The sequence below is a fragment of the Amycolatopsis sp. NPDC051758 genome, assembly GCF_044453095.1.
GTDB lineage: Bacteria > Actinomycetota > Actinomycetes > Mycobacteriales > Pseudonocardiaceae > Amycolatopsis.
Map to the genome: position 1 here is coordinate 166,210 of NZ_JBITCJ010000003.1, position 226,422 is coordinate 392,631.

Sequence of the window (226,422 nt, forward strand, 5' to 3'; positions counted from 1 at the left end):
TGCTCGCCAAGCTCGAGTGGTGGACCGTCGCGATCCACTTCCTCGCCACCACTCCCCTGGTCTGGCTGGCCGTCCTGCTGCTGCGCGCGTTCCGCGAAGGCGACGAGCCCGCGCGGTCGCTGGTCCCGGCGTCCGGCCGCAAGCTGCTGGTCGCGCTCGCCGTCGTCATGTGGCTCGTCCTCGCGGCCGGCACCACGGTGACCGGTGCCGGCCCGCACAGCGGTGACCTCAACACCCACCGCCTGGCCGTCCCGGTCGAGGCGCTCGCCCAGGTCCACGGCGGCCTGCTCGTGCTGTACCTCCTGCTGCTCGCGGTGTTCGGCCTCCAGCTGATGCGGGTCAACGCGCCGAAGAGCCTGTGGCAGCGCTACACGTGGGTCTGGGTGGTCGCGGTCGCGCAGGGCGGGCTCGGTTCGCTGCAGTACGCGCTGGGCGTGCCGGAGGCGATGGTCTCCTTCCACGTCCTCGGCGCGATGGCGGTCATCATCGCGACGGCGACGCTGTGGACCGGCAGCCGCGACCGCGGCCCGGTCGTCTCGCTGACCGCTGCGCCGAAGGAACCGGAACTCGCCACCACCTGAGCAACCGGCGGCCACGCCGTCGTAACTCGATACCGCTACGGTCTGGGCCATGACCTCGCGCGCCGCCCCCAAGCCGCTGATCTCCCACCGCCGCGGCACCGGCGAGATGATCGTGCTCAAGACGTTCCTCCTGGTGCCGTTCGTGGCGCTCCTCGTCGCGGTCCCGCTGGTCTGGGGCTGGGGCATGACCTGGGTCGACCTGATCCTCGCCGCGGTGTTCTACGTGTTCGCGACGCTCGGGGTGACCGTCGGCTTCCACCGCTACTTCACCCACGGCGCGTTCAAGGCGAACCGGCCGCTGCGGATCATGCTGGCCGTCGCGGGCAGCATGGCGGTGCAGGGCTCGGTGATCTTCTGGGTGGCGAGCCACCGCCGCCACCACGCGTTCGCCGACCGTGAGGGCGACCCGCACTCGCCCTGGCTGTTCGGCACATCGCCGTCGGCGCTGCTGCGCGGCTTCTGGCACGCGCACATGGGCTGGATGTTCGGCCGCGAGGTGACCAACGCCGACCGCTTCGCCCCGGACCTGGTCGCGGACGCGGACCTGCGCGTGGTGAACCGCTACTTCTGGCTGTGGATCACGCTCAGCCTGGCCCTGCCGGCGGTCCTGGGTGGCTTGCTTTCGTGGTCGTGGTGGGGCGTGGTGACGGCGTTCTTCTGGGCCGGCTTGGTGCGGATCGCTTTCCTGCACCACGTGTCGTGGTCGGTGAACTCGATCTGCCACCTGATCGGCGAGCGCCCCTTCGCCAGCCGCGACAAGGCGGCGAACTTCTGGCCGCTGGCGGTGCTGTCGATGGGCGAGTCTTGGCACAACTCGCACCACGCCGATCCGACTTGCGCGCGGCACGGGGTGCTGCGGGGTCAGGTGGACGTGTCGGCGCGGGTGATCTGGGGTTTTGAGCGCCTGGGCTGGGCGACCGATGTGCGGTGGCCGAGGATGGAACGGCTGGCGGCCAAGCGGGCGAGCGCCTAGCAGCAAGGAACCCCTTTACCTTAGTGCAGCACCGTTGACACGAATGAGAAGTAGGGCTCTCGATCGTGTCGGCCGCGTCGTCTTACCGTGACCCGAATTCCACAGCACGAAGGGATTCACGGTGGACTCCGACAATAAATACTGGCAAAAGCTCGCCTTGGGCGCGGCAACGCTCGCGCTGCTCGTAGCGGCTGCGTTCTCCGGCGGCAACGGTGGCGGCAACACCGGCAATATTGCCGCTAATGGCGGCGGTGGCGGCAACACCGGCAACAGCGTGGATATCGGGTACTGACTTCACCTCGGTCACGAAGATTTCCATCTGAAGGCAATGCCGTAGTTCTCTCGCGGGTGGCACCCGTCGAGGAAGGTGTGCTGGACAAAACCATCCTCGACGGGGAGCAAATGCGCATCACCGTCCGGCGGACGACACCGCCGTTCGTATTCGGTTTGCTCTGCATACCACCAGCAAGCTTCGGGAAGACATTTCTCGTCGAAAGTGATCTGAATGGTCAGACCGGCGACCGGCCGGCTGTCCGGAGCGCACACACCGGGCGCGATCCCGTGGTGGTCGACGTCAACGTTGACCCAGCAGCGTTCCTCGTCGAGTTCCCCATCGAGCGCCTCCGACGCGAAAGCGTATCGTTCACCCCTGCGCAACGTCCGACGGAAACGCAGGCGCGCCACCATGGGGTCGCCCGGGTGCGAGCCCGGTGAAGTGACCAGGCGGCACGCCCAAAGAGCCGTCACCGGGATCTCCTCAGGTTCGTGCGTCCACCCGGTCAGCGCGTGTACGCCATAACCATCGACACCGTCTTCGCAGGCGACGATGTCGCGTTCGGTGATCCGGCGCTGCACCGTTCTGCGATGCATGATCGCCGTGACGACCATGCGCTCCACGAACACGGGCTGAGCCCCTTGGGAAGCCTCCCGGGCTCGCCAGCCGGGGCGCACGCTCGGAACTTCGGCTACCGCGCGCCCGATGTCGATGTAGGATCGCCAGCCCGGCTCGTCCAGGGAGACCAGTTTCTCCGTCAGGCAGCCGGCCAACCCGACGACCGCCCGGCGCCAGGCCTTGTGCATCGGCGTGGTGGTGCTGGGCGGCGGATCACCGAAGACGCCCCGAAGCCGCATCAGCTGCCTGAAGCGGTCGTCCAGTGTCCCCTTCCAGGCAGTTTCCCCGGGCGCCGGCGGTATCCGGAACGCCGCCATCAGGGTGTTGCGGCGACGGGAATCCCCGGCCGAGCCGAGCTTGCCGATCTCGTCGGCGATCAAGCCCAGCACCGCGAACGCGCGCGACTCGGCCGTCTCGGCGATCAGCGAAGCCGTCGGCGCCACCAGCGGGCGAAGAAAAGTCGCCGACTCGCTCACCGGTTCTTCGATCGCGTAGCGGAGGAAGCGGAGTGGCTCGCCGTCTTTGCGGGTCGCCAGCCAGCGCAACGCGATTTCGATCACCGAGGGCGAAGTCGCCTCCTCGACGGGGACCCCGTCCATTCGAATGGTCACGGCACCCTCCACCACGCCGACGATGATCGACAATTCCCGACAACCCCGGACAACGGCGAGAACCGCGAGGACAACCGTCCGGCGACGAGAAACTCGCCCCGGAAACAAGAGATCATTTCCCGTCCGGCCGCCCACCGGTCACCATTACCCACTAGGCGTACTAGTACACCATCAAGAGGGGTAGAACAATGGCCAAGGAAGTCGCCGGCAGATCGGATGCGCCGCCGCCTCGCCGCGACCACGACCTGGGCGTACGGGAACTGATCAAAGCGGGTCTTGCCGGGATCGGCGGGCTCTACGTCGTCACCGGCTCGCTAGCCGTGACCACCATCGGGGCGGTCGTAGCGCTCGTCCTGGTGGCCCTGCAGACGTTCCGGTGACTACGCCAGCTGCTGCCGCACCGCCGAGGCGAAGCGCATCGCCGCGCTCGGGTCCGTCTGGCGGAAGCCCAGCGACGGCTCCGTCAGCTCCAGCTCCAGCAGCAACGGCTTCCCGTCCGCACCACGAACCAGGTCCACCCGCGCGTACAACAGCTCAGCTCGCAGAATCCCCAGCAACGCCGAAGCCGCATCGAGGACGTCCTCGGCGAGGGCCACCGCGTCAGCCGGAGGTTCGGCTGATGCCAGCTTCTCCGAAAGGTACAGGCCGGAAGAATCCATTGTGGACCCGAGCATCGCGCCCTTGGTGAAGGCGTGGGAGTACATTCCGCCCAGGTAGACCAGGGCCAGCTCGCCGGAAGTGTCCACACTGGACTGGTACGGCTGGATCAGCGCGGTGTGACCATCGGCGTGCAGCGCGGCCACGTGCGCGGAGGCGTCGGCGCCAGCGTCGAAACGGGCCGCTCCGCGGGAACCTGCGCCGACCGACGGCTTCACCACGAAGTCCGACGACGGGAACCGGGCAGTGTCGCCAGGCGAGACCAGCGAAGTCGGAACCACCGCCAAGCCTGCGTCCAGCAGTTCGACCAGGTACGACTTGTCCGTGTTCCACCGGACCACAGCCGCCGAGTTGTACAACGCGGGCACCGACTCGCACCACGAGAGAAATTCCGAGCGGCGCGCGGCGTAGTCCCAGGTCGCGCGCAGGATGACCGCGTCCGCCGAGGAGAAGTCGAACGAAGAATCCCACGGCGCCCACGAGACCGAGAAGCCCAGCGAGGACAAAGCGGGCACGACGGCGTCGTCATCGCCGTCACCCGAAGGGAGCTCGGCGCAGCTGACGAGGATCGCGGTGCGGCTCACCGGCCGGCCATCTTGCGGCGGTGCTCCGGGCCGATCTTCGTGGCCTGTACCGTCTCGGCGTCCCACGAAGCGGCTTCGAGGTCCTCGACGGCCTCGATCAGCGCCTCGCCGGTCGCGACGCTGGGCACCACGACGTCACCGAGCGCGCCGTCGGCCCCGACCAGCACGACCCGGGCGCCTACCCGGCCGATGTTCTCCACCACCGCGCGGGACGGCTTGCCGTGCGCCTTCACGAACTTGCGTGCCGCGGCCAGCTGGGCGCTCGACGGCGGGACGACGTTGTCAGCAGTTTCAGCCACGTCCCGCACGATAACGAAGATCCCGCCGGAACGCGGAACAGCGTGGCGTCGGCCATAGTTGTGCTGGGAGAACCCGACCCGAGGAGGACCCATGCCCACCGCAGTGCAGGTGACGAAGACCGGCGGCCCGGAAGTGCTCGTCCCGGCCGAAGTGGACGTCGCGGCGCCGCAGGCCGGCGAGCTGCTGGTCGACGTCGCCGCCGCCGGGGTGAACTACATCGACACCTACCAGCGCCAGGGCATCTACCCGATCGACCTGCCGTTCGTGCTCGGGCTCGAGGGCGCGGGCACGGTGGTCGAAGCCGGCGCCGACACGGGGTTCGCGCCCGGTGACCGCGTCGCCTGGCAGGGGTCGCTCGGCAGCTACGCGGCCCGCAAGCTGGTGCCGGCGTCCATCGCCGTCAAGGTGCCCGAAGGCGTCTCCCTGGAGACCGCCGCCGCGACGATGCTGCAGGGCATGACCGCGCACTACCTGGTCGCGTCGACCTTCGAGGTCAAGCCGGGCCACGACGTGCTGGTGCACGCGGCCGCCGGCGGAGTCGGGCTGCTCCTCGTCCAGCTGGCGAAGGCGCGCGGGGCCCGCGTGATCGGCACCGTCTCGACCGAGGAGAAGGAGAAGCTGGCCCGCGAAGCCGGCGCCGACGAGGTCATCCGCTACGACCGCGACGACTTCTCGAAGATTACCCGCGACCTGACCGGCGGCGCGGGGGTCGACGTCGTCTACGACGGTGTCGGCAAGGACACGTTCGACGGCAGCCTCGCCAGCCTGAAAACCCGCGGTCTGCTCGCGCTGTTCGGCGCCTCCAGCGGGCCGGTGCCCCCGGTGGACCCGCAGCGCCTCAACTCCGGCGGCTCGCTGTACCTGACCCGCCCGACGTCCGCGCACTACACGCGCAGCCGCGAGGAGATCGACTGGCGGTCGAAGGAGCTGTTCGACGCGGTCCTCGCGGGCGATCTCACCGTCCGGATCGGCGGCAAGTACCCGCTGGCCGACGCCCGGAAGGCGCACGAAGACCTTCAGGGCCGCCGCACCACCGGCAAGCTCCTGCTCATCCCCTGACCCATGCGCCCCAATGTGGCGGGGGGGGGGGGGGGGGGCCCCCCCCCCCCCCCGGGGGGGGGGGGGGCCGCCCCCCCCCCCCCCCCGCCACATCGGGTGCGTGGAGCTCAGCCCTTGTCGGTCGGGACCGAAACGGCGTCGGTGACGAACACCAGCGTCTCGTTGGGCTTGATGCCCTGGCCGCCCTGGCCGTAACCGAGGTCGGGCGGGATGATCAGCAGGCGGCGGGCGCCCTGCTTGATGCCGACCAGGCCCTGGTCCCAGCCCGGGATCACCATGCCGGCGCCCAGCTGCAGGTCGAACGGCTCACCGCGGTCGAACGAGCTGTCCAGCTTCTGCTTGTCCGACCACGTCACCAGCGAGTAGTTCATCTTCAGGTTCTGGCCGGCCTTCGCGCCGTTGCCGGTGCCGTCGGACAGGTCCTTGACGATCAGCTTCTTCGGCGGGTCGCAGTTGTCGGGAATGGTGATCGTCGGCGCTTCGCCGAACTTCCCCGTCGTCTTGACGTCGTCCGCGGTGCACTCGCGGCCCTTGCTCTGAGTCGCCTGGGCGGCGTCCGACGACGGGACCGGCGGGCCCGCGGGGGCGGCCGTCTGGGGCTTGGCGTCCTCGCCGCACGCGGCCAGGGTCAGCGCCGCCGCGACGGCGACCACGATCTTCCCGATTTTCTGCATGCCGGGCACCCTAGCCAAGCACGGAGAGTGCCGGAACCTCGTCACCGGTCCGGACCACGCCGAGCCGCCGGGTCGCCCGCGTCAGGGCCACGTACAGGTCGTTGAGCCCGCGCGGTGACCCCGCGACGACTTCGTCCGGCGCGACCAGCACCACCGAGTCGAACTCCAGGCCCTTCGCCCGCTCGACCGTCAGCACGCTCAGCCGCTCGTCGTGGGCCCCGAGCCACCCCGAAACCTCGTCGAACCGGCCGGCGGGCACCAGCACGGCCACCGTGCCACCGTCCACAGCGGACAGCTCGGCCGCCACCAGCGCGGGCAGCTCGTCGGCCAGGGAAGCCGGACGCGCCGACCACGGCGGGACACCGGTCTCCCGCACCGAAGACGGCGCCGTCAACGCGGGGTCGACCTCGGCCAGCACCCGCGCCGCGACCGCCATGATCTCGGCGGGTGTGCGGTAGTTCACGGTCAGCTGCTCGAGCCGCCACCGGTCCTCGACGTACGGCGAGAGCACCTCGCCCCACGACCGCGCGCCGCCGGCCGCGCCGGTCTGCGCGACGTCGCCGACGAGCGTCATCGACCGGTTCGGCGAGCGCCGCATGAGCAGCCGCCAGTCCATCGCCGACAGCTCCTGCGCCTCGTCGACGATGACGTGCCCGAACGTCCAGGTCCGGTCCTGAGCCGCGCGCTGGGCGGCGGTCAGCTCACTGCGCTCCACCTGGCGCTCGGCGAACAGCTCGGCGTCGAGAACGTCGGAGACGCGCAGCAGCTCCTCGTCGATGATCTCTTCGTCCTGTTCGAGGATGTCGAGCACACCCTCGGCGTACGCGCGGTCCTCGCGCTCACGGCGTTTGCGCTCGACGCGGGCCTCGGTGTCGTCGACGCCGATCAGCTCGGCCAGCTCGTCGAGCAGCGGCACGTCGGCGGGGGTCCACTTCGCCTCGCGGCCGCTTTCCAGCAGCGCGCGTTCATCGGCGGACAGGCGCTTCCCGGCGGCGCTGGCGAGGCGTTCGCGGTCGGCGAACAGGTCGTCGAGCACACTTTCGGGCGTCAGCACCGGCCACAGCTCGTTCAACGCCGCCACGATGTGCTCGTCCGCGGCCAGCTCGGCCCGGATGTCCTGCAGGTCCTGCCCGTCCAGGAGGTCATCCCCCAGCTTCCGCGCGGCCTGGCGGGTCAGCGCGTCGAGGACGTCGGAGACGAACAGGCGCCGCGCCGGGTTGTGCGGGCGCCGCGACCGGCGGGCGCGGGTGCGGGCGTCGGCGCAGGTCTTGCGGTCGAGCCGGAGGATGTCGTGCTCGTACTCGATCTCCATGACCGGCTCGGGCACGCGCTGGCGGTCGCGGACGGCGTTGGCGAGCACCTCGGCCATCACCAGCCGGCCCTTGACCTCACTCGCTTCGCGCGCCTCGACACCCTCGGCGTTCAGGCCCGGGTAGAGCTGCCCGATGGTGGCAAGCAGCACGCCGGTCTCGCCCAGGGACGGCAGCACCTGGCCGATGTAGCTCAGGAACGTGCTGTTCGGCCCGACGACGAGCACGCCGCGCGTGGTGAGCTGCTGGCGGTGCGTGTAGAGCAGGTAGGCGGCGCGGTGCAGCGCGACGGCGGTCTTGCCGGTGCCCGGCCCGCCCTGCACGACCATGACGCCGCCGAGCGGGGCGCGGATGATCCGGTCCTGCTCGGCCTGGATGGTCGCGACGATGTCGCTCATCTCACCCGTGCGCCGCTGTTCGAGCGCGGCGAGCAGCGCGGCCTCGCCGGCCAGCCCGAGGTCCTGGCCCTGGTCGGCGGCGGTGAGGTCGAGGATCTCGTCGTCGAAGCCGGTGACCTTGCGGGTCAGCGACCGCAGGTGGCGGCGGCGCCGCACCCCTTCGGGTGACGCCGCGGTGGCGAGGTAGAACGGCCGCGCGACCGGCGCGCGCCAGTCGACCAGCAGCGGCCGGTAGTCGTCGTCCTCGTCGAAGAGCCCGAGCCGGCCGATGTAGGTGGTCTCCTCGGCGCTCTCGGGGACGAAGTCGAGCCGCCCGAAGGCCAGGCCCTGCTCGACCGAGCCGAGCTGGGCGAGCCGATCGGTGTACAGCGTCGTGGCGACGTCGCGCTCGGTGCGGGCCTGCGGGGTCCCGCCGGTCCCGCGCAACGTCTCGTCGAGGCGGCGCTGGGCGTCGACGCGCTCGGCGTCGAGCTTCGTGTACAGCGTGGTGACGTACGCCTGCTCACGGGCGAGCTCGGCGGTGAAGCCGTCCGAGGACACGGACAAGAGGATCCTGCTTTCGCCTCAAGGAAAAGAGCCAGCCAAGTTTAACGGCGCACGCGGCGCGATCATTCCGGCGCGAGGTCGCAGTACGGGGAGACCTCGCTGCCGGGAGCGAGGGCGGCCGGCAGCTCCTTCTCCCCCACCGCGCACGACACGCTCGCCGCCGGCAGCTGCTCGCCGCCGGTGATCCGGCCGGCCGCGTCGCGGTGGAGCACCGCGGCTCCGCGGCTGGTCAGGGCGCGGCAGTTCGCCGAGTGGTAGCGCACGCCGCCCGGGACGGCCGTAGCGGTCACCGGGGTGAAACCGCCCAGTGCCTCGGGCGCCAGCCAGACCGCCGGGCCCGGCGTGGGCCGGTCCAGTGCGACGCCGGCCCGCTGCCCGGGAGTGAGCAGCGGCACCTCGACGGACCGCGAACCGGACGTCACCACGATGCGGTAGGCGGCCAGCGCGCTCGTGTTCTCCAGCACCGCGGCGCCCGGCCCCTGTTCGGCGACCCGCACCACCCCGCCGTCCGGGGCGGTACCCGGCATCGCCGTGATCCGGGCGGGAATGGCGCAGCCGCTGCCGAGGAGCTCGTTCGTGTCGAGCGACACCTTTCCGCGGCCGAGGAACGCCAGCAGGCCGAGGACCACGACGGCCGCCAGCACCACCAGCACCCGGTCCTTGCCCAGGCGCGGCATCACGGTGAGCCCGGGTTGATCACCTTGTACACATCGCCGGCGGTGCCGTAGTAGGTCCCCGCCACCACGTAGACCAGGGTCCGCGAGCCCGCCTGCCAGTACGTGCGCATTTCGTCCGGATCCGCCGGGTACGGCACCTCGGAAAGCGGCACGCCTCGATCGGCGAGCAGCGCGCTCACCTCGTCGAACGTCACCGGACCGGGAAAGGTGCCGTAGCGCTCGCGGATCAAGCCGTTGACCAGCTCGGGGTCGCGGTGCCGGAGCCGGTGTGCCTGGACCGAGAAGTGCGTCCCGGTCCACGGCTGCCCGGGACCGGGGCGCTGCCAGAAGAACTCGACGAGACCGTGGTCGCGGCCCAGGGAGCGCTTCGAGGGGTTGTCGCCGTAGTCGTCACCGAGCAGCTCCGCCACCCGCTCGGGTGACCAGGTGTGGTCGGCGCCGAGCACGGTGCCCGACTCGATGACGTCGGCGAAGAACTCCGCCGGGCTCAGAACGGGAGACCGAGGGTGGGCAGGCCGATCGCCGAGTCGACGGCCAGCGCCACGAACACGATCATCAGGTAGGTGTTGGACCGGTGGAACAGCGCCATCGGCTTCGTCTCTTCACCGCGCCGCACCGCGGCCTGCAGGCTGTGCGCGTAGAAGAGGAACCAGCCGCCCGCGAGGATCGCGAAGGTGCCGTACAGCCAGGAAGTCACCGGGAGCAGCAGCAGCGTCCACGCCACCATCACCCACGAGTAGATGACGATCTGGCGCGCGACGTGCTGCGCCGTGGCCACGACCGGGAGCATCGGGACGCCCGCGCGCTCGTAGTCGTCGCGGTACTTCATGCCCAGCGCCCACGTGTGCGGCGGGGTCCAGAAGAAGATGACGCCGAACATCACGAACGCCGGCCACTGCACGGTGCCGGTGACCGCCGCCCAGCCGATGACGACCGGCATGCAGCCGGCCGCGCCGCCCCAGACGACGTTCTGTGACGTGCGCCGCTTCAGGCCGAGTGTGTAGACGAAGATGTAGAAGAGGATCGTGGCCACGGCCAACACGGCCGACAGCAGGTTGACCGTGAAATAGAGCACCACGGCCGACGCGACGCCCATGACCAGACCGAAGATCAGCGCGCCGCGGCGGGGCACCGAGTCCTTCACCAGCGGGCGGCGCTTCGTGCGGTTCATCACCTTGTCGATGTCCGCGTCGATCACGCAGTTGAGCGCGTTCGCGCTGCCCGCGGCCATCGTCCCGCCGACCAGCGTGGCCAGGACCAGCCACGGCGACGGGATTTCGCGGCCGGCGAGGAACATCGCCGGGATGGTGGTCACCAGCAGGAGCTCGATCACCCGCGGCTTCGCCAGCGCGGCGTAGGCGCCGACGACCTGGCGGATGCTTCGCCGGCCACCGTGCGGTCGTTCACCGGTCGGGTGCACGGCGCTGGTGTCTTCACTGCGTCCGTGCGCAGCGTTCACCAACGACATTTCACTCCCTGCGTCAGGTTCGGGTGGGCCCTGCTCCGGCGGACGTGGTGGAGCCGCTGAAAACCGCCGGGCTGAACCCTCGAACGATGTTAGACGTGGTGAATCCCGTGGGTGATCGCGGGTCTGGAACGGGTCCAAGCACTAGGCTGGCCGGGTCGGGCCGCGATTGCCCCTGCGCAGGGTCGCGAGCAGGAATATCGTCCCTTCGGGATCGATTGAGATAGAGGACCCCGCGCACGGGTAACCGGAACGAGGAAGACCAGCCGCAACCATCATGACCGGGAGTTGGAGTTCAGTGTCCGATACCGCCCCTACCAGCGAGAACAACCCACTCCTCCGGCGCAACACGCCCGCCGACTGGACCGACACCGACACCCGCGCCGTGGACACCGTCCGGGTACTCGCCGCGGACGCGGTCGAGAACTGTGGCAGTGGCCACCCCGGCACCGCGATGAGCCTGGCGCCGCTGGCCTACACGCTCTTCCAGCGCACGCTGCGCCACGACCCGAACGACCAGAACTGGCCGGGCCGCGACCGGTTCGTGCTGTCGGCCGGGCACAGCAGCCTGACGCTCTACATCCAGCTGTTCCTCGCCGGCTACGGCCTCGAGCTCGAGGACCTCAAGCAGCTGCGCAAGTGGGGCTCGAAGACCCCGGGTCACCCGGAGTACCGGCACACCGACGGTGTCGAGACCACCACCGGCCCGCTGGGGCAGGGCCTGGCGAACGCCGTGGGCATGGCGATGGCCGCCCGTCGTGAGCGCGGCCTGCTGGACCCGGACGCCGCTCCCGGCGAGAGCATCTTCGACCACTACATCTACGCCGTCGCCTCCGACGGCGACATCGAAGAGGGCGTCACCTCCGAGGCCTCGTCCATCGCGGGCCGCCAGGAGCTGGGGAACCTGATCGTCTTCTGGGACGACAACAAGATCTCCATCGAGGACGACACGAACATCGCCCTCTCGGAGGACACGGTCGCGCGGTACGAGGCCTACGGGTGGCACACCCAGGTCGTCGAAGGCGGCGAAGACGTCGTCGCGATCGAAGAGGCCATCAAGAACGCGAAGGCCGAGACCGGCCGCCCGTCCTTCATCGCGCTGCGGACCGTGATCGGTTACCCGGCGCCGAAGAAGATGGGCACCGGCAAGGCGCACGGCGCCGCGCTGGGCGGCGAAGAGGTCGCCGCGGTCAAGAAGATCCTCGGCTTCGACCCGGAGCAGTCGTTCCAGGTCGAGGACGACGTCCTCAAGCACACCCGCCAGGCGCTCGAGCGCGGCAAGACCGCGCACGCCGAGTGGCAGGAGAAGTTCGAGGCGTGGGGCAAGGCCAACCCGGAGCGCAAGAAGATCGCGGACCGGATGTCCACCCGCACGCTGCCGGAGGGCTTCGCCGACAACCTGCCGAAGTGGGAGCCGGACGCCAAGGGCATCGCGACCCGCAAGGCCTCGGGTGAGGTGCTCAACGCTCTCGCCGACCCGCTGCCGGAGCTGTGGGGCGGCTCGGCCGACCTGGCCGAGAGCAACAACACCACGATGAAGGGCGCCGACTCGTTCGGTCCCGAGAAGGCCGCCACCGACATGTGGCAGGCCAACCCGTACGGCCGGACGCTGCACTTCGGCATCCGCGAGCACGCCATGGGCTCGATCCTCAACGGGATCGCGCTGCACGGCGGCACCCGCCCGTACGGCGCGACGTTCCTCATCTTCTCCGACTACATGCGCCCGCCGGTCCGGCTGGCCGCGCTGATGAAGGCGCCGGTCACCTACGTCTGGACGCACGACTCGATCGGCCTCGGCGAGGACGGGCCGACGCACCAGCCGATCGAGCAGCTCTCCGCGCTGCGCGCGATCCCGGGCCTCAACGTCGTCCGCCCGGCGGACGCCAACGAGACCGCGTACGCGTGGAAGGCCGTGCTGGAGGACATCCACCACCCGTCCGGCCTGGCGCTCACCCGCCAGAACGTGCCGGTGCTCGAGGGCACCAGCGCCGAGGGCGTCGCGAAGGGCGGGTACGTCCTGGCCGACTCGGACGGCACCCCGGACGTGGTGCTGATCGGCACCGGTTCCGAGGTCCAGCTCGCCGTCGAGGCGAAGAAGGTCCTCGAGGCCGACGGCGTCAAGGCGCGCGTCGTCTCGATGCCGTGTGTCGAGTGGTTCGACGCGCAGGACGCGGCCTACCGCGAATCCGTCATCCCGGCCGGTGTGAAGGCCCGTGTGTCCGTCGAGGCGGGCATCGCCCAGTCGTGGCACCGCTTCACCGGTGACGCCGGGGTGAACGTTTCGATCGAGCACTTCGGCGCCTCCGCCGATGCCGCCACACTGTTCCGTGAGTTCGGTTTCACCACGGAGGCAGTCGTCGACGCGGCCCGCCGCTCGATCGCCAACACCAAGAACTGAAGGGGATGACAGTAATGAGCACAGACAAGCTCGCGGCGCTGTCCGAGGCCGGTGTGTCGATCTGGCTGGACGACCTTTCGCGCGAACGCCTGAACACCGGCAACCTCGCGGCCCTCGTCCGCGACAAGCACGTCGTCGGCGTGACGACCAACCCGACGATCTTCGCCAACGCGATGTCCAAGGGTGACGCCTACGACGAGCGGACGAAGGAGCTCGCCGCCCAGGGCGCCGACGTCGAGGCGACCATCCGGGACCTGACCACGACCGACGTGCGCAACGCCGCGGACCTGTTCCGCGACGTCTACACCGCCACGAACGGCGTCGACGGCCGCGTTTCCATCGAGGTCGACCCGCGCCTGGCCAAGGACACCGACCGCACGGTCGCCGAAGCCCAGGACCTGTGGAAGACCGTCGACCGGCCGAACACGCTGATCAAGATCCCGGCCACCGAAGAGGGCCTGCCGGCGATCACCGCCACGCTCGCCGAGGGCATCAGCGTCAACGTCACGCTGATCTTCTCCGTCGAGCGCTACAAGAAGGTCATCGAGGCCTACTTCGCCGGCCTGGAGCAGGCGAAGGCCAACGGCCACGACCTGCGCGGCATCCACTCGGTCGCGTCGTTCTTCGTGTCCCGGGTGGACACCGAGATCGACAAGCGCCTCGACGCGATCGGCACCGACGAGGCCAAGGCCCTGCGCGGCAAGGCGGCCGTCGCCAACGCCCGCCTCGCCTACGCGGCCTTCGAAGAGCTGTCGGCCACGGACCGCTGGAAGGCCCTCGCGGCCGACGGCGCGAACGCGCAGCGCCCGCTGTGGGCGTCGACCGGGGTCAAGAACCCGGACTACTCCCCCACCCTCTACGTCGACGACCTCGTCGTGAAGGACACCGTCAACACCATGCCGGAGAAGACCCTCGACGCCGTCGCCGAGCACTCCGAGCTCAAGGGTGACCAGGTCTCCGGGCGCGCCGCCGAGGCGCAGGAGGTCTTCGACAAGCTCGAGGCCGTCGGGATCGACATCACCGACGTGTTCCTCGTCCTGGAGAACGAGGGCGTCGAGAAGTTCGAGAAGTCCTGGATCGAGCTCCTCGAGACCGTCAACGGCCAGCTCGAAAAGGCGAAGGGCTGAAGCACGACATGACGACAGGGGAAAAGACCGGCGTCGAGATCGTGGACGCCGAACTGGCGGAGCGCGCCGCGCCGCTGGCCGAGCGGCTGGTCGCCGACCAGGCCGCGTCGAAGCTGGCGGCGCAAGACCCCACGCTCTGGGGACCGGACGCCGAGTCCGAGGCGTCGATCCGGCTTTCGTGGACGACGCTGCACAAGTCGTCACGGCCGCTGATCGGCGAGATCGAGGCGCTGCGGACCGAACTGCGGTCCGAGGGCGTCGACCGCGTCGTGCTCGCCGGCATGGGCGGCTCGTCGCTGGCGCCGGAGGTCATCACCGGCACCGACGACGTCGCGCTGACCGTGCTCGACACCACCGACCCGGGCCAGGTCGCCGACGCACTCGCCGGTGACCTCGAGCGCACGGTGATCGTGGTGTCGTCGAAGTCGGGCGGCACCGTCGAGACCGACAGCCACCGGCGGATCTTCGCGAAAGCCTTCACCGACGCGGGGATCGACGCGGCACGGCGGATCGTGGTCGTCACCGACCCGGGCTCGCCCTTCCAGGAACTGTCCGAAAAGGAGGGTTACCGCAAGACCTTCCTCGCCGACCCGCACGTCGGCGGCCGCTACTCGGCGCTGACCGCGTTCGGGCTCGTCCCGGCCGGCCTCGCCGGCGCGGACGTCGCCCGCCTGCTCGACCAGGCCGCTTCGGTGGCCGAGGAGCTGGCCGCGGACTCGGTGGACAACCCGGCGGTCAAGCTGGCCGCCGCGTGGGCCGCCGCACACGAAGCCGGCGCCGAGAAGGTCGTGCTGGCCGACTCCGGTTCCGGCATCAAGGGTTTCCCGGACTGGGCCGAGCAGCTGATCGCCGAGTCCACCGGCAAGCAGGGCACCGGATTGCTGCCGGTCGCGGTCGAAGGCACCGAGGCACCCGGCTTCGCCGACGCCAAGGCCGACGCCACCGCGGTCGCCGTCGGCGCCCCGAAGGGCGCGGCGAAGATCGCCGTCACCGGCTCGCTCGGCGCGCAGCTCCTGCTCTGGGAGTTCGCGACGGCGCTGGCCGGCCGGCTGCTCGGGATCAACCCGTTCGACCAGCCCGACGTCGAGACGGCGAAGAAGGCGGCGCGTGCGCTGCTGGACGACCCGGAGAAGCTCAAGGGCGGCGAGACGGCGTCCAATGTGGACGGCCCGGTCGAGATCTTCGGCAGCGACGGGGTTTCCACGGACGGCAGCCTGACCGACGTGCTCCGCGCGTTCTTCGCTTCCGCGCCGGAAGCCGGCTACATCGCGGTGCAGGCCTACCTGGACCGCCTCGACGACGCGTCGACCGAGCTGCTGCGCGGCGAGATCGCCAAGCGCACCGGCCTGCAGACGACGTTCGGCTGGGGCCCGAGGTTCCTGCACTCCACCGGCCAGTACCACAAGGGCGGGCACCAGAACGGCGTGTTCCTGCAGCTCACCGGCGCCGTCGAGCACGACCTCGACGTGCCGGAGCGGCCGTACACGCTGGGTCAGCTGCAGCACGCGCAGGCCCTCGGTGACGGGCAGGTGCTCGCCGAGCACGGCCGCCCGGTGCTGCGCCTGCACCTGACCGACCGGGCCGCGGGGCTCGCGGCCGTCGTCCGCGCGGTACAGGAGGTCGGCGCATGACCTGGAGCAACCCGCTGCGCGACGAGCGGGACAAGCGGCTCCCGCGCATCGCCGGGCCGTCCAGCCTGGTGATCTTCGGTGTCACCGGCGACCTGGCCCGCAAGAAGCTGATGCCCGCCATCTACGACCTGGCCAACCGCGGGCTGCTGCCCGCCGGCTTCTCGCTCGTCGGGTTCGCCCGCCGCGACTGGGAACACCAGGACTTCGGCGAGCTCGTGCACGACTCGGTCAAGGCGCACGCGCGCACGCCGTTCAAGGAGTCGGTCTGGAACCGGCTCGCCGAAGGCATCCGGTTCGTGCAGGGCACCTTCGACGACGACGACGCCTTCGACCGGCTCGCGCAGACGGTCAAGGACCTCGACCAGGAACGCGGCACCGGCGGCAACACGGCGTTCTACCTGTCGATCCCGCCCGGCGCGTTCCCGGTGGTGACCAAGCAGCTGGCCCGCTCCGGGCTGGCCAACGCGGACGCGAACACCTGGCGCCGCGTCGTCATCGAGAAGCCGTTCGGGCACGACCTGAAGAGCGCCGAAGAGCTGAACGCGATCGTCAACGACGTCTTCCCCGAGGAGTCGGTGTTCCGCATCGACCACTACCTCGGCAAGGAGACGGTCCAGAACATCCTGGCGCTGCGCTTCGCGAACCAGCTGTTCGAGCCGATCTGGAACGCCAACTACGTCGACCACGTGCAGATCACCATGGCCGAGGACATCGGCCTCGGCGGTCGCGCGGGGTACTACGACGGCATCGGCGCGGCCCGCGACGTCATCCAGAACCACCTGCTGCAGCTGCTCGCCTTCACCGCGATGGAGGAGCCGCTGTCGTTCGAGCCGCGGGCCCTGCGCGCGGAGAAGATCAAGGTGCTGTCGGGGACCCACCCGATCGGGCCGCTGAGCCAGACCACCGCACGCGGCCAGTACGCGGGCGGCTGGCAGGGCGGCACGAAGGTGCCCGGCCTGCTGCAGGAAGAGGGCTTCGCGAAGGACTCGAAGACCGAGACCTACGCGGCGGTGACGCTCGAAGTGCAGAGCCGTCGCTGGGCCGGGGTGCCGTTCTACCTGCGCACCGGCAAGCGGCTCGGCCGCCGTGTCACCGAGATCGCCGTGGTGTTCAAGCGGGCGCCGCACCTGCCGTTCGACTCGACGTCGACCGAGGAGCTGGGGCAGAACGCCCTGGTCATCCGGGTCCAGCCGGACGAAGGCATCACGCTGCGGTTCGGCTCGAAGGTGCCGGGGACCACGATGGAGGTCCGCGACGTCACCATGGACTTCGGCTACGGGCACGCGTTCACCGAGTCCTCCCCCGAGGCCTACGAGCGCCTGATCCTCGACGTCCTGCTCGGCGAGCCGTCGCTGTTCCCGGTGAACGAAGAGGTCGAGCTCTCGTGGAAGATCCTCGACCCGGTGCTGGAGCACTGGGCCAAGGAGGGTTCGCCGGAGCAGTACCCGCCGGGCACCTGGGGCCCGCAGTCCGCGGACGAAATGCTGGAGCGCACCGGCCGGAAATGGAGGCGCCCGTGATCATCGACCTGCCGTCCACCACGACTTCGGCACTCAACAAGAAGCTGGTGGAGATCCGCGAACAGGGCGGGCAAGTCGCGCTCGGGCGGGTGCTGACGCTGGTGATCGTGGCCGACGACGACGCCAACCTCGAAGAGGCCATCGAAGCGGCCAACGGCGCGAGCCGCGAGCACCCGTCGCGGGTGATCGTGGTCGCCAAGGGGGCGCGCACCGCGGCCCCGCGCATCGACGGCCAGATCCGCGTCGGCGGTGACGCCGGCGCGAGCGAGGTCATCGTGCTGCGGCTCTACGGCCCGCTGGCCGCCCAGGGCCAGAGCGCGGTCGTGCCGCTGCTGCTGCCGGACGCGCCGATCGTCACCTGGTGGCCCGGGGCCGGCCCGAAGGACCCGGACAAGGACCCGCTCGGTGAGCTGGCGCAGCGCCGGATCACCGACTCGGCCGCGGAGAAGAACCCGGTCCGGGCGCTGACCACGCGGGCGAAGGCGTACACCGCGGGTGACACCGACCTGGCCTGGACGCGCCTGACGCACTGGCGGGCCCAGCTCGTCTCGGCGCTGGACCTGCCGCCGTACGAGAAGATCACCGCCGCGACGGTGACCGGCGAGGCCGACTCGCCGTCGACCGAGCTGCTGGCCGCCTGGCTGGCCGAGTACCTGAAGGTGCCGGTCAAGCGGGTCAAGAGCTCGGGTGCGGCGGGCATCATCTCGGTGACCCTCGACCGTCGCTCCGGCCCGGTGGAGCTGCACCGGCCCGACGGGCGCGTCGGCACGCTGACCCAGCCGGGCCAGCCGACCCGGCGGATCGCCCTGCAGCGGCGCAGCACCCAGGACTGCCTGATCGAGGAGCTGCGCCGGCTCGACCCGGACGAGGTCTACGAGGCTTCGCTGCACGGCCTCGGCAAGATCACGTCCGGCACCAACGGCAAGCCGGCCGCGACGCCGCCGGCCAAGGCCGACGTCACCTCGCCGGCGGCCGCTGCGGCGGCCACGAAGGCTCCGGCCAAGGCGGGCAACGGCAAGAAGAGCGCGTCGTGAGCAAGACCGAGGTCGTCGTCTACGCGAACCAGGACATCCTGGCCGCCGCGGCGGCGGCCCGGCTGGTCACGCGGCTGGTGGACGTCCAGGCGGCCAAGGGCTCGGCGTCACTCGTGCTCACCGGCGGCGGCACCGGCATCGCGGTGCTGTCCGAGCTGCGGGCGTCCTCGGCCCGGGACGCGATCGACTGGTCGCGCCTGGACATCTACTGGGGCGACGAGCGGTTCGTGCCGGCCGATTCGGACGAGCGGAACGAGAAGCAGGCCCGCGAGGCCCTGCTCGACCACGTCCCGCTCGACCCGAAGCGCGTCCACGCGGTGGCGGCCTCGGACGGCGAGTTCGGCGACGACCCGGACGCGGCGGCTGCGGCTTACGCCCACGTGCTGGCGGACAACGCGAGCCCGGAGGACCACGCCGACGTCCCGACGTTCGACATCATGCTGCTCGGCCTGGGCGGCGAAGGGCACACCGCATCGGTGTTCCCGGAGTCCCCGGCGGTGTACGAGACGGAGCGTTCGGTGGTGGCGGTGCGCAACTGCCCCAAGCCACCGCCGACCCGCGTTTCGCTGACCCTGCCGGCGATCCGCCGGGCTCGCGACGTGTGGCTGATGACGGCCGGCGCGGCGAAGGCGGACGCGGTGGCGTTGGCTCTGTCGGGGGCTGGGGAAGTCCAGCTTCCGGTGGCTGGGGCTCGTGGGCACCGGCGGACGCTGTGGCTCCTGGACCGCGCCGCGGCGGGGAAGCTGACGAAGGTTTATCACCCGCCTACGGCTTGATTTTGTGGTCCGTGAAGGCCTCCTTACCGGCTCTTATGGCCGGTAAGGAGGCCTTCACGGCTTTGGGGCCTTTCTCCGGGGTGCCGGACTCACTTCACTCGCCAGCCGCGGCCCAGGCAGCCGAAGATCTCCTCCGCTGCCCGGCGTGGGTCGGCGTTGTCCACGATCAGCTCGCGGGACGCCAGCGCGAACCGCGCCAGTGCCGCGGATGGCACGTCGTCCGAGGGGGCGCCCGTTTCCTCGGCGATCGCGCGGGCGAGGGCCGTCTCGTGGCGCATCCACATGCGGCGGGCGTAGTCGCGCAGGGTCGGGGTGCTCTCGATCAACCGGACGAACTCGGCGTTCGGGCCGCCGTCGGCGCTGTCGCGCAGCATGTGCTCGCGCAGCGCGTCCACGATCGTGTGCCCCGGTGGCCGCCCGCGCACCGCCTGGACCAGCGCCGCCTCGATGTCGTCGTCCTGGTCGAACACCAGCGCTTCCTTGCTCGGGAAGTACTTGAACAACGTCGTCACCGAGACGTCCGCGGCATCCGCGATCTCCTTGACCCCGACCTGGTCGTAACCGCGTTCCAGGAACAGCTCGAGCGCGGCGTCGGCCAGCGCCTTGCGGGTCTGCGCCTTCTTGCGCTCGCGGCGCCCCATCACTTCGGTCATGCACCCCAGCCTACGTGATGGTGAACTCACTACAAAAGTTGAGTCGTTGCACTTTTTGAGTCACTGTGCTTTTCTGGAAACGCGCCGCCGGAACCGCCGGCGGCCCCGACTTCCAGGGGGAAGCCATGAACTCCATCGCCATCGTCGGCGCCGGCCTCGGCGGGCTCGCCTGCGCCCGCGTCCTGCAGCTCCACGGCCTCGACGTCATCCTGTTCGAACAAGAAACCTCAGCCGGCGCGCGCCCCCAGGGCGGCACCCTCGACATGCACGGCGACACCGGCCAGGTCGCGCTGCGCACCGCCGGCCTGCACGACCGGTTCCGCGCCCTCGCCCGCCCCGAAGGCCAGCAGATGCGCGCGCTCGACCCGCTCAGCGCCGAAGTCGTCATGGACGAGATCCCCGCGGAAGGCGACGAATTCCGGCCGGAGATCGACCGCGGGCAGCTGCGCGGGCTCCTGCTCGATTCGCTGAAGCCCGGCACCGTCCGCTGGGGACGATCGGTCGCCGAGGTCGCCCCCGGCGCCTTGACCTTCACCGACGGCACCACCGAGGACTTCGACCTGGTCGTCGGCGCGGACGGCGCTTGGTCGCGCGTCCGCCAGGCCTTGACCGGCGTCCGGCCCGAGTACAGCGGGGTCACGTTCATCGAGTTCGGCCTCGACGACGCCGACCGCCGTCACCCGGACCTGGCCGCACTGACCGGCCAGGGCACCATGGTCACGAAGGTCGGCGGCCAGGCGCTCTTCGCCCAGCGAAACAGCAACGGCCACATCCGCTGCTACGCCGTGTTCTACGCGCCCGAGGAGTGGCCCGCCGGCATCGACTTCGCCGACACGGCCGCCGTCCGCGCGAACCTGCTGGAGCGCTACGCCGGCTGGCACCCGGAGCTGCTCGGCTTCCTGCGGGACCTCGACGGCGGGTTCACGCCCCGGCCGCTGTACGTCCTGCCGGTGCCGCACGCGTGGACCCACACACCCGGCCTGACGCTGCTCGGCGACGCGGCGCACCTGATGCCGCCGCTCGGGGTCGGCGCGAACCTCGCCCTGCTCGACGGCACCGAGCTCGCCACGGCGCTGGCCACGGCACCGAGCGTCGGGGAAGCCGTCCGGGCGTACGAGGCCGGCATGCTGCCGCGGTCGATCGAGACGGCGAAGGCGTGCGCCACCGGCCTGCACGACCTGCTCAGTGACGACCTCCGGTCGATGGCCGCCTGACGAACCTTCCGCCGGACGACCACACGTGGGTAACATGATTCCCACGATGTGGTCGTCTTGGTGCACACTGGGAAGCAGAGCTCCCACTCTCGGTAGCACCCGTCCGTGGTTATCCCCCGGATGGACCAGTCGATTGCGAAATCCGGACGCCGGAACGCCGACGGCGGGTGAAACTTACCGTCTTCGTACGCCACCTCGTTAGCATCCGCACATTTGTCCGTTGCTGCGCGTCCCGATCGGGCCCTGAGCACCTCTCACCATCAAGTCCACAAGACGAATGGGGTCGCCAGCGATGAGTACAGAGGGACTCTCGATTCCAGGCATCTCGATCGCCGGCTCGGGGCCATCGGCCGCCGAGCGGGTGCGCAAGCGCGGGCTGAGCCTGTTCGGCTCGGTGCCCCGGCCCGCCGTGGTCACGTTCGCCATCGAGGCGGCCGCGGTCATCCTGGCCGTGCTCGACGTCTGGCTGGTGATCCCCGAGAAGGCCCAGCCCTATTCGATCTGGCTCTCCGGCGCCGCCTGCCTCGCGGTCGTGTTCCGCCGGAAGTTCCCGTTCCTCGCCGTGCTCGTCGCGGTCCCCGGCTTCCTGGCCGGCTGGGCGCAGCTCGCGTCGATGATCACGCTCGGCATGCTCGCCACCCGCCGTCAGCTGCACTGGCAGGTCTGGGTCGGCGCCGGGCTGGTGTGGATCTGCCGGTTCGTGCAGTGGCCCCTGGAGGACTTCGCCGAGCTCAGCTGGCGCGAGCACATCCTCGACGGCATCTACGGCGTGCTGGTCGCCGGCATGCCGATCGCGATCGGCCTGCTCATCGGAGCGCGGGCCGAGGTTTCGAACAAGCTCGCCGAGCTGGCCACGAGCCGCGACCGCGAGCGCCGCTTCCACGCCGACGCCGTCCGCGCGGAAGAGCGCGCCCGGCTGGCGCGCGAGATGCACGACGTCGTCTCGCACCAGATCACGCTGATCGCGATGCAGGCCGGCGCGCTGCAGGCCCAGACCACCGACGACCGGGCGCAGGAGACCGCGCAGGTCATCCGCACGCTCAGCAAGCGGACGCTGGAGGAGCTGCGTTCGCTGGTCAGCGTGCTGAGGGCCGGTTCGGACGACGACGGTCCGCACGCCGGCATCAACGAGCTCGACCGGCTGATCCGCACCTCCGACGTCCCGGTGCACCTGACCGTGGAGCACCTGCCGGAGGCGCTGCCCAACCAGGTCTCCGCGGCGGCCTACCGGACGGTGCAGGAGTGCCTGACGAACGTCCACAAGCACGCGCCGGGCGCGACGGCGACCATCCGCATCCAGGGTGAGCACGGGGCGCTCAAGATCGAGGTCCGCAACGAGCGGGCCAGCCGGCCCGGCGAGGGTTTGCCGTCGGGCGGCCACGGGCTGACCGGCCTCGCCGAGCGGGCCCGGCTACTGGGTGGCAGCTTCGAGACGTCCGGGACCGAGGACGGCGGTTTCCGGGTGCGGGCCCGGTATCCGCTGGACCGCTGAGGCCGGAAACCGAGGCCGCCGCCCCCCGATTTCCATTCTAGCGGCGGGCACTGACGAATTCGGAATTGCCGAAGCCGCGAACGGCGGATTCCGGGCCATTTTGGTCCGAAATCCGCCGTTCGCGGGTTCTGCGGCCGAAAATTGTCGGGGCTTGCCGATAGCGTGGAAAACGGGGGCTGCTCAACACCGGACGCGCGAAAAACCACCTCGAGGACTGAACTTCCCTCGGGGTGGTCTCCGGCCGGCGACGCTTAGATGATCTCCCGGCGCTGACGCAGGCGCTCGAGCGCCTCGGCGAGGATGGCCTCACCGTCGGCGTCGCTGCGCCGCTCTTTCACGTAGGCCAGGTGCGTCTTGTAGGGCTCGGTCCGCGGTGCGGCCGGTGGGTTCTTTTCGTCCTGCCCGCCCGGGAGCCCGCAGCGGGGGCAGTCCCACTCGTCGGGGATCTCCGCGTCGAGCGCGAACGACGGCCGGGCCTCGTGCCCGTTGGCACACCAATAGCCCACCCGGCGCCGCGGCGCCGATTCACCTCGTTCCGATTCGCCCGTAGGACCAGCACCCACCCGGGTGCCCCGAATCGCGTTACCGCCAACCATGAATCCTCACACCTAGGAATCGGCGGCGCGCCCCCCAATAGGCACGCCGAATCACTGCGCCCTGCCGTCGTGACCCGGTCGCGATCGACGGTGGGGCGCCGGACGCCTCACACCTTGAGCAGCAGACCCAGGCCCACGATGCTGATCAGCCAGACCGCGCCCAGCAGCAGGGTGATCCGGTCGAGGTTCTTCTCGGCCACGCTCGACCCGGCCAGGCTCGACTGCATCCCGCCGCCGAACAGCGACGACAGGCCACCGCCCCGGCCACGGTGCAGCAGCACAGCGACCACCAGGAAGACACTGGTGACGATCAACAGGATTTGCAGGAACAGCTTCATGTCATCCCTTGGGCTCTCGGAGAATGCAGGGGTACGGCATGGTCGTTTCCGACCTCCACCGTACCCCTGGACTCGTCCACTGCTGTGTGACGGACCGGATACACAGGCTACCCGGTCGTGGCCTCGATCAGGGCAGCGGCCCGCCCGCGGCGAGTGCGCAGAGTTTCGTGAACTCTTCACCATCCAGGCTCGCTCCGCCGACCAGGGCACCGTCGATGTTCTCGCAGCCCACCAGCTCGCTGATGTTGCCCGACTTCACCGATCCCCCGTAGAGCACCCGGACGGACGAAGCGACGTCGTCGCCGTACTTCTCCTGGAGGGTGGCGCGGATGGCCTTGCAGACCTCTTCGGCGTCGGCCGAAGAGGCGACCTTGCCGGTGCCGATCGCCCAGACCGGCTCGTACGCGACGACCACGCTGCCGACCTGCTCGGCCTTGAGGCCCTTCAGGCCGTCGATCAGCTGCGTCGTGGTGTGGTGGATGTGCTCGCCGGCCTCGCGGACCTCGAGCTTCTCCCCGATGCAGAGGATCGGCGTGATGCCGTGCTTGAGCGCGGCCTTGACCTTCTTGTTGACCAGCTCGTCGGTCTCGGCGTGGTATTCGCGCCGCTCCGAGTGCCCGACGGCGACGAACTTGCAGCCCAGCTTCGCGAGCATCACGCCCGAGATGTCCCCGGTGTAGGCACCGGAATCGTTCGGCGAGAGGTCCTGCGCGCCGTACGTCAGCGACAGCTTGTCGCCGTCGACCAGGGTCTGCACGCTGCGGATGTCGGTGAACGGCGGCAGCACCGCCACGTCGACCTTCGCGTAGTACTTCTCCGGCAGCGCGAAGGCGATCTTCTGCACCAGCGCGATCGCCTCGAGGTGGTTCAGGTTCATCTTCCAGTTGCCGGCGATGAACGGCTTGCGTGCCACTAGTTCTTCTCCTCCAGGGCGGTCACGCCCGGCAGTTCCTTGCCTTCGAGGTACTCGAGCGAGGCCCCGCCTCCGGTGGAGATGTGCGAAAAGCCGTCCTCGGGCAGGCCCAACTGCCGCACCGCGGCGGCCGAGTCGCCACCGCCGACGACGGTGAACGCGTCGCTCTTGACCAGGGCTTCGGCGACGGCACGGGTGCCGCCGGAGAACGCCTCGAACTCGAACACGCCCATCGGGCCGTTCCAGAACACGGTCTTGGCGTCGGCCAGCTTGCTCGCGAACAGCTCACGCGAACGCGGGCCGATGTCGAGGCCCTGGCGGTCGGCCGGGATGGCGGTGGCGTCGACAACCTCGTTCTCGGCGTCGGCCGCGAACTCGGTGGCGGCCAGCACGTCGACCGGCAGCACCAGTTCGACACCGCGCTTCTCGGCCTCGGCGAGGAAGCCCTTCACCTGGTCGAGCTGGTCGGCCTGCAGCAGCGACTGGCCGACCTCGTGGCCCTGGGCCTTGAGGAAGGTGTACGCCATGCCGCCGCCGACGAGCAGCCGGTCGACCTTGGTCAGCAGGTTCGCGATGACGCCGAGCTTGTCGGACACCTTCGCGCCGCCGAGCACGACCACGTAGGGCCGCTGCACGTCGTCGGTCAGCTTCTTCAGCACGTCCAGCTCGGCCAGCACCAGGCCACCCGCGTACGCCGGGAGCACCGAAGCGACCTCGTAGACCGACGCCTGCTTGCGGTGCACGACACCGAAGCCGTCGGAGACGAACGCGCCGCCCGGGACGAGCGCGCCCAGCTCGGCGGCCAGCTCGGAGCGGTCCACGGCGTCCTTGCTGGTCTCGCGCGCGTCGAAACGCACGTTCTCCAGCAGGACGACGCCGCCGTCGGCGAGGCCTGCGGTCAGCGCCTTGGCGGACTCGCCGACGAGGTCACCGGCCAGCGTGGCCTCGGCGCCGAGCAGCTCCGAGAGCCGCTTGGCCACCGGGGCCAGGGTGTACTTCGGGTCCGGCTCGCCCTTGGGGCGGCCGAGGTGCGCAGTGACGACGACCTTCGCGCCCGCGTCGGCGAGCTTCTTGATCGTCGGCAGCGCGGCGCGGACCCGGCCGTCGTCGGTGATGCGATCCCCGTCGAGCGGGACGTTCAGGTCGGAACGCACGAGTACGTAGCGGCCCTGAACGCCCTCGCCCAGCAGGTCGTCGAGGTTCTTGACGGTCATCCGGCTCAGAGCTTCGAACCGACGAGCTTGATCAGGTCCGCGAGGCGGTTGGAGTAGCCCCACTCGTTGTCGTACCAGCCGACGACCTTGACCTGGTTGCCGATGACCTTGGTCAGCGGCGAGTCGTAGATGCAGGACGCCGGGTCGGTGACGATGTCCGAGGACACGATCGGGTCGACCGAGTAGCGCAGGATGCCGGCGAGCGGGCCCTCGGCGGCGGCCTGGTAGGCGGCGTTGATCTCGTCGACGGTGGCGGCCTTCTTCAGGGTCACCGTGAGGTCGGTGGCCGAGCCTGTCGGCACCGGGACGCGCAGCGCGTAGCCGTCCAGCTTGCCCAGCAGCTCCGGCAGCACCAGGCCGATCGCCTTGGCGGCGCCGGTCGAGGCGGGCACCACGTTCAGCGCGGCGGCGCGGGCGCGGCGGAGGTCCTTGTGCGGGCCGTCCTGCAGGTTCTGGTCCTGCGTGTACGCGTGGATCGTGGTCATCAGGCCCTGCTCGATGCCGAAGGCGTCGTTGAGGACCTTGGCCAGCGGGCCGAGGCAGTTGGTGGTGCACGAGGCGTTGGAGATGATGTTCTGCGAGCCGTCGTACTTCTCGTCGTTGACGCCGAGGACGACGGTCAGGTCCTCACCCTTGGCGGGCGCGGAGATGATGACCTTCTTGGCACCGCCGGCGATGTGCGCCTTGGCGGCGTCGGCGTTGGTGAAGAAGCCGGTGGACTCGACGACGACGTCCACGCCCAGGTCGCCCCAGGGCAGGTTGGCCGGGTCGCGCTCGGCGAGGGCCTTGATGGTCTTGCCGTCCACGACGATGCCCTCGTCGCTGACGCTGACCTCACCCGGGAACCGGCCCAGGATGGAGTCGTACTTCAGCAGGTGGGCCATGGTGGCGACGTCGCCGAGGTCGTTGAAGGCGACAACCTCGATGTCGTGGCCGCTGGCCTGCACGGCGCGGAAGAAGTTGCGGCCGATGCGGCCGAAGCCGTTGACACCTACGCGAACGGTCACTGCTGCCACTCCTCTGAGGATCGGCCGGGAGTCCCGGCCGTGACTTGCGGGCTCGCGGCAACCCTAGCGTGCGGGCATGCGCGTCCCTGACTGCCCTGACGAGACTTCCACCACTTGGCGAACGGGTCAAGAATCGATTAAGAAGCCGGGGCCGCGAGCGGGGTGTTGTTCACCTGCCCGACACCTGGACCACGGCGGACCGGTGCCCCTGGCGGTTCACCGGTTCTGCCTGGGAGCGGCAGGTGCCGAGAGAGTCGTGACGGCGACCCCCGCGTCCCCCTGGAACGATTCAGTGGATCTTCCGCAAAAGGAGGCTTGGAAGGGGTTCCGAAAGGGCCCGCGGGCCGGGGCGTGAGGTCGATGACTCGACCGATCCAGCGACGGCTCACCGGACCAGCTCCCGCTCCAGCGGGGTCCGGAACCGGGGTGTCGCCCGAACCTCGCCGTACCAGCCGGCGCACCGGCCCGCCTCCGCCTCGACCATCGATTTCGCGTCCGCGCCCACGTCTTCCAGCAGCCGGAACACGATTTCGCCCGACGCGCGCTGGGCCCAGCCGCCCACGACGCGACCGGCCAGCCAGATCGTCGGGCCGATGTTGCCGCTGCGGTCGAACAGCGCCGCGCGGTGCGGGCCGAGGAACCAGTCGCGGTCCTGCCAGCCCATCGGGGTCGGGTCCAGCGCGGGCAGGAACGCCACCCACGGTGGTGGCGCCGGCACCGGTGCGACGTCGTCCGGCAGGGCGACCCCGGGCACGCCGTCCAGGTCGACCTCCGCGGGCTCCACCACGGACAGGGCTTTCTTCGTCTGCCCCGCCGTCCAGCCCGTCCACCAGCGCAGGTCCGTCACCGGCGCCGGGCCGTACGCGCGCAGCCAGCGCCGCGCCAGCTCCACCCGCGCCGCTTCGGGCTCCCAGTGCGCCAGCCCGCCCGGCACCCATTCGTCCAAGGGGTGCCAGACGTACTGGGTGCTGATCCAGCTGCCGCGCGGCCGCCCGCGGGCGATCCGGCCGCCCGCCGCGAGCAGGAACAGCACCCGGCTGGTGACGTTGCCGATCGCTTCGTACGGCTTGCCCGCGGCCATCAGCAGTTGCTGGCGCAGCCGCGGCTCGTCCTCGCTCAGCTGCTGCGCCGTCGCCGAGCCGCGGGCGCGCAGGGCCGCCTCCACCGACGCTTCGACGTCGGCCAGCCACTCCCCCGGCTCCGGTACGTTCTCCGGGTGCCCCTGCTGCCCGAGGTGCTGTTCCAGCAGCTTCCGCTGCTTGACCTCGATGTCCGCGGAACACCCGGCCTGCACGAGGGCCGCGGTCTCCAGCCCGGTGACGAACACCGTGCGGCGCATGCCGAGCAGCCGCAGCAAGGTGCGGTCGTCGTACAGAGCTCGTTCCACCGAAGCGATCGCCGGTGCAGCGAGCCGCGCGCACGCCGACAGGTGGACGGTCGCCGGGTCGGTGGCGTGCAGCGCGACCACCCCGGCCACGGCGTCCGCCACCGTGGCCGCGGGCGCGGCCAGGTGGTGCCGGGTGGCGAGGCGGGCCCGGCGCTGTTCGGTGCTGATCTTCGGAGGCACCCGCTGTTGATACCACCCGGCACCGACAAAAACGCCTGGTCGTCCGGCCGTGCCGCCCTTACGCTCGCGGAATGGTCTCCGGTGCGCACTTCGCGGCCTTCGCCGCTCTGACGTTCCTCATGGTCGTCGTCCCCGGTCCGAGCGTGCTCTTCACCATCAGCCGCGCGCTCACGGTCGGGCGGCGCGACGCGCTGCTCACCGTCGTGGGCAACTCCATCGGCGTTTACACCCAGGTCGTCGCGGTCGCGTTCGGCCTCGGCGTGCTCGTGACGACGTCGGCCGCGGTGTTCACCACGATCAAGATCGCCGGCGCGCTCTACCTCGTGTACCTCGGCGTCCAGGCCCTGCGGCACCGGCGGAAGCTCACCGACGCGATGGCGGCGAAGGTGCCCGCCAAGCCCGGCCGCGTCCTGACCGTGCTGCGCGACGGATTCGTCGTCGGCTTCGCGAACCCGAAGTCGATCGTGTTCCTGGCCGCGCTGCTGCCCCAGTTCGTCGAGCCGGCCGCCGGGTCCGTCGCGGTCCAGATGCTGCTGCTCGGCCTGTGCCTGCCGGCGATCGCGCTGGCCACCGACACCGCGTGGGCGCTGGTGGCGGGCACCGCCCGGGCGTGGTTCGCCCGCTCACCGAAACGCCTCGAGATGGTCGGCGGCACCGGCGGCCTCGTCATGATCGGCCTCGGCACCACCCTCGCCTTCACCGGCCGGGGTGACTGAGCACCAAGTCCAGCAACCCCGGGAACGCCGCGTCGAACTCCGGACGCCGCAAGCGGTTCAGCCGTCGCGGGCCCGCGTCGCGCTGCTCGATCAGGCCCGCCGCGCGCAGCACCGAGAAGTGGTGGCTGAGCGTCGCCTTCGCCACCGGCAGGTCGAACGTGCCGCACGCCTTCGTCCACTCCGGGACCTCGGCGAGCTCACGCAGGATACTGCGGCGCACCGGATCCGCGACCGCGGCGAGGGCGTCCTGCAGGGACACCTCCGCCGGCAGCGCGTGCGTGAGCCCGCGGGCCCGGGCGGTCACCGCACCGCCTCGGCCAGGCGTGGCCACCACTCGCGGGGGAGCCCGTCGAGCTGGACGACGACCTGGTCCGCGCCCGCGGCCCGGTACTCCCCCAGCCGCGCCACCACGGTGTCGAAGTCACCCCAGACGGAGACGCCGTCGACGAGCCGGTCGGACAGGTCCGCGAGGTCGCCGTCGGAGAAGCCCATGCGGCGGAGGTTCGCCGCGTAGGCCGGCATCCCGGTGAGGAACCGCAGCCCGGCGCCGCGGACGGCGTCCCGCGCCGCGGTGGCGTCGGTCTCCGCGACGACGTTCAGCAGCACCGCCAGCTGCTTGCCGGCCCCGAGGATCTCCCGCGCCGACGCGATGTAGTCCGGCGTGACCAGGTACGGGTACGCGCCCGAGGCCCGGTCCCGCGCCAGCTCCAGCATCTTCGGCCCGAGCGCCGAAAGGATCCGGTCGGCCGCGGGCACGGCCGTGTCGATCTCGTCCAGGTAGGCGTTCAGCGTGCCCAGCGGACGCGCCCCGTGCGCCCCGCCCAGCCCGACGACGAACCGCCCGGCGGGCAGGTCCGCGTAGGCCGCGGCGACTTCGGCGGCCGGCACCTGGTCGACCGGCAGGATTCCGCTGGCCACCTGGACCCGCGAAGTCCCGCGGACCACCTCGGTGATCCGCGGGAGGTTGTTGCCCTGGCCGCCGGCCAGCCAGAGCGTGGTGTAGCCCAGTTCTTCGAGCTCGGTGGCGGTCGCGACGGCGGCGGCCGGCTCGGCGGTGTTCAACGCGGTGTGGGTGGCCCCCAGCGGCCCCAGTTTCGTCATGCGCCGGGCAACCTCGAACCGGGCCGGGTTGTTCCCGTCACGCCGTTTGTTCGTCCTCGGCGGAATCCGCCGGCGCTTCGGACGGCCGCGAGAACATCCGCGTCGCCGAGAGCCGCGCGACGCCGTCGGGCTCGCCCAGGTCCTCCAGCGAGTTGCGGATCGTCGAGTCCACCGACAGGTACTTCCGGCCTGCCCGCAGGTCGGCGTCGTTGCGCAGCCGCACGATCAGCGGGAACTCCGACAGCGCGCCCGCGTCGAACAGGCCCGTCGTGTAGATCAGCTGGACGCCCAGCGCCTCGGCGACCGCCCGCTGCAGCTCCAGCAGGTACCCGGCCGACGCGCGGCCGATCGGGTTGTCCAGGAACAGCACGCCGGAGTGGCGGTTGCGGACCTTGCCGCGGTTGTTGGCGCGCAACGCCGCGAGCGTGCAGTAGAGGATGATCGCCGCGGTCAGCTGCTGGCCGCCGGAGAACACGTCCCGGATCTCCGAGACGCGCTGGCGTTCGGTCCGCAGCACCGAGTCCGGCTTGAGCATGTCGACGCGGAACCCCTTGGGCGCCGCGGCCCGGACTCCCCGCAGCACCAAGGAAAGCCCGTCGCGCTTGACGTCGCGGCCGTCGGCGGTCTTGCCCACCGCGGCCTCGTCGACGACCTCGCCGAGCTTCTCGGTGAGCGCGTTGTCCTCCAGCTCGGTGAACCGGATGCGCAGGAACTCCTGCCCGGACCAGTCGCCGAGGCCGTCCGGCAGCCGGGAGACGCGCTGGGCGGAGCGCAGCTGCCGGAGCGCGCCGTCGACCATGCCCTGCAGGCGGGTGATGATGCCGCCGCGGTGCCGGTCGATCTGCGCGAGGTCGTCGGTGAGCGACCGCAGCCGCGGCCGCAGCGCCTCGGCCCACTCGGCGGCGTGCGCCGGGAGCTGGTCGCGCTTGACCGAGATGACCTGCTGCCGCACCGGCGTGCTCAGCTTCTCGAACCGCTTCTCCGTCGCGTACTGCGCGAGCTGGTCCGCGGCCGCGCGTACCCGGCGGTCCCCCGCGTCGGCGGCCTCCTGCGCTTCCGAAAGCGTCGCGTTCAGGCGCGTGTGCTGCGCGCGGGCCGTCTCGACGTCGCCGTCGTAGGCCACCGCGTCCGTGTCCGTCACCAAATGGGCCATCGACTCGGCGAGCAGCGAGAAGCCCGACGCCGAACTCTTCGCGGATTCGAGGGTGGCTTCCGCCGCGGCCCGGCGTTCCTGCAGCTCTTCCCACTTGCGCGCGGCCACGGACACCTCGAGTCCGGCGGCGTCGATCAGCTCCAGGCCGTGCTCGATGTCGCGCGGCTTTTCCCCGGTGGCGCCGTTCTGCAGGGGCAGCGCGTCCAGCTCGGCGCGCCGGGTCGAGACGAGCCCGATGGCTTCGGTGCGCTCGTCCTCAAGGCCGTCGACAACCCGGCGGGCGCGGGCCAACGCGGCCGCGCGGGCCGAGGCGTCGGAGCCGTCGGGGGTTTCCAGCAGCTCGGCCGCCGTCGCCCGGACGGCTTCGTCGAGCGACTCGACGGCCGAGCCGGCCGCCGCTTCGGCCGATTCGGCCTGTTCCAGCTCGGCCCGCAGGTCGCTGCCGACCTCGACCTTCGCGTACGACTCGGACGCCGAAAGGTAGGTCCGGCGCAGCGCGTCGACCGGTTCCGCCGGCACCGGGCCTTCGGCGGCGTCGGCCGCGCCCGGCACCTCGGCGAGCTCGGCACGGGCGGTGGTCGCGGTCCGGCGGTGCCCGTCGGCGGTGCGCTGCTCTTCACCCGCCTGCTCACGCAGCCGCGCGGCCTTGCCCGCCGCGTCGGCGGCCTGCAGGTCGGCGCGCTCGGCGACCTCGGTGGCGCGCTCGACCTCCTCGGTCCACTCCGCGATCCGGGCGCTGCGGGTCCCCAGCTCGCCGAGCCGGCGGGCCCGCTCTTCGGCCTCGGCCGCGGCCGCCCGGAGTTCCGGGACGCGTTCGCGCAGCAACGCCGTTTTTTCGCTCAGCCGCACGAATTCCGCGTCGGCCTGCGCCAGCGCGGTGCGCGCGGTCTCCCGTGCGGTCCGGGCCGCCTGGGCTTGCTCGGCGAGCGTCGCGACGGCACCCGGCGGGTAGTCCTCGCGCCACGTCGTGAGCTTCCACGTCAACGCGCCGTCCGCGGACAGCTTGGCGGCCAAGGCTTCCAGCCGCCGCTGCCGCTCGGTGTTCCGCCGCGCCACGGCTTCGCGCTCGGCGTCGGCGGCTTCTTCGTCGTACATCGCGGGGTTCGGCGGCACGAGGAACTCGACACCGGGCGCGGTGGCCGCCTCGGCGAGCAGCGCTTCGGTGGTGCCGACGGCGATGATCGCGCTCGGCAGCAGCCGCCGCTTGGTCAGCACCTCGCGGGCGCGGTCCGCGTGCGCGGTGTCGTTGAGCAGGACACCGGAAACGAGCTGCGGCAGGTTTTCCAGCACCTCGGCCCGACGGTCGGAGTCCAGTTTGGACAGATAGCGCCAGCCGGACCACGCGGTGATCCCGGCTTCCTCCAGGGCGTCCAGCGCGGCCTGGACGTCTTCCGGTGGCGGCAGCAGCCCGCCGGAGCCCAGCGCGGCCAGGGCCCGCTCGTCGGCGGACTCCTCCATCCGCAGCGCGGTCTGCTCCTTCTCGACGGACGCGCTCGCTTCGCGCAGCCGTTCCAGCAGCACCGGCAGGTCGCTTTCGAGGGCGACGTCGTCCGCGCCGAGCAGCTCGACCAGCCGGCCCTCGGCGGCGAGCGCGTCGGTGCGGCGGTGCGCCCGGTCGAGGTCCTCGGTGGCGCGTTCGAACCGGTCCTGCGTGGTGCCCGCGAGCTGGTGCGCCTCGTTCACGGCCCGTTGCGCCGCTTGGAGATCCGCCGCGACGCGGTCGAGCTCCTGCTCGCGCCGGGTCAGCTCGGCGGCCGCGGATTCGGCCGCGGTCCGGGCGGTCCGTGAAGCTTCCGCGACGTCGGCACCCGAGGGCAGCAGCCCGGCCCGGACGGCGTTCTGGACCTCTTCGCGCAGCTCGGTGATCCGCGTCGTGAGCCCGCGTGCTTCGGCCCGACGGGCGGCCGCGAGGTTGGCGGCCTCGTCGCGCTCGGTCTGGGCCTTCTCCGCCTCGGCGCGCAACGCACCCGCGTGCGCCTCGGCCTTGTCGGCCTGGCGCTGGGCGTCCTGCGCCAGCGAGTGCAGCCCACGGGCCAGCGCGGACGCCGCGTTGTTGCGCGCCTGCAGTGCCGGTCGCGCCTTCTCCTCGCGGCTGCCGACGAGCTCGCGCAGGTCCTTCGCCTTGCGAGCCGCGTTCAGCTGGTTGAGCACGGTCGCCGTCTCACGCCACGCTTCGGCCGCGGTCTTCGCCTCGGCGAGTTCGGCGTCGACACGCTTGCGGGCCTCCTGGGCCTCGTCCAGGCGCAGCACCGCGACCAGGCGCCGCAGTTCCGTGACGCCCGCGGCGAGCCGCCGGTGGTCACCCTCGGCGAGCTTCTCCGCGGACTTGATCTCGGTGACGTGGTCCTCGAGCCCCGACAGCCGCGCGTTCTCCAGCTCGTTGCGTGCGACGACCCGGCCGGCCAGCTCGGCCATCGCGGTCTTGGCGGTCTCCGCGATCTTGCGCGACTCGGCGGCAACACCTTCTTCGGCGGCCAGCGGCCCCAGCAGATCCAGCGCGCCCGCCACGAAGTCGCGCTCGGACAACAGATCCCCGCGCTGCGCCAAGTTGTGCGCGTAGGTCGAGACGACCTCGGCGAGATCCTTCGGCTCGTCCTCGGAAATGACCGCCTTCAACAGGAACTCGACAAACGCATCGTCGGTGCCGAAGGCGAACGCGTCGGCGGCCTCACCCTCGCCGGCGTTCATCGCACGCTGGTAGCGGAACAGCTCGGTGTCGAGGCCGAGGGTGTCGAGCCGGCCGGTCCACTCGTGGTGGCGGCGGGTCCAGGACAGTTCCAGCTCGGGCTCGGCCAGCTGGGCCGCGGCGAGCTTGTCGTGGAAGCCGGACATGGTGAGCAGCCGGCCGTCCTGCGTCATCGGCAGGGAGTCGAGCGCCAGCGCCGAGGTCGGGCGGAAGCAGTACCAGGAGTCGGCCAGGTTTTCGGAGTCGGCGGACACGACGTGCCCGCGCCACTCGGAGACCTTGCCGGTGATGATCCGGTGCCCGCTCTCGACGTGCAGCCACTCGAGGACGACGTGCGAGACGTCCTTGGCGGCGACGAACTTCTCGAGCACCTTGGTGCTGGTGGTGCCGACGACCTGGCGGCGGCCCGGAAGCATCACCGAGAAGATCAGCTTGATCAGGACGGACTTGCCGCCGCCGTTCTCCAGGAACAGCACGCTCGCCGGGGACGGCCGCCGCAGTTCGGCGGGGCCGGTCGCGTGGATGCCGGCGCTGAACAACGCGTCCTGCTGGGGCGCGGTGATCTTGGCGCCGACGCCGCTGAAGTCGAGCACGACGTCCTGGTAGCGGGCACCCGCCGGACCGACCGAGTGCAGGCGGACCCGCGAAAGCTCGTACATCTACTCCCCTTTTACAGCGTGTCCGACGCGGCCGCACGCAACGAGCCGCCGTCGCTCGCGACGGCCACGACGTCCAGCGCGAGCAGGTCGTCGAAGGCGGCGTCGGCGGCGAGTTCGCGGACCTGGATCTGGTAGCGCGGTGTGGTGCGGTAGGTGCCGCCCTGCTCGTCGCTCACCGGGACCAGGAAGCCCTGGTCGGCGAGGAAGCGCAGGGCGCGCGAGACCATGCCGCGGGTGGTGTCGGCGGCGAGCCGGCCGTCCTTGGTCGCCGCCGCGGCGGGACGCCGGGCGTAGGCGCGCCAGGCCTGTTCCAGCTCGGGCGCGTCGGCCAGCGGGTCGTTGTTGGCCTCGGCCGCCGCGGCCCGTTCGTCGAGGATGCGGGCGGCTTCGCGGACCATCGCGTCGACCTGCTCGACGCTGACGCGGCCGATGTAGGTGTCGTTGGCGAGGTCGTCGGGGCGCGGGTAGCCGAGCGCGGCGGTGGCGAGGTGGATCAGGCCGTGCAGCACCTTCTCCGTCTCACGGCGTTCGCGGATCTTGGCCTGGCGGGCGTAGGAGTCCATCTTGATCTCGAAGACGGACTCGTCGGTCGCCGCGAGCACCGCGCCGGCCTGCTGGTTGACCTCCAGCACCATCAGCCCGAGCCCGGCGGCGACCGCGTGGGTGAGCGCCTTGAACGCGTTGTCCTCGCCGTAGCGGCGCACGAGGTCGCCGTAGACGACGTCACGCGCGGGCAGCTGCTTCGGCCGCATGCCGAAGGCGACCAGCCGGGCCGCGGCCTCGGCGTCCACACTGCTGTGGGACAGCGCCATGTCAGGCGACCTCCTCGTTCTCTTCTTCGTCGGCGCGCTCGACGGCCGCCGTGGACAGCAGCAGGTCGGCGCCGCCGAAGTCCGGGTCGTCGAGCAGCGTGCCGTCGTCGACGGCGAGCAGCACCTGCCGGTCGCCCTGGCGCCGGGCCGCGCCGACCCCGGGACTGTAGGCGTGGACCGCGCGCAGCGCGACCAGGGCCGCGAGCCCGGGCTGGCGGCTGCGGCGGGCTTCTTCGAGCAGGCCGGAGAGCCGTCGCGGGACTTCGGGCAGGTCGAGCAGGTGGTCGGCCGCGCGCCAGACGTCGTCGCCGAACTTGTCGGTGATGTCGGCGGGCATCAGCTCCGGCTCGGGGATCTCGCCGACGAGCTGGTCGCGTTCCGGCGCGGGCCGCAGCAGCAGCGAGACCAGGGCGGACAGCGACGGCACGACCGGGGCGGAGATGCCGGCGACGGCGTGGAAGAAGTGCTCGGCCGGGGCGACGGCGTCGGCCAGCGGCAACCCGAGCGTCGGCACGAGGAGCTGGCCGAACAGGTCGAGGGTGGCGCGCTGGGGCGGGCCGGAGAACTGCTGGCGGTCCTGTTCGGCGCGGAACACCGCGCCCGCGTCGGCCAGCCGGGACTGCAGCCGCGTGTGCCGCCGGATGCAGTCACCGACGATGTCGACGAGCTCGGCGGCGCGGCGCTTGCGGTCGAGGTCCTCGGTCTCGTCGCGGGCGGTGGTGATGTTCTTGAGGATCGCGTTCTCGGCGCGGAAGCGGGCTTCGATGTGACTGAGCGCGCTGTCCAGCAGCTCGGGGACCTCACGTTCCCAGTCGACGGACCGGACGTCGCGGCGGGTCGCGTCGAGCTTCGCGCGCAGCGTCTCGCCGTACTGGACGGTCCGGTAGCGGGCCTGCTCGGCGGCGAGCTTCGCGTCGGCGAGCCGCCCGCGGTTGATCAGGTTCTCGAGCTTGACCTCGGCGGCGATCTGCGCGGACTCGACATCGGTGTCGAGCGCGCCGACGAGCACGTTGATCGCCTCGTCGGTGGCCCGCAGGTAGACCTCGCCGTCCGGGGCGGCCAGCTCGACGAGCAGCTTGAAGTCGAACTGACGCCGCTGGTAGCCGCCGGGCCCCATCGAGCCGTAGACGCGCCGGAAGCCGCGGTCGGTGGTGCCGACGTTGATCAGGTTGTCCAGGACCCACTTCGCGACGCGGACGTGCTCCTCGGGCATCCGCGACGGCGCCTGCGCCGCGATGAACGGCAGCAGTCGGTCGATGACCTCGTCGTGGCCGGCGCCGGTGTCGAAGTCCATCGCGATGGTGACCTGGTCGATCGTGTGCAGCGCGATCTCGGCCATCTGGTAGATCGTGGCGTCGGCCCAGTCGAGCTTCGCCTTCCGCGCGTCCAGGTCGTGCAGCGGCGCGGTGCAGGCCAGCGCCTTGAGGCGGCGCGTCAGCCCCTCGTCGGCCAGGCCCGGGCCGCCGGTCTCGTCGTCTCGCACAGCAGGCCAGGCTAGTCGGCCACCCTCTGCGCACGCGCGGGTGACAGGTTAACGTCCCCCTCATGCGTGAGATGAGCCGTGATGAGTGGTGGAAGTTCGCCTCCGAAGGCACCCGGACGGGCAAGCTCGCCGTGGTCCGCGCCAACGGCGCCCCGATCGTCGCCCCGATCTGGTTCCTGCTGAACGAGGGCCCCGACGGTGACGAGCTGATCTTCAACACCGGCACCGAGACCCTCAAGGGCAAGGCGATCAGCCGCGACCCGCGGATCTCCCTCGTCGTCGACGACCAGGAGCCGCCGTACTCGTACGTGCAGTTCACCGCCGAAGCGCGGCTCACCCACGACCACGCCGAGACCCTCGAGTGGGCGACCCGGCTCGGGGCCCGGTACATGGGCGCCGAGCGCGCCGAGGAGTACGGCAAGCGCAACGCCGTCCCCGAAGAAGCACTCGTCCGGGCGAAGATCACCAAGGTCGTCGGGCGGGCGGAAATCGCCGGCTGACCTCGGTTCGCTGGTACCCTCGCCGCGGGGGTGGGGGCATGCTTTCGGGTGAGGACAGCAGACGCGACGCCGTCAAGGCGATGATGACTTCGGGCCAGCGGGAGCTGGTCGCGGAGCTGGAACGGCTCGACGGCGGGGCCCGGTTCGGCCGGTCCGCGTGGCAGCGGCCCGAAGGCGGCGGCGGCCAGGCGCGGCTGCTGGAGAACGGTGACGTCTTCGAGCGCGCCGGCGTCAACTACTCGGCCGTGCATGGCGAAGGGCTGCCCGAAGCGGTCGCGGCGCAGCACGGGCTCGACCCGGACGGCGGGTTCTTCGCAACCGGGCTGTCGGTGGTGATCCACCCGCGCAACCCGTACGTGCCGGCGTTCCACGCGAACTTCCGGTACTTCGAGTCCGGCGGCACGTGGTGGTTCGGCGGCGGCGCGGACCTGACACCGTGTTACGGCTTTGCCGAGGACGCCACCCACTTCCACCGGGTGCTGAAGAACTACTGCGACACCTTCGACCCGGCGTTCCACGCGCAGGCGAAACGAGCCTGCGACGACCACTTCCGGCTGCCGCACCGCGGCGAGACCCGCGGGATCGGCGGCATCTTCTTCGACCACCTGCACCTGCCGGGCCCGGACGGCTGGCGCCGCACGGCCGCGTTCACCGCGGCCGGCATCGCCACGATCGCGCCCGCGTACCTCCCGCTGGCGCAGCGGCGCCACGACCTGCCGTACGGCGAACGGGAACGGCAGTGGCAGCTCTACCGCCGCGGCCGGTACGTCGAGTTCACCCTCGTCCACGACCACGGGACGCGGTCCGGCCTGCAGACCGGCGGGTACGCCGAGGCCATCCTGACGGCGCTGCCGCCGCTGGCGCGGTGGGAGTTCGAGTACACGCCGGAGCCGGGGAGTGCCGAGGCAGCGCTCGCCGGGTTCCTCGTGCCGCGCGACTGGGCGGGCGAAGCCGCCGTCTCCGGCACCCCGCTGGCGGGCTGACGCGCAAGCGCCCCAAGGCGGCCTTGGGTGCGTCACGCGCACCGAAGGCCCCATTGGGGCGCTCGGGACGGGCGAAGCCGCGGTGCCGGAAACCGGGTCCGCATTGCGCCGTCCGGGCGCATCCGCCCCGCTGAGCGGGAAAGGATTTTCACGATGGGTGAGTGGTCGTGTCCGGTATTGACACGACCCGCTCGGAGGGTGTGTGATCTGTCCCATAGATAGGAAAGTTTCCTAACTATTGCCGCCGGTGGTCCGCCGACCATTCCGCCCCGGTCACCCCCTGTCCCCCGACCCACGCAGGAGGCTCCCAGTGGCACCCCGTCCACCGTGGCGCGTGGTCCTGGCCGGTACCGCCGTCGCGGCGCTCGGCCTGACCGCGCTCTCCCCGGTAAGCGCTTTCGCTGCCGCGGCAACCGATTACGAGTCCGAAAGCGCCGTGATCTCCCAGGGCGTCGTCGAATCGAACCACGCCGGCTACTCCGGCACCGGGTTCGTCAACTTCGACAACGTCGTCGGCAGCTACGTCGAATACTCCGTGAACGCCGCGCAGGCGGGCACTCACACGCTGACCTTCCGCTACGCCAACGGAACCGCCGACAACCGGCCGGTGAAGCTGATCGTCGACGGCGGCGACAAGGGCACCGTCGACTTCCCCGGCACCGGCGCGTGGACGACGTGGAAAACCGTCACCACGACGGTGCAGCTGACCGCCGGCGTGAACAAGATCCGCACCACCGCGACCACCGCCAACGGCGGCCCGAACGCGGACAAGCTCACCGACACCTTCACCGCGCCGGTGGACCCCGAACCGCCGTCGCCGCCGTCGAACCTCAAAGCGAGCAACATCCTCCCCACCGCCGCGACCTTCACCTGGACCGCCGCGACGGACAATGTCGGCGTCGTCCGCTACGAGGTCAACCGCGGTGGCAACATCCTCAAGACCGTCGACGGGAACACCACCACGGCGACCGTCGACAACCTGACCCCGAACACCGCCTACGACATCTCGGTCGGTGCGTTCGACGCCGCGGGCAACCCGTCGCAGCAGAGCAACGTGGTCACCTTCACCACCCCGCCCAGCGACGACACCACCCCGCCCAGCGTGCCGGGCAACCTGCGCTCCACCGGCGTGACCGCGAACAGCGTTTCCCTCGTGTGGAACGCCTCCACCGACGACGGCGGCACGATCGCGGGCTACGACGTCTTCCAGGGCGCCACGAAGGTGGCGACCACGACGTCGCTCGGGACGACGGTCACGAACCTCAGCCCGAACACCTCGTACACGTTCACCGTCAAGGCGCGTGACCCCGACGGCAACAGCTCGGCCGCCAGCAACGCCGTCACGGCGAAGACCGCGGCGACCGGCAACGGCGGGATCCCCGAGTACGACAAGGACATCACGAAGGTCGACCTCGGCTGGTCGGTGGACTTCCTGCCGAACGGCAACGCGCTGGTGACCGAGCGGGACCGGTTCGAGATCCTGCTGGTGACGCCGTCCGGCCAGAAGACGACGCTGGGCAAGGTGCCGGGCGCGGTCGGCACGAACGGCGAAGGCGGCCTGCTGGGCCTGGCGATCTCGCCGAACTGGTCGTCCGACCACGCGGTTTACCTCTACCACACCGCTTCCGGGGACAACCGGATCGTGAAGATGACCTACGACGGCACCACGCTGTCGTCGACGTCGACGCCGGTGCTGACCGGGATCGCGAAGAACCGCTACCACAACGGCGGGCGGATCAAGTTCGGCCCGGACGGCAAGCTGTACGCCACCGTCGGCGACGCGAAGAACAGTGACAACGCGCAGAACAAGAGCTCGCTCAACGGGAAGATCCTGCGGCTCAACGCCGACGGCTCGGCACCGAGCGACAACCCGTTCTACGCCACCGGCGGCAACGCGCGGTACGTCTACAGCTACGGCCACCGCAACCCGCAGGGCCTGGCCTGGGACTCCCGCGGGCAGCTGTGGGCGGCGGAGTTCGGCGAGAGCAGCCAGGACGAGCTCAACCTGATCCAGAAGGGCGGCAACTTCGGCTGGCCGAGCTGCGAAGGCACGCAGGGCAGCTGCAGCGGCTTCATCGCGCCGAAGAAGACGTGGTCGACGTCGCAGGCCGGGCCGTCCGGGCTGGAGATCGTCAACGACTGGATCTACATCGCCGGTGTCACCGGGGAGCAGATGTTCGCCACGCAGATCAACGCGGCGGGCACCGGGGTCGGCACCGTGTCGACGCTGTTCTCCGGCCGGTGGGGCCGCCTGCGCTCGGTGACGAAGACGCCGGACGGCGGGCTGTGGCTGACGTCGACGAACAACGACAAGAACGGCGGCACACCGTCGACGCTGGACAACGTGATCGTGCGGCTGAAGTTCCCCGGTGGTGCCACGCCGGGTGACTTCAAGCTGACGAGCTCCGCCTTTGCCGACAATGCCACCATTCCGGACAAGTACACCTGCGCCGGCGACGGCACGGCGGGCCAGGACCCGTCACCGCCGCTCGCGTGGGGACCCGCGGACGGGGCGAAGGGCTACGCCGTCGTGTTCGCCGACACCGCGAACGACGGCAACAAGCTGCACTGGGCCATCTGGGACGTCCCGGCGGCGGCTCGCGCGCTGCCGGAGGGGCTCGGCGCGGGGTACACCGTGCCGAACCAGGGTGGCGCGAAGCAGAAGGCCATGGGCAGTGGCGCGAACGCGCAGAAGTACTTCGGCCCCTGTCCGGGCGGGTCCAGCCACCCGTATTCGTTCACGCTCTACGCGCTGAACACCTCGACGGTCCCCGGCCTGAGCTCGTCGTCGACGATGGCCCAGATCGAAACCGCGATCAAGGGCGCGTCGACGGCCACGGTGAAGCTGCGCGGCAAGTCCAGCGCGGCGGCCTAGAAGCCGCGGCAGGGGTGACCGGAGCGGCGCCGGTCACCCCTGCCGCACTCTTTCTAAACGACCTGGTCCGCCTCGCCGGCCACCTTGCGGAGGTGGGCGTCGACGTCGAAGCCGTGCTCCTCGAGACGCCGCCGGGCCAGCAGGACTTCGTCGGGGGTGAAGAGGCTCGCGTACGCCGGCCGGAGCATCGTCGCCTCGGAGCTGAGGCCGAGCTGGTTCTTCTCCCAGAGGACGGTGAACCCGCCCGCGGTGCCCGCCCCGCGCAGCAGCAGCCGGGCCGCCTCGACCCCGCCGTGCTCACGCACCATGCGCTCGAACTGGGCCGGCCGGTAGCCGTAGTCCCTGGCCAGGACCCGGCAGCCGTCGAGCAGGTCCTCGGTGAACCGCGCGGCGAGGCGCTGGTCGACGGGATCGGCGGATGGGGGCATGGGACACCTCTCGACGGGACGGCTTCCCCTCTTAGTCGCAGCGGGGCCCGGTTTCGCTACGCCATTAGCGGGACGAATCCGGTGGATTTCGGAACTGTCCGTGGTCGTCGGCGGCCGAACGGGCCGTGAACCGGTGTTCATGTCCACTGTGGACACTTTCGTGCGGCTGGCTCACCAGCCGAACAGGCGCTCCATGATCCGCGCGCACCGGGCGGTCATCGCCACCGCGTCCTCGTCCGGGCGGTCGATCCACCAGCTGATCAGCGAGTCGACGACGCCGGTCCAGACCTGGGCGATCGCTTCGATGTCCACCGGGTCGGCCAGGCCGCGCGCGGTCATCAGCTGCGTCGCGCCCAGCAGGGCGAACGCGTCCAGGCGGCGCCGGTAGTCCGCCGCCGCGGCCGCGATGTCGCCGCTGCCCGGTACCGTCTCGTCACGCAAAAGGCGCCACGCATACCGGTCGTGGTCGAACGTCGTGAAGATCGCCGAGAGCACCTTCAGCGGCATCTGCTCAGGCTCGCCGCCCGCGGCCATGGTCGTCGCGACGCCCTCGGTGAGGCGGTCGCCCGCGCGGTGCAGACAAGCCAGGTAGAGCCCGTCCTTCGAGCCGAAGTACTGGTACAGCAACGGCTTCGTGACCCCGACCCGGCGCGCGATCTCGACCATCGACGCGCCCGCGTAACCCGCCCGGCCGAACTCCTCGGTGCCGGCCACGACGAGCTGGGCTTCGCGCTCTTCGCGCGGCATGCCCTTGGTCCCGACCGCCCTTGACTCCGTCACGATCGAGAGCCTACCGTGCGTAAAGTGACCCTAGGGTAAGTTACCGTCAGGTCAGATAGAGGAGGCGACGTGGCCGAGTTCCTGGCGCACCTGCGCGACCCCGTGCTGTTCGCAACCCCGGTGTTCCTGCTGTTCGTGACGATCGAGATCGTCGCGGTGCACGTGCTCGGCCACGACGACAACGTCATCGGCTACAGCCCCGCCGACACCCGCACGAGCATGCTGATGGGCACCGTCGCCGTCGGCGTCAACGCGCTGTTCCGGCTGGTGATGCTCTTCGTCTTCGCCGCGCTCTTCGAGCTGGCGCCGGTCAAGCTCGACCCGCACGACTGGTGGACGTGGGTGCTCATGCTGCTCGGCCAGGAGCTGGTCTTCTACGCCTACCACCGGGCCAGCCACCGCGTGCGGCTGCTGTGGGCCGGGCACCAGGTGCACCACTCGAGCGAGCACTACAACTTCTCGACGGCGCTGCGGCAGAAGTGGACGCCGTACTTCCAGCTGCCGTTCTGGTCGGTGCTGGCGCTGTGCGGGATCCCGCCGTGGATGATCCTGACCGGCCTGTCGATCGATCTCGTCTACCAGTTCTTCGTGCACACCGAGAAGGTCGGCAAGCTGCCGCGCTGGTTCGAGTACGTCTTCAACACCCCGTCGCACCACCGCGTCCACCACGGCAGCGACGCCGAATATCTCGACGCGAACTACGGCGGCATCTTGATCATTTGGGACCGGCTGTTCCGCAGTTTTGTGCCCGAGGGCAAGCGACCGACCTACGGGCTGACGAAGAACATCGGGACGTACAACCTGCTGAAGGTCGGCTTTCACGAGTACGGCTCGATCCTGCGCGACCTCCGCGAGGCGCGGACGTGGCGCGAGCGCGCGGGCTACGTGCTCGGGCCGCCGGGGTGGCAGCCGGTCGCAGCCCGCGCGCTCGTCGAGTGACTTACGCGGTGTCCTGCAGGGTCCGCTCGTTCTCCGGCCGCAGCGTCACCGGCAGGCTCGCCAGCGGCGGGCGCTGCTGCGACGTCAAGTCGGTCAGCACCAGTTCCCGCTCGACACCGTCGGCAGACGCGCCGCGCTGGAACTGCGCCAGGATCGTGGCCGGCGGGATGGCCGTGACCAGCCGGTCGTAGCGTTCCAGGCGGTCGAACAGCGTCTGCATGATCTGCCCGGACATCCGGCCCAGCGCCTGCGTGCTCTGGTGCCGGTGGACGCGGTGGCCGAGGTCGACCTGGGCCAGCGCGTCGAGGCCGCCCAGCTCGACCAGGTCGATGAGGTGCCCGATCTCGACGCCGTAGTTGACGACGAACGGGATGCTCTCCAGCACCTCGCGCCGTCCCGCGTACTCGCCCGCGAGGGGTTGCACGAACCCGGCCAGCTCGGGCCAGAACATGTTGAGCAGCGGCCGTGCGACGAGCTCGGTCACCCGGCCGCCGCCCTCGGGCTCGCTGCCGGCCGCGCCGTTGAGCGGGCGGTGGTAGAAGCCCTTGACGTAGGCCACGGACGGGTCGGTGAGCAGCGGGCCGAGCAGCCCGGTGACGTAGCTGGTGGTGAAGTCGTAGAGGTCGCCGTCGACGAAGACGACGAGGTCGCCGGTGGTGGCCGCAACCCCCTTCCAGAGGGCTTCCCCCTTGCCCTGCAGTCCTTCGAGGGCGGGGAAGACGGCGTCCTGCGCGACGACCCGCGCCCCGGCCGCGGCGGCCACCTCGGCGGTGGTGTCGGTCGAGTGGCTGTCGACGACGAGGATCTCGTCGACCAGCCGGTGGTGCTCCTGGAGCTCCTCGCGGATCGCGGTCACGATCGCGCCGACGGTGGCTTCTTCGTTGCGCGCGGGGATCACGACCGAGACCGTCGTGCCGCGCTTGGCCGCGACCAGGTCTTCCGCCGTCCAGTCCCCCGCTTTGCTGCTGCGCCGGGCGAGCCAGGTGCCGACCTCCGGCGAAACCTGCAGCCGCGCGCCGTTCGTGCTCGTGCGCATGGGTACCCCTTCCCTCGTTCGGCGTATCCATCCCGAGGTTCGACGCGCCGCGTTTCGGTGGCCGCTCCCCGGTGCTACCGCGGTGTTACGAGATCGGCCCGGCGGCACCGATCCCGTTAACCGCCCCGGCGCAAACCGGCTGACCGGCGGCGGCGCGCCTGGTGGCGGTGAGGGTCCCGGCACCCGGGTACGATTCCGCCGCCACCAGGGGAAGGGGCGGTATGACGGAAGAACCCGCCGAGCACGGACCGGACCGGCGGCAGGAGCTCGACGTCCTCACGCGGATCGTCCAGGAGGAGCTGGCGGCCGCCGGGTTGCCCGTCGTCCCGCGCGAGCGCCCGGTCGGCGCGGCCGGCGCCCTCGTGTCGGTCGATCTGCCGGACCTGCACGGGGTGCTGGTCGAGTGGCGGCCGCACGCCCTGCTCGTGGACGGGGCGCAGGAGGCCTGGGGCGACGACCCGCACCGCGAAGGCGCCGAAACCCCGGAGTTCTCGCGGCTGCTGTCCCAGGTCGGTACGGCGATGAGCGAAGCGATGCAGAAGATCCTCACCGCGGCCGGGCTCGAGGTCACCGGCAGCGGCAACGAATACACGCCCGCCGAGCTGCTGGTGACCCGGCGCCTGGCCCCCTCGGCCTGGCAGGCCCGCCGCACCGCGCGGGCCAGGAGCCGGCACGAGTCGATGCGGCTGGCCTGGAACGCGCGCCACTCCGCCGACGACAGCTGACCGCGCTCCGCGGCCCGTGCCGTCAGGCGTCTTCTTCTTCGAGCATCTCCGGCGTGACCGCGGACTCGGTGTCCGGGATGCTCAGGTCCTTCGCCCGCTTGTCCGCCATCGCCAGCAGCCGCCGGATGCGGCCGGCCACCGCGTCCTTCGTCATCTGCGGGTCCGACAGCTGACCCAGCTCCTCCAGGGACGCCTGCCGGTTGGACAGCCGGAGCTTGCCCGCCGCCAGCAGGTGGTCCGGGGCCGTGTCGCCGAGGATCTCCAGGGCGCGCTCCACGCGGGCCGCCGCCGCCACGGCCGCGCGGGCCGAGCGGCGCAGGTTCGCGTCGTCGAAGTTCGCCAGGCGGTTCGCCGTCGCGCGGACCTCGCGGCGCATGCGGCGTTCCTCCCACTGCAGCACGCTCGTGTGCGCGCCCAGGCGGGTCAGCAGCGCGCCGATCGCGTCACCGTCGCGGACCACCACGCGGTCGGCGCCGCGGACCTCGCGGGACTTCGCCTGGATGCCCATCCGGCGGGCCGCACCGACGAGCGCCAGCGCCGCCTCCGGTCCGGGGCACGTCACTTCGAGCGACGACGAACGGCCCGGTTCCGTCAGGGAACCGTGCGCGAGGAACGCGCCCCGCCACGCCGCTTCCGCGTCGGCCACACCGCCGGACACCACGGCCGCGGGCAGCCCGCGCACCGGCCGGCCGCGCTGGTCGATCAGCCCGGTCTGCCGGGCCAGGCCCTCACCGTCCTTCACCACGCGCACCACGTACCGCGTGCCCTTGCGCAGCCCGCCGCTGGCGGTGATGACGTGGACGTCCGAATGGTGGCCGTACAGCTCGTGGATCTCCTTGCGCAGCCGCCGGGCAACCGAACCCGTGTCCAGCTCCGCCTCCACGACCACCCGGCCGGCCACGATGTGCAGCCCGCCGGCGAAGCGAAGCAGCGACGCGACCTCCGCCCGGCGCGGCCCGATCTTCGTGATCTCCAGCCGGCTCAGTTCGTCCTTCACCGCGGCGGTCATCGCCATTACTGCCCCTCCCTGCCTTTCGCTCCTCCCCCGTGCTCCCCGCCCCTGCCGAGACCGAGAGCCTCCCGCATGCATCGCGCGAGCGCATCAGGATCATGCCGTCCCGCCACTTCCGGGTCGCCCACCGCCCCCAGGTGCGCGCGCCCGCCGAGCCGTTCCGCCGCGCGCCGGAGATTCGCCGGGTCGGGCACGGAATCGCGGTCCGCGATCACCGCGTCGACCCGCAGATCGGGCGCGTGCTCGAAGAGTACGTCCAGGTGCCGCTCCGGCGAGAATCCCGCGGTTTCCCCCGGCTGGGGGACAAGGTTGAGCACGAGCACCTTCGTCGCGGTGGTCTTCACGAGCGCGTCGTGCAGACCGGGCACGAGCAGATGAGGTAAAACGCTCGTGAACCACGAGCCCGGACCGAGGAAAACGACGTCGGCGCCGAGCACCGCCTCCACCGCTTCCGCACACGCCAGCGGCGGCCGTCCCGAACCGCCCGGCGCACGCAGGCTGACGCGCTGCACCTGACCCGGTGTCGACGCCACCGCAACCTGCCCGCGGATCGTGCGCAGCGCATCCGGGTTTTCGCTGTCGAGGCCGCTGACCTGGCCTTCGATCTCCAGCGGCTCCGGTGACATCGGCAGCACGCGGCCCGAGACGCCCATCAAGCGGCACGCTTCGTCGAGCGCCGCCACCGGGTCGCCGAGCACCTCGAACAGCCCGGCCAGCAGCAGGTTCCCCACCGCGTGCCCGGCCAGTGCGCCGTCACCGCCGAAGCGGTGCTGGAAGACCTCGGCCCACAGCGTGCCGCCGTCTTCCGCGGCGAAGGCGGCGAACGCCTGCCGGAGGTCGCCCGGCGGCAGCAGCCCGAGCTCGCGCCGCAGCCGGCCGGACGACCCGCCGTCGTCGGCCACGGTGACGATCGCGGTGACGTCGGGGGTCACCCGCCGCACCGCGGACAACGTGGCGTGCAGACCGTGGCCGCCCCCGAGGGCGACCGCGCGCACGTTATTCACGACCAAGGTCGCGGTGCACCACCTTCACGGCCATACCGTCCTCTTTGGACAGACGCTGGGCGAGCTCCACGGACAGCGCCACGCTGCGGTGCTTGCCGCCGGTGCAGCCGACGGCGAGCGTCAGGTACCGCTTGCCCTCGCGCTTGTACCCGGCGCCGATCAGCCGCAGCAGCTGGTGGTAGCGGTCGAGGAACTCCTCCGCGCCTTCCTGCGAGAGGACGTAGTTGCGGACCTCGCCGTCGAGGCCCGTGTGTTCGCGCAGCTCCGGGATCCAGAACGGGTTCGGCAGGAACCGGACGTCCATCACCAGGTCGGCGTCCATCGGCAGGCCGTACTTGTAGCCGAACGACAGCACGGTGACCCGGGTCTGGGTGCTCGCCTCCGAGCCGAACGCGTCCTCGATCTTGGCGCGCAGGTCGTGCACCGACAGCGACGACGTGTCGAGCACCAGGTCGGCCTCTTCACGCAGCGGCTCCAGCAGCGTCCGCTCCGCCGTGATGCCGTCGGCGAGCCGGCCGTCCCCCTGCATGGGGTGACCGCGCCGGACGGCCTCGAAGCGCCGCACCAGCACGGCGTCGGTCGCCTCCAGGAACAGCACGCGCGGCTTGTAACCCCGCGCGTCCAGGTCCTTGATCACCGAGGCGAGGTCGTCGGTGAACGCGCGCGAGCGCACGTCCATCACGACCGCCACCTTCGTGATCGCGCCGCGCGCCTGCGCGCCCAGCTCGACCATGGTGGCGATCAGCTCCGGGGGCAGGTTGTCGACGACGAACCAGCCCAGGTCCTCCAGGCACTTGGCCGCGGTGCTGCGGCCCGCCCCGGACAGCCCGGACACCACCGCGACCTCCATGCCGGAGCCGCGGATCTCTTCTTGCGCACTCACTGTCTTTCCTACTCCCCTGTCCTCGTGCCCGGGTCCGCGCCGGACTCCCCGGCCAGCGCGGCGACCACGGCCTCCGCGGTGCGCCTGCCGAAGCCGGGCACCGCCTCGATCTCTTCGATCCGGGCCTGCTTGAGCTTCTTCACCGAGCCGAAGTGCTTGATCAGCGCGGTGCGCCGAGCCTGCCCCAGCCCGGGCACACTGTCCAATTCGGACGTCTGCAGCCGCTTGGAGCGCTTCTCGCGGTGGTAGGCGATGGCGAAGCGGTGGGCCTCGTCACGCAGGCGCTGCAGCAGGAACAGCCCCTCCGACGTCCGCGGCAGGATCACCGGGTCGGGGTCGGCGGGCAGCCACACCTCTTCGAGCCGCTTGGCCAGCCCCACCACGGCGATGTCGGTGATGCCGAGCTCGGCCAGCACGTCGGCGGCCGCGGTGGCCTGCGGGCCCGCGCCGTCGACGACCAGCAGGTTCGGCGGGTAGGCGAACTTCTTCGGCCGCCCGGTCTCCGGGTCGAGACCCGGCTTCGACGAGTCCGCCTCTTCCGCGGTTTCCTTCAGGTAGCGGTAGAAGCGCCGGCGCACGACCTCGGCGATCGACGCGACGTCGCCCTCTTCGGCCGCCTCGCGCAGCGCGAACCGCCGGTACTCGGACTTGCGGGCGAGCCCGTCCTCGAAGACGACCAGCGACGCCACGACGTCGCTGCCCTGGATGTGGCTGATGTCGATGCACTCGATGCGCAGCGGCGCGGTGTCGAGGGCGAGGAACTCCTGCAGCTCGGTGAGCGCTGCCGAGCGCGCCGTGAGGTCGCCCGCGCGCCGCAGCTTGTGCTGGGTGAACGCCTCCCCCGCGTTGCGCTCCACGGTCTCGGCGAGGGCCTTCTTGTCACCGCGCTGCGGCACCCGCACCTGCACCCGTGAGCCGCGCAGCCCGGTCAGCCACTCCGCGAGCGCGGGCGCGTCCGCCGGCAGCTCCGGCACCAGCACCTCGCGCGGCACCACGGGCCCGGCGTCGACGTCGTCGCGGGCGTCCAGCTCGGCCTGCTCACCGTAGAACTGGGTGATGAAGTGGTCGACGAGCGCCGGGACGTCCATCTCCTCGGCCTTGTCGATCACCCAGCCGCGCTGGCCGCGGACCCGGCCGCCGCGCACGTGGAAGACCTGGACGGCGGCTTCGAGGTCGTCGTGCGCGAAGGCCACGACGTCGGCGTCGGTGCCGTCGCCGAACACCACGGCCTGCTTCTCCATCGCCCGCCGCAGCGCGCCGAGGTCGTCACGCAGCCGGGCCGCGCGCTCGAACTCCAGCTCGTCCGACGCCGCGGCCATCTCGTTCTCGAGGCGCCGGATCATCGCGTCGGTCTTGCCGGCCAGGAAGTCGCAGAAGTCCTCGACGATGTCGCGGTGTTCGTCGGCCGAGACGCGGCCCACGCACGGCGCCGAGCACTTGTCGATGTAGCCGAGCAGGCAGGGCCGCCCGATCTGGCCGTGCCGCCGGAACACCCCGGCCGAGCAGGTGCGCGCCGGGAACACGCGCAGCAGCAGGTCGAGCGTCTCGCGGATGGCCCACGCGTGCGCGTACGGCCCGAAGTACCGGACGCCCTTCTTGCGCGCGCCGCGGTAGACGTGCAGGCGCGGGAACTCCTCGCTCAGCGTCACCGCCAGGACGGGGTAGCTCTTGTCGTCGCGGTACCGGACGTTGAACCGGGGGTCGAACTCCTTGATCCAGTTGTACTCGAGCTGGAGCGCCTCGACCTCGGTGCTGACGACGGTCCACTCGACGCTCGCGGCCGTCGTCACCATCTGCCGCGTGCGGGGGTGCAGGCCCGCGAGGTCGGCGAAGTAGGAGTTCAGTCTGCTGCGCAGGCTTTTCGCCTTGCCGACGTAGATGACCCGCTTGGTCGCGTCGCGGAACTTGTACACGCCAGGGGCGTCCGGGATGCTCCCCGGCGAGGGACGGTAGGTGGTCGGGTCAGCCACGCTCCCCAGCCTATGGCTCGGCACCGACAGTTCTCGCGGCCCCCCGTGCTGCCCGCCGGAAGTAGGGTGTTCGTCCGGTTGCGACCTTCGTCGGTGTCCCCCTGGGTGACGCGGTGGTTACTTTCCGACCGGCCGATCCGGCCCCCGTCCGAAAGGATCACCACCGTGAGCTCTCTTCGTATCCTCGGCGCCGCCTCGGCGGCCGCCGTCGCGCTGACCCTCGCCGGTGGCGCGGCCGCCTCCGCCGGCGTCCAGCCGAACATCGTCGGCGGCTCCACCGCCCCGGCCGTCTCCTGGGGCGCCCAGGTCTACGTCAACACGCCCGGCCGTGACTTCCAGGGCTTCAACTGCTCGGGTTCGGTGATCGCCGCGCGCTGGGTGCTGACCGCGGTGCACTGCCTCGACCAGGACGGCTCGGGCATGCACGTCAAGGTCGGCAGCAACACGCTGTTCTCCGGCACCGAGATCGCCGTCGACGGGAAGTACGAGTCCCCGAACGGCGACATCGCGCTGCTGCACCTGGCCTCGGCCACCAGTGCGGCGCCGATCGGCCTGGGCAGCGCCGACCCGTCGACCGGCAGCACCAACCAGATCTACGGCTGGGGCCGCACCACCCCGACCGGCCCGCCGGCGTCGGCCCTGAAGACGGCGAACGTCCAGGTCACCGGCCGGTCCACGGACGCCTACGGCGGCCGCGCGATCCAGAGCCGCGGCGTCGACGGCTCGGCGTGGAAGGGCGACTCGGGCGGCCCCCAGGTCGCGAGCGGCGTGCAGGTCGGCGTCGCGTCGACGGTCCAGAACCAGAGCGGGACGAACACACGCGGCACGAACAACTACGCGAGCGTGGCGTCGAGCCGGTCCTGGATCCGGACGACCGCGGGCGTCTGACGGGTTCTCCCGAAAGGGGCGGCGCACTCTGTGCCGCCCCTTTCTTGTCGGTGGGGTGTGGGAAACTCGCGGGCATGCGGATCGCCACCTGGAACGTGAACTCCATCGTCCCCCGCCTGCCGCGCGTGCTGGAGTTCCTGGAGAAGACCGCGCCGGACGTGCTGTGCCTGCAGGAGCTGAAGAACACGACGGAGAAGTTCCCGGTCGCCGAGGTCGAGGCGCTCGGCTACGAGGTGGCCGCGTACGGCCTCGGGCGCTGGAACGGCGTCGGGATCGTGTCTCGCGTGGGGCTCTCCGACGTCGTGCGCGGACTGCCGGACGAGCCGGAGTTCGACGGCGCCGCCGAAGCCCGGGCGATCGGCGCGACCTGCGGCGGTGTCCGGGTGTGGTCGGTGTACGTGCCCAACGGGCGCGAGCCGGACAACCCGCACTACGCGTACAAGCTCGAGTGGCTGGAAGCCCTGGGGTCGCTGGTTTCGTCGGAGCTTTCTTCGGGCGGGCCGTTCGCGGTGCTGGGTGACTTCAACGTCGCCCCGACCGACGACGACGTCTGGGACATCACGCTGTTCGCGGAGTCGACGCACGTGACCCCGCCGGAACGCGAGGCACTGGCACGGCTGCGGAAGCTGGGCCTGTCGGACGTCTTCCCGCGGCCGCTGAAGTACGACCACCCGTTCACCTACTGGGACTACCGGGCGGGGAACTTCCCGAACAACAAGGGCATGCGGATCGACCTGGTGTACGGGAACGCGGCGTTCACGGACGCCGTGACGGATTCCTATGTGGACCGTGAGGCGCGGAAGGGCAAGGGCCCCTCGGACCACGCGCCGATCGTGGTGGACCTGGACCTCTGACGGCCCAGGCCACCCGTCAGCCGCCGGTGGCCGCGCGGTGCAGTTTTCGCAGTGCCCGCACCGCTTCCACCGCGCGGTCCCGGTCCACCGCCTGCACCGCCATCACCGCCTGGTACTCGTCGTCCGGCAGCTCCAACCGCGCCCACGACGCGCCGTCCGGGAAGCTCACCGACAGCACCTCGCTCCACTCGAAGCGCCGGGTGATCAGCACGTTCCGGACCTCGATGCCGTCGGCGTCCGCGCGGACGCGGGCGATCGCGAACAGCATCACGCCGCACGCCAGCAGGATGCCGATGCCGACCATCGCCGCCTGGTCGGAGCGCTGGAAGCGGACACCCGTGTCGCCGTTGCGCAGCAGCACCGCCACCACGATGAACACCGCCAGCAGGGCCACCGCCAGCACGCAGCACATGATCATCGTGCGCCGGGGGCGGACCACCAGGACCGGGGAAGAGGAAGTAGCCACGCTCACACAAAACCTCGCTCGGTCCACGGCTGACGCAGGCTCCGCAGCACGTGCGCGCTGTCCAGCGCGGCCACGGTCGCCTCGTAACCCTTGTCCTCCTTGGCCCCCGGGCGGCCCGAACGGTCCAGGGCCTGCTCCTCGGTGTCACACGTGAGGACGCCGTTGCCGACCGGGGTGCTCTCGTCGAGCGCCACCCGGGTCAGGCCCGCGGTCACCGCGTCGCACACGTACTCGAAGTGCGGGGTGCCGCCGCGGATGACCACGCCCAGCGCGACCACCGCGTCGTGGTTGCGGGCCAGCGCCTGCGCCACCACCGGGAGCTCGATCGCGCCCGCGACGCGGACGACCGTCGGCTCCTCCTCCAGCTCCGCTTCCTTCGCCGCGGCCAGGGCCCGCTCCAGCAGGACGTCGGTGATCGCCGCGTTCCACTTGGTGGACACGATGCCGAGCTTCAGCGCCTTGCAGTCGGAGAGGTCCAGCTTGAGGTCGGGACGGCCTTCGCCGCTCACAGTGCTCCTCCGTCGGGGTGCTCGGTGCCGGCGCCGACCTGGTCGTAGTGCTCGAGCTGGGCCAGGTCGTGGCCCATCCGGTCGCGCTTGGTCCGCAGGTAGCGCAGGTTCTCCGGGTTCGGCGAGATCGGCAGCGGCACCCGCCCGGTGACGCGCAGGCCGTAGCCCTCGAGGCCGATGCGCTTGGCCGGGTTGTTCGACAGCAGCCGCATGGTCCGGACGCCGAGGTCGCACAAGATCTGCGCGCCGGTGCCGTAGTCGCGGGCATCGGCCGGGACGCCCAGCGCGAGGTTGGCGTCGACGGTGTCGGCGCCGTCGTCCTGCAGCTGGTAGGCCTGCAGCTTGTGCAGCAGGCCGATGCCGCGGCCTTCGTGACCGCGGATGTAGAGCACGACGCCACGGCCCTCGGCGGCCACCGCTTCCAGGGCCGCCTCCAGCTGCGGGCCGCAGTCGCAGCGCAGCGAGCCGAAGACGTCACCGGTCAGGCATTCGGAGTGGACGCGCACGAGGATGTCCTGGCCGTCGCCGATCTCGCCGTAGACGAACGCCACGTGCTCGATGCCGTCGAGCAGCGAGTCGTAGCCGACCGCGCGGAACGTGCCCGCGGCCAGCGGGATGCGGGCCTCGGCGACCCGCTCGACCTGCTTCTCGGTGCGGCGGCGGTAGGCGATGAGGTCGGCGATGGTGATGATCGCCAGGTCGTGGTCGGCGGCGAAGACCTCGAGCTCGTCGCGGCGCGCCATGTCGCCTTCGTCCTTCTGCGACACGATCTCGCAGAGCACGCCCGCCGGCGCGAGGCCGGCCATCCGGGCCAGGTCGACCGACGCCTCGGTGTGGCCGGGCCGGCGCAGCACGCCGCCGCCCTTGGCCCGCAGCGGCACGACGTGCCCGGGACGGCGGAAGTCCTTCGCAGTGGACGCCGGGTCGGCCAGCAGCCGGATCGTGTGCGCGCGGTCGGCGGCGGAGATGCCGGTGCTGATGCCGTCGGCGGCGTCGACCGTGACGCTGTACGCGGTGCCCCGCGCGTCCTGGTTGGTGTGGTACATCGGCGGCAGGTCCAGCCGGTCCGCCTCACCCTCGGTCAGCGCCACGCAGACGTAGCCCGAGGTGTAGCGCACCATGAAGGCCAGCAGCTCCGGTGTCGCCTTTTCGGCCGCGAAGATGAGGTCACCCTCGTTCTCGCGGTCCTCGTCGTCGACCACGACGACCGGGCGGCCCGCCGCGACGTCCGCGATCGCCCGCTCGATGGCGTCGGCGTCGAACACCGCCCCGGTGCCGCACGGGGTCCAGCCCGCCTCGGGCTCTGCCGCACTCGTCTCACTCATGACCGCTGCTCCTCCGTGCCGCCGTCCCGATTGTGCACCTGGTCGCGGATGTGTGCCTCGGCCAGCTTTTCGACGTACTTCGCGACCACATCGACCTCGAGGTTGACCAGGTCGCCGGCCTCCCGGCCGCCGAGCGTGGTCACCTCCAGCGTGGTCGGGATCAGCGCCACCTTGAACTGGTCGGCGGTGACCGCCGCGACGGTCAGGGAGATCCCGTCGACCGCGATCGACCCCTTCTCGACCACGTACCGGGCCAGGTGCCCCGGCAGCGCGAAGGACGTGACGCCGGTTTCGTCGCGGGAGAGGAACACGCCCGTCCCGTCGACGTGCCCCTGCATGATGTGCCCGCCGAGCCGGCCGCCGGCCGGGGTGGCGCGCTCCAGGTTGACCCGGTCGCCGACCGCGACCTTGGCCAGGCTGGACCGCTGCAGCGTCTCGTGGACGACGTCGACGGTGAACTCGCCGCCCGCCACCTCGACCACCGTCAGGCAGACGCCGCTGACCGCGATCGAGTCGCCGTGCCCGGCGTCGCTCGTCACCAGCGGCCCGCGGACCCGCAGGCGCGCCGCGTTGGTCAGCTGCTCGACCGCGGTGACCTCGCCGATCTCCTCGACTATGCCGGTGAACACGTCCGCTGCCTCCTTGTGAGCCGGTCCTTCCATCCAACACCTGCCGCGGCCCCGTGGCTTCTCCGGTGCCGCCGCGGCGTCAGCCGGCCCGGCCCCGGGCCGCCTGCTCGCGCAGCGCGGCGACCGCTTTGCCGGGGTCACTCGCGCCGTAGACGGCGGACCCGGCGACGAAGCAGTCCACCCCCGCCTCGGCGGCCTGCTCGATGGTGTCGGTGTTGATCCCGCCGTCGATCTCGACGATCAGCTTCAGGTGCCCGGTGTCGACCAGCCGCCGCGCGGCGCGGACCTTCTCCAGGACGTCCACGATGAACGACTGCCCGCCGAAGCCCGGCTCGACCGACATCACGAGCAGCGTGTCGTAGTGCTTGAGCACCTCGAGCCACGGTTCGAGCGCGGTGCCCGGCTTGATCGACAGGCCGGCCTTCGCACCCGCGGCGCGCAGGTTCTTGGCCAGCGCGACCGGGTCCTTCGCGGCCTCGGCGTGCACGGTGACGTTGTAGGCGCCGGCCTCGGCGTACCCGACCGCCCAGCGGTCCGGGTCGTCGATCATCAGGTGGCAGTCGATCGGCAGGTCGGTGCTGGCGATCAGGGCCTTGGCCACCGGCAGGCCGAGGGTCAGGTTGGGCACGAAGTGCGCGTCCATCACGTCGACGTGGACCCAGTCGGCGCGGGTCTCCCCCGTGCCGGCCACGGCGGCGATCTCCTCGCCGAGCCGGGCGAAGTCCGCGGACAGGATGCTGGGGGCGATCAGGGGTCGGTCTGCCACGTCCTGAGTGTAGGAGGACGCTGCTAACGCCCACTAACCGGTTGTGACCGGTCTCGCCACCCGATCTGGCTCCGCAGGGGGAAGCACCCGGGGTCCCGGTGCCCATAACCTCGGCGTCATGTCCGGTTTCCCACGTTCCCTGCTGCGTCCCGGCGGTTACCTCAGCGTGCCCTACGCCCTGCTGGGGACCGCCCTGACGCTGCCCGCGTTCCCCTTCGCCCTCGTCGTGGTGCTCATCCCGGGCCCGCCCCAGCTGCACTTCGTGCTCGCGCTGGCCGTCGTCGCCCTCGTGCTGGGGCTCGCCGGGCTGGCCGGGCCCACGCGGCGCTTCGGCGTGGCCGTGGCCAACGCCATGCTCGGGACCGACCTGCCCTCGCCGGGACGCGCCCGGCCCGCCTGGCCGGACCGGCTGCGCTCGGCCGCCTGGCTGGTGCTGCACGGCGCGCTGGGCGGGCTGCTGCTCATGGTCGAGGGGATGCTGCTGCTCGGTGTCCTCATGCCGGTGATGTGGCTGAACGGCGACCAGGGGCAGTTCTCGTTCTTCGGCGCGACCACCGACGCCGGGCCCTGGACGGTGCCGGTCGCCCTGGTCATGCTCGTGGCCGCGCTGCTGCTCGCGGCCGCCGCCACCCGCGGCTTCCGGGCCGGCGCGGCGGCGCTGCTGGGGCCGTCCGCGGCCGAGCGCGCGGCGCTGGCCGAACGCCGCGCGGCCGTGCTCGCCCAGCGCAACCGGCTGGCCCGCGAGCTGCACGACTCGATCGGGCACACGCTCACGACGTCGACCCTGCACGCGGCGGCCGCCGCCGAGCTGGTCGAGGCCGACCCGGCCCAGGTGCGGCGCGCACTCGGCACGATCGAAGAAGCTTCGCGCAGTGCACTCGAGGACCTCGACCACGTCCTCGGCCTGCTTCGCGAGGAGCCCGCCGCGAAGGAGCCGACGCGCACGCTCACCGAGGTCGACGTCCTCGCCGTGCGCGCCCGCGAAGCCGGGCTCGACGTGCGGCTGGCCGTCACCGGCCCGGTCGCCGTCCTGCCCGCCGCGGTGTCGCGGGAGGGCTACCGGATCGTTCAGGAGGGCTTGACCAACGCGCTGCGGCACGCCGGGCCCGGCGGGGTGGACGTCCGCGTCGAGGCCCGGCCGGACCACCTCGAGATCGCGGTGGTCAACACGCTGGCCGGGGCCGGCCCGCGGCCCGGGCGGCGTGGGCTGGCCGGGCTCGCGGAGCGGGTCGAGGCCCTGCGGGGTGAGCTCGAGGCGGGCCCGGACGGCGAGCGGTGGCGGCTGAGCGCGACCATCCCGCTGCGGGCGGGCGCGTGACGCCCACCGTGCTCTTGGCCGACGACGAGCCGCTGGTCCGCACCGGCCTGCGGGCCCTGCTGGAGCAGCAGGGCCTGACCGTGGTCGGCGAAGCCGCCGACGGCGCCGAGGTGCTGCCCGCGGTGCGCCGGACCGCCCCGGACGTCGTGCTGATGGACGTCCGGATGCCCGGCACCGACGGCATCGAAGCCACCCGGCAGCTGCTCGCCGCGCTGGCCGACCCACCGAAGGTCCTGGTCGTCACGACGTTCGACAACGACGACTACGTGCACGAAGCGCTGCTGGCCGGGGCGAGCGGGTTCATCCTCAAGCGGGCCCGCAAGGAGGAGATCGCGCACGCCGTGCGGACGGTCGCCGCCGGCGAGTCGCTGCTGTTCCCCGAAGCGATCCGCCGGCTGGTGAGCGGGCGGCCGCCCGGCGGGAAGTACACGCGCGCCGCGAAGACGCTCACCCGGCGTGAGGCCGAGGTGCTCCGGCTGATCGCCACCGGACTGTCCAACCAGGACATCGCGGCCGCGCTCGTGATCAGCCTCGAGACGGTGAAGACCCACGTGGGCAACATCTTCGGCAAGCTCGGCGCGGCCAACCGCAGCCAGGCAGTGGTCATAGCGTACGAATCGGGCATCGTCGCGCCGGGCCACCTCGCCGGTCAATAACCGACGTGCTCCCGGTCACCTCCGTGAAGCCATGAGTTCGGCCACCGGTCACCTGACGCTCACCCGGCGTCCCTCCTCGGCACACATGCAAGCGGACTAATAACCCGTGTCCGGAATCCGGACTTTTACTTCCCGAAGTCCCCGAAGAGGAGAAACATGGCTTCGCTGCTCACCGGCCGCCGCCGGTGGCTGGTCGCGGGCGCGCTCGGCGCCGCACTGGTCGCCGCCGCCCCGGTCGCCCTGGCCACCAGCGGTTCCGACAGCGCCAACAGCGACAACGCGCGCTCGTCGGCCGGCACCGGTGACCGCACCAACGACGTCCGCTCCGCGATCCAGGGCGGCAGTGCCCGCAACGTCATCCTGTTCCTCGGTGACGGCATGGGCCAGTCGGAGATCACCTCCGCGCGCAACTACGAGCGCGGCGCCGCCGGCCGGCTCGCGATGGACGAGCTGCCGCTGACCGGCGACTACACCACCTACGCGGTCGAGCAGAACAACCCCGGCAAGCCGAACTACGTGACCGACTCGGCCGCGTCCGGCACCGGCTGGGCCACCGGCGTCAAGACCTACAACGGCGCGATCTCCGTCGACGCGTACGGCAACCCCGTGCCGACGATCCTCGAGCTGGCCAAGCGCGGCGGCCTGCGCACCGGCGACGTCACCACCGCCGAGGTCCAGGACGCCACCCCGGCCGTGCTCGGCGCGCACGTCGTCAGCCGCGACTGCAAGGGCCCGGTCGAGACGACCGCCAAGTGCGCGGTCAACGCCAAGGAGAAGGGCGGCGCCGGCTCGATCTCCGAGCAGCTCGTCCAGACCCGCCCCGACGTCCTGCTGGGCGGCGGTTCGGCGTACTTCGACCAGACGGTCACCGCCGGCAAGTTCAAGGGCAAGACCGTTCTCGACCAGGCCAAGGCGGCCGGCTACAACGTCGTGAACACCGCGGCGGACCTGGCCGCGGCGAAGAAGGGCAAGCCGGTCCTCGGCCTGTTCGCCAAGAACAACATGCCGGTGAACTGGACCGGCCCGGCCGCGGTCCACGGCGGCACCGCGCCGTCGCGCTGCACCCCGAACCAGGCGCTGCCGAAGACCCAGCCGAAGCTGGCCGACCAGACCCGCAAGGCGCTGGAGCTGCTCGACGACCGGCACTCGGACAAGGGCTTCTTCCTGCAGGTCGAGGGCGCGAGCATCGACAAGCAGGACCACGCGGCCGACCCGTGCGGCCAGATCGGTGAGGTGATCGACTTCGACGCGGCAATCGCGGCGGGCACGGCGTTCGCCCGCAGCCACCCCGACACGCTGGTGCTGGTGACCGCCGACCACGGCCACAGCAGCCAGATCGTCGAGCCGACCGCCACCCCGGGCCTGACCGCGACGCTCGTCACCAACGAGGGCGCGAACATGACTCTGGCCTACGGCACCGCCGAGACCGGCGGCTCGCAGTCGCACACCGGCACCCAGGTCCGCATCGCGGCCATGGGCCCGCAGGCCGCGAACGTCGTCGGCCTGACCAACCAGACCGACCTGTTCGGCACCCTGAAGCGCGCTCTTCGCCTGCGCTGACCGTGGTGGGGCAGGCCCCCGGATCGTTCGGGCGGCCTGCCCCATGCCCCCTGGCGTCTCGGCTCCCTAGGTTGGGGAACACCAAGACACCAGGGGGTTCTTTCATGCGGAAGTCCTTGCCCGGCAAGCGGATCGTCGCCTGCGGCACGCTCGTCGCGCTCCTCGCGGCGACCACCGCGGCGCCGGCGTCGGCCACCACCACCACGAGCCCGGTCCAGGCGAGCCTGGACGCGCTGACCGCGCAGGACGGCGTTCCCGGCGCCGAAGCGGTGATCCAGGACCACGGCCGGACGCGCGTGGTGCGCAGCGGCCGCGGTGACGTCGCCACCGGGAAGCCGTTCCCGCGCAACGGGTCCTTCCGCGCGGGCAGCGTCACCAAGACGTTCGTCGCCACCGTCGTGCTGCAGCTCGTCGCCGAAGGCCGGGTGAAGCTGGACGCGCCGGTCGAGCGGTACCTGCCGGGCCTGCTGCCGGACAAGCGGATCACCGTGCGGCAGCTGCTGCAGCACACCAGCGGGCTGTACAACTACACCGACGACCTGCCGCTGAACGACCCGGAGTCGCTGCGCCACCTCGGCGCGGACCCGGCCGAGCTGGTGGTGATGGCGCTGAAGCACCCGCCACTGTTCGCGCCCGGCACGGACTGGTCGTACTCCAACACCAACTACATCGTCGCCGGGATGATCGCCGAACGTGTCACCGGGCACGCGCTGACCGACGAGATCGGCCGCCGGATCACCCGGCCGCTGGGCCTGCGCGACACCTACCTCCCGCGCCGTGGCGACGAGAAGCTGCCCGAGCCGCACGCCGTCGGCTACGTGCGGGTCGACGGCAACCTGGTCGACTTCAGCGACTACGAGACGACGATGGCGTGGGCGGCGGGCGGGCTCGTCTCGACCCCGGCCGACCTCGACCGCTTCTACGGCGCCCTGCTCGGCGGGCAGCTCCTGCGCCCGGCCCAGCTCGCCGAGATGCAGCGCACGGTCCCGGCCGGCCTCGGCATCCCGGGCGCCCGCTACGGCCTGGGCCTGGGCAGCATTCCGTTGTCCTGCGGGGAGTTCTGGGGGCACGAAGGCGGGATCCTCGGCTTCACCAACCTCGCCGGAGTGGGCCCGCAAGGCCGCCGGGTGACGGTGGTGCTGAACCAGAACCCGACACCCGCCGCGGCGAACCAGCACATGCTCGCCGCCACCGACGCGGCACTCTGCTCAGGGAAGTAAGTCCTGAGAACTCACAAAGGTCGACCTTGACTCACCCGCCGGCAGCACGACGACTCACCCGCCGGCAGCACGACGATCAGCTGTCATTCGGATTCCGTGCTTCCGGCGGTTGTGCGCGAAGTCGACGATTATCACGCTTCCCATGCGGACCGCGCGGCCGATCTCCAGCGCCGAAGAAGTGAAGTCGACCGGACAGTTCGCGGCCGGCATGCCGATGGCCGAAGAAACTCCGGGTTGCACTTCCGTCGTATCCCCACCCCAGTTTTGCGGCGGCCCGGTCAGGGCAGCAGGTCCAAGACCTCGGTCCACGGCCGCCGGATGTCGAGGCGGTGCAGCGTCACCCCGGCGCCCGCGAGGGTGTCGAGGTGGCGCTGCCACGCCGGGTGGTGCACCCGGGTGTCCTGGATCTGGTACCCCACCACGATCGTGATCCCGGGCGCGCCGAGGACGTCGCCGAGCACGGTGAGCGCCTGGTTGTCCGCGATGCCCAGCGCCAGCTTGGCCAGCGAGTTGGCCGACGCCGGGGCGAAGAGGAACACCTCGGGGTCCGGGTGCGGCCGCGGCTCCCCCGGCAGTCTCGAGACGCTGCGCACCGGCAGGTCGGTGCCCGCGGCGACGTCGTCGAGCCCGCCGGTCGACTCGAGCCAGCGCATCGCGGTCGGCGTCAGCGTGATCGCCGGCCGCCAGCCTCGCGCGGCGGCGGGTTTCACCAGCTCGGCGGCGAACCGGGTGTCCAATCCGCCGCACGAGCCGGCGACCAGCCCGAGATCTCTCACGGTTTGCGCAGCACGGCACAGAACATCGCGTCCGTGCCGTGGCGGTGCGGCCACAGCTGCACGTACGGCCCGTCACCGAGCTCCGGCACCCCCGGGAAGAACTCCCGCGAGTCCACCACTTCGGCCTTCAGCCGGCGCGCGGTTTCCGTCAGCACACCTTCGGTCTCGGCCAGGTGCGGCGAGCAGACGACGTAGGTGAGCGCGCCGCCCGGCCGCAGCAGGGCGTAGGCCGCGGTGATCAGCTCACCCTGCAGCTTCGTGAGGTCCGCGACGTCCGACGGCTGACGACGCCAGCGTGCCTCCGGCCGCCGCCGCAGCGCGCCGAGCCCGCTGCACGGCGCGTCGACGAGGATCCGGTCGTAGCCCGGCTCGAGGCCGCTTTCGCGGCCGTCGGCGACGTGCACCTTCACCGGCAGCCCGGTGGTGGCCTTCTCGACGAGCTTCGCGCGGTGCGGCGCCTTCTCGACGGCGTCCACCCTCGCCCCGCTCAACGCCGCGAGGGAGCCGAGCAGGGCGGCCTTGCCGCCGGGGCCGGCGCACAGGTCGAGCCAGCGCTCGTCGGTGCCCTCGACCGGGACCTTCGTCGCGGCGATCGCGCAGAGCTGGCTGCCCTCGTCCTGCACCGCGGCGAGGCGTTCGCGGACGGGCTCGACGTCGGCCGGGTCGCCGGCGCCGGCGGGCAGCCGGACCCCGTAGGGCGAGTACGGCGCCGGGTCACCACCGGTGATCGCGGCCAGCTCGTCGGCGCTGATCTCGCCGGGCCGGGCGACCAGGTGCACCTCGGGCCGCGCGTCGTCGGCCTCCAGGGCGGCCTTGAGGCCGGCGCCCTTGTCCCCCAGCGCTTCGGCGAACGACCGGGCGATCCAGCGCGGGTGCGCGGTGCGCAGCGCGTAGGCCCCGATCGGGTCGGTGGCCTCGTCCGGCGCCACCTCGTCGAGCCAGGTCTGTTCGTCCTTTTCGGACACCTTGCGCATGACCGCGTTCGCGAACCCGGTGGCCCACGAACCACCTTCGGACCGCACGAGGTCCACAGTGGACGTCACGGCGGCGTGCTCCGGGATGCGCGTGCGCAGCAGCTGGTAAACGCCGAGGCGCAGCGCGTCCAGCACCGCCGGGTCCGTCTTGGCCAGCGGCCGCTCGGCGCACGACTGGATGATCGCGTCGAGCAGGCCTTGGGCCCGCGCCGTCCCGTAGGTCAGTTCGGTGGCCAGCGCCGCGTCCCGGCCGCTGATCCGCCGCTCGCGCAGCAGGTCCGGCAGGACGAGGTTGGCGTAGGCGTCCTTCTCCCGCACGGCGCGCAGGACGTCGAACGCGGCCTGCCGGGCCGGGTCCACCTCCGGCGGGCGGCGCGGGCCTTCCTTGCGCGGGGCCGGGCGGCCCCGCATCGGCCGTGACGGCCGGCGTTCCCTGTGGTCGTTCACCGGAGGCGTTCTCCCTGGTCGATCCTGGTTCCGCGGGCCCAGTCGGTGGCCGCCATCCGTTTCTTGCCGGGCGCCTGGACGTCGCCGAGCCGCAGTGGCTTCGTCGCCGTGCCGACCAGCACCCGCTTGCGTTCGACCACGATCTCGCCCGGCGGCGGGCCGGGTTCGTCGAGCACCGTGACCGGGCCGAGCTTGAAGCGTTCGCCGCGGAACTCCGCCCACGCGCCCGGCTCCGGCGTGACCGACCGGATCTGCCGGTCGACCGCCGAGGCGGGGTCGGCGAAGGACACCCGCGCGTCCTCGACCGTCACCTTCGGCGCGTAGCTGAGCCCTTCGGCGGGCTGTTCCTGCGCGCGCAGGGAGCCGTCGGCCAGGCCGTCCATGGTGGACAGCAGCAGCTTGGCCCCGGACTCCGCGAGCCGGCCGAGCAGGCCGCCCGCCGTGTCGGTGGCCCCGATCGCCTCGGTGACGACGCCGAACACCGGGCCCGCGTCCAGCTCCTTGACGATCCGGAAGGTCGACGCGCCGGTGATCTCGTCCCCGGCCCGGATCGCGGCCTGCACCGGCGCGGCGCCCCGCCACGCGGGCAGCAGCGAGAAGTGCAGGTTCACCCAGCCGAGGCGCGGGATGTCGAGGGCGGCCTGCGGCAGCAGCGCACCGTAGGCGACGACCGGGCAGGCGTCCGGCGCGAGTTCGGTGAGCCGCGCGAGGAAGGCCGGGTCACTCGCCCGCGCGGGCGTCAGGACCTCGATGCCGTGCTCGTCGGCGAGCGCGCCGACGGGCGAGCGGACGACGCGGCGGCCGCGGCCGGCCTGGGCGTCGGGCCGGGTCACGACGGCGGCGATCTCGTGCCGCCCGGAGTCGAGCAGGGCGCGCAGGGCGGGGACCGCCGGTTCGGGGGTGCCGGCGAAGACGAGCTTCATCGGCCCACCCCCGGCGGGAGCAGGGATTCACGTGGCTGGAACATCGCGCTTGAGTCTAGAAGGCCCCGATGATCACGGCGCGCTCGCGCCCGCCTCCGCCCGAAGTTGTGCACAGCCCCGCCGTGATGTGGACAACCCGGCTCCGGCCACGGCCTTTCCGGCCGGGCCGCCGGGGGCCCGCGGTAGACAGGATGCGGGCCGCGGAAACGGCGGCTCCAGGACGGTTTTCACCACCGGAAGGTCAGGAGTTGCACGTGTCCTCTCGAGTGCACAGCCGGTTCGGCGCGGAGCGTGGCCGGTATGCCGGTCCGCCGCCACGCCCGGTGCCGCCGGTCGACCGGCGGCGCCACCCGGGCCGAGCCTGCCCCAGACCGGGCTGGCTCCACTGCGACCGGCCGGCCCGGATCAGCACGGAGACCGACCGAAACGGCAGTCCTTCTCCGCATTCCAGCCGAGCCGGCACGCCACATCAGCTCCCCCGCAACCGACCAGCCCGGTCCAGCACGGAGACCGGCCGAAACGCCGGTCCCCCGCCGGGCGCGGTGCTACCAGCGCACCGGCCACACCACCTGGGCCGCGCCCTGGCCACGCCGGACCGGTTCCGCCGCCGCCAGCCAGCGGCCGTCGCGCAGCCGCTCCACGCCGGTCGCCGCGCCGATCTCCGCCGGCGCCGTCGAGAAGCCCTGGCCGCGCGCCTTGAGCACCGCCGTCTCGGGCAGGTTCAAGAACTCCTGCTCGACCTGGGCGGCCGCCGAGTTGCGCTGGGACGCCCGCGGCGCCGCGATGGCGTCCTCCAGGGACAGGCCGCGGTCGATCCGGCCGGTCACGACCTGCAGCACCGTCGTGATGATCGACGCGCCGCCCGGCGAGCCGGTGGCGAAGAACGGCCGCCCGTCCTTCAGCACGATCGTCGGGGCCATCGACGAGCGCGGCCGCTTGCCGGGGCCGGGCAGGTTCGGGTCGGGCACGCCCGGCGTCACCGGGGTGAACGAGAAGTCGGTCAGCTCGTTGTTGAGCAGGAACCCGCGGCCCGGCACCACGATGCCGCTGCCGCCCTCCTGCTCGATGGTCAGCGTGTAGGCGACGACGTTGCCCCACTTGTCGGCCACCGTCAGGTGCGTGGTGTTCTCCCCCTCGTACGGCGTCGGCGCGGCCGCGGTGCCCGCCGCGCACGGCACCGGGTGCTTCGGGTCGGCCGGGGCGACCGGGCTGGTCGCGGCCTTGTCCTTCGAGATCAGGCAGGCCCGCGAGTCGGCGAAGCGCTGGCTCAGCAGCTCCTTGGCCGGCACGTCGATGACGGCGGGGTCGCCGATCCAGCGGTTGCGGTCGGCGAAGGCGAACCGCGTCGACTCCAGGAAGTACTGCAGGTAGTCGGCCTTGCTCGCGTGCTTCAGGTCGAAGTTCTCGAGGATGTTGAGCGCTTCGGCCACCGTGAGCCCGCCCGACGACGGCGCCGGCATGCCGTAGACGTCGAGGCCGCGGTAGCTCGCGCGGGTCGGGGTGCGCTCGATCGCCCGGTAGGCGGCGAGGTCCCCGGTGGTCAGCTTCCCGGGCCGCACGTTCAGCGTCGAGGCCGGGTCCTTCGGTGGCGTCTGCACGGTCTTGGCGATGTCCGCGCCGATCGGGCCCTGGTACAGCGCGTCGACACCGCGACGCTCGAGCTGCGCGTAGGTGTCCGCGAGGTCCGGGTTCCGGAAGACGGTCCCGGGTGACGGCGGCGCCCCGTTCGGCAGGTACAGCGACCGCGTCGACGGGAACGCGGCGAACCGTGCGGCGTTGTTCGCGATCTGTGTCTGGAACGTCGGGTCGACGACGAATCCCTTGCGCGCCAGCTCTTCGGCGGGCTTCAGGGACTTCGCCAGTGAGCGCGTCCCCCACTTGCGGAGCGCTTCGGACCAGGTCGCGGGTGTGCCCGGGACGCCGACGCTCAGCCCGCTCGTGACGGCGTCGTTGAACGGCAGCGGCTGGCCGTTTTCGACGAAGAGGTTCGCGTCGGCGGTCTTCGGCGCGGTCTCGCGGCCGTCCAGAGTGTGGACGCGATGGGTCTTCGCGTCGTAGTAGACGAAGAACCCGCCACCGCCGACGCCGGCGGAGAACGGGTCGGTCACGCCGAGCGCGGCGGCGACCGCGACGGCCGCGTCGACGGCGTTGCCGCCGTCACGCAGGATTTTGGTGCCGATCGCGGTCGCGTCGGCGTCGATGCTGGCCACGGCGCCGCCGAAGCCGACGGCGACCGGCGACTTCGGGGTGGGGGTGGCGGCGGTGGCGGGTCCGGCCGCCACGCCGGTGGCGAGCACGGCGGTGGCGGCGGCAACGAGGACACGGCGGCATCTGTGCGCGGGCATGGGGGCGAGTCTGCTCCTTGCGTCAGCCGCCTTCAAGACGCCAACGAGGCGCGGGGAATCCGATTCGTCCGTTCTGTTACTCATTCACGGACTCGGCGACAGCAGGAAATTGAATCACATGGAGCAGTGACATGACCTGCATCGCTGTAACAGACTCAGTGCCGCGCGGCCCTGCACAGCCGCGCACAGCGAGGGCAATCCGAAAGGAACAACTCAAGATGACTGCACCACGAAGCTGGCGCCGCCTGCTCGGCGCCGCGCTCGCGGTCTCGACCTCCCTGCTGGTCGTGACCGCCGCCGGCGCCGAAGCGGCGCCCGGCCTGCCAGACCAGGACGCGACCGGCAACCACGAAATGGGGGCGTCGATCCGCGCCCACGACGGGGTCGCCCCGGCGGGCCTGGCGCCGGCGTCGGTGGACGCGAGCGTCCCCGGCATCGACGTCAGCTCCTACCAGGGCAACGTCAACTGGGCGTCGTACTGGAGCGCGGGCAAGAAGTTCGCCTACGTCAAGGCGACCGAGGGCACCGGCTACCAGAACGCGTACTTCAGCCAGCAGTACACGGGCTCGTACAACGTCGGCATGATCCGCGGGGCCTACCACTACGGCCGCCCGGACCTCTCCGGCGGCGCCGCCCAGGCCGACTACTTCGTCGCCCACGGCGGCAACTGGTCGAAGGACGGCAAGACCCTGCCGGGCACGCTCGACATCGAGTGGGGCCCGAACAACACCTGTTACGGCCTGAGCCAGGCGGCGATGGTGTCCTGGATCAAGGCGTTCAGCGACGAGTACCACGCGAAGACGACCCGCTGGCCGGTCATCTACACGGCGACGAGCTGGTGGACCGAGTGCACCGGCAACAAGGGCGACTTCAGCTCGACGAACCCGCTGTGGGTCGCCCGGTACGCGTCGTCGGCCGGGACGCTGCCGTTCAACTGGGGCTTCTACACGTTCTGGCAGTACAGCTCCTCCCCGATCGACCAGGACCAGTTCAGCGCGGACATCTCGCGCCTGAAGGTGCTGGCGACCGGCTGATCCCCGACTTACGCGGGTTACGTGGGTGGCGCGGTCGACGGAAGACTCGGCCGCGTCACCCACGCCGTGGAGGGAAACCCGTGCGCCTGACCGCCCTGCTCCCCCTGCTCGCCGCCGTTCCGCTGATCGCCTTCCCCGGGGTGGCCACGGCCGCGCCCGGCTGCTTCGACCCGGCCGCGCCGCTGACCGTCGAGGAACAGCGCCTGACCGCTTCCCTGCCGGCAGGTGGCCCGGCCGTCGGGCCCGAGCTCGTGCGGCTGGCGGGGCTCGATCCGCTCGTCGCCGAGGTCAAGCACGACCTCTGCGCGGCACGCACCCCGCGCCGGGCCGTTCGGGTGGTCACCCAGGCCGGAGACCGGCTGTGGCGGACGGCCGTCGACCGCGCGCAGGGCCGGCGTCCCGGCCTCGGGACGCTCGACCGTTTCGACGACCGGCCGCTCTACTGGGCACGGCTGCAGCTCAGCAGCGCGATCCGGCAGTGGACGCCGTCGTTCCCGCTCGCCGGCCGCGCTTCCCTGCTGACGGCGTTCGACCGCGGCTCGCGCGGCCTCGACGACGTCGAGTTCCCCCTGGGCAAGACCCGGCGGCTGATGGTGAGCGGCTTCGACCCGTTCCAGCTCGACGGGCCGGGCCTGACCATTTCGAACCCCGCCGGCGCGTCGGCGCTGCAGCTGGACGGGCGCGTGCTGGACACGCCGTCCGGGCGCGCAGTGGTGCAGGCGGTGAGCTTCCCGGTCGTCTGGGGTTACTTCGACCAGGGCATCGTCGAGTCGGCGTACGGCAGCGCACTGCGCGACCGCGCCCGGAGGCCGGACGTGCTGATGACGATCAGCCAGGGCCGCCCCGGTCGTTTCGACATCGAACGCTGGGCCGGCGCCTGGCGCGGCGGTTTCCCGGACAACAACAACGTTTCGGTGACCGGCGGCGTCCCGCCCGCGGCGGGCTGGCCGCAGCCGGACGTCCAGTTCATCGAGACGACCCTGCCGTACCAACGGATGCTGGCCGCACCGGCCGGCGCGTACCCGGTCAACTTCAACCAGGCGTTCTGCGTGTGGCCCGATTCGTCGCACCCGGGCGTGGGGACGCCGGTGTGCCGTTCGGACGCTCCGGCGCCGGGCGAGATCGCGGCGTCGGGCGGCGGCGGAAATTATTTGTCGAACGAGTCGATGTTCCGCAGCAACCGCGTCCGGGTCGGCCTCGGCCTGACGTCGGTGGCCGGCGGGCACCTGCACACGCCGGTGCTGGGCCAGCCGAAGGATCCGGCGGCGTTGACGGACGCGGACTTCGAGGCCCGTCGTCAGGCGATCGCGGCCCAGGTGATCACGTTGGCCACGGCCGCAGCGGGCGGCACGGACACGGCAAACCCGCCGCAGGCAACGGAATCCCCGCGCGCCGCAGTGGAATCCCTACCGGGCACCGTCCTCGGCGGCTGACCGCGCCCGTGTCGCCCCTTCAATCACACGTGATGCCCCTCTGGTCACGCGAGATCGCTCTTCGATCACGCGAGTCCCGTCCCCGGACACGCGAGATCGGAGTTTCCGCCCGCACCGCGGGGCTTTTCGCGTGATCCAGCGGGCATCACGCGTGTTTGGAGGGTCGACACGAAGAGCTAGATGAGGTCCAGCGGATCCAGCTGGATGCGGATCGGTTCGGTCGCCTTCCTCGCGTCGCGGCGGGCCGCGGCCGCGTGGATCGACGCGGCCAGCGTCTTTCCTTCGGCGCGCGAAACCCGGACCAGCGCCCGTTCTCGCTCCGCGTTGCCCTCTTCGTCGACCTCGCCGAGCGGCACCGGGCCCAGCACCTCGCCCGACGAAGGCAACGGGAGATCCGCGAGCAGGCCCGCCACCGCGTCGGGACTGCCCTCCACACTCGCCATCCGCATCGCCGGCGGGAAGCCGAGCTCCTGGCGCTCGGCGAGCTCCTGCGCCGCGTGCCAGGCCGGATCCCAGCGGACGAGCGCCTGCACCACCGGCATGCCCGCCTCCGCCCCGACGATGACGCGGCCGCCGGAAGAAGCCGGGCGGACCAGGGCCGCCGCGGCCATCCAGCGGCGCAGGGTCTCTTCGCCCGCCCGCAGGTCCTGGCGGCCGAGCAGCGCCCAGCCGTCGAGGAGCAGCGCTGCGCCGTAGCCGCCTTCCGCCACCGGCTCCGCGCCCGGGGTGCACACCACCAGCGCCGGTTTACCCGGTACCGAAGCCAGGACCTCCGCCGCGCCGGACGTGCGGACCGAGACGCCCGGGAACGCTCGCCCCAGCTCCTCCGCCGTCCGCTTCGCGCCGACGATCACCGCGCGCAGCCGGACCGAACCGCAGGCGGAGCAGCGGAACGCCGTCTCCGGGACGCCGCACCAGCGGCACGCCGGCGGTTTCGGCTGCCCGTCGATCGAACCGCCCGGCAGGGACAGCGGCCCGGCGCACCGGCGGCAGTGGGCTGGGGTGCGGCAGTTGCCGCAGGCCAGGCCCGGCACGTACCCGCGCCGCGGCACCTGGACCAGCGTCGGGACGCCCGCCGCGAACGCCTGCCGCGCGGCCTCGAACGCCACCGCGGGCAGCCGGGCGACGCGGGCGGCTTCGTCGCGGGCGACGTCGAAGTCCTCGCCGACCGGGGTGACGCGCGGGGCGGCCGACCGCAGGGCCGTCCGGTCCGCGAGCACCGGCGCGGCCCAGCCGGACTCGACCAGCAGCTGCGCCTCGGCCGTCCGGGCGAACCCGCCGACCACCAGGGACGCCTTCGCCGCGTGTGCGCGGTCCATCAGCACGTCCCGGACGTGCGGGTACGGCGCGTGCTGGTCGAGGTGCAGGTCGTCGCCGTCGTCCCAGACGACGAACAGGCCGGGGTCGTGGACCGGCGCGAACATCGCCGCGCGGGTCCCCACCACCACCCGCACCGAGCCGCGCAGCACGGCCAGCCAGCGCCGGTACCGCTCGGCGGGCCCGAGGCCGGCGATCAGCGCCACCACGGCCTCTTCGCCCACCAGCTCGGCGCAGGCCTCGTGCACGCGCGTCAGGTCTCGGTGGTCCGGCACCACCAGCACCGCGCCACGTCCGGCCGCGGCCACGGAAGCGGCGGCTTCGGCCAGCCGGCGCGGCCAGTCCTCGCCCGGCAAGGCTTGCCAGACGGCGTTCGCGGGCTTGCCCTCGGCAAGGGCCTCCAGGAACGCCGGGCCACGCTGGTAGCGCGCCCAGGCCGTGGTGTCCGGGGCGTCCGGGAGCGCCGCGGGGGCGAGCGGCGGCTCGCCTTCGGTCTTGGCGTGCCGGGGCGGGATCGCGAGCCGCAGGACGTCGGACAGCGTGCCGCCGTAGCGGTCGGCGACCGCCCGGCACAGCGTGTGCAACGACGGCGGCAGCACCTGCTCGGCCGAGGTCACGCGGTCGAGGAACGCCAGCTTGCTGCCGTAGTCGCTGGTCTCGCCGCGCTCGATCAGGTAACCGTCGACGAGCTGCCCGGCGAACCGGACGCGCACCCGGCAGCCCGGCACCGCGGTCTCGTGCAGCTTCTCGGGCACGAGGTAGTCGAAGGTGCGGTCCAGGTGCGCCAGCGGGATGTCGACGACGATCCGCGCGACCGGCCGCTCGGGCGCGGGCTGCTGGGCGCCCTTCGCCTTCTGGCCCGGCTTCGGCGCCTTCGATTTCCGGGCACGCGAGGGAGCCGCCTTCGGCGAAGACGGCTTCTCCGGGAGATCCCAGAGGGCGGCGGGCTCGGAGCTACTCACGCCGTGATCTCTACCAGACCCCTCCGACAGCCCGGACGCCAGAATGCCGTGAAGGGCACCTTCAGGGACATGTTGTCCCTGAAGGTGCCCTTCACGGCGAACAGATCAGGCGCCGGCCGCGGCCTTGAGGGCCTCGGCGCGGGCCGTGCTCTCCCACGGCAGGTCGAGCTCCGGACGGCCGAAGTGGCCGTACGCCGCCGTCGGGGCGTAGATCGGGCGCAGCAGGTCGAGGTCGCGGATGATCGCCGCGGGCCGCAGGTCGAAGACCTCGGTGATGGCCTGCTGGATCTTCGACGGGTCGACCGTCTCGGTGCCGAACGTCTCGACGAACAGGCCGACCGGGGCCGCCTTGCCGATCGCGTAGGCGACCTGGACCTCGGTGCGCGTGGCCAGCCCGGCCGCGACGACGTTCTTCGCCACCCAGCGCATCGCGTACGCGGCGGAGCGGTCCACCTTGGACGGGTCCTTGCCGGAGAACGCGCCGCCACCGTGGCGGGCCATGCCGCCGTAGGTGTCGACGATGATCTTGCGCCCGGTCAGGCCGGCGTCACCCATCGGGCCGCCGATGACGAAGCGGCCAGTCGGGTTGACCAGGAGCCGCGCACCCGAGGTGTCGATACCGAGGCCCTCGAGCTCGGGGCCGACGACGTGCTCCTTGACGTCGACGCTGAGCATGCGGTCCAGGTCGATGCCGTCGGCGTGCTGCGAGGACACGACGACCGTGTCGAGGCGCACCGGCTGGTCACCGGCGTACTCGATGGTCACCTGGGTCTTGCCGTCCGGGCGCAGGTACGGCAGCACGCCGTCCTTGCGGACCGCGGTCAGCCGCTTCGACAGCCGGTGCGCCAGCGCGATCGGCAGCGGCATCAGCTCGGGGGTGTCCGAGCAGGCGTAGCCGAACATCAGGCCCTGGTCGCCGGCGCCCTGGCGGTTGATCTCGTCCTCGTCGGACTCGACGCGGGACTCGTACGCGGTGTCGACACCCTGGGCGATGTCGGCCGACTGCGACCCGATCGCGACGTTGACGCCGCACGAGTTGCCGTCGAAGCCCTTGGCGGAGGAGTCGTAGCCGATCCGCAGGATGACGTCGCGGACGATGGTGGGGATGTCGGCGTAGGCCTCCGTGGTCACCTCGCCGGCCACGTGGACCTGGCCGGTGGTGATCAGGGTCTCGACCGCGACGCGGCTGCGCGGGTCCTTCGACAGCAGCCCGTCGAGGATCGAGTCGCTGATGGCGTCACAAATCTTGTCGGGGTGCCCTTCGGTCACCGACTCCGAGGTGAACAATCTGCTGCTAGACGCGGTCACGGTGGCCGTCACTTCCTCACCTAGACGTCGGATGCCCCGAAAGTTAGGCACCCCTTATTAAGGCTCAAGCGTACTTACTATCGCTGTGGGCGCAGTCAACGCTTCATCAAGCTCACAACAGCGTCCCACAATGTGGACGCCAGCTCGGCCTTCGCGCCCAGGGGGACGGAGATTTCGGTCCCGTCCGAGCCGAGCAGCCAGCCCGAATTGTCCTCGGTGCCGAAGGCCTTGCCGTCGCCGACCGCGTTGACCATGAGCAGGTCGGCGCCCTTGCGCTTGAGCTTGACGCGGGCGTGGTCGAGGACGCTGCCGTGCTCGTCGCCGGTTTCCGCGGCGAACCCGACGACGACCTGCCCGGGACGCCGGGCCCGCACCAGCTCGGCCAGGATGTCGGCGTTGCGCTCGAGGGTGATCACCGGGTCCGGCTGGTCGTCGGACTTCTTGATCTTGTGGTCGGCCCGGTTCGCCGGCCGGAAGTCGGCGACGGCGGCGGCCATCACGACGACGTCCGCGGTCTCGGCCGCGGCGTGCACCGCCTGCCGCAGCTCCTCGGCCGTCGACACGTGCTGCACGACCGCGCCCGCCGGGTCCGGCAGCGCGACCGTGTGGGCGGTGACCAGGGTGACCTCGGCGCCACGCTGGGCGGCGACGCGCGCCAGCGCGTACCCCTGCTTGCCGGACGAGCGGTTGCCCAGGTAGCGGACCGGGTCCAGCGGCTCACGCGTGCCGCCCGCGGACACCACGACGCGGACGCCCTCGAGGTCGCGGGGCAGGGCGCCGGGCTTGGCCAGCAGCAGGCGGGCGAGGTCGACGATCTCGGCGGGGTTCGCGAGGCGGCCCTTGCCGGTGTCGACACCGGTCAGGCGGCCCGAATCCGGCTCGGCGACGATCAGGCCGCGCGAGCGCAGCAGGGCGACGTTGTCGCGGGTCGCGGGGTGCTCCCACATCTCCGTGTGCATCGCCGGGAAGAAGGCGACCGGGCACCGGGCGGTGAGCAGGGTGTTCGTCAGCAGGTCGTCCGCGAGGCCGTGCGCGGCCTTGGCCAGGAGGTTCGCGGTGGCCGGGACGACCAGGACGAGGTCGGCTTCCTTGCCGACGCGGACGTGCTGCACTTCGGGCACCTCGGTGAACACGCCGGTGTGCACCGGGTGCCCCGAGAGAGCCTCGAAGGTGGCCGCGCCGACGAAGTTCAGCGCGGCTTCGGTGGGTACCACGCGGACGTCGTGACCGGATTCGGTCAGCCCTCGCAGGACCTCACAGGCCTTGTAGGCGGCGATGCCGCCGCCCACGCCCAGGACGACGCGGGGTTTACTCACCCTCGGTGTGCTCGAGCAGGCCACCGTGGATCTCGCGCAGCGCGATCGAGAGCGGCTTCTCGCGCGGGCCCGGCTCGACGAGCGGGCCGACGTACTCGAGCAGGCCCTCGCCCAGCTGGGCGTAGTAGTCGTTGATCTGGCGGGCACGCTTGGCCGAGTAGATCACCAGCGCGTACTTCGAGCTGACCTTCTCGAGCAGGTCGTCGATCGGCGGGTTGGTGATGCCCTCGAGCTCTTCGTGCAGGGTCGCCTGAGTCGTCACTCGTGGTGCTCCGAATCCGTTGGACTACCGGCGGCAAACTGCTCGCCGGTAATCAAGTTTAGCAAGTGCTCGGCGGCCTCTCGCACGTCGGCGTTGACGAGGCGGTGGTCGAACTCGCCGGCGGCGGCCAGTTCACGCTCCGCTTCCGCCAGCCGGGTCTGCACGGCGGCCTCGGTTTCGGTGCCGCGCCCGGTGAGCCGGCCGACCAGCTCCTCCCACGACGGCGGCATCAGCATCACCAGCCGGGCCTCCGGCATCGCCACGCGGACCTGGCGCGCGCCCTGGAGTTCGATCTCCAGGACGGCCGGGCGTCCTTCGGCGAGGGCCTTCTCGACCGGCTCGCGCGGGGTGCCGTAGCAGTTGCCGGCGAACTCGGCCCACTCCAGCAGCCGGCCGTCGGCGACCATCGCGTCGAATTCGGCACGGTCGACGAAGTGGTAGTGCGCTCCGTCGACCTCGCCGGGCCGCGGTTTGCGCGTCGTCACCGAGACGCTGAAGTAGACGTCGGGCTCCAGCTTCCGCAGTTCGCCCACCACACTCGACTTCCCGACCCCCGAAGGCCCCGATACGACGGTGAGCCGGTGCCGGGGGAAGTCCCCCGCCACCGGCTCACTGCCGCGGTCGGCGCCCCGGCTCACCGGGTAGTCCTGACCGACGCCGCTCACTCGCCGCTGAACTCGGCCAGCAGCGCCTTGCGCTGCCGGTCGCCGAGGCCGCGGAGACGACGGCTGGGGGCGATCTCCAGTCGTTCCATGGTCTGCTGAGCGCGGACCTTGCCGACGCCCGGAAGGGCCTCGAGCAGAGCCGAAACCTTCATCTTGCCGAGGACTTCGTTCTCCTCGGCCTGCTTCAGCACGTCGACCAGAGTGGTACCGCCCCGCTTCAGCCGCTCCTTCAGCTCAGCACGGATCTTGCGAGCAGCGGCGGCCTTCTCCAGCGCCGCAGCGCGCTGTTCCTCTGTCAGCTGGGGAAGTGCCACGTTTTCCTCCGGTAGTTCTCAAATCTGGGTGGGTGACGCGACGGTACCCACCCGTGAGCACCGGCCACAATGCGGGGGTGGCTGGTGGGACCCGATTCCGGGGCCTGCTATTGGCCGTTTTCCTGCGGGTCGGCCAGCACTTCGGCGACACGTTCGACCGCTTGGCGCAAAGCGGCTTGCTCCGGTCCGTGCCGCAGGAGGTCGCGGGACGACGCGGGCAGCACACCGGGCAGTCCGGGCCCGAAAAGCGCACGCAAATCGGCCACAGTGGCCCCCTGGGCCCCGAAACCGGGCGCCAGGACTGCTCCGTTCAGCCGCGAGAGATCAAGTTCTCCCGGCCGGACGGTGGCCCCGACCACCACACCCACATCGCCGAACGGCCCCGCTTCGTCGTTGAACGCCGCCGCTTCGTCGACGATCGCCTGCGCCACCGTGCGCCCGTCGGGCAGCTTCGCGTTCTGCACCGCGGCCGCTTCGGGGTTGGAAGTCCGCGCAAGCACGAAGATGCCGCGCCCCGCCGAGACCGCCGTTTCGGCGCATTGGGCCAAAGAGCCGAACCCGAGGTACGGCGAAACGGTGATCGCGTCGGCGGCGATCGCCGCGCCGTCGGCCACGTACGCGGCGGTGTAGGCCGCCATCGTGGAGCCGATGTCGCCGCGCTTGACGTCCAGCAGCACCAGTGCGCCGGCTTCGCGCGCGGTCGTGACGACCCGTTCCAGCACCCGGATGCCCGCCGCTCCGAAACTTTCGAAGAACGCCGACTGCGGCTTCACGATCGCCGTGCGCGCCGCCAGGACCTCCGTGGCGGACAGCGCGAACCGTTCCAGCCCCGAGACGTCCACCGGGAGCCCCCAGGCCTCGATCAGGCCCGGGTGGGGGTCGATCCCGGCGCACAGCGGGCCCCGGGCCGCGACGGCCTTGGCCAGCCGCGCCCCGAACCGCTCCCCCGCGCTCACGACCGCGCCTTCAGCGCCGCCTGGAGCTCCTGCAGCGACTTGACCCCGATGTCGCCGCGGATCAGCGCTTCGATGCCGTGCACGGCCGCCGCGGCGCCCTGCACGGTGGTCACGCACGGGATGTCGCGCGACACCGCGGCGGTGCGGATTTCGTAGCCGTCGACGCGCGGACCGCTGTTGCCGTACGGGGTGTTGATCACCATGTCGACGTCGCCGTTGAGGATGACGTCCACGATGTTCGGCTCGGCTTCGGTCGAGCCCTCGTAGTGCTTGCGCACCACGGAACACGCAACCCCGTTGCGCCGCAGCACTTCCGCGGTGCCGGAGGTGGCGAGGATCTCGAAGCCGAGGTCCGCCAGCCGCTTCACCGGGAAGACCATCGAGCGCTTGTCGCGGTTGGCGACCGAGACGAACACCCGCCCGGCCGTCGGCAGCGAACCGTAGGCCGCGCTCTGCGACTTGGCGAACGCCTTGCCGAAGTCGACGTCGACGCCCATCACCTCGCCGGTGGACTTCATCTCCGGGCCCAGCAGCGAGTCGACACCGTGGCCTTCGGGCGTGCGGAAGCGGTGGAAGGGCAGCACGGCCTCCTTCACCGCGACCGGCGAGTCGGCCGGCATCTGCCCGCCGTCGCCGTCGGCCGGGAGCACACCGCTCTCCCGCAGGTCCTTGATGGTCGAGCCGGTCATGATCAGCGCGGCCGCCTTGGCGAGCGGCACCGCGGTGGCCTTCGACACGAACGGCACCGTCCGCGACGCGCGCGGGTTGGCCTCCAGGACGTAGAGGACGTCGTCCTTCAGCGCGTACTGCACGTTCAGCAGCCCGCGGACGCCGACCCCGCGGGCGATCGCCTCGGTGGAGCGGCGGACGGCCTGCAGGTCGGTGTGCCCGAGGGTGATCGGCGGCAGTGCGCACGACGAGTCGCCGGAGTGGATCCCGGCCTCCTCGATGTGCTCCATGACACCGCCGAGGTACAGCTCTTCGCCGTCGAACAGCGCGTCGACGTCGATCTCGATGGCGTCGTCGAGGAACCGGTCCACCAGCACCGGGTGCTCGGGGGTGATCTCGGTGGCGCGGCTGATGTAGCCGGCCAGGGTCTCCTCGTCGTAGACGATCTCCATGCCGCGCCCGCCGAGCACGTACGACGGCCGGACGAGCACCGGGTAGCCGATCTCGTCGGCGATCCGCTTGGCGCCCTCGAACGACGTCGCCGTGCCGTACCGCGGCGCGGGCAGCCCGGCGTCGGTGAGCACCTCGCCGAACGCGCCGCGGTCCTCGGCCAGGTTGATGGCCTCCGGCGGCGTCCCGACCACCGGGACACCGGCGTCGGCGAGCCGCTTCGCCAGGCCCAGCGGGGTCTGGCCGCCGAGCTGGACGATCACGCCGGCGACCGTGCCGGACGCCTGCTCGGCGTGCACGACCTCGAGGACGTCCTCGAAGGACAGCGGCTCGAAGTACAGCCGGTCGGAGGTGTCGTAGTCGGTGGACACCGTCTCCGGGTTGCAGTTGACCATGACGGCCTCGAAGCCGGCCTCCCGCAACGCGATCGCCGCGTGCACGCAGGAGTAGTCGAACTCGATGCCCTGGCCGATCCGGTTCGGGCCGGAGCCGAGGATGAGCACCTTCGGCTTCTCGGTCTGCGCGGCCACTTCGGACTGCGCTTCGGGGTCGGACTCGTAGGCCGAGTAGTGGTACGGCGTGGTCGCGGCGAACTCGGCCGCGCAGGTGTCCACGGTCTTGAACACCGGCCGCACGCCGAGGCGGTGGCGCAGCGCGCGGACGCCGTCCTCACCGGCCAGCTCCGGCCGCAGCGCGGCGACCTGGCGGTCCGACAGGCCGGTGCGCTTGGCGCGGCGCAGCAGGTCGCCGTCCAGCACCGGCGCGTCGCGGACCTCGGCGCCGACCTCGCCGATCAGGGCGATCTGGTCGATGAACCACGGGTCGATGCCGGAGGCCTCGTGCACCTGCTGCACGGTGCCGCCGAGGCGCAGCGCGCGTTCCACTTCGTACAGCCGGCCCTCGTGCGGCACGCGCAGGGCGTCCAAAGTGGACTCCAGCGTGGCACCCTCGGGGTCGGGCAGCGTCCAGAACCCGGTCGCCTTGGTCTCGATCGAGCGCATCACCTTGCCGAGCGCCTCGGGGAAGCTGCGGCCGAACGACATCGCCTCGCCGACGCTCTTCATCGTCGTGGTCAGCGTCGGGTCCGCGCCCGGGAACTTCTCGAAGGCGAACCGCGGCATCTTGACCACGACGTAGTCCAGGGTCGGCTCGAACGCCGCCGGGGTCACGCCGGTGATGTCGTTGGTGATCTCGTCGAGGGTGTAGCCGATGGCGAGCTTCGCGGCGATCTTGGCGATCGGGAAGCCGGTCGCCTTCGACGCCAGCGCGGAGCTCCGGGAGACGCGCGGGTTCATCTCGATGACGACCATCCGGCCGTCGGCCGGGTTGATCGCGAACTGGATGTTGCAGCCGCCGGTGTCGACGCCGACCGCGCGCAGCACGTCGATGCCGACGTCGCGCATCACCTGGTACTCGCGGTCGGTGAGCGTCATGGTCGGCGCCACGGTGACGGAGTCGCCGGTGTGCACGCCCATCGCGTCGACGTTTTCGATCGAGCAGACGACCACGACGTTGTCGCTCTTGTCGCGCATCAGCTCGAGCTCGTACTCCTTCCAGCCGAGCACGCTCTCCTCGATGAGCACCTCGGTGACGGGAGATTCGGTGAGCCCGGTGGAAGCCAGCCGCTCGAGGTCCTCGGGCGTGTGCGCCATGCCGGAGCCGAGCCCGCCCATGGTGAACGACGGCCGGATGACGACCGGCAGGCCCAGCTCTTTCACGGTGTCCCGGACTTCGTCCATGGTGTTGCACACGCGGCTGCGCGGGGTCTCGGCGCCGACCTCGGCGACGATGTTCTTGAACTTCTGCCGGTCCTCGCCGCGCTGGATGGCGTCGATGTCGGCGCCGATCAGCTCGACGCCGTACTTCGCGAGCACCCCGCGCTCGTGCAGGGCGACCGCGCAGTTGAGCGCCGTCTGCCCGCCGAGGGTGGCGAGGATCGCGTCCGGCCGCTCCGCCGCGATGACCTTCTCGACGAAGTCCGGCGTCACCGGCTCGATGTAGGTCGCGTCGGCGAACTCGGGGTCGGTCATGATGGTCGCCGGGTTCGAGTTCACCAGGGACACGCGCAGGCCTTCGCTGCGCAGCACCCGGCAGGCCTGGGTGCCGGAGTAGTCGAACTCCGCGGCCTGCCCGATCACGATCGGCCCGGAGCCGATCACCAGCACGTGCTGGATGTCCGTCCTCTTCGGCATCAGGCCTTCTTCTCCATGAGCGAAACGAAATCGTCGAACAGGGGGGCCGCGTCGTGCGGGCCGGCCGCGGCTTCGGGGTGGTACTGCACCGAGAACGCCGGGACGTCGAAGGCCCGCAGGCCCTCGACCGCGCCGTCGTTGGCGCAGTAGTGGCTGACCTGAGCCGCGCCGAAGGGCGACTCGAAGCGCTGCCCGGGCTCGCCTTCGAGGGCGAAGCCGTGGTTCTGCGCGGTGATCGCGACCCGCTTGGTCACCACGTCGATCACCGGGATGTTGATGCCGCGGTGGCCGTAGCGCATCTTGTACGTCCCCAGCCCGAGCGCGCGGCCCAGGACCTGGTTGCCGAAGCAGATGCCGAAGAGCGGGATCTCGCGGCCGAGGACCTGCTTGGTCAGCTCGGTGGCGTGCACCGTGGTGGCCGGGTCGCCCGGGCCGTTGGAGAGGAACACGCCGTCCGGCTCGATCGCCAGGAGGTCGTCGATGGTGCTGGTCGAGGGCAGCACGTGCACCTCGATGCCGCGCTTGACCATCTGCCGCGGGGTGTTGGACTTGATGCCGAGGTCGAGCGCGACGACGCGGAAGCGGGTCTCGCCTTCGGGCGAGACGACGTACGGCTTCGGCGTCGAAACCTGGCCGGCCAGGTCGGCGCCCTCCATCTTCGGGCTGGCGAGGACCTCGGCGACCATCTCGTCGACCGTGCCGAGCGCGTCACCGGAGAAGACCCCGGCGCGCATCGCGCCGAGCTCGCGCAGGTGGCGGGTCAGCGAGCGGGTGTCGACCTCGGCGATGCCGACGATCCCCTGGTTCGCCAGCTCGTCGTCGAGCGAGCGCTTCGAGCGCCAGTTGGACGGCGTGCGCGCGGGGTCGCGCACCACGTAGCCGTTGACCCAGATCTTCGAGGACTCGTCGTCCTCGTCGTTCCAGCCGGTGTTGCCGATCTGCGGTGCGGTCTGCACCACGATCTGCCCGTGGTAGGACGGGTCGGTCAGCGTCTCCTGGTAGCCGGTCATGCCGGTGCAGAAGACCGCCTCGCCGAGGCTCCGCCCCTGCGCGCCGTACGCCGCGCCGCGGAACACCCGGCCGTCTTCGAGCACCAGTGCGGCCTGAGCGCGCGCGTTCACTGGGCACCTCCCTTGATCTTCAGCTGTTCGATCCAGTGTGGATAGTCGTCGAGCTCGTCCCCGCGGAAGCCGGTGTCGAGCTCGGTTTCTCCGGCCCGCCACGTGAGCACCAGCAGGGCGTCGGTGCCCATCACCTTCCCGGCGATCTTCGAGTCCGGCCGGACCCCGGTGACCGCCTCGCGCGGGATCCAGAAGTCGGGGGCGCCGCCGCGTTCGACCGCGACGCCGCCTTCGTGGAGCCGCCAGACCGCGCCGGTGCGCAGGCCCGCGCCGCGGGTGACGACCCGGTTCTGCCACTCCCCCGCGATCGTGGTGGCGACGTAGACGCCGGTGGACTCGAGCAGGATCGCACCGGGGTCACTGGGGATTTGCTCGAACGGTGGCACCTGCACGCTCTGCGAGCGCGCCTTGCGCCGCCAGCCGACGTACATGCCCCACAGGCAGAGCAGGAAGAAGGCGACGATCGCCAGCACCAGCCACAGGCGTTCCATCAGCAGATCTTCCCGTCCCGGGCGGTGACCCGCCCGCGCAGCAGGGTGGCGGTCACCACGCCGGGCAGCCGCATTCCCTCGTACGGGGTGTTGGCGGCGATGCTGGCCAGCTCCGCGCCCCGGACCGTCCACTCGGCCTCCGGGTCGACCAGCGCCAGGTTCGCCGGCTCGCCGACCGCGATCGGGCGGCCCTGGTCGGCCAGGTTGCCGATCTCGGCGGGCCGCTCGCTCATGACGCGGGCGACGCCGCGCCAGTCGAGCAGCCCGGTCCGGACCATGGTCCCGGCCACGATGGACAGTGCCGTCTGCAGCCCGAGCATGCCCGGCCGCGCGGCGCTCCACTCGGTGTCCTTGTCCTGCATCGCGTGCGGGGCGTGGTCGGTGGCGACGCAGTCGATGACGCCCTCCGCCAGCGCGGCCCGCAGCCTCTCGGCGTCGGACTCGGTGCGCAGCGGCGGGTTCACCTTGTTCACCGGGTCGTAGGTGGACAGTCGCTCGTCGGTGAGCAGCAGGTGATGGGGTGTGACCTCGGCCGACACCTTCGTGCCGCGGTCCTTCGCCCAGCGCAGGACGTCCGCGGTGCCCGAAGTGGACACGTGGCAGACGTGCAGCCGCGCGTTCGCGTGCAGCGCCAGGAGGCAGTCGCGCGCCACGATGGACTCTTCCGCCGCGGCGGGCCAGCCGGTGTAACCGAGCCGGGCCGCCTGCTCGCCCTCGTGCGCCTGGGCGCCGACGGTCAGCCGCGGCTCCTCGGCGTGCTGCGCGATGACGACGTCCAGCGCGGTCGAGTACTCCAGCGCGCGGCGCATCAGCAGCGGGTCGGCGACGCAGAGGCCGTCGTCGGAGAACACCTTGACCCGCGCCTGCGACGCCGCCATCGTGCCCAGCTCGGCGAGCTTCTCGCCCTTGAGCCCGACGGTGACCGCGCCGACCGGGTGGACGTCGACCAGGCCGACCTCCTGGCCGCGCCGCCACACGTGCTCGACGATCACGGCGTTGTCGGCGACCGGGTCGGTGTTGGCCATGGCGAACACCGCCGTGTACCCGCCGAGCGCCGCAGCGGCCGAGCCGGAGTCGATCGTCTCGGTGTCCTCACGGCCGGGTTCGCGCAGGTGGGTGTGCAGGTCGACGAGGCCCGGCAGCAGCACCTGGCCGTTCGCTTCGATGACTTCGGCGTCCTCCGGGACGTCGACGGCGCCGATCGCGGTGATCACACCGTCCTCGACCAGGACGTCGACGGGATCACCCTCGCCGTACGGGCGGGCGCCCTTGATCACGGTGCTCACGCGGCGGCTCCTTCACTGGCCAGGAGGTGGTAGAGGACCGCCATGCGCACGTGGACGCCGTTGCGGACCTGTTCGGTGATGGCCGAGGCCGGGGAGTCGGCGACCGCGCTCGCGATCTCCATCCCGCGCAGCATCGGGCCGGGGTGCAGCACAACCGCGTGGTCCGGCAGCAGCTTCTGCCGCTTTTCCGAGAGGCCGTAGGCGATCGAGTACTCGCGTGCGCTCGGGAAGAACCCGCCGTGCATGCGTTCCGCTTGGACCCGCAGCATCATCACCGCGTCGACCGCGGGCAGTTCGGCGTCCAAGTCGTGCGAGACGGTCACCGGCAGGCTTTCCACGCCGTAGGGCAGCAGGGTCGGCGGCGCGACCAGCACCACTTCGGCGCCGAGGGAGGCGAGCAGGTGGATGTTCGACCGGGCGACGCGGCTGTGCAGGACGTCCCCGACGATCGCGACCCGGCGATCCTTCAAGGACCCGAGGCGTTCCCGCAGCGTAGCCGCGTCGAGCAGCGCCTGCGTGGGGTGCTCGTGGGTGCCGTCGCCGGCGTTGACCACCGAGGTGCCGGGCTCGGCCAGCCACTCCGAGAGCCGCTGGGCCGCGCCGCTGGCGGGGTGCCGGACGATCACGCAGTCGGCACCCGCGGCGGCCAGCGTCAAGGCGGTGTCGCGCAGGGACTCCCCTTTGTTCACCGAGGAGCTGGACGCGGAGACGTTGATCACGTCGGCGCTCATCCACTTCCCGGCGATCTCGAACGACACCCGCGTGCGCGTCGAGTTCTCGTAGAACAGGGTGATCACCGTGCGGCCGCGCAGCGTCGGCAGCTTCTTGACCTCGCGGCCGAGCAGGGTGTGCTTCAGCTCGTCGGCGGTGTCCAGCACCGCGGTGGCGACCGCCGGGTCCAGGCCGTCGGTGGCGAGCAGGTGCTTCACGAGTTTTCTCCAGGGACTTCTTCGCTCGCTCGGAGCAGGACCGCGTCGCGGCCGTCGATCTCGGCCAGCAGGACGGACACACCCTCGGTGCGCGCGGTCGGCACGTTCTTGCCCACGTAGTCGGCGCGGATCGGCAGCTCCCGGTGACCACGGTCGACCAGGACGGCCAGCTGCACCGCGCGGGGGCGGCCATGATCACGGAGGGCGTCGAGCGCGGCCCGGATGGTCCGGCCGGAGAAGAGCACGTCGTCGACCAGGATCACCACCCGGTCGTCGATGCCGCCGGTGGGCAGCTGCGTCTGCTCGAGCGCGCGGGGCGGGCGGCGGCGCAGGTCGTCCCGGTAGAGGGTGACGTCGAGGGCGCCGGTCGGCGGGCGGACGCCGGAGAACTCGCCGATCTTCTGGGCGAGCCGGGCCGCGAGGGGGGTGCCGCGGCTGGGGATCCCCAGCAACACGGGCGGGGTAGTGCTCTCCGCACCGTTCGCGGTCTTTTCGATGACCTGATGGGCCATTCGGGCGATCGTGCGCGCGACATCGCCGGCCGTCAGGAGCTCGCGCTCCCCGGCCGAACCAGCCGCGCCACGCGGACGTGACGACACTCGGACTCCTTCCCCGCCTCTCCGGACGGGTCCTTAAAGGACGTCTGTTCCCCTGCTGGTCGGGGATTTCCCACCGACAGTAGCAGGCACTTTGCTCAGTCTTACGGGTGGTGTGGCGTGATTCGCGGCAAGCTGCTGCTTGACCTGGTGACAACAATGCGTAACCATTACTCTGAGTATTCGACTCAGCGAGTCCCCTGGACCGGTCACCCCGACCGGGAGAGGGGGTCAAGAACGGAGAACGACCAGATGGGCGATTACGCCAAGGCGCTCGGGGCCAAGCTCCGCGGGATCCGCCAGCAGCAGGGCCTGTCCCTGCACGGGGTCGAGCAGAAGTCCGGTGGGCGCTGGAAGGCCGTCGTCGTCGGCTCGTACGAGCGTGGCGACCGTGCCGTCACCGTCCAGAAGCTGGCCGAGCTGGCCGACTTCTACGGCGTGCCGGTGGTCGAGCTGCTGCCCGAGGGCCGGGTCCCCTCCGGCGCGGAGCCCGCCACCAAGATCGTGATCAACCTGGAGCGCCTGCAGCAGCTGCCGGCCGAAAAGGTGGGCCCGCTGGCCCGCTACGCCGCGACCATCCAGAGCCAGCGCGGCGACTACAACGGCAAGGTGCTTTCGATCCGGACCGAGGACCTGCGGTCGCTGGCGATCATCTACGACATGACGCCGGGCGAGCTGACCGAGCAGCTCATCGACTGGGGTGTCCTCCCGCCGGAGGCGCGCCCGTCCAAGGAGGACTGATTCGCTCGTGTGTTGCGCCGACGCAGTGAGCGTTCCCCGGTGGGGCACCGGAGACGCTCACTGACTCGTCGGGGGGCTCGCAGCAGATCAGAGCACCGCGCGCAGGCGGTCGGCGATCGTGCCGATCCGGCCCAGCACGCCGTTGACGAACCGCGGCGAATCGTCCGTGGACAGTTCCTTCGCCAGGCCGACGGCCTCGTCGATCGCGACCGGGTCCGGCACGTCCTCGGCCCAGAGCAGCTCGTAGACCCCGACCCGCAGCACCGCGAGGTCGACCTTCGGCATCCGCTCCAGGGTCCAGCCCTGCGCGTGCTCGGCCAGCAGCTCGTCGATCTGCACCCGGCGGGCGGTGACCCCCTCGACCAGGCTGATCGTGTAGTCCCCGACGGGGTCGACCTCCGTCGCGCCGACCCGGTCGGCCAGCAGCGTCACCGCGTCGGTGTCCCGCTGCGTGGCCTCGTACAGCATTTCCACGGCCCGGCGGCGCGCCTGCCGCCGGCTGATCGCGCCGCCGCGGTTCGGATGGGGCTTCGAAGTCGGCATCAGCTGGAGACGCGGCCCAGGTAACGGCCGTCGCGGGTGTCGACCTTGATCTTCTCGCCGGTGGACAGGAACAGCGGGACCTGGATCTCCGCACCGGTCTCGAGCGTCGCCGGCTTGGTGCCGCCGGTGGAGCGGTCGCCCTGCAGGCCCGGGTCGGTGTGCTGGATGACGATCTCGACCGAGGTCGGGAGCTCGACGTAGAGCGCCTCGTTCTCGTGCACCGCGACCTGGACCTCGGTGTTCTCGAGCATGTAGTTGGCGTTGTCGCCGACGACCGCGGCCAGCACGGTGATCTGGTCGTAGGTGTCGCCGTCCATGAACACGAAGTCCTGGCCGTCCTTGTACAGGTAGGTCATGTTCCGGCGGTCCACCGTGGCCGTCTCGACCTTCGTGCCCGCGTTGAACGTCTTGTCGACCACCTTGCCGGTGAGCACGTGCTTGAGCGTCGTGCGCACGAAGGCGCCGCCCTTGCCCGGCTTGACGTGCTGGAACGCGGTGACGGTCCACAGCTGGCCCTCGAGGTTGAGGACGAGCCCGTTCTTCAGGTCGTTGGTCGTGGCCACGAGCTTGCAGTCTCCTGTGTCGAATCTTCGGGGTTCGAGGCCGCTGTCAGACGACCACGAGGTTCTTGGTGCTCAGGGTGAGGAGTTCGGGCTCCCCAGCCCGCACGACGAGCGTGTCCTCGATGCGCACGCCACCGCGCCCCGCGAGGTACACGCCGGGCTCGACGGTGACCGCCATACCGGCGGACAGTGTACCGACGCCCGTCGCGGCCAGGCTCGGTGCCTCGTGGATCTGCAGGCCGACGCCGTGGCCGAGGCCGTGCGCGAAGTGCTCGCCGTGCCCCGCCTCCGCGATCACCCCGCGCGCCGCGGCGTCCACTTCGGACACATCGGCGCCCGGGGCGACGGCTCGGGTGCCCGCCGCCTGGGCGGTGTGCACGAGGTCGTACACCTCCCGCTGCCAGTCCGCGGGCTCGCCGAGGACGAAGGTGCGGGTCATGTCCGAGTGGTACCCGTCGACCGTCGCGCCGAAGTCCAGCTTGACGAAGTCACCGCGCTTGAGTTCGGCGTGCGTCGGCCGGTGGTGCGGGATGGCCGAGTGCGCGCCGGCGGCCACGATCGAGGCGAAGCTGGGCTCGCTCGAACCGTGCTCCAGCATCCGGTTCTCCAGGTCACGGGCCACTTCCAGCTCGGTCCGCCCGGGCCGCAGCCCACCCGCGGCGACCAGGTCGTCCAGCGCCCGGTCCGCGGCGGCGCACGCCTGTCGCAGCGCCTCGACCTCGGCTTCGTCCTTGACCAGGCGCAGCTGTTCGACCAGCCCGGGGGTCCGCTCGAGCTTCAGGTGCTCCTGGAGCGCTTCGTGCTCCTCGACGCTGACGTGCTGGCTCTCGAAGCCGACCCGCTCGCCCTTCGCGGCACGCTTGGCGAGCGCGGCGGCACTCGGCCGGTCGATGACCCGTTCGAGGTCGGGCACCTCGGCGGCCGACTGGGTGGTGTAGCGGCCGTCGGTGCAGAAGAGCGTCTTCCCGTCGCCGCCGGTGTGCAGCAGCACGGCGGCGTTCGAGCCGGTGAAGCCGGTCAGGTAGCGGATGTTGAGCAGATCGGTGACCAGCAGCGCGTCGACACCGGCTTCGGTCAGAAGCCCGCGCAGCGCCGCCCGGCGTCGTCCATGGGTTTCAGGCACTTCTCCACCCTAGTGGGGCGCGCGTGGAACCTTCGTCGCCTTCCGTCGCGGCTCCCGCGCCGGGAAGCGACTCGCCAGTAACCTGGCCTACACTGCCCAGGATGAGCGCCTGGGTGATTCGCGGACTCGGGATGGCGGTGCTGCACGGCGCGGCCATCACCCTCCTCGCCAAGTACGCCGTCTACCACCCCACCGACCAGACCCTGGTGGTGTCGCTCGCGCTCGCCGTCCTCGTCGGCGCCGCCGCGCTGTGGAGCGCCCTGGACGCGTGGCGCGGGCTGCCCGACCGCGGGAAGGTCTGGTTCATCTCGGCGCTCGTCGCGGGACCGGTGGCCGGAATCCTGTACGTCATCGGGCGCGCGGTGTTCGTCGACCAGACCGGCGTGTCGGAGCTGGGTGGCGCGCTCACCGGGGGTGCCGCGTTTTCGGCGTTGCTGGTGTTGATCCCGGCCGGGCTCGGGTTGTTCGTCGGGGGGCGGATCGGGCGGTCGGAGCCGGTCGAGGAGCCGGAAGGCTCGCTTGAGGAGGCGGCGGTCGAGGAACCGGCGGAGGCGCCTTCGCCGCGGCCTCGGCCTCGGCCCGCTCGCCGTCGCCCGGTGGCCGCGGGCGGTCAGGCTGATGACTCCGGGACTCCGCCTCGGCCGGTGCGGCGTCGTCAGCCGCCGAAGGAAGCTCCGCGCGGATAGCTCGCCACTTTCGCCCGAAAGTGCCCCCCGGAGCGGGAACTCCGGATCACTTTCTCAGCGAAAGTGACGCTTGCCGACCGGACGGGTCGCTGTCTCAGCCGCCGAGGGAAGCGCCTCGCGGGTAGCCGTCCCACTGGGCGGCCGTGACCGGGCGTGCCGTCGAGGCGTTGCCCGCCACCACCCCGAGGTCCGGCACTCGCCACAGCCGGCGGTCGTCGAGGACCAGGGCGAACCCGCGGCCCGGCGCCTGCACCGCCTCCGCCCCGGAGCGCAGCCGCGCCGCGACCGGCAGCGCCCCCACCGCGAGCGGGGCCTTTTCCAGCAGCTCGCCGGCCAGCGCCGCGGCGACCGCGCGCCGGTCGACCCGGACCCGCTTGCCGTCCCGGACCAGGTCCATCGTCCGCTCCGGCGAGGGCATCGTGACCCCGTCGAACGTCGCGGCCACCCGGGCGGGGTTCGCGCAGGACTGGCTGTCGAGCAGGTCCAGCCCGAAGTGCCGCAGGCTCGTCGGCGCGCCGGCGCTGCCGATCGCGGTCGCGCGCACGACGTCGAACGGCACCCGGTCACACGGATCGGCCGAGGACAGCGGCGCGTGCCCGTCGGCCCGGCGCACCAGCCCGGGGCCTTCCTTCCACGGCCCGGCGATCACCACGGGCTGGTAGGGGTTCTCGGTGAAGTCCGCCGTCCAGAACGTGAGCGAGGTCCCGGCGTCGGTCTCGTGCGCGACGACGAACGCGTCGAGCGCGCCGACCCACATCAGGTCGGCGCTGAACCCGTCGACGATCGACCGGCCGCGCGGCGCCGCCGTCGACGTCACCGGCACGAACCCGCCGACGTCCAGGGCCTGCACCCCGCCCCCGAACGCGGGGTCGGGCGAGCGCAGCACGAACTGCCCCGCGCCGTTCCAGCCCGCGGCGCGGCCCGTGGTGTCGGTGAACATCAGGTAGAACCAGCCGTCGAGGTACACCGCCGAGGGCTGGCCCGCGCCGTAGACGTTCGCGCGGTGCACGTCGTGCGACGGCCCGAGGATCGGCCGCCCGTTCGCCGCGCGGGTCCAGTGCACCCCGTCGGTGCTGGTCGCGAGCCCGACGGCGTTGCCGAGCGCGTGGTCCCCGGCCGCGCCGGTGTAGTACAGGTAGTAGGTGGAGCCGACCCGCAGCACCGACGGGTCGCAGGTGTGCATGCCGTCGAACTGCCCGGGCGCGCCGGAGAACACGGCCGCCGGAATTCCCCCGCCGGGCGCGGTGAACGGCCCGTCGATGGACTGCGCCTGGGCGTACAGGATGTCGTCGCCGGCGGGTCCGGCGCTGCCGTACTGGCTGCACCACCACATCCGGGTCTGCCCACGGTCGAGCATGACCGACGGCCCGTAGTTGTAAACGGCGTCCGCCCCACCGGCGGCGATCACACCACCACTCTGCCGGGGGTCACCCGATCCGAGTTTGACGTCGGCCGGCCGCGGCGGCGCGGTGGTCTTCCCGCCCGCGATCGCCGGCTGGTCCCCCGCCGCCTGCGGCTGGGCGTAACCCTCGGTGCAGCCCGCCACAAGGAGCGCCGCCAGCACACTGGCAAGCAAGGCACGAGCGGGTCGCCGACCCCCACGACGAAACGGGCGCACGGCATCGGAGTGTAGCGAGAGCTTTCCCGTCCGGGTGACGACGCTCCCGGTCGGCGGTCCCCCGGTCGCGCGCAAGATCGCGGCCGGGACAACGGGTTTCGGAGAGTGGGCCGGTCAGACCCGGTGCCGACGCTCGAGCGGCAGCCAGGTCGGGTCGACCGGAGCGGGTGCCACCGCGGAGCCGGTTGCCCGGCGGGTGGTGGGCCGCCGAGCGGGGAGAGCCTGCGCGGGCACCTTCGGACGACAGCCCGCCGGCCGATGGAGCGCTGGCGGGGAGCCGTCCGCCGTTCTCCAGCCGGTGCGGGCACGTCGGGCGCCGACCCGGCACTCAGGTCGCGAACTTGCCTGAGCGCTGCAAGGCCGAATTGCCGCAAGTGCGTGGCATCAGAGCTGCGCACGGCCGGATCGGGTCCGCGGCCGACTCTCCCTGGATGCGAACCTGCCTGAGCGCAAGGCCAAATTTCCGCAAGTGCGTGGCATCAGAGCCGCGCACGGCCGGATCGGGTCCGCGGCCGACTCTCCCTGGATGCGAACTTGCCTGAGCGCAAGGCCGAATTGCCGCAAGTGCGTGGCTTCAAAGCTGCGCGGCCGGATCGGGTCCGCGGCTGACACTCCCTGGGCGCGAAACCGCAGGTCACCTACCCGGCGGTGGGCCTTCGACCGCGACCAGCTCGACCTCGAAGCCTGCGTCGTTCTCGAGGTAGGCCGCGTAGTGCGCCTCGCCGCCCGCGTACGGATACCGGTCGGCGAACAGTGGCCGCCAGCCGTGGTCCGTCGCCTGCGTCGCCAGGTTGTCGACCTCGGCGCGGGTGGCCACGTGCAGCGCGAGGTGGTTCAGGCCCGGCCGTGTGCGTTCGTGCTCCGGCGCGCTCAGCGCGGGTGAGGCCTCGACCACCAGGTACGTCCCGCCGAGCCGCCAGCTGACACCCGCGGACCAGCGCTGGAACTCCCGCCAGCCGAGCTCGCCGAGCAGCCAGCCCCAGCTCCGCTCGGCCGCCGCCAGGTCCGGCACCCACAGCTCGATGTGGTGTGCCCGCCCGTGGACGGTGGGCAGCGCGACCAGCACACGGTGCAGGTCGCCGTAGTGAATGCCGCTGCCCACGTCGAGGAAACCGAGGCGCCCGGCCACTTTGCGGCTCGCCGCGTTGCTCTCGTGCACCAGCGCCCAGACCGCCGGGAGCCCGAGCGCGCCGAGCCCGTGGTCCAGCAGCGCGCGGGCGGCCTCGGTCGCCAAGCCCTGCCCGCCGTGTGCGCTCGCGATGTAGTAGCCCAGCTCGGGCACCCCGCCCGGCAGCTCCGACGACGGTCGCAGATGTGCGACGCCGATGACCTCGCCGTCCCGCTCGATCACCCAGTGGCCCTGGCCGGCCGGGCCGCGGTAGCCCAGGCGCCGGTCCACCATCGCGCTCGCCGCGGCCGGGTCGGAGAAGTCCGCGGCGAAATAGCGGCTCATCTCCGGGTCGGAGAACACCTTCACGACGGCTTCGCGGTCCGCCTCGACCAGCTGCCGCAGCGTCAGCCGCGCCGTGGTGAGCGTCGGCAGCGTCATCCCGGGTGTGCGGCGAGCCAGCGCAGGGCGAGCGGGTAACCGTCGACGCCGAGGCCGGCGATCACCGCGGTCGCGATGTCCGACAGCACGCTGTGGTGCCGGAACTGCTCCCGCTTGTGCACGTTCGAGATGTGCAGCTCGATCAGCGGCGCGGACAGCTGCGCCGCGGCGTCGCGCACCGCGATCGAGTAGTGCGTCCAGGCACCCGCGTTGAGGACCACGGCGCTGCCGGCGTCGGCGGCTTCGTGCAGCCAGCCGACCATTTCGCCTTCGTGGTCGGTCTGCCGGACCTCGACCTCGATCCCCAGCTCGTCGCCGGTCTTGACGCACAGCGCGGCGAGGTCGTCGTGGGTGGTCGAGCCGTAGACCGACGGCTCGCGCTTGCCGAGCCGCCCGAGATTGGGGCCGTTGAACACGAACACCTTCACAGCAGCACACTCCCGCCGTTCTTCGGGGCGTCCGCCGCGATCGCCGAGTACGCGGCCGCGAGCAGTGACGGGTCCGGGCCTTCGAGCCGGCCGGGTTTGCCGAGGCCGTCGAGGACGACGAACCGCAGCACCCCGGAGCGGGTCTTCTTGTCGCCCTTCATGGTTTCCAGCAGCTGGGACAACGCGTCGGCGTCGTAGGTCGTCGGCAGCCCGAGCAGTTTCAGCACCGAGGCGTGCCGCTCGGCCGTGGCGTCGTCGAGCCGCCCGGCCAGGCGCGCCAGCTCGGCGGCGAACACCAGGCCGACGCTCACCGCGGCGCCGTGGCGCCACCGGTACCGCTCGCGGCGCTCGATGGCGTGCCCGAGCGTGTGGCCGTAGTTGAGGATCTCGCGCAGGTCGGACTCGCGCAGGTCGGCGGCCACGACGTCGGCCTTGACCTGGATGGACCGGCGGACCAGCTCGGCGAGCACGTCCCCGGTCGCGTCGAGCGCGGCCGCCGGGTCGGCCTCGATCAGCTCGAGGATCCGCGGGTCCGCGATGAAGCCGGTTTTGACGACCTCGGCCATGCCGGCGACGAGCTCGTTCGGCGGCAGTGACTCCAGCGTCGCGAGGTCGACGAACACCGCGCTCGGCTCGTGGAACACCCCGACCAGGTTCTTGCCCGCCTCGGTGTTGATGCCGGTCTTGCCGCCGACGGCGGCGTCGACCATGCCGAGCAACGTGGTCGGCACGTTGACCAGCCGGACCCCGCGCATCCACGTGCCCGCGACGAACCCGGCGAGGTCGGTGACCGCGCCGCCGCCGAGGCCGACGACGGCGCCGCGGCGGTCCAGCCCGATCCGGCCGAGCACCTCCCAGCAGAAGCTGGCGACGGTGAGCGCCTTGCCGTCCTCGGCGTCCGGGATCTCGACGCGGTGCGCGTCGAGGCCGGCCGCGATGAGCTCCTCGCGGATGGCCTCGGCCGTCGTGGTCAGCGTGGGCGGGTGGATCAGCGCGATCTTCGAGGCGTCGGCCAGGTGCGTGGTGAGGTCGCCGAGCAGGCCTCGCCCGATCACGACGTCGTAGGGATGGGTGGTGGCGACCGGGATGCGCACCGGGTCGGACATCGGGTGACTCACTCCTTGGCTTCGGCGGGGACGACGAGCTCCGCCGCGAGGTCCGCGACGATCTCGGCGGGCGTCCGGGCGTCGGTGACGACCTCGACGGTGGCGACCTCGCGGTAGACGGGCACCCGCTCGTCGAGCAGTTTCTTGAAGGTGGCGCGGGGGTTCACGCCGGCCAGCAGCGGCCGCGCGCCGGACAGGCCGGTGCGCTGCACCCCGGCGGCCAGGCCGACGTTGAGGAACACGACGGTGTGCTCGACCAGCCGGGCCCGGGTGCCCGGGGTGAGCGGCGCGCCGCCGCCGAGGGAAAGCACACCCTCGTGCTCCGCCAGCGCGGTGGCGACCGCTTCTTCTTCCAACGCGCGGAAAGCGGGTTCGCCGTCTTCGGCGAAGATGTCGGAGATGCTGCGCCCGGTGTGCGCGACGATGTCGTCGTCACTGTCCCGGAAGGTGACGCCGAGCGCCGCCGCCAGCATCGGGCCGACCGTGCTCTTGCCGGACCCGGGCGGCCCGACGATCACCGCGCGAGGGCTCACCACCGCTCCTCGAGGGCCTTGAGGTACGCCTCGGCGTTGCGCTTGCTCTCGATGAGCGAGTCACCGCCGAACTTTTCCAGCGCGGCGTCGGCAAGCACGAGCGCCACCACCGATTCCAGCACGACACCGGCGCGGGGCACCGCGCAGACGTCCGAGCGCTGGTGGATGGCCACCGCGGGCTCGCCGGTCTTGACGTCCACTGTGGACAGTGCTTTGGGGACGGTCGAGATCGGCTTCATCGCGACGCGCACCCGCAGCGGCTCACCGTTGGTGATGCCGCCTTCCAGGCCGCCCGCGCGGTTGGACCGCCGGGTGACACCGACCGGGCCGGAGCCGCGGTCGATCTCGTCGTGCGCCTGGCTGCCCCAGCGGCGGGCGGTGGTGAAGCCGTCACCGACCTCGACGCCCTTCATCGCCTGGACACCCATCAGCGCGCCGGCGAGCCGCGCGTCGAGCCGGCGGTCCCAGTGCACGTGGGAGCCCAGGCCCGGCGGAAGACCGTAGGCGAGGACCTCGATGACGCCGCCGACGGTGTCACCCGCCTTCCGCACGGCGTCGACCTCCGCGACCATCGCGTCGGTGCCTTCCTGGCTGAAGGCGCGCACCGGGCTCTCGTCGATGGCGGGCAGGTCGGCGGCGACCGGCAGCGGGCCATCGGGGGCGTCCGCCCCGCCGATCGAGACGACGTGGCTGAGGATCTCGACGCCGAGCAGTTGCTTCAGGAAGTTCCGCGCGACGGTGCCCAGCGCGGTCCGCGACGCGGTTTCCCGCGCGCTGGCTCGCTCGAGGACGGGGCGAGCCTCGTCGAAGCCGTACTTCTGCATGCCGGGCAGGTCCGCGTGGCCCGGGCGGGGCCGGGTGAGCGGTTCGTTGCGCGCGAGGCCTTCGAGGATCTGCGGGTCGACCGGGTCGGCCGCCATCACCTGCTCCCACTTGGGCCATTCGGCGTTTTCGATCTGGATCGCGACCGGGCCGCCCTGGGTGAGGCCGTGGCGCACGCCGCCGAGGAAGTCGATGTGGTCGGTCTCGAAGCCCATCCGCGGGCTGCGGCCGAAGCCGAGGCGGCGCCGGGCCAGCTGCTCGGTGACGTCGGCGGTGGTGACCCCCACACCGGCGGGCATGCCTTCGAGCACGGCGGCCAGCGCGGGTCCGTGCGATTCACCTGCGGTGATCCAGCGCAACATGTCCTCAATCCTGTCACGGGGGTGGGCCGGGGCGGAAAAGTGCTCCGGTCACGGCGCGGCCGGGAAGATCGCGCACAGCCAGGTGGCCGTGAGCAGCGCGGGACCGTGGGGCACCCGGCCGCGCCTCCGCACGATCGCGACGGCCAGGCTGAGCGGCGCCGCCAGGACGGCCGCGAGCGCGAGGGCATGCCAGCCGGCGGCGCCCAGGACGGCGCCGAGGCTGCCGGACAGCTTCACGTCACCGGCGCCGAGGCTGCCCGGTGCGACGCGGTGGACCAGCGCGTGCGCGCCACCGAAGAGCAGCGCGCCGGCGGCCGCGCGCACGGCGAGCGACGGACCTCCGCCGCCGAGCGCGGCCGCTCCGACGGCGGCGCCGAAAAGGGGGTAGGCGGGGAGGGTGAGCACGTCGGGGAGCCGGAGGTGCCGCAGGTCGGCGAGGGCGAGCGGGACGGCGACGACGGTCAGCAGCACGGGCACCGGCACCCACCAGCCGGGGAGGGTGCCGGCGAGCCAGCCCGCGGTGACGGCCGCCACGCCGAGGGCGGCGAGGACGGCGGTGGCCGGGACGGGAATCGGCGCGGCGGCGCGTTTCAGGAGGGTCGCGGTGAGGGGTGCGGTGGCGGCGCCGGTGGCTGCTGCCGCGGTGGTGATGAGCGTCGGGGAGGTCATGGGTCCAGCGTGCTGCGGTGGGGCTGAGCAGGGCAAACAGCGGGCGTTACGAACGGACCGTTCGCTGCGTTCCGGGGCGGATTTCACTCCTGTGAGTGGACGGGCAGGGCGGATGAGGGTAGGTCCGGCGAGGCGACGTGCGGGCTTGGAGGGCCGGCTCGCGCGCCTGGAGGGGTCGACTCGCGTGATCGAAGAGTCAACTCTCGTGATCGAGAGGTCGACACGCGTGCTTGAAGGGACGACACGAGTACCTGGATGGACGACTCGCGTACGTGGACGGACGACTCGCGTACCTGGAGGGTCGGCTCGCGTACCCAGGCAGTCGGCTCGTGTGCCTGGGCGGTCGGCTCGCGTACCTGGAGGGTCGGCTCGCGCACCCAGGCAGTCGGCTCGTGTGCCTGGGCGGTCGGCTCGCGTACCTGGAGGGTCGGCTCGCGCACCCAGGCAGTCGGCTCGCGTACCTGGGCGGTCGGCTCACGTACCTGGAGGGTCGGCTCGCGCACCCAGGCAGTCGGCTCGCGTACCTGGGCGGTCGGCTCACGTACCTGGGCGGTCGGCTCACGCACTCAGGCGGTCGGCTCGTGCGTGGGCGGATGGGACGGGACCGGAGCGGGCGGGTGGAGCGGGGTGAGGTGAGGTGAGGGGCTCGTCCGGGGCGCTTGCGGCCCGGACGAGCCCCTCACAGGGTCAGGCGGAGGAGGGGGCGGCCGGTGCCGCCGCGCACCTCGAGCGCCGCCAGGTCCGACCGCTGCAACGCCGTGCCGATCACGATGCGGGCCGTGTTGTCCGGGACCGCCTTCCACGTCGCCAGCTGGGTCTCCGTGCCGTTGCGGGCGATCGCCACCAGGATGTACTCGCCGCCGCTGCGGCCGCCCGTGTAGCTGCACGACATGTCGACCTGCGTGCCCCAGTCGAACGTGTCGAGACGCGCGTCGGCGCGGACCGGGAACTGGCCCAGAGCCGTCATCGCGATGGCCTGCGGCACGTCGGGCGCGGGCCAGGCCGCCACCACTCCCAGCGCGACGCACGCCGACACCGCCACGGCGGCCGACACCGACGTCACCGCGTTGCGGATCCGGCGGCCGCGCCGGACGCGCCGGAGCACCGACGGCAGCAGCTCAGGCGGCGGTGGACCGGCGTCGAGCACCGCGGCCGGGGCGTCGACCCTGGCCAGCAGCCCGGGCAGCCCCGCCAGCTCGCGCACCGAAGCCGCGCACCGGTCGCAGGTGCGCAGGTGCTGCTCGAAGCGCTGGCGGTCCTCGGGGGCGAGCGCGCCGAGGACGTACGCCGCGTCGAACGTCGCGAACGGGTCTTCGCTCACTGGGTCACCCCCCTCTCCTCGAGCACCAGGCGCAGGGCGCGCAACGCGTAGTGCGTGCGCGACTTGACCGTCCCCTCGGCCACCCCGAGCCGCACCGCCGCGTCCGCGACGGAGTACCCCTGGAAGTAGCACAGCACCAGCACCTCACGGTGCCGTTCCGACAGCTCCGCGAGCGCTTCCGCGACCAGCCAGCCCTGTACCGCGCGGTCGGTCCCGTCGCCGACCGACCGCTCCGGTGGCCGGTCGGTGACCACCTCGGACCGGGCCGACGCGGAGCGCCAGCCGTCGATCGCGATCCGCCGGGCGACCGTGAACAGCCACGCTCGCGCCGAGCCCTGCGACTGGTCCAGCACCGCCGTCGACCGCCAGGCCCGCAGCAGCGTCTCCTGGACGACGTCCTCGGCGCGGATCCGGTCCCCGGACGTCAGGTGGAGCGCATACGACCACAGCGCGCCCGCGTGCTCCTCGTGCAGCGCGCGCATCAGCGCGTCTTCGGCGACTTCCTTCACCGGCGCGGACCTAGACCGTGGTGCGCCGCCGGTCCTTCACGAACATCAGCGCCAGGCCGCCGACGATGCAGACCGCCTCGGTGATGACGCCCCAGTACTCCGGCTGGCTGTTGAACTGGTCGTGGTTGCCGGCGAACCCGACCGTCGCGGCCAGCACGTACGCGCCGAGCGTCAGCACCCCGAAGCCGACCGCGCCCAGCGCGGGCAGCCAGTGCCGCCAGGCCAGCACCGCGATCGCGATGACCAGCCCGCCGATCGCGTCCAGCAGGAACAACGGGCCGACGATGCCCGGGTAGTCCTCGGTCCACAGGAAGTAGTGCACGCCCGCCGAACCCAGCAGCGCGGCCGCCACGACGATGCGCAGAACCCAACCCACCATGATCTTTCCTCCGCTCCACACCCACTCGGGTACATACACGGTGCAGGGGCCGATCCGGTTCACCGCGGATTGAACCGAACCGGTGTCGATCTCGTTTAGTGGGGCATGACTGCCGAACTGCACTCCCGCCGCACCGTACTCACCACGGGTGCCGCCGTCGCCGGTGCCGCCGTCGGCGCCGTCGCGCTCTCCGCCTGCAGCTCCTCGGACGACGCCAAGCCGGGCACCGCGCAGGCGCCGATCGCCGCCGGGACGCCGCTGGTCTCGCTCGCCGACGTCCCGGTCGGGGAGGCGAAGGCCGCCAAGGCCCCGGACGGCTCCGACGTGATCGTGGCCCGGACGTCCGAGTCGGCCTGCGCCGCGTTCAGCGCGATCTGCACGCACCAGGGCTGCACGGTCACCCCGAAGGGCGCCGACCTGGTCTGCCCGTGCCACGGCTCGGTCTTCAACGCGCTCACCGGAGAGGTGAAGCAGGGCCCGGCGAACAAGCCGCTGCCGTCGGTGGCGGTCAAGGTCGAGAACGGGAAGGTCGTCACCGGCTGACGGGCCGGCGCACGCCGAAGGGCCCTTGTGGACGGTCGTCGTCCACAAGGGCCCTTCGTGTGACGAAAAAGACTCAGGCGTCCCAGCCGAACAGCCGGTCCCCCGCGGCGACGTCACGCTCGCCGTCCAAACCGGACAGGACGTCCGCCGAAGCGTCCAGCGCGACGACCGGGACGATCGGCGAGTAACCGGCCGCGGTCACCGCTTCCGGGTCCCAGCTGACGATCGGCTGGCCGGCCCGCACCTGCTCGCCCTTGACGACGTGCAGCGTGAAGCCCTCGCCCTTCTCCTTGACCGTGTCGATCCCCAGGTGCACCAGCACGGCCTGGCCGTCGTCGGTCGCGACGACATAGGCGTGCGGGTGCAGCGTCGCGACCGTGCCGTCGACCGGCGCGACCGCGTCCGACCGGCCGCCCGAGGGCTGCACCGCGACGCCCGGACCCACCATGGCCTGCGCGAACACCGGGTCGGGGACCTCGGTGATCGGCACCACGCGCCCGGCGACCGGGCTGAGGATCTCGAGGCTCACAGCAGGTCCTCGATGTCGCTGGCGATCGTGTCCGCCTCCGGCCCGACGATCACCTGCAGGGCCGACGACCCCATCTTGACGACGCCCATCGCGCCGGCCTTCTTCAACGCGCCTTCGTCGACGAGGCTCATGTCGTCGACCTCGCAGCGCAGCCGCGTGATGCAGCCCTCGATCTCGGTGAGATTGCCCGCGCCGCCGAGTGCCGCGAGGATCTTTTCGGGCCTGTCATCCGCCATCGCGGTCTCCTTGATCACTGTTTGTTCCCAACCTGACGCGAACCGCGTGTCCACCTGTACTACGCCGTTCGTCGGCATGCACCCCGCCGCGGGCCACGAACGGATAACGGTGGTTGACACCCGTCCGCGCGGCGGAGCATCCTGCCCCATCAGATCATTGGTCTAGACCGGAACGTACCAATGTTCCGGGCCGGACGCGAGCACCGGTCCCCGGTGCACGCCAGAACGAGGAGGGTGACGCCGATGAGCGCGGCCGCGCACGTCCCGCCACCCGACCGGGTCGTCAACGGGCCCACGCCCAAGCACGCCCAGCTGCGGGAAATCCTCCGCCGCACGGTGGAGCGAGAGCTCCCGCCGGGTGCGCCGATCCCGTCGGAACGCGAGTTGGCCCAGCGCTACGGCGTGTCGCGGCTCACGGTCAGATCGGCGATCGGCAAGCTGGTCGAGGAGGGCCTGCTCGCCCGGGTCCGCGGCAAGGGCACGTTCACCGCGGCCCGGCGGATGGAGCTCCAGCTCTACCTGATGTCGTTCACCGACGACATGCGGAGGCGGGGGCTGACCCCGACGACCGAGGTGGTGTCGGCCGCCACCGCGGTCCCGCCCACCGCCTCGGCGCACGCCCTCGGCCTGACCGAAGGCGCCCCCGCGCACCACCTGGTGCGCCTGCGCCACGCCGACGGCGTGCCCCTGGCCGTCGAGCGGGGCTGGTACCACGCGGGCCGGGCTCCCGGCCTGCTCGAGCTCGACCTGACCCAGTCGATCTACGCGCAGTTGGCCGAGACGTACGACGTGCGTCCCGACCAGGCGTGGCAGACCGTCTGGGCCGAAGGAGCGGATCGCGAAACGGCACGGCTGCTGGGCATGCGCGCCGGCAGCCCGCTGCTCGTGTTCCGCCGGGTCTCCAGCGCCAACGGCGACCCGATCGAAGACATCACGTCCTGGTACCGGGGAGATCACTACCAGGTGACCATGCAGTTGGACCGGAACACCCCGGAGCCCGGTCAACCACCCCACTATGGAGGATCCAGATGAGCTCCACCACCGCGGAAGGGGCGAAGAAGAGCGGCAGCGGTCTCGCCGGTCTTCAGCGCTTCGGCCGTAGCCTCATGCTTCCCATCGCCGTGCTGCCGGCGGCGGGCATCCTGCTGCGGTTCGGGCAGGACGACATGCTCGGCAAGGACGGCCTGGGCTGGAACAAGGTCGCCTCGGTGCTGGGCGCCGCAGGTGGCACGCTGTTCAACTGGCTGCCGCTGCTGTTCGCGGTCGGCATCGCGGTCGGCTTCGCCCGCAAGGGTGACGGCTCGACCGCCGTCGCCGCGGTCGTCGGCTTCTTCGTCTTCAGCGCCGTCGTCCAGGTGTTCGCCCCGCTGACCGACCTGCCCGGCTACAAGGCAGGCGCCACCGAACTGGCGCCGATCAAGTGGCCGTACTCGGTGCTCGCCGGTGTTGTGGTCGGCATCGTGGCCGCGCTCCTGTGGCAGAAGTACCACCGCATCAAGCTGCCCGCCTACCTGGCGTTCTTCGGCGGCCGCCGGTTCGTCCCGATCATCACCGCCTTCGTCATGCTGATCCTCGGCGTGCTCTTCGGCCTGGTCTTCCACTGGGTCAACAGCGGCATCGAGGCCGCCGGTGACGCGGTCACCGCGTCCCCGATCGTCGGTGGCGGCATCTACGGCATGCTGAACCGGCTGCTCATCCCGGTCGGTCTGCACCAGCTGCTGAACGTCCCGGTGTGGTTCATCTTCGACGGCGGCGACATCAACAACTTCGTCGCGGGCAAGGCCTCGGCGGGTGCGTTCACCACCGGCTTCTTCCCGATCTTCATGTTCGCGCTGCCCGCCGCCGCCCTCGCCATCTGGCAGACGGCGCGCCCGGCGCAGAAGAAGGTCGTCGGCGGTGTGATGATCGCCGGCGCGCTGACCTCGTTCATCACCGGTGTCACCGAGCCGATCGAGTTCTCGTTCATGTTCGTCGCGTGGCCGCTGTACCTGTTCCACGCGGTCATGACCGGCACCTCGCTGGCGATCTGCAACGCCTTGGGCATCCACCAGAGCTTCAACTTCTCCGCGGGTGGCATCGACTTCCTGCTGAACCTGGGTGCTCCGGCCGCGCAGAAGCCGTGGCTGCTCGTGCCGATCGGCCTGGTCTACGCGGTGATCTACTACGTGGTCTTCCGCTTCGCGATCACGAAGTTCAACCTGCGCACGCCGGGCCGTGAGGACGACTCGATCGAGTCGGACCTCGAGCGGACCGCCGCCGCGTAACATCTTTTACGACGTAACCCCTTTGTAGCGAGAGGACGAACATGCCGGAGAAACGCGTCGCCGTGGCGAGCAAGGTGGGCCTGCACGCCAGGCCGGCCGCGCTGGTGGCGAAGGCGGCCGCGGCGCAACCCGTCGCGGTGCAGATCGCCAAGGCCGGCGGGAGCCCGGTCGCTGCCGGCAGCGTGCTCAACCTGATGACGCTCGCCGCCGGCTACGGCGACGAGGTGGTCATCAGCGCCGAGGGCGAGGGTGCCGAGGAGGCCGTGGAAGCGGTCGCCCAGCTGGTCGCCACCGACCTCGACGCCTGAGGTAGAACATCCCGCGAAGGCCTTCGCACCGGTCCCCGACACCGGTGCGGAGGCCTTCGTGGCGTTTCGTAGGGTGGACGCATGGAGAGCGTGCGCCTGATCGACGAGTGGCCGGTGGACAACGCCGCGACGGCCGTGGTGGCCGCGGACGGGAGCGTCGTGGGCAGCCACGGCGACACCGCGCGGAAGTTCCGGCTGGCCTCGGTCACCAAGCCGCTGACCGCCTACGCCGCGCTCATCGCGATCGAAGAGGGTGTCGTCGAGCTCGACACCCCGGCCGGGCCCGAGGGCTCGACCGTGCGCCACCTGCTCTCCCACACCTCCGGGCTCGCCTTCGACGCGCACAAGGCGATGGCCGCGCCGGGCACGCGGCGGCTCTACTCCAACGCCGGGTTCGAGCAGCTCGCCGACGCGCTGGCCGAGCACTCCGGCATCCCGTTCGCGCAGTACCAGGCCGAGGCGCTGTTCGCGCCGCTGGGCATGAGCGGCACCACCCTCGACGGCTCGCCCGCGGCCGGCGCGGTGTCCACTGTGGACGACCTGGTGGCCTTCGCCGCCGAGCTGCAGGCGCCCAAGCTGTTGGACCCCGCGACCGTCACCGAGGCCACGAACGTCGTGTTCCCCGGCCTGTCCGGGGTGCTGCCCGGGTTCGGCCACCAGAAGCCGAACGACTGGGGCCTCGGCTTCGAGATCCGCGACCACAAGAGCCCGCACTGGACCGGCTCGGCCAGCTCGCCGCGGACGTTCGGGCACTTCGGGCAGTCGGGCACGTTCCTCTGGGTCGACCCAGACGCGGGCGCCGCCTGCGTCGCGCTGGCCGACCGCGCGTTCGGCCCGTGGGCCGCCGAAGTCTGGCCCCGCTACACCGACGCCGTGCTGGCGGAATTGAGCGCGTGAAGCCCGTTCACGGGCTCGCCGCCGCCCTCCTGCTCCTCCTCGGTGCCTGCAGCGCGCCCGCAGCCACACCGGCTCCCCCGCCGTCGTCCGAGGCCGCTGCCGTGGCTCCCCCGGCGCTCGGCACGAACGGCGCCGCCGTGCCCGCCCTGCACTGGACGCCCTGCCACGGCGGGTTCCAGTGCGCACCCGCGTCCGTGCCGTTGAGCTACCGCGCGCCGAAGGGTACCGCGATCACGCTCTCGGTGATCCGGCTGCCCGCGAGCGATCCGGGACGGCGGCTCGGCTCGCTGTTCTTCAACTTCGGCGGCCCGGGCACCGACGGCGTCGGCGAGCTGACCCGGTTCGCCTCGCGGTACCCCGCCGACGTGAAGGCCCGCTTCGACCTGGTGAGCTTCGACCCGCGCGGGATCGGCGGGTCCGCGCCGATCAGCTGTCCCGGCGCGGACCACGCCCCGCCGGCCGGGTCGCCGCTGCGGCAGCCGGACGCCTTCTTCGCGGCGAGCGCGGCGCCGGGCAAGGCGTGCGCGGCCGGGTCCGGCGAGCTGCTGTCCCACCTGTCGACGGCGAACGTGGCGCGGGACATGGAGCTGCTGCGCCAGGCCGTCGGCGACCCGATGCTGAACTTCTACGGCTACTCCTACGGCACCTACCTGGGTGGCACGTACGCGAACCTGTTCCCGGACAAGGTCCGCGCGATGACTCTCGACGGCACGCTCGACCTGGTCGCGAACGCCACCGGCAAACCGGGGCAGGAGAAGGAGCCGGTCGACGTCCGCGCCGACGTCGCCGGGGCGCAGCAGCAGGAGCTGGACCAGTTCTTCGCGCTGTGCGCCGCGGCCGGGCCGAAGTGCGCGTTCTCCGGTGGTGACCCGAAGGCGAAGTTCGCCGGGGTCTTCGCGCGGGCTTCGCGCACCACGGGCGTGGGCTCGCTCATGAAAACGGTCGACAGTGCCCTGTACCAGTCCGGCCGCTGGAAGCGGCTCGCCCAGACCCTTTCCGCGATGCCGGCGGATTCCGGCCCCGCTTCGCCGGTGCTGGACCCGTACGTGCCGACGCACTCCCCCGGCTTCCTGGCCGTCCAGTGCGTCGACAGCGACAACCCTTCCGCCCCGGCCGACTACACCGCGCTCGCGGCACGGGAAAGCGCCCGCCAGCCGTACTTCGGGCTGGGTTCGGTGTTCTCGATGGCGCAGTGCGTCGGCTGGCCCGCGCACGACGAAGACCGCTACACCGGACCGTGGAACCGGGCGCGGAAGAACCCGGTCCTGGTGCTGAACAACCGGTTCGACCCGGCGACCCCGCTGCACAACGCCCAGGCGACGGCGGCGGAGCTGGGCGACGGCCGGGTGCTGGTCGTGGACGGCTACGGGCACACTTCGCTGGACGCCCCGAGCGCCTGCGCGTCGGCGGCCGTGGTGCGCTACCTGACGGACCTGGCCGCGCCGGCGGCGGGAACGACGTGCGCGCCGGACGCGATTCCCTTTCCCTGACGGAAAATCGCCGACCGGGACGTGATGCCCAACGACCCGGCCCGGACAGGGTCCAAAGACCCTGCCGCCGCCGGGGGCCGGGTGGTGTCATCTAGGGGTGCGGGCCCGCCGCCGGGCCGGTGCGGGGACCTCGGGCCCCGGCGGGCCGCACACCACTACTCCATCACGCGGATGGGTTCCCCCGCCTGGTAAGCCGCGATGTCCTCGACCGCGTCGCCGTAGAAGATCTCGTAGACCTCCCGGGCGACAAAGCCGATGTGCGGCGTCAGGGTCGCGTTTTCGAGTGTCCTCAATGGATGGTCGGCCGGGAACGGCTCGGTGTCGTAGACGTCGATCGCCGCCCGGATCGCCTTGCGCCGCAACGCGTCCACCAGCGCGTCCTCGTCGACGATCGGGCCGCGCGAGGTGTTCACCAGCAGCGCGCCCGGCTTCATCGCCGCCAGCTCGGGCGCCCCGACCAGGCCGCGGCTGCGGTCGCTCAGCACGAGGTGGATCGACAGGACGTCCGAGCGGGCGAACAGCTCGTCCTTGGACACCGCGGTGACACCGTGCGGCGCCGCCTTCTCCGGCGTCAGGTTCTGGCTCCAGGCGATGGTCTCCATCCCGAAGACCTGCCCGATCTTCGCCGCGCCCGCGCCGAGCCGGCCCAGGCCGAGCAGGCCGAGCGTCTTGCCGTGCAGCATCGTCCCGACGGTCGTCTGCCAGCCACCCTCCCGCATGTTGCGGAACTCCTGCGGCAGGTTCCGCGACGCGGCGAGGATCAGCGCCCAGGTGTGCTCAGCGGTCGGCTCGCCGATGTACCCGGTGGCGGACACGACAACACCGTTGCGCCGCGCGGCCGCGACGTCGATCGCCGCGTTGCGCTTGCCGGTGCTGACCAGCAGCTTCAGGTCGGGCAGCCGGTCGAGCACCTCGGCGGGGAACCGGGTGCGCTCGCGCATCGCGACCACGCAGTCGAAACCCTGCAGCTGCTTGACGACGTCGTCCAGGGGCTCGGTGAAGACCGTGATGTCGGCCTTGAGCGAGTCCCAGTCCCCGAGGGTGAGGGCGACGTCCTGGTAGTCGTCGAGAATCGCGATCCGCATGAGCTCACCGTAGTAGGTGGGCAGCCGGCCAGCCGCGCGGCACGAAGACGTCCACGCGCACCAGGTGGTGGTCCGACGCGTCGTTCAGCCGGGCCAGCGGATCCGACGGCACCGGCCAGAACACCTCCGCGTGCCAGGGCAGCAGGCCCCTCGACGGCAGCACGTAGTCCGTCCGGAGGTTGCCCGGCGCCACGTCGTTGAAGTCCCCCGTGTCGAAGAACGGGTCGCTCTTCTGGCCGACGTTCGCGCCGCCCTGGGCCTGCGCGGCGAGCTCCGCGCCGCGGCTGCCCGGGTGCGTCTCGAGCACGCGGCGGGCGTCGAGCAGCTGGTCGATCGCGCCGGGGACGCTGTCGCCGTCCAGCGGATCGGAGTTGTTGTCGCCCGCCACCACGAACCGCTCGCCGGCGCCCAGGCCGCCGCGGTGGCCGCGGTCGTCGTGGACGTAGCCGCCCTTGCCCGGGGTCACGTAGTCGGCCCAGAAGCGGATCTCGTCGTTGTTGCGGGTGCCGTTGCGGTCCTCCGGGCCGTCGAAGCTCGGCGGGGTCGGGTGCGAGACCAGGAAGTGCACGGTCGAGCGGCCGATCTTCAGCGGCAGGTCCCAGTGCGACTTCGACGACAGCCGCAGCACGTTCAGCTCGGCCGGGCTGTACCAGTCGTGCGGCGCCGGCGTGGCCGGGTCGTCCGGCAGGAGCGCGCCGGGCATGTCCTTCCAGAGGAACTTCTGGAACGTCCGCACGTGCGCGAGGTCGATCGGGTACTTCGACAGCACGAGCAGCCCGTACTGGCCCTCGAACGTGCCGAAGCCCTGCGCGTCGTTGCCGAGGCCGATCGTGCCGTCACGGTCGAGGTCGAAGCCGGTCGGGACGCCCGTGTTCACCGGCGCGGTGTAGGCGTACGGGTAGTCGATCGGCTTCGCGCCGTGCTGGCCGACCGCCAGGTAGTTCTTGCGGAACAGGTCCGCCGCCGCGTTGCCCGGCACGTAGTCGAACTCGTTGATCAGCTGGACGTCGGCGCGGTTGCGCTGCACGACCTCGGCGACCTCCTGCGCCTGGGCGTTGCCCGGCGTCGAGAGGTCGGCCACCAGCTGTCCGGCGGCCGCACGGTTCAGCGAAGCGTTGAAGGTGGCGAAGCGGACGTTGCTCCCGAAGCTCGCGGAAGCGGACGCGGGCACGAGGAGCGCTACGAGCGCGGCCACCGTAAGCCCTGCGGCGATGCGTTTCACGGTCTTACCTCCCGGTCGGGCGACACCTTATGCGGGAAACCGGCCACCCGGGTGAGCACCAGGTGAACGGGCGACGTGACCCGCGCCTCTTGAACACGTTCAAAAGTAGGGCTACCGTCATGCTTGAACACGTTCAAAACAAGGAGGAACCATGGACCGCATAGTGGTGGCGTACGCCCTCTACCTGCTGATCAGCATCCCGCTGACCATCCTCGTCGCGCGGACGCTCAGCAAACACGGCCGCACCTTCCTGACCGAGGTCTTCGCCGACAGCCCCGGTCTGGCCAACGCCGTCAACCAGCTCTTGGTCGTCGGCTTCTACCTGATCAGCCTCGGCTTCGTGACGCTGTTCCTCACCAGCCACGCCCAGGTGCCCACCGCGCGGGAGGTGTTCGAGCTGCTGTCGGTCAAGGTCGGCACGGTCGCGCTCGTGCTCGGTGTCATGCACCTGTTCAACGTGCTGGTGTTCAACGGCATCCGCCGCCGTCACCTGGCCCCGAAGCCCGCGCCCGCGCCGGAACCCGCGTTCGCCGGCCGGCCCATCCCCTACCCCGGCGCGCCGGGCCCGCAGGTCCCGCCCTTCCCCGCGCCCTGACGTGCCCGGCGCTAACGTGCAGACCGTGCCCAAGAGCGAGGAAACGCGGTCCCTCATCGTCACCACCGCGATGCGCCTGTTCACCGAGAACGGCTACGACCGCACGACGATGCGCGCGATCGCCGCCGAAGCCGGGGTCTCGGTGGGGAACGCGTACTACTACTTCTCCTCGAAGGAACAGCTGATCCAGGGCTTCTACGACGAGATCGCGCGGCTGCACCTCGGCGCGGCCCGCGATCTCCTGGCGGACGAGCCCCGGTTCGCCGAGCGGCTGAAGGCCGTGCTGCTCTGCTGGCTCGAGCTTGCAGAGCCCTACCACCGCTTCGGGACGCAGTTCTTCGTCAACGCGGCCGACCCGGAGTCCCCGCTGAGCCCGTTCAGCGAGGAGTCCTCGGCCGCCCGCGACGCGTCGATCGAGCTGATGCGCGAGGTCGTCGACGGCTCCGACGTCAAGCTCGACCCGGAGCTGCGCGCCCAGCTGCCCGAGCTGCTCTGGCTCTACCAGATGGGCGTGGTGCTGTTCTGGGTCCACGACCGCTCCGCCGGGGAGAAGCGCAGCCGGATGCTGGTGGAGCGCAGCGTCCCGCTGCTGGCCCGGCTGGCCGCGCTCTCCCGGCTGCGGGTGTTCCGCCCCGTCAGCCGGGAGATCGTCGACCTGATCCAGGACCTGGCTAAGCGGGACTGACCACCCGGAAGTACAGGAACCGCGGCTTGGTCCGGAGGTTGGCCGCCCACTTCGGGTCGGCCTCGTCCGCCGCGGGCACCGGCATCGGCTCCACCAGCCGGTCGACGGCGAAGCCCGCGGTCCGGACCGCGTCGAACGTCCAGCTCAGCGGCCGCCGGTAGAACTGCACCGGGTGCTCGATCCCGCCGAGCCCGAAGTCGTCTTCGAGCAGTTCGAGCCGGAAGTAGTCGTCCTTCTCGAACCAGTGCCAGTCCTCGCCCGGGTGGTGCACGGAGAACACGAGCACCCCGCCGGGCTTGAGCACCCGCCGGAACTCGGCGAGGGCCGGGCCCCAGTCCTTCAGGTAGTGCAGCACCAGTGACGCCGTGACGACGTCGATCGAGCCGTCCGCCAGGTCGAGCGGCTGGGTGACGTCGGCCTGCTCGAACCGGGCGACGTCACCGAACTTCCGCCGCGCGACGGCGACCATGCCCGCGCTCGCGTCGATGCCGAGGACACCGGCACCACGTTCGGCCAGGAGCGCGCTGAGGTGCCCGGCCGCGCAGCCGACGTCCAGCACGCTCAGGCCCTCGACGTCGCCGGCCAGGTCGACGATCGCGGGCCGGTCGTAAAGGGCGTTGGTGACGGACTTCTCCGCGTGCTCGGCGTAAGCCTCGCTGTAGGCGTCGTACTGCTCCGCCCGGGCGCGGCCGAGGATCTCCTCGACCACGTCGGTCTTGGCGTCGGCGTAGTTCTGGATGTACTTCCACTCGCGCGTGGCCAGCTCACGCTTCTTCGCCGCGTACAGCGCCAGCTCCTCCGGGTGGGACCGCAAACGTTCGCGGAAGAGCCGGTAGCGCGACGTCTGGCCGTTGCCGGGCGAGTAGACGTGCAGGTTGATGTTCGTGTCCAGGCCCTTGAAGCAGCGGTGCTTCTCCCAGTCCGGCTCGCGGATGACGAGCCGGTAGCCGGCCGCCTCCAGGGCCGGGACGTAGGCGTCTTCGTCGTCGGAGTCCGGCACCTCCAGGAGGATGTCGACGATCGGTTTGGCGCACAGGCCCGGCACCGACGTCGAGCCGACGTGTTCGAGGACGAGCACCCGCTCGCCCAGCGCACCCCGGATCCGCTCGGCTTCGCGCTCGAAGAGCTTCGGCCATTCCGGGTCGTAGTCGACGAGGGTGACGGTCGAGTTGAGCTTCGGCGGCTCGCCGCCGACCCAGGCGTTCTCCAGCTGGTCGTCGTCGAGTGCTTCTTGACTGGTCATTCCGGTGGACCCCCTTGTTCAAGGCAGTCGACCAGAATATCAACGAGGATCAAGCGATTTAAGAGATCGGCAGCGGCAGCAGGTTTCCGGTGGCCTCACGCAGCGCGTCGCGCATCTCCGCGCGCGGCGCCGGCCGCCCGGTGAAGTGCTCGGCCTGGCCGAACGCCTGGTGCAGCAGCATGTCCAGCCCGGTCGCGACCCGGCCCCCGCGTGCCGCGACCGCTTCGGCGAGCGGCGTCGGCCACGGGTGGTAGATGACGTCGAGGACGTGCGCGACCGCGGCGAGGTCGGCCACGTGCGGCAGGACCGCGTCCGGCGGGACGGTGTTCACCAGGACCGCCGCGCCCGCGCCCAGCGCCGCGAAGTCCGTCTCTGCCCAGCGCAGGACGTCCACGTCGAGCGCCGCCCGCTTCGCCGCGTCCAGGGTTTCGGTGGCCCGTGCGGGATCCCGCACGACCAGGTAAAGCCGCCGGACGCCGAGGGCGGCCAGCCCGACCACCGCCGCCGCCGCGGTGCCGCCCGCGCCGAGCACGACCGCGGTGTCCGCGGGTGACGGCTCGTAGCCACCCGCGGCCCGCAGGGCCCCGGTGACACCTTCGACGTCGGTGCAGTCCGCGAGCCAGCCCTTCGTGGTGCGGACCAGGGTGTTGGCCGCGCCGACCGCCGCCGCGCGCCGGGTCACCTCGTCGGCGTGGTCCAGCGCCGCGCGCTTGCCCGGCATGGTGACCGACAGCCCGGCCCACTCCGGGCCGAGGCCGTCGACCAGCCCGGGGAGCTCGTCGGCGCTCGTCTCGATCCGCTCGTACGTCCAGCCGGTCAGGCCGAGCGCGGCGAACGCGGCGCCGTGCAGCACCGGGGACAGCGAGTGCGCCACCGGCTTGCCCAGCACCGCGGCCCGGCGGACCTCAGAAAGCACCGTTCCGCCGGGCCTTCTCGACGTTCGCCTTGTGGTCGTCGAAGGTGACCCCGAAGCAGGAGAGGCCGTTCTTCTCGCACTTGACGAAGTAGACCCAGTCGCCGGCCGCCGGGTGCACCGCCGCCTGGATGGCGTCGGCGCTCGGCACCGAGATCGGGGTCGGGGTCAGGCCCGTGTTCTTGTACGTGTTGTACGCCCCGGCCTTCTCCCGGTCACCGTCGTTGGTCGCCAGGGTCGGGCGGTCCAGGACGTAGTTGACCGTGGAGTCCATCTGCAGCCGCATGTTGATCGCGAGCCGGTTGTAGATCACCCGGGAGAGCTTGCCGAAGTCGGCCTTCACGGCCTCGCGTTCGATGATCGAGGCGATGATCAGCGTCTGGTACGGCGTCATCTCCGGACCGGTCGACTGCGGGCTCAGGCCGGCGTTCTGGATCGCCTCGGTCGAGCTGCGCACCAGCTGCCCGATGATCTCCTGCGCGGTCGCGCCGGGGCGGACGTCGTAGAGGCCCGGCGCGATCAGGCCCTCGAGCCGGCGGTCCTTGCGGTCGGCCTTGTTCGCCGGCTCGACCGCCCAGTCCGGCACGCCGAGCGTCTTGAGGTCGGCCCCGTCGACGGTCTTGCGCAGGTCGTCCGTCGTGACGCAGGTGCTCTTGCCGTTGAGCTGCGCGCACGACGCCTTCGCCATCAGGCTGTACACGCCGGGCGTGACCTTGCCGTCGGGCTGGGTGATGTCGTCGAACTGCGTGTAGGGCCGGATCTCCAGCTGCCCCACCCGAGCGGTGGGCGAGACGATCCGGTCGACCGCGCTGGCCCCGGACATGTGCGACTTCATGACGTAGAAGCCGTGCTGGATCTTCGACAGCTTCGTGTTGTCCTCGCCGGCCTTCACGAACGCCTTGCCGCTGGCGACGATGCCCGCCGTGGCGAGCTTCGCGCCGATCGCCGACGTCGAGTCGCCGTCGTCGACCTGGAACAGCACGTCCCCGTCGCCGGAGCCCTCGAAGTCCTCGTAGCCGAAAAACTTGGTGAAGCCGTAGTAGGCGCCGCCCGCGAGCAGCACGATCACGACGAGCGCGGCCACCCAGCCGAGGGCGCGCTTGCCCTTTTTCTTCTTCCGCGGCTTCTCGGGCTCTTCTTCGTAGTCGTCGTAGTCCTCGTCGTACTCGGACTCGTCGTAGTCGCCTTCGTAGTCGTCGTACTCGTCGTAGTCCGCGTATTCGTCACCCTCGGCGAAGAAGCCGTCGTCCTCGGGGTCCTCGCGGGGCCCGCGCGGCGGCTCGGCCGGAGGCAGCGGCGCCACCGCGGGGATGACGTCGGTCACCGGCTCTTCGCGCACCGGCGGAGGCGGCGGACGGCGGCGCCGAGGCGGCTCGACGCCGGTTTCGGGCACGCCGACGGAGCGGTCACCCGGCTGGACCGACCGCCGCGGGGGCGGTTCGGCGGCCGCACGGCGGCGCTGCGGGGGTTCGGCGGCTTCGACGGGTTCGGGGGCCGCCCGGCGGCGGCGCGGGGGTTCGTCGGGGTCGAGAACGGCCCGGCGGCGGCGCGACGCCGCCGGATCGGCGACCTCCTCGGCGGCCGGGGCACCCCGAAGGCGGCTTGCCTGCGCTTCGGCGGCCTCTTCGAGGTCGAGCATCGCCTGGTGGCGGCGCGCCGCTTCGGCTTCGGCCAGTTCCTCCGGGCTCGGGCGGCGACGGCGGGTGTCGGCCGGGTCCGGCGCCGGACGGCGGCGGCGGGGCTCACCGGCGTCCGGGGTGGCCCGGCGGCGCGGCGGCGGCGCGTCCGCGCCCTGGTCGAGGCCGTGGCGGGCCCGGGCCGGAGCCGAGCGCTCGACGTCCCGGGGGTCGAACTCGTCGTCGGCCGGGGGCAGCGTGCCCGGCGGCTCCAGGCGGCGGCGACGGCCGGTGGGCGGCGCCTCTTGGCCCGGCTCGGGCCGTGGCCGGCGCGACGGCTGAGGCAGGTCGTGCCGCCCGCTGTGGCGCGAGGGCTGCGGGAGCTCCTGGTACCCGCTCGAGCGCGGGTCGGCCGGACGCCGTGCGGGCCGGGACGGCGGTGGGGCCGGCGGTTCCGGCTCGCGGAGTCGCCTGCGCCCGCGCGAGGGCTCAGGTGGCTGCTCGTCGTTCATCGGTCTCCCTCCCGGGCGCGGTGCGCAGCGGCGGCGTCGATCCAGGCCTGCAAGATCTCGACGGCGGCGGCCTGGTCGACCACCGCACGCTGCTTGCGGCCTTTGACCCCGCGCTGGGAGAGGATGCGGGATGCGGTGACCGTGGTCAACCGCTCGTCGCCCAGCCGGACCGGCACGGGCGCGATGCGCCCGGCCAGGCTCTCAGCGTACGCGATCGCCAGCTCGGCCGCCGGACCCTGCCGGTTGGCGAGCGTTCTCGGCAGGCCCACGATCACCTCGACCACCTCGTGCTCGGTGACGAGGGCGGCCAGCTGGTCCAGATCACGGTCGTCGGTCGCATCGCGGGAGAGGGTAACCAATGGCGACGCGAGCACGGGGGCCGGATCGCTGAGCGCGACGCCCACCCGGACGGATCCGACGTCGACGCCGAGCCGCCGGCCGCGGCCCGGATCGGACGTTCCGGGCCGATCCGGGCCGCGGTTCCCGCGGTTAACCAATGCCGGCAATCGCCGCGCGCAGGGCCGACACCGCGTCGGCCGCGCCGGCCGGGTTCGTGCCACCGCCCTGGGCCATGTCGGGCTTGCCGCCGCCACGGCCGCCGATCTTCTCGGCGAACGACGGGACGAGCTTGCCCGCGGCGATGCCCTTGTCCTGGGCCGCCTTCGTGGTCGCGACGACGAAGCTGAGCTTGTCGCCGGCCGGCGAGAACAGCGCCACCACACCGGGCCGCGTGCCGAGCCGGCCGCGGATGTCCGACGCGAGCGCGCGCAGGCCGTTGCCGTCGACGTCCGGGACGACCTCGGCGACGACCGTGACGCCGTTGACGTCCTGTGCCTTGTCGAGCAGCGAGCCCGCCGAGCCCAGCACCTGCTGGGTCTTGAGCTGGGCGATCTCCTTCTCGGCGTTCTTCAGCCGGGTCAGGACGTCCTCGATGCGGCCCGGCAGCTCGTCCGAGGGCACCTTGAAGGTGTTCGCCAGCTGCGAGACCAGCAGCTGCTCCTTGCGGACGTACTTCAGCGCGTCCGTGCCGACCAGCGCCTCGACGCGGTGCACGCCCGAGCCGATGGAGGCGTCGGAGACCAGCTTGACCAGGCCGAGCTGGCCGATCCGGTCCACGTGCGTGCCACCGCAGAGCTCGCGGGAGTACTCGCCCATGTCGACCACGCGGACGTCGTTGCCGTACTTCTCGCCGAACAGCGCGACCGCGCCGAGCTCGAGGGCCTTGTCCTTGGTCGTGGTGAAGCTCTGCACCTCGACGTTGGTCTGCAGGTAGTCGTTGACCTCCTGCTCGACCTCGGTCAGCACGTCCGCCGACACCGAGCCGGGTGTGGTGAAGTCGAACCGCATGCGGCCCGGCGAGTTCAGCGAGCCCGCCTGCGCCGCGCGCTTGCCGTACGCGCCGCGGACGGCCGCGTGCACCAGGTGCGTCGCGGAGTGCGAGCGCTCGATGGACAGCCGGCGGTGCGCGTCGACCGAGCCGGTGACCTTCGAGTCGAGGCCGATCTCGCCGTCGAGCACCTCGACGCGGTGCACGTACAGCCCCGGGACGATCTTCTGGACGTCCAGGACCTTCAGCTCGACGCCGTCGCCGAGGAGCACGCCGGTGTCGGCGACCTGGCCACCGCTCTCGGCGTAGAACGGCGTCCGGTCGAGCACCAGCTCCGCCTTCTTGCCCGCGGAAACGCTGCGGACCGGCTGGCCGTCCGCCAGCAGCGCGACGACCTTCGCCTCGGCCTGCAGGTCGGTGTACCCGAGGAACTCGGTCTCGCCGTGCTGCTCCAGGACCTTCCGGTACTCCGAGAGGTCACCGTGGCCGGTCTTGCGGGACGCCGCGTCCGCCTTCGCGCGGGTGCGCTGCTCGTTCATGAGCGTGCGGAAGCCGTCTTCGTCGACGGAGAGGCCCTGCTCGGCCGCCATCTCGAGGGTCAGGTCGATCGGGAAGCCGTAGGTGTCGTGCAGCTGGAAGGCCTTGTCGCCGGCCAGCACGTCACCGCCGCCGCGCTTGGTCTCCTCGGCCGCCATGTCGAAGATGCGCGAACCGCTCGTCAGGGTCGAGAGGAACGCCTCCTCCTCGATCCGGACGACCTCGTTGATCCGGTCGAAGCCGCTGACCAGCTCGGGGTAGGTCGGGCCCATCGTGTCGCGCACGACGCTCGCGAACGACTGCAGCACCGGCTCGTGCACACCCAGCAGGCGCGAGGAGCGGATGATGCGGCGCAGCAGGCGGCGCAGCACGTAACCGCGGCCGTCGTTGCCCGGGGTGACGCCGTCGCCGATCAGCAGGACGCCGGTGCGGGCGTGGTCGGCGATCACGCGGAAGCGGACGTCGTCGGCGTGGTTCGAGCCGTAACGGCGGCCGGAGAACTCCTCCGCGCGGCCGATGACCGGGCGCACCAGGTCCGTCTCGTAGACGTTCTCGACACCCTGCAGGATCGTCGCGACGCGCTCGACGCCCATGCCGGTGTCGATGTTCTTCTTCGGCAGCTCACCGATCGGCTTGTGGCCGAGCTTGGGGCTCAGCTCGCCGCGGATGTCCTGCATGAAGACGAGGTTCCAGATCTCGATGTAGCGATCCTCGTCGGCGACCGGGCCGCCCTCGCGGCCGTACGCCGGGCCGCGGTCGTAGTAGATCTCCGAGCAGGGGCCGCCGGGACCGGGCACGCCCATGTCCCAGTAGTTGTCCTTGCCGTCGCGCGACTGGATGCGCTCGCCGGGCAGGCCGGTGAGCTTGCGCCACAGGCCCGCGGCTTCGGAGTCGTCCTCGTAGACCGTCGCCCAGATCCGGTTCGGGTCGAGGCCGTACCCGCCTTCGCTCTGGGGCTTGGTGATCAGCTCCCAGGCGTTCTCGATGGCGCCTTCCTTGAAGTAGTCGCCGAAGGAGAAGTTACCGGCCATCTGGAAGAACGTGTTGTGCCGGGTGGTCTTGCCGACCTCGTCGATGTCCGGGGTGCGCACGCACTTCTGCACGGAGGTCGCGCGCGGGTACGGCGGCGGCGCCTCACCGAGGAAGTACGGCTTGAACTGGACCATGCCGGCGTTGACGAACAGCAGGTTCGGGTCGTCGAGGATCAGCGGCGCGCTGGGCACGCGCGTGTGGCCCTTGCCCTCGAAATGGCGCAGGAAACGGTCGGTGATTTCGTGAGTGTCCACGGGTCAAGGTCCTTGTGCTGGTGCCGGAGTGGGGGTGACGACGGCGGCGGAGCGGCCCCGGGTCGCGCGGGCGCGACCGGTCAGCGCTCCGCCCGGCGAGCTCGCCGGACGGGGCGGCGGTCGGCGGCGTGCCGGCCGGACGCCTGCGGCGTCACCACGCCCGTCCGCTCCTCGACCATGTCGTGCAGCTCCTGCTCCCGCTCGTTCATCCCGGCGCGCACCTCGGCGCCGAAGGACCCCACGGCGCCCGCCAGCTCGCGCACGGCATCGCCCAGGTTCGATGCTAACCCCGCGGGCGTGGCCTGACGAGCGGTTTCGGCGGCCTTGCGGGACAGCGCGACGCCGGCGACCACGCCGACGCCGAGCCAGAACAGCCGCTTCACTTGCCCGCCTTCTTCGCGGCCTTCGCAGCGCTCTTCTTCTTGCGCGCGCGGATCGCCTTGCTGAGCCCGTAGGACAGCGCCGCGGTCTTGACCAGCGGGCCGCCCAGCGTCGCGGTGAACACCGACGTCAGCGCGGAGACGTTGCCGGTGACGGCCTGCGCGTTCGACGTGATGCCGTCCACCCGCTCGAGCTGGGTGTTGACGTGCGTGATCGTCTGATTCGCGCCGATCAGCAGCGGGTCGGTGTTGCTGTTGGTGCGCTCGATCGCCTCGGTGGCCGCGTCCAGCGTCTTGCCGAGCTTGATCAGCGGGATCGCCAGCAGGACGACCAGCACCACGAATGCTCCTGCGGCGATCAACGCGGCGATCTGCCCTGCCGACACGGGCCCTCCTCGGTTCACGGGTCTTGGGTGCGGATGAGGTTACCGCCTGGCCGGGTCCCCGACCGTGTCACCCCGCGCGGGCCGGAAAACGCGTCGCCGCCCGCCCCCGCGGCGCGGTACACCTGGGCGATGGGACACGACGCCGGGCCGGGCCGCCGGGTGCTCGCCGGGCCGGGCGGCACCGCGGCCGACGTGCTGGCCGCGTTGCCCGGCGCGGACCTGACCACGGTCCAGCTGGAGGTCGCACGGCGGCGCGCGGCCCGGCTGTCCGCTTCGGACGTCCGGCGCCGGTACGGGACCGACCGGTTCACCGGCCCGAGCCCGCTGCCGTTCGCCTGGCTGCGGCGGATCGAGGACATCCTGCCGGCCGCGGCGTCCTCCTTCGAACCGGTGACGCTCGCGCCGTCGACACCGCTGGGCACGCATTCGGTGGTGACCGGGCCGGCCCAGCACCGGGTGGTCCCGACCGGCCGCGGCACCGAGGTCGCCGCGGACCCCACGACCGGCCTGGCCCTGGAGGCGGCGGTCCGCCGTTCGGGGTCCGCGCCGGTCCGGCCGGCGACGGCCAGCAGCCGCGCGTGCTCGGCCACGTGCTCCCGCTCGAAGCCCAGTGAACCGGTGTCCCGCCCGGCCACACGCTGGGGGCGACGGCGGTCGAGCTGGCGGTGACGGTGCTGGACCCGCGGTTCGCCGGACTGCTCGACGACGTGGACGTGCCGATTCGGCTGTTCCCGGAGCGCGAAGGTGGGCGGGGCGGGTACTACGAAGGGCTCTGCTTCAAGGTGTACGCGTCCTTCGGCGGCGAGCTTCTGGAGGTCGGTGACGGCGGCTTCACGCCGTGGACGCGCCGGTTGCTGGGCAACGCGAAGGAACGGTTGATGACGAGCGGCCTGGGCGTGGACCGCCTGGCCACGCTCCTCCCGGACTAGCGCCCCAAGGCGGCCTTGGTTGCGTCTGACGCACCGAAGGCCGCCTTGGGTGCGTCAGACGCACCGAAGGCCACATTGGGGCGCTTGCGAGCCCGGGTCAGGAGTTCTTGAGCACCGCGCGGTAGAGCGCTGCCATGTCCTCGTCGCCGTGCCCGGCTTCGACCGCGGCCTCCAGGTGCGCGAGGACCGCCCGGGCCCCCGCCACGTCGACATCGTCGCCCGCCGCCTCCACCACCAGGCGCGCGTCCTTCGCCGCCAAGCCCGCCGGGAACGACGGCGGGTACTCGCCGGACAGCATCGCGCCGCCCTTGGCGTGCGCATAACCGACGTCGAGGCCGCCGCCCTTGATCGTCTCCAGGAACAGGGACGGGTCCAGGCCCAGCGCGCTCGCCAGGCCGAGGCTCTCCGCCGTGGCGTTGGTCAGTGCGAGCACCCACGCGTTCATCACCAGCTTGAGCCGGCTGCCCTGGCCCGCCGGCCCGAGCCACAGCGTGCGGATGCCGACCGCGTCGAACACCGGCGTCGCGGCCGGCCGGGCCTCCTCCGGGCCGGACGCGAGGACCTGCAGCTGGGCCTGCTCCGCGGGCTGCCGGGTGCCGAGCACGGGCGCGTCGACGAACACCACGCCCGCCTTGTCGGCCGCCGCGGCCAGGCGATCCGTCCAGTCGAGGCCGACCGTGCTCATCTGCAGCCACAACGTGCCCGAAACGGGCGAAGCGGCTTCGAATGCCGAAGCGACCGCGGGACCGTCGGCGAGCATCGTCACGACGATGTCGGCGCCCTCGACCGCCGCCGCGGCCGACTCGGCGACCGTGGCGACGTCGGCGAGGGGCTCGGCCTTCTCGCGCGTCCGGTTCCAGACCCGGACGTCGAGGCCCGCCTTCGCGATGTTGGCCGCCATCGGCGCGCCCATGATCCCGGTGCCGAGAAATCCGATGCTCATCTCCCCATCGTGCCGAACGCGCGGGCACCCCGCAGGTCCGGCAAAAGCCATCCAACGGACCTTGTCCCGTTCACCTCGCGCGACGAGGGTCGGGAGTCATGCCCGAACTGTCCCGCCGCCGCCTGCTCGGCGTCTCCGGAGCGGCCCTCGCCGGCTCGCTGCTGCCCCCGTCCCTGCACTCGGCGATGGCCGAGCCGATGCGCCGCGGTGGTCTCGACGCCGTCGAGCACGTCGTGGTCCTCATGCAGGAGAACCGCTCGTTCGACCACTACTTCGGCACCCTGCGCGGGATCCGCGGCTTCGGCGACGCGCACCCGCTCGAACTGCCTTCCGGCCGCCCGGTGTTCGAACAGCCGAACCCGGCCGGCGGCACCGTCCTGCCGTTCTCGCTGCGCAAGCAGGCCGAACGCGAAGGCCGCGGCGCCACCGACATCCAGTACCTCGGTGACCTCGACCACAGCTGGACCGGCACCGGGAAGGCCTGGGCGCGCGGCTGGAACGACGGCTGGATCGCGGCCAAGAGCCCCGCGACCATGACCTACTACGACCGCCGCGACATCGCGCTGCAGTACGAGCTCGCCGACACCTTCACCCTCTGCGACGCCTACCACTGCTCGATCTTCGGCTCCACCAACCCGAACCGGAACTTCCTCTGGACCGGCACGGTCGGCTACGAGCCGAACAGCACCGCGCGCGCCGTCACGAACGCCGCGTACTCCTACGACCACGCCGGTTACGACTGGACGACCTACCCGGAACGCCTCGAAAAGTCCGGCGTCTCGTGGCAGATCTACCAGGAATGGGACAACTTCACCGACAACGCGGTCGAGTACTTCGTGCCGTTCAAGAAGATCGGCACGAAGATCCTCGCGTCGGTGAGCGAGAAGTTCCGCACCACCGAAGAGTTCTACGACACGCTCTTCAAGAAGACCCCTGAAGAGCAGCAGAAGCTGCGGGCCGAGTTCGACGCGGGTGTCGCCACGCTGACGCCCGCCGAGCGGCGGCTGTTCGAGCGCGCGATGTACCGCAGTGAGCCGGAAACGCTGGTTTCCCGGCTGCGCGCGGACATCCGGGCGAAGAAGCTGCCGCGGGTCAGCTGGCTGGTGCCCTCGGCGGTCGACTCCGAGCACCCCGGCGCGTCCACACCGGTCGGCAGCGCGAACCTGATCTACGACGTCCTCGACGCGCTCGCCCAGGACCACGACACCTGGTCGAAAACCGTGCTGCTCGTCAACTTCGACGAGAACGACGGTTACTTCGACCACGTCCCGCCGCCAGTGCCGCCGGCCTCCGCGGTGGACGACCGGTTCGGCGGGCAGCCGCTCGGGCTCGGGCCGCGGGTGCCGATGACGGTCGTCTCGCCGTGGACGATCGGCGGGTTCGCCGACTCGACGGTGTACGACCACACGTCGGTGCTGCGGCTGCTGGAGCGCTGGACCGGCGTCGCCGAGCCGAACATCAGCGCGTGGCGGCGCACGGTCGCGGGTGACCTGACGGGCGCGTTCGACTTCGGACGGGCCGGCCGGCCACCCCGGCTCACCAAGCCCGGCCCGGTCCCGGCGCCGATTTCCCGCTGGCACCCCGCCGCTCCCGCGCAACAGGAACCGCCGTCGGTGGAGCCGGGCACGCGGCCCGCCCGCGCGCTGCCGTACCAGGCGTCGGTGTCCGGCACGCTGGACGCGTCGGGGAAGCTCGCGCTGAAGCTGGCCAACAGCGGCCGCGCGCCGGCGCACTTCGCGATCTACGCCTACGCGGGTGAGCTCCCGGAGCCGGCGCACCACGACGTCCTCGGCACACGGGACGTCTCGCTCCCGGTCCCCGGCGCGGCCCACCGGGTGGTCGTGCAGGGCCCGAACCGCGGCTGGTGGGAGTTCCGCGGCACTCGCGCCGGAGTCGGCGTCGACGTGCGGACGCGGTTCGTGCGCGGCGGTCTGGAGCTCACGCTCGTGAACCCGGGCGCCTCGGCGGTGACACTGCGGCTGACGTCACCGCGCCACGGCCGCACCACCCGGGTGATCCGGGTGCCGGCCCGCCGTTCGGTGCCGGTGGCCTGGCCGACCGCGCAGGGCTGGTACGACGTGCGGGTCACCGCCGACGGTGATCCCGCGTTCCTGCGCACGCTCACCGGCCGCGTCGAAGACGGCCGGCCGGGCAGCTGCGGTCAGTAGTCGCCGAGCAGGCAGAACGGGTGCCCGGCCGGGTCGGCGTAGACGCGCCAGCCGCGGCCGTCGGGATCCGGGTCGAGCAGCCGGCCGCCGTGCTGGAGGACCTGGCGGTGCGTCTCGTGCATGTCGTCCACCTCGAAGTCGAGGTGGAACTGCTGCGAGAACGCCGGATCGGGCCAGTGCGGCGGCCGGTACCCCGGCGACCGCTGGAACCCCAGGACCATCCCGTTGACGTGCAGGGTCGCGAAGTCCTCGTCGACCCGCCACCGCGGGTCCGGCCGGTTCACCTCACCGCCCATCACCGCCTGGTAGAAGTACGCGAGCACAACCGGTTCCGGACAGTCCAGGACGATGCACTGCAGCGTCGCGGGCACGGGTACGCCTCCTGCCGTCGGTGGGCGTCCCTCCCCTTTTCAGGCCGCCCCAAGCCGCGAAGCTTACGCAACCCGATGATCTTGAACTCCGTGACCCGTGATCCAGACGGAGGGACCGGCGTCACTGCCCTCGGATCGTCCGGCGCAGCTTCGGGACGCGTTCGGCGAGGGTGCGCTCCGCCCCGCGCTGGGTCGGCTCGTAGTAGTCCTTGCCGACCAGTTCGTCCGGCGGGTACTGCTGCGCCAGCACGCCTTCCGGCACGTTGTGCGGGTAGCGGTAGCCCTGCGCGTTGCCCAGTTTCTTGGCGCCCGCGTAGTGCCCGTCACGCAGGTGCGGCGGGACGCTGCCCGCCAGCCCGGCGCGGACGTCGGCCAGCGCGGCGTCGATGCCGGTGATCACCGCGTTCGACTTCGGCGCGGTGGCCAGGTGGATCGTCGCCTGCGCGAGCGCCAGCCGGCCCTCGGGCATGCCGATGAACTGGACGGCGTGCGAGGCCGCGACCGCCGACTGCAGCGCCGTCGGGTCGGCCATCCCGATGTCCTCGCTGGCGTGCACGACCAGCCGCCGGGCCAGGAACCGCGGGTCCTCCCCCGCCTCGATCATCCGGGCCAGGTAGTGCAGGGCGGCGTCCACATCGGACCCGCGGATCGACTTGATGAACGCGCTGATGATGTCGTAGTGCTGGTCGCCGTCGCGGTCGTAGCGCACCGCCGCCTTGTCCACAGTGGACTCGACGATGGGCAGGTCGATGGTCTTCGCCTCGGTGGCCGACGCCGCGTCCGCCGCGGCTTCCAACGCGGTCAGCGCGCGGCGCGCGTCACCCCCGGCGAGCCGGACGAGGTGGGCGCGGGCGTCCTCGGTCAGCGTCAGCTCGCCGCCGAGGCCGCGCTCGTCGGCCAGCGCGCGCTCGATCAGCTCGGTGATGTCGCTGTCGGTCAGCGGGCGCAGCTGCAGCACGAGCGACCGCGACAGCAGCGGTGAGACGACCGAGAACGACGGGTTCTCGGTGGTCGCCGCGACCAGCAGCACGGTGCGGTCCTCGACCGCGCCGAGCAGCGCGTCCTGCTGGGTCTTGGAGAAGCGGTGCACCTCGTCGATGAACAGCACGGTGTTCTCGGTGTTGTACTGGCGGCGGCGCCGCGCCTCCTCGATGACCCCGCGCACCTCCTTGACCCCCGCCGAGAGCGCCGACATCGCGACGAACCGGCGCCCGGTGGCGATCGAGACGAGGTTGGCCAGCGTCGTCTTGCCCGTGCCGGGCGGGCCGTAGAGCAGCACCGACGCCGGCGCGGCGCCCTCGACGAGCCGGCGCAGCGGGGCGCCTTCGCGCAGCAGGTGCTGCTGGCCGACGACCTCCTCGAGCGAGCGCGGCCGCATCCGCACGGCCAGCGGGGAGCTCGCCGGATCCGCCTGCGGTTCACCCGCGTTCGACGTCGTGCGCTCCGGCGGGGGCGCCACGTCGGCGTTCACGGTGAAGAGCTCGTCCTGTGCCACACGGATGACGTTAACCGAACCCACCGACAGAACCCTTGCCCCGGTCCGCGGAACCGCGCTACCTTCGTGGTGACTGGTTGACCGAAAGTGCGAATCCGGTCAACAGGTCAAACGCTCAACAAAAGCAGCAGGTGGAGACGCATGAGCCATCCCAACCGCGAGCGCGGCGACCGCATCCTGGACGCGGCCGGTGAGCTGCTGCTGCGCATGGGCTACCGGAAGGTCGCGATCGACGACATCGCGCGCGCGGTCGGCATCGGCAAGGGCACCGTCTACCTGCACTGGCGCAACAAGGAGCTGCTGTTCCAGGCGCTGATGATGCGTGAGTCGGCCGACACGACCGGCGAGATCCTGGCCGCGATCAAGGCCGACCCGGCGATGATCCTGCCCCATCGGATGATCTCGGCCTCGTTCCTCGTCACCCACCGCCGTCCGCTGCTGATGGCGATGCTGCGCGGCAACGCCGAGATGTTCGGCTCGCTCGGCGACCTCGCCCTGCGCAAGCAGCAGGACGAGCTGCGCACGCAGTTCGAGGCCACGATGCTCCGGCACGGGCTGATCCGTTCGGACGTCCCGAACCTCACCTTCGCGCTCAACGCCTCGACGCTCGGCTTCTACGTCGGCAACTCGCTTTCCGACGAGTTCGAGGGCATCCCGCCCGAGGAAAAGGCGGAAGTCCTCGCGTTCATGATCCGCACCGCCTTCGAGCCGCCCGGGGAACCGGACCCCCGCGCGGTCGCCGAGGTGGCGGCGGAACTGAGTTCGGCGCTCGAGGAGCTCGTCTCGAGCTACCGGAACGGGATCTACGCACACGATCCCACCAGGGCACCCGGCTGACCCCGGGGCCACACAGGGAAAAGGGGCGGAAATGACCACCACACCGGCGGACACCTGGGGACTGCACGAATCGCAGTTCTGGCTGCGGGGGAAGCAGCCCGAGGAGCGGGTGCACCACACGGAAGAGCTGGGGTTCTGGAACGTCTACGGGCACCCGGAGGCCGAAGAGGTCCTCCGCGACCCGGCGACGTACTCGTCGGACACCACCCGGCTGATCCCCAAGGAGATGATCGAAGAACAGGACGTCGACCTGGAGGCGATGTCCGCGGGCAACCTGCTGCAGCTGGACCCGCCGCTGCACAACAAGATGCGCAAGCTCGTCAGCCGGGCGTTCACCCCGAAGGTCGTCGCGGACCTGGAGCCGCGCATCGCCGCGGTGACGAACGAAATGCTCGACGAAGCGGGCGGTGACGGCCGGCTCGAACTGGTCGAAGACCTGGCCTACCCGTTGCCGGTGATCGTCATCGCGGAGCTGCTGGGGGTCCCCGCGAGCGACCGGCACCTGTTCAAGGGCTGGGTGGACAAGCTGTTCAGCTCGTCGGAGCAGTTCTCGCTGAAGGAGCAGAGCGAGGCGCGCCAGGAGTCGATCAAGACTTCCCTGGAAGGCCAGAAGGCGCTCATCGAGTACCTCGGCGAGCACGTCGACGAGCGGCGCAAGCAGCCGCGGGAAGACCTGCTGACCAAGCTCGTCGAAGCCGAGCTCGACGGCGAGAAGCTGACGCGCAACGAAGTTGTCAACTTCGCGAACGTGCTGCTGCTGGCCGGGCACATCACCACCACGATGCTGCTCGGCAACGCCGTTTTGTGTCTGGACACCCACCCGGAGTGGGACGACCGGGTCCGTGCCGACCGGTCGCTCGTGCCGCCGACGATCGAGGAGTCGCTGCGGTACCTGTCGCCGTTCGCGGCGGTGGCCCGCGCGACCAACCGCGAGGTGGAGCTGGGCGGGGTGACGGTGCCCGCCGACCAGATGCTGATGGTCTGGGTGGCGGCCGCCAACCGCGACGACCGGGTGTTCGCCGACCCGGACACCTTCACCCCGCTGCGCGACCCGAACCCGCACCTGGCGTTCGGCCGCGGGATCCACTTCTGCATCGGGGCGCCCCTCGCGCGACTGGAGGGGCGGGTGGCGCTGAACGTGCTGTTCGACCGCTACCCCGCGCTGCGGACGATCCCGGGTGAGCCGCCGAAGTTCCAGGTCAACCCGAACATGACGGGCGTGCGGGAGCTGCCGCTCACCACGGCGTGAACCGGTTGCGCCCTGGGCGAAATCCCTCGCCCGGGGCGCGGCCGTGCCCGAGGGTGGACCGATGAACGTGGCGGTGCTGTCCGACATCCACGGGGTGCTCCCGGCCCTGGACGCGGTGCTGGCCGAGCCGGACGTCGAGGCGGCGGACCGGATCGTGCTGCTCGGCGACATGCTCGCCGGGCCGATGCCGGTGGAGACGCTGGAGCGGCTGCTCGCCCTGGGCGAGCGGGCGGTGTGGGTCCGCGGCAACGCCGACCGGGAGCTGGCGGCGTCCGCACGTGGTGACGGGATGTTCGTCCCGGACCCGATCTTCCCGTGGGCGGCGAAGCAGCTGCGTCCCGCCGACCTGCCCGTGCTGGACGCGCTTCCGTTGACGGTGTCCTTGGGCGACGTGCTGTTCTGCCACGCGACCCCGCGGAACGACACCGAGATCGTGCTCGTCGACAGCCCGCTGGAGCGGTGGGCGGAGGTCCTCGACGGCGTCACGGCGTCGACGGTCGTGTGCGGGCACACGCACATGCCGTTCGCCCGGCTGGCGGACCGGACGCTGATCGTGAATCCCGGCAGTGTCGGAATGCCTTACGGGACAACGGGTGCACACTGGGCCCTGCTCGGCGACGGCGTCCAGCTGCGGCGCACTTCGTATGACGTCGAGGCGGTGTGCCGGTTCCTCGTTTCGGAGTGTGCTTACCCCGGCATCGAGGAGTGGGCGGACTTCTTCGTCCGCAATCCCGCTTCGGACACGGAAGCGTTGCGAGTGTTCAGCGGCGGACCGAATTCCACATGATGACTGCTGCGTAAGGAAGGAATTCGCGGCCGCGTCGGCACAGCCACGGAATTCCCTTGAGCACCAGCCACCCCACGTGCCCCGCGGGACTCGGCTCGACCCCGCCGCTGCACGTCAGGCTGACCGGCTCCGGCACGTCGAACCCGGCTTCGGCGATCAGGCCGCTGAAGCCGTCCGCGAGCATGCGGTGGCCCAGTTCGGAGGGGTGCAGCCGGTCGACGCTCCACGACGTCAGGTCGTAGGCGCCGGGGAGCCGGTCGAGATCGAGGCAGGGCACGCCTTCGCGGGTGACGACCTCGCCGATCGCCGCGTTCAGCTCGGCGACACGGGCGCTGAGCGCGCGCTTCAGCGACGGCGGCAGGCGGAACACCCTGCTGTGGTCGTGGAAGCGGACGGGGATCACGGTGGTGCCGACGTCCCGCAGCCGGTGGATGACCTCGGTGAGGTCGGCGGCGATGCACGCCGCGTCGAAGTCCGGCCGGAGGGTGTCGTTCATGCCGGCCACCAGCAACGCCACGTCCGGCCGGTGCGCGACGGCGGCGGGCACCTGCTCGGTCAGCACGCACCGCATCCGCGCGCCGGTGAACGACGGGTTCAGGTAACCGTCGTCCTCGACCCCGAGCGCGGCGGCGACCAACGGGCCCACCCCACGCCAGCCACCCCGCCGCGGCAGGGGATCACCGAGCCCGACGGCGGTGGAATCGCCGAGCACAACAAGACGCCGAGCTCTCTTGGGCGACGGAACGGCCACGAGCGCGGGACGGGAGGGTTCGGGAGTGACTTCGACACTCATCACGGTCACGCCCACGACCATCGGACACGGAAGCTCACCTGCGGTGAGGAGGAGGTAACGCGTCCGCGACACCGGGCCTAATTCTTGACGCTCACCTCACGGCGGCCCGAAAAGTCCTGTTCGTGACGGGTCTGCACACGGAGTCAGCGGAAGGCCGGGTAGAACGCCAGGTCCGCGTGCGGCCCCAGCCGTGCCGCCAAGGCAGCCGCCACTCGGGACGAGAACTCCGACACCGCCGTCATCCGGACGTACCCCGCGTGCTTGGCCAGGTCTCGCCACCACGTCACCAGAGCCGCCTCGCGGCTGACCGGGGCCGCGTGGCGGGACAAATCCAGTGAGCCCAGCTCCTCGCCCGTGATCAGCCAGACGCGCAGCAGTTCGCTGGTCGTCAGGTGGGCGGCGAGGACTTCGTCGTCGGCGAGGGCGGGCCAGACGCCCACCACCTCCGCGCGCCAGGCCGCGACCATCGCCTCGCTCATGCCGGCCGGCAGGGCCAGCGCGTCCGGCCAGGCCGCGAACGGCAGGCGCAGGTGGGCGGCGTCGACCAGGGCGGAGCGGACGCAGCCGTATTCGAAGTCGAGGAAGCGGACGCCCTCGCCGGTCACCAGGTTGTTGTCGGGGCTCAGCTCGACCGGGCTGAACGCGCGGAAGCCCGCCGACCGGGACTGCTCCAGTGCGTGGGCGACCTGCTCGCGCACCGCGTCCGGCGCCGGGATGCCCAGGCGCTCCTGGATCAGGCCAGGCACGCGGGCGCAGAGCTCGTCTTCGCGGCCGCCGGAATCGCCCTTCGCGGGGCCGCCCAGCCGCCGCAGCAGGGCGTTGAAGTCCGCTTCGCGCCCGGCGGTGTTCGCGTGCAGCCGGCCCAGCGACCGGGACCAGGACAGCAGGGCACGCTCGGCCGTGCGGGATTCGCGGGCGTAGAGCTTGTCCTCCAGGGTCGGCGTGCGGCCGAGGTCCTCCAGCACGAGCACGCGGTCGCGGCCGTCGTGGGCCAGCAGCTCCGGGCACATCCGTTCGTCCGGCGAAAGCGCCGTGAACAGCTGGTAGCTGACCGCCTCCTGGGCGAACGGGTCGGCCTCGCCCGGCTCCGGCGTTTCCGGGTAGTGCTTGATCACCAGCGTCCGCGGCAGCGCGAACGACGACGACACCACTCTCGCCCGGACGACCGTCGCCGGCCCGCTCCCCGCGAGGTCCTCGGGCGCGACCAGCGTGATCGGACTGCCGAACCGGCGCGAGAGGACCGTCTCGCCCGCCGCGACCGCCGCGGCGAGAGCGAGCTGCTCGGCTCCTGCCCCGACCCCAGCATCGCCGGTGGAGGAGGTGTCGACTGTCATTGTCACCGACCCTACTCGTGACTGAGCAACCATGACTACTGACATCCGGTCAAGAAGGAGCACCCGCCCGGACGGGCTTCATCCCCGTGAAAGCGGACGTGTGCCCACCGGTGAACGTTGCCCATTCCGGCGCACGATCAACACAATGGCCGCTGCTGCAACGATTCCGAGAAGGTTCACCAGCAGCTGACCCACCGATTGGACGCATCGGTTCCACTCCCCCGCCACGGCCGCCACGACCGCGTACCCCGCGGCCGGCACCGTGGTCACGGAGATGAACACCCCCACCAGGGCGGCCGATTTCGCCGACGTCATGGCGAGCATCCCGGCCGCGCCGGCCAGCATCGCCACAACCAGCGACGGTACGCCGACCGAGAACACGAAGTCGACCTCGTTGTGCTGTTTCAGCTCGAACGCCTGCACACCGAAGACGTCGGTCACGCGGACCAGCAGCGCGCCGCCCAGCGTGACGACCATGGCCAGCGGGAACCCGATCCCCAGCGCCGCACCCGCGAGCCGGACGAGGTCCCACCGCCGCAGCACCAGGCCGACCGCGAGCGCGGCCAGCGGCCCGAACTCGGGGCCGACGACCATGGCGCCGACGATCGTCACCGCGGAGTCGGTGAGCACGCCGACCGCGGCAAGCAGGCAGGCGATGGTGAGGAACGCCAGGAACGTCACGTTGAGCCGCGACTCCTCGCCCGTGCGGGCGACCAGCTCCTCCCAGACGACGGCGTCCGCGCCTTCCCCCGGCGCGGCCTCCTCCGCCGCGTCGGCGGCGTCGGACAACGCCGTGTCGAGCGCTTCGAGGGTGATCCCGCCGGTGTGGTCGAGCTCGAGCCCGCACAGCGAGTTGACGATCTCGTCCGCCGCCTCGCGCGCGATGTCGGCCTCGACCAGGTCACCTTCGGGCGCCACGGCGACGCCGCGGTGCACCACGACGTGCGCGGTCCCGGCGTGGGCCCGCAGGACCTCGAGCGCCTGGGCGGTCTTGTCCGGCGGGCACACGGCCCGGAGGTGCAGCACTAGCTCTGCGGGGCGGGGGCCGGCTTCGCGTCGATCCCGGCCTCCTTGCGCTGCTGCGCCGTGATCGGCGCGGGCGCCGCGGTCAGCGGGTCGTACCCGCCACCGGTCTTCGGGAACGCGATCACGTCACGCAGCGAGTCGGCCTTGGCCAGCAGCATGACGATGCGGTCCCAGCCGAACGCGATGCCGCCGTGCGGCGGCGGGCCGAACGCGAAGGCGTCGAGCAGGAAGCCGAACTTCTCCTGCGCTTCCTCTTCGCCGAGGCCCATCAGGCTGAAGACGCGCTTCTGGACGTCGCCGCGGTGGATACGGATCGAGCCGCCGCCGATTTCGTTGCCGTTGCAGACGATGTCGTAGGCGTAGGCCAGGGCGTTGCCCGGGTCCTGCTCGAACTTGTCGATCCACTCCGGGGTCGGCGAGGTGAACGCGTGGTGCACCGCGGTCCACTTGCCGGAGCCGACCGCGACGTCGTCGCCGATGTCCTCGACCGGCGCGAACAGCGGCGCGTCGACGACCCACACGAACGACCAGGCGTCCTCGTCGATCAGGCCGAGGCGCTTGCCGATCTCGTCACGCGCGGCGCCCAGCAGCGGCTGTGTGCTCGCTGCCTTGCCGGCGGCGAAGAAGATGCAGTCGCCCGGCTTGGCGCCCGCCGCGGCGGCGACGTTCTCGCGTTCGGTCTCGGACAGGTTCTTGGCGACCGGGCCGCCGAGCGTGCCGTCCTCGTTCACGAGGATGTACGCGAGGCCGCGCGCGCCGCGCTGCTTCGCCCATTCCTGCCACGCGTCGAGCTGGCGGCGCGGCTGGTCGGCGCCGCCGGCCATCACGACCGAGCCGACGTACGGCGCCTGGAACACGCGGAACGGCGTGTCGGCGAAGAACTCCGTCAGGTCGGTGATCTCGAGGTCGAAGCGCAGGTCCGGCTTGTCCGAGCCGTACTTGGCCATCGCCTCGTGGTAGGTGATGCGCGGGATCGGCCGCGGGATCTCGTGCCCGATCAGCTTCCACAGCGCGGAGACGATCTGCTCGCCGATGGCGATGACGTCGTCCTGCTCGACGAAGCTCATCTCGATGTCGAGCTGGGTGAACTCCGGCTGGCGGTCGGCGCGGAAGTCCTCGTCCCGGTAGCAGCGCGCGATCTGGTAGTACCGCTCCATGCCGCCGACCATGAGCAGCTGCTTGAACAGCTGCGGCGACTGCGGCAGGGCGTACCAGGAGCCGGGCTTGAGCCGGGCCGGGACCAGGAAGTCGCGGGCGCCTTCCGGGGTGGAGCGGGTCATCGTCGGCGTCTCGATCTCGACGAAGTCCTGGTTGTGCAGCACCTCGCGGGCGGCGCGGCTGACCTCGCTGCGCAGCCGCATGGCCGCGGCCGGGCCACTGCGGCGCAGGTCGAGGTAGCGGTGCTTGAGGCGGATCTCCTCGCCGACGTCGACCCGGTCGTCGATCGGGAACGGTAGCGGCGCGGCCTCGGACAGCACCTCGAGCTCGGTCGCGAGGACCTCGATCTCACCGGTGGGGATCTCGGCGTTCGCGTTGCCCTCGGGGCGCTTCGCGACCTCGCCGACGATCTTGACGCAGAACTCCGAGCGCAGCGCGTGGGCGCGCTCGGCCATCTCACCCTCGCGGAAGACGACCTGGGCGACACCGCTCGCGTCGCGGAGGTCGATGAAGATGACGCCGCCGTGATCTCGCCGCCGGGCCACCCATCCGGTGAGGGTGACGGTCTGTCCGGCCTGCTCGGCACGCAGGGTGCCGGCGTTGTGAGTGCGGAGCACTGCGACTGCTCTCCTTCGACATGGGCGGTTCGCGCTGCTTGGAAAGGCTAACGAACCGCCCAGCCTACGACGTCGGCAGGTTTGACTTGCCCGCGGTGCCAGGTCAGAGAACGAACTTGGGCCGGGCCTCCAGCGCGGCCACCAAGCGGTGGGCCTGGGCCAGGTAGGCCGCGACCTGGTAGATGCGGCCGCCGGGGTGGGACACCACCCAGTTCGCCGCCGCCGACGCCGACGCGAAGAACGGCTGGCCGGCGCAGGCCATCGCGTCGACGTTCTCCAGCCCGAAGCCGAGGTCCAGCGCCGCGACCACCGCGGACGGCGGGTCGGCCTGCAGGATCGTGCGCGCGGTGAGGTCGATGCGGATGTGGGTGCCGGTGACCGGGCAGACCGCGGCCGCGTGCACCCGCTCGCCGGTCGCGATGGCCAGCAGGAACATGTCGACCGAGCCGTCGGGGCCCGCGCCGAGGGTGCCTTCGGCCGGCTGGAGCCGGTGGTGGGCGCCGCGGGGCGCCGGGCCGGTGCTGACGAGGTCGCGGTGGAGGGTGAAGCCGATCAGCTCGACCAGCCGGCGGGCTTCGACGGGGGCGACGCCGACGGTCGCGGCCAGCCTGTCGACACCCACCGGGTGCCGGCCGGCGCGGGTCAGCTTCAGCGCGGCCCACGCGAGCCGGGCGGCCGCGACACGGTCGGTCTGCGAGGTCGTCAACGTCCGGCTCCCTTCGGGATCGATCCCTTCGACGTTAGGCGTCGGCGATGCAGGACGACAACGACACGATCGGACATTTTCCCGCAACCCCCCGACTGCGAGCCCCGAAACGGCCGCGAGTACGGCGAACGGAGCAGCGCGAGCCGCTCCGGGTGACGCCTTCACCCACACGGCGGCGCGGCGGGTGATCACACACCCGGGGGTGGGGTTGTCCACAAAGGACCGATCGACGGGCTGCCTGGAGAGCCGCTGTCTCGGTCGCACACGACCCGACACCTGCCGTCAACCGCCATCAGAGGAGGCGGAGCTGCTCCGCCGCCGGCACGTCCTCCCGCGGCTCGGGCACCGACGGCTCCGGCCCACGCGCGTCGTACCCCGTCTTCGGGGCCAGTCCGTGCCGCCTCAGCAGCGGTGCCACTCGCTCGCCCAGCCGCTCGCGGTACGCCTTCTGCACGTAGCTCCCCCGCGCGTACAGCTCCCGGTACCGCGGCACGAGCGCCGGGTACGAGCCGGCCAGCCAGCGGCCGAACCACTCGCGGGCGCCGGGCCTCAGGTGCAGCGGGATCACTGTCACGCTGGACGCGCCGGCGTCGGCCAGCTGGGCGAACAGCGCGTCGAGTGCCTCGGCGGAGTCGGTCAGCCACGGCAGCACCGGCGCCACCAGCACCGAGCACGGCAACCCCGCCTCGCGGGCCTTACGGATCAGCTCCAGCCGCGCGCGCGGGCTCGGTGTGCCGGGCTCCAGGCGGTGCTGCAGCTCGCCGTCGAGCAGGGCGAGTGACACCGCGAGCCCCACGGGCACGTCGCGGGCGACGTCCTGCAGCAGCGGCAGGTCGCGGGCCAGCACCGTGCCCTTGGTCAGGATCGACAGGGGTGTTCCGGACCGCGCCAGCGCCGTGATGATGCCCGGCATCAGCCGGTAACGGCCTTCCGCGCGCTGGTACGGATCCGTGTTCGTGCCCATCGCGACGTGTTCGCGCCGCCACGACGGCCGCTTCAGCTGGGCCGTCAGGACCTCGGGTGCGTTGATCTTCACCACGACCTGGGTGTCGAAGTCGCGGCCGGCGTCGAACTCCAGGTAGGTGTGGGTGTTCCGGGCGAAGCAGTTGTGCGACACCATGCCGTCGGCCACGAAGTCGCCGGTGCCGGTGGTGATGTCGAACAGCGGGAGCTGCAGCCCCAGCGGCTCGATGGACTCGACGAGCCGGCGGTTCGCGCCGATCACCGCGCCGTCCAGCGACCGCTTCCACGCCACCGCGGGGTTGCTCACGTGCAGGAAGCGCAGCGCCTCACCCGCCCCGCCGAGCAGCCGGACCTCCTGGCGGGTCGGGAACTTCGGCACCTCGTCGAGCTGGTGGGCGAAGCCGAAGCGGGTGAGCGCGGCGGCGAAGGCGTCGGTGATCTCGGGTTCGTCGTGCGCCACCGCGAGCACCCCGCGGCCGTAGCCGCCCGCGAGGTCGAAGACGCCGGCGAGGAAACCGCGCTGCCAGTGCGCGTCCGGGTCCGCGGGCACCTGGAGGAACCCGACCGACGCGCCGAAGTCCGGCAGGTAGCGCAACGCGCGCGTGGCGGCGTCGGTCTCCGCCGCGAACCCGCCGGAACGCAGCATCCCGCAGAGGTAACCGGCGCGGTAGCCGAGCGTTTCGTCCGGCGTGGGCGCGAAGCGGCCGACGCCGATCAGCTCGGTGCCGGGCTCGAGGTGCGGCCGCTGCGCGACGCCGAACTTGCTGCCGGTGACGTGCTTCCAGCCCTTGCTCGTGAGGAACCGGTGGTCACCGCCGGCGACGAGCCGGGTGCCGTCTTCGAGCGTGACGCGGAAGGCCTCGCGCAGGGTGGTCCAGTGCGCGAGCACCTTGGTCGGCACCAGCCGCCGGGCGGCGCCGTGGCCGCGGGTGCCGTAGATCTCGTCGCCGACCTTCAGCTCGGAGAGGGCCTTCGTTCGGCCGTCCGCCAGCAGGATCCGGGTGCCGCCTTCGAGGCAGTACGTGCAGGCGTGCGAGCAGCCGCGGTAGGGGTTGACGGTCCAGCCGAACGGCACGCCGGAGCCCGCGGGCACCTTGTTCAGCACCGAACGGGCGTGCACCTCGTGAAAGGTGACGCCGTCGAATTCCGGTGACCGCACGGAACGCACCAGGCCCTCCAGCCCGGGCAGTGCCGGCTCACCCTCCCCTGCTCGCTGCCGATCCCATCGCACGGCGTCAGTCGAACATATGTTCTAGTCGAGTGTCAAACCCGTTCACCAAGGGCGGATTCCGGGTGGGACGGGTGGTGCGGATGGGGCGTCAGGACGTGAAGCGGTCCAACGCCCGGATCTTGTTGGTGGCGTCCAGCGCCGCCACCTTGTACGCCTCCGAAAGCGTCGGGTAGTTGAAGACCGCGTCGACGAGGTAGTCGACCGTCCCGCCGCAGCCCATCACCGCCTGTCCGATGTGGACCAGATCGGTCGCGCCGGTGCCGAAGACGTGCACGCCCAGCAGTTTCCGGTCCTTCGTGGACACCAGCAGCTTCAGCATCCCGTAGCTGTCGCCGGTGATCTGGCCGCGCGCCAGCTCGCGGTACCGCGCGATGCCGACCTCGTACGGCACCGACGACGACGTCAGCTGCGCCTCGGTCGAGCCGACGTACGAGATCTCCGGGATCGTGTAGATCCCGATCGGCTGCAGCGCGCCGAGGCCGTTCGCAGGCTCGCCGAACGCGTGGTAGGCCGCGAGCCGGCCCTGGTCCATCGACGTCGCCGCCAGCGCCGGGAAGCCGATCACGTCGCCGACCGCGTAGATGTGCGGCACCTCGGTGCGGTAGTTCTCGTCGACCACGAGCCGGCCGCGCTCGTCGGCCGCCAGGCCCGCCGCCTCCAGGGTCAGCTCGCCGGTCATGCCCTGGCGGCCCGCCGAGTACATGACACCGTCGGCCGGGATGCGCTTGCCGCTGACCAGCGTCGTGATCGTCGCGTCGTCGGAGACCGCGACGTCCGCGACCTTCTCGCCGAAGCGGAAGGTGACGCCGAGGTCGCGCAGCTGGAACTTGAGCGACTCGACGATCTCGGGGTCGCAGAAGTCGAGCATCTGGTCACGCTGCTCGACCACGGTGACCCGCGAGCCGAGCGCGGCGAACATCGACGCGTACTCGATCCCGATCACCCCGGCGCCCACCACGACCAGCGACGACGGGATCTGCTCCAGGCGCAGGATCTCGTCGGAGTCGAGCACGCGGGCGGCGTCGAAGTCGACGTGGCCCGGGCGTGCGGGGCGGGTGCCGGTGGCGATCACGACGTAGTCGGCGGTCAGCGTCCGGCGGTCCCCGGGGTGCCTGCCGTCGACGAGCACCGTGTGCGGGTCGGCGAAGGAGCCGGTGCCGGCGATCAGGTCGACGTGGTTGCGCATCAGCTGCGCGCGCACGACCTGGACCTCGCGCCCGACCACGTGCTGGGTGCGCGCCAGCAGGTCGGCGATGGTGATGTCCTGCTTGACGCGGTAGCTCGCGCCGTACAGCTCGCGCTGGTTCATGCCGGTCAGGTAGAGCACCGCTTCGCGCAGCGTCTTGGACGGGATCGTGCCGGTGTTGACGCACACCCCGCCGACCATGTCGTGCCGGTCGACGACCGCCACCCTCTTGCCGAGCTTCGCCGCGGCGATGGCGGCCTTCTGGCCGCCGGGGCCCGAACCGATGACGATGAGGTCGTACTCGTGCTCGCTCACGACGTCGAGCCTGCGCACCCGGCGGCCCCGGCGCAACCCCTGCGCGGTGAAGATCCGCCCGCGGACCGGCTTCCGGGCTAACCTCCACGACCGGGATGCTGCGGATTTCACTGCTGGGCGAGCAGGTGATCGCCGACGACGAGACCGGCGCCGTGCTGACGCGGTCGCCGCGGTCGGTCGCGCTCGTGGGCCACTTGGTCGTGCACGCCGGGCAGGCGCAGCCGCGGCGGCGGATCGCCGGGCTGTTCTGGCCGGACTCGACCGACGCGCAGGCCCTGACGAACCTCCGCCGTGAGCTGCACCAGCTGCGCCGGGTGCTGGGCGACCCGCCGTCGCTGGCCGTCACCGGGCAGGACCTGTGCTGGCGGGACACGCCGTCGAGCCGCGTGGACGTGCGGGAGTTCGACGTCGCCCGCCGGGCCGCGCTGGCCGCCGCGGATCCCGGCGCCGTGCTCGCCCAGGCGCACACCGCCCTCGCGGCCTACCGCGGCGAGCTGCTGCCCGGCCTGACCGACGACTGGGTCCTGGCCGCGCGCGCCGAGCTGGACCGCCAGTGTGTCGAACTGTGCGACCTGGTCTGCCGGACGCCGTCGGGCGACCCCGCCGCCGCGCTCGCCGCGGCCCGCCGGCGGATCCGGCTGCGGCCGCTGGAAGAGAACGGCTACCGGACCCTGATGGCGCTGCAGGCCGACGCCGGCGACCGGGCGGGCGCGGTGAGCACCTACCACCGGTGTGCGTCGGTCCTCGAACGCGAACTCGGCGTCGTCCCGGCCGAAGCGACCCGCGCGGCGCTCCGCCGGCTGCTCGACCGCCCGGACCCCGAGCTCCGGCGGGCGGCGGCGCCCGGGCTCGTCGGCCGGGCCGCCGAGCTGGCGCGCCTCGGCGAGGCGTGGCGGACGGCCGCGGCGGGCCGGGCGGGGATCGTCCTCGTGCGTGGTGACGCCGGGGTCGGCAAGACGCGGCTGGTGGCCGAACTGGCCGGGCTCGCCCGCGCCGAGGGTGCGGTCGTGGCCGCCGGCCGCTGCTTCGGCACGCCGGGCCGGCTCGCGCTCGCGCCGGTGGCCGATTGGCTGCGCACGCCCGCGCTGCAGCAGGCCGCGACGGCGCTCGACCCGGTCTGGCGGGCCGAGGTCGGCCGGTTGCTGCCGGCCGCGCGACCGACCGGCGGTCGGCCCACTCTCGAGGCGTGGCAGCGCCTGCGGTTCTTCGAAGGGCTCGGCCGGGCGCTGACCGCCGGCGGGCGGCCCGTTCTGCTGGTGCTCGAAAACGTGCAGTGGTGCGACGAAGAGACGAGCGCGTTCCTCACCTTCTGCCTCGGCCTGCTGCCGGACGCGCCGCTGCTGGTCGCCGGGACGCTGCGCGAAGGCGACCTCGCGCCGGGCGTCACGTCGTGGACCACGCAGCTGCGTGACGACGGCAGGCTGGCCGAGCTGCCGCTGCGCCCGTTCGACGCCCACGGCACGGCGCTGCTCGGCGAAGCGGTCGCCGGGCGGCCGCTGTCCGAACCGGACCGGAACCTGCTGCACGCGGCCACCGGCGGCTACCCGCTGTTCGTGGTGGAAGCCGTGCGCGCCAACGCTTCCCCGCCCACCGGCGGCCTGACCGCCGTGCTGCGGGCGCGGCTCGAGCAGCCGGGGCCGGCGGCGCGCGAGGTCGCCGGGCTCGCCGCCGCGGCCGGCCGCGACTTCACCCTCGAACTGCTCACCGAGGCCAGCGACCTCGACGCGGACACGGTGGTCGACGCGGTGGACGAGCTGTGGCGGCGCCGGATCCTGCGTGAGTTCCGCGGCGGTTACGACTTCACCCACGACCTGCTGCGCGAGGCCGCCTACCAGCAGGTCAGCCCACCGCGCCGGTGGCTGCTGCACCGGCGGCTGGCCCAGGGCATGGAGCTGCTGCACGCCGACGACACCGACGCCGTCGCGGCGCAGCTGGCCGAGCAGTACGCCCGTGGTGGGCGGCCCGACCGCGCCGTCACCCTCTACCGGCAGGCGGCGGGCGTCGCCGCGCACACCTTCGCCCACGCCGAAGCGATCCGGCTGCTCAAGGAGGCACTGGCGCTCATCCGCGCGCGGCCGGCGAGCGGCGCGCGCAACCGGACGGAACAAGCCGTCCTCGACGAGCTCGCCGGGCCGCTCAACGCCCGGTACGGCTACTCCTCACCCGAGCTGCAGCGGACCGTCGAGCGCTCGCTCGAACTCGCGGAGGCGGCCGGGGACACCGCGGCGATGCTGATCGAACTGCTGGCGCTGTTCTCGTCGCGGTTCGTCCAGGGCCGGACCGCGCAGGCGCACGAGCTGGCCGAACGCGCGCTGAAGCTGCTCGGACCGGACTCGACCCCGGTGCAGAGCGGCACGGCGCACTTCGCCTTCGCCGGCTCGTCGGTCAGCCTCGGCCGCCCGGCCGAGGCGGTGCGGCACTTCGCCCTGGCCGCGGACCGCACCCGCGGCGCCGCTTCGCTGCCCATCGGCACCCGCCCGGACGTGCACGGCCCGGCCTGGGCGGCGCACGCGCACTGGCTCCTCGGTGACGACGACGCGGCCGTGGCGAGCGCCGCCGAAGCCGTCGCGCGCGCCCGTTCGGTCGACGACCCGTACAGCCTCGCCATCGGCCTCGCGTACGCGGGTGTGACGCACCAGATGCGCCGCGACCGGCCGGCGATGTGGGCGGCCGTCACCGAGCTGCACACCCTCTGCGACCGGTACGGCTTCGCGTACTACCGGGAGTGGGCGCTGGTGCTGGGCGGCTGGTTCCGCGGCGGCGCGCCCGGCCTGGCTGCGGCGCAGGAGGGCGTCAACCGGCTCAAGGCGGAGGGGTCGTTCGCCCGGATGCCGTACTGGCTGACGCTGCTCGCCGAGCTCTCCGCGCCGGAGGCCGCCCGCGCGACGCTCGACGCCGCGCTCGCGGCCGGCGAGGCCAGGGACGACCGCTGGTGGCTGCCGGAGGTGCTGCGGCTGCGGGCCGCGCACGACGCCGACCCGGCGCCCCGGCTGGCGGCGGCCGCGGAGCTGGCCCGCGCCCAGGGCAGCGTCGCCCTGCTCCGCCGGTGTTCGGCCGGCTCCGGCAGCGTTCGCCCCGGCGCCTGAGCGGACCGAACGCTGCGCGAACGCCGCGTGCCTAGGTTCCGTCGGGAACGCATTCCCGAGGAGGGGCTCCATGACCACGACCGCCGCACCCCACGAAGAACTGGCCGCCGCCCTGCGCGGCGACCTGGTCACGCCGGCAGACCCCGGCTACGACGAAGCGCGCGCCGTCTACAACGCCATGATCGACAAGCGGCCGGCGGCGATCGCCTACTGCCACGACACCGCCGACGTCGTCGCCTGCGTCCGCTACGGGCGCGCGAGCGGCCTCGACATCGCCGTGCGCGGCGGCGGCCACAACGCGGGCGGCCTGGGGGTCGCCGACGGCGCGCTGGTCATCGACCTGTCGCGGCTGCGCAGCACCACGGTCGACCCGGTGAACCACACCGTGCGCGCCGACGCCGGCTGCACCTGGGGCGACGTCGACCACGCCACGGTCGCCTTCGGCATGGCGACGCCGTCCGGCATCGTCGGGTCCACCGGCGTCGCGGGGCTGACGCTCGGCGGCGGCATCGGCTACCTGGCCCGGCGGTTCGGCCTGACCGTCGACAACCTGCTCGGCGCGGACGTCGTGCTCGCGGACGGCTCGTTCGTGCACGCGAGCGAGACGTCGCACACCGACCTGTTCTGGGCCCTGCGCGGCGGGGGCGGCAACTTCGGCGTCGTCACGTCGTTCACCTTCCGGTGCCACGACATCGGCGAGCGCGGCACGATCATCGGCGGGCCGGTGCTCTACGACCTCGACGACACCCCCGACGTGCTGCGCTGGTACCGGGAGCTGCTGCCGTCGCTGCCGGAGGAGCTCAGCGGCTGGTTCGGCCTGATCACGGTGCCGCCCGCACCGCCGTTCCCCGAAGCGCTGTGGGGGCGGAAGGCGTGCGGCATCGTCTGGTGCTACACGGGTGCGCACGACAAAGCGGACGAGATCCTGGCGCCGGTGCGCGAGTTCGGGACACCGCTGCTGGTCGGCCTGCACGACATGCCGTACACCGCGCTGCAGGGCGCGTTCGACGGGCTGTACCCCGCCGGGCTGCAGTGGTACTGGCGCGCGGACGTGTTCCACGAGATCTCCGACGACGCGATCGCCGTCCACCTCAAGCACGGCGAGCAGCTGCCGACGATGCACTCGTCGATGCACCTGTACCCGATCGACGGCGCGGCGAGCCGCGTTCCTTCGGACGCGACGGCGTTCCCGCACCGCTCCGGCGGCTGGTCGGGTGTGATCGTGGGGGTCGATCCTTCGCCGGAGAACGCCGTCCTGGTTTCGGAGTGGACGCGGGACTACTGGGCGGACCTGCACCCGACGTCGGCGGGCGGCGCGTACGTCAACTTCATGATGGAGGAGGGGCAGGACCGGGTGCGGTCGTCCTACGGCGGCAACTACGCGCGGCTGGTGGAGGTGAAGCGGCGCTACGACCCGGAGAACGTGTTCCACGTCAACCAGAACATCCGCCCGGCGTGACGGTGCCTCCTGGCCGGGGTAGGTTCCGGCCAGGAGGTGATCGGCATTTCCGCGACCCCGGCGACCCGGTGGGACGTCCTGCTCGCGATCGGCGCCGGCGGCGCGCTGGGCAGCCTCGCCCGGTACGGCCTGTCGGTGGCGATCCCGCACGGCCGCGGGGAGTTCGCCGTGGCGACGCTGGTCACCAACGTGCTCGGCTGCCTGCTCATCGGCGTCCTGATGGCGGTGCTGACGACCACCGCGCGGCCGCACCACCTGGCCCGGCCGTTCCTCGGTGTCGGGGTGCTCGGCGGGTTCACGACGTTCTCCACGTTCGTGGCCGACACCCTGGACGCGGCGACCACCGGGCGGATACTGGCTTCGCTGGGGTACGTGCTGGCGTCGGTGGCGCTGTGCCTGGCCGCGGTGACCGCCGGCCTGACGGCGACCCGCGCGCTGCGGAAGGGGCACTGATGGAGGGACCCGCCACCCGGCTCACCGTCTACATCGGCGAGGACGACCACTGGCACCACAAGCCGCTCTACCACGAGATCGTCCGCCGGGCGCGGGATGCCGGGCTGGCGGGCGCTTCGGTGCTTCGCGGGGTCGAGGGCTACGGCGCGTCGTCGCTGATCCACACGACGCGGATCCTGTCGCTGTCGGAGGACCTGCCGATGGTGATCGTGATCGTCGACGCGGAGGAGAAGCTGCGGGCGTTCCTGCCGCAGCTGGACGAGCTGATCGGCGAGGGCCTGGTGACGCTCGACCAGGTCGAGGTCATCCGCTACGTGGGACGTCCGGAGTGACGGTGCTCCTGGTGGCCGCCGGCGGCGCGGCCGGGTCGATCCTGCGGTACCTGACCGACCGGCGGGTGCAGCGGTGGCGGGATTCGCCGTTCCCGTGGGGCACGCTGACGGTGAATGTCCTGGGGTCGCTGATCCTGGGCTTCCTGAGCGGCTGGCTCCTGCACGGCGCGGAGCCCGCGTCGGTGCGGTCGCTGGTGGCGGTGGGGTTCTGCGGCGGGCTGACGACGTTCTCGACGTTCGGCTACGAGACCTTGCGGCTGTTCCTGGAGAAGACGCGGTTGTACGCGGTGCTCAACGTGCTGGTGACGGTGGTCGCCGGGCTGGCTTCGGGAGCGCTCGGGCTGCTGCTGGCCACCGCGGTCTTCGCCTGACCCGAGCGCCCCAAGGCGGCCTTGGTTGCGTCTGACGCACCGAAGGCCGCCTTGGGTGCGCGAGACGCAACGAAGGCCACATTGGGGCGCATGGGGTCAGCGCGGGGCGAGGCCGCGAACCTGCTCGAACGGATCGCCGCCGGTCGGCAGGAGCGCGATGATCGGCGTGGTCAAGCCGTTGTCCACATAGGACTTGACCTGCTCCCGGCACGACTCGATGCTGCCGTGGACCACCAGCTCGTCCACCACCGAGTCCGGGATCACCTGGTTGGCCTTCTGCCGGTCCCCCGCCGCCCACGCCTCGTGCATCGGGGCCAGCGCCTCGCCCCGGCCGAGCCAGTCGTGGAACGCCGCGTACACCGGGACCGTCAGGTAGCTCGAGATCAGCATCCGGCCCAGGCCGCGCGCCGCTTCCGCGTCCTCCGTGGGGCAGACGAAGATCCGGGCCGCCAGCTCCACGTCCGGGCCCACCACCGAGCGCACCTTGGGCACGTCCGAAGCCGCCAGCCAGTTGGTGATCGCGCCGTCCGCTTCGCGCGCCGCCAGGCGGAGCATGCCCGGGCGCAGGGCTGCCAGCATGATCGACGGCGCCGGGTCGGCGGGCCGCTCCAGCCGGAACTTCGAGACGGCGAACGTCTCGTACTTCTCGCTGACCTTCTCCCCCGCCAACGCCGACCGCAGGAAGCGCAGCGTGTCGCGAGACCGCGCGAACGGCGCTTCGAACGGCGCCGCGTTCCAGTTCGAGACGATCACCGGGGACGACGCGCCGATGCCGAGGACGAACCGGCCCGGGGCGAGCTCGGCGACCGTCGCCGCCTGCATCGCCAGCAGGCCCGGCCCGCGGGTGTACACCGGCACGATCGCGGTGCCCAGCCGCAGCTGCGGCGCCCACTGCGACGCCAGCACGAGCGGCGTGAACGCGTCCGCGCCCGCCGTCTCCGCCGTCCACGCGTCGGTGTAGCCCAGGTCGGGCAGCTGCTCGACCAGCTCGCGGTGCGCCGTCAGCGGCACCCCGGTCAGCGGAATCGTGAGGCCCCAGCGGCTCATGCAGTCTCCTTCTCCACGGCGGAAAGCTCGCGCAGCAGCCAGTCGACCTGCGTGCGCACCAGGTTCTCCGCGACCTCTTCGGCCTGCGGCGTCATGTGGGTGGCCCCCGCCAGCGGCAGGAAGACGTGCGAGCGGCCCTTCGCCAGCAACGCCGACGACAGCCGCAGCGCGTGCGCGACGAACACGTTGTCGTCGGCCAGCCCGTGCACGATCAGCAGCGCGCGGCTCAGCTCGCCGGCGCTCTCGATCAGCGAGTTGTGCGCGTAGCTCTCGGGTTCGTCCTGCGGTTTGCCGAGGTAGCGCTCGGTGTAGTGGGTGTCGTACAGCGACCAGTCGGTGACCGGCGCGCCCGCGACCGCCGCGTGGAAGACGTCCGGGCGCCGTAGCACGGCCAGCGCGGACAGGTAACCGCCGTAGGACCAGCCACGAATGGCGACGCGCTCGACGTCCAGCTCGGGGAACTGCGCGGCCGCTGCCTGGAGCGCGTCGACCTGGTCGGCCAGGGTGACGTCGGCGAGCCGGCCGGCGATCTCGCGCTCCCACACCGCGCCGCGGCCCGGCGTGCCGCGGCCGTCCGCGACGAGCACCGCAAAACCCTGGTCGGCCAGCCACTGCGACGTCAGGAACGCGTTGCGGCTCTGCAGCACGCGCTGGGCGTGCGGCCCGCCGTACGGGTCGAGCAGCACCGGCAGTTTGCCTTCGCTCGGCTCGTACCCGCGCGGCAGGAGCAGCGCCGCACGCAGGCCGCGCTCGCCCAGCGTCAGCCAGGTCAGGTTCGGCACGATGTCCGGGTCCACAGTGGACGAAGCAATCGACACGGCTTCCGCGCCATCGCGCAGCACCGAGACGCGCGGGCCGCTGTGCTCCAGGCTCCACGACGAAAGCACGGTGACCGCCGCGCTCCCGGCCCCGTGGTGCACGCCGTCCACAGTGGACAGGCGGCGGATCGAGCCGCCTTCGGTGCGGAAGACGTGGATCTGCGTCGGGTCGGCCTCGGACGCGCTGAAGAGGATCTCGGCACCGACGTCGAGCACGGCGCGCAGCTGCAGCCCGGCCGGGGTGACCGCCTCGCCGCCGACGAACAGCCGGTGGTCACCGTCGACCATGCCCTCGGTGACCAGCCGCCCGTCCGGGGTCCACGCCGGGACACCGCCGACGATGTCGATCCAGTGCTGGTCGGCCGCCGTGTGGAGCACCGAGGTCGAGCCGTCGGTGACGTCGAGTGCGAGCACGTCCATCCGCTTCTGGTCCCGCGGTTCGACGGCCAGCAGCGGCGCGCCGCCGGCCGACCAGTGCACCGAGGCCAGGTACTCCCATTCGCCCGGGGCGACGTCGACGCGGGAGCCGTCGAGGCCGAGCACGGCCAGCGAAACGAGCGCGTTCGTGGTGCCCGCGGCCGGGTAGGCGACCACGGTGGCCGGGTGCTGCGGGTTGGCGGGGTCGGCGATCGTCCAGCGCGGCACCGGGCCGCGGTCGGACCGCTCGGCCAGGATGCTGCGGCCGTCGGGGGCCCACCAGTACCCGCGGGTGCGGTCCATCTCCTCGGCGGCGATGAACTCGGCCAGGCCCCAGGCGATGTCCTCGCCGTCCTCCTCGACGAGCACCCGGTCTTCGCCGGTGGCCAGCTCCATCACGTGCAGCCGCCGGTTCTGCACGTACGCGACGTGCGTGCCGGTCGGATTGGGCCGCGGGTCGATCACCGCGCCGTCGACGCGCAGGGTCACTTCGCCGGTGGCCAGGTCGAGGGTGTGGAGCTTGCCCGAGAGCGAGAACGCCGCGACGGTGAAGCCCGCGTCGACGCCGTAGTGCACCACGCCGCCGCCGGTCTCGCGGGCCCGTTCGCGGCGCGCCCGCTCCTCGGCGGGCAGCTCCTCCTCGCCGGGCAGCAGCTCGGCGGCGTCCACGAGCTTCGTTTCGGCGCCGGTCGCGAGGTCGGCCGACCAGAGGCTGTGCCGGGGGTCGGTGCCCGACTCCGCGCGCAGGAACAGCACACGCGAGGCGTCCGGGGCGACCCGGAACTCCTTCGGCGCGCCGAGGGTGAAGCGCTGGGTCCGGGCCTGCTTGCGGAGGAACGGGAGGTCGTCGACATCGGTCACGTCCGCACTCTTTCAGACCCTCACGCCGGGACGCCAACACCCTTCAGCTTGGCCAGCTCTTCGGCGACGTCGAAGTCCGGCTCCGGGAACTTCGGGTCCAGCTCCGTGAGGGTTTCGATGAGCAGCTCGGCGACGGCCCAGTTGCGGTACCACTTGTGGTCGGCGGGCACGACGTGCCACGGCGCGTGGTCCGTCGACGTCTTCTTGAAGATGTCGGCGTAGGCCTGCTGGTAGGCCGGCCAGTGCGAGCGCGCTTCGAGGTCGCCCGGGTTGTACTTCCAGCGCTTCTCGGGCGTCTCCAGCCGGGCCTTGAGCCGCTTGAGCTGCTCCTCCGGCGAGATGTGCAGGAAGACCTTGACGACGGTCGTGCCGGCGTCGGCCAGCTCCTTCTCGAACGCGTTGATCTCGCTGTACCGGCGGCGCCGCTCGGCCGCGGTGAGCAGCCCGGTCACGCGCGGGACCAGGATGTCCTCGTAGTGCGAGCGGTCGAAGACGCCGATCTGGCCGGGCACCGGCAGCTGCTTGCGGATCCGCCAGAGGTAGTGGTGGCGGCGCTCGGCCGGCGTGGGCGCCTTGAACCCGGCGTAGCGGACGCCCATCGGGTTGACCAGGCCGAGCACGTGCGTGACCGTGCCGCCCTTGCCCGAGGTGTCCATGCCCTGCAGCACCAGCAGCACGCTGCGTTGCCCGCCGCCGACGCCCTCGGCGTACAGCGCCTCCTGCAGCGCGGACAGCCGCTCGCCGGCGCCGTCCAGCTTGGCGAGGGCCTTGGGCTTCTTGCCGGGCCCGACCGGGGCCGAGCCCGGCTCCGGCAGCTCCGCGCCGACGCGCAGCGCGTCCCGGATCCGGCTTCCGTCGTCCTTTTTGGCCATCCCGCGACGATAGCCAGTCGGGACGCCGCTTTCCCGTCGACGCACCCGGCCGGGTGGTGACGCAGCGATTCGCGGGTCCGAGCAGGGTATTGCGCAACGAACAACGGGTGAAAGCAATGATTCCCGGCTGAACTCTGCGTCTGCTGCCTCTAACCTGAACACATGACGACGTTCGCCGGCCGGGAGACCGCCGCCCCCTCCGCCGCGAGCTTCATCGAGCTCGACGAGCAATGGAGCACGCACAACTACCACCCGTTGCCCGTCGTGATCGCCGAGGCCGAAGGCGCGACGGTGACCGACGTCGAAGGCCGGTCCTACCTCGACTTCCTGTCCGGTTATTCGGCGCTGAACTTCGGGCACCGCCACCCGGACCTGATCGCCGCCGCGGTGGCGCAGCTCGGCCGCGTCACGCTGACGTCGCGGGCGTTCCACCACGACCAGCTCGGGCTGTTCTGCCGCGAGCTGGCCGAGCTGACCGGCACCGAGCTGGTGCTGCCGATGAACTCCGGCGCCGAGGCCGTCGAGTCGGCGGTCAAGATCGCCCGCAAGTGGGCGCACCGGGTCAAGGGCGTGCCGGACGGCACCGCCGAGATCATCGTCGCCGGCTCGAACTTCCACGGCCGGACCACCACGATCGTGTCGTTCTCGACCGACGAGACGGCCCGCGCCGACTTCGGCCCGTTCACCCCGGGCTTCGTCACGGTGAAGTACGGCGACGCCGCCGCGCTGCGTGACGCCATCACCCCGCGCACGGCCGCCGTGCTGCTGGAGCCGGTGCAGGGCGAAGCCGGGGTCATCGTGCCGCCGGAGGGCTACTTCGCCGACGTCCGCGCCGCGTGTGACGACCACGACGTGCTGCTGATCGCCGACGAGATCCAGTCCGGGCTGGCCCGCACCGGCACGGTGCTGGCGCTGGACCACGAAGGTGTCCGCGCGGACCTCTACACGCTCGGCAAGGCCCTCGGCGGCGGCATCCTGCCGGTGTCGGCGGTGGCCGGCCGCGGCGACGTGCTCGGCGTGCTGAAGCCGGGTGAGCACGGGTCGACGTTCGGCGGCAACCCGGTCGCGTGCGCGGTCGGGCGTGCGGTCGTGAAACTGCTGCGGACCGGCGAGTTCCAGCAGCGCTCCACGGAACTGGGCGCCCACCTGCACGAACGGCTGAACGCGCTGGTCGGGAACGGGCTGTCCGAGGTGCGCGGCCGCGGCCTGTGGGCAGGCCTCGACATCGCCCCCGGTGGCCCCGAAGGACGCGCGGCGTCCGAAGCGCTGGCCACCCGCGGCGTGCTGTGCAAGGAGACGCACGAGCGCACCCTGCGCGTGGCGCCGCCGCTGGTGATCACCCGCGAGGAGCTCGACCGCGGCATCGACGCGATCGCCGAGGTCATCCGCCCCTGAACCACCGGATGCCGCCGGGTGAGCCTCCCGCCCCGGCGGCATCCGGAGCACAACCGGGAGCAGAACGTCCCCTTCGGACGTTGTGCCGGGTATGGGATCAGGGGAATGGGTGGAGCGGCCGCTGGCCGGCACGGACAGTGTCACCCCGGCCGAGCTGTACGAACAGGGGAAGCGGCTCCGGGAGAAGGCGCCGGTCACCGTGCACGATCACGAGGCCGCCGCGAAGGACCGGCCGAGCCCGAAGCAGTACTTCGAGGCCAGCAACCAGGGGCGGCTGCCGGAGCTGGTCGAGCTGCGCCGGGAACGCATGCTCGTGTCGCCGTTCACCTTCTTCCGCGGGGCGGCCGGGCTGATGGGCGCCGACCTCGCGGGCACACCGGACGCCGGGCTCACCGCGCAGCTCTGCGGGGACGCGCACGCGGCCAACTTCGGGCTCTACGGCACACCCGAAGGCAAGATCGTGATGGACATCAACGACTTCGACGAGACCGTGCCGGGTCCGTGGGAGTGGGACCTCAAGCGGCTCGCCGCCAGTCTGGTGCTCGCCGGCCGTGAAGGCGGCATCGGCGAGGCCGGCTGCCGTGAGGCCGCCGAAGACGCCGTCAAGTCGTACCGCCGGACCATCCGCGCGCTGGCCGAGCTGCCGTTCCTGCGGTCGTGGAACGCGCTGCCGGACTCGTCGGTGCTGTCGAAGGCGCGGGCGGACGAGCTGATCGACGACTTCGCCGACGCCGCCGAGAAGGCCCGCAAGAACGACAGCGCGAAGGTCGTCGCGAAGTGGACCGAGCGGGTCGACGACCACCGCACCGGCCTGGCGCGGCACCGGTTCGTCGAGGACCCGCCGGTGCTGACCCACGTCGACGAGAAGACCGCCGAAGCCGTCGCCACCGGACTGACGTCCTATGTGGACACCCTGCGCGAGTCGCGGCGCACGCTGATTTCGCGGTACCGGATCGCCGACGTCGCCTTCCGCGTGGTCGGCACCGGCAGCGTCGGGCTGCGCAGCTACGTCGCGCTGCTGCACGGAAACGACGACGAAGACCTGGTGCTGCAGGTGAAGCAGGCGCAACCACCCGCGCTGGCGCCGTACCTCGGCCTGCCCGCGGCCGAGCACGAAGGCCGCCGCATCGTCGACGGCGCGCGGCTCGTGCAGGCCGAGACGGACATCCTGCTCGGCTGGACCACGATCGACGGGGTGCCGTTCATCGTCCGGCAGTTCCGGAACCTCAAGGGCGACATCAACCCGGCGGAGCTGGAGAAGGATCACCTCGACGACTACGGCCGGCTGGCCGGGGCGCTGCTCGCGCGGGCCCACACGCGGTCACTGCACCCGAAGCTCCTGTCCGGCTACTTCGCCGACGACTCCGAGCTCGACGAGGCGATGGGCGCGTACGCCCTCCGCTACGCCGACCGGACGGAGGCCGACCACGCCGCCTTCTCAGGGAGCTGACCCGACCAGCTCGGCGACGTCGGCCGCACAGCCCCACGCCAGGGTGATCCCCGCTCCGCCGTGCCCGTAACAGTGCACGACGTCGTCCTTCCGCTCCAGCCGCACCACCGGCCGGAACGGGCGCAGGCCCACCGCGGACCGCAGGATCTCCGCGCCCGCCAGGGCCGGGACCAGCTCGCGGCTGCGGCGCACGATGTCCGCCGTCACGCCCGGGTTGGGTTCGACGTCGCCGCGGCCCGGCTCCTCCGTGCCGCCGCAGACCACGTGGTCGCCGTGCGGGATGACGTACGTGACTCCCGGGCCCGTCTCGTCCACCACGAACTCGCGCAGTCCCGGGTCCGTGAGGTGCACCACCTGGCCGCCGATCGGGACCATCGAGCCGTCGCCCGCCAGGCGGCCCGCGCCGAGGCCCGCCGCGTTGACCACGACGTCCGCGTCGAGGTCCACGAGCGACGTCAGCGACCGGTGTTCGAACCGCACGCCGAGGGCTTCGACGCGCGAGAGCAGCCACGTCAGGTACACCGGGGTGTCGACCAGCGCCGTGGTGAACACCAGCTGGTCACCGGCGCGGACCGGGTCCTCCATCGCGCGGAGCCATTGCGGTTCCGGCTCGCCCGAGGCCAGCAGGACCCGGCCGCGGCGGAAGCGCACACCAGGCGCCTCCTGCGAGCGCAGCACGGCCAGGGTCTCGGCCGTCCAGCGCGCGATCCGCTTGTCCGGGCGGCGCACCGGCGGGTACAGCACCCCGCCCGCCACCGCCGACGTCGACTCCCCCGGGCCGGCCGCCGCGACGACCGTCACCTCGTGTCCCGCACCGGCCAGCCGGTACGCGCAGCTCAGGCCGATGATCCCGGCCCCCGCCACCGTGATGCGCATCCGTTCCTCCGTACAAAACCACTCTCCCCGCATCGTGGCAGACGGGCGCACCACGCGGTCACGGCTACCCTCGCGCGGGTGAGGACGATCCGGGTGCTCGCCGCGGTGTGCGGCCTGCTCGCGCTCCTGCTGGGGCTCCCGTTCGCCGGCGGCAGCACGCCCGGCGCCGTGGACACCGCCGCCGCGACCGCGGTCGCGCACCTCGGCCCCGGCGCGGCGCGGGTCCTGGTGCTGACGACCGAGCCGTACGTCGTGTTCGCGCTGGGTGTCCTCGCCATCGGCCTGTGCCTGCGGGCCGGACGGCGGTTCGAGGCCGGGCTCGCGCTCGCCGGCCCGCTGCTGGCGATCCTGCTGAACGGCTGGCTGCTCAAGCCGGTCTACGACCGCTGGAAGAACGGCACCCTCGTCTACCCGAGCGGGCACACGGTCAGCCTGGTCGCGGTGCTGACGGTGCTGGTGCTGGTCACCCGCAAGGCCTACGTCGTGGTGCTGGCCGCACTGGCGCTGCTCGCGGCCGCGGCCGGCCTGGTCGGGATGGGCTACCACTACCTCACCGACGTCGCCGGCGGCACGCTCTTCGCGATCGCCGTTGTGCTTGTCACGTGGTCGGCGCCGCGTCCCGCGCCAGTGCCGTCAACCGGCTGACCGCGCGCAGGTACTTCTTGCGGTAGCCGCCGTTCACCATCTCCTCGGTGAACAGCGCCGGCAGCGGCTCCCCGGACACCACCACCGGGATCGCCCGGTCGTAGAGCCGGTCGGCGAACGCGACCAGGCGCAGCGCCACGTTCTGGTCCGGCGCCGGGTGGATGTCACGCAGGTGGACACGGGTCACGCCGTCAAGCAGCCGCCCGTACCGCGACGGGTGCAGCGAAGCCAGGTGGTCGCACAGCGCGTCGAAGTCGTCCACAGTGGACCCTTCGTGGGCCGCGACCGACTCCTCGAGGACGTCCGGGGTGACCGGCGGTGGCGCGTCCGGCAGGCCGCGGTGGCGGTAGTCCGGGCCGTCGACGCGCACCACGCCGAACCGGGCCGACAGCGACTGGATCTCGCGCAGGAAGTCTTCGGCGGCGAAGCGGCCTTCGCCGAGCTTCTCCGGCAGCGTGTTCGACGTCGCGGCGATGTACACGCCGGCGTCCATGAGCTCCTGCAGCAGCCGGGTGACCAGCGTGGTGTCCCCCGGGTCGTCCAGCTCGAACTCGTCGATGGCCAGGATCCGGTGCTCGGCCAGCCGCCGCACGGCCTCGGCGAAACCCAGCGCGCCGACCAGGTGGGTCAGCTCGACGAACGTCCCGTACGCCTTGGGTGACGGCGCCGCGTGCCACGTCGAGGCGAGCAGGTGGGTCTTGCCGACACCGAAGCCGCCGTCGAGGTAGAGCCCCATCGGCCCGGCCGGCTCGGCGGACCCGCCGAAGAGCTTGAAGCGCTTCTTCTCCTTGCGCGCGCCCACCTTCGCGGCGAACGCGGAACAGGCCTCGACCGCCGCGGCCTGGCTCGGCTCGTCCGGATTCGGGAGGTAGGTCTCGAACCGGACGGCGTCGAACCGCGGCGGCGGCACCAGCGCGCCGATCAGCTCGTCGGCGCCGAGCTCGGGTCGGCGGTCGGTCAGGTGCGCGGGCATGGTCGCAGAGCCTATCCGCGCCGCACCCCCGTCCGGGCGGGCCTGTCCCCCGGTAGAGACGTGGTTCACGCCCGTGCTGGGATTGTCCCGTGCGGAGCGTGTGGCCCTCTTCGACGGGCGAACTGACCGGGGTGGACCTCGAGGAGATCTACGCCTATCCGGCCGACCTCACCGGCCCGTGGGTGCAGGTCAACTTCGTCGCGTCCGCCGACGGCGCGGTCGAGGTCGACACCACCTCCGCGGGGCTCTCGCACGCCGCCGACCGCGAGGTCTTCCTGCTCGGGCGCGACCTCGCCGACGTGATCCTGGTCGGCGCCGGGACCGCCCGCGCCGAGGACTACCGCGGGGTCGTCGCGGGCGCAAAACGGCTGGAGCGCCGTCGCCGGCTGGGCTTCGACGGGGTCCCGCCGATCGCCGTCGTGACGCGCACCGCCGACCTGGACCCCGCCTCGCGGCTGTTCACCAAGACCGTCGTGCCCCCGATCGTGATCACCACGGAGACCGCCGAGACCGGACCGCTCGAAGCCGCCGGAGCCGAGATCCTGCGGGCCGGGGACACCGACGTCGACGTCCCGCGCGCCCTCGACCTGCTCGCCGCGCGTGGCCTGCGCCGCATCGCCTGTGAAGGCGGGCCGCGGCTGTTCGCCCAGCTCGTCGCCGCCGACCGGGTCGACCAGCTGTGCCTCACCGTCGCGCCGCTGCTCGTGGCCGGGACGGCGGACCGGATCGCCACCGGCGCCGCCCCCGCCGTGCCCCGGCGGCTCGCGCTGGCCTCGATCCTGGTCGAGGACGGCTTCACGCTCCTGCGCTACCGCAGAGCCGCCGGATGAACGACACCGACCTCGTCACGCGGGCCGCGGGTGGTGACGACGCCGCGTTCGGCGTGCTCGTGCGGCGCCACACGCCCCGGATGTACCGCGTCGCGCTGCGGATCACCGGCAGCACGGCCGAGGCCGAGGACGTCGTGCAGGAGTCGTGGCTCGCCGCGTGGCGCGCCCTCCCCGGGTTCCGGCACGAGTCCGCGGTGTCGACCTGGCTCTACCGCGTCGTCACCAACAGCGCGCTCGCCCTGCTGCGCCGCCGCCGGCCCACGATCTCGCTGGACGCACCGGAGCCCGACGGCCAGTCCACTGTGGACAGCGCGCTGCTCGCCGGGGCGGATCCGGGCCCCGAAGGCCGCGTCGTGCGGGCCGAGGAGGTCGACGCGGTGCTGCGCGCGATCGGCCGGCTGGAGCTGTCCCAGCGGGTGCCGCTGGTGCTGCGCGAGCTGGAGGGGCTGAGCTACGAAGAGGTCGCCGAAGTGCTCGACGTGAACGTCGGCGCCTTGCGCTCGCGGCTGCACCGGGCCAGGGTGGCGCTGCTCGCCGAGTTGAGGGGGCGGTGATGACCGAGCCTCAGGACCCCGAGCGGGACCCCCGCTGGGACGCCGTGCGCGCCGCGGCCCGGCGCCGGGTGCCGACCCCGCCCGGCCTGGTCGAACGCGTGCTGCGAGCCGTCGCGCGCGGCCGCCGGACGGCCGTGGAGGTGCCCGGCGAGGAAGGCAGCCTGCGTGTCGCCGAAGCCGTGGTCGGGCGGCTGGCCCACACCATCGCCGCGGACCGGGCGCCCGACGGCGTGCGCGTGTCGGCCGTGGCGGTCGAGGACGACGTCGTGCAGGTGCTGGTGTCGGTCCGGTTCGGCATCACCGCCGACGAGGCCGCCGAAGCGCTCCGGCGGGAGATCACCACCGAGCTGTCCCGCCAGCTCGGTGTCGCCACGACGGTGAACGTGCACGTCGTGGACGTCCACCCCGGCTGACGTTCCCCCGATCGGGGGACCTTGCGTGAGGGTTTCGCGCCGCCGGGCATCGTAAGGGCGAGAGACCGCCGCGAGAGGAGCCTTCACGCATGCATCCGGAACGGACCGAGAGCCCCGGCACGGTGACCCCGCTCAATGAGGAGGGCGCCGCCGGCCGCACCACGATCTCGTCGTTGGTCGTGCAGAAGGTCGCCGGCCTGGCCGCCCGTGAGGTCGCCGGCGTGCACGCGCTGGGCGGCGGCGGGGTGTCGCGGGCGATCGGCGCGCTGCGCGAACGGATCCCCGGGTCCGGCACGGTCACCACCACCGGCGTCTCGGTGGAGGTCGGCGAGAAGCAGACCGCGATCGACCTCGACGTCATCGTCGAGTACGGCGCGCGCATCGCCGACGTCGCCCGCGCGGTGCGGCGCAACGTGATCACCGCGGTCGAGCAGATCACCGGGCTCGAGGTGATCGAGGTGAACATCGCCGTCAACGACATCCACCTGCCGGGCGAGGAAGAGCCCGAATCGACGCGGGTGGAGTGACCGGGCGGGGCGGGCGCGACACCCCGGAGGGCCGGGCGGCCTTCCGGGAGTTCGTGCGCACCCACCACCCCGACGTCGGCGGTGACCCGGCCGAGTTCGCCGCCGGGCTGGCCCGGTTCCGCGCCGGCGCGTCCGAAGTGGACTCCCGCTACGACGCCCCGGTGAGCTTCGTCGTCAACCGCCGCGGGATCGCCGCCCTGGTGGCCCGGTTCCGGCGCCGCCGTCGCCCGCCCCGGGTGCGCTGACCGCGTCACCGGGGCAAGCTTCCCCCGTTCAAGCCGTCCAAGGAGGACATGTGAACGCAACGCAGACCGGGCTCCTGGCCGGGCTCATCCTCGGCCTGGCCGCGACCCAGGGGTTCACCGCGTTCCTGGTGACCCTGGCCGTCGGGATCATCGGCCTGGTCGCCGGCCGGGTCCTCGACGGCGAACTCGACCTCGGCGAGCTCTTCGGGAAGGGCCGCGACAAGTGAGCCGGGTCCTCGACGTGCCGCGGGAACTTGCCGAACCGGCCGAGCGCGGCACGCTCACCATCGGCCACGCGGTGGTGCGCAAGGTCGCGCAGCACGCCGCCGACCAGGTGCCGGGCACCGCGCAGGACGGCAAGAAGGGCTCGAAGGCGAAGGTCGGCGGGCAGGACGACAACGTCGACCTCGCGCTGGACCTCGCCCTGAACTACCCGGCCGCGGTCCGGTCGGTCGTCGGTGACGTGCGCGCCAAGGTCGTCGAAGAGGTGGAGCTGGTCACCGGCTACCACGTGCGGACGCTGGCCGTGACGGTGTCGGCGCTGCTGCCGGACGTGCCGCCGAGGGTGCGGTAGCCGTGCGCCCGTTCGTCCGCATCGTCTCCACCCTGCTCGGCCTGGCCTTCGCCGCCGCCGGGGCGCTGCTGGCGCTCGAGGTCGGCTGGCACTGGTGGCGCCCGGCCGCCGGGCCGCTGGTGGTGCCGTGGCCGCGCTGGCAGGCCGAGCTGACGGCGCTGGGCTGGGACGCCTACGCCGTGCGTGTCGGCGCCGCGGTGCTCGCGGCCGCGGGCCTGGTGCTGCTGGTGTGCGCGCTGGCCGCCGGGAGCCGCGCGATCCGGCTGACCGACCCGGCCGACGAGGTGAGCGTCTCGACGTCACCGCGGTCGCTCGCTCGGCTGGTCGGGCTGACCGTGCGCGCGCAGGACAACGTCGCCGGCGCGACGGTCACCGCGAGCGCCCGGCGGGTCCGCGTCCGCGCGAAGTCCACCCTCGAAACCGAGGGCGAGCTGCGGCCCCGGTTGCTGGCGACGGTGTCCGCGTTGCTCGACGAAGTCCCGCTCGTGCGGCGGCCGAAGGTGTCGGTCGTCGTCGACTCGCCGAAGGACCGCCGCCGATGAGCAAGTCAGTCGCCACGAAGGCGCTTTCCCGGTCGTACACCGGCGAACGCACGCTGACGTTCCTCGTCGGGCTCTTCGCGCTGCTCGGCGGGGCGCTGGCCCTGCTGGTGGGCTTCGGTGTGCTCGGCGAGTTCCGCGGCCGCCGCCCGCTGCTCGACCCGATCGCCGTCGGCTGGCTCGGCGGGCACGCCACCCCGGCCCGGATCGCCGCGATCGTGCTCGGTGTCCTGCTGTTCGTGCTCGGGCTGCGCTGGGCGCTGCGCTCGCTGCGTCCCGAACCGCGCCCGGACCTGGACCTCGACCGCACCGAAGGCGCGGAGCTGGTGGTCACCGCGGCCGCGATCGCCGGCGCGGTCCAGGCCGACGCGGAGCAGCTGGCCGGCGTCAGCCGCGCCCGGGTCCGCGCGGTCGGCTCCCGGACGGCCCCGGCGCTGCGCCTCACCCTGTGGCTGCACGAGGGCACCGACCTCAAGAGCGTCTGGGCGGAGCTGGACGCGCGGGTGCTGACCCGGGCACGCGAGTCGCTCGGCCTCGACGTGCTGCCCGCGGCCGTCCGCCTCGAACTCGACACGAGCCCGGCCAAACGCGTGCGCTGAGCCGCGCTTTTCCGCAGAATGCCCGACATGCCCCTACCGCTGCAGCCGCCGCTGAAGCCGATGCTCGCCAAGCCCGCGAAGGCCATCCCGGACTCCGGCGGCCTGCTGTTCGAGCCGAAGTGGGACGGCTTCCGCTGCATCGTCTTCAAGGACGGCGACGAGCTGTACCTGCAGTCCCGCGCGGAAAAGCCGTTGAACCGGTACTTCCCGGAGGCGGTCGCGCGGCTGCTGGAGATCCTGCCGCCGCGGGTGGTACTGGACGGCGAACTCGTTGTCGCGCGCGACGGGCGGCTGAACTTCGACGCGCTCACCGAGCGGATCCACCCCGCCGAAAGCCGCATCACGCTGCTGGCGGCCGAGCAGCCCGCCGAGTTCGTCGCGTTCGACGTGCTCGCGCTGGACGACGAACTGCTCCTCGAGGAGCCGACGTCGGCCCGCCGCGAACGGCTCGTCGAGCTGGCCGGCGACCGCTTCCCGCTCACCCCGGCGACCACCGACGCGGACACCGCGCGGCACTGGTTCGAGCTGTTCGAAGGCGCCGGCCTCGACGGCGTCATCGGCAAGCCGCTGGACGAGCCGTACACGCCGGGCAAGCGCGTCCTGCACAAGTACAAGCACTTGCGCACCGCGGACTGCGTGCTCGCCGGGCTGCGCTGGCACGTCGACGGCGGCCCCGGTGAGCTCGTCGGGTCGTTCCTGCTCGGCCTGCACGACGACGCGGGTGTGCTGCACCACGTCGGCACCGTCGGGTCGTTCCCGAAGGACCGCCGCCGTGAGCTGGCCGAGGAGCTGGCGCCGCTGGTCACCGACGGCGAAGACCACCCCTGGGGCGGGAAGGCGACCGGGGTCGCGCAGCGGATCCCCGGCGGGATCACCCGCTGGCGCGCCACCGAGCACGAATGGGTGCCGCTGCGGCCCGAGCGGGTGGTCGAGGTCGCTTACGAGAACACCGAAGGCGGCATGCCGTCGCGGTTCCGGCACAACGCGCGGTTCAAGCGGTGGCGCCCCGACCGCGAACCCGCGTCGTGCGACTACACGCAGCTGGAGGAACCGGCCCGCTACGACCTCGACGCCGTCTTCCGCGGCCAGGTGGTGCGGACCCGCTAACCCTCGTCCCACACCGGCCGTGCAAAGCTCGGCGTGCCCTGCCTTGATCGACGTGAGGACTCCGCCCGTGCGCCGCCGCCGTTCCCGTCTCCTGGTCGCGCTGCTCGCCGTGGCCGCCGCCGCGGGGTGCGCCGCCGGGCCGTCGGTCCGGCCGGCGCTGGTCGAGAACGACGGGAAGACGACCGGCAGCACGCCCGCGGGCACCCCGCCGGTGCCGCTGCCGCCGCTGGCCGAACCGCAGTCGCCGTCACTGCGGTGGGGTGACTGCGACGACGACACCCGGCAGCGGATCGGCACCCCCGCCGTCCCGGACACGCTGCACTTCACCTGCGCGCGTGTCACCGCGCCGCTCGACGCGCCCGGCGAGGCCCGGCGCTCGGTGGTGCGGCTGCTCGCGGTGAAGGTCGGCGCCGGGCCGATCCCGCTGGTCGTCGTCAACGACATCGACGGCGAGCCGGGCTCGGTGTACGCCGCACGGCTGGCCGCGGCGCTGCCGCCGGCGTTCCTGGAGAAGTTCTCGCTGATCGGCGTGGACCGGCGCGGGACCGGGCTTTCGGGCGCCGTCCAGTGTGTGCCCGCCGACGTCCGGCACGACCTGATCGACGCCGACCCGGCCCAGGGTGACCTGCAGGGGGTGCTGGACGCGGCGCGCAGGGCCGGCCAGCAGTGCGCGATCGAGCTCGACGACTCGCAGACCGCGTTGGACAGCTGGCGCGGTGCGGGCGACCTCGACGAGCTGCGGAAGCAGCTGGGGATGGAGCGGCTCAACGCGCTCGGCCGCGGTGACGGCTCGAAGGTGCTGTCGGAGTACGCGGTGCGCTTCCCCGGCCAGGTCGGGCGGATGGTGCTCGACGGCGTGCCCGACCCGGGCCCGGACACCGCGGCGGTGCTCGACGCGGTAGCCGCCGGCGCCCAGTCCACCTTGGACGCCTTCGCCGCGGACTGCGCGGCCCGCGGCTGCACCCTAGGCGACCCGAAGGCGGCCCTGGCGGCCGTCACCGACCAGCTGCGGCGCATGGCGCCGTCGACCGACGACGGTGTTGCGTTCGGCCCGGGTGTCGCGATGTACGCCGTCTACTCGGGACTGGCGCAGCGCTCGCGGTGGCCGGAGCTGGCGGACGCGATCACCGCGGCCCGGTCCGGGAACATCACGCCGCTGGCCGCTTTTGCTTCGCCGGTGCTGCAGGACACGCGCGCCCAGCCGTCGCGGATCGACGCGACCATCGCCACCCGCTGCAACGACAGCCAGTCGCGGCTCTCGGCCGACCAGCTCGACCAGGTCGTCGCCGGGATGCGGGCGAAGTACCCGCAGTTCGGCACGGTCGTCGCCCAGCAGCTGGCCTGGTGCGGCCCGTGGCCGGTGCGGACCGAGCCGCTGCCGCCGGCGGGCGCGACGGGCGCCCCGCCGATCCTGGTCACGGCCACCGCGGCGGACCCGGTGACCCCCCAGGTCGGCAGCACCCGCGCGGCCGACCAGATGCCGACCGCGGTGACCCTCACCTGGCAGGGCGCGGGCCACGGCGCGGTCGGCGCGTCGCCGTGCGTCACCGACGCGGCCCGCGCGTTCCTGATCGACGGCAAGGTCCCCGCCGACGGCACCCTCTGCCCCGCGTAACTCGCGTGATCAGAGCCGGAACTCGCGTGATTGAAGCCGTGACTCGCGAGATCCGGCTTCGATCACGCGAGTCACGTGCTCAATCACGCGAGTGACGGGTTACTGGCGGTAGGACTCGACCTCGGAGACCGGGCGGGCCGCGGCGTCGTCCGGGTTCTCGTGGAACTCCGTTTTGGCGCGCCGCTGCCGGAGCAGGTCCCAGCACTGGTCGAGCTGCTGCTCGACCGCGGTGAGGCGATCCTTGTCGCCGCCGCTCAGCCCCACGCCGACCGAGCGCGACCGGAGCTCGTGCTCCTCCGCGATCAGCTCGTCGATCCGGCCCAGGATTTCGCCGTCGGCCATCGTGTTCCTCCTCTTGCTGGTTGCTCGGTGGAGACGCTACCCCGGGCCCGGGAATTCCCGCCGCACCCACTTCGTTGACCAGGGCATGAGCACCGTTGAGCTGACTGCCGAGAACTTCGACCAGACGGTAAACGACAACGAGTTCGTCCTGATCGACTTCTGGGCGAGCTGGTGCGGGCCGTGCCGTCAATTCGCACCGGTCTACGAGAAGGCCTCCGAGAAGCACGAAGACCTCGTGTTCGCGAGCGTCGACACCGAAGCGCAGCAGCAGCTGGCCGCCGCCTTCGACGTCCGCTCCATCCCGACGCTGGCCATCATCCGCGACAAGACGCTGATCTACTCCCAGCCCGGCGCGCTCCCCGAGCCCGCCCTCGAAGAGCTCATCAAGCAGGCTCGCGAGGTCGACATGGCCGAGGTCAAGCGCAAGGCCGCCGAAGCCGAGGCCGAACAGGCCTGACCACCACCACACGACGAAGGCCGCCCCGGGGTCCGGAGCGGCCTTCGTCGTGTCTCAGGACCGGGTGGCGAGCCCGCGCAGGAAGAACGCGAGGTTCGCCGGGCGCTCGGCCAGCCGGCGCATGAAGTAGCCGTACCACTCGTCGCCGTAGGGCACGTAGACGCGCATCCGCGACCCGCCGGCCGCGATCCGCCCCTGCTCCTCCGGGCGGATGCCGTAGAGCATCTGGAACTCGTGGTCGTCGTCCCGGCGCTCGTTCTCGATCACCAGCGCGGCGGCGATCTCGATCATCCGCGGGTCGTGCGACGCCACCATCGGATAGCCCTGGCCCGCCATCAGCACGCGCAGGCAGCGGACGTACGACTTGTCCACTTCGGACTTCTCCTGGAACGCGACCGACTCCGGCTCGGCGTACGCGCCCTTGCACAGCCGCACGCGCGACCCGGGCCCGGACAGCTCCCGGCAGTCCTGCTCGGTGCGCCGCAGGTAGGCCTGCAGCACCGCGCCCACCCACGGGTACTCGCCGCGCAGCTCGCGCAGGATGCCGAGCGTCGAGTCCGTGGTGGTGTGGTCCTCCATGTCGAGCGTCACGGTGGCGCCGACCGCGTCCGCCGCCGCGCAGATCTTCCGCGCGTTCTCCAGCGCGACGTCCTCGCCGTTCGACGGCAAGAACTGGCCCACCGCCGACAGCTTCACCGAGACGTCCGCGCCGTCGGCGAGCCCTTCCGAGGCCAGGGCCGACAGCACGGCTTCGTAGGCCGCGACCGTCGCCGTCGCCTGCGCGGCGTCGGTGGTGTCCTCGCCCAGGTGGTCGAGGGTGATCCGCCGGCCGTCCGCGGCCAGTTCCCTGGCCACGCGGACGGCGTCGGCGGTCTCGGACCCGGCGACGAACCGGCGCACCACGGATCGCGTGGCGGGCACCGCTTCGACGAGCCGCCGGATGCCCTGGGACCGGGCGGCGGCGAGCAACGGAGCGCGCAACATGACGGACCTCCTCAGCCCTGGTGCGGGTAGCGGACGCTGGTCGGCGGGACGAACGTCTCCTTGATGGAGCGCGGGCTCGTCCAGCGCTGCAGGTTGAAGATCGAGCCGGCCTTGTCGTTGGTGCCCGAGGCCCGCGCGCCGCCGAACGGCTGCTGGCCGACGACGGCCCCGGTCGGCTTGTCGTTGACGTAGAAGTTGCCGGCGGCGAACCGCAGCGCCTCGGACGCCTTCGCCACGGCGGTGCGGTCGTTCGCGATGATCGCGCCGGTCAGCGCGTAGGACGCGGTCTCGTCGACGAGCTTCAGCACGGCGTCGAAGTCGCCGTCCTCGTAGACGTGCACCGAGAGGATCGGGCCGAAGTACTCGGTCGAGAAGATCTCGTGCTTCGGGTTGTCGGAGACGAGGATCGTCGGCTGGACGAAGAAGCCGTCTTCGTCGTCGGCGGTGCCACCGGTGAGCACCTCCACCGAGGCGTCCCCCTTGACGCGGTCGAACAGCTCCGCGTGCTTGGTGAACGCGCGCCGGTCGATCACCGCGCCGCCGAAGTGCGACAGGTCGGTGACGTCGCCGTAGGACAGCGCCTCGGTCTCGGCGACCAGGCCGTCCTTGACCTGGTTCCAGACGCTGCGCGGGACGTACGCGCGCGAAGCGGCGGAGCACTTCTGGCCCTGGTACTCGAAAGCGCCGCGGACCATCGCGGTGCGCAGGACGTCGACGTCGGCCGAGGGGTGCGCGACGATGAAGTCCTTGCCGCCGGTCTCGCCGACCAGGCGCGGGTAGGAGCGGTAGCCCGCGATGTTCGCGCCGACCGTGCCCCACAGGTGCTGGAACGTCGCGGTCGAGCCGGTGAAGTGGATGCCGGCCAGGTCGCGGTGGGTCAGGGCGACCTCGGAGACGGCCTTGCCGTCACCCGGCAGCAGGTTGATGACGCCCGGCGGCATGCCGGCCTCTTCGAGCAGCCGCATGGTGAGGTGCGCGGCGAACGACTGCGTCGGCGACGGCTTCCACAGCACGGTGTTGCCCATCAGCGCGGGCGCGGTCGGCAGGTTGCCGGCGATCGCGGTGAAGTTGAACGGCGTGATCGCGTAGACGAAGCCCTCCAGCGGCCGGTGCTCCATCCGGTTCCACACACCCGGCGAGCTGGCCGGCTGCTCGGTGAGGACACGGCGGCCGAACTCGACGTTGAAGCGCCAGAAGTCGGCGAGCTCGCAGGCGGAGTCGATCTCGGCCTGGGTCGCGGTCTTGGACTGGCCGAGCATGGTGGCGGCGTTGAGGGTGGCGCGCCACGGGCCGGTCAGCAGGTCGGCGGCGCGCAGCAGGATCGCGGCGCGGTCGTCGTAGGACAGCGCACGCCACTCCGGCGCGGCCTTCGCGGCCGCGGTGATGGCGTCGGTCGTGTCCTGCTGGGTGGCGCTGTGGATGGTGCCCAGCACGTGACGGTGGTTGTGCGGCTGGACAACGTCGATCTTCTCGCCGCCACCGGGGCGCTGCTCGCCCCCGACGGTGACCGTGAGGTCGACGGGTTCCGCCTGGCCCAGCCGCTTGAGCGCACCCTCGAGCTCCGCGCGCTCAGCGCTGCCCGGCGCATACGTCAGCACCGGCTCGTTCTTCGGGGCGGGGGTCTGGGTCACGGCGTCCACGGCGGCTCCTCTGCTGGCTTACTCCCTGGTGATGCCCCGAACGGTAACTCCGGACACGTCTCGACGGCTTGTTCAACCGGCTAAAATCGATCGGGTGACCTTGGCCGATCGGATAACGTCGTTGCGCCACGTACTGGCCACCCTCGGGGAACCGCTGGTCGAGGTGGTCGTGGCGCCGCACGGCCTGGGCGTCCCGGTCACCGACGTCGTGATCCTCGACCCCGAAGACCCCCTGGAAGCGTCACCCGGCGATCTGGTGCTGGTCATCGGCGCGCGTGGCCGGGCGGCGGCGCCGGCGATCCGCGCGGCCGGGCGCGGCGGCGCGGCCGCGGTGGCGGTCAAGGGCGCGACGGGCGCCGACGTCGCCGCCGACGCGGGCGTCGCGCTGCTCACGGTCGGCACCGAGGCCCGCTGGGAACAGGTGGAGTCGCTGGCCCGCGGGGTTGTCGAAGCGGCCCGCGCGGGTGGCGAGGCGGCCAGCGGCGAGGTGCTCGGCGACCTGTTCGCGCTGGCCCAGACGATCGCGACGCTCACCGGCGGCCTGGTCAGCATCGAGGACACGGCGAACCGCGTGCTCGCGTATTCGCGGGCGGGTGACGAGGTCGACGAGCTGCGGCGGCTGTCGATCCTCGGCCGCGAAGGCCCGGAGCGCTACCTCGCGATGCTCCGCGAATGGGGCGTCTACCAGCGGCTTCGCGCCGGCGAAGGCATTGTCCGGATCGACGAACGACCCGAACTGGGCATCCGCCGGCGCATCGCGGCGGGCATCCACGCGGGCAAGCAGCCGCTGGGCACGATCTGGGTCCAGGAGGGTGCCCAGCCGCTCACCGAACGTGCCGAGACGGCCCTGCTCGGCGCCAGCCGCACGCTCGCGCCGCAGCTGATCCGCGCCCGCACGCTGCCCAGCCCCGAACTGCGGCTGCGCGAAGACCTCCTGGCGAGCCTGCTGGAAGGCCGGCTGGACGCCGAGTCCGTCGCGGACGACATCGGCGCGGACCCGGCCCGGCCGGCGCAGGTGCTGGCGTTTTCCTTGGAGCGTTCGGACAACCGGCAGCTGCGACGCGCCGAGCTCGTGCACCTGATCGCCGTCCACACCGCGGCCTACCGGCGCAGCGCACTGGTGAGCGTGATCGGCGGCCGCGTCTACGCGCTGCTGCCGGACCTGCCCGAGCACTCCGACGCGGCGGTGCTGGCGCTGGCGCGCGAGATCGCGGCCACCGCGCGACGGCACCTGGACGTCCCGGTGCGGGCGGCCCTCGGCGGTGTGGTGCCACGGCTTTCGGACGCCGTCGCCTCTCGGGGTGACGCCGACCGCGTCCTGGTCGCGATGGCGCGCGGGAACTGGGCCGCCGATGTCGCGTCGCTGGCGGACGTCCGCGCCGAGGTCCTGCTCTCGGAAGTCCTGGCCTACCTGGGTGAACAGCCCCGCATCCGCGACCCGCGCCTGACGTCGCTGGTGGCGCACGACGCCGAGCACGGTGGGATCCTGGTGCCGGCGGTGCTGGCCTGGCTCGACGCGTTCGGCGACGTCCGCGCGGCGGCGCGGGCACTGAACATCCACCCCAACACGGTGCGCTACCGCGTCCGCCGCGCCACCGAAGTGTCCGGAGTGGACTTCGCCGATCCCGCGCAGCGCATCCTCACTCAGCTGCAGCTGAGGCTGTGACCCTGCTAGCTTCGCCGGGTGGATCTCTTCTCGCGCACGTGGGCGGCGTTGCGCGCCGCGGTCGCCGCCCTTCCCGACGAAGACTTCGCAAAGCCGTCCGGCTGCCGGGGCTGGCTGGTCCGGGACCTGGTGTGCCACTTGGTGATCGACGCCCAGGACGTCCTGATCACGCTGGTGACTCCCGCTTCCTCGCCGGTGACGCACGACGCGGTGTCGTACTGGGCGGTGTCGGGCTCCTTGCCCTCGGGCGACGACCCGCTGGACGCGCTGATCGTCCGCCTGGCGGCGGCGTACGAGGACCCGGCCCTGCTGAAGTTCCACCTCGACGACGTCGGCGCCGCGGCCGGGCGCGCGGCCGACCTCGCCGACCCGGGGCTGCGGGTGTCGACCCAGGACATGGTCCTCACGGCGGGCGACTACCTGTCGGCGTACGTGCTGGAGTGGACGTTGCACCACCTCGACCTGGTAGCTGGAGTGTCGTCCGTTGCCGGGCCGCCCGCCGAGGGGCTGGCCCGGACGCGGGAAATGCTGGAGAAGATCGCCGGGGCGGTGTTCCCGGAGTCGTTTTCGGACGAGGACGTGCTGCTGGTGGCGACGGGCCGTCGCTCGCCGACGGAAGCGGAGGCGGCGGAGCTGGGTGATCTGGCCGCGCGGCTGCCGTTCGTGCTCGGGTGATCCTTCGCCGCCCGCCGAACCTCCGGCGGCCTACGGTGAGGGGAACCCTTCCCGCAGAAAGGTCCCTGATGCCCGAACTGCAAGTCATCGCCCGGCACACCCTCCCCGCGGGGAAGGCGGCCGACCTGCTGCCGCTGTACCGGCGGCTCGCCGAGGCCAGCCGCGCCGAGCCGGGCAACCTCGCCTTCGAGATCTACCGGGATCTCGACAACGACCACAGCGTCGTCCTGCTCGAGCGGTACACCTCGCCGGAAGCCTTCGAGGAGCACCGGCAGACCCCGCACTTCAGGGAGCTCGTCCTCGAGCAGCTCGTCCCGAACCTCGAACACCGCACCATCGAGTCGTACCAAGCCGCGGACTGACCGGCTCAGCCGGGTGCCCCGTCTGCTCAAGGCTCGAGGCCGACCCGGCAGTCACCCGGAAACCGGGCCGCCGCGGCCGGGAAATACACCAACGGTAATGATCCGACACGATATCGAGACTTCTCGGTGTTGATTCACTGACGCGATGATCGAAGAATTCGCCGGCCACTCACGAAATAGGGACCCGGAGGCCGGCCAGTTCGGCGAGCGCCGCGAAAGAATCGAGCCGCGCGGATTGGTCGTAGGCGGCCGTCGTCGCGAGGACTTCGTCGGCGTCCGCGAGCGCGACGAGCTTCCCCAGCCGGTCCGCCACCTCGGCGGGCGTGCCGGAGATCTGGCCGTCCAGGGTCTCTTCGAGACGGCGTCGCTCCCGGTCGGTCATCGGCAGCGCCAGGATCTCCGCCGGCGGATCCAGCGGCGGGAAGACGCCGTGGGAGCGCGAATACACCGTCGCCCAGGCCTCCGAGACGAGCAGGCGGCGCGCGTCCGCCGCAGTGTCCGCGACGGCGATCGCCGTCGACACCACGACGTACGGCTCCCGCGCCCAATCGCCCGGCCGGAACCCTTCGCGGTAGCGCGTCACGGCTTCGGCCAGCGCCCGCTCCCCGCGTACTGGCGCGATCACCAGCGGCAGCCCGAGCTCGGCGGCGAGGTCCGCGCCGGAGCCGGTGGCCAGCAGGAACGGCGGCACGCGCAGCCCTTCGGCCGGGTACGCGTGGACGCCCGGATAGGCGTGGTCGCCGGTGAAGAACCCGAGGAGCTCCCGCACCTGCGCACCGAAGTCGTCGGCGGCTTCCTTGCCGTGCCCGAGGGCCTCGCGGACGCCGCCGGTGAAGCCGACCGAGCGGCCCAGCCCCATGTCGATCCGGCCGGGGTGCAGCGCATCCAGGACGCCGAACTGCTCGGCGACGACCAGCGGCCGGTGGTTCGGCAGCATCACCCCGCCGGTGCCGACCCGGATGCGGCTCGTCGCGCCGGCGACGGCCGCGGCCAGCACGGTCGGCGCGGACCCGGCGACCCCGGGCACGCCGTGGTGCTCGGAGACCCAGAACCGGTGGTAGCCCAGCCGTTCGACGTCGGCGGCGAAGGCGACGGTGTCCCGCAGCGCCCGCGCGGTGCCGCCGTCGCGCCGGACCGGCGAACGGTCGAGCACGGAAAGCTTCACACCCGGTGCAACGCCCAGGGTGCGCCGGGATTCCCGTCAGGGGCGCCAGCGCTCGCTGTAGTCCGGGTGGTCGGTGTAGGGCAGCGCCAGCAGCCGTAGGGTGAGGCACCAGTTGGAGCCGGCCTCGTCGGCGGGCACGTGGCAGGTCTCACACCAGTATTCGCTGCCGTAGAGCGGAAAACCCGGGACCTTCTCCGACACCGTGGTGCGGTGGGCGAGCAGGATCCGGCGGGTCGCCTCGATCTCGTTGATCATCTGGTTGACGGCGTCGAGGTCGAGGTCGGTCAGCCCGCGGATCTTCTGCTCCACGGCGACCTTCGTCTCGCCCCGGTTCATCGCGTCGCCTGCCTGCGCCTTGTTGACGGCCTGCATGATCAACGCCTGCCGGGCGCCCACGCGCGCGGCCAGGAATGCGATCAGGTCGTCCACGACGGGCCTTCCTCTCGTCGAACCGCCCCCCAGGCATTGTCCCGGTGAGTCGTCGATTCGGGACCGCACGTTACGCCGTCGGGGACCATGATCGTGACGTCGAACGCGGCCGTGCAACATTTGTGACCCGAAAGGCGACAGCACGTGGACGCGCGATCACTCCGCGTTCCGAGCCCGGGTTTTGTCCGGGTCAGGTCGCCGAATTCCGGAGATTCGCGTCTCCCCATGCCGTTGCTCACACGGCGAGGGTGGCGGATATCGATAACCGCCGACCGGTAACAGGCTTCTTGATCAACACGTCCTCAGTGGTCACACACCGTCACTGGAGGCCGCCATGTCCATCCCCACGCCGACCGGCCCGCCGGCGCCGTACTTCCCGCCACCTGCTCCCCCGCCGAAGCGTGGGAAGTGGCCGTGGGTGGTCGGTGCGCTCGTCGCCGTCCCCGCCCTCGCGGTGGGCGTCGTGCTGGCGCTCGCAGTGGGCAAAGCCGCTTCCGGCCCGTGCCTGGACAAGTCCCAGCACGCGCCCTGCGTCGGACCGGGCGGCACCTGGATCTCCGCCGACGGTGACGCCCGGCCACGCGATGCCGCCGCACCGGCTACGACCAGCCCGTCGATCCCGGCTTTCGCCGTGCCGACCACGACGGAACCGCTGCTCCCGGAGCCCACCGCGAAGGACTACTCGGTCGACCTGGCCGTCCAGTCCAAGCAGTGCTTCGGTTCGGCGGGCTGCAACGTGGTCGTCGAGCCCAAGCTCAACGCGCTGGGTGCGAGCACCCTGCTCTGGGAGTGCGACATCACCTACAGCATCTCGGGCGACGAGTCCGGTGAGCTGATCGAGACCGCCTACGCCCAGGGCGGCGCCTCCTACCGCGTCGACCGGACCGTCGTCAGCACCAAGAGCAGCAAGGTCGTGCCGAAGGCGGCCGTGACCTCGGTCAGCTGCCGCAAGCCGTGACGGGTCACTCCGGTCGGGCCTTGCTCGGCTGGACCCGCTTCGGCTCCCCGGGCATCTTCGGATAATCCGGCGGGTACGGCAGCTCCCCCAGCCCGTGGTCCCGCTCGTCCCGGTCGTACCACTCCAGCGCCGTCTCCAGGCCGAACGGCTCGGCGTCCATCGGCGCGTGCAGGTCGCCATGCTCCTTCAGGAACGCCGGGACCGTCAGCACGTCGAAGTCGTCCGCGTCGACCTCGGTGAGCAGGTCCCAGGTCAGGGGCGTGGACACCGTGGCGCGCGGGGTGCCGCGGACCGACCAGCTGGACGCCACCGTGCGGTCGCGGGCCGCCTGGTTGTAGTCCAGGAACACGCGGCCGCCGCGTTCCTCCTTCCACCACGCGATCGTCGCCTTGTCCGGGATCCGCCGCGCAACCTCGCGGCCGAGCGCGATCACCGCGTGGCGCACCTGGATGAAGTCCCACTCCGGGCGGATGCGGACCAGCACGTGCACCCCGCGGCCGCCGGAGGTCTTCGGGTAGCCGGTCAGCCCGGCGTCGGCCAGCACGTCGCGGACCACCTGGGCGACCTCGACCGCGTCGGCGAACCCGGCGCGGTCGGGCGGGTCGACGTCGATGCGCAGCTCGTCCGGGTGGTCGACGTCGGGGCGGCGCACCGGCCACGGGTGGAAGTCGAACGTGCCCAGGTTGGCCGCCCAGGCGAACACGGCAGGCTCGGTCGGGCAGACCTCCGCCGCCTTGCGGCCGGACGGGAAGGTGATCTCGGCCGTCTCGACCCAGTCCGGGGCGCCCTTCGGCACGCGCTTGGCGTAGAACCACTCGCCCTCGACGCCGTCGACGTAGCGCTTCAGCGTGGTCGGCCGCTCGCCGATCGCGCGCAGCAGCGGCGCGCCGACGGTGATGTAATGCTCGACGACCTGGCGCTTGGTGATGCCGCGCTGGGGGAAGTACACCTTGTCCGGGCTCGAGACGCGGACCGTGCGGCCGCCCACCTCGTACTCGACCGGGTCACCGTGCTTGGGCATGCGGCCACGCTAGCGGTGATCGCGCCCCCGGGCTCCCACGAACGCGCCGCCGGTAGGCTCGACCGGGTGTCCGGCCGCACCAAGCTGATCGTCGCGCTCGCCGTGCTCGCCGTCTTCGCGGCGGCCGCGGTGCTGCTGCCGATCCCCGGCCCGGCCGACCTGCGGGCCTGGGCCGCGGCCACCGGCCCGGCGACGCCGCTCGTGCTGCTCGTCGCGTACTCGCTGCTCACCGTGGCGCCGATCCCGCGCACGGTGTTCAACCTCGCCGCCGGCCTGCTCGTGGGCACCGCGGCCGGGATCACGATCGGCCTGGTCGCCACCACCATCGCGGCCGGCCTGTCGTTCGGGCTGGCCCGCCTGCTCGGCCGCGACCTGGTCACCCGGCACCTGCACCGGTCGGCCGTCCGGACCGTCAACGACCGGCTCTCCGGCGGCGGTGTCCTCGCGATCGCCTCCCTGCGGCTGATCCCGCTGGTGCCGTTCGCGCCGTTCAGCTACCTCTGCGGCGTGTCGTCCGTCCGGCTGGTCCCGTACCTGGCCGGTACGCTGCTGGGGAGCGTGCCCGGCACCGTCGCCGTGGTCGTCCTCGGGGACGCGCTGACCGGCGACACGCCGCCCGCGCTGCTCGTCTGCTACGGCGCGTTCGCGCTGGCCGGGGCCATCGGCCTGGTCCGGGTCTTCCGGAAACGGGCGCCCGCGGCACCGGCGCCCGCACCCGAGCCCGCCGGACCGGCTGGCTGACGCGAACAGCACGGGGCCGACCGCTACACTCGATCGGGTGCGCGAACCGGAAACGCGCTGAGCAGGGCCACCACCACCGGGAATTTCGTCAGGAGCAGTCGCCATCGACACCGGTCAGCTGATCGCCGGGCACTACCGCCTCGTCGAGCACATTGGTAGCGGTGCCATGGGGGTGGTCTGGCGCGCCACCGACGTGCGGCTCGAGCGCGACGTCGCGATCAAGCAGATCCTCCCCCAGCCGGGCGTCTCCGAGACCGAACGCGACAACATGCGCCAGCGCGCCATGCGCGAGGCGAAGAACGCGGCCCGGTTCCAGCACCCGAACGCGATCGTGGTGTTCGACATCGCCGAGCACAACGGCGACCCGTGCCTGGTGATGGAGTACCTCAACGGGCCGAGCCTCTCGACCATCCTGTCCGAGCAGGGCACGCTGCCGCTGGGCCGGATCGCCCGGATCGGCGAGCAGGTGGCGTCCGCGCTGGTGGCGGCCCACCGCGCCGGGATCGTCCACCGCGACGTCAAGCCCGGCAACATCCTCATCGACGAGACCGGCACCGCGAAGATCACCGACTTCGGCATCTCGCGCGCGGCCGGCGACATGACGCTGACGGCGACCGGCCTGATCGGCGGCACCCCCGCCTACCTGGCGCCCGAGCTGGCGCGCGGCGCCGACCCGGTGCCCAGCTCCGACGTCTTCGCCCTCGGCGCGACCCTCTACCAGGCGATCGAGGGCACCACGCCGTACGGCAACACCACCAACCAGCTCGCGCTGCTCTACGCGGCGGCGAACGGCCAGATCAACCCGCCGGTGCAGGCCGGCGCGGCCACCGCGCTGCTGATGAGCCTGCTGCGCAGCGAGCCCGGCGAGCGCCCGTCCATGGCCGAGGCCCGCGAGCGGCTCGCCGCGCTGGCCCGGACCGAGCCGGGCGGCATGTCGGCGTCACCGCCGCTGCTCTCCGGTGGCGGGGGCCGCAAGCCCGCCGCGCCGGCCGAGAGCGGTGACCGCCCGCCGTGGCAGCGGACCGACCAGCCCGCGCCGTCGTCACCGCCGGTGGGCACGCCGGTGCCGGCGGGCAAGGCGCCGTCGAACCCGCCGCGCCCGACCGCGGCGTTCATGCCGATGCGGTCCCCGGCCGCCCCGCCGAACACGCCGCCCAGACCGATGCAGGCGGCCGCGCCGACGGCCAGGGCGCCGCAGTACTCGTCGAGCGCCCCGAAGCCGGACAACAAGCGCAAGTACGCGATCTTCGCCGGCGCGGGCGCCGCGGTCGTCGTGATCGCGGTGATCGTGTTCCTGGTGGTCAACTCCGGCGGTGGCGGCACGGGCGGCAACCAGGTCGGCCAGTCGCCGGGCAACCAGCCGAGCGTCTCCGGCACCGCGCCCAGCAAGACCGCGACCAGCGGCACGAACGCGCCGGCCGGTCTCGGCAAGACCCCGTCGGACAGCCCGGTCAGCAACTACTCCGCGGCCGGCGGGCTGATCATCGAGTACTTCAGCGACCCCGCCGCGCACTGGGACATGCTCACCCCCGCCGCCCAGCAGGTCTACGGCGACCAGGCGAGCTACGAGGCCTACTGGGCCGAGAACAAGAAGGCCATCAACGGGCCGACCGTCGCCAGGGCCGACTCGGGCGGGAACGAAGCCGACGGCTCGCTCATCATGAACGTCAACGTCGGCGGCAAGCGGCCGGGTTACCGCCTGGTCAACAGCGGTGGCCGGACGCTGATCGACTCCAGCACGAAGCTCGGCAGCTCGAACTCCGGCTACTGAGACTTAACGCGTCGCTGGTGGGCTGACGAGCGCCGATGGCCTACCGTGGAGGGCATGGCCGACAACGGAGCTTCGCTGCCGGGCCAGAATCCTCGGTTCCACGAGGACCTGGTCGGCCTGGACCCGTACGACCCGGAGGCGCTCGCGTTCGCCGAGCACCTCGACCGGATCGAGCGATCCGGGCCCAACTACACCATCGAAGCCGCGTTGGACGGCGTGTCCGACTTCGCCGATTCCAGCAACCGCCTGGGCGGGCTGCGCTACTGGGTGTCGGCTCTGATCGTGGTCCTCATCGTGCTCGGCGTGATAGTCGCCGCATGGGACATCGTGGTGCACGCCTTGGCGTGGCTCGCGGCGTAACGTGGAACGGGTGAAAGGTATGAAACCCGTTGTCGGAGCCACCCCGCGCGTCGTGAAGTCCGAGCAGGAATGGCGGGAGAAGCTGGGCCCGGAGGAGTACGCCGTGCTCCGCCAGGCCGGCACCGAACGGCCGTTCACCGGTGAGTACACCGACACCAAGACCACCGGCGTCTACGAGTGCCGCGCGTGCGGTGCCGAGCTGTTCCGCAGCGACACGAAGTTCGAGAGCCACTGCGGCTGGCCGTCGTTCTACGACCCCGCCGACTCGGACGCCGTGCTGCTGCGCGAAGACCGCGCCATGGGCATGAAGCGCATCGAGGTCCTCTGCGGCTCCTGCCACAGCCACCTCGGGCACGTCTTCGAGGGTGAGGGCTACCCGACCCCGACCGACCAGCGCTACTGCATCAATTCGATTTCGCTGAAACTGGTACCGCAGTCCTAAATCTCCCTTAAGCCGGCAACCCACCGCCCTTCCTCGGACGTAATCTCCGCACACGGACGAGGGAGGGCGGAGTCATGACCGACACGTGGGGCATTCCCGGACCGGCGTTCGCGGGCCTCTACCTGGGCCTGCTGCTCCTGGTGGCGCTGTACGCCGTCGTGCGCACCGGCCTGCTGCGGCGCGGCCGCTCCGGCGGCGCGCCCGAGCGGACCGAAGAGCTCGCACTGCTGACCGGCGGGCGCTCGCGCGTCGGCGAGGTCGTCATCGCGCGGCTGCTGGAGCGGAAAGTGATCCGGATGGACGGCACCGGACGGCTGAACCGCGTCTCCGGCGCCGCGGCGGACGACCTGGGCCGCGCCGCGCTCGTGCGGATCGCCAAGACCGGCAGCTCGGTCGACCGGGTGCGCAGCGAGGTGTGGCACCACCCGGCCGTGACGGAGCTCGAAGCCGGGCTGGTCGGCCGCGGCCTGCTCACCGACGCCAAAAAACTGCGGCTGACCTGGGTGTTCACGGCCGTCTTGTACTGGGCGCTGTTCGTGCTCGGCGTGGTCCGGCTGATCGCCGGTTCGGCCACCGGGCACCCGACCGGCTTCCTGCTCGGGCTGCTCGTGCTGACGACGGTCGCGGCCATCGTCACCACGGCTTGGGCCGCGAAGACAGCCGAGGTGAAGGCCACCGCCGCCGGCCGGGCGGCAGCCGAAGAGGCGCGCCGGGCCGGGACGCTGGTGGCCGGGCCCACCGGGGCCGTCGCGTCGGGCGGGCTCGGCGGTCACCCCGACAAGGACGTGCGGCTGGCCGTCAGCCGCGCCACGCAGGCGTCGACGGTCCGCTACCGCGGCGCCACCCGCTCGCGCTGGGCGAGCGCCGGGGGCGGCGCCGCGGTCGGTTACTACGGCGGCAGCTCCTGCGGCGGGGGCGGCAGCTCGTGTGGCGGCGGAGGCGGGGGCTGCGGCGGCGGTGGAGGTGGTGGCGGCGGGGGCTGCGGCGGTTGAAACGCCGACACGACCTGCCGCGTCTGAAGCTACGGTAAGCGCACTTCACTGAGGGGAGACGGGCGATGGACGACCCGTGGGGCATCTCCGGACCGGATTTCGTGGTCCTCTACATCGCATTGCTCGGCGCGGTCCTGCTGATCCGGCTCCTCGTGGCCGGAGTCGTCGCGAGCCGCACGGTGCGGGCGGACAACGCCCAGCCCGGCCCACCGCCGACCGTCTACGAGCTGGCCTTCCTGGCCGGCGGGCCCGACCGGGCGGTCGACGCCGCGATCGCGGCGCTGGTGGAGCGCGGCCAGCTGCGGGTGAACAGCTACCGGCAGATCAGCAAGGCCGGGACGCGGCCGGTCGACCCGTTGGAACGGGCGGTCGCCGATGTGGCGAAGCTGAAGACGACGTCGACGATCCGCGCGAAGGTCCGCGGCTCGGCGGCGCTGCAGGCCTTGGAGGACGGTCTGGACCGGCGGGGGCTGCTGGCGTCGGCCGCCGCGAAGCGCCAGGTGCGGACGTTCGGGCTCGTGCTGCAGCTGGCCGTGCTGGCGCTCGGCGTCGCGCGGCTGGTCAACGGCATCTCGCTCGGCCGCCCGGTCGGGATCCTGGTGTTCCTGGTGATCGTCGCGGCCGTGCTGACGCTGGTGGCCGCGATCCGGCGGTCGAAGCCGGGGATCCGGCGCCCTTCGGGGGCGGGAAACCGCCTGCTCGGCCAGGCGCGCGCCGCGGCGAGCGGGCCGGTGCCGGCCGGGATGCTCGCCGGGGGTGTGCTGCTCGGCGGGGCCGCGGCGGCGGTCGCGCTGGGCGGCATGGCGCACTACCCGGACGAAGAGCTCAGCTCGGCCCTGATGCCGACGGCGGGCTCCGCCGGCGGCGGCGGGTCGTCGGGCGGGTCGTCCTGCTCGAGCTCGTCGTCGTGCAGCAGCAGCTCTTCGTGCGGTGGTGGCGGTGGCTGCGGCGGAGGTGGGTGCGGTGGGTGAGCTCGGCATCGGGATCGGCTGGCGGCACGAGCTCGACCTGTCCATCGCGCGGCTGCCGGGGGTCGACTGGGTGGAGGTCGTCGCCGAGAACCTGCACCACGACCACCTGCCGGAGACGCTGGTGGCGTTGCGCGAGCGTGGCCTGCCGGTGCTGCCGCACGCCGTCTCGCTGTCCCTCGGCGGGGCCGAGCCGCTCGACACCGGCCGGGTCCAGCACCTCGCGGAGATCGCGCGGGCCCTCGACGCGCCGCTGGTCAGCGACCACGTCTGCTTCGTGCGCGCGGGCGGGCTCGACTCGGGGCACCTGATGCCCCTCCCCCGCACCCGCGAAGCGCTCGACGTGCTGGTGGCCAACGTCAAGCTCGCCCAGTCCATTGTGGACGTCCCGTTCGCACTGGAGAACATCGCGGCGGTGCTGGAGTGGCCGGCCGCCGAGCTCACCGAAGAACAGTTCCTCACCGAGCTGACCGAGCGCACGGACTGCCGGCTGATCATCGACGTCGCGAACCTGTACGCCAACGCCCGCAACATCGGCACCGACCCCGAGGCGTTCCTCGACGGCATCCCGTGGGAGCGGCTGGCGTACGTGCACATGGCGGGCGGCATCGAGCGCGACGGCGTCTACCACGACACGCACGCGCACCCGGTGCTGCCGGAGGTGCTGGACCTGCTGGCCGAGCTCCGCCGCCGGACGGACCCACCGGGAGTGCTGCTGGAACGCGACGACGACTACCCGTCGGACGACGAACTGGCGGCCGAGCTGGCGGCCCTGCGGGCGGCGGTGACGGTGTGAGCCGCGCGGACCTGGCCCGGCGGCAGGCGGAGCTGCTGCAGGCGTTGCTCGCGGACGGCCCGGCCCCGTCGGGTTTCGACGCTTCGCGGCTGCGGGTGGAGGCTCAGGTCCTGCGCTGGAAGCACGGACGGGTGCTGGCGTACCAGCGGCCGGAGCTGGCCGAGGCGCTCGGTGAGCGGTTCGGGCCGTTGTTCGCGGAGTTCACCGCTTTGCGGCCCAAGCGGGACACCGAGCGGTCGGGGGCGTACGCGGACGAGTTCGTGACGTGGCTGATCGCGGCTGGGCACCTGCCGAAACCCAAGCGGGGGTTGGTGTCCCGGCTCCGGCGCCGGTGAGGTCCCACGGCCCGCGGCTTTCGCCGGCGCGGGGCAAACGCCCCAATGTGGCGTTGGGTGCGTCCAACGCACCCAATGTGGCGTTCGGTGCATCCCACGCACCCAATGTGGCATTGGGTGCGTCCAACGCACCGAACGCCACATTGGGGCGCTCGAGTCAGGGGGTCCAGGTCGGTTTGTCGACACCCGGTAGTCGGGTGCCGAAGTCCCAGTGCGGCTCCGCGCCCGGCAACCCGCCGGGCATCCGGACTCGCGTCAGCCGGCCGTAACCGCTGTCCGCTTCCTCCAGCAAGTCGCTGTAGTCGACGTCCGAACCAGCGGAATCCTTGCGGCCCAGGGAATCCAGCCAGCGGCCCGTGCCCGCGAGGGACAGCCGGACCCGCCAGGTGCCGCCGTCCGTCACCTGGCGACGCAGCGCCGTCATCACCGCTGCCGCCGCGAGCCAGCCCGTGCCGTGGTCGAGCGCCTGGACCGGGAGTGGGGAAGGGTCACCCGAAGCGCCCCATGCGATGCCGTTCGACATCTGGACCAGGCTGTCGAACCCGCGCCGTCGCGCCCACGGGCCTTCCCAGCCGTACGCGCTCAAGTCGGCGATCACCAAACCAGGCCGCAGCTCGGCCAGCTCCGCCGGCCCGAAACCGATCCGCTCGAGCGCGCCCGGGCGGAACGACTGCACCAGCACGTCGGCGCGGCTGATCAGCTTCTTCAGCCGCGCGCGGCCGCCTTCGGTGTCCAGCGCGACGAACGCGGATCGCTTGCCCTGTCCGGTGTCGCGCACCAAAGCTTCGACGCGCGGCAAGTGCGCCGCCCCGACGTGCAGGACGTCGGCGCCGTGGGCGGCCAGGACCCGGCCGGCGACCGGGCCGGCGAGCACGTGGGTCAGCTCCAGGATCCGGATGCCGCCCAGCGGACGGTCCGAGTAGAACAACGTCCGCTTCGGCGCTTCGCCGATCGGCGCCAGATCGACGAGGGGCAGTGAAGCCACCGCCGAACCCTGCGGGTGCGCCGCCCACTCCTCGGGCGAGCGCAGCTGGGCGGCCGCTCCCCCGGCGCTGACGACGGCGTGCTCGATCTCCCGCGCGCCCCGCCCGGCGACCGCCTTTTCGACGGCTTCCCGGGTTCCGGGGACGCCGAGTCCCCAGCACACCGCCGCTTCGTGGCGCGGGTAGTTGCAGTGCAGGCGGACCCAGCCGTCGGCCGCGCGGTAGTTGCCCGACAGCGGCGCCCAGACCGATTCGGCGCCGGTGCCGTCCACCCGCAGGAGCTGTTCGCTGTGGAACGCCGCCGCCGCGTGGCGGGTGTCCGCGGTGACCACGCCGGGCTCGATCTCGCGCAGCTTCAGCATTTCCCCGGCCGCCAGGGTCGCGGCCGCGATGGACGCCGTCGCCGCGGCCGCCACCCGGTACGGGCCGGGCAGCACGTCTTCGGCGCCGGTCAGCTCGGCCGGTCCCGGCTGCTCCCCGGTGAGGGTGCGCCAGACGCCGTCCAGGATCTCCCGCACTGAGGTCTCGGCCACTACGGCAGGGCCGCGACGAGCTCGGCGGGCGGCACGCGGGTGCCGGTGTAGAACGGGATCTCCTCGCGCACGTGCAGGCGGGCCTCGGTGCCGCGCAGGTGCCGCATCAGGTCGACGATGCGGTGCAGCTCGTCGGCCTCGAAGGCGAGGATCCACTCGTAGTCGCCCAGCGCGAACGACGCCACGGTGTTGGCGCGCACGTCCGGGTAGTCGCGGGCTTCCTTGCCGTGGTCGGCGAGCATCTTGCGGCGGTCGGCGTCCGGCAGCAGGTACCACTCGTAGGACCGGACGAACGGGTAGACGCAGATGAACTTGCGGGCCTCTTCACCGGCCAGGAAGGCCGGGATGTGGCTCTTGTTGAACTCGGCGGGCCGGTGCAGCGCGGTCTGGCTCCAGACCGGCGTCGACGCGCGGCCGAGCGGGGTCCGGCGGAACCCGGCGTAGGCGGCCTGGATCTGCTCGATCTCCTCGGCGTGCCACCAGACCATGAAGTCGGCGTCGGCCCGCAGCGCGGAAAGGTCGTAAACACCGCGCACGGTGACGCCCTTGGCCTCCAGGCCGTCGAGGTACTCGGTGGTCTCGCGGCCGGCGGTTCCCCGGTCCTCACCCAGCCGGCCCGGCTCGATCTTGAAGACCGACCAGGTGGTGTAACGGATGGTGTCGTTGAGCTCGTTGAAGTTGACCCGCGCCATGCGTCCATCCTGTCACCGCGGCGGCACGACCGCCGCCACGGGTCGGGTGAGAGCACTCACGCGGAAAGGTGCGCGGCGATCCGGTGTGCGGCCGCCTCCGCGGTCGCCACACAAGCCGGCAACCCGACGCCGTGCAGCGTCGCGCCCGCGACCGCCAGCCCCGGCACCTCGGCGACGGCCTTCTCGATCCGCTCCACCCGCTCCAGGTGCCCGGTGCCGTACTGCGGCAGCCCGCCGCCCCACCGCGTCACCAGCGTCTCGACCGGCGCCGTGGTGATTCCGGTCAGCCGGGCGAGGTCGTCGCGGACCACGCGGACCAGCTCGACGTCGTCGGCCTGCAACGCGCCCAGCTCGCCGAACCGGCCGACCGAGCCGCGGACCAGCACCGGGCCGGTGCCGTAGTGGGCCCACTTCCGCGAAGAGAACGTGAACGCCTTCGCCGCGTACGGCACGCCGGACGCGTCTCGCTCGCCCTGGCCGATCAGGATCCCCGACGCGTCGGGCAGCTGCGTGCCGGGCGGCAGCGCCAGCGCGACGACGGCCATCGAGGCCAGCTCGACCTCGCCGAGCGCCGTCGACGCCGCCGGCACCAGGTCCGCGAGCAGCCGGCGAGCCGAGGGCGCGGGCACCGCGAGCACCACCGCGTCCGCTTCGACCGTGTTGTCCGCCGGGGCGTGCGCGGTGGGCGCCGCGCCGATGCGCAGCCGCCAGCCGGCGCCGTGCCGTTCGATGTCGCAGACCGGCAGCCCGGTCCGCAGCTCGGCGCCGGACAGCTCGGTGAGCCGGTCGACCAGCAGGCCCAGACCACCGGGAACGGTGCCGAACACCGGCGCGGTGGACGGGTTCGCGGGCAGCTGCGCCGCGGCCGCCGCGGTCAGCGAACCGGCGCCCGCGGCCACCGCCGCGGCCAGGCCCGGCATGGTCGCGCGCAGGCCGAGGCCGTCCGCCCCGCCCGCGTAGACGCCGCCGAGCAGCGGGTCCACCAGGCGGTCGACCAGCTCGTCGCCGAACCGCTCGCGCAGCAGCGGCCCCAGCGGCAGGTCACCACCCGGCAGCCGCAGCTCCGGCAGCGACGTCTCGGCTTCGACGGCCTTGCGCCCCGCCTCCGACAGCACCCCGGCCACCGACTCCGCCGACGCGGGAACGCCCATCACGGTGCCCGGCGGCAGGCCGGTCACACTGCCGCCGGCGTGGATCTTCGCGCGGGCCCTCGTCGGGTGGACGACGTCGAACCCGAGCTCCCGGGCCAGCCCGAGCATCTCGGGACGGCGGACGAGGAACGCCTCCGCGCCGACATCGTAGGGCACGCCGGCCAGCTCGGCCGTGCGCAGCTTGCCGCCCGGCGTCTTCGTCTTCTCGAACACGAAGATCTCGCACGTGTCGCCGAGCAGCCGCCGCAACCGGTACGCCGCGGTCAGCCCGGAAACGCCGCCCCCGACGACCGCGACCCGCTTCACAGCTCGTGCACCAGCCCGACCACGCGGGTCAGCACGTCGGGGTCGACACCCGGCAGCACGCCGTGGCCCAGGTTGAAGATGTGGCCGCGAGCCGCGCGGCCTTCTTCGACGATGCGGCGGACCTCGGCCTCGAGGACCGGCCAGGACGCGTGCAGCAGCGCCGGGTCGAGGTTGCCCTGGACGACGGCGTTCCCGTCGAGGCGCCGCACGGCCTCGTCGAGGGGGATGCGCCAGTCGACGCCGACGACGTCCGCGCCCGCGTCGCGCATCGCGGCGAGCAGCTCGCCGGTGCCGACGCCGAAGTGGATCCGCGGGACGCCGTACGCGGCGACGCCGTCGAGGACCTTCGCCGAATGCGGCAGGACGAACTCGCGGTAGTCCCGCTCCGACAGCGCGCCGGCCCAGGAGTCGAACAGCTGGATCGCGTCGACGCCGGCGTCGAGCTGCGCGCGCAGGAAGGTCAGCGCGATGTCGGCCAGCCGCCCGGCCAGCTCGTGCCACAGCGCCGGCTCGGAGTGCATCAGCGCCTTGGTGTGCTCGTGGTTGCGGCTCGGCCCGCCCTCGATGAGGTAGCTGGCGAGGGTGAACGGCGCGCCGGCGAACCCGATCAGCGGGGTGCCGTCGAGCCGCTCGACCAGCAGCTTCACGCCGTCGGCGACCTTCGCGACCTGGTCGGGCACCAGTTCCGGCAGGGCTTTCACGGCGGCGAGGTCGCGGATCGGCGCCTCGACCACCGGGCCGGTGCCGGGGACGATGTCGATGTCGACCCCGGCGGCCTTCAGCGGCACCACGATGTCGCTGAAGAGGATGGCCGCGTCGACCCCGTGCCGCCGGACCGGCTGCAACGTGATCTCGGCGAGCATTTCGGGGTCGAAACAGGCGTCGAGCATCGCCACGCCCTCGCGCAGCGCGCGGTACTCGGGCAGCGAGCGGCCGGCCTGGCGCATGAACCAGACGGGCGTGCGCGCCGGGCGGTCGCCGCGCGCGGCGGCCAGGAACGGGGCTTCGGGCAGCTCGCGGCGGCCGGACGGAGCGGCTTGCTGCGGCAGAGGCGTGGTCGGAGACATCGCCGTCAATCGTGCCACGAGCCCGCCGGGGCCGTTCCCTCGGCGCGCCTGCGCCCGCAACTGGGCGTGCCCGCCCTAAAGTCGGTGCGTGACCGCGATGACGCCAGTGCCCGAACTCTTCCGCGAAGCAGTTGTGGCGCTGCAGTCCGTCCGGCCCCGCCGGGAGGTGCTGCTGGAGCCGATGCGGGCGCCGAAGCGGCTCGCGCCGTGGTCGTACGCGGTCAGCTGCGAGGTCTCCGGCCCCGCCGACGTGCTGGCCTCGGGCCGGCTGGTCCTGCTGCACGACCCGGACGGCCAGGACGGCTGGGACGGCGTACTCCGCCTCGTCCTGTACGTGCGCGCGGAGCTGGACCGCGAGCTGGCGACCGACCCGTTCCTCCCCGCGGTCGGCTGGTCGTGGCTGACCGACGCGCTGGAGGTGTCCGGCGCGAGCTGGAAGGCGCTCGGCGGCACGGTCACCGAGACCTCGTCGGCCCGCTTCGGCGACATCTCCGGCCCGGCCCGCACCGACGACCTCGAGCTGCGGGCGTCGTGGACGCCGACGGACGCCGCGCTGCTGCCGCACGGGCAGGCCTTCTGCCAGGTGATGGCCAGCGTCGTGGGCCTGCCCCCGGTCGGCGTGACGCTCTTCGGGCAGCGCCAGAGCTCTTGACCCTGCCGCAGTCGGGCGATCATCGGCAACGAATCGGCAACGGTGGCCGGGCGCCGGCCCTCCTCGCGGTGGCTCCTTGTACCGATGTGAGCAAATTTCACATCTCCTGAACCGCGTCCAACATCGGGTCCGTCCTCCGGATGGCGACCTGAGAGCGCCCGTGCGGGCGCGAAGTGGTCCGGACAACGGCGGACCCCGCCGGACCACCCGGACGTTCCTGAGGCTGTTTCACGTCTTCGGGTGCGTGCCCCCGTTCGTGACGGAGGGCGGTCACGCACCGCTACAAGATCAACTTGCGCCGGAGCACCCCGATGCCCGCCCACGCAGGACACGGACAGTCACCATTTCCGGCTCCGAGGCCGCCGCCGAAGCGCCTTCCGGAAGTTGATCATGCCCCGGCCGGGGCCACATTCCGGGGCTCCCGGGCCCCCATCCGGACCCTCGTCACTACGCGCACCGGCAGCTGCACGGCTCATCTGCACGGCCATTTGGCCGCCGGTAACTTCTTTGCATCGTGTTCGCTGGGCTATCCGTTAGCAACCGGCCGTGTACTAGCCCGATCGTGTTACTACGAACCCACTGAGTGACTGTTCGTTTGAGATAGATACCCATTCGATCCCCCCGCAACGGCCTCAGGGCGGCTACAGTGCCTTCGACGACACCACTTTCGGTCTAAAGCTGGCGCGGCTGAACGGCCGAAGGTCCCGGTGCCGGTCGGGGGGCACGACCGACTCCAGGGAGGTAGTGACGTGGCTACCGTCGGCATTTCTCAGGCCGTCCGATCCACGCCAGCCGGTGCATTGCCGGCGAGCATGGTTCCGCATCCGCGGGAAGAGCTTTTTTCCGTGCTGGTGGTCGATGACCACCCGCTGTTGAGGGAGGCAATCGCAGCAAGACTCGCACAGATGGGTGCGGGCACCGTCCACGAGGCCGCCACGGTGGCCGAGGCGAGGGCGCGAGCACAGGCCACTGGGCCTTGTGACCTGGCGATTCTCGATCTCGGACTGCCGGACGGCAGCGGCATCGAGCTGGTTACGGAACTCCGTAGCCACGGGTGGCCGCGCGTAGTGGTGCTCGCGTCCTCGGACGACCCGTACGCGGTCCGCTCGGCCTTCCAGGCCGGGGCCCAGGCGTACCTGCTGAAGTCCGCGTCACCGGTCGTCGTGACCGATGGCGTGCGGCGCGTGCTCGAAGGCGGCGTTTACGCCGACCCGAGCGTGGCTCCGGTGCTGGCCACCGGGACCCGCGTCGCGGGCACCGACAACACCCCGCGCGAGCTGTCCGCTCGTGAGGTGGAGGTGCTCCAGCTGGTCGCCGACGGGCAGTCCAACAAGGAGATCGGCGAGGAACTTTCCCTCTCCGCGCTCACCGTCAAGTCCCACCTGTCCCGGATCGGGCGCAAGCTCGGCACGGGCGACCGGGCTCAGATGGTTGCGCTGGCCATGCGGGCCGGCGTCATCCGCTGACACGAGCGACATCCTCGCGGGGCGGGCGCACCAGGCGCGGTACGCCCGTCCCGTAGGGTCGCACACCATGGGAAACACAGAGGCCGAGGACACCGGGATGGAGATCGAGTCCACGGGCGGCCCTGTGCTGCTACGCGAACCCGCCGAGGGCACGCCCCCGGTGGTCACCGATCAGTCCGCGCTGGCCGAGGCCTGCGCGAAGCTCGCCGCGGGCACCGGCGCGGTCGCCGTCGACACCGAACGCGCGTCCGGCTACCGGTACTGGCCCAAGGCCTACCTCGTCCAGCTGCGCCGTGAAGGTTCCGGCACGGTCCTCATCGACCCGACCGAGCTGGACGACCTCACGCCGTTGAAGAACGTCCTCAACTCCCTGGAGTGGGTGCTGCACGCCGCTTCCCAGGACCTCCCCTGCCTCGCCGAGCTGGACCTGCACCCGGCGGCGCTGTTCGACACCGAGCTGGCCGGCCGGCTGGCGGGTTACGAACGCGTGGCGCTGGGGACGCTCGTCGAGCTGCTGCTCGGCTACACCCTCGAGAAGGGGCACAGCGCGGCCGACTGGTCGAAGCGGCCGCTGCCGGTCGACTGGCTGAACTACGCCGCCCTCGACGTCGAGCTGCTCATCCAGCTGCGCGAAAAGCTGGAGGCGGAGCTGGGCGCCCAGGGCAAGCTCGAGTGGGCGCAGCAGGAGTTCGAAAACGTGCGGACGGCCCCGCCGCCGGCCCCGCGCGCCGAGCCGTGGCGCCGGACGTCCGGCGTGCACAAGATCCGCAACCCGCGCGGCCTCGCGGCGGTCCGCGAGCTGTGGCAGGCGCGCGACGAGCTGGCCCGCAAGCGCGACCGCGCGCCGAGCCGCATCCTGCCGGACAGCGCGATCATCAACGCCGTGACGGCGGACCCGAAGACGGTCGAGGAGCTGCAGGCGCTGCCGGTGTTCAGCGGCCGGGTCCAGCGCAAGTACACGGCCAGCTGGCTGCGGCACCTGCAGGCGGCCAAAGCGCTGCCGGCTTCGGAGTTGCCGTCGCCTTCGCAGCCGACGGACGGCCCGCCCCCGGTGAACCGCTGGGCGGACAAGGACCCGGACGCGGCGGCCAGGCTGTCGGCCGCCCGCACGGCCCTGACCGCGATCGCGGAGGACCGCCGGCTCCCGGTGGAGAACCTCCTGCTGCCGGACCTGGTCCGCCGCACGTGCTGGCGCCCGCCGGCCGAGACGGACGAGGACGCGGTCGCCGAGGTCCTGAAGGCGGGCGGGGCCCGGCCGTGGCAGATCCAGCTGACGGCCGCGGCGCTGAGCAAGGCCCTGCAGACCACGGCTGCCTGACCGGAGCCGGCGCTCAGGCAGCGAGGTGGGCGCGGAACCTCAGCGCGTGCTCGTCCAGAGCGGCATCGATCCGAGCCGCCACCGGCGGGTCGGCCTCCGCGACAACCCCGTGGACGAAGACCGGCGCCGCACAGCTCGCGATCTCCTCCCGCACGATCACCGCGAACTCCGCCAGATCCGACGTACTCCGCACCCGCGCGTACCCCGACGCCTTCGCCCAGCCACACAGGTCCGTGCGCGTCGAAGGCACCAGCTGGCCGCCGGTCGACGCGTACCGGCCGTCGTCCAGCAGGACGTGGACCAGCGGCAGGTCGCTCAGCGCCCCCGCGGTCACCAGGCCCACCGGGTTCATCAGGAGCGCGCCGTCGCCGTCCACGACCACCGTCGTGCGGCCCGTCTCGCGGGCCACGCCGATGCCGATGGACGAAGCCAGCCCCATCGACCCCGTCATGTAGAAGTGGCTGGGCCGGTCGGCGATGCCGCGTGCGATGCGGCACGAGTAACCCGTCGTGAAGATGACCGGCTCGTGCTCCGTCGCCGCGATCACGGCGCCGACGGCGGACGTCTTGTTCATGCCCGCCACCCGAACACCGCCGGCGGCACCAGCAGCGCCGCGGGCCGGCCCTCGGCCGCCACGATCCGGTGCACCCGCTCGACCTGTGGCGCCCGCGGGACGTCGGCGTCGAGGGTCACGGCCTCGACGCCCAGCTGCGCCAGCAGCGGCTCGGTGAGCCGGCCCATCACCAGGTTCTCCTGGGTCGGGTCCGGGTCGATGCCGCGCATGCTGATCACGAGCAGCATCGGGATGCGGTACGGCTCGACCAGCGAGGCGATCGCGTTGATCGACTGCCCGAACCCCGAGTTCTGCATGAGGACCACGGGCAGCCGGCCGGCGAGCGACGCACCCGCCGCGATCCCCACCGCGTTGTCCTCGCGGGCCACCGTGAGCAGGCCCGCGAGGTCGTCGAGCGCGGTGAACATCGGCGAGAGGATCCCGCACGGGGTGCCGAGGAACGGGCCGAAGCCGGCGGTGACCAGCTCCGCGCACAGGTCGGCGGCGATGTCGACGTCCTGGACGGTGGTGGTCATCAGGCGGCCTCGGCTTCGTCGAGGTCGAACCCGACGGGTGTCGTGACGCGCTCCAGGCCGGCGAGGAACTCGTCGAGGTCGATCACCCGGGAGCTCTCGATGCCCGGGCCCGTCCCGACGATCCGGGTGTGCGCGGGCCGCTCGGCGTCGGCGAAGTGGACGGCGGTCAGCTTCCCGGCTTCGTCGACGGCGATCACCGGCGTGAAGACCAGGAAGTCCCGCACCGCGTCGGTGTCGCGCAGCACCCGCAGGTGCAGCCGCTTGTCGCGGAAGTGGTCGGTGGGCAGCTCGGTGAGCGGGTGCAGCCGCCGCTTGAACTGGAAGACACCCTTGCCGGGGAAGGGTTCCCCGCCCGACATGTCCATCTGCTCGATCTTCTCGTGGCCGACCGAGCACTCCATGCCCAGGTACCACAGCGCCTTGACGGCTCCGCTGCGGTAGTGCTTCTCGTCGCCGTCCAGCACGCCGAGCAGCCGCGCGCGCAGGATGCGGCGGTCGTCGTCGAGCCGGACCAGCACGCCGGCGACGCGCTTGCCGCCTTCGGTGACGAAGAACAGGGCCCCGCGCTGGAACAGGCAGTTCACCGCGGTGTCCCAGTCGGCGCTGCGGGTCGCCTTGCCGTGCCGGAAACCCATGGTGGGCAGGTGCATCCGCTCGTAGAAGAACTCGAGGTCGGCCATCGTGTGGCCGCGCTCCCACGCCCAGTCGTTCTTGGCGCGCAGGTTGGCGAACTGCTTCCGCTCGTTGCGGGAGACCTTCTTCGACATGGCCTCCATGTCCGGCAGCACTTCGAGGATCTGCTGGATCCGGAACGGGAGCACCAGGGAGTTCTCCGCCGGCAGCGCCGCGGCCTGGCCGCTGCCGCAGCCGGTGAACAGGATGTCGGCGCCGTCCGCTGTGGACCTGCGACGGCCACGCCGCTCGGTCACGGTGACTTCGTCGCCGGAGCGTTCCAGCTGCTCGCGCAGGAACGGCACGACGTGCCGGCCGCCCGATGGGAAGCCTTGGTACCCGACGGCGAGCCGGGGCTCCTCGCGGACCAGCAGGCTGTCCAGCTGTTCGCTGAACGGCGCGGTGTCCGCCAGCTGGTGGGCCGACGCCCAGGCGCCGGTGCCGTGGTCCCACCGGTAGCGCAGCTGCAACCACGCGTTCCGCGGCGAAAAGCCGGCCATCAGAGCGCCTCCCCCGCCGCCGCGGCGAGAATGACCTTCTTCAGGTCCGCGCCGGTGTCGACCGGGTGGAGCCGGTGCTCCGGAATGGGCGTGAAGTCGTCTTCGGAGTAGCACCCTGAACCGTGCACGACGACTTCGTCGGTGGTCAGCAGGCCGCGGTCGATCGCGTTGAGCACCCCGGTCAGCGCCATCACCAGCGACCACTCCCGCACCTTCCACGGGTCGGCGGGCAGCCGGACCCCCGCGCCGGCGAGCAGCGTCCGGATCCGCGGGTAGCGCTCGAGGCACTCCTGCCGCGAGACGACGATGCCGCCACCGCCCTGGCGCCGGATGATCTCGTTCATCACCGCGGACGTGGCGGGCGAGCGCGTGTAGAACGTCGGCTCGAGGTTCTCCGCCGGGTCGAAGGTGGTCGCCGGGAACCACGGGTCCGCGTCCTGGTGGTACAGCCCGGTTTCCGGGTCGTGCCGGTACTCCGGCACCTCGGTCCCGTACAGGCTCGTCACCATGTCGGGGGTCGCCAGGTGCTGGACGAGGAAGTACTGCGAGGGGAACTCCGCCGGCGGCAGCATCGTGGTGCCGAAGTGGTGGCCGAGCAGCCCGAACGCGCTGGACACCGAGTGCGCGTGCGTCCGGGTGGTCCCCGGCCGCTGGGGGAGGAACTCCCGCTCCGCGAACGCGCGGGCGGCGTCGGCGCCCCGGTAGTTGGCCAGGTCGAGGGTGTACCAGAGGTTGACGCCGAAGCCGGCCTTGAGCTCGGCCGCGGCCTCCGGGAACGCCTCCGTCGCGGTCAGCTTGACGTCCGCGGGCCGGTCGCAGCGCCGCACGCACATCGGGTTGCGGGCGGCCAGGTCCGGGTCGGCGGTGAGCGCGGAGGACCAGAGCTTGCCGCGCGCCACTTCGGGCACCAGCGTGACGATCTGGAGCTCCTCCGGGGTGACCAGGCCGGCCCGGTGCGCCCGCAGCACGGCGTCGCGCAACGCGGTCGCCTTGTTGGCCGACGACGGCGTCAGGATCATCACGCGCTCGCCGGTCTCGCGGATGTAGCGCACCGCGCGGGCGACCATGACGAGCGAGCCGAACGTCTTCGTGGTCCGCGTCCGGGGGTTGCGCATCAGGTCGAGCAGCACCAGCCGGGAGCCGCCGTGGGTGCCGAGCTCGCTGAAGCCGGCTTCCGCCACGGAAAAGAAATCCCGGAGCTTCTCGTCCACGACGGGGAGGTCGAAGCCCGGGTTGAACGCGTCTGAGGGAGCGCTTTCCGCCCGGCAGCGGTCCAGGGCCAGCCGCAGCCGGTCTTCGAACGCCGTCAGGGTGTTCACGCCTTCGATGATGTCCGCGGTCATGTCCGTTCCTGGTCGCCAGTCACGAGTTGCCTCTTCCCAACCGGTACGCGAGCGGAGTTTCTCGGGGCTCCGATGGTTTCACGCGACGGAGCGCGCCTGCGTCTCTTCGGCTGCGGCTCCGGTGCGGACGCCGACGAGCAGTCCGCGCCCGGTCAGCCCGTCGGTGTCCCAGACCGCCTCGACGCCGGCCAGCGCGGCCGCCTCGATGAGCTCTTCCCGGGTGAACATCGCGACCTTGTGCCGCTCGGTGCGCGCGGTGATCTCGCCGTCGGCCGCCGCAACGTAGTGCATGATCAGCTCCGTCAGCCGGCCGTGCACCCGGAAGATGCGCACCCGCACCAGTTTCATGTCGGGGTCTTCGATCACGACGACGGCGCTGCTGCCGTCGACCCACTTCTCCTCCTGGTCGACGATCATGTCCGGCTGGATCCACGGCTCGACGACGAGGACACCACCGGGCTCGAGGTGCCGGGCGAGGCTCTTCATCGCGGCCTGCATCCGCTCGACCGTCTGCACGTAGGCGATCGCGCTGTACAGGCAGGTGACGACGTCGAAGCGCCGGCCGAGGTCGAAGTCGGTCATGTCCCCTTCGCTGAACGGGATCCCGGGCAGCCGGTCCCGCGCGACCTCGAGCAGGCCGGGCTCGACGTCGACGCCTTCGCAGGTGAACTCCTCGCGCAGGTGCCGGAGGTGGCCGCCGGTGCCGCAGGCGACATCGAGCAGCGTCCGCGCGCCCGGGTGGTTCCGGCGCACGTGCTCGACGATCCGCCGCGACTCGGCGGCGTAGTCCTTGTTGCGGTGCAGGCGGTCGTACCACGACGCGGATTCGGTATACATGCCCGGAATTGTTCGCCGCCTGATCCACCCGCGCATCTCCCGTCGTGGGCTACGGCCGAGCGCATTCCGGAAGAACGGCGAGCAGGGCAGAAGACGCCCGTGGATCACCGTGGATCGGAAGATGGTTTCGACTGATGTTCGAGCCGGGTTCAGTCGTCACCGCGATCCGACACCAGGGGACAGAGTGGCTCAAACAGAGCGAACAGCCAAGGGATTCGAGGAGGGCCGCACCGCCGAAGCGGGCTGGTTCGGCGAGCTCACGCGGCGGCGCAGTGCGGGTCCCGTCTCGCCCCAGCACCGGGTGCTGCCCCGCGAGATCTCGCCGGAGACGCTCGCGGTGCACGCCGGAACCTACGAGGACCCGGTCACCGGCAGCGTCGGCACGCCGATCTTCCAGACCAGCACCTTCCTGCTCGACGACGCCAGCTACGGCGCCTTCTCCGACGGCGCGATGCGCGACGTCCCGATCTACACGCGGTACGGGAACCCGTCGCAGTGGTCGGTGCAGGAGAAGATCGCCGCGCTGGAGAACGCCGAAAGCGCGCTGGTGACCTCGTCCGGGATGAGCGCGATCGCCAGCACGATCTACGCGCTGACGAACTCGGGCAGCCACATCATCTCCGCCTACGACGTCTACGGCGGCACGTACAACCTGCTGCGCGAGGACATGCCTTCGGCCGGGCGCGAGGTTTCGTTCGTCGACCCGACCGACGTCGACGCCGTGCGCGCCGCGGTCCGCGAAGAGACTCAGCTGCTGTTCTTCGAAACCCTGACCAACCCGCTGCTCAAGGCGCCCGACATCCGCGCGATCGCCGAGATCGCCCGGGAGGCCAACGCGTTGCTGGTGGTCGACAACACCTTCCTCACCCCGGTGATGTCGCAGCCGCTGGCGCAGGGCGCGGACATCGTCGTGCACAGCGCGACGAAGTACCTCGCCGGGCACAGCGACCTGACCGCGGGCGCGGTGGTCGGCCGGCGCAAGTTCCTCGACCGGATCTGGGCGCAGGCGCTGCGGTTCGGCGGCACGCTCGAGCCCCTGTGCTGCTTCCTGCTCGAGCGCGGGCTGAAGACGCTGCCGCTGCGCATCCGGACCCAGAACGAAAACGCGCGTGAGATCGCGAAGTTCCTCGCCGGCCACGACCGGATCGCCGACGTCCACCACCCGGACCTCGGCGGCGACCGGTACGCGAACCTGCGGCGCGCGGACTACGCGGGGTACGGCGGCATGGTCAGCTTCGAGGTCAAGGGCGGCGACGAAGCCGCGCTGGCGTTCATGAACAACCTGAAGATCCCCTACGTCGCCACCAGCCTGGGTGGGGTCGAGTCGCTCGTCAGCATGCCGAGCAACACCTCGCACAGTTCGCTGACCTCCCGGCAGATGGCGCTGATCGGGATCAACCCGGGACTCGTCCGGCTCTCCGCGGGCATCGAGAACATCCGCGACCTGCTCGAGGACCTCGCCCACGCGCTCGACGCGCTGCCCGAGGAAGGTGTGCGATGAGGAACAGCTTCAACACCGCGGGATTCAGCGAAGTCGTCCACGAAACCCGGGAAGACGTCGCCGAAGCCTGGTACTGCTACCGCGGCAAGGCGCGGTACTCCCCCCGCCGCGGCCTGTCGGCGTCGAACGGGGCGGCGGTGCTCGGCACCGTCAAGTCCACCCGGAAGTTCTCGTTCGAGCTGAGCGACGACGAATGGCGCGACGAGGAGGGCCTGCCGCCCACCGGGGCGCCCACCCCGATCGACCTGGCGCTGACCGGCGTCGGCTCGTGCTCGCTGAAGACCATGGTCGGCGGCGGCAGCGCGCAAGGGGTCGTGTTCGACACCCTCGAGCTGCACATCGAGAGCGGCGCCGGCATCGACTGCCGGTTCGAGGTCGGGGTGCAAGGCCAGGACGAGCTGATCGAGCAGCTGCTGCGCAAGGTCGAGAACTTCAGCCCGAACCACAAGACGCTGACCGCGGTGGTCCCGCTCGAAGTGTCCTATGTGGACCCGGCGGGCGGCGCCGAGCACGAGACGATCCCCGGCGCCGAGGCGGTGGCCCGGATCCGGCGGCCGGTGGCGGCCCGGCGGGTGCGCTGGATCAGCGGGGTGCAGCTGGAGTCCTACCCCGCCGACGGTGAGGGCGCGACCGTGCGCATCGACTCGCCGAAGCAGCTCACCGGCGTCGACTGGGGCCCCAACCCGCAGGAGCACCTGCTGATGGGCCTGGCCTCGGACATCGCGGCCAACCTCGGGCAGCTGTCGCGCGACCGGCTCGACCGGCAGCTGGAATGGCACGTCGTCGCCGACGGCAAGGTCGACATCCGCGGCCTGCTCAACTCCGACCCCGAGGCGATCGTGCACATGCAGGAGGTCCGCTGCGCCATCACCGCCGCCGGGATCCTCGACCCGGCGCTGCGCGAGCTCGCCCGCGAAGCCGTCGTCCGCTCCGAGGTGCGGAGCCTCATCTGCGACCGCCAGACCGTCGGCGTGACGCTCCAGCCGCCGGTCTACCGAGCGCCGACCTGGCAGCGGGGCAGGAGCGCGTCGTGAGCTCGTCCAGGCACCGCTCCACCGGCATCCTCGCGGTCGGGGGCGGACCTGCCAACCTCAGCCTGGCCGCGCTGGCCGAGCCGATCGGCGACTGCGCCGTCTCGGTCGTCGAGTCGCGGACGTCGGTGGCGTGGCACCCGGGCCTGCTCTGGGGCAACTCCCGGCTGCAGGTGAGCAGCGTCAAGGACCTGGTCAGCCTGGTCGACCCGCGCAGCCGGTACAGCTTCCTCAACTTCCTGCACGAGCAGGGGCGGCTGTACCGGCACCTCATCGCGAACCCGCACTTCGTGAGCCGCAAGGAGTTCGACCAGTACTTCACCTGGGCGGCGCAGCTGCTCGGCGCCTACCTCGACGAGCGGGTCGAGGCGGTCGAGCACGACGGCACCCGGTTCGTCGTGCAGACGAGCCGGGGCCGGTGGTTCGCCGACCACCTCGTGCTCGGCGTGGGCCAGGTGCCGTGCGCGCCGGCGTTCACGAAGACGATCGACAGCCCGGCGTTGTGGCACGCGTCGCGCCACCTCGACCGCGGGCTCCCGGTCGAGGGCAAGGACGTGCTGCTGGTCGGCGGCGGGCAGAGCGGCGCGGAGGTCGCGCTGGACCTGATCTCCGGCCGCACCGGCCTGCCACGCCGGCTGACCTGGGTGACCGGCCGCGACGGCCTCTCACCGCTCGACGACTCGCCGTTCGCCAACGAGTGGTTCAACCCGAGCTACGTCGAGTACTTCCACGCGCTGCCCGAAGACCAGCGCGCCGGCCTGTCCGGCCGGCAGCTCGGCGCCATCCGGGGAGTCACCCAGGACCTGCTGGCGCAGGTCTACAAGCGGCTCTACGAGCTGGACTACCTGACGACCGCGCAGTTCGGCCACCGGCTGCTGGCGGGCGTGGAACTTTCGGGCCTGGCCGAGGTGCCCGACGGATTCCGCGGCTCGCTGCTGGACACGGTCTCCGGGGCCGAGCAGGAGATCAGCGCCGACCTGGTCGTGCTCGCGACGGGGTTCCGCGCGGAACTGCCCGCGTTCATGGAGCCGCTGGGCGGGCGGCTGCCCATCAGCGGTGACGCCTACGAGGTCGAGCGCGACTACCGGGTGCGCTGGGACGGCCCGGACGCCAACCGGATCTACGTGCAGAACGGCGCGCGGCGGACCCACGGCGTCGGGGATCCCAACCTGAGCCTGGCGTCCTGGCGCAGCGCGACGATCCTCAACAGCGTGCTGGGCCGGGAGGTCTACTCGCTCAAGGACGAGGACATCACCCTGTCCGTCGCTTGAGCCTCATGCGAAACCGCCGTCCGGAACTCCTTCCGGACGGCGGTTCCGTGTCGCTCAGCTGATCGTGAGGCCCTGGTCGCGCAGCCAGACGTCGAGCTCCACCACGGGAATCAGCATGTGCGCGGTGCCGGCGTGGGTCATCGTCCGCGAGTCGCTCCCGGCCAGCTCGCGCAGCGCCACCGGGTCGAGCAGGTCCCGCAGCGGTGACGCGGAGTCGTCCAGCAGGGCCCGCGCCGCGTCGCGGATCGCGACGTCGTGCTCCGGGTCGTGCATCGCCGGGTAGGCGCTCTTCGGCCGGTAGAGGACCGGGTCCGGCAGCAGGTCCTGCACCGCCATCCGCAGCAGGCTCTTCTCGCGCCCGTCGGCGACCTTCATCTCCCACGGCACGTTCCAGACGTACTCGAGGAGCCGGTGGTCGCAGAACGGCACGCGCACCTCGAGGCTGACCGCCATGCTCATCCGGTCCTTGCGGTCCAGGAGCATCAGCAACGGCCCGTGGAGGCTGAAGAACAGCACCTCCCGCATGCGGGCGTTCAGGCCGTCCTCACCGGCGAGGCGGGGCACCTGGGCCCGCAGGGTCGCGTAGCGGTCCGCCGTCTGCGCGTCCGGGCGCAATGCGGCCCGGGCGTCCGCGGTGAGGTAATCGGTGAGCTGGGGCGCGTCGCCGAGCCAGGGGAACTTCTCACGCCAGACGGTGCCGTCGTCGTGGAACCACGGGTACCCGCCGAAGACCTCGTCGGCGGCTTCGCCGGACAGCGCGACCGTGGAGCGCTCACGCAGGGCGGCGAACATCAGCAGCATCGAGGTGTCGAACTGCCCGATGCTCGGCAGGTCGCGGGCGTGGCGGGCCTGCGGGATCGCCTCGGCGACGTCCCGGGCCTTCAGCACGACCTCGACGTGCTCCGAGCCGATGTGCTCGGCGACCATCGCCGCGTACGGCGCGTCGCGTTCCGGCCGCAGCTGCGTGGAGCGGAAGTGCTCCTCCTCGCCGTCGAACCGGACGGAGTAGGTGAGCAGCGGGCCTTCGCCGGAGCGCGCGAGGCTGCGCGCCGCCAGCGCCGCGATGGCGCTCGAATCCAGCCCGCCGGACAGCATCGACGCGCGCGGGACGTCGGCGATCAGCTGGCGCTCGACGATGTCTTCCAGCAGCTCGCGGACGGTGCCCACGGTCGTGCGGAGGTCGTCGGTGTGCTCCCGGCTGACCAGCCGCCAGTACGGGTACTCGTGGCAGCCGCGCCGGTCGATCTTGACGAGGTGGCCGGGCTTGACCTCGTGCATGCCGTTGATCGCCGTCTCGCCGGGCAGGGCGAACCGCGGGTTGAACAGGATCGGCAGCGCGTCGATCGAGACGCTCGACTCGAACGCCGGGTTCGCCAGGATGCCCTTGGGCTCGGACGCGAACAGCACCCCGCCCGGCCGGGGCGCGTAGTAGAGCGGCTTGATGCCGAGCCGGTCGCGGGCGAGCAGCAGCTCCTCACGATCGGCGTCCCAGACGGCGAAGGCGAACATGCCGTTGAAGCGCTCGACGCAGCCGGCGCCCCACTCCTGGTAGGCCCGCAGCACCACTTCGGTGTCCGACCGGGTGGCGAAGTGGTGGCCCAGCCCGGACAGCTGCGCCCGCAACTCGCGGAAGTTGTAGACCTCGCCCGAATAGACCAGGACGACCGGATCGCCGTGGGCGGCGGACGTGGCGGTCATCGGCTGGGCGCCGCCCGCCACGTCGATCACGGCCAGCCGCCGGTGCCCGAGCCCGGTGTGCGGGCCGAGCCACGTGCCGCGGTCGTCCGGCCCGCGCAGGGCCATGGTGTCGGTCATCGCGTCGAGGACGCCTTGCTCACCGCGGAGGTCCCGGGTGAAGTCGAGCCAGCCGACAATGCCACACATCAGGTGGTCCCCTTCCTGGTCAGAATGCCCCAGCGACCTGGGGAACGGCCTGTTCGAACTCGCGGACGTCCCCCGCGAAGACACCGTCGGCCCGCGGGTGCGCCACGACGACGTCGGTGAAACCCAGCTCGCCGCAGCGGCCCACCAGGTCGGCGAGCCGGCCGGGTGAGCGGTACGGGTCGGGCACGACCCGGCTCAGGTTGACCAGCCGGCGCAGCTGCCCCGCCGGGCGCCCGGCTTCCCGGCAGATCCGGTCCAGCAGCTCGGTTTGCCGCCGCAGCGTGCCGAACGCGCGTTCCTCGTCCTCGGCGCCGGGCGCGGCGGGTTCGCCGATGGTCACCCAGTAGTCGCCGAACCCGGCGGCCAGCCGCATCCCGCGTGGCCCGCTCCCCGCGACGGCCAGCGGCACCCGCGGCCGCTGCACACAACCCGGCACCATGCGGACGTCCGTCGCGGTGAAGTGCCGGCCGGCGAAGGTGGTCACCGGCTGCCGCAGCAACCGGTCGAGGAGGGTGACGAACTCTTCGAACCGCGCGGTCCGTTCGGCTCGGGTCGGGGCCGCCGCGCCCAGCGCGGTGTCGTCGGGGCCGGCGGCGCCCGCGCCGACACCCAGCACGAACCGGCCCTCGCTGAGGTGATCGAGGGCCATCACCTGCTTGGCGGTGAGCACGGGGTGGCGGAAGTTCGGCGTCGCCACGAGCACACCGAGCCCGATCGTGGTGGTTGCGCACGCCGCACCGGCCAGCGTGGTCATCGCGTCGAACCACGGCTGGTCGGCCAGCGACCGCCAGGACAGGTGGTCGAGGGTCCAGGCGTGCCGGAACCCGAGGTCCTCCACCCGGCGCCAGACGTCCGCCGCCGACCGGCCTGGGTGTTCCGGCAGCACCAGGACGCCGAGCCGGACGGTCATCTCACGCCTCGGCCAGCAGGCAGGACACGCCGACGCCGAGGCCGCCGATCGCCAGCGCCTGGTTGTCGGCTTCGGCGAACCGCACGAAGCAGCCGGCCGGGTCGCCGCCGAGGCAGAACGGGCTGACCACGGACTCGGCCCGGATGCGCGTGATCTCCCCGGTCTCGGTCATCAGGTCCAGCGGGTAGGTCTCGGCGGGGACGCGTTCTTGCGCGATGTAGTAGCCGGTGCGCACCGCCTCGTCGACCAGCTCCGCCCACCGTTGCGGTGACGTCGTCCAGCCGAAGTACACCTCCTGGCAGCTCCAGCCGGTCGCGCCCTTGAGGACGAAGGACTCCTGGTGCTCGGCCAGCAGCCGGGGCAGGTCGTGGCGCCTGCCGTGCCACAGGACCTTGCGGTCACCCACCACGCGGCTCCACGGCACGTACTGCTGCACCAGCTCGGTTTCCCGGCGGGTCATCCACGGCTGTCCCTCGGACAGCAGGGCGAGGGTCTTCTTCGAGTGCAGGAACCACGCGCTCTGCGAGGGGATCAGGACCAGGCCCGCCTCCTGCGCGACGCGGGCGGGTTCGAGGGAGTAGCCGATCTCCGCCGCGTCCTGGGGCGTGAACGCCGCGAGCCCCAGCGGCCGGTCGACGGCTCCGGGCAGGCCGATGCCGTCGAGCAGGTCGTCGAAGTCGAGGTGCGTGGCGGGGACGCCGTGCCCGCGCAGGGCGTCGATCTGGACGTCGAACATCCGCGTGCCGACGTCCGGGCCCCAGTCGCGGGGCGTGCCGACGACGACCGCCGATGGCGGCACGCCGAGCTCCGCGCTCGTGGCCTCGATCAGGCGTGCCTGCCGCGAATAGGTGTCGGCCGCGACGAAGGCCGGCCTCCCGGCCTCCGCCCGGATGCGGGCCCACGCCTTCTGCGACTGGTGGAAGGGCGGCATCCCGCCGAACGCGCCGCCGACGTTGAACTCGACGAACTTCGGGCCGCCGGGGCCGATGATCACGTCGGCCCGGGTCATGTCGGCGCAGTGCCGGAGCTCGAAGTCCTCGTCGGGGGTGAACAGCGGGCAGTCGGCCGGGTCGATGCCGAGCGCGGCGATGCGGCCGGCCCGGTCGCCGGCCAGCCCCACGACCGTCCGGCGCAGCAGGGAAAGCAGCTCGGCCGTGGCGACGAGCAGCTCGCGGTACGAAGCCTGCGGCACCACCATCGGCTGCAGGGCGTACGGGAAGCCGATGCGCGGCAAGCCGCGGAGCTCCTCGGTGACCACCTCGAAGATCCGTTCGGGCGCCAGGCCGATTTCGGGCGGAACAGTGCGGACGCCGAACCACGGCTGAGCGGTCATGCGGTCGTCTCCAGTTCTCGCTCGCGGTCTCGCAGGGCCCAGCGGCCGGCGAAGAGGGTGCCGAACCCGCCGAGGAGGTAGACGGCGGCCAGCACGAACCAGCCCGCCACGCTCCACTCGACCAGCAGCAGCGTCATGATCCCGGGCGCCAGCATCATGGCCGCCGCCTGCCCGGTACCGAACACACCCTGGTACTCGCCGTGCGCGCCCTCCGGCGTCAGCCCGACCGAGAGGCCGAAGCCGCTACCCACGAACAAAAGTTCGCCGACGAGGTAGACGAGGGTGGCGAGGATCAGCACGCCGACGACCAGCAGGCCGGCGCCGTCGTGGCTGAAGGCGAAGACCACGCAGGAAGCGGCGAGGGCGATCCCGGACCACATGCCGAGCTTGGCGGCGGCGGAAACCGTGGCACCCCACCGGCTGAAGCGGTTCTGGAACAGCACCGTGCCGCCCGCGGAGATGCCGACCACCACCGCCCAGATCCACAGTGGAGCGTGCGTGTGGTGGGAGATCCACAGCGGGATGCCCGGGTCGACCATGCCCCAGTTGAGCGCGAGCACGCCGTTGAGCCCGGTGATGACGAGGAACGGGCGGTCGCGCAGCACGAGCGTGCGGCGCTTGACCTTCCGGTCGGCCAGCGACGTCACGTGCGGCAGGCGGAAAGCCAGCAGCAGCGCGCAGAAGACGTGCAACGCGCCGTAGATGCCGAGCAAGGTGGCGTAACCGGTGCGGGTGTCGAGCGAGAGCACAAAACCGCCGACGAGCGCGCCCACCACGGTGCCGACCTGCATCACGACGCGGGCGGTGGAGATGCTGCTGAGCCGTTCCTCACCGGTGGTGAGCCCGGAGATGGCGGCGATCCGGATGCCGGGCGCCGAGCGCTCGCCGGCGGTGACGAGGCAGGTCGCCAGCAGGATCAGCCAGAAGTCGTGGATGAAGGTGTAGGAGAAGATCGCGGCACCTTGCACAACCCCGATGCCGACGAGGACTTCCCGCGACCCGATGCGGTCCGACAGGTAGCCGAGCGGCCCCCCGACGACCATGCCGACGATGCCCGCCGCGGTCACGCCGAACCCGAACTGCGCGGGGGTGAGGCCGACCGAGCGGATGAAGAACATCGCCCAGCAGGTGAACCAGGCGCCCCGCCCGAGCGAGAGGACCAGCCCGGCGAGGTAGATGGGGCTCACCGGGCTGCGCCACCAGTCGGCGGTGGTCCACCCCGGCCGGCGGGGACCGGCCCGCCGCGAGCGGACCTGCTCTTCCGCCACGTTGGTGTCCACGCCACCCCTTCCGCCGAGCATTCCTTGCCCACGACCTTCTCAGCGCGGCCGGGAGGTGGTCACCTCCGTCCGTGCGGTCGTCGTGCCGCGAACCAGACGTTCGGGGACATCTCGGCGAATTCGCGGGCGCGCCGGTCAAGGGCCTGCCCCGCTGAGCAGCCGGACTCAGTCGGTGAGCGTCGCCAGCAGGGTGTGCGCCTCGGCGCGCAGTGCGTCCGACGGCTCGGGCAGGCCGGCCAGCCGGACGACGCCGTCGGCGCCCTCGCGGACGTGGGCCTCGACGTCCAGCGCCGGGTCGTCCCGGCGGATCACCGCGATGCTCTCCACCAGCCCGAAGACCAGGTCCGTCCGGATCGCCACGGCGTCCGGCGAGATGCCCGCCGCCGCCACCAGCTTGCCGTACGCCGCCTTCAGCTCCGCGCGCTCGGCGCGGAAGCGGGCCAGGTTGGGTGAGGAGACCTCGGGCAGCAGGTACAGCGCGCCCAGGTTGTGGCGGGCTCCGCCGAGGAGGCGGATGTCCGCGTACGCAAGCGCCCACAGCCGGACCTCGATCGGGGCGGCACCGGCGACGAGCCGGGCGGCCAGGGCCAGCGACGGGCGGACCGTCTCGGCCAGCAGCGCCGCGAGGATGTCCTCCTTGGCCGGGAAGTGGTAGTAGAGCGACGCCTGGCGCAGCCCCGCGCGCTCGGCGATCGCCCGGGTCGTGGTCGCCGCGTAACCGGCTCCGGTGAACAGCTCCCCCGCCGCGTCGAGCACGGCTTGGCGCGCGTCCGGCCGGTTCGCCGCCGCGCCGCTCGCTCGGGGTCTGCCGACCCCCGCCCCTTTGACCACGCCGGTGATCTTGCCAGGTCCGCGGCACGGACACCCGCACCGAGGTGGTGTTACGCCCGCATGTCGCGATTGACGGCCGGTAGCCGCCGCCGTTTACCGCCCGCTAACGCGACGGAGATCATCCCGTCGTGCTCCCGGCCTAATTTCTGTCGAGCGATCGAAACTACGGCAGCCAGGAGCCCGCATGCCCCCACCCGACGAACTCGCCCCCTTCGGTTACCGCCAGGAGCTCCGCCGCTCGCTGGGCGGGTTCTCCGCCTTCGCCGCCGGGTTCTCCTTCGTCTCGATCCTCACGACCGTCTTCCAGCTCTTCGGGTTCGGCTACACCTTCGGCGGCCCGCTCTTCTTCTGGACGTGGCCGGTCGTCCTCGCCGGCCAGCTGCTCGTCGCCCTCGTGTTCGCCGAGCTCGCCGCCCGCTTCCCGCTGGCCGGATCCGTGTACCAGTGGGCGAAACAGCTCAGCAAGGGCTTCCTCGGCTGGCTCGCCGGCTGGATGATGCTGCTCGGCTGCGTCGTCGCGCTCGCGGCCGCGGCGATCGCGCTGCAGGTCGTGCTGCCCTCGGTGTGGGACGGCTTCCAGCTGGTCGGCGGCGATCCGGCGGTGACGTCGCCGACCGGCGCGGCCAACGCCGTGGTGCTCGGCACGCTACTGCTCGTCTTCACCACCGCGGTCAACACCGCCGGGGTCCGGTTGATGGCCCGGATCAACGACGTCGGTGTTGCGGCCGAGCTGCTCGGTGTGGTGGTGCTGGTGGCCGGGCTCGCGCTGTTCGCCGTGCGGGGTCCGCAGGTGGTGCTGCACGACGCGCCCGGCACCAGCGCCGGGATCGGCGGTGTGCTCGCGTCGGCGCTCATGGCGGCGTACGTCCTCTACGGCTTCGACACCGCCGCCTCGGTCGCGGAGGAGACGAAGGACGCGCGAAGGGCGGCTCCGCGAGCGGTGCTGCGCGCCGTGCTCGTGTCCGGGCTCGGCGGGCTGGCCGTGGTGGTCACCGCGCTGATGGCCGCGCCGAGCCTCACCGACGGGCAGCTCGCCGGTCACGGCCTGCCCTACGTGATCACGGCCGTCTTCGGTGACACCCTCGGCCGGATCTTCCTCGCCGACGTCGCGATCGCCGTGGTCGTCTGCACCCTGACCATCCAGACCGGCACCGTCCGGCTGATCTACGCGATGGCCCGCGACAACGCCCTGCCCACGTCCGCCCGCCTGGCCGGGGTCAGCCCGCGCACCGGGACGCCGGTCGCGCCCGCGCTGCTGTCCGGCGCGCTGGCGATCGGGCTGCTGCTGCTCAACGTCGGCAACCCGACGCTGTTCAGCACGATCACCGGGACGTCGGTGGTCGTCGTCTACCTGGCGTACCTGCTGGTCACGGGACCGTTGCTGGTGCAGCGGCTGCGCGGGCGCTTCCCGGCCGAGCCCGGCCGGTTCTCCCTGGGGCGCTGGGGTGTTCCGCTGAACGGGGCAGCCGTCGTCTACGGCCTGGCCATGATCGTGAACATCGCGTGGCCGCGTGCGGAGATCTACGACGTGACCGGTTCGGGCGCGCCCTGGATGCTGCTGTTCCCGATAGAGTTCGTCGGCGGCGCGCTGGTGCTCGGCCGGCTCTGCTGGCTGCGGCTGCGCCCCGCCCCCGCCCTCGAACCCGCGAACTGAGAGAGGACGACCATGAGCACCACCGCGACGACCCACGGCGCGCGCGACCACGCCCGCGCCCAGGCCGGCACCGTGGTCGAGACGATGCCGTCGATCCCGGCGAGCACGTGGCCGTCGCCGCCACCCGGCGTTGCGCCCGAGGCGCTGACCTGGGCCGAAACCGTGGCCGGCGGCGGGTACACGCACAAGGTGCTGGCCCGCGGCACCCGGCTGCGGCTGACCGACGTCGACGGCGACGCGTGCGCGCACCTGCTGCTGTTCAACGCCGAGGGCCCGTGGGAGCGGCTGAACGTCGCCGACACGGTGAAGGTGCAGTGGAACGCCTACCTCGGCGCGTCGGTGGCGCTGCTGTCGGACCAGGCGCGGGTGCTGGCCACGATCGTCGCGGACACCAGCGGCCGGCACGACGCGCTGTGCGGGACGTCCACTGTGGACGGCAACACCGAGCGTTACGGCGACGGTGCCCCCCAGGGCCCCTCCCCCGCCGGGCTGCCGCTGTTCACCTTGGCAGCGGCCAAGAACGGCCTCGGGCCGCGGGACCTGCCGCCGAGCCTGTCGTTCTTCCAGGGCGTGCGGGTGCAGGCCGACGGCGGCCTGGAGTTCACCGGGTCCGCGGGCGCGGGCAAGTCGGTCGACCTGCGGATCGAGCTCCCGGCGATCGTGCTGATCGCCAACGTGCCGCACCCGGTGGACCCGCGGCCGGGTTACCCCGCGACGAACCTCGAAGTGCTCGCCTGGCGCGACATACCGTCCACGCCGGACAGTCCCGAGTGGACGCACACGCCGGAAGCACAGCGGGCCTTCGAGAACACCGCCGACTACCTGACCGCCCGGGGGATCGCATGAGCACGGCGTACCAGTCCCAGCTGGAGATCAGCTTCGACGTCCCCGCGCGGGCGCCGTTCTCGACGGTGCTGCGCCAGGGTCAGGAGCTCACGATCATCGACCTCGGCGGCAACCAGGCCGTCGACTTCCTCTGCTACGACGCCGCCGACACGGCGAAGCGCTACAGCGCGGCCGCGACGATCGCCGCGCAGCGCAACATCTTCCTGACCACCGGTAGTGTCCTGCGCACCCAGGAAGGCGCGCCGCTGCTGACCGTCGTCGCCGACACCTGCGGGCGCCACGACACGCTCGGCGGCGCGTGCAGCAAGGAATCGAACAGCCTCCGTTACGGCCAGCACACTCGGTTCCAGCACGCCTGCGTCGAGAACTTCCTCAGTGAAGGCGCGAAGTGGGGACTGGGCAAACGCGACCTGGTCAGCAACGTCAACTGGTACATGAACGTGCCGGTCGAGGCGGACGGCACGCTCGGCATCGTCGACGGGATCTCCGCGCCCGGCCTCGAAGTCCGGTTGCGCGCCGAGACCGATGTGCTCGTCCTGGTGTCGAACTGCCCGCAGATCAACAACCCCTGCAACGGCTTCGACCCGACGCCGGTGCGGATGGTCGTGACCTCCCCCGGGAGTGACGAGTGAGACTGCTCGTCGCCAACCGCGGGGAGATCGCCGTCCGGATCCTGCGCACCGCGAAGGAACTGGGCTGGGAAACCGTCGCGGTGTACTCCGACGCCGACCGCCTCGCCCCGCACGTGCGGCTCGCCGACCGGGCCGTGCGGCTCGGCCCGGCGCCCGCGGCGGAAAGCTACCTGCGGGCGGACGCGATCATCACTGCCGCGCTCGACACCAGTTGTGACGCCGTCCACCCCGGCTACGGCTTCCTGTCGGAGGACGCGGCGTTCGCGCGGGCCTGCGAGGACGCCGGGCTCGCGTTCGCCGGCCCGTCCCCGGAGCACCTGGAGGTGTTCGGCAGCAAGCACACCGCGCGCGAAGCGGCCATCGCCGCGGGAGTGCCGTTGCTGGCCGGGACCGGCTTGCTGTCCGATGTGGACGAAGCGCTGGAGCGGGCGGAGGACATCGGTTACCCGGTGATGCTCAAGGCCACCGGCGGCGGGGGCGGGATCGGCATGCGCGCGTGCGCGTCCCCGGACGAGCTGCGCGCCGCCTGGGACACCGTGCAGAGCATCGCGGCCAAGAGCTTCGCCAACTCCGGCGTGTTCCTGGAACGGCTCGTGCGGCACGCGCGGCACGTCGAGGTCCAGGTGTTCGGCGACGGCTACGGCGAAGTCCTGGAGCTCGGCACCCGCGACTGTTCCCTGCAGCGGCGCAACCAGAAGGTCGTCGAGGAGTGCCCGGCGCCGGACCTGCCCGACGCCGTCCGGCGGCAGCTGGTCGACTCGGCCGTCGCGCTGTGCTCGTCGGTGCGGTACCGCTCGGCGGGCACCGTCGAATACGTCTACGACGCCGAGCGCGGCGAGGCCGCGTTCCTCGAGGTCAACACCCGGCTGCAGGTCGAGCACCCGGTGACCGAAGCGGTGTACGGCGTCGACCTGGTCGCCTGGATGCTGCGGCTCGCGCAGGGTGACCGCGGGATGTTCCGCGCGCTGCCGGTCGCGCGCGGGCACGCCGTGGAAGCGCGCGTGTACGCCGAAGACCCGAGTGCCGGGCACCGGCCGAGCGCGGGTCTCGTCACCCGGGTGACGCTGCCCGAAGACACCCGGGTGGACACCTGGGTCGAACCGGGCACCACCGTCACCACGCACTACGACCCGTTGCTGGCCAAGGTGATCTGCACCGGCGCCGACCGCGCGGACGCCCTGGGCGCCTTGCGCACGGCACTCGCGGTGACCCGGGTCGACGGCGTGCGGACCAACCTGGGACAGCTGCGGTCGGCGACCGCCGATCCGGCGTTCACGGCCGCAACGCACGATACGTCCACTTTGGACGACGTCGAGGACGCCGAGCCGCGGATCGACGTCGTGCGCGGCGGGACGATGACCACCGTGCAGGACTGGCCGGGCCGCACCGGCTTCTGGCACGTCGGGGTGCCGCCGAGCGGGCCGATGGACGACCTCTCGCTGCGCCTGGGCAACCTCGCCCTGGGCAACCCCGAGGGCGCGCCCGGCCTGGAGTGCACTGTGGACGGCGTGACGCTGCGGTTCTCGCACACCACCGAGGTGTGTGTCACCGGCGCACCCACGACGGTGCTCGTCGACGGCGCCGAGGTTCCCCTGTGGACACCCGTCGAGGTGCCCGCGGGCGCGACGCTCGACGTCCGGGCGTGCACCGCCGGATTGCGCAGCTACGTGCTGGTCCGCGGCGGTGTCGACGTGCCGGGGTTCCTCGGCAGCGCGGCGACGTTCACCCTGGGCCGGTTCGGCGGCCACGGCGGCCGTGCGCTGGCCGCGGGGGACGTCCTGCAGCCCGGCACGGCCCCGGCGGATCCCGTGGTCGGCCCGGTCGCCGACCGTCCGGACTTCGCGTCGCACTGGACGATCGGCGCACTCGAAGGCCCGCACGCGGCTCCGGAGTTCTTCACCCCGGAAGACGTCGACACGTTCTACGCCACCGACTGGCAGGTGCACTTCAACTCGGCGCGCACCGGCGTCCGGCTCGTCGGGCCGCGGCCGAAGTGGGCCCGCGCGGACGGTGGTGAGGCGGGCCTGCACCCGTCGAACATCCACGACACGCCGTACGCGATCGGCGCCGTCGACTACACCGGCGACCTGCCGATCCTGCTCGGCCCGGACGGGCCCAGCCTGGGCGGGTTCGTCTGCCCGGCGACGGTCGCCACCGGCGAGCGGTGGAAGCTCGGGCAGCTGCGCCCGGGTGACACCGTGCGGTTCGTGCCGATCGACGGCGACCACGCGGCGGCGCTGCGGACGCGGCCGGCGGCGGCGGTCGAGCCGAGCCGGACCGGCCGTCACGACGGCGGGGTGCTCGGGCAGCTGTCCTCTTCGGACGACGAGCCGTCGGTGACCTACCGCCGCAGCGGGGACGACAACCTGCTCGTCGAGTACGGCGAGATGAAGCTCGACCTGGCGTTGCGGATGCGAGTGCACGCGCTCGCGGAACGGCTGGCGGCCGAGGGCGTGCCGGGCATCGTCGACCTGACCCCGGGCATCCGGTCCCTGCAGGTGCACGTCGACCCGGACGCGCTGCCGGTCGGCAAGGCGCTCGGCCTGGTGCGCGAGCTGGAGCACGACCTGCCGCCGACCGCGGACCTCGTGGTGCCGAGCCGCAGTGTCCGGCTGCCGCTGTCGTGGGACGACCCGGCGACCCGCGAGGCGATCGAGCGGTACATGACCGGGGTGCGCGACGACGCGCCGTGGTGCCCCTGGAACATCGAGTTCATCCGGCGCGTCAACGGGTTGTCCACTGTGGACGACGTCTACCGCACGGTGTTCGACGCGGAGTACCTGGTGCTCGGGCTCGGTGACGTCTACCTCGGCGCGCCGGTCGCGACCCCGCTGGACCCGCGCCACCGGCTGGTGACGACGAAGTACAACCCGGCGCGGACGTGGACGGCCGAGAACTCGGTCGGCATCGGCGGCGCGTACCTCTGCATCTACGGCATGGAAGGGCCGGGCGGCTACCAGTTCGTCGGCCGGACCGTGCAGGTGTGGAACAGCTGGCGGCAGCACGCCGTCGACCAGCCGTGGCTGCTGCGGTTCTTCGACCGGATCTCCTGGTACCCGGTGTCGGCGGAGGAGCTGCTGGACATGCGCGCGCAAAGCTCGTCCGGGAAGCTGGAGCTCGACACCACCGACGGCTCGTTCGTGCTGGCGGACTACCAGAAGTTCTTGGCCGACAACGCGGACAGCATCGCCGGGTTCCGGGCGACGCAGTCGGCGGCGTTCGAAGCGGAACGGCGGGCGTGGGCCGCGGCGGGTGAGTTCGACCCGAAGCCGGAGCCGGTCACCCGGCCGCCGAAGCGGGTCGAGGCGCCGCCGGGCGGGCACGTGGTCGAGGCGCCGTTCGCGGCGACGGTGTGGCGGGTGGACGTCACGGCGGGCGAGCGGGTCGAGGACGCGCAGTCGCTGGTGACGCTGGAAGCGATGAAGACGGAGGCGCGGATCCCCGCGCCGGCGAGCGGTGAGGTGGTCGAAGTGCTCGTGTCCCCCGGTGACCAGGTGGCCCCCGGAACACCGCTGGTGGTGCTCGGATGAACGCGCTGACGGAACGCGTGCGGGCCGCGTACCGGCGGATCGCACAGGTCGACCGGCCCGAGATCTGGATCGACCTGCGGCCCGAAGCCGACGTGCTGGCCGAGGCCGCCGCGCTGGCGGAACGAGGGCTGCCGCTCTACGGCAAGCTCGTGGCGGTCAAGGGCAACATCGACGTCGCGGGGCTGCCGACCACGGCGGGCTGCCCGGCGTACGCGTACAAACCGGACGCCGACGCGCCGGTCGTCGCGCGGCTGCGGGCGGCCGGGGCGCTGGTGCTCGGCACCACCAACCTCGACCAGTTCGCGACCGGGCTGGTCGGCACGCGGAGCCCGTACGGCGCGGTGCGCAACGCCGTCGACCCGGCGTACGTCTCGGGCGGGTCGAGCTCGGGCTCGGCGGTGGCCGTCGCGCTCGGGCTGGTGGACCTCGCACTCGGCACGGACACGGCGGGCTCGGGCCGGGTGCCGGCGGCGTTCAACGGGATCGTCGGGCTCAAGCCGACCCCCGGCCTGCTGCCGACCGAAGGCGTGGTCCCCGCCTGCCGGAGCATCGACTGCGTGACGCTGTTCGCGCGAACGGTCGAGGAAGCGACATTTGCGCTGACCTGCCTGGCCGAGCCCGCTCAGGTCCACACGGGACGCTTCCGGATCGGCGTCCCGGACGAACTGGGCCCGCTGGCCGACGGCTGGGCGGAGGCCTTCTCATCGGCTGTCGCGGACTACGCCGCGGCCGGGGCCGAAGTGACCACTGTGGACATGTCGACCTTTCTGGAAGCGGCGCAGCTGCTGTACGGCGGCGCGTTTGTCGCCGAGCGGTACACCGCGGTCGGCGAGTTCCTGGAGCGGCACCCGGACGACTGCGACCCGGTGGTGCACGGCATCATCACCGCGGCCCGGGACATCCGCGCCCACCAGCTGTTCGCCGACCAGGAGACCCTGACCCGGCTGCGGACGCAGGCACTGGCGGTGCTGGCCGGCGTCGACGCGCTCCTGGTCCCGACGACCACCGAGCACCCCACGCTCGCCGAGGTCGCGGCCGACCCGGTCGCGGTCAACGCGCGGCTGGGCCGCTTCACCAACTCGACCAACCTGTTCGGGCTCTCGGCCCTCGCGGTCCCGGCGGGCACGGTGGCCGGCCGCCCGTTCGGCGTGATGCTGGTCGGCGCGCCGCACGACGACCTGAAACTGGTCGCGCTGGCCGGGTTGCGCGGCGAACGGGTCCCGATCGTGGTGGTCGGCGCCCACCTGCGTGGTCAGCCGCTGAACCACGAGCTGACGTCCCGCGGCGGCCGGTTCGTCTCGGAAGTCACCACGGCGGAGTCGTACCGGCTGTACGCGCTGGACACGGTGCCACCGAAGCCGGGCCTGGTGCGCGTCAAGTCCGGCGGTGTTCCGATCGCGGCGGAGGTGTGGGACCTGCCGGCGCGCGGCTTCGGCGAGTTCGTCTCGAAGATTCCCGCGCCGCTGGCGATCGGCAAGGTCGAACTGGCCGACGGTTCGCGCGTGTCCGGATTCCTGTGCGAGCCGGCGGCGACCGAAGGCGCAGAGGACATCTCGGCCAAGGGCGGCTGGCTGGCACACCTGAGCTGACCGGACCGGGGCCACAGCAGCGGCACGAGGACCCAGACCCTCCCGCACCCCGATCCGAAGCCAAAACACGGCCGGCACCGCCGGGTCAAGGCATCTTTCCCGCCTTGACGCGGTGGTGCCGGCCGTAGTCACAATCCAGGCTTCGGGGTGCCGGAGGCGACCCGGAATCCGATGACCCGAAGCCCCGAACTCCGTAACGATCAGCTGAAAATCCGGTCACCCGTCGGATAACAACGCTCGTCCCGGGGCAGGAGATCGCCGATGACCTTGGTGAGACCCCGGAGGCAGCCATGACCACGGCAACCCGATCCCCGCAGAGCACGCTCGTCCACTCCTACCTGTACCTGCGCCGCGCGATCGGGCTCATCGGCCTCGCCCTGCCCGTCGTGCTGATCGTGGGCAAGCAGCTCGTCCAGGGCGGCGACCTCATCGGGTCGCTCAGCGGCTACTACTACACCGACCTCGGGAACGTCTTCGTCGGCGCGATGTGCGCGGTCGGCGTGTTCCTGCTCGCCTACTACGGCCACGACCACGTCGACAACATCGTGAGCACCGTCGCCGGCCTCGGCGCGATCGGGCTCGCCCTGTTCCCCACCACGCCCGGCACCGCCGCCACGACCTGGGACCGGACCTCCGGCGTCCTGCACCTGGCGTTCGCCGCGGTGTTCTTCCTGAGCCTGGCCTACTTCTGCCTCCGCCTGTTCCCGCACGACGGCGAGCAGCCACCCGGCACGGGTGTCGTCTACCGCACCTGCGGGGCCGTGATCCTGGCGTGCCTGGTGCTGATCGCGCTGACCAGCCGGCTCCGGCTGGTGCCCGAATGGCACCCCGCGCTGTGGCTGGAGAGCGTCGCGGTGTGGGCGTTCGGTGCCGCCTGGCTGCTGAAGGGGCAGACGCTGACGCCCAAGAGTGTGCCGTAGCCCACTCGACCGGGCCACACCACTGGTTACCGGCGGGTAACAAGGGCTATCGTGCGGACAGGATTTCTGTCTACTTCATGGAGCATTCGTGGCCGCACCAGCAACGCCGCTCGCGCCGAACGCGCGGGGCGTGCGCACCGTCGCCTTCGTCGAGGGGGTACGGACCCCCTTCGGCAAGGCCGGTGACAAGGGGATCTACGCCGGCACCCGCGCGGACGACCTCGTCGTCAACGCCATCCGCGAGCTGCTGCGGCGGCACCCGGAACTGCCGCCCGAGCGGGTCGACGAGGTGGCCATCGCCGCCACCACGCAGATCGGCGACCAGGGCCTGACCATCGGCCGCACCGCCGCACTGCTCGCCGGGCTGCCCAAGTCCGTGCCGGGCTTCGCCATCGACCGGATGTGCGCCGGCGCGATGACCGCCGTCACCACCACCGCGTCCGGCATCGGCTTCGGCGCCTACGACATCGCCATCGCCGGCGGGGTCGAGCACATGGGCCGGCACCCGATGGGTGAGGGCGTCGACCCGAACCCGCGGATCATCGCCGACAAGCTCGTCGACCCGACCGCGCTCGTCATGGGCCAGACCGCCGAGAACCTGCACGACCGGTTCCCGGACATCACCAAGCTGCGCACCGACACCTTCGCCGCGCGCAGCCAGGAGAAGTACGCCGAAGCCGTCAAGACCGGCAAGATCGGCCCCGAGCTGGTTCCGGTCGCCACCCGATCGAAGGAACTCGGCTGGGGTCTCGCGACCGAGGACGAGCCGCCGCGGCCGGGCACCACGCTGGAGACCCTCGCCGGGCTGAAGACGCCGTTCCGCCCGCACGGCCGGATCACCGCCGGCAACGCGGCCGGCCTCAACGACGGCGCGACCGCGTCGATCCTGGCCGACGAGGACACCGCCCGCGAGCTGGGCCTGCCGGTCGCGATGCGGCTGGTCGGCTACTCCTTCGCCGGCGTCGAGCCCGAGGTCATGGGCATCGGCCCGGTGCCGGCCACCGAGAAGCTGTTCAAGCGCACCGGCCTGAGCATCGACGACATCGGCCTGTTCGAGATCAACGAGGCCTTCGCCGTGCAGGTGCTGGCCTTCCTCGACCACTTCGGCATCGCCGACGACGACCCGCGCGTGAACCAGTGGGGCGGCGCGATCGCGTGCGGCCACCCGCTGGCTTCCTCCGGCGTCCGGCTGATGACGCAGCTCGCGCGCCAGTTCGCCGAGCGGCCCGACGTGCAGTACGGCATCACCACGATGTGCATCGGCATCGGCATGGGCGGCACCGTGATCTGGGAGAACCCGGCGTTCGAGGGGGCGAAGTAATGACTTTCACCGCTGAAGAGGCGAAGGCCGCCTTCCCCGACGAGGTTGTCACCAAGGCCGTGACGCGGCTGGTCAAGGTGCCGGGACTCGACAAGCCCGTCGCCCTGATCACGCTCGACAACGGCCACGACCACACCCGGCCCAACACGTTCGGCCCGCAGGGCCTGGTGTCGCTGAACGCCGCGCTGGACGTCGCGTTCGAGGCCGAGCCGGCCGCGATCGCCGTCACCGGCAAGCCGTTCATCTTCGCCGTCGGCGCCGACCTGTCCGGTGTCGAATCGGTGAGCGACCCCAAGCTGGCGCGGGAGATCGCCCAGACCGGGCACGACGTGTTCCGCCGCCTCACCGAGACGAAGATCCCGACGTTCGGGTTCATCAACGGCGCGGTCATGGGCGGCGGGCTCGAGCTCGCGCTGTCCTGCCACTACCGGACGCTCTCGGAGAACACCGCCGCGATCGCGTTCCCCGAGGTCTTCCTCGGCCTGTTCCCGGGCTGGGGCGGCACGCAGCTGCTGCCGAACCTGATCGGGCCGGACGCCGCCGTCACGGTGATCATCGAGAACGCCCTGGCGCAGAACAAGATGCTCAACGTCAAGAAGACGGCCGAGCTCGGCATCGTCGACGCCGTCTTCGGCTCCGCGGACTACCTCGAGCAGTCACTGCTGTGGCTGGCTCAGGTGGTCAACGGCGAGATCACGCCGCCCCGGCGTGAGATCGACCGCGGCGCGGAGTGGGACAACGCCATCGCGCGCGCAAAGTCCATTGTGGACGGCCGGACGCACGGCGCCTCGCCGGGTGCCACCAAGGCCGTCGAGCTGCTGGAGCTGGCCCGCGAAAACGACCTCGACCGCGGCTACGCGGCCGAGACCGACGGCCTCGCCGAGCTGCTCATGTCCGACGTCCTGCGTGCCGGGCTGTACTCGTTCAACCTGGTCAACAAGCGCGCCAAGCGCCCGGCCGGCGCGCCGGACAAGAACCTGGCGCGCAAGGTGAACAAGGTCGGCATCGTCGGCGCCGGCCTGATGGCCAGCCAGCTCGCGCTGCTGTTCGTGCGCCGCCTCAAGGTGCCGGTCGTGCTGACCGACGTCGACCAGGCACGCGTCGACAAGGGTGTCGGGTACGTCCACGACGAGATCGACAAGCTCCTGGCCAAGAAGCGCGTCTCCCCGGACGGCGCCAACCGGCTCAAGGCGCTGGTCTCCGGCTCGCTCGACAAGGCCGCGTTCTCCGACGCCGACTTCGTCATCGAAGCCGTGTTCGAGGAGCTGGGCGTCAAGCAGCAGGTGTTCGCCGAGCTGGAGCAGCACGTCTCCCCCGAGGCGATCCTGGCGACCAACACGTCGTCGCTGTCGATCACCGCGATGGCGTCGAAGCTGCAGCACCCCGAGCGCGTCGTCGGCTTCCACTTCTTCAACCCGGTCGCCGTGCTGCCGCTGCTGGAGATCGTCCGCGGCGAGCAGACCGACGACGCGTCGCTCGCGACGGCGTTCTCGGTCGGCAAGCAGCTCAAGAAGTCCAGCGTGCTGGTGAAGGACGCTTCGGCGTTCGTCGTCAACCGGCTCCTGCTGCGCTTCCTCGGCGAGGTGCTGGTGGCCGTCGACGAGGGCACGCCGTTCGAGGTCGCCGACGGCGCGCTCGAGCCGCTCGGCCTGCCGATGTCGCCGCTGACGCTGATGCAGCTCGTCGGCCCGGCCATCGCGCTGCACGTCGGCGAGACGCTGCACGAGGCGTTCCCGGACCGGTTCACCGTGTCCGACAACCTCGCCAAGTTCGTCAAGGCGGGCAAGAAGGGCGTCTGGGTCTGGGACGCCCAGGGCAACCAGTCGCCCGACCCCGAGGTTGTCGAACTGTGGACGCAGGGCGACCAGCCGTCCACTTCGGAGCAGGTGCGTGAGCGCGCCCTCTCCGCGATCGCCGAGGAGATCCGGATCATGCTCGACGAGGGTGTGGTCGCGGAGGCGCAGGACATCGACCTGTGCCTGATCCTCGGCGCGGGCTGGCCGTTCTGGAACGGTGGCATCACGCCGTACCTGGACCGCTCCGGCGTCTCCGAGCGCGTGAACGGCAAGCCGTTCCTCGCCCCGGGTGTCGCTTCGGTCCCGGCTTCCTGAGCAAGTCCGTGAAGGGCGCATCGCTGCGCCCTTCACGGCTTCAGTACTCGCCCTCGCGAGGGCACCGCGGCGGCGGCGCGGTGGGCTTCAGCTGGTCGATCGTCGCGTTCAGGTCGGTGACGGTCACCCGGTCGGCGTGCGGGAAACGGGCGTGCAGCTCCTGGGCCCACGCCTTGAGGTCCGTGCCGGGCACGGCGATCAGCGACACCGACGCCGGCAACGCGTCGGGCGAGGTGAGCTGCAGCAGCTCCTTCTGGTCCTTGAAGACTTCCTTGAACTTCGTGTACGCCTCGGCCTTGGTCTGGACGAACACCCGCCGCGCCTTCGGGTCGTCGTGGAAGGTGCCGGCCACCTGCCGCATCTCTTCGTCGGTGGTGAAGGACACCATCACGCCCGCGCAGACGGTGTGCCCGTCCAGCGGCGCCGGGTTCGTGTCCACCGGCAGGTCGGGCGGCCGCACCAGCGCCGCGACGAGGAAGGCGAGCCCGACGCCGGCGGCCGCGGCCAGCACGACCACGGGCACCAGGACGCGGATCAGCGACCGCGGTTTTTCTTCCACCGCGAGATCACAGCACAACCCGCGGTCGCCGGCTGCCGGAACACCCGGTCGGCGCAACACCGGACGAGGCATCACCCGTGTTCGAAGAGGCATCACCGTGATGCCCGCGCAGTCACGCGTGATGCCCGCCGGATCACGCGTGATGCCGTTCAGCGCACCGGCAGGTGCACCGTCACCCCGAGGCCGCCGCCGACGATCGGCTCCGCCGAGACGGTGCCGCCGTGGGCCTGGACCGCCGCGCGGACGATCGACAGCCCGAGTCCCGCGCCCGAGCGGGCCGTGCGGGCCACGCCCGCCCGGCGGAACGGCTCGAACAGCTCGGCCACCGTCGCCGGGTCCACCAGCCCGCCGGACGAGCGCACTCGCAGCGTCGACCACTGCGGCCCGGGCTGGGTGAGGACGTCGAGCCAGCCGCCCTCGACGTTGTGGCGCACCGCGTTCTCCAGCAGGTTGCCCGCGATGCGCTCCAGCAGCGCGGGATCGCCGAACGCCGGCGCGGGGGCCATCGTGAACGAAGCGCGGATCCCGCGCTGCTCGGCTTCCAGGCGCGTCGCGCGCCAGGCCCGGTCGACAACCGCCGCCAGGTCGACCGGCTCGCGCACGCCGAGCCCGGCGCCGTCGGTGCGGGCCAGCAGCAGCAACGAGTTGACCAGCTGCCCGGCGCGCTCGGTGGCGTCGCGGACCACGCCGCCCATCCGGCGCAGCTCGGCCTCGTCGGCCTCGTCGTCGGCGAGGGTGACGTCCAGCTCGGTGCGGATCACCGACAACGGCGTCCGCAGCTCGTGGCTCGCGTTCGCGACGAAGTGGCGTTGCGCCTCGAACGCGGCCTGGAGCCGGTCGAGCATGTCGTCGAACGTGCCGGCCAGCTCGGCGAGCTCGTCGCGGGAGCGGACCCCGCCGATCCGCTCCCCCATCGACTCGATCGACAGCCGCCGCGCGGTCCCGGTGATCTCGCGCAGCGGCAGCAGCACCCGCGAGGTGAACGTCCACGCGAGGATCGCCGCGGCCGCCACCACGAGCAGGAACGAGATCGACCCGAACAGCAGCATCCGGTCGCGGGCGTGCACCCGCAGGTGCTCGGCGAGCGTGGACGCGTCGACCTCGACGCCGTCTACGACCACCGTGCTGCCCGGCGGCATCTGCGGGACGGCGTCGAGCGAATCCCGCACCAGCGTCCAGGCCAGCCAGAGCAGCAGCAGGCTGACCGCGGCGACCAGCACGGTCGCCAGGAGGGTGATCCGGGCGCGGAGGCTGCGGGTGCCCGGCAGGTTCACGCGCGCGGCGCGCCGGGCTCCGGCACCCGGTATCCGGACCCGACGACGGTCTCGATGATCCCCGGCTCGCCGAGCTTCTTGCGCAACGTCATCACGGTGACCCGGACGGTCGTGGTGAACGGGTCGGCGTTCTCGTCCCACACCCGCTCGAGCAGCTCCTCGCTGCTGACCACCGAACCGGCGGCCGACAGCAGCACCTCGAGCACGCCGAACTCCTTGCGGGTCAGCTCGACCGGCCCGCTGGCGCGGCGCACGGTGCGCTTCGCCGGGTCCAGTTCGACGTCACCCGCGGTCAGCAGCGGCGGCGCGGCCGGGGTGGCCCGGCGGCCCAGCGCCCGCACCCTCGCGACCAGCTCGGGGAAGGCGAACGGCTTCGCGAGGTAGTCGTCGGCACCCAGCGACAGCCCGTCCACGCGGTCCGACACCGAACTGCTCGCGGTCAGCATCAGCACCCGGGTCAGCTCCCCGGACGCGACGATCTCGCGGCACAGCTCGTCCCCGGACATCCCGGGCAGGTCCCGATCCAGCAACACGACGTCGTACCGCGTGACGGCGGCCTTCTCGTGCCCGTCGTCACCCGTGAGCGCGACGTCCACCGCCATGCCCTCGCGGCGCAGGCCACGGGCGATCGCGTCGGCCAGGGGTTCTTCGTCCTCGACTACCAAAACTCGCACGCCATCACAATCCCATATTTTCCTGAGAGTGCCCTTTAAGGACTGTGTGCGTCCGGTGAGGCCCACCGCAGCGCGAACCACAGCCGCATCCGGACCTCCGGATCGGCCAGATCCACCGCCAGCGCCCGCTCGACCTGCGCGATCCGGTGCCGGACGCTGTTGCGGTGCACGTCCAGCTCCGCCGCCGTCGGTTCCCAGCCGCCGTGGTGGGCCAGCCACGTCCTCAGCGTCCGGACCAGCTCCCGGTCACCCGCGCGGTCCAGCGCGAGAAGCGGTTCGAGGGCCTTCGCCGCGAACTCCCGGGACGCGCCGGGCGTCACCACGGCGTCGAAGTCGAGCGGACCACCACCGGCCTGGACCGGCCGGCCCAACGCCTGGGCCCGCGAAAGCAGCAGCTCGACCTCGGCCAGGCCGTCGGCCAGCCGCTCGGCGGCGACCGGCGAGCCCACCGCCGTCAGCCACCCGGCCGAGCGCAGGTCCTCCAGCAGCTCGGGTGAGGGCGGCGCACCCGCGATCGCCACGAACGACGGCCCCGGTCGCACCTCCACCAGCGGTGTGTCGAGGCGAGCGCGCAGCCAGTCCGGGCGCTGCGCCACCTCGTCGGGGCCACGGCGGTGCGGCGTCCCGGCGACCAGCCGGCCGGTTCCCGAGCCGAGCAGGGCCCGGGCCACCCCGCGCGCCGACGTCCGGCCGAGCAGCAGGCCGGTGGCCGCCGCGCCCAGTTCCGCGGCGTCCGAGCCGGCCCGGCCGACCAGGCCGAGCAGCGCCGCGCCGACGGCGAGGATGGCCCGGTCGGCGCCGTCGAACCGCCGGTCGCGCCCGACGACCACCAGGTGCGACGCCGTCGCCTGCGGGTACACCGGCTGGACCACGACGAACCCGCCGCCGACCTCGGTGGTGGCGCTGCGGATCCCGCTGCCCGCCCGGACGGTCGCCACCAGCTCGCGCACCTCCGGCGGCAGCGGGGCGGGCGCGTCGTGCGCCGACGCCAAAACGTCGCCGGCCCCGACCAGCGCGACCCAGGACCGCAGCCGTGCCGCCAGCGACGAGGTCAGCTCGCCCAGGCCGCCGCCCGCGGCCCGCGTCAGCGCCTCGCGCGCCGCCGTGATGCGCCGCTGCTCCCGCTGGCCGGCCTCGCTCAGCGCGACCGACACCGCCCGGTTGACCGCCAGGAACGGCGTCCGCCGCGGCACGACCAGCAGCGGCAGCCCGTGCCGCGCACACGCCGCGCGCAGGTCCTCCGGCAGCGTCTCCGAGACCGACGGCGTCAGGCCGAACCCGAGCGCGGTCACCCCGGCCTCCCGCAGCCGGCGCACGTACCGCTCGACCTCGCCGGGCCCGGTCGGCAGGTTCACCCCGGCGGTGAGGATCAGCTCGGCGCCCAGCAGGTACGGCGCGGGATCCCGCAGCTCACTGACGTGGGCCCAGCGCACCGGGGCGTCCAGCGCGCCCGGCCGCAGCGTCTCGCGGACGACGTCCAGAGCCAGCTCCCGGTTGCCGACAACCGCCCGTAACGGCACCGTCACCTCAGTGGACGGCGGATCCAGGTTCTGGGTCATTTCATCCTCGCGAGCGTTGACAATGGGATCGATCATCCCATGCTCGCCGGCCCGCGACCGAACCTACGGTGACCCGAACACCACCGGCATTACGCAAGGAGGACACCGTGACCGGGGACTACGTGGTCATCGCCCTGTACATCGCGGGCATGCTCGGGGTCGGCTGGTACGGCCTCCGGCTCGCGAAGACGAAGTCCGACTACCTGGTCGCCGGGCGGCGGCTGGGCTGGTTCATGTACTCCGGCACGATGTCGGCCGTCGTGCTCGGCGGCGCGTCCACCGTCGGCGGGGTGAAGCTCGGCTACACCTACGGCATCTCCGGCGCCTGGCTGGTGCTCACCATCGGCGTCGGGATCCTGGTGCTGCACGCGGTGTTCGCGCGCCGGCTGGTCCGGCTCAAGGTCTACACCGTCGGCGAGATGCTCGACCTGCGGTACGGCGGCCGCACCAGCAAGGTGTCCGGTGTTGTCATGTGGGGCTACACGCTGATGCTCACGGTCACCTCGACGCTGGCGTTCGCGACCATCTTCAAGGTGCTGTTCGCCCTGCCGAACTGGGCGGGGATCGCGATCGGCGGCTCGATCGTGGTGCTCTACTCGGTGCTCGGCGGCATGTGGTCGATCACGCTCACCGACATCGCCCAGTTCGTCATCAAGACCATCGGCATCCTGGCGATCCTGCTGCCGGTCGCGATCAGCTCCGCCGGCGGGTTCTCCGGCATGAGCGAGAAGCTGGACGCGAGCTTCTTCAGCTTCACCTCGATCGGCACCGACACGATCATCACCTACTTCGTCATCTACACCTTCGGCCTGCTGATCGGCCAGGACATCTGGCAGCGCGTGTTCACCGCCCGCACGCCGGGCATCGCGACGTCCGGCGGCATCACCTCCGGCGTCTACTGCCTGGTCTACGGCGTGGCCGGCGCGCTGATCGGGATGGCGGCCCGCGCGCTCTACCCGGACCTCGGCAGCGCGCAGGACGCCTTCGCGACGATCGTCGAACGCCTGCTGCCGACCGGGGTCCGCGGCCTGGTGCTGGCCGCCGCGCTGTCGGCGATGATGTCGACCGCGAGCGGCGCGCTGATCGCCTGCTCCACCACCACGACGACGGACCTGCTGACCAAGCTGGGCCTGAAGAAGGGCGGCGAGGTCAGCCGCAACCGCGTCACCACGCTGGTGCTCGGGCTGGTCGCGATCGGCATCGCGATGATCGTCGACGACGTGGTCAACGCGCTCACCATCGCCTACGACATCCTGGTCGGCGGCCTGCTGGTGGCGATCATCGGCGCGCTGTTCTGGAAGCGCGGCACCCGCCAGGGCGCCTACGCGTCGATGATCGCCGGCACGGTCTTCGTGGTCGCCTTCATGATCATCGACGGTGTCGACGCCAACACGCCGATCTACTGGGGCCTGGGTGCGAGCCTGGTGGTCTACCTGGCCGTCAGCTTCGCCACGCCCCGCACGGCCGACTCGATCCTCACCGTCTGGACCCGCCGCCTCAACGGCGAAGACACCCACCTCTCGACCCGGGAACAGGAGCCCAGCAGTGCCTAACATCGGACCGCTCGATTCGTCGCGGATCCCCCGCTACGCCGGCTTCGCGACCTTCGCGCGGCTGCCTCGGATCGACCAGGTCACCCACGCCGACGTCGCCGTTGTCGGGGTGCCCTTCGACTCCGGGGTCTCCTACCGCCCCGGCGCCCGGTTCGGCCCGGCTGCCGTCCGCGAGGCGAGCCGGCTGCTGCGTCCGTACCACCCGGAGCTGGACGTCTCGCCGTTCGCCGAGCGGCAGGTGGTGGACGCCGGTGACGTCGCGGTCAACCCGTTCAACATCGGCGAAGCCATCGAGACGCTGCAGCAGGAAGCCGAAGCGCTGACAGCGAACGGGACGCGGCTGGTGACCGTCGGCGGTGACCACACCATCGCGCTGCCGCTGCTGCGGGCCGCGGCCAAGAAGCACGGACCCGTTGCGCTGCTGCACTTCGACGCGCACCTCGACACCTGGGACACCTACTTCGGCGAGCCGTACACCCACGGCACCCCGTTCCGGCGGGCGTCCGAGGAGGGCATCCTCGACACGAGCGCGCTCTCGCACGTCGGCACACGCGGGCCGCTGTACGGCAAACGGGACCTCGAAGAGGACCGCCGGCTCGGCTTCGGCATCGTGACTTCGGGCGACGTGATGCGCCGGGGTGTCACCGAGACCGTGGACGCGCTGCGGCAGCGGATCGGCGACCGGCCGCTGTACGTCTCCGTCGACATCGACGTCCTGGATCCGGCTCATGCCCCTGGTACCGGCACACCGGAAGCGGGCGGGATGACCAGCCGCGAGCTGCTGGAGATCCTGCGCGGGCTGCGCGACCTCAACCTGGTCGGCGCGGACGTCGTCGAGCTCGCCCCCGCCTACGACCACGCCGAGATCACCGCCATCGCGGCCTCCCACGTCGCCTACGACCTGGTGAGCCTGCTGACCTTGGGGAAGAGCGCATGACCGACACCGAACGCATCGGCGGCGATGTTGTCGTCGAGACCCTCCGAGCCCTGGGCGCCGATACCGTGTTCGGCCTGCCGGGGCAGCACGCGTTGGGCCTGTTCGAGGCCCTGCGGCGTGCCGCCGACCTGCGCGTGATCAGCGGACGTGTCGAGAACAACCTCGCCTTCGCCGCCGACGGGCACGCCCGCGCGCGGCTCGCGGCGAACCCGGACGGCCCGGTCCCGGTGACCCCGCTCGTGGTCTCCACCGGCCCTGGTGCGCTGCTGACGCTGGCTTCCCTGCAGGAATCCCGGGCTGCCTCGGTGCCGGTGCTCGGGATCTCCAGCCAGATCCCGGTGGCCGGGCTCGGCGGCGGCCGCCACGGGTACCTGCACGAACTGCCGGACCAGCAGGCGAGCTTCCGCGACGTCGTGAAGTCGGTGCACGTCGTGCGCCGCGCGAGCCAGATCCCGACCGCGCTGCGCGAAGCCTGGACGTCGGCGTCGACCGCGCCTTATGGGCCGGTGTGGGTGGAGATCCCCCAGGACGTGCTGCTCGGCCCGGCCGGGGTCCCGCCGATCACGTCGGTGTCGGCCGCGCCTGCTCCCCTGGCCCCGCTGCCCGAACTGGTCACCGCGGCGGCCGATTTGCTGGCCGCGGCGTCGAATCCGGTGATCCTGGCCGGCGGCGGCGCGTTGCGGTCCGGTTCGCACGCCGAGTTGACGGCGCTCGCCGAGGCCCTGCGCGCGCCCGTGCTGTCCACCTTCGGCGGCAAGGGGGTCTTCGGCTGGGACCACGAGCTGTCCGGGCAGTCGTGGCTGGAGGACTGGCACAGCACGGAGTTCCTGGCGGACGCCGACGTCCTGCTCGTGCTCGGCTCCGGGCTCGGCGAGCTGTCCAGCAACTACCGCGAGTTCGCCCCGCGCGGCCGCGTCATCCAGGTCGAGGCCGACCTGGGCAAGCTCGAGTCGAACTACCCGGGCCTGGGCATCCACGCCGACGTCCGGCTCACCCTGCAGGCGCTGCTGGAGTGGGTGCCGATGCGGCGCACGGACGGTCGCGCGGAAGCGGCGGTCGCCGGGCTTCTGGAGCGCGTGAAGTCGCGTTTGGACGGTCAGGATCTGGCCCTGGAGCGCAAGCTCGTCGACGACGTCCGCGCCGCCGTCCCCGAGGGCACCCAGACGTTCTGGGACATGACGATCGCCGCGTACTGGGCCTGGTCGGCGTGGAACCCCGAAGGCGCGCCGATCCACACCGCCCAGGGCGCGGGCGGCCTCGGTTACGGCCTGCCCGGCGCACTCGGCGGCGCGGCCGCCACCGGCGGGCCCACCCTGGCCGTGTCCGGCGACGGTGGCGCGATGTACGGCGTCGCCGAGCTGGCCACCGCGGTGCAGCACGAACTGAACGTCACCTGGCTGATCGTCGACGACGGCGGTTACGGCATCCTCCGCGAGTACCTCACCGGCGCCTTCGGCCGGTCGACGGCCACCGAGCTGGCCCGGCCGGACTTCGTCGCTTTGGCAGAGTCGTTCGGGATCTCGGCAAAACTGTCTACTTTGGACACTGTCGGCGCCGACCTCGCCGAGGCACTGCGCACACCCGGGCCGTCCGTCGTGGTCCTCCCCGCCCTGCTGAAGATGTTCGAGCCGACCCACCTGGAGAAGTCATGACACTCGATCTGACCAACCCGGCGACAGGCGAAGTGTTCGGCACCAGCCCGATCGCCACACAGTCCGATGTGGACAACGCGCTGGCCGGCGCCGCACAGGCGTTCAAGGTCTGGCGGCGGAGCACCCCGGCGCAGCGGCAGCTGGCGCTGCTGAAGATCGCCGACGCCCTGGAGGCGCACGCGGAGGAGTTCGCCGACCTGGAGGTCCGCGAGACCGGCAAGATCCGGTCCGTCGTGCTGGAGGAGGAGATCCCGGAGTGCGTCAGCGCGCTGCGGTTCTTCGCCGGGGCCGCGCGGCAGCTCGAGGGCACCGCGGCCGGGGAGTACACCCCGGGCCACACGTCCGTGATCCGCCGCGAGCCGATCGGCGTCTGCGCGCAGATCGCGCCGTGGAACTACCCGCTGATGATGGCGATCTGGAAGATCGCGCCGGCGCTGGCCGCGGGCAACACCGTGGTGCTCAAGCCGGCCGAGACCACCCCGTCGACCGCGGTCCGGCTGGCCGAGATCGCCGCGGAGTTCCTGCCCGAAGGCGCTTTCACCGTCCTGACCGGTGACCGGGACACCGGCCGCGCGCTGGTCAAGCACCCGACCACCGACCTGGTGTCGATCACCGGGTCGACGCGCGCGGGCATCGACGTCGCGACGGTGGCCGCCGCCGACCTCAAGCGCACCCACCTGGAGCTGGGCGGTAACGCGCCACTGCTGGTGTTCCCGGACGTCGACCTCGCTGCGACGGCGGAGGGCATCGTCGGCGCCGCCTTCTACAACGCGGGGCAGGACTGCACCGCGGGCAGCCGGGTGCTGGTGCACACGTCGATCCACGACGACTTCGTCGCGGAGCTGACCAAGGCCGCCGCCGCTCAGACGCCGGGTGTCGACTTCGGCCCGCTCAACAGCGCGGCGCAGCTCGCGCGTGTCCAGGGTCTGATCGAGCGGCTCCCGGACCACGCGCGGATCGAGACCGGCGGCACGGCGTTCGGCGACCGCGGGTTCTCCTTCTCCCCCACCGTGATTTCCGGGCTGCGCCAGGACGACGAGATCGTCCAGGAAGAGATCTTCGGGCCCGTCATCACCGTCCAGTCCTTTTCGGACGAAGACGAAGGTGTCGCGCTGGCCAACGGCGTCCCGTACGGGCTGGCGTCGTCGGTCTGGACGCGCGACCTCACGATCGCCGCGCGGGTCTCGGCCGAGCTGGACTTCGGCTGCGTGTGGGTCAACACGCACGGGCCGCTGGTCGCCGAGATGCCGCACGGCGGGTTCGGCCACTCCGGGCACGGCAAGGACCTGTCGGCGTACGCCTTCGCCGAGTACACCCGCGTCAAGCACGTGATGACGAGGTTCGCATGAGCGACAAGATCACCGAGGTCGAGCGGCGCGGGATCGCGCCGATCCCGCCGGCGGAACAGACTTCGCGCCCGCGTGACCTGTTCCGGATGGCGTTCGGCGGCGCGAACACGTTCGCCACGATCATCCTCGGCACCCTGCCGATCGCGTACGGCCTGAGCTTCCGCGACGCGGCTTTGGCAACCACGCTCGGCGTGGTCGTCGGCGGGCTGGTGCTGGCGCCGATGGCGTTGTTCGGGCCGCGCACCCGGACCAACAACGCGGTGTCGTCCGGCGCGCACTTCGGGGTCGTCGGCCGATGTGTCGGGTCGTTCCTGTCGCTGCTGACGGCGATCACGTTCTTCGCGATCTCGGTCTGGGTCAGCGGCGACGCCGTCGCCGGCGCGGCGCAACGGCTCTTCGGCTTCAACGGCGGCGCGGCGCTGCGGGCGGTCGCGTACGGCCTGATCGCGATCGCGACGCTCGTCGTCTGCATCTACGGTTACCGGTTCATGCTGCTGGTCAACCGGGTCGCGGTGGTGCTCGGCACGGCGATCATGCTGCTCGGGATCATCGCGTACGGCGGTTCGTTCGACCCGGGTTACGCGGGCACCGGCACGTACGCGCTGGGCACGTTCTGGCCGACGTTCACCCTGGCGGCCCTGACCGCGCTGGCCAACCCGATCTCGTTCGGCGCATTCCTCGGCGACTGGTCCCGCTACATCCCTTCTTCGTTCAGCAAACGCTCCCTGCTGGCGGCGCCGTTCCTCGCACAGGTGGCAACGCTGCTGCCGTTCGGCTTCGGCATCACGACGGCAACGCTGGTGGCGAACCCGGCCGACTACATCACCGGCCTGACCGCGATGTCCCCGCTCTGGTACGCGATCCCGCTGATCGTGGTGGCCCTGATCGGCGGCCTGTCGACCGGGACGACGTCGTTGTACGGGACGGGCCTGGACTTCAGCTCGATCTTCCCGCGGCTCTCGCGGGTACAGGCGACGCTGCTGATCGGCACGCTGAGCGTGGTGTTCATCTTCGTCGGCAACTTCGTGCTGGACATGGTGTCGAGCATCAACACGTTCGCCACGCTGATCGTGCTGTGCACATCCCCGTGGATGGTGATCATGATGATCGGCTTCCTCCAGCGCCGCGGGTTCTACGACGTGGCGGACCTGCAGGTCTTCAACGAAGGCCGCCGAGGCGGGCGATACTGGTTTGCCCGCGGGGTGAACTGGCGCGCGATGGCGGCGTGGATCCCGGCGACGACGCTGGGCTTGCTGTGCACGAACACGCCGATGATCGCGGGTCCGCTGCGGGATGTCGCGGGCGGTGTGGACGTCAGTCTGCTGGTCACTTTGGTGACGGCGGCAGTGGCTTATCCGGTGCTGGTGAAGCTGTTCCCGGAGCCGCCGGAGGTCTTCGCCTCCATGCCGGCGCCGGAAACCGTCCTCACGGTGCCTGCCGAGGCCTGATCGCTAAGGGCGCCGGCCGACATCACGGCGCTCGGCACCGGTTCGCTGCACGGGCAGCACCGGTGGATCCGGCGGTGCGGCAGCCGTCCCCAGGGCGTCGAGGATTGTGCGCGTCCACTGGATGTAGCGGTCGCTCCTGGCTTTCGCCTGACACCGCATCGACGGTACGAAGGGGGAAACGACGATTGCCGGGACTTCGCAGGCCACCACGAGGATCAGCGGAACGAACGCCAGCATGACCGCTAGCCAGCGAGCCGCCTGTCCCGGCGAACGACACGGAACCAGCAGAAAAGGCATAGGAGCCTCCTGACGAACAACGCACGAACGATCGGGCGGCACGATCGCCTGATCGTCGCGCCCACCTCTTCCCGAAACCGGCGTGATCCCCTGACCGGCCTTTGGTCACGGACCGCCCGAACAACCGCACGACTCCCGCAGCACGAGCTCCGTCGCGAACACCCGGGGCGGGACCTCCGCCGCCGGCGCGCCGTCGATCCGGGTCTTGAGCCTGCCGAACGCCTCCTCGGCCAGCGCCTCCAGCGGCTGTTGGACCGTGCTCAGCGACGGGACGCTGAACGGTCCCCGGTGAATTCCGTCGAAGCCCATCAGCGCGAGTGCCTCGGGAACGTGGAGTCCGCGATCCACCGCGGCACGGATGGCTCCCAGCGCCTGCTCATCACTGGTGGCGAAGATCGCGTCCGGCGGCTCGTCGGAAGCCAGGATCCGCGCGGCGGCACGGTAGCCGTCCTCCAGCCGGAAACCACCGTAGGTCAACCACATCGCACCCGGGTCGACTCCGTGGTCCGCCAAGCATCGCCGCCACCCGGACACCCGGGCGTGGATGGTGTGGGCGGTCTCCGGCCCGGCAAGGCACGCGACTCGCTTTCTGCCGTGGCCGAGGAGGTGCTCGGTAGCTTCGTAAGCGCCACCTTCGTTGTCCACCGTCACCTGGACGACGTGCTCGTCGGCCAAGCCGCGATCGAGGATCACGAAGGGAATCGTCCCCTGCGCGAGCTCCGCCGACACCACCGTCGAACCCGGGACCGGAGCCACGATCAGCCCGTCGACCTGACGGTCGAGCAGGGTTCTCACGTACTTGGCCTCGCGGTCCAGGTTCTCCATCGCGTTGCCGAGCAACGTCGTGTAGCCCGCGTCGAACGCCACGTTTTCGATGGCCCTGGCCAAGTATCCGTAGAACTCGTGCGACGAGTCCGGGGTGACCAGGCCGATGGTCATCGTTCGGTTCAGCCGCAGCGAACGCGCGAGAGTGTTGGCCCGGTAGCCCAGCTCGCGGATCGCTTCTTCCACGCGAGCCCGGGTGGCCGGCGCGACGTTGCGCGGTCCGTCGTTGAGGACGTAGCTCACGACTGCCTCGGACGTGCCGGCCTTGCGAGCGACGTCCCGGCGGGTCACCATCGGTCCCACCTCCGGTCATCTACTCGAAGCGTCTACTCGAGTTGTCTACTCGAGTTGTCTACTCGAGTTGTCTACTCGAGTTGTCTACTCGAGTTGCAAACGGTACGCCGCCTCCGTCCTTGATCGGAAGGGGTCGCAGTAACCCCTCGGTCACGCTTGGTGGCCACGACACCGGGTCCCGGAACGCAAAGCGGCCCCGGGGAGAGTTCCCCGGGGCCGCTTTGCGGCTTGCTCAGCTGCGGTTAGCGTCCTTCTCTTCAGCCGCCGGCTCCGAAACCGAGCCCAGCCGGGAAGCCCACTCCGTCACCCGGCGAGCCACGTCCTGAGCCGTCAGCCCGATACGCCCCAGGACCTCGTCCCGGCTCCCGAGCTCGTGGAACGTCTGCGGCACCGCCAGATCCCGCAGCGGCACGTCGCACTCGGCGTCGCGGAACATCGCCGCCAGCGCCGAGCCGAAGCCGCCGTGGCGGCCGCTGTCCTCGACCGTCACCACCAGCTTGTGCTGCGACGCCAGCGCGACCAGCTCGGCCGGCACCGGCAGCACCCAGCGCGGGTCGACGACCGTCACGCCGATGCCCTGATCGGCCAGCCGGTCGGCCGCGGCCAGGCCCAGGGTCGCGAACGCGCCGACCGTCACCAGCAGCACGTCGGCACCTTCGACCGGGCGGCGCAGCACGTCGACCGTGCCGATCCGCTCGACGGCGGTGACGTCGGTGCCGACCTTGCCCTTCGAGAACCGCAGCGCGGTCGGCCCGTCGGACACCGCGACGGCCTCTCGCAGCTCTTCGCGCAGCGTCGCGGGGTCACGCGGGGCGGCGACGCGCATGCCCGGCACCATGCCGAGCAGCGAAAGGTCCCACATGCCGTGGTGGCTCGGCCCGTCCGGCCCGGTGATGCCGGCGCGGTCCAGCACCAGCGTCACCGGCTGGCGGTGCAGCGCGACGTCCATCAGCACCTGGTCGAACGCGCGGTTGAGGAACGTCGAGTAGATCGCGACGACCGGGTGCAGCCCGCCCATCGCGAGCCCGGCGGCCGAGGTGACCGCGTGCTGCTCGGCGATGCCGACGTCGTACCAGCGGTCCGGGAACGCTTCGGCGAACTTGTCCAGCCCGGTCGAGCGCAGCATCGCCGCGGTGATCGCGACGACGTCCTCGCGGTCGGCGCCGATCTTCGCCAGCTCGTCGCCGAACACGCCGGTCCAGCTCGGGCCCTTCACCGGCGGCAGGCCGGTCTCCGGGTCGATCGGGTCGGTCTGGTGCATCTGGTCGTGCTCGTTGTTGACCGCGGGCGCGTACCCGTGGCCCTTCTCGGTCACCACGTGCACGATCACCGCGCCGCCGAACGCCTTCGCGCTGTGCAGGGCCTTCTCCAGCGCCACCTGGTCGTGGCCGTCGACCGGGCCGAGGTACTTCAGGCCGAGGTCGGAGAACATCGCCTGCGGGCTCAGCGCGTCCTTCAGCCCGGCCTTCGCGGCGTGCAGCGCGGCGTAGATCGGCCGGCCGACGACCGGGGTGTGCCGGAGGATCTCGCGGCCGCCGTCGAGCAGCCGCTCGTAGCCCGGCTGCAGGCGCAGCGCGGCGAGGTGGTCGGCCACCCCGCCGATGGTCGGCGAGTACGACCGGCCGTTGTCGTTGATGACGATGACGACCGGGCGGTCGCGGTGCGCGGCGATGTTGTTGAGCGCCTCCCAGCACATGCCGCCGGTGAGCGCGCCGTCCCCGACGACGGCGACCGCGTGCCGCCCGCCGCCGTCCAGCGCGAACGCCTTCGCCAGGCCGTCCACATAGGACAGTCCGGACGACGCGTGGCTGCTCTCCACCCAGTCGTGCTCGCTCTCCGCGCGCGACGGGTAACCGGTGACCCCGCCGGTCTGGCGCAGCCGGTCGAAACCGTCGGCCCGGCCGGTGACGATCTTGTGCACGTACGCCTGGTGCCCGACGTCCCAGACGAGCGCGTCGCGCGGCGAGTCGAAGACCCGGTGCAGCGCGAGGGTCAGCTCGACGACGCCGAGGTTCGGCCCCAGGTGCCCGCCCGCGCGGCGGACCTTGTCGACGAGGAAGTCCCGGATCTCGGCAGCCAGTTCGCCGAGGTCCTCGACACTCATGCGCTTCAGGTCCGCCGGTCCGCTCAGGGACTCCAGCATCGTCACCCGTCTCCACCTCACTTGCTCGACCCGCCCACGTTCCGGCCAGTCTACGGAGACCCGCCAGTGCGGTTCCGCCCGCCGCGTCCGGCGTCACAGCCGGAGCGCGACCGCTCTTCATCACGCGGGGTGAACCTCGTCTCCCCATCGCGCTGTGGCGGTCACGCGGTGTGGCCGTGAGAATGGTCGGCATGGCGGATTTCTTCATCGGTGGCGAATGGGTCGACGCGACAGGAAGCGCACGACGGGAGATCCGCTGCCCCGCCGACGGCTCCCTGGTGGCGTCGGTCGCCGAGGGAACCGCCAAGGACACCGAGGCCGCCATCGCCGCGGCGCGGCGGGCGTTCGACACCGGCCCGTGGCCCGGCACGGCCGCGCACCTGCGCGGTGACCTGCTGCTGCGCACCGCGGAACTGCTCGACCGCGACGCCGAGGCGTTCGCCCGCGCCGAGTCGCTCGACACCGGCAAGCGCCTGGTCGAGAGCCGCTACGACATGGCCGACATCGCCGCCTGCCTGCGCTACTTCGGCAAGCTCGCGGCGCAGGAGGCCGGCCGCGTCGTCGACACCGGCAACCCGGACGCCTTCAGCCGCATCGTGCACGAGCCGGTCGGCGTCTGCGGGCTGATCACGCCGTGGAACTACCCGCTGCTGCAGACCGTGTGGAAGATCGCACCGGCGCTGGCCGCGGGCAACACGTTCGTCCTCAAGCCCAGCGAGCTGACCCCGCACACGGCGATCCTGTTCATGAAGCTGCTGACCGAGGCGGGCCTGCCGCCCGGCGTCGCGAACCTGGTGCTGGGCGCGGGCGCCGAGGTCGGCGCGCCGCTGGCCGAGCACCCGGACGTCGACCTGGTGTCGTTCACCGGCGGGCTGGCGACCGGCCGGACGATCGCCGCCGCGGCCGCCGGCACGGTCAAGAAAGTGGCCCTCGAACTGGGCGGTAAGAACCCGAACGTGGTCTTCGCCGACGCCGACTTCGAGACGGCGGTCGACTACGCGCTGACCGCGGTGTTCCTGCACTCCGGCCAGGTGTGCTCGGCGGGCACGCGGCTGATCGTGCAGCGCGAGTGGCACGAGGAGTTCGTCGCCGAGCTGGTGCGCCGGGCCGAGCGGATCCGCCTCGGCGGGCCGTTCGACCCCCGCGCCGAGACCGGGCCGCTGATCTCGGCGGCGCACCGGGCGAAGATCGAGGCCTACGTCGCGGCCGCACTGGCCGAGGGCGCGGTGCTCCGGACCGGCGGGCGGCGGCCGGAGGACCCGTCGCTGGCCGACGGCTTCTACTACCTCCCGACCATCCTCGACCAGGTGAAACAGGGGTCGACGGCGGTGGTCGAGGAGTCGTTCGGGCCGGTGCTGACGGTCGAGACGTTCACCGACGAGGACGACGCCGTCCGCATCGCCAACGACACCCACTACGGCCTGGCCGGCGCGGTGTTCACCCAGGACGCCGCGCGGGCGCAGCGCGTCGCCAACCGGCTGCGGCACGGCACGGTGTGGATCAACGACTTCCACCCGTACCTCCCGCAGGCCGAGTGGGGCGGGTACAAGCAGTCCGGGTTCGGCCGCGAGCTGGGCCCGACGGGGCTGGCCGAGTACACCGAGACGAAGCACATCTACCAGAACCTGCGCCCGGCGCCGCAGCGCTGGTTCGCCGGCTGAGCCCGTCCCTCGATCGGGATCGACCGAACGGCCCAACGCGGAAAAGGTGATCGGAAAGCCGTTTCCCGCGCTTTATGCTGCCTGCGTGACGCAGTTTCGAGGGCCGCGAGCCGTGGTGGTGGCCGCGGCCGGGCTCGGGGTGATCGCGGGTCTCACGCTGCGCACGGCCGACTACCCGGGGCTGCTGCCCCCTGGCACCCCCGACCCGGAAATGGCCCTGGGCCTGCGCCTGGTCTGCGCGGCGGCGGTGCTGCTGGCGGCCACCTTGACGTACCTGACGTTCGCCCGCCGCCAGGACGAGCCCCTGGCGCTGGCGTGCCTGCCCGGTTTGGTGGTGACGGGCGTGGTGCTGCGGCACCTGGTGGTGACCCTCCCGGGAGTGACACGCATCCAGCCGGCGGCCCGCATCGTGCCGGGAGCCGGGGCGTGGGTGCTGCTGGCCTCGGGAGTGGCGATGACGGCAACCGGCCTGGCGGCGGCGTTCGCGGCACGCCGAGCTCGACCGGCCGGCGCGGACTGATCTCGGCTCGCACAGCTCGACGCCGATTCCACGAGTGGTCACGGACGGCGCGAAAGGCGGTTCGGCCCCGCAGGAAGCCAATTCCGTCGCGGTCTCGCCGGGCCAGTTCCACCCAGGCTCGGCGCTCGGACTCGCCGATTCACCATCTCGGCGGCCCGGTCGAAGTCGTCCAAAGCAGTCACCCGCACAGTGTGACCCGCACCACCGACAAAAAACTCAGGACAGCAGCGCCACGCACTCCACGTGGTGCGTCATCGGGAAGGCGTCGAACGCCCGCAGGTCCGTCAGCGCGTACCCGTGCGCGCCGAAGAACGCCACGTCGCGGGCCAGCGCCGCCGGGTCGCACGCCACGTACACGATGCGGTCCGGCTGGCCGGCCACGATCGACTCGACCACCGCCTTGCCCGCGCCCTTGCGGGGCGGGTCCAGGACGACCACGTCGACCGGCTTGGGCGCCGATGCCAGCACGTCCTCGACGCGCCCGGCCTGCCAGGACACCTGCGGCAGGTCCGCCAGGTTCTTCTCGCCGTCGGCGACCGCGCGCCGCCCGGACTCGATGGCCAGGACCCGGCCCGTGGTGCCGACCTGGCCGGCCAGGACCGACGCGAACAGCCCGACCCCGGCGTAGAGGTCCCAGGCCGAGCCGCCCTCGGGCGCCTCCGCCCACTTCGCCACGACGCCGGCCAGCGTCGACGCCGCCGCCGGGTGGACCTGCCAGAAGCCGTGCGCGTCGAGGCGCCAGTCGCGGCCGGCCGCGTGCTGCACGGCCACTCCGCCGGCCAGCTGCCGGGCCCGGACCTTGCCGCGCACCGTCGACAGCTCCCGCACGTGGACACCGCCGTCACCGTCGCTGGTGACCTCCACCTCGCTGCCCGGCCGCCAGCGCCGCGCGAGGACGTCGTCGAGCGCCCCGGGCACCGCGATCGGGCAGTCTTCGAGGGCCACCACGCGGTGGCTGTGGTGGGCACGCAGGCCCGCGCGCCCGTCGCGCCCGGCGACCAGCCGGACGCGGCTGCGCCAGTCGAGCGGCCCGCCGTCGAGAGCTTCGACGACAACCTCGCGCTCGATCCCGGCCAGCCGCGAAAGCTGCTCCGCGACCACCGCCGCCTTCAACGAACGCTGATAGTCAGGCGACGCGTGCTGCCAGTCGCAGCCGCCGCACGCACCGGGCGCGGCGAGCGGGCACGGCGGTGTGACGCGTTCCGGCGACGCCGAAAGCACCTCCACCGCGTCGCCGCGGCAGAACGAACCGCCGTTGTCTTCGGTGACTTCGACGCGGACCTGCTCACCCGGCAGCGCGTGCCGGACGAACACGACCCGGCCTTCCGCACGGGCCACACAATGGCCACCGTGGGCCACCGCGCCGACCTCGACCTCGAGGACCCGGCCCAGCCAGCTCGTCATTCTGCGGGCTCCTTGGGTTTCGGCGCGGGGGTGACGGGCGGGGTGCCGTTGGGTGAGAAACCACGCCGGACGTCGCCGGCCGCCGGCCGCTCGTTCCGGACGCGTGCGGCCGCCTTGGCCGACGATTCCAGCTGCCACGGCACGCTGGCCACGATCACGCCCGGCTGGAACAGCAGGCGGCCCTTGAGCCGCAGCGCGCTCTGGTTGTGCAGCACCTGCTCCCACCAGTGCCCGACCACGTACTCCGGGATGAACACCGTGACCACGTTGCGCGGGTTGTCCCCGCGCACGCGCTTCACGTAGTCGAGCACCGGCTTCGTGATTTCGCGGTAGGGCGACTCGACCACCTTCAGCGGCACCTTGAACTTGTGCGCGTCCCACTCGACGGTGAGCCGGCGGGTGTCCGCGTCGTCCACATTGACCGTCACGGCCTCGAGCACGTCCGGGCGCATCGCCTTGGCGTAGGCCAGCGCGCGCAGCGTCGGCCGGTGCAGTTTGGACACCAGCACGATCGCGTGGTTGCGCGACGGCAGCACGGTCGGGGTGTCGCCCAGGTCCTTCAGCTCGTCGGCGACGCGGTCGTAGTGCTTCCGGATCGCGGTCATCAGCACGAAGATCGCCACCATCGCGGCGATCGCGATCCACGCGCCGAGCAGGAACTTGGTGATCAGCACGATCACCAGCACGGTGCCGGTCATGGTCAGGCCGATCGCGTTCACCGTCTGGGAGCGCCGCATCCGGCGCCGCACGCCCGGGTCGCTTTCCCTGGCCAGCAACCGGTTCCAGTGCCGGATCATGCCGGCCTGGCTCACCGTGAACGACACGAACACACCCACGATGTACAGCTGGATCAGCCGGGTCACCTCGGCGTCGAACGCGATGATCAGCACCAGCGCGAAGGCCGACAGGAACAGGATCCCGTTGGAGAAGGCCAGCCGGTCGCCGCGGGTGTGCAGCTGCCGCGGCAGGTAGCGGTCCTGCGCCAGGATCGAGCCGAGCACCGGGAAGCCGTTGAACGCGGTGTTCGCGGCCAGCAGCAGGATGATGCCGGTGGAGAAGGAGACGTAGTAGAACGCCGGCGGGAAGTCGGCGAACACCGCGTGCGCGATCTGCGCGACGATCGTCTTCTGCTCGTAGCCGGCGGGCGCGCCGACGAGCTGCTCGGCCGGGTCCTCGGCGAACTTCACGTCGGTGATCGTGGCGAGGGTGATGATGCCGACGAGCATGGTGACCGCGAGCAGGCCCATCATCAGCAGCGTGGTCGCGGCGTTCTTCGACTTGGGTTTCTGGAACGCCGGCACGCCGTTGCTGATCGCCTCGACCCCGGTCAGGGCCGCGGCCCCGGAGGAAAACGCCCGCAGCACCAGGAACGCGTAGGCCACTCCCGCGAAGGTCCCCTCGGCGTTCAGCGTGAACCCGGCGCTCTCGGCCTTCATCTCGTTACCGGTGGCCGCCTGGACCAGCCCCCACACGACCATGACCAGAATGCCGATGATGAAGCCGTATGTCGGGATCGCGAAGGCCTTCCCCGACTCCCGGATGCCCCTCAGGTTCAACGCGGTCAGCACCGCCACGATCACGATGGACGCCAGCACCTTGTGCTGCGCCACCCAGGGCACGGCCGACCCGATGTTGGCCACACCGGACGAAGTGGACACTGCGACGGTCAGCACGTAGTCGACGAGCAGCGCGCTCGCGACGGTCAGCCCGAACTTGCCGCCCAGGTTCGTGTTGGCGACCTCGTAGTCACCGCCGCCGCTCGGGTAGGCGTGCACGTTCTGCCGGTAGGAGGCGACGACGACGAGCATGACCAGCGCGACGGCGATGCCGATCCACGGCGCCAGCGCGTACGCGGACAGGCCCGCGACGCTCAGCGTCAGGAAGATCTCTTCGGGCGCGTACGCCACGCTCGAGAGCGCGTCGGACGCGAAAATCGGCAGCGCGATGCGCTTCGGCAGGAGCGTGTGGGCCAGCCGGTCACTTCGGAAGGGACGTCCGAGGACCAGCCGTTTCAGCACGGTCGGGAACTTCGACACCACGAAAGACTAACCGGCCGGGCGCACGGTAGGTTCGGCGCTGGCATGTCGGGGTAGGAACGGACGGGTAACCGCCGAACGAGGAGGCAGGGCGTGCACGTGGTGATCATGGGATGCGGCCGGGTAGGCGCGTCCCTGGCCGCTGCGCTGGAGCGGCTCGGCCACGAGGTGGCCGTCATCGACAAGAGCCAGCAGGCGTTCCGGCGGCTCGGCAGCGACTTCCACGGCCAGCAGGTCGTCGGGGTCGGGTTCGACCGCAAGGTGCTGATCGAAGCGGGCATCGAGCGGGCCGGCGCGTTCGCCGCGGTCTCCAGCGGCGACAACTCGAACATCATCTCCGCGCGGGTCGCCCGCGAGAACTTCGGCATCGAGCACGTCGTCGCGCGGATCTACGACCACAAGCGCGCGGCCGTGTACGAGCGGCTGGGCATCCCGACGGTGGCGACCGTGCCGTGGACCACCGACCGGTTCCTGCGCACCCTGCTGCCGGACGGCGTCGCGTCGGCGTGGCGGGACCCGTCGGGCAATGTCGCGCTGCTGCAGCTGCCGCTGCACGAGGGCTGGGTCGGGCACTCCGTCCGGTCCCTGCAGGAGGCCAGCGGCGCGCGGGTGGCGTTCATCATGCGCTTCGGCACCGCCGTGCTGCCGGACACCAAGACCGTGCTCCAGGCCGAGGACGACGTGTGGGTGGCCGCGCGCTCGGGCACCGTCAGCGACGTCACGAGCGTGGCGCAGCGCGAACCGGAGGACGAGGACTGATGCGGGTCGCGATTGCCGGGGCGGGCGCCGTCGGCCGTTC

General features: G+C 71.9%; 216 protein-coding genes (2 of these 216 cut by a window edge). 98 read left to right on the plus strand and 118 right to left on the minus strand.

Annotated elements, in window-relative coordinates; translation table 11 throughout:
* From ACIA5G_RS16130 to ACIA5G_RS16140, 3 genes are all read left to right on the plus strand, one after another.
* A protein-coding gene (locus ACIA5G_RS16130) for a heme A synthase (RefSeq protein ID WP_395923687.1) crosses the window boundary here: on the plus strand, positions 1 to 581 show its 3' portion. It extends 391 nt beyond the left edge of the window; 581 of the gene's 972 nt are visible here — the last part of the coding sequence; its start codon lies off the left edge, out of view; its stop codon occupies positions 579 to 581.
* A 49-nt stretch (positions 582 to 630) separates the two neighbouring features.
* Positions 631 to 1,554 carry an acyl-CoA desaturase gene (locus tag ACIA5G_RS16135; protein ID WP_395923688.1) on the plus strand — a complete coding sequence of 308 codons (924 nt, stop codon included), beginning with the start codon at positions 631 to 633 and terminating at the stop codon, positions 1,552 to 1,554.
* A 121-nt stretch (positions 1,555 to 1,675) separates the two neighbouring features.
* A complete protein-coding gene (locus ACIA5G_RS16140) occupies positions 1,676 to 1,846 on the plus strand; it encodes a hypothetical protein (RefSeq protein WP_395923689.1) in 171 nt (56 codons plus the stop codon).
* An 11-nt stretch (positions 1,847 to 1,857) separates the two neighbouring features.
* Here ACIA5G_RS16140 and ACIA5G_RS16145 read toward each other — a convergent pair whose 3' ends face one another.
* Positions 1,858 to 3,090: a hypothetical protein gene (locus ACIA5G_RS16145; protein ID WP_395923690.1), complete on the minus strand. Its 1,233-nt coding sequence runs from the start codon at positions 3,088 to 3,090 to the stop codon at positions 1,858 to 1,860.
* Between the two features lie 155 nt (positions 3,091 to 3,245).
* Between ACIA5G_RS16145 and ACIA5G_RS16150 the strand changes: the two genes are divergently transcribed.
* Positions 3,246 to 3,437, plus strand: coding sequence for a hypothetical protein (locus ACIA5G_RS16150; protein ID WP_395923691.1), 192 nt, complete (start codon positions 3,246 to 3,248; stop codon positions 3,435 to 3,437).
* Here ACIA5G_RS16150 and ACIA5G_RS16155 read toward each other — a convergent pair whose 3' ends face one another.
* Positions 3,438 to 4,298, minus strand: coding sequence for a RimK family alpha-L-glutamate ligase (locus ACIA5G_RS16155; protein WP_395923692.1), 861 nt, complete (start codon positions 4,296 to 4,298; stop codon positions 3,438 to 3,440).
* On the minus strand, positions 4,295 to 4,597 hold the full coding sequence (locus ACIA5G_RS16160; RefSeq protein ID WP_395923693.1) for a hypothetical protein: 303 nt from the start codon (positions 4,595 to 4,597) through the stop codon (positions 4,295 to 4,297). The genes ACIA5G_RS16155 and ACIA5G_RS16160 overlap by 4 nt, the downstream gene beginning before the upstream one ends.
* 91 nt (positions 4,598 to 4,688) lie before the next feature.
* Between ACIA5G_RS16160 and ACIA5G_RS16165 the strand changes: the two genes are divergently transcribed.
* Positions 4,689 to 5,657 carry a quinone oxidoreductase family protein gene (locus ACIA5G_RS16165; protein WP_395923694.1) on the plus strand — a complete coding sequence of 323 codons (969 nt, stop codon included), beginning with the start codon at positions 4,689 to 4,691 and terminating at the stop codon, positions 5,655 to 5,657.
* Between the two features lie 107 nt (positions 5,658 to 5,764).
* On the opposite strand, the gene ACIA5G_RS16170 is transcribed toward ACIA5G_RS16165, so the two are convergent.
* The 5 genes from ACIA5G_RS16170 to ACIA5G_RS16190 form a co-directional block, all read right to left on the minus strand.
* Positions 5,765 to 6,331, minus strand: coding sequence for an FKBP-type peptidyl-prolyl cis-trans isomerase (locus tag ACIA5G_RS16170; protein WP_395923695.1), 567 nt, complete (start codon positions 6,329 to 6,331; stop codon positions 5,765 to 5,767).
* 10 nt (positions 6,332 to 6,341) lie between these two features.
* Positions 6,342 to 8,585 (minus strand): HelD family protein, encoded by a 2,244-nt coding sequence (locus tag ACIA5G_RS16175; protein WP_395923696.1) that lies wholly within the window; start codon positions 8,583 to 8,585, stop codon positions 6,342 to 6,344.
* A 62-nt stretch (positions 8,586 to 8,647) separates the two neighbouring features.
* Complete coding sequence (locus ACIA5G_RS16180; protein ID WP_395923697.1) at positions 8,648 to 9,262, minus strand: hypothetical protein; 615 nt, start codon at positions 9,260 to 9,262, stop codon at positions 8,648 to 8,650.
* Complete coding sequence (locus ACIA5G_RS16185) at positions 9,262 to 9,708, minus strand: hypothetical protein (protein WP_395923698.1); 447 nt, start codon at positions 9,706 to 9,708, stop codon at positions 9,262 to 9,264. Before ACIA5G_RS16185 ends, ACIA5G_RS16180 begins: the two co-directional genes overlap by 1 nt.
* Before the next feature lie 41 nt (positions 9,709 to 9,749).
* On the minus strand, positions 9,750 to 10,730 hold the full coding sequence (locus ACIA5G_RS16190; protein WP_395923699.1) for a heme o synthase: 981 nt from the start codon (positions 10,728 to 10,730) through the stop codon (positions 9,750 to 9,752).
* A 295-nt stretch (positions 10,731 to 11,025) separates the two neighbouring features.
* Between ACIA5G_RS16190 and tkt the strand changes: the two genes are divergently transcribed.
* Genes tkt through pgl form a run of 6 tightly spaced genes read left to right on the plus strand, consistent with a single transcriptional unit; the run spans position 11,026 to position 19,213 of the window.
* Positions 11,026 to 13,125, plus strand: a complete 2,100-nt coding sequence (tkt, locus tag ACIA5G_RS16195) for a transketolase (RefSeq protein WP_395923700.1) — start codon at positions 11,026 to 11,028, stop codon at positions 13,123 to 13,125.
* A 14-nt stretch (positions 13,126 to 13,139) separates the two neighbouring features.
* The gene (gene tal / locus ACIA5G_RS16200) at positions 13,140 to 14,252 is read left to right on the plus strand and encodes a transaldolase (protein WP_395923701.1); all 1,113 of its coding nucleotides are present in this window, start codon (positions 13,140 to 13,142) and stop codon (positions 14,250 to 14,252) included.
* A gap of 8 nt (positions 14,253 to 14,260) precedes the next feature.
* Positions 14,261 to 15,883: a glucose-6-phosphate isomerase gene (locus ACIA5G_RS16205; protein ID WP_395923702.1), complete on the plus strand. Its 1,623-nt coding sequence runs from the start codon at positions 14,261 to 14,263 to the stop codon at positions 15,881 to 15,883.
* Positions 15,880 to 17,403, plus strand: coding sequence for a glucose-6-phosphate dehydrogenase (gene zwf / locus ACIA5G_RS16210; protein WP_395923703.1), 1,524 nt, complete (start codon positions 15,880 to 15,882; stop codon positions 17,401 to 17,403). The genes ACIA5G_RS16205 and zwf overlap by 4 nt, the downstream gene beginning before the upstream one ends.
* Positions 17,400 to 18,437 (plus strand): glucose-6-phosphate dehydrogenase assembly protein OpcA, encoded by a 1,038-nt coding sequence (gene opcA, locus ACIA5G_RS16215; protein WP_395923704.1) that lies wholly within the window; start codon positions 17,400 to 17,402, stop codon positions 18,435 to 18,437. The genes zwf and opcA overlap by 4 nt, the downstream gene beginning before the upstream one ends.
* A complete protein-coding gene (gene pgl / locus ACIA5G_RS16220; RefSeq protein ID WP_395923705.1) occupies positions 18,434 to 19,213 on the plus strand; it encodes a 6-phosphogluconolactonase in 780 nt (259 codons plus the stop codon). Before opcA ends, pgl begins: the two co-directional genes overlap by 4 nt.
* Positions 19,214 to 19,302: 89 nt before the next feature.
* Here pgl and ACIA5G_RS16225 read toward each other — a convergent pair whose 3' ends face one another.
* The gene (locus ACIA5G_RS16225; RefSeq protein WP_395923706.1) at positions 19,303 to 19,866 is read right to left on the minus strand and encodes a TetR/AcrR family transcriptional regulator; all 564 of its coding nucleotides are present in this window, start codon (positions 19,864 to 19,866) and stop codon (positions 19,303 to 19,305) included.
* A gap of 125 nt (positions 19,867 to 19,991) precedes the next feature.
* Here ACIA5G_RS16225 and ACIA5G_RS16230 point away from each other — a divergent pair, with 125 nt between their 5' ends.
* Together ACIA5G_RS16230 and ACIA5G_RS16235 are read left to right on the plus strand one after the other, a co-directional pair.
* Positions 19,992 to 21,080, plus strand: a complete 1,089-nt coding sequence (locus ACIA5G_RS16230; RefSeq protein WP_395923707.1) for an FAD-dependent oxidoreductase — start codon at positions 19,992 to 19,994, stop codon at positions 21,078 to 21,080.
* 292 nt (positions 21,081 to 21,372) lie between these two features.
* A complete protein-coding gene (locus ACIA5G_RS16235) occupies positions 21,373 to 22,572 on the plus strand; it encodes a sensor histidine kinase (RefSeq protein ID WP_395923708.1) in 1,200 nt (399 codons plus the stop codon).
* A gap of 251 nt (positions 22,573 to 22,823) precedes the next feature.
* Here ACIA5G_RS16235 and ACIA5G_RS16240 read toward each other — a convergent pair whose 3' ends face one another.
* From ACIA5G_RS16240 to ACIA5G_RS16265, 6 genes are all read right to left on the minus strand, one after another.
* Positions 22,824 to 23,168 carry an RNA polymerase-binding protein RbpA gene (locus ACIA5G_RS16240; RefSeq protein ID WP_086671261.1) on the minus strand — a complete coding sequence of 115 codons (345 nt, stop codon included), beginning with the start codon at positions 23,166 to 23,168 and terminating at the stop codon, positions 22,824 to 22,826.
* A gap of 107 nt (positions 23,169 to 23,275) precedes the next feature.
* Positions 23,276 to 23,506 (minus strand): preprotein translocase subunit SecG, encoded by a 231-nt coding sequence (gene secG / locus ACIA5G_RS16245; protein WP_086845181.1) that lies wholly within the window; start codon positions 23,504 to 23,506, stop codon positions 23,276 to 23,278.
* A 127-nt stretch (positions 23,507 to 23,633) separates the two neighbouring features.
* Entirely contained in the window at positions 23,634 to 24,419 is a 786-nt protein-coding gene (gene tpiA / locus ACIA5G_RS16250; RefSeq protein ID WP_395923709.1) for a triose-phosphate isomerase, read from the minus strand.
* On the minus strand, positions 24,419 to 25,633 hold the full coding sequence (locus ACIA5G_RS16255) for a phosphoglycerate kinase (RefSeq protein WP_395923710.1): 1,215 nt from the start codon (positions 25,631 to 25,633) through the stop codon (positions 24,419 to 24,421). The genes tpiA and ACIA5G_RS16255 overlap by 1 nt, the downstream gene beginning before the upstream one ends.
* A gap of 5 nt (positions 25,634 to 25,638) precedes the next feature.
* Positions 25,639 to 26,640, minus strand: a complete 1,002-nt coding sequence (gene gap, locus ACIA5G_RS16260; protein ID WP_395923712.1) for a type I glyceraldehyde-3-phosphate dehydrogenase — start codon at positions 26,638 to 26,640, stop codon at positions 25,639 to 25,641.
* A gap of 385 nt (positions 26,641 to 27,025) precedes the next feature.
* Positions 27,026 to 28,207: a winged helix DNA-binding domain-containing protein gene (locus tag ACIA5G_RS16265; RefSeq protein ID WP_395923714.1), complete on the minus strand. Its 1,182-nt coding sequence runs from the start codon at positions 28,205 to 28,207 to the stop codon at positions 27,026 to 27,028.
* Between the two features lie 71 nt (positions 28,208 to 28,278).
* Between ACIA5G_RS16265 and ACIA5G_RS16270 the strand changes: the two genes are divergently transcribed.
* Positions 28,279 to 28,923 (plus strand): LysE family translocator, encoded by a 645-nt coding sequence (locus ACIA5G_RS16270; protein ID WP_395923716.1) that lies wholly within the window; start codon positions 28,279 to 28,281, stop codon positions 28,921 to 28,923.
* Here ACIA5G_RS16270 and ACIA5G_RS16275 read toward each other — a convergent pair.
* The 5 genes from ACIA5G_RS16275 to ACIA5G_RS16295 are packed head-to-tail and all read right to left on the minus strand — an operon-like array spanning position 28,904 to position 36,817.
* Positions 28,904 to 29,227 (minus strand): ArsR/SmtB family transcription factor, encoded by a 324-nt coding sequence (locus ACIA5G_RS16275; protein ID WP_395923718.1) that lies wholly within the window; start codon positions 29,225 to 29,227, stop codon positions 28,904 to 28,906. The genes ACIA5G_RS16270 and ACIA5G_RS16275 overlap by 20 nt on opposite strands.
* Positions 29,224 to 30,024, minus strand: a complete 801-nt coding sequence (locus tag ACIA5G_RS16280) for a TIGR03620 family F420-dependent LLM class oxidoreductase (protein ID WP_395923720.1) — start codon at positions 30,022 to 30,024, stop codon at positions 29,224 to 29,226. The genes ACIA5G_RS16275 and ACIA5G_RS16280 overlap by 4 nt, the downstream gene beginning before the upstream one ends.
* Before the next feature lie 37 nt (positions 30,025 to 30,061).
* Complete coding sequence (locus tag ACIA5G_RS16285) at positions 30,062 to 34,522, minus strand: hypothetical protein (RefSeq protein WP_395923722.1); 4,461 nt, start codon at positions 34,520 to 34,522, stop codon at positions 30,062 to 30,064.
* An 11-nt stretch (positions 34,523 to 34,533) separates the two neighbouring features.
* Positions 34,534 to 35,334 carry a hypothetical protein gene (locus tag ACIA5G_RS16290; RefSeq protein ID WP_395923724.1) on the minus strand — a complete coding sequence of 267 codons (801 nt, stop codon included), beginning with the start codon at positions 35,332 to 35,334 and terminating at the stop codon, positions 34,534 to 34,536.
* A gap of 1 nt (position 35,335) precedes the next feature.
* Positions 35,336 to 36,817: a hypothetical protein gene (locus ACIA5G_RS16295; protein WP_395923726.1), complete on the minus strand. Its 1,482-nt coding sequence runs from the start codon at positions 36,815 to 36,817 to the stop codon at positions 35,336 to 35,338.
* A gap of 62 nt (positions 36,818 to 36,879) precedes the next feature.
* Between ACIA5G_RS16295 and ACIA5G_RS16300 the strand changes: the two genes are divergently transcribed.
* The 3 genes from ACIA5G_RS16300 (at position 36,880) to ACIA5G_RS16310 (ending at position 41,175) form a co-directional block, all read left to right on the plus strand.
* Positions 36,880 to 37,317 (plus strand): PPOX class F420-dependent oxidoreductase, encoded by a 438-nt coding sequence (locus tag ACIA5G_RS16300; RefSeq protein WP_395923728.1) that lies wholly within the window; start codon positions 36,880 to 36,882, stop codon positions 37,315 to 37,317.
* A 38-nt stretch (positions 37,318 to 37,355) separates the two neighbouring features.
* On the plus strand, positions 37,356 to 38,300 hold the full coding sequence (gene hemF, locus ACIA5G_RS16305; protein WP_395923730.1) for an oxygen-dependent coproporphyrinogen oxidase: 945 nt from the start codon (positions 37,356 to 37,358) through the stop codon (positions 38,298 to 38,300).
* Between the two features lie 310 nt (positions 38,301 to 38,610).
* On the plus strand, positions 38,611 to 41,175 hold the full coding sequence (locus ACIA5G_RS16310) for a PQQ-dependent sugar dehydrogenase (RefSeq protein WP_395923732.1): 2,565 nt from the start codon (positions 38,611 to 38,613) through the stop codon (positions 41,173 to 41,175).
* Positions 41,176 to 41,228: 53 nt separating this feature from the next.
* Here ACIA5G_RS16310 and ACIA5G_RS16315 read toward each other — a convergent pair whose 3' ends face one another.
* Positions 41,229 to 41,603 carry a hypothetical protein gene (locus ACIA5G_RS16315; protein ID WP_395923734.1) on the minus strand — a complete coding sequence of 125 codons (375 nt, stop codon included), beginning with the start codon at positions 41,601 to 41,603 and terminating at the stop codon, positions 41,229 to 41,231.
* Between the two features lie 171 nt (positions 41,604 to 41,774).
* A complete protein-coding gene (locus tag ACIA5G_RS16320) occupies positions 41,775 to 42,383 on the minus strand; it encodes a TetR/AcrR family transcriptional regulator (protein ID WP_395923736.1) in 609 nt (202 codons plus the stop codon).
* A 69-nt stretch (positions 42,384 to 42,452) separates the two neighbouring features.
* On the opposite strand from ACIA5G_RS16320, the gene ACIA5G_RS16325 reads away from it, so the two are divergent.
* Positions 42,453 to 43,322: a sterol desaturase family protein gene (locus tag ACIA5G_RS16325; RefSeq protein WP_395923738.1), complete on the plus strand. Its 870-nt coding sequence runs from the start codon at positions 42,453 to 42,455 to the stop codon at positions 43,320 to 43,322.
* 1 nt (position 43,323) lies between these two features.
* Here ACIA5G_RS16325 and ACIA5G_RS16330 read toward each other — a convergent pair whose 3' ends face one another.
* Entirely contained in the window at positions 43,324 to 44,358 is a 1,035-nt protein-coding gene (locus tag ACIA5G_RS16330) for a glucosyl-3-phosphoglycerate synthase (RefSeq protein WP_395923740.1), read from the minus strand.
* 221 nt (positions 44,359 to 44,579) lie between these two features.
* Between ACIA5G_RS16330 and ACIA5G_RS16335 the strand changes: the two genes are divergently transcribed.
* Positions 44,580 to 45,083: a hypothetical protein gene (locus ACIA5G_RS16335; protein ID WP_395923742.1), complete on the plus strand. Its 504-nt coding sequence runs from the start codon at positions 44,580 to 44,582 to the stop codon at positions 45,081 to 45,083.
* Between the two features lie 22 nt (positions 45,084 to 45,105).
* Here ACIA5G_RS16335 and whiA read toward each other — a convergent pair whose 3' ends face one another.
* Genes whiA through uvrC form a run of 4 tightly spaced genes read right to left on the minus strand, consistent with a single transcriptional unit; the run spans position 45,106 to position 49,952 of the window.
* Positions 45,106 to 46,098: a DNA-binding protein WhiA gene (gene whiA, locus ACIA5G_RS16340; protein WP_395923744.1), complete on the minus strand. Its 993-nt coding sequence runs from the start codon at positions 46,096 to 46,098 to the stop codon at positions 45,106 to 45,108.
* The gene (yvcK, locus tag ACIA5G_RS16345) at positions 46,098 to 47,090 is read right to left on the minus strand and encodes a uridine diphosphate-N-acetylglucosamine-binding protein YvcK (protein ID WP_395923746.1); all 993 of its coding nucleotides are present in this window, start codon (positions 47,088 to 47,090) and stop codon (positions 46,098 to 46,100) included. The genes whiA and yvcK overlap by 1 nt, the downstream gene beginning before the upstream one ends.
* A gap of 1 nt (position 47,091) precedes the next feature.
* Entirely contained in the window at positions 47,092 to 47,949 is an 858-nt protein-coding gene (gene rapZ / locus ACIA5G_RS16350) for an RNase adapter RapZ (RefSeq protein ID WP_003101350.1), read from the minus strand.
* A gap of 41 nt (positions 47,950 to 47,990) precedes the next feature.
* Positions 47,991 to 49,952 (minus strand): excinuclease ABC subunit UvrC, encoded by a 1,962-nt coding sequence (uvrC, locus tag ACIA5G_RS16355; RefSeq protein ID WP_395923748.1) that lies wholly within the window; start codon positions 49,950 to 49,952, stop codon positions 47,991 to 47,993.
* Positions 49,953 to 50,117: 165 nt separating this feature from the next.
* Here uvrC and ACIA5G_RS16360 point away from each other — a divergent pair, with 165 nt between their 5' ends.
* Both ACIA5G_RS16360 and ACIA5G_RS16365 read left to right on the plus strand, forming a co-directional pair.
* Positions 50,118 to 50,840: a S1 family peptidase gene (locus tag ACIA5G_RS16360; RefSeq protein ID WP_395923750.1), complete on the plus strand. Its 723-nt coding sequence runs from the start codon at positions 50,118 to 50,120 to the stop codon at positions 50,838 to 50,840.
* A gap of 74 nt (positions 50,841 to 50,914) precedes the next feature.
* A complete protein-coding gene (locus ACIA5G_RS16365; protein ID WP_395923752.1) occupies positions 50,915 to 51,694 on the plus strand; it encodes an exodeoxyribonuclease III in 780 nt (259 codons plus the stop codon).
* A gap of 16 nt (positions 51,695 to 51,710) precedes the next feature.
* Here ACIA5G_RS16365 and ACIA5G_RS16370 read toward each other — a convergent pair whose 3' ends face one another.
* The 5 genes from ACIA5G_RS16370 to rpe form a co-directional block, all read right to left on the minus strand.
* Complete coding sequence (locus tag ACIA5G_RS16370; protein ID WP_395924910.1) at positions 51,711 to 52,112, minus strand: PH domain-containing protein; 402 nt, start codon at positions 52,110 to 52,112, stop codon at positions 51,711 to 51,713.
* Positions 52,113 to 52,162: 50 nt separating this feature from the next.
* A complete protein-coding gene (gene ribH, locus ACIA5G_RS16375; RefSeq protein ID WP_395923754.1) occupies positions 52,163 to 52,669 on the minus strand; it encodes a 6,7-dimethyl-8-ribityllumazine synthase in 507 nt (168 codons plus the stop codon).
* Positions 52,666 to 53,994, minus strand: a complete 1,329-nt coding sequence (locus tag ACIA5G_RS16380) for a bifunctional 3,4-dihydroxy-2-butanone-4-phosphate synthase/GTP cyclohydrolase II (RefSeq protein ID WP_395923756.1) — start codon at positions 53,992 to 53,994, stop codon at positions 52,666 to 52,668. Before ACIA5G_RS16380 ends, ribH begins: the two co-directional genes overlap by 4 nt.
* A complete protein-coding gene (locus ACIA5G_RS16385) occupies positions 53,991 to 54,623 on the minus strand; it encodes a riboflavin synthase (protein WP_395923758.1) in 633 nt (210 codons plus the stop codon). The genes ACIA5G_RS16380 and ACIA5G_RS16385 overlap by 4 nt, the downstream gene beginning before the upstream one ends.
* Before the next feature lie 79 nt (positions 54,624 to 54,702).
* Positions 54,703 to 55,374, minus strand: coding sequence for a ribulose-phosphate 3-epimerase (gene rpe / locus ACIA5G_RS16390; protein WP_395924912.1), 672 nt, complete (start codon positions 55,372 to 55,374; stop codon positions 54,703 to 54,705).
* Positions 55,375 to 55,507: 133 nt separating this feature from the next.
* On the opposite strand from rpe, the gene ACIA5G_RS16395 reads away from it, so the two are divergent.
* From ACIA5G_RS16395 to ACIA5G_RS16410, 4 genes are all read left to right on the plus strand, one after another.
* Positions 55,508 to 56,707: a sensor histidine kinase gene (locus ACIA5G_RS16395; RefSeq protein WP_395923760.1), complete on the plus strand. Its 1,200-nt coding sequence runs from the start codon at positions 55,508 to 55,510 to the stop codon at positions 56,705 to 56,707.
* A complete protein-coding gene (locus ACIA5G_RS16400; RefSeq protein WP_395923764.1) occupies positions 56,704 to 57,363 on the plus strand; it encodes a response regulator in 660 nt (219 codons plus the stop codon). The genes ACIA5G_RS16395 and ACIA5G_RS16400 overlap by 4 nt, the downstream gene beginning before the upstream one ends.
* A gap of 156 nt (positions 57,364 to 57,519) precedes the next feature.
* Positions 57,520 to 58,923 carry an alkaline phosphatase gene (phoA, locus tag ACIA5G_RS16405; RefSeq protein WP_395923766.1) on the plus strand — a complete coding sequence of 468 codons (1,404 nt, stop codon included), beginning with the start codon at positions 57,520 to 57,522 and terminating at the stop codon, positions 58,921 to 58,923.
* 104 nt (positions 58,924 to 59,027) lie between these two features.
* Complete coding sequence (locus tag ACIA5G_RS16410) at positions 59,028 to 60,143, plus strand: serine hydrolase domain-containing protein (RefSeq protein ID WP_395923768.1); 1,116 nt, start codon at positions 59,028 to 59,030, stop codon at positions 60,141 to 60,143.
* A 278-nt stretch (positions 60,144 to 60,421) separates the two neighbouring features.
* Here ACIA5G_RS16410 and ACIA5G_RS16415 read toward each other — a convergent pair whose 3' ends face one another.
* The 4 genes from ACIA5G_RS16415 to ggt form a co-directional block, all read right to left on the minus strand.
* A complete protein-coding gene (locus ACIA5G_RS16415; RefSeq protein WP_395923770.1) occupies positions 60,422 to 60,919 on the minus strand; it encodes a flavoprotein in 498 nt (165 codons plus the stop codon).
* Complete coding sequence (locus ACIA5G_RS16420) at positions 60,916 to 62,340, minus strand: RsmB/NOP family class I SAM-dependent RNA methyltransferase (RefSeq protein WP_395923772.1); 1,425 nt, start codon at positions 62,338 to 62,340, stop codon at positions 60,916 to 60,918. The genes ACIA5G_RS16415 and ACIA5G_RS16420 overlap by 4 nt, the downstream gene beginning before the upstream one ends.
* The gene (gene fmt, locus ACIA5G_RS16425) at positions 62,337 to 63,263 is read right to left on the minus strand and encodes a methionyl-tRNA formyltransferase (RefSeq protein ID WP_395923774.1); all 927 of its coding nucleotides are present in this window, start codon (positions 63,261 to 63,263) and stop codon (positions 62,337 to 62,339) included. The genes ACIA5G_RS16420 and fmt overlap by 4 nt, the downstream gene beginning before the upstream one ends.
* Positions 63,264 to 63,808: 545 nt before the next feature.
* Positions 63,809 to 65,608: a gamma-glutamyltransferase gene (gene ggt, locus ACIA5G_RS16430; RefSeq protein WP_395923776.1), complete on the minus strand. Its 1,800-nt coding sequence runs from the start codon at positions 65,606 to 65,608 to the stop codon at positions 63,809 to 63,811.
* Positions 65,609 to 65,826: 218 nt separating this feature from the next.
* Between ggt and ACIA5G_RS16435 the strand changes: the two genes are divergently transcribed.
* Both ACIA5G_RS16435 and ACIA5G_RS16440 read left to right on the plus strand, forming a co-directional pair.
* A complete protein-coding gene (locus ACIA5G_RS16435) occupies positions 65,827 to 66,642 on the plus strand; it encodes a lysozyme (RefSeq protein ID WP_395923778.1) in 816 nt (271 codons plus the stop codon).
* A gap of 80 nt (positions 66,643 to 66,722) precedes the next feature.
* On the plus strand, positions 66,723 to 68,075 hold the full coding sequence (locus ACIA5G_RS16440; protein ID WP_395923780.1) for a hypothetical protein: 1,353 nt from the start codon (positions 66,723 to 66,725) through the stop codon (positions 68,073 to 68,075).
* A 176-nt stretch (positions 68,076 to 68,251) separates the two neighbouring features.
* Here the strand turns inward: ACIA5G_RS16440 and ACIA5G_RS16445 are convergent, their stop codons facing one another.
* The 13 genes from ACIA5G_RS16445 to pyrR form a co-directional block, all read right to left on the minus strand.
* On the minus strand, positions 68,252 to 70,354 hold the full coding sequence (locus ACIA5G_RS16445; protein ID WP_395923782.1) for a primosomal protein N': 2,103 nt from the start codon (positions 70,352 to 70,354) through the stop codon (positions 68,252 to 68,254).
* 105 nt (positions 70,355 to 70,459) lie between these two features.
* The gene (metK, locus tag ACIA5G_RS16450) at positions 70,460 to 71,662 is read right to left on the minus strand and encodes a methionine adenosyltransferase (protein WP_395924914.1); all 1,203 of its coding nucleotides are present in this window, start codon (positions 71,660 to 71,662) and stop codon (positions 70,460 to 70,462) included.
* A gap of 95 nt (positions 71,663 to 71,757) precedes the next feature.
* Positions 71,758 to 72,978, minus strand: coding sequence for a bifunctional phosphopantothenoylcysteine decarboxylase/phosphopantothenate--cysteine ligase CoaBC (gene coaBC / locus ACIA5G_RS16455; RefSeq protein ID WP_395923784.1), 1,221 nt, complete (start codon positions 72,976 to 72,978; stop codon positions 71,758 to 71,760).
* Positions 72,971 to 73,240 (minus strand): DNA-directed RNA polymerase subunit omega, encoded by a 270-nt coding sequence (rpoZ, locus tag ACIA5G_RS16460; protein ID WP_005152353.1) that lies wholly within the window; start codon positions 73,238 to 73,240, stop codon positions 72,971 to 72,973. Before rpoZ ends, coaBC begins: the two co-directional genes overlap by 8 nt.
* On the minus strand, positions 73,237 to 73,905 hold the full coding sequence (gene gmk, locus ACIA5G_RS16465; RefSeq protein ID WP_395923786.1) for a guanylate kinase: 669 nt from the start codon (positions 73,903 to 73,905) through the stop codon (positions 73,237 to 73,239). Before gmk ends, rpoZ begins: the two co-directional genes overlap by 4 nt.
* Positions 73,902 to 74,219 carry an integration host factor, actinobacterial type gene (mihF, locus tag ACIA5G_RS16470; RefSeq protein ID WP_013224622.1) on the minus strand — a complete coding sequence of 106 codons (318 nt, stop codon included), beginning with the start codon at positions 74,217 to 74,219 and terminating at the stop codon, positions 73,902 to 73,904. The genes gmk and mihF overlap by 4 nt, the downstream gene beginning before the upstream one ends.
* 107 nt (positions 74,220 to 74,326) lie before the next feature.
* On the minus strand, positions 74,327 to 75,175 hold the full coding sequence (gene pyrF, locus ACIA5G_RS16475) for an orotidine-5'-phosphate decarboxylase (protein WP_395923789.1): 849 nt from the start codon (positions 75,173 to 75,175) through the stop codon (positions 74,327 to 74,329).
* Complete coding sequence (gene carB / locus ACIA5G_RS16480) at positions 75,172 to 78,486, minus strand: carbamoyl-phosphate synthase large subunit (RefSeq protein WP_395923791.1); 3,315 nt, start codon at positions 78,484 to 78,486, stop codon at positions 75,172 to 75,174. The genes pyrF and carB overlap by 4 nt, the downstream gene beginning before the upstream one ends.
* Positions 78,486 to 79,607, minus strand: coding sequence for a glutamine-hydrolyzing carbamoyl-phosphate synthase small subunit (carA, locus tag ACIA5G_RS16485; RefSeq protein ID WP_395923793.1), 1,122 nt, complete (start codon positions 79,605 to 79,607; stop codon positions 78,486 to 78,488). The genes carB and carA overlap by 1 nt, the downstream gene beginning before the upstream one ends.
* A complete protein-coding gene (locus ACIA5G_RS16490) occupies positions 79,604 to 80,098 on the minus strand; it encodes a transporter (RefSeq protein ID WP_395923795.1) in 495 nt (164 codons plus the stop codon). Before ACIA5G_RS16490 ends, carA begins: the two co-directional genes overlap by 4 nt.
* Positions 80,098 to 81,384, minus strand: coding sequence for a dihydroorotase (locus tag ACIA5G_RS16495; protein WP_395923797.1), 1,287 nt, complete (start codon positions 81,382 to 81,384; stop codon positions 80,098 to 80,100). Before ACIA5G_RS16495 ends, ACIA5G_RS16490 begins: the two co-directional genes overlap by 1 nt.
* Entirely contained in the window at positions 81,381 to 82,313 is a 933-nt protein-coding gene (locus ACIA5G_RS16500) for an aspartate carbamoyltransferase catalytic subunit (RefSeq protein ID WP_395923799.1), read from the minus strand. The genes ACIA5G_RS16495 and ACIA5G_RS16500 overlap by 4 nt, the downstream gene beginning before the upstream one ends.
* The gene (gene pyrR, locus ACIA5G_RS16505) at positions 82,310 to 82,912 is read right to left on the minus strand and encodes a bifunctional pyr operon transcriptional regulator/uracil phosphoribosyltransferase PyrR (RefSeq protein WP_395923801.1); all 603 of its coding nucleotides are present in this window, start codon (positions 82,910 to 82,912) and stop codon (positions 82,310 to 82,312) included. Before pyrR ends, ACIA5G_RS16500 begins: the two co-directional genes overlap by 4 nt.
* 249 nt (positions 82,913 to 83,161) lie before the next feature.
* Here pyrR and ACIA5G_RS16510 point away from each other — a divergent pair, with 249 nt between their 5' ends.
* On the plus strand, positions 83,162 to 83,650 hold the full coding sequence (locus ACIA5G_RS16510) for a transcriptional regulator (protein ID WP_003096372.1): 489 nt from the start codon (positions 83,162 to 83,164) through the stop codon (positions 83,648 to 83,650).
* An 87-nt stretch (positions 83,651 to 83,737) separates the two neighbouring features.
* Here ACIA5G_RS16510 and nusB read toward each other — a convergent pair whose 3' ends face one another.
* Genes nusB through ACIA5G_RS16525 form a run of 3 tightly spaced genes read right to left on the minus strand, consistent with a single transcriptional unit; the run spans position 83,738 to position 85,879 of the window.
* A complete protein-coding gene (gene nusB / locus ACIA5G_RS16515) occupies positions 83,738 to 84,193 on the minus strand; it encodes a transcription antitermination factor NusB (protein WP_395923803.1) in 456 nt (151 codons plus the stop codon).
* Complete coding sequence (gene efp, locus ACIA5G_RS16520; protein WP_155542394.1) at positions 84,193 to 84,756, minus strand: elongation factor P; 564 nt, start codon at positions 84,754 to 84,756, stop codon at positions 84,193 to 84,195. Before efp ends, nusB begins: the two co-directional genes overlap by 1 nt.
* A gap of 46 nt (positions 84,757 to 84,802) precedes the next feature.
* Positions 84,803 to 85,879, minus strand: coding sequence for a M24 family metallopeptidase (locus tag ACIA5G_RS16525; RefSeq protein ID WP_395923805.1), 1,077 nt, complete (start codon positions 85,877 to 85,879; stop codon positions 84,803 to 84,805).
* Between the two features lie 101 nt (positions 85,880 to 85,980).
* On the opposite strand from ACIA5G_RS16525, the gene ACIA5G_RS16530 reads away from it, so the two are divergent.
* A complete protein-coding gene (locus ACIA5G_RS16530) occupies positions 85,981 to 86,565 on the plus strand; it encodes a B-4DMT family transporter (protein WP_395923807.1) in 585 nt (194 codons plus the stop codon).
* A gap of 94 nt (positions 86,566 to 86,659) precedes the next feature.
* On the opposite strand, the gene ACIA5G_RS16535 is transcribed toward ACIA5G_RS16530, so the two are convergent.
* From ACIA5G_RS16535 to ACIA5G_RS16585, 11 genes are all read right to left on the minus strand, one after another.
* Complete coding sequence (locus tag ACIA5G_RS16535) at positions 86,660 to 88,141, minus strand: beta-xylosidase (protein WP_395923809.1); 1,482 nt, start codon at positions 88,139 to 88,141, stop codon at positions 86,660 to 86,662.
* 676 nt (positions 88,142 to 88,817) lie between these two features.
* On the minus strand, positions 88,818 to 89,732 hold the full coding sequence (locus ACIA5G_RS16540) for a GNAT family N-acetyltransferase (RefSeq protein WP_395923811.1): 915 nt from the start codon (positions 89,730 to 89,732) through the stop codon (positions 88,818 to 88,820).
* Positions 89,729 to 90,160, minus strand: coding sequence for a type II 3-dehydroquinate dehydratase (gene aroQ, locus ACIA5G_RS16545; protein WP_395923813.1), 432 nt, complete (start codon positions 90,158 to 90,160; stop codon positions 89,729 to 89,731). Before aroQ ends, ACIA5G_RS16540 begins: the two co-directional genes overlap by 4 nt.
* On the minus strand, positions 90,157 to 91,266 hold the full coding sequence (gene aroB, locus ACIA5G_RS16550) for a 3-dehydroquinate synthase (protein ID WP_395923815.1): 1,110 nt from the start codon (positions 91,264 to 91,266) through the stop codon (positions 90,157 to 90,159). Before aroB ends, aroQ begins: the two co-directional genes overlap by 4 nt.
* An 8-nt stretch (positions 91,267 to 91,274) precedes the next feature.
* The gene (locus ACIA5G_RS16555) at positions 91,275 to 91,799 is read right to left on the minus strand and encodes a shikimate kinase (RefSeq protein WP_395923817.1); all 525 of its coding nucleotides are present in this window, start codon (positions 91,797 to 91,799) and stop codon (positions 91,275 to 91,277) included.
* A complete protein-coding gene (gene aroC, locus ACIA5G_RS16560) occupies positions 91,796 to 92,983 on the minus strand; it encodes a chorismate synthase (RefSeq protein WP_395923819.1) in 1,188 nt (395 codons plus the stop codon). The genes ACIA5G_RS16555 and aroC overlap by 4 nt, the downstream gene beginning before the upstream one ends.
* A 48-nt stretch (positions 92,984 to 93,031) precedes the next feature.
* Positions 93,032 to 93,652 carry a prepilin peptidase gene (locus ACIA5G_RS16565; protein ID WP_395923821.1) on the minus strand — a complete coding sequence of 207 codons (621 nt, stop codon included), beginning with the start codon at positions 93,650 to 93,652 and terminating at the stop codon, positions 93,032 to 93,034.
* Between the two features lie 83 nt (positions 93,653 to 93,735).
* Positions 93,736 to 94,218: a hypothetical protein gene (locus ACIA5G_RS16570; RefSeq protein ID WP_395923823.1), complete on the minus strand. Its 483-nt coding sequence runs from the start codon at positions 94,216 to 94,218 to the stop codon at positions 93,736 to 93,738.
* 113 nt (positions 94,219 to 94,331) lie between these two features.
* Positions 94,332 to 94,973: an anti-sigma factor family protein gene (locus tag ACIA5G_RS16575; protein ID WP_395923825.1), complete on the minus strand. Its 642-nt coding sequence runs from the start codon at positions 94,971 to 94,973 to the stop codon at positions 94,332 to 94,334.
* The gene (locus ACIA5G_RS16580; protein ID WP_395923827.1) at positions 94,970 to 95,482 is read right to left on the minus strand and encodes a sigma-70 family RNA polymerase sigma factor; all 513 of its coding nucleotides are present in this window, start codon (positions 95,480 to 95,482) and stop codon (positions 94,970 to 94,972) included. Before ACIA5G_RS16580 ends, ACIA5G_RS16575 begins: the two co-directional genes overlap by 4 nt.
* Before the next feature lie 10 nt (positions 95,483 to 95,492).
* Complete coding sequence (locus ACIA5G_RS16585; protein WP_395923829.1) at positions 95,493 to 95,861, minus strand: hypothetical protein; 369 nt, start codon at positions 95,859 to 95,861, stop codon at positions 95,493 to 95,495.
* Between the two features lie 105 nt (positions 95,862 to 95,966).
* On the opposite strand from ACIA5G_RS16585, the gene ACIA5G_RS16590 reads away from it, so the two are divergent.
* Complete coding sequence (locus ACIA5G_RS16590) at positions 95,967 to 96,404, plus strand: ubiquinol-cytochrome c reductase iron-sulfur subunit (RefSeq protein ID WP_395923831.1); 438 nt, start codon at positions 95,967 to 95,969, stop codon at positions 96,402 to 96,404.
* 73 nt (positions 96,405 to 96,477) lie between these two features.
* Here the strand turns inward: ACIA5G_RS16590 and ACIA5G_RS16595 are convergent, their stop codons facing one another.
* Positions 96,478 to 96,933, minus strand: a complete 456-nt coding sequence (locus ACIA5G_RS16595; RefSeq protein ID WP_395923833.1) for a PTS glucose transporter subunit IIA — start codon at positions 96,931 to 96,933, stop codon at positions 96,478 to 96,480.
* Entirely contained in the window at positions 96,930 to 97,169 is a 240-nt protein-coding gene (locus tag ACIA5G_RS16600; protein ID WP_395923835.1) for a glucose PTS transporter subunit EIIB, read from the minus strand. Before ACIA5G_RS16600 ends, ACIA5G_RS16595 begins: the two co-directional genes overlap by 4 nt.
* A 243-nt stretch (positions 97,170 to 97,412) precedes the next feature.
* Between ACIA5G_RS16600 and ACIA5G_RS16605 the strand changes: the two genes are divergently transcribed.
* The 5 genes from ACIA5G_RS16605 (at position 97,413) to ACIA5G_RS16625 (ending at position 102,128) form a co-directional block, all read left to right on the plus strand.
* Complete coding sequence (locus ACIA5G_RS16605) at positions 97,413 to 98,201, plus strand: GntR family transcriptional regulator (protein ID WP_395923837.1); 789 nt, start codon at positions 97,413 to 97,415, stop codon at positions 98,199 to 98,201.
* Positions 98,198 to 99,433, plus strand: coding sequence for a PTS transporter subunit EIIC (locus tag ACIA5G_RS16610; RefSeq protein WP_395923839.1), 1,236 nt, complete (start codon positions 98,198 to 98,200; stop codon positions 99,431 to 99,433). Before ACIA5G_RS16605 ends, ACIA5G_RS16610 begins: the two co-directional genes overlap by 4 nt.
* 41 nt (positions 99,434 to 99,474) lie before the next feature.
* On the plus strand, positions 99,475 to 99,741 hold the full coding sequence (locus ACIA5G_RS16615) for an HPr family phosphocarrier protein (RefSeq protein ID WP_013224593.1): 267 nt from the start codon (positions 99,475 to 99,477) through the stop codon (positions 99,739 to 99,741).
* 81 nt (positions 99,742 to 99,822) lie between these two features.
* Entirely contained in the window at positions 99,823 to 100,638 is an 816-nt protein-coding gene (locus ACIA5G_RS16620) for a serine hydrolase domain-containing protein (protein ID WP_395923842.1), read from the plus strand.
* Positions 100,635 to 102,128: an alpha/beta hydrolase gene (locus tag ACIA5G_RS16625; RefSeq protein WP_395923844.1), complete on the plus strand. Its 1,494-nt coding sequence runs from the start codon at positions 100,635 to 100,637 to the stop codon at positions 102,126 to 102,128. The genes ACIA5G_RS16620 and ACIA5G_RS16625 overlap by 4 nt, the downstream gene beginning before the upstream one ends.
* A 155-nt stretch (positions 102,129 to 102,283) precedes the next feature.
* On the opposite strand, the gene ACIA5G_RS16630 is transcribed toward ACIA5G_RS16625, so the two are convergent.
* Entirely contained in the window at positions 102,284 to 103,213 is a 930-nt protein-coding gene (locus ACIA5G_RS16630; protein WP_395923846.1) for a D-2-hydroxyacid dehydrogenase family protein, read from the minus strand.
* Positions 103,214 to 103,217: 4 nt separating this feature from the next.
* A complete protein-coding gene (locus ACIA5G_RS16635) occupies positions 103,218 to 104,435 on the minus strand; it encodes an endonuclease/exonuclease/phosphatase family protein (protein ID WP_395923848.1) in 1,218 nt (405 codons plus the stop codon).
* A 151-nt stretch (positions 104,436 to 104,586) separates the two neighbouring features.
* Here ACIA5G_RS16635 and ACIA5G_RS16640 point away from each other — a divergent pair, with 151 nt between their 5' ends.
* Positions 104,587 to 105,030 (plus strand): hypothetical protein, encoded by a 444-nt coding sequence (locus ACIA5G_RS16640; RefSeq protein ID WP_395923850.1) that lies wholly within the window; start codon positions 104,587 to 104,589, stop codon positions 105,028 to 105,030.
* 25 nt (positions 105,031 to 105,055) lie between these two features.
* The gene (locus tag ACIA5G_RS16645; protein ID WP_395923852.1) at positions 105,056 to 105,715 is read left to right on the plus strand and encodes a TetR family transcriptional regulator; all 660 of its coding nucleotides are present in this window, start codon (positions 105,056 to 105,058) and stop codon (positions 105,713 to 105,715) included.
* Here the strand turns inward: ACIA5G_RS16645 and ACIA5G_RS16650 are convergent.
* The 7 genes from ACIA5G_RS16650 to ACIA5G_RS16680 all read right to left on the minus strand — a co-directional run bounded on the left by ACIA5G_RS16650 (position 105,702) and on the right by ACIA5G_RS16680 (position 113,915).
* Positions 105,702 to 106,958, minus strand: a complete 1,257-nt coding sequence (locus ACIA5G_RS16650) for a GrpB family protein (RefSeq protein ID WP_395923854.1) — start codon at positions 106,956 to 106,958, stop codon at positions 105,702 to 105,704. The genes ACIA5G_RS16645 and ACIA5G_RS16650 overlap by 14 nt on opposite strands.
* 58 nt (positions 106,959 to 107,016) lie before the next feature.
* Positions 107,017 to 107,874 (minus strand): shikimate dehydrogenase, encoded by an 858-nt coding sequence (locus ACIA5G_RS16655; RefSeq protein ID WP_395923856.1) that lies wholly within the window; start codon positions 107,872 to 107,874, stop codon positions 107,017 to 107,019.
* Entirely contained in the window at positions 107,864 to 109,999 is a 2,136-nt protein-coding gene (gene mltG / locus ACIA5G_RS16660; RefSeq protein ID WP_395923858.1) for an endolytic transglycosylase MltG, read from the minus strand. The genes ACIA5G_RS16655 and mltG overlap by 11 nt, the downstream gene beginning before the upstream one ends.
* The gene (gene ruvX, locus ACIA5G_RS16665) at positions 109,996 to 110,496 is read right to left on the minus strand and encodes a Holliday junction resolvase RuvX (protein WP_395923860.1); all 501 of its coding nucleotides are present in this window, start codon (positions 110,494 to 110,496) and stop codon (positions 109,996 to 109,998) included. Before ruvX ends, mltG begins: the two co-directional genes overlap by 4 nt.
* Complete coding sequence (gene alaS, locus ACIA5G_RS16670) at positions 110,489 to 113,149, minus strand: alanine--tRNA ligase (RefSeq protein WP_395923862.1); 2,661 nt, start codon at positions 113,147 to 113,149, stop codon at positions 110,489 to 110,491. Before alaS ends, ruvX begins: the two co-directional genes overlap by 8 nt.
* Before the next feature lie 80 nt (positions 113,150 to 113,229).
* On the minus strand, positions 113,230 to 113,532 hold the full coding sequence (locus ACIA5G_RS16675) for a hypothetical protein (RefSeq protein WP_323335219.1): 303 nt from the start codon (positions 113,530 to 113,532) through the stop codon (positions 113,230 to 113,232).
* Positions 113,529 to 113,915 carry a DUF948 domain-containing protein gene (locus tag ACIA5G_RS16680; RefSeq protein WP_284745343.1) on the minus strand — a complete coding sequence of 129 codons (387 nt, stop codon included), beginning with the start codon at positions 113,913 to 113,915 and terminating at the stop codon, positions 113,529 to 113,531. The genes ACIA5G_RS16675 and ACIA5G_RS16680 overlap by 4 nt, the downstream gene beginning before the upstream one ends.
* A gap of 129 nt (positions 113,916 to 114,044) precedes the next feature.
* Between ACIA5G_RS16680 and ACIA5G_RS16685 the strand changes: the two genes are divergently transcribed.
* On the plus strand, positions 114,045 to 114,584 hold the full coding sequence (locus ACIA5G_RS16685; protein WP_395923865.1) for a hypothetical protein: 540 nt from the start codon (positions 114,045 to 114,047) through the stop codon (positions 114,582 to 114,584).
* Positions 114,581 to 114,844: a hypothetical protein gene (locus ACIA5G_RS16690; RefSeq protein ID WP_395923867.1), complete on the plus strand. Its 264-nt coding sequence runs from the start codon at positions 114,581 to 114,583 to the stop codon at positions 114,842 to 114,844. Before ACIA5G_RS16685 ends, ACIA5G_RS16690 begins: the two co-directional genes overlap by 4 nt.
* Positions 114,845 to 114,941: 97 nt before the next feature.
* Here the strand turns inward: ACIA5G_RS16690 and ACIA5G_RS16695 are convergent, their stop codons facing one another.
* Positions 114,942 to 115,787 (minus strand): NAD(P)-dependent oxidoreductase, encoded by an 846-nt coding sequence (locus ACIA5G_RS16695; protein WP_395923869.1) that lies wholly within the window; start codon positions 115,785 to 115,787, stop codon positions 114,942 to 114,944.
* A 98-nt stretch (positions 115,788 to 115,885) separates the two neighbouring features.
* Between ACIA5G_RS16695 and ACIA5G_RS16700 the strand changes: the two genes are divergently transcribed.
* A complete protein-coding gene (locus ACIA5G_RS16700; RefSeq protein ID WP_395923871.1) occupies positions 115,886 to 117,955 on the plus strand; it encodes a phosphocholine-specific phospholipase C in 2,070 nt (689 codons plus the stop codon).
* On the opposite strand, the gene ACIA5G_RS16705 is transcribed toward ACIA5G_RS16700, so the two are convergent.
* Positions 117,949 to 118,326, minus strand: a complete 378-nt coding sequence (locus tag ACIA5G_RS16705) for a VOC family protein (protein WP_395923873.1) — start codon at positions 118,324 to 118,326, stop codon at positions 117,949 to 117,951. The two genes, ACIA5G_RS16700 and ACIA5G_RS16705, sit on opposite strands and share 7 nt — an antisense overlap.
* Before the next feature lie 121 nt (positions 118,327 to 118,447).
* Positions 118,448 to 119,821, minus strand: coding sequence for a replication-associated recombination protein A (locus ACIA5G_RS16710; RefSeq protein WP_395923875.1), 1,374 nt, complete (start codon positions 119,819 to 119,821; stop codon positions 118,448 to 118,450).
* Between the two features lie 141 nt (positions 119,822 to 119,962).
* Between ACIA5G_RS16710 and ACIA5G_RS16715 the strand changes: the two genes are divergently transcribed.
* The 3 genes from ACIA5G_RS16715 to ACIA5G_RS16725 all read left to right on the plus strand — a co-directional run bounded on the left by ACIA5G_RS16715 (position 119,963) and on the right by ACIA5G_RS16725 (position 122,694).
* Complete coding sequence (locus ACIA5G_RS16715) at positions 119,963 to 120,658, plus strand: TetR/AcrR family transcriptional regulator (RefSeq protein ID WP_395923877.1); 696 nt, start codon at positions 119,963 to 119,965, stop codon at positions 120,656 to 120,658.
* Between the two features lie 31 nt (positions 120,659 to 120,689).
* Positions 120,690 to 121,907, plus strand: coding sequence for a cytochrome P450 (locus ACIA5G_RS16720; protein ID WP_395923879.1), 1,218 nt, complete (start codon positions 120,690 to 120,692; stop codon positions 121,905 to 121,907).
* A gap of 61 nt (positions 121,908 to 121,968) precedes the next feature.
* Entirely contained in the window at positions 121,969 to 122,694 is a 726-nt protein-coding gene (locus tag ACIA5G_RS16725; protein WP_395923881.1) for a metallophosphoesterase family protein, read from the plus strand.
* Here ACIA5G_RS16725 and ACIA5G_RS16730 read toward each other — a convergent pair.
* From ACIA5G_RS16730 to sthA, 7 genes are all read right to left on the minus strand, one after another.
* Complete coding sequence (locus tag ACIA5G_RS16730; RefSeq protein ID WP_395923883.1) at positions 122,669 to 123,508, minus strand: SGNH/GDSL hydrolase family protein; 840 nt, start codon at positions 123,506 to 123,508, stop codon at positions 122,669 to 122,671. The two genes, ACIA5G_RS16725 and ACIA5G_RS16730, sit on opposite strands and share 26 nt — an antisense overlap.
* 122 nt (positions 123,509 to 123,630) lie before the next feature.
* Positions 123,631 to 124,821, minus strand: a complete 1,191-nt coding sequence (locus ACIA5G_RS16735; RefSeq protein WP_395923885.1) for a phosphotransferase — start codon at positions 124,819 to 124,821, stop codon at positions 123,631 to 123,633.
* 78 nt (positions 124,822 to 124,899) lie between these two features.
* Positions 124,900 to 125,847, minus strand: a complete 948-nt coding sequence (locus ACIA5G_RS16740; protein ID WP_395923887.1) for a DUF389 domain-containing protein — start codon at positions 125,845 to 125,847, stop codon at positions 124,900 to 124,902.
* Positions 125,847 to 127,622: an aspartate--tRNA ligase gene (aspS, locus tag ACIA5G_RS16745; RefSeq protein WP_395923889.1), complete on the minus strand. Its 1,776-nt coding sequence runs from the start codon at positions 127,620 to 127,622 to the stop codon at positions 125,847 to 125,849. Before aspS ends, ACIA5G_RS16740 begins: the two co-directional genes overlap by 1 nt.
* Positions 127,623 to 127,725: 103 nt before the next feature.
* On the minus strand, positions 127,726 to 128,328 hold the full coding sequence (gene merB / locus ACIA5G_RS16750) for an organomercurial lyase (protein WP_395923891.1): 603 nt from the start codon (positions 128,326 to 128,328) through the stop codon (positions 127,726 to 127,728).
* Between the two features lie 292 nt (positions 128,329 to 128,620).
* Positions 128,621 to 130,522, minus strand: a complete 1,902-nt coding sequence (locus tag ACIA5G_RS16755) for an intein-containing Rv2578c family radical SAM protein (RefSeq protein WP_395923893.1) — start codon at positions 130,520 to 130,522, stop codon at positions 128,621 to 128,623.
* Between the two features lie 88 nt (positions 130,523 to 130,610).
* Positions 130,611 to 132,023 carry a Si-specific NAD(P)(+) transhydrogenase gene (gene sthA, locus ACIA5G_RS16760; protein ID WP_395923895.1) on the minus strand — a complete coding sequence of 471 codons (1,413 nt, stop codon included), beginning with the start codon at positions 132,021 to 132,023 and terminating at the stop codon, positions 130,611 to 130,613.
* Between the two features lie 95 nt (positions 132,024 to 132,118).
* Here sthA and ACIA5G_RS16765 point away from each other — a divergent pair, with 95 nt between their 5' ends.
* The 5 genes from ACIA5G_RS16765 to crcB all read left to right on the plus strand — a co-directional run bounded on the left by ACIA5G_RS16765 (position 132,119) and on the right by crcB (position 137,724).
* Positions 132,119 to 135,109, plus strand: coding sequence for an ATP-binding protein (locus ACIA5G_RS16765; RefSeq protein WP_395923897.1), 2,991 nt, complete (start codon positions 132,119 to 132,121; stop codon positions 135,107 to 135,109).
* A gap of 70 nt (positions 135,110 to 135,179) precedes the next feature.
* On the plus strand, positions 135,180 to 136,568 hold the full coding sequence (locus tag ACIA5G_RS16770) for an FAD-binding oxidoreductase (RefSeq protein WP_395923899.1): 1,389 nt from the start codon (positions 135,180 to 135,182) through the stop codon (positions 136,566 to 136,568).
* Between the two features lie 45 nt (positions 136,569 to 136,613).
* Entirely contained in the window at positions 136,614 to 137,021 is a 408-nt protein-coding gene (locus ACIA5G_RS16775; RefSeq protein WP_395924916.1) for a fluoride efflux transporter FluC, read from the plus strand.
* Positions 137,021 to 137,353 carry a DUF190 domain-containing protein gene (locus ACIA5G_RS16780; protein ID WP_395923901.1) on the plus strand — a complete coding sequence of 111 codons (333 nt, stop codon included), beginning with the start codon at positions 137,021 to 137,023 and terminating at the stop codon, positions 137,351 to 137,353. The genes ACIA5G_RS16775 and ACIA5G_RS16780 overlap by 1 nt, the downstream gene beginning before the upstream one ends.
* Positions 137,350 to 137,724, plus strand: coding sequence for a fluoride efflux transporter CrcB (gene crcB / locus ACIA5G_RS16785; protein ID WP_395923903.1), 375 nt, complete (start codon positions 137,350 to 137,352; stop codon positions 137,722 to 137,724). Before ACIA5G_RS16780 ends, crcB begins: the two co-directional genes overlap by 4 nt.
* A gap of 96 nt (positions 137,725 to 137,820) precedes the next feature.
* Here the strand turns inward: crcB and ACIA5G_RS16790 are convergent, their stop codons facing one another.
* Genes ACIA5G_RS16790 through ACIA5G_RS16800 form a run of 3 tightly spaced genes read right to left on the minus strand, consistent with a single transcriptional unit; the run spans position 137,821 to position 141,739 of the window.
* The gene (locus tag ACIA5G_RS16790; RefSeq protein WP_395923905.1) at positions 137,821 to 138,771 is read right to left on the minus strand and encodes an LLM class F420-dependent oxidoreductase; all 951 of its coding nucleotides are present in this window, start codon (positions 138,769 to 138,771) and stop codon (positions 137,821 to 137,823) included.
* A complete protein-coding gene (locus tag ACIA5G_RS16795) occupies positions 138,768 to 140,867 on the minus strand; it encodes a prolyl oligopeptidase family serine peptidase (RefSeq protein ID WP_395923907.1) in 2,100 nt (699 codons plus the stop codon). Before ACIA5G_RS16795 ends, ACIA5G_RS16790 begins: the two co-directional genes overlap by 4 nt.
* 20 nt (positions 140,868 to 140,887) lie before the next feature.
* Positions 140,888 to 141,739, minus strand: a complete 852-nt coding sequence (locus ACIA5G_RS16800; RefSeq protein ID WP_395923909.1) for a PPK2 family polyphosphate kinase — start codon at positions 141,737 to 141,739, stop codon at positions 140,888 to 140,890.
* Between the two features lie 162 nt (positions 141,740 to 141,901).
* On the opposite strand from ACIA5G_RS16800, the gene rocD reads away from it, so the two are divergent.
* Positions 141,902 to 143,134 carry an ornithine--oxo-acid transaminase gene (gene rocD, locus ACIA5G_RS16805; protein ID WP_395923911.1) on the plus strand — a complete coding sequence of 411 codons (1,233 nt, stop codon included), beginning with the start codon at positions 141,902 to 141,904 and terminating at the stop codon, positions 143,132 to 143,134.
* A gap of 91 nt (positions 143,135 to 143,225) precedes the next feature.
* On the plus strand, positions 143,226 to 144,584 hold the full coding sequence (locus tag ACIA5G_RS16810) for a DUF2252 domain-containing protein (RefSeq protein WP_395923913.1): 1,359 nt from the start codon (positions 143,226 to 143,228) through the stop codon (positions 144,582 to 144,584).
* On the opposite strand, the gene ACIA5G_RS16815 is transcribed toward ACIA5G_RS16810, so the two are convergent.
* Positions 144,573 to 145,460 carry an FAD-dependent oxidoreductase gene (locus tag ACIA5G_RS16815; protein WP_395923915.1) on the minus strand — a complete coding sequence of 296 codons (888 nt, stop codon included), beginning with the start codon at positions 145,458 to 145,460 and terminating at the stop codon, positions 144,573 to 144,575. The genes ACIA5G_RS16810 and ACIA5G_RS16815 overlap by 12 nt on opposite strands.
* Before the next feature lie 78 nt (positions 145,461 to 145,538).
* Between ACIA5G_RS16815 and ACIA5G_RS16820 the strand changes: the two genes are divergently transcribed.
* A complete protein-coding gene (locus ACIA5G_RS16820; RefSeq protein ID WP_395923917.1) occupies positions 145,539 to 146,105 on the plus strand; it encodes a phosphatase PAP2 family protein in 567 nt (188 codons plus the stop codon).
* Here the strand turns inward: ACIA5G_RS16820 and zapE are convergent.
* Positions 146,059 to 147,078, minus strand: coding sequence for a cell division protein ZapE (gene zapE, locus ACIA5G_RS16825; protein WP_395923919.1), 1,020 nt, complete (start codon positions 147,076 to 147,078; stop codon positions 146,059 to 146,061). The genes ACIA5G_RS16820 and zapE overlap by 47 nt on opposite strands.
* An 89-nt stretch (positions 147,079 to 147,167) precedes the next feature.
* Here zapE and ACIA5G_RS16830 point away from each other — a divergent pair, with 89 nt between their 5' ends.
* From ACIA5G_RS16830 to ACIA5G_RS16880, 11 genes are all read left to right on the plus strand, one after another.
* Positions 147,168 to 147,908: a pyrimidine reductase family protein gene (locus tag ACIA5G_RS16830; protein WP_395923921.1), complete on the plus strand. Its 741-nt coding sequence runs from the start codon at positions 147,168 to 147,170 to the stop codon at positions 147,906 to 147,908.
* Positions 147,905 to 148,462, plus strand: coding sequence for an RNA polymerase sigma factor (locus ACIA5G_RS16835; RefSeq protein WP_395923923.1), 558 nt, complete (start codon positions 147,905 to 147,907; stop codon positions 148,460 to 148,462). The genes ACIA5G_RS16830 and ACIA5G_RS16835 overlap by 4 nt, the downstream gene beginning before the upstream one ends.
* Positions 148,462 to 148,875 (plus strand): Asp23/Gls24 family envelope stress response protein, encoded by a 414-nt coding sequence (locus ACIA5G_RS16840; RefSeq protein WP_395923925.1) that lies wholly within the window; start codon positions 148,462 to 148,464, stop codon positions 148,873 to 148,875. Before ACIA5G_RS16835 ends, ACIA5G_RS16840 begins: the two co-directional genes overlap by 1 nt.
* 89 nt (positions 148,876 to 148,964) lie before the next feature.
* Entirely contained in the window at positions 148,965 to 149,402 is a 438-nt protein-coding gene (locus tag ACIA5G_RS16845; protein ID WP_395923927.1) for an Asp23/Gls24 family envelope stress response protein, read from the plus strand.
* Positions 149,399 to 149,647, plus strand: coding sequence for a hypothetical protein (locus ACIA5G_RS16850; protein ID WP_395923928.1), 249 nt, complete (start codon positions 149,399 to 149,401; stop codon positions 149,645 to 149,647). Before ACIA5G_RS16845 ends, ACIA5G_RS16850 begins: the two co-directional genes overlap by 4 nt.
* Before the next feature lie 50 nt (positions 149,648 to 149,697).
* Positions 149,698 to 149,874 (plus strand): hypothetical protein, encoded by a 177-nt coding sequence (locus ACIA5G_RS16855; protein WP_013224542.1) that lies wholly within the window; start codon positions 149,698 to 149,700, stop codon positions 149,872 to 149,874.
* A complete protein-coding gene (locus tag ACIA5G_RS16860; RefSeq protein ID WP_395923931.1) occupies positions 149,871 to 150,221 on the plus strand; it encodes a hypothetical protein in 351 nt (116 codons plus the stop codon). Before ACIA5G_RS16855 ends, ACIA5G_RS16860 begins: the two co-directional genes overlap by 4 nt.
* A 2-nt stretch (positions 150,222 to 150,223) precedes the next feature.
* Positions 150,224 to 150,763: a DUF6286 domain-containing protein gene (locus ACIA5G_RS16865; RefSeq protein ID WP_395923933.1), complete on the plus strand. Its 540-nt coding sequence runs from the start codon at positions 150,224 to 150,226 to the stop codon at positions 150,761 to 150,763.
* A complete protein-coding gene (locus ACIA5G_RS16870) occupies positions 150,760 to 151,359 on the plus strand; it encodes an alkaline shock response membrane anchor protein AmaP (protein ID WP_395923934.1) in 600 nt (199 codons plus the stop codon). Before ACIA5G_RS16865 ends, ACIA5G_RS16870 begins: the two co-directional genes overlap by 4 nt.
* A 27-nt stretch (positions 151,360 to 151,386) precedes the next feature.
* Complete coding sequence (locus ACIA5G_RS16875) at positions 151,387 to 152,466, plus strand: ATP-dependent DNA ligase (RefSeq protein ID WP_395923936.1); 1,080 nt, start codon at positions 151,387 to 151,389, stop codon at positions 152,464 to 152,466.
* Positions 152,467 to 152,533: 67 nt separating this feature from the next.
* Entirely contained in the window at positions 152,534 to 154,081 is a 1,548-nt protein-coding gene (locus tag ACIA5G_RS16880) for an alpha/beta hydrolase (protein WP_395924918.1), read from the plus strand.
* Between the two features lie 99 nt (positions 154,082 to 154,180).
* Here ACIA5G_RS16880 and ACIA5G_RS16885 read toward each other — a convergent pair whose 3' ends face one another.
* Positions 154,181 to 154,423, minus strand: a complete 243-nt coding sequence (locus ACIA5G_RS16885; protein WP_003068842.1) for a DUF2630 family protein — start codon at positions 154,421 to 154,423, stop codon at positions 154,181 to 154,183.
* 85 nt (positions 154,424 to 154,508) lie between these two features.
* On the opposite strand from ACIA5G_RS16885, the gene trxA reads away from it, so the two are divergent.
* Positions 154,509 to 154,880: a thioredoxin gene (gene trxA / locus ACIA5G_RS16890; protein WP_395923939.1), complete on the plus strand. Its 372-nt coding sequence runs from the start codon at positions 154,509 to 154,511 to the stop codon at positions 154,878 to 154,880.
* Positions 154,881 to 154,934: 54 nt separating this feature from the next.
* On the opposite strand, the gene ACIA5G_RS16895 is transcribed toward trxA, so the two are convergent.
* Entirely contained in the window at positions 154,935 to 155,864 is a 930-nt protein-coding gene (locus tag ACIA5G_RS16895; protein ID WP_395923941.1) for a proline dehydrogenase family protein, read from the minus strand.
* A gap of 11 nt (positions 155,865 to 155,875) precedes the next feature.
* Complete coding sequence (pruA, locus tag ACIA5G_RS16900) at positions 155,876 to 157,504, minus strand: L-glutamate gamma-semialdehyde dehydrogenase (protein WP_395923943.1); 1,629 nt, start codon at positions 157,502 to 157,504, stop codon at positions 155,876 to 155,878.
* A gap of 112 nt (positions 157,505 to 157,616) precedes the next feature.
* On the opposite strand from pruA, the gene ACIA5G_RS16905 reads away from it, so the two are divergent.
* From ACIA5G_RS16905 to ACIA5G_RS16915, 3 genes are all read left to right on the plus strand, one after another.
* Positions 157,617 to 159,170 carry a PucR family transcriptional regulator gene (locus ACIA5G_RS16905; RefSeq protein ID WP_395924920.1) on the plus strand — a complete coding sequence of 518 codons (1,554 nt, stop codon included), beginning with the start codon at positions 157,617 to 157,619 and terminating at the stop codon, positions 159,168 to 159,170.
* 18 nt (positions 159,171 to 159,188) lie between these two features.
* Positions 159,189 to 159,845 (plus strand): maleylpyruvate isomerase N-terminal domain-containing protein, encoded by a 657-nt coding sequence (locus ACIA5G_RS16910; protein ID WP_395923945.1) that lies wholly within the window; start codon positions 159,189 to 159,191, stop codon positions 159,843 to 159,845.
* 68 nt (positions 159,846 to 159,913) lie between these two features.
* Entirely contained in the window at positions 159,914 to 160,207 is a 294-nt protein-coding gene (locus ACIA5G_RS16915) for a putative quinol monooxygenase (protein ID WP_395923947.1), read from the plus strand.
* 169 nt (positions 160,208 to 160,376) lie between these two features.
* Here ACIA5G_RS16915 and ACIA5G_RS16920 read toward each other — a convergent pair whose 3' ends face one another.
* Together ACIA5G_RS16920 and ACIA5G_RS16925 are read right to left on the minus strand one after the other, a co-directional pair.
* Positions 160,377 to 161,360 (minus strand): LLM class flavin-dependent oxidoreductase, encoded by a 984-nt coding sequence (locus ACIA5G_RS16920; protein WP_395923949.1) that lies wholly within the window; start codon positions 161,358 to 161,360, stop codon positions 160,377 to 160,379.
* A gap of 48 nt (positions 161,361 to 161,408) precedes the next feature.
* Positions 161,409 to 161,801 carry a DUF6221 family protein gene (locus ACIA5G_RS16925; RefSeq protein WP_395923951.1) on the minus strand — a complete coding sequence of 131 codons (393 nt, stop codon included), beginning with the start codon at positions 161,799 to 161,801 and terminating at the stop codon, positions 161,409 to 161,411.
* Between the two features lie 334 nt (positions 161,802 to 162,135).
* Here ACIA5G_RS16925 and ACIA5G_RS16930 point away from each other — a divergent pair, with 334 nt between their 5' ends.
* On the plus strand, positions 162,136 to 162,759 hold the full coding sequence (locus ACIA5G_RS16930; RefSeq protein ID WP_395923953.1) for a hypothetical protein: 624 nt from the start codon (positions 162,136 to 162,138) through the stop codon (positions 162,757 to 162,759).
* A 4-nt stretch (positions 162,760 to 162,763) separates the two neighbouring features.
* Here ACIA5G_RS16930 and ACIA5G_RS16935 read toward each other — a convergent pair whose 3' ends face one another.
* Positions 162,764 to 163,780 carry a DNA polymerase domain-containing protein gene (locus ACIA5G_RS16935; RefSeq protein WP_395923955.1) on the minus strand — a complete coding sequence of 339 codons (1,017 nt, stop codon included), beginning with the start codon at positions 163,778 to 163,780 and terminating at the stop codon, positions 162,764 to 162,766.
* A 66-nt stretch (positions 163,781 to 163,846) separates the two neighbouring features.
* Between ACIA5G_RS16935 and ACIA5G_RS16940 the strand changes: the two genes are divergently transcribed.
* The 8 genes from ACIA5G_RS16940 (at position 163,847) to ACIA5G_RS16975 (ending at position 170,185) form a co-directional block, all read left to right on the plus strand.
* Positions 163,847 to 164,521 carry a TVP38/TMEM64 family protein gene (locus ACIA5G_RS16940; RefSeq protein WP_395923957.1) on the plus strand — a complete coding sequence of 225 codons (675 nt, stop codon included), beginning with the start codon at positions 163,847 to 163,849 and terminating at the stop codon, positions 164,519 to 164,521.
* A gap of 118 nt (positions 164,522 to 164,639) precedes the next feature.
* Positions 164,640 to 166,292 carry a protein kinase gene (locus tag ACIA5G_RS16945; protein WP_395924922.1) on the plus strand — a complete coding sequence of 551 codons (1,653 nt, stop codon included), beginning with the start codon at positions 164,640 to 164,642 and terminating at the stop codon, positions 166,290 to 166,292.
* A 54-nt stretch (positions 166,293 to 166,346) separates the two neighbouring features.
* Positions 166,347 to 166,652, plus strand: a complete 306-nt coding sequence (locus ACIA5G_RS16950) for a hypothetical protein (protein ID WP_284745289.1) — start codon at positions 166,347 to 166,349, stop codon at positions 166,650 to 166,652.
* Positions 166,653 to 166,671: 19 nt separating this feature from the next.
* Entirely contained in the window at positions 166,672 to 167,094 is a 423-nt protein-coding gene (msrB, locus tag ACIA5G_RS16955) for a peptide-methionine (R)-S-oxide reductase MsrB (protein ID WP_395923959.1), read from the plus strand.
* A gap of 74 nt (positions 167,095 to 167,168) precedes the next feature.
* Positions 167,169 to 168,086 (plus strand): TIGR04222 domain-containing membrane protein, encoded by a 918-nt coding sequence (locus tag ACIA5G_RS16960; RefSeq protein WP_395923961.1) that lies wholly within the window; start codon positions 167,169 to 167,171, stop codon positions 168,084 to 168,086.
* Between the two features lie 65 nt (positions 168,087 to 168,151).
* Positions 168,152 to 169,057: a TIGR04222 domain-containing membrane protein gene (locus ACIA5G_RS16965; protein ID WP_395923963.1), complete on the plus strand. Its 906-nt coding sequence runs from the start codon at positions 168,152 to 168,154 to the stop codon at positions 169,055 to 169,057.
* Positions 169,050 to 169,850 (plus strand): DUF692 domain-containing protein, encoded by an 801-nt coding sequence (locus ACIA5G_RS16970; RefSeq protein ID WP_395923965.1) that lies wholly within the window; start codon positions 169,050 to 169,052, stop codon positions 169,848 to 169,850. Before ACIA5G_RS16965 ends, ACIA5G_RS16970 begins: the two co-directional genes overlap by 8 nt.
* A complete protein-coding gene (locus ACIA5G_RS16975; RefSeq protein ID WP_395923967.1) occupies positions 169,847 to 170,185 on the plus strand; it encodes a hypothetical protein in 339 nt (112 codons plus the stop codon). Before ACIA5G_RS16970 ends, ACIA5G_RS16975 begins: the two co-directional genes overlap by 4 nt.
* 157 nt (positions 170,186 to 170,342) lie before the next feature.
* On the opposite strand, the gene ACIA5G_RS16980 is transcribed toward ACIA5G_RS16975, so the two are convergent.
* The 4 genes from ACIA5G_RS16980 to hemE are packed head-to-tail and all read right to left on the minus strand — an operon-like array spanning position 170,343 to position 174,917.
* Positions 170,343 to 171,701, minus strand: coding sequence for a CoA transferase (locus tag ACIA5G_RS16980; RefSeq protein ID WP_395923969.1), 1,359 nt, complete (start codon positions 171,699 to 171,701; stop codon positions 170,343 to 170,345).
* Complete coding sequence (hemQ, locus tag ACIA5G_RS16985) at positions 171,701 to 172,393, minus strand: hydrogen peroxide-dependent heme synthase (RefSeq protein ID WP_395923971.1); 693 nt, start codon at positions 172,391 to 172,393, stop codon at positions 171,701 to 171,703. Before hemQ ends, ACIA5G_RS16980 begins: the two co-directional genes overlap by 1 nt.
* Before the next feature lie 56 nt (positions 172,394 to 172,449).
* Positions 172,450 to 173,850 carry a protoporphyrinogen oxidase gene (gene hemG / locus ACIA5G_RS16990; RefSeq protein ID WP_395923973.1) on the minus strand — a complete coding sequence of 467 codons (1,401 nt, stop codon included), beginning with the start codon at positions 173,848 to 173,850 and terminating at the stop codon, positions 172,450 to 172,452.
* Positions 173,847 to 174,917: a uroporphyrinogen decarboxylase gene (gene hemE / locus ACIA5G_RS16995; protein ID WP_395923975.1), complete on the minus strand. Its 1,071-nt coding sequence runs from the start codon at positions 174,915 to 174,917 to the stop codon at positions 173,847 to 173,849. The genes hemG and hemE overlap by 4 nt, the downstream gene beginning before the upstream one ends.
* 88 nt (positions 174,918 to 175,005) lie before the next feature.
* Here hemE and ACIA5G_RS17000 point away from each other — a divergent pair, with 88 nt between their 5' ends.
* From ACIA5G_RS17000 to ACIA5G_RS17010, 3 genes are all read left to right on the plus strand, one after another.
* Positions 175,006 to 175,569, plus strand: a complete 564-nt coding sequence (locus tag ACIA5G_RS17000) for a DUF3000 domain-containing protein (RefSeq protein ID WP_395923977.1) — start codon at positions 175,006 to 175,008, stop codon at positions 175,567 to 175,569.
* A gap of 749 nt (positions 175,570 to 176,318) precedes the next feature.
* The gene (locus ACIA5G_RS17005) at positions 176,319 to 177,035 is read left to right on the plus strand and encodes a response regulator transcription factor (protein WP_033261886.1); all 717 of its coding nucleotides are present in this window, start codon (positions 176,319 to 176,321) and stop codon (positions 177,033 to 177,035) included.
* A gap of 97 nt (positions 177,036 to 177,132) precedes the next feature.
* Positions 177,133 to 178,353: an HRDC domain-containing protein gene (locus ACIA5G_RS17010; protein WP_395924924.1), complete on the plus strand. Its 1,221-nt coding sequence runs from the start codon at positions 177,133 to 177,135 to the stop codon at positions 178,351 to 178,353.
* A 13-nt stretch (positions 178,354 to 178,366) separates the two neighbouring features.
* Here ACIA5G_RS17010 and ACIA5G_RS17015 read toward each other — a convergent pair whose 3' ends face one another.
* The 5 genes from ACIA5G_RS17015 to ACIA5G_RS17035 form a co-directional block, all read right to left on the minus strand.
* Complete coding sequence (locus ACIA5G_RS17015; protein WP_395923980.1) at positions 178,367 to 178,927, minus strand: thiamine pyrophosphate-dependent enzyme; 561 nt, start codon at positions 178,925 to 178,927, stop codon at positions 178,367 to 178,369.
* On the minus strand, positions 178,924 to 179,442 hold the full coding sequence (locus ACIA5G_RS17020; protein WP_395923982.1) for a hypothetical protein: 519 nt from the start codon (positions 179,440 to 179,442) through the stop codon (positions 178,924 to 178,926). The genes ACIA5G_RS17015 and ACIA5G_RS17020 overlap by 4 nt, the downstream gene beginning before the upstream one ends.
* Positions 179,442 to 180,614, minus strand: a complete 1,173-nt coding sequence (locus tag ACIA5G_RS17025; protein WP_395923984.1) for a hypothetical protein — start codon at positions 180,612 to 180,614, stop codon at positions 179,442 to 179,444. Before ACIA5G_RS17025 ends, ACIA5G_RS17020 begins: the two co-directional genes overlap by 1 nt.
* Positions 180,614 to 181,957, minus strand: a complete 1,344-nt coding sequence (locus tag ACIA5G_RS17030) for a DUF6002 family protein (protein ID WP_395923986.1) — start codon at positions 181,955 to 181,957, stop codon at positions 180,614 to 180,616. The genes ACIA5G_RS17025 and ACIA5G_RS17030 overlap by 1 nt, the downstream gene beginning before the upstream one ends.
* 78 nt (positions 181,958 to 182,035) lie before the next feature.
* The gene (locus ACIA5G_RS17035) at positions 182,036 to 182,794 is read right to left on the minus strand and encodes a class I SAM-dependent methyltransferase (protein WP_395923988.1); all 759 of its coding nucleotides are present in this window, start codon (positions 182,792 to 182,794) and stop codon (positions 182,036 to 182,038) included.
* A 184-nt stretch (positions 182,795 to 182,978) separates the two neighbouring features.
* Here ACIA5G_RS17035 and ACIA5G_RS17040 point away from each other — a divergent pair, with 184 nt between their 5' ends.
* From ACIA5G_RS17040 to ACIA5G_RS17050, 3 genes are read left to right on the plus strand one after another with little or no spacing between them, the layout of a single operon-like run.
* Positions 182,979 to 184,295: a trans-sulfuration enzyme family protein gene (locus tag ACIA5G_RS17040; protein ID WP_395923990.1), complete on the plus strand. Its 1,317-nt coding sequence runs from the start codon at positions 182,979 to 182,981 to the stop codon at positions 184,293 to 184,295.
* Entirely contained in the window at positions 184,292 to 185,329 is a 1,038-nt protein-coding gene (locus ACIA5G_RS17045; protein WP_395923992.1) for an OsmC family protein, read from the plus strand. Before ACIA5G_RS17040 ends, ACIA5G_RS17045 begins: the two co-directional genes overlap by 4 nt.
* Positions 185,326 to 186,597 carry a lysine N(6)-hydroxylase/L-ornithine N(5)-oxygenase family protein gene (locus ACIA5G_RS17050; RefSeq protein WP_395923994.1) on the plus strand — a complete coding sequence of 424 codons (1,272 nt, stop codon included), beginning with the start codon at positions 185,326 to 185,328 and terminating at the stop codon, positions 186,595 to 186,597. The genes ACIA5G_RS17045 and ACIA5G_RS17050 overlap by 4 nt, the downstream gene beginning before the upstream one ends.
* Positions 186,598 to 186,651: 54 nt before the next feature.
* Here the strand turns inward: ACIA5G_RS17050 and asnB are convergent, their stop codons facing one another.
* From asnB to ACIA5G_RS17075, 5 genes are all read right to left on the minus strand, one after another.
* The gene (asnB, locus tag ACIA5G_RS17055) at positions 186,652 to 188,481 is read right to left on the minus strand and encodes an asparagine synthase (glutamine-hydrolyzing) (RefSeq protein ID WP_395923996.1); all 1,830 of its coding nucleotides are present in this window, start codon (positions 188,479 to 188,481) and stop codon (positions 186,652 to 186,654) included.
* 19 nt (positions 188,482 to 188,500) lie between these two features.
* Positions 188,501 to 189,391: an LLM class flavin-dependent oxidoreductase gene (locus tag ACIA5G_RS17060; protein WP_395923998.1), complete on the minus strand. Its 891-nt coding sequence runs from the start codon at positions 189,389 to 189,391 to the stop codon at positions 188,501 to 188,503.
* Between the two features lies 1 nt (position 189,392).
* The gene (locus ACIA5G_RS17065) at positions 189,393 to 190,724 is read right to left on the minus strand and encodes a hypothetical protein (RefSeq protein ID WP_395924000.1); all 1,332 of its coding nucleotides are present in this window, start codon (positions 190,722 to 190,724) and stop codon (positions 189,393 to 189,395) included.
* A complete protein-coding gene (locus ACIA5G_RS17070; RefSeq protein ID WP_395924002.1) occupies positions 190,721 to 192,004 on the minus strand; it encodes an MFS transporter in 1,284 nt (427 codons plus the stop codon). Before ACIA5G_RS17070 ends, ACIA5G_RS17065 begins: the two co-directional genes overlap by 4 nt.
* Positions 192,005 to 192,169: 165 nt before the next feature.
* Positions 192,170 to 192,835, minus strand: a complete 666-nt coding sequence (locus ACIA5G_RS17075) for a TetR/AcrR family transcriptional regulator (RefSeq protein WP_395924004.1) — start codon at positions 192,833 to 192,835, stop codon at positions 192,170 to 192,172.
* A 184-nt stretch (positions 192,836 to 193,019) separates the two neighbouring features.
* On the opposite strand from ACIA5G_RS17075, the gene ACIA5G_RS17080 reads away from it, so the two are divergent.
* From ACIA5G_RS17080 to ACIA5G_RS17115, 8 genes are all read left to right on the plus strand, one after another.
* Entirely contained in the window at positions 193,020 to 194,489 is a 1,470-nt protein-coding gene (locus ACIA5G_RS17080) for an amino acid permease (RefSeq protein ID WP_395924006.1), read from the plus strand.
* Between the two features lie 12 nt (positions 194,490 to 194,501).
* Positions 194,502 to 195,335, plus strand: a complete 834-nt coding sequence (locus tag ACIA5G_RS17085) for an urea amidolyase associated protein UAAP1 (protein WP_395924008.1) — start codon at positions 194,502 to 194,504, stop codon at positions 195,333 to 195,335.
* The gene (locus tag ACIA5G_RS17090; RefSeq protein WP_395924010.1) at positions 195,332 to 195,967 is read left to right on the plus strand and encodes an urea amidolyase associated protein UAAP2; all 636 of its coding nucleotides are present in this window, start codon (positions 195,332 to 195,334) and stop codon (positions 195,965 to 195,967) included. Before ACIA5G_RS17085 ends, ACIA5G_RS17090 begins: the two co-directional genes overlap by 4 nt.
* Complete coding sequence (gene uca / locus ACIA5G_RS17095) at positions 195,964 to 199,497, plus strand: urea carboxylase (RefSeq protein ID WP_395924012.1); 3,534 nt, start codon at positions 195,964 to 195,966, stop codon at positions 199,495 to 199,497. Before ACIA5G_RS17090 ends, uca begins: the two co-directional genes overlap by 4 nt.
* Positions 199,494 to 201,086, plus strand: coding sequence for an allophanate hydrolase (locus tag ACIA5G_RS17100; RefSeq protein WP_395924014.1), 1,593 nt, complete (start codon positions 199,494 to 199,496; stop codon positions 201,084 to 201,086). The genes uca and ACIA5G_RS17100 overlap by 4 nt, the downstream gene beginning before the upstream one ends.
* A gap of 290 nt (positions 201,087 to 201,376) precedes the next feature.
* Positions 201,377 to 202,006: a DUF998 domain-containing protein gene (locus ACIA5G_RS17105; RefSeq protein ID WP_395924016.1), complete on the plus strand. Its 630-nt coding sequence runs from the start codon at positions 201,377 to 201,379 to the stop codon at positions 202,004 to 202,006.
* 130 nt (positions 202,007 to 202,136) lie between these two features.
* Entirely contained in the window at positions 202,137 to 203,327 is a 1,191-nt protein-coding gene (locus tag ACIA5G_RS17110) for a thiolase family protein (protein WP_285483625.1), read from the plus strand.
* Entirely contained in the window at positions 203,327 to 205,438 is a 2,112-nt protein-coding gene (locus tag ACIA5G_RS17115) for a 3-hydroxyacyl-CoA dehydrogenase NAD-binding domain-containing protein (RefSeq protein WP_395924018.1), read from the plus strand. Before ACIA5G_RS17110 ends, ACIA5G_RS17115 begins: the two co-directional genes overlap by 1 nt.
* A gap of 40 nt (positions 205,439 to 205,478) precedes the next feature.
* On the opposite strand, the gene ACIA5G_RS17120 is transcribed toward ACIA5G_RS17115, so the two are convergent.
* The 4 genes from ACIA5G_RS17120 to ACIA5G_RS17135 all read right to left on the minus strand — a co-directional run bounded on the left by ACIA5G_RS17120 (position 205,479) and on the right by ACIA5G_RS17135 (position 209,504).
* Entirely contained in the window at positions 205,479 to 205,997 is a 519-nt protein-coding gene (locus tag ACIA5G_RS17120; protein WP_395924020.1) for a permease-like cell division protein FtsX, read from the minus strand.
* 149 nt (positions 205,998 to 206,146) lie between these two features.
* Entirely contained in the window at positions 206,147 to 207,271 is a 1,125-nt protein-coding gene (locus ACIA5G_RS17125) for a sensor histidine kinase (RefSeq protein ID WP_395924022.1), read from the minus strand.
* Positions 207,268 to 207,945: a response regulator transcription factor gene (locus tag ACIA5G_RS17130; protein WP_169734892.1), complete on the minus strand. Its 678-nt coding sequence runs from the start codon at positions 207,943 to 207,945 to the stop codon at positions 207,268 to 207,270. The genes ACIA5G_RS17125 and ACIA5G_RS17130 overlap by 4 nt, the downstream gene beginning before the upstream one ends.
* A gap of 35 nt (positions 207,946 to 207,980) precedes the next feature.
* The gene (locus ACIA5G_RS17135) at positions 207,981 to 209,504 is read right to left on the minus strand and encodes a PucR family transcriptional regulator (protein ID WP_395924025.1); all 1,524 of its coding nucleotides are present in this window, start codon (positions 209,502 to 209,504) and stop codon (positions 207,981 to 207,983) included.
* Positions 209,505 to 209,611: 107 nt separating this feature from the next.
* On the opposite strand from ACIA5G_RS17135, the gene ACIA5G_RS17140 reads away from it, so the two are divergent.
* The 5 genes from ACIA5G_RS17140 to ACIA5G_RS17160 are packed head-to-tail and all read left to right on the plus strand — an operon-like array spanning position 209,612 to position 216,443.
* Positions 209,612 to 211,057, plus strand: coding sequence for a sodium:solute symporter (locus tag ACIA5G_RS17140; RefSeq protein ID WP_395924027.1), 1,446 nt, complete (start codon positions 209,612 to 209,614; stop codon positions 211,055 to 211,057).
* Complete coding sequence (gene speB, locus ACIA5G_RS17145) at positions 211,050 to 211,994, plus strand: agmatinase (protein ID WP_395924029.1); 945 nt, start codon at positions 211,050 to 211,052, stop codon at positions 211,992 to 211,994. Before ACIA5G_RS17140 ends, speB begins: the two co-directional genes overlap by 8 nt.
* On the plus strand, positions 211,991 to 213,646 hold the full coding sequence (locus ACIA5G_RS17150; RefSeq protein ID WP_395924031.1) for a thiamine pyrophosphate-binding protein: 1,656 nt from the start codon (positions 211,991 to 211,993) through the stop codon (positions 213,644 to 213,646). Before speB ends, ACIA5G_RS17150 begins: the two co-directional genes overlap by 4 nt.
* The gene (locus ACIA5G_RS17155; protein ID WP_395924033.1) at positions 213,643 to 214,995 is read left to right on the plus strand and encodes an aminobutyraldehyde dehydrogenase; all 1,353 of its coding nucleotides are present in this window, start codon (positions 213,643 to 213,645) and stop codon (positions 214,993 to 214,995) included. The genes ACIA5G_RS17150 and ACIA5G_RS17155 overlap by 4 nt, the downstream gene beginning before the upstream one ends.
* On the plus strand, positions 214,992 to 216,443 hold the full coding sequence (locus tag ACIA5G_RS17160) for a purine-cytosine permease family protein (protein ID WP_395924035.1): 1,452 nt from the start codon (positions 214,992 to 214,994) through the stop codon (positions 216,441 to 216,443). Before ACIA5G_RS17155 ends, ACIA5G_RS17160 begins: the two co-directional genes overlap by 4 nt.
* Positions 216,444 to 216,446: 3 nt before the next feature.
* Here the strand turns inward: ACIA5G_RS17160 and ACIA5G_RS17165 are convergent, their stop codons facing one another.
* From ACIA5G_RS17165 to dxs, 3 genes are all read right to left on the minus strand, one after another.
* Positions 216,447 to 216,740: a hypothetical protein gene (locus ACIA5G_RS17165; RefSeq protein WP_395924037.1), complete on the minus strand. Its 294-nt coding sequence runs from the start codon at positions 216,738 to 216,740 to the stop codon at positions 216,447 to 216,449.
* A 105-nt stretch (positions 216,741 to 216,845) separates the two neighbouring features.
* Positions 216,846 to 217,859: a LacI family DNA-binding transcriptional regulator gene (locus tag ACIA5G_RS17170; protein ID WP_395924039.1), complete on the minus strand. Its 1,014-nt coding sequence runs from the start codon at positions 217,857 to 217,859 to the stop codon at positions 216,846 to 216,848.
* Positions 217,860 to 218,091: 232 nt separating this feature from the next.
* Positions 218,092 to 220,008 (minus strand): 1-deoxy-D-xylulose-5-phosphate synthase, encoded by a 1,917-nt coding sequence (dxs, locus tag ACIA5G_RS17175; protein WP_395924041.1) that lies wholly within the window; start codon positions 220,006 to 220,008, stop codon positions 218,092 to 218,094.
* 185 nt (positions 220,009 to 220,193) lie between these two features.
* Between dxs and ACIA5G_RS17180 the strand changes: the two genes are divergently transcribed.
* Positions 220,194 to 221,663 (plus strand): aldehyde dehydrogenase family protein, encoded by a 1,470-nt coding sequence (locus tag ACIA5G_RS17180; RefSeq protein WP_395924043.1) that lies wholly within the window; start codon positions 220,194 to 220,196, stop codon positions 221,661 to 221,663.
* Between the two features lie 85 nt (positions 221,664 to 221,748).
* Positions 221,749 to 222,183 carry a hypothetical protein gene (locus ACIA5G_RS17185; protein ID WP_395924045.1) on the plus strand — a complete coding sequence of 145 codons (435 nt, stop codon included), beginning with the start codon at positions 221,749 to 221,751 and terminating at the stop codon, positions 222,181 to 222,183.
* A 216-nt stretch (positions 222,184 to 222,399) separates the two neighbouring features.
* Here the strand turns inward: ACIA5G_RS17185 and ACIA5G_RS17190 are convergent, their stop codons facing one another.
* Positions 222,400 to 223,587, minus strand: coding sequence for a class I SAM-dependent RNA methyltransferase (locus tag ACIA5G_RS17190; RefSeq protein ID WP_395924047.1), 1,188 nt, complete (start codon positions 223,585 to 223,587; stop codon positions 222,400 to 222,402).
* The gene (locus ACIA5G_RS17195; protein ID WP_395924049.1) at positions 223,584 to 225,623 is read right to left on the minus strand and encodes an APC family permease; all 2,040 of its coding nucleotides are present in this window, start codon (positions 225,621 to 225,623) and stop codon (positions 223,584 to 223,586) included. Before ACIA5G_RS17195 ends, ACIA5G_RS17190 begins: the two co-directional genes overlap by 4 nt.
* Positions 225,624 to 225,716: 93 nt before the next feature.
* Here ACIA5G_RS17195 and ACIA5G_RS17200 point away from each other — a divergent pair, with 93 nt between their 5' ends.
* Both ACIA5G_RS17200 and ACIA5G_RS17205 read left to right on the plus strand, forming a co-directional pair.
* Positions 225,717 to 226,382, plus strand: a complete 666-nt coding sequence (locus ACIA5G_RS17200; RefSeq protein WP_395924051.1) for a potassium channel family protein — start codon at positions 225,717 to 225,719, stop codon at positions 226,380 to 226,382.
* A protein-coding gene (locus tag ACIA5G_RS17205) for a potassium channel family protein (RefSeq protein WP_395924053.1) crosses the window boundary here: on the plus strand, positions 226,382 to 226,422 show its beginning. It continues 616 nt past the right edge of the window; the window shows 41 of its 657 coding nt (coding positions 1–41); it begins with the start codon at positions 226,382 to 226,384; its stop codon lies off the right edge, out of view. The genes ACIA5G_RS17200 and ACIA5G_RS17205 overlap by 1 nt, the downstream gene beginning before the upstream one ends.

Excerpts from the sequence above, each read along its gene's own strand:
- ACIA5G_RS16135 (WP_395923688.1), top strand. The coding sequence starts at position 631 with ATGACCTCGCGCGCCGCCCCCAAGCCGCTGATCTCCCACCGCCGCGGC.
- ACIA5G_RS16150 (WP_395923691.1), top strand. The coding sequence starts at position 3,246 with ATGGCCAAGGAAGTCGCCGGCAGATCGGATGCGCCGCCGCCTCGCCGC.
- ACIA5G_RS16165 (WP_395923694.1), top strand. The coding sequence starts at position 4,689 with ATGCCCACCGCAGTGCAGGTGACGAAGACCGGCGGCCCGGAAGTGCTC.
- ACIA5G_RS16170 (WP_395923695.1), bottom strand. The coding sequence starts at position 6,331 with ATGCAGAAAATCGGGAAGATCGTGGTCGCCGTCGCGGCGGCGCTGACC.
- ACIA5G_RS16180 (WP_395923697.1), bottom strand. The coding sequence starts at position 9,262 with ATGCCGCGCCTGGGCAAGGACCGGGTGCTGGTGGTGCTGGCGGCCGTC.
- ACIA5G_RS16190 (WP_395923699.1), bottom strand. The coding sequence starts at position 10,730 with ATGTCGTTGGTGAACGCTGCGCACGGACGCAGTGAAGACACCAGCGCC.
- tal (WP_395923701.1), top strand. The coding sequence starts at position 13,140 with ATGAGCACAGACAAGCTCGCGGCGCTGTCCGAGGCCGGTGTGTCGATC.
- ACIA5G_RS16205 (WP_395923702.1), top strand. The coding sequence starts at position 14,261 with ATGACGACAGGGGAAAAGACCGGCGTCGAGATCGTGGACGCCGAACTG.
- zwf (WP_395923703.1), top strand. The coding sequence starts at position 15,880 with ATGACCTGGAGCAACCCGCTGCGCGACGAGCGGGACAAGCGGCTCCCG.
- ACIA5G_RS16225 (WP_395923706.1), bottom strand. The coding sequence starts at position 19,866 with ATGACCGAAGTGATGGGGCGCCGCGAGCGCAAGAAGGCGCAGACCCGC.
- ACIA5G_RS16230 (WP_395923707.1), top strand. The coding sequence starts at position 19,992 with ATGAACTCCATCGCCATCGTCGGCGCCGGCCTCGGCGGGCTCGCCTGC.
- ACIA5G_RS16235 (WP_395923708.1), top strand. The coding sequence starts at position 21,373 with ATGAGTACAGAGGGACTCTCGATTCCAGGCATCTCGATCGCCGGCTCG.
- ACIA5G_RS16240 (WP_086671261.1), bottom strand. The coding sequence starts at position 23,168 with ATGGTTGGCGGTAACGCGATTCGGGGCACCCGGGTGGGTGCTGGTCCT.
- secG (WP_086845181.1), bottom strand. The coding sequence starts at position 23,506 with ATGAAGCTGTTCCTGCAAATCCTGTTGATCGTCACCAGTGTCTTCCTG.
- ACIA5G_RS16255 (WP_395923710.1), bottom strand. The coding sequence starts at position 25,633 with ATGACCGTCAAGAACCTCGACGACCTGCTGGGCGAGGGCGTTCAGGGC.
- ACIA5G_RS16270 (WP_395923716.1), top strand. The coding sequence starts at position 28,279 with ATGGTCTCCGGTGCGCACTTCGCGGCCTTCGCCGCTCTGACGTTCCTC.
- ACIA5G_RS16280 (WP_395923720.1), bottom strand. The coding sequence starts at position 30,024 with ATGACGAAACTGGGGCCGCTGGGGGCCACCCACACCGCGTTGAACACC.
- ACIA5G_RS16285 (WP_395923722.1), bottom strand. The coding sequence starts at position 34,522 with ATGTACGAGCTTTCGCGGGTCCGCCTGCACTCGGTCGGTCCGGCGGGT.
- ACIA5G_RS16290 (WP_395923724.1), bottom strand. The coding sequence starts at position 35,334 with ATGGCGCTGTCCCACAGCAGTGTGGACGCCGAGGCCGCGGCCCGGCTG.
- ACIA5G_RS16300 (WP_395923728.1), top strand. The coding sequence starts at position 36,880 with ATGCGTGAGATGAGCCGTGATGAGTGGTGGAAGTTCGCCTCCGAAGGC.
- hemF (WP_395923730.1), top strand. The coding sequence starts at position 37,356 with ATGCTTTCGGGTGAGGACAGCAGACGCGACGCCGTCAAGGCGATGATG.
- ACIA5G_RS16315 (WP_395923734.1), bottom strand. The coding sequence starts at position 41,603 with ATGCCCCCATCCGCCGATCCCGTCGACCAGCGCCTCGCCGCGCGGTTC.
- ACIA5G_RS16330 (WP_395923740.1), bottom strand. The coding sequence starts at position 44,358 with ATGCGCACGAGCACGAACGGCGCGCGGCTGCAGGTTTCGCCGGAGGTC.
- ACIA5G_RS16335 (WP_395923742.1), top strand. The coding sequence starts at position 44,580 with ATGACGGAAGAACCCGCCGAGCACGGACCGGACCGGCGGCAGGAGCTC.
- whiA (WP_395923744.1), bottom strand. The coding sequence starts at position 46,098 with ATGGCGATGACCGCCGCGGTGAAGGACGAACTGAGCCGGCTGGAGATC.
- rapZ (WP_003101350.1), bottom strand. The coding sequence starts at position 47,949 with ATGGAGGTCGCGGTGGTGTCCGGGCTGTCCGGGGCGGGCCGCAGCACC.
- ACIA5G_RS16365 (WP_395923752.1), top strand. The coding sequence starts at position 50,915 with ATGCGGATCGCCACCTGGAACGTGAACTCCATCGTCCCCCGCCTGCCG.
- ACIA5G_RS16370 (WP_395924910.1), bottom strand. The coding sequence starts at position 52,112 with ATGATCATGTGCTGCGTGCTGGCGGTGGCCCTGCTGGCGGTGTTCATC.
- ACIA5G_RS16380 (WP_395923756.1), bottom strand. The coding sequence starts at position 53,994 with ATGAGTGAGACGAGTGCGGCAGAGCCCGAGGCGGGCTGGACCCCGTGC.
- ACIA5G_RS16395 (WP_395923760.1), top strand. The coding sequence starts at position 55,508 with ATGTCCGGTTTCCCACGTTCCCTGCTGCGTCCCGGCGGTTACCTCAGC.
- phoA (WP_395923766.1), top strand. The coding sequence starts at position 57,520 with ATGGCTTCGCTGCTCACCGGCCGCCGCCGGTGGCTGGTCGCGGGCGCG.
- ACIA5G_RS16410 (WP_395923768.1), top strand. The coding sequence starts at position 59,028 with ATGCGGAAGTCCTTGCCCGGCAAGCGGATCGTCGCCTGCGGCACGCTC.
- fmt (WP_395923774.1), bottom strand. The coding sequence starts at position 63,263 with ATGAAGCTCGTCTTCGCCGGCACCCCCGAACCGGCGGTCCCCGCCCTG.
- ggt (WP_395923776.1), bottom strand. The coding sequence starts at position 65,608 with ATGCCCGCGCACAGATGCCGCCGTGTCCTCGTTGCCGCCGCCACCGCC.
- ACIA5G_RS16435 (WP_395923778.1), top strand. The coding sequence starts at position 65,827 with ATGACTGCACCACGAAGCTGGCGCCGCCTGCTCGGCGCCGCGCTCGCG.
- carB (WP_395923791.1), bottom strand. The coding sequence starts at position 78,486 with ATGCCGAAGAGGACGGACATCCAGCACGTGCTGGTGATCGGCTCCGGG.
- ACIA5G_RS16490 (WP_395923795.1), bottom strand. The coding sequence starts at position 80,098 with ATGGAACGCCTGTGGCTGGTGCTGGCGATCGTCGCCTTCTTCCTGCTC.
- ACIA5G_RS16510 (WP_003096372.1), top strand. The coding sequence starts at position 83,162 with ATGGGCGATTACGCCAAGGCGCTCGGGGCCAAGCTCCGCGGGATCCGC.
- nusB (WP_395923803.1), bottom strand. The coding sequence starts at position 84,193 with ATGCCGACTTCGAAGCCCCATCCGAACCGCGGCGGCGCGATCAGCCGG.
- ACIA5G_RS16530 (WP_395923807.1), top strand. The coding sequence starts at position 85,981 with ATGAGCGCCTGGGTGATTCGCGGACTCGGGATGGCGGTGCTGCACGGC.
- ACIA5G_RS16540 (WP_395923811.1), bottom strand. The coding sequence starts at position 89,732 with ATGACGCTGCCGACGCTCACCACGGCGCGGCTGACGCTGCGGCAGCTG.
- aroB (WP_395923815.1), bottom strand. The coding sequence starts at position 91,266 with ATGTCCGACCCGGTGCGCATCCCGGTCGCCACCACCCATCCCTACGAC.
- aroC (WP_395923819.1), bottom strand. The coding sequence starts at position 92,983 with ATGTTGCGCTGGATCACCGCAGGTGAATCGCACGGACCCGCGCTGGCC.
- ACIA5G_RS16565 (WP_395923821.1), bottom strand. The coding sequence starts at position 93,652 with ATGACCTCCCCGACGCTCATCACCACCGCGGCAGCAGCCACCGGCGCC.
- ACIA5G_RS16585 (WP_395923829.1), bottom strand. The coding sequence starts at position 95,861 with ATGGTGGGTTGGGTTCTGCGCATCGTCGTGGCGGCCGCGCTGCTGGGT.
- ACIA5G_RS16590 (WP_395923831.1), top strand. The coding sequence starts at position 95,967 with ATGACTGCCGAACTGCACTCCCGCCGCACCGTACTCACCACGGGTGCC.
- ACIA5G_RS16600 (WP_395923835.1), bottom strand. The coding sequence starts at position 97,169 with ATGGCGGATGACAGGCCCGAAAAGATCCTCGCGGCACTCGGCGGCGCG.
- ACIA5G_RS16605 (WP_395923837.1), top strand. The coding sequence starts at position 97,413 with ATGAGCGCGGCCGCGCACGTCCCGCCACCCGACCGGGTCGTCAACGGG.
- ACIA5G_RS16610 (WP_395923839.1), top strand. The coding sequence starts at position 98,198 with ATGAGCTCCACCACCGCGGAAGGGGCGAAGAAGAGCGGCAGCGGTCTC.
- ACIA5G_RS16615 (WP_013224593.1), top strand. The coding sequence starts at position 99,475 with ATGCCGGAGAAACGCGTCGCCGTGGCGAGCAAGGTGGGCCTGCACGCC.
- ACIA5G_RS16620 (WP_395923842.1), top strand. The coding sequence starts at position 99,823 with ATGGAGAGCGTGCGCCTGATCGACGAGTGGCCGGTGGACAACGCCGCG.
- ACIA5G_RS16630 (WP_395923846.1), bottom strand. The coding sequence starts at position 103,213 with ATGCGGATCGCGATTCTCGACGACTACCAGGACGTCGCCCTCACCCTC.
- ACIA5G_RS16640 (WP_395923850.1), top strand. The coding sequence starts at position 104,587 with ATGGACCGCATAGTGGTGGCGTACGCCCTCTACCTGCTGATCAGCATC.
- ACIA5G_RS16650 (WP_395923854.1), bottom strand. The coding sequence starts at position 106,958 with ATGACCAGTCAAGAAGCACTCGACGACGACCAGCTGGAGAACGCCTGG.
- mltG (WP_395923858.1), bottom strand. The coding sequence starts at position 109,999 with ATGAACGACGAGCAGCCACCTGAGCCCTCGCGCGGGCGCAGGCGACTC.
- ACIA5G_RS16685 (WP_395923865.1), top strand. The coding sequence starts at position 114,045 with ATGGGACACGACGCCGGGCCGGGCCGCCGGGTGCTCGCCGGGCCGGGC.
- ACIA5G_RS16695 (WP_395923869.1), bottom strand. The coding sequence starts at position 115,787 with ATGAGCATCGGATTTCTCGGCACCGGGATCATGGGCGCGCCGATGGCG.
- ACIA5G_RS16700 (WP_395923871.1), top strand. The coding sequence starts at position 115,886 with ATGCCCGAACTGTCCCGCCGCCGCCTGCTCGGCGTCTCCGGAGCGGCC.
- ACIA5G_RS16715 (WP_395923877.1), top strand. The coding sequence starts at position 119,963 with ATGAGCCATCCCAACCGCGAGCGCGGCGACCGCATCCTGGACGCGGCC.
- ACIA5G_RS16720 (WP_395923879.1), top strand. The coding sequence starts at position 120,690 with ATGACCACCACACCGGCGGACACCTGGGGACTGCACGAATCGCAGTTC.
- ACIA5G_RS16725 (WP_395923881.1), top strand. The coding sequence starts at position 121,969 with ATGAACGTGGCGGTGCTGTCCGACATCCACGGGGTGCTCCCGGCCCTG.
- ACIA5G_RS16730 (WP_395923883.1), bottom strand. The coding sequence starts at position 123,508 with ATGGTCGTGGGCGTGACCGTGATGAGTGTCGAAGTCACTCCCGAACCC.
- ACIA5G_RS16735 (WP_395923885.1), bottom strand. The coding sequence starts at position 124,821 with ATGACAGTCGACACCTCCTCCACCGGCGATGCTGGGGTCGGGGCAGGA.
- ACIA5G_RS16765 (WP_395923897.1), top strand. The coding sequence starts at position 132,119 with ATGCTGCGGATTTCACTGCTGGGCGAGCAGGTGATCGCCGACGACGAG.
- ACIA5G_RS16770 (WP_395923899.1), top strand. The coding sequence starts at position 135,180 with ATGACCACGACCGCCGCACCCCACGAAGAACTGGCCGCCGCCCTGCGC.
- ACIA5G_RS16780 (WP_395923901.1), top strand. The coding sequence starts at position 137,021 with ATGGAGGGACCCGCCACCCGGCTCACCGTCTACATCGGCGAGGACGAC.
- ACIA5G_RS16790 (WP_395923905.1), bottom strand. The coding sequence starts at position 138,771 with ATGAGCCGCTGGGGCCTCACGATTCCGCTGACCGGGGTGCCGCTGACG.
- ACIA5G_RS16800 (WP_395923909.1), bottom strand. The coding sequence starts at position 141,739 with ATGGCCAAAAAGGACGACGGAAGCCGGATCCGGGACGCGCTGCGCGTC.
- rocD (WP_395923911.1), top strand. The coding sequence starts at position 141,902 with ATGACGACGTTCGCCGGCCGGGAGACCGCCGCCCCCTCCGCCGCGAGC.
- ACIA5G_RS16810 (WP_395923913.1), top strand. The coding sequence starts at position 143,226 with ATGGGATCAGGGGAATGGGTGGAGCGGCCGCTGGCCGGCACGGACAGT.
- ACIA5G_RS16815 (WP_395923915.1), bottom strand. The coding sequence starts at position 145,460 with ATGCGCATCACGGTGGCGGGGGCCGGGATCATCGGCCTGAGCTGCGCG.
- zapE (WP_395923919.1), bottom strand. The coding sequence starts at position 147,078 with ATGCCCGCGCACCTGACCGACCGCCGACCCGAGCTCGGCGCCGACGAG.
- ACIA5G_RS16835 (WP_395923923.1), top strand. The coding sequence starts at position 147,905 with ATGAACGACACCGACCTCGTCACGCGGGCCGCGGGTGGTGACGACGCC.
- ACIA5G_RS16840 (WP_395923925.1), top strand. The coding sequence starts at position 148,462 with ATGACCGAGCCTCAGGACCCCGAGCGGGACCCCCGCTGGGACGCCGTG.
- ACIA5G_RS16845 (WP_395923927.1), top strand. The coding sequence starts at position 148,965 with ATGCATCCGGAACGGACCGAGAGCCCCGGCACGGTGACCCCGCTCAAT.
- ACIA5G_RS16870 (WP_395923934.1), top strand. The coding sequence starts at position 150,760 with ATGAGCAAGTCAGTCGCCACGAAGGCGCTTTCCCGGTCGTACACCGGC.
- ACIA5G_RS16875 (WP_395923936.1), top strand. The coding sequence starts at position 151,387 with ATGCCCCTACCGCTGCAGCCGCCGCTGAAGCCGATGCTCGCCAAGCCC.
- ACIA5G_RS16885 (WP_003068842.1), bottom strand. The coding sequence starts at position 154,423 with ATGGCCGACGGCGAAATCCTGGGCCGGATCGACGAGCTGATCGCGGAG.
- trxA (WP_395923939.1), top strand. The coding sequence starts at position 154,509 with ATGAGCACCGTTGAGCTGACTGCCGAGAACTTCGACCAGACGGTAAAC.
- ACIA5G_RS16895 (WP_395923941.1), bottom strand. The coding sequence starts at position 155,864 with ATGTTGCGCGCTCCGTTGCTCGCCGCCGCCCGGTCCCAGGGCATCCGG.
- ACIA5G_RS16915 (WP_395923947.1), top strand. The coding sequence starts at position 159,914 with ATGCCCGAACTGCAAGTCATCGCCCGGCACACCCTCCCCGCGGGGAAG.
- ACIA5G_RS16930 (WP_395923953.1), top strand. The coding sequence starts at position 162,136 with ATGTCCATCCCCACGCCGACCGGCCCGCCGGCGCCGTACTTCCCGCCA.
- ACIA5G_RS16935 (WP_395923955.1), bottom strand. The coding sequence starts at position 163,780 with ATGCCCAAGCACGGTGACCCGGTCGAGTACGAGGTGGGCGGCCGCACG.
- ACIA5G_RS16950 (WP_284745289.1), top strand. The coding sequence starts at position 166,347 with ATGGCCGACAACGGAGCTTCGCTGCCGGGCCAGAATCCTCGGTTCCAC.
- msrB (WP_395923959.1), top strand. The coding sequence starts at position 166,672 with ATGAAACCCGTTGTCGGAGCCACCCCGCGCGTCGTGAAGTCCGAGCAG.
- ACIA5G_RS16960 (WP_395923961.1), top strand. The coding sequence starts at position 167,169 with ATGACCGACACGTGGGGCATTCCCGGACCGGCGTTCGCGGGCCTCTAC.
- ACIA5G_RS16965 (WP_395923963.1), top strand. The coding sequence starts at position 168,152 with ATGGACGACCCGTGGGGCATCTCCGGACCGGATTTCGTGGTCCTCTAC.
- hemQ (WP_395923971.1), bottom strand. The coding sequence starts at position 172,393 with ATGGCGCGGGTCAACTTCAACGAGCTCAACGACACCATCCGTTACACC.
- hemE (WP_395923975.1), bottom strand. The coding sequence starts at position 174,917 with ATGTCTCCGACCACGCCTCTGCCGCAGCAAGCCGCTCCGTCCGGCCGC.
- ACIA5G_RS17010 (WP_395924924.1), top strand. The coding sequence starts at position 177,133 with ATGGAGATCGAGTCCACGGGCGGCCCTGTGCTGCTACGCGAACCCGCC.
- ACIA5G_RS17015 (WP_395923980.1), bottom strand. The coding sequence starts at position 178,927 with ATGAACAAGACGTCCGCCGTCGGCGCCGTGATCGCGGCGACGGAGCAC.
- ACIA5G_RS17020 (WP_395923982.1), bottom strand. The coding sequence starts at position 179,442 with ATGACCACCACCGTCCAGGACGTCGACATCGCCGCCGACCTGTGCGCG.
- ACIA5G_RS17025 (WP_395923984.1), bottom strand. The coding sequence starts at position 180,614 with ATGGCCGGCTTTTCGCCGCGGAACGCGTGGTTGCAGCTGCGCTACCGG.
- ACIA5G_RS17030 (WP_395923986.1), bottom strand. The coding sequence starts at position 181,957 with ATGACCGCGGACATCATCGAAGGCGTGAACACCCTGACGGCGTTCGAA.
- ACIA5G_RS17035 (WP_395923988.1), bottom strand. The coding sequence starts at position 182,794 with ATGTATACCGAATCCGCGTCGTGGTACGACCGCCTGCACCGCAACAAG.
- ACIA5G_RS17045 (WP_395923992.1), top strand. The coding sequence starts at position 184,292 with ATGAGGAACAGCTTCAACACCGCGGGATTCAGCGAAGTCGTCCACGAA.
- asnB (WP_395923996.1), bottom strand. The coding sequence starts at position 188,481 with ATGTGTGGCATTGTCGGCTGGCTCGACTTCACCCGGGACCTCCGCGGT.
- ACIA5G_RS17060 (WP_395923998.1), bottom strand. The coding sequence starts at position 189,391 with ATGACCGTCCGGCTCGGCGTCCTGGTGCTGCCGGAACACCCAGGCCGG.
- ACIA5G_RS17065 (WP_395924000.1), bottom strand. The coding sequence starts at position 190,724 with ATGACCGCTCAGCCGTGGTTCGGCGTCCGCACTGTTCCGCCCGAAATC.
- ACIA5G_RS17080 (WP_395924006.1), top strand. The coding sequence starts at position 193,020 with ATGCCCCCACCCGACGAACTCGCCCCCTTCGGTTACCGCCAGGAGCTC.
- ACIA5G_RS17085 (WP_395924008.1), top strand. The coding sequence starts at position 194,502 with ATGAGCACCACCGCGACGACCCACGGCGCGCGCGACCACGCCCGCGCC.
- ACIA5G_RS17090 (WP_395924010.1), top strand. The coding sequence starts at position 195,332 with ATGAGCACGGCGTACCAGTCCCAGCTGGAGATCAGCTTCGACGTCCCC.
- ACIA5G_RS17100 (WP_395924014.1), top strand. The coding sequence starts at position 199,494 with ATGAACGCGCTGACGGAACGCGTGCGGGCCGCGTACCGGCGGATCGCA.
- ACIA5G_RS17105 (WP_395924016.1), top strand. The coding sequence starts at position 201,377 with ATGACCACGGCAACCCGATCCCCGCAGAGCACGCTCGTCCACTCCTAC.
- ACIA5G_RS17115 (WP_395924018.1), top strand. The coding sequence starts at position 203,327 with ATGACTTTCACCGCTGAAGAGGCGAAGGCCGCCTTCCCCGACGAGGTT.
- ACIA5G_RS17135 (WP_395924025.1), bottom strand. The coding sequence starts at position 209,504 with ATGACCCAGAACCTGGATCCGCCGTCCACTGAGGTGACGGTGCCGTTA.
- ACIA5G_RS17150 (WP_395924031.1), top strand. The coding sequence starts at position 211,991 with ATGACCGACACCGAACGCATCGGCGGCGATGTTGTCGTCGAGACCCTC.
- ACIA5G_RS17155 (WP_395924033.1), top strand. The coding sequence starts at position 213,643 with ATGACACTCGATCTGACCAACCCGGCGACAGGCGAAGTGTTCGGCACC.
- ACIA5G_RS17160 (WP_395924035.1), top strand. The coding sequence starts at position 214,992 with ATGAGCGACAAGATCACCGAGGTCGAGCGGCGCGGGATCGCGCCGATC.
- ACIA5G_RS17165 (WP_395924037.1), bottom strand. The coding sequence starts at position 216,740 with ATGCCTTTTCTGCTGGTTCCGTGTCGTTCGCCGGGACAGGCGGCTCGC.
- ACIA5G_RS17170 (WP_395924039.1), bottom strand. The coding sequence starts at position 217,859 with ATGGTGACCCGCCGGGACGTCGCTCGCAAGGCCGGCACGTCCGAGGCA.
- ACIA5G_RS17180 (WP_395924043.1), top strand. The coding sequence starts at position 220,194 with ATGGCGGATTTCTTCATCGGTGGCGAATGGGTCGACGCGACAGGAAGC.
- ACIA5G_RS17190 (WP_395924047.1), bottom strand. The coding sequence starts at position 223,587 with ATGACGAGCTGGCTGGGCCGGGTCCTCGAGGTCGAGGTCGGCGCGGTG.